We start from the raw sequence: 230,686 nt of genomic DNA on the forward strand, positions 1-230,686 counted from the left end.
CTGGGCCAGGTTGGGGATCTCGATCGCATCGGCCAGCACGTAATAGCCGTCGTAGCGCAGCAGCGGATTGCCGTTCATGAAGAGCGTGGACACGCCGCACAGAATGATGACGTTGTAGGCCAGCGAGCGGCCCAGGCCGGGGTCGAGCTGCGTCCAGGCGATCATGGCCAGGGCGGCCAGAAAGAGTTCGACCAGGATGCCGGACGCCCCCACCAGCATGCGCCAGCGCTTGTCGGCAAAGCCGGCCGCCGCCGAGGCGTCCACATAGGGGATGGGCACCAACAGCAGGAACATCACGCCGATCTCGTGGACCTCGCCGCCGCGCGCCTTGACCGCGCAGGCATGGCCCAGCTCGTGGATGGCCTTGACCACCGGATACACCAGCGCCATGGCCAGGACATTGCCGGCCGAGAACACCTGGTCCCAGACATTGTGCGTGAGCGCCTGCCAGTTCATCGCGCCCAGCGAGGCGCCGTAGAGCACCACGGCCAGCCACAACAGGCCGCCCGCCCAGGTAAAGAGCCAGCGGTAGTATGGCAGCCCGGCGTTCAGCCAGCGGTCGGGATCGACCAGGGGCAGCTTCAGCGCGCTCGGGTTGCCGATGTACTGCTTGATCTTCTGCGCGCGCTGGCGCCGGCGCCGCTGCACCAGGTCGCGCACATCGGGCGCCCGGTCGGTGACCAGCACATCGGCGCGGTGCAGCTGGGCCAGCAGGCGGATGACCTCGTCCTGCGGCATGGCGTCGTCCTCGAGCTGGCTGCAGGCGATCTCCCAGATCTGCTGCACGCTGCGCCGTCCGTCCATGAGGCTGATCAGCAGATTGGCCTCGGGCGTATAGCGGTGGAATTCGCCGTTGCTATTGTCCTGCATCACATACCAGGTCTGGCCGCGGTAAGTATGCCGATGGATATGGATATGCGAGCGCAGGCGCGGGCGCAGCGCGCTGACGCGATGCCAGGAATTGCTGTAGAGAGCGGTGACTGCCATGTGCTGCGTCCTATCCGAACCAGGCCCACCACTTCAGGCGCAGCCAGTCCACGAAGCCATGGGTCCAGATCCAGGCATAGCGGCGCTCGCCGATGTCGATGCGCCCTATGCCCTCCATGCCGGGCCGCAGCATGGACAGGTCTTGGCCGTCGAGCCTGGCTTCCAGGCGGAAGACCGTCTTGCCCTCCAGCACCTGGGCCAGGGGCACGATGCGCGTGACCGTGAAAGGGATCTGGCGGTCCGGCATCGCGGCCAGGGCGACACGCCCCGTCTGCCCCAGGGCCACATCGTCGATCTGCCGGTCTTCCACGTCCAGCCAGAGGCGGTAGCCATCGAGCGGCGAAATCTTGAAAAGCTCCTGGCCGCGCTTGACCGCCTCGCCCAGCTGCTGGCTGAGGTCGCCGCTCACCAGGATGCCGTCGAATGGCGCGCGCAGGCTGGAGCGCTGGATCTGCTCGCGATAGAACTGGATCTGGGCCATGGCCTGGCGGGCCTGGGCCTGGGCGATGGCGGCCGCCGCATTGTCGCCGCGCGCCATGGCTTCTTCGGCCTGGCGGCGGTATTGCACCTCCAGATTGCCGGCGCGCAGCAATTCAAGTTCAGTCTCGCGGGTGTCGAGCGCCGCGAGCGCCTCGCCCGCCTTGACCTCGTCGCCGGCCCGATGGGCCGCGTCGGCGATATAGCCGTCAAACGGCGCGGCGACCACGCGCTGCACCACGCCCTGCACCGTGGCCGTCGCCCCCACGCGGTAAGGGCCGTGGGCCAGCGCGCCGAACAGCGCCACGGCCAGCACGGCCAGCGCCAGCAGCTTGCGGCCGATATACCGGGCGCCGAACAAGCGGCCGGCCTCCAGCAGCAGGGCGTCGCGGCCCTTGCGCCACAGCGGCCTTTCCCGTTGCAGCCTCTGGTAAAGCACGCGCCCGGCCAGCAGCGCCACGCTCTGGCACAGTTCGATGCTCTGGCGGTCGAACCCCTCGTTGTCGGGGCGCTCGAACAACAGCGCGCCCCGCGCCTCGCCCTCGGGCGCGAAAGGCACGGTCAGCACATTGCGGTTGCCGAACTCGCGCGCCAGCTTCTGGTGAGCGCGCAGCTGGATGGTGCGGCCCTCGTCCTGGGGCAGGCAGAGCGTGGTGTTCTGGTCGATGGCCTCGTCCATGGCCTCGGCAACGGCCCGCACCAGGTTCATGTTCTGCACCAGGCGGCTGCTGTGCGACAGCGCATGCACCTTGATGCGCCCGTCCTGCCGGAAACCGATGCTCACCCGGTCGCAGCCCAGGCGGGTGGCCAGGTCGGTCGCCAGCGTCAGCGCCACATCCTTGAAACGGCCTTCTTTCAGGGCCCGGGCGACGCTGTTGACCACATACATCAGCCGTTCGATGGTCTGGGCGCTGTCGCCGCGCTCCTCCTGCAGCAGCCAGGCCTCCAGCACGCCCGCGCCCCAGCGCAGGGCCTGCACCGCCGGCTCGGGCGGCTGCGGAGCGGTTTCGAACGCGGCCACGCCATGCAATCGGCCGCCCAGGATGACCGGATAGGCCACCACCAGGCTGCCGCCATCCAGCGCCACCGCCACTTCCCGGCCCTGCAGACAATCATCGACCAGGCCGTAGAAGGCCGGACCCGCGAGGCTGCCCGGCGGCGTTGCGGCCACGGTCTCGAACGGTCCGGTGTCCGGTTCGCCGAGGATGAGGGCGCCGTGGCGCACGCCCGCGAGCTGGCCGGCCTGCAAGGCCAGCCAGGCGTCCAGGAAGGCCTGGCGGTCGGTCGAGGCCGACAGCGCCGACCACCACGCCAGATCCGCGCGCTTGACCTGCGCGGAAACGATAGGATCATTCATCCTCACTAAGGGCCTGCGCCTCCTCCATCGGCGTGTCCTTGCGGCTCACGCGCAGTCCGGTCTTGCGGCGGGCCTTGGGCTCCCATGTATTGGTTTTGGAATTGAACACCACCGAGCCGGCCAGGCCCAGCGCCCCCGACAGGCCCAGCACGCCCACCCCCGCCGCCATGGCGGCGCGCGTATCCTGGCGCGCGGCCGGCGGCGGCACGGCGGCCGGCGCGCTGGCCGAGGGCGCGGGATCGTCCTGGGGCGGAGCCGCCTCGGGCGTCTCGGCCGGCGGCTGCGCATCCGGCGGGGCCGGCGCGCGGCTCTGGCCGCTGTCCTGGGTGCTCAAGTCATTGCGCATGGACACGGCGTCCTTCGGCGCGCCGCCCGAAGCATAGTCCGAAATACTGCCGTCGTGGCGGTCAATGACGATGTCGGGGCGGCCCGGGGCCATGCTGATGCTGTCGCCGGCCGCAAAACCGCGGCCGAACAGGCTCCCGACACGCCAGCGCGGCGAGGACGAGGGTTCGAATACCGGATGCGCCACCAGCCCCAGCGTGCCGGGCCAGGAGTACAAGTCCTCCATGGAGCGGGTCAGCAGGTCGGGGGTGTTGCCGCCCAGACCGAAGCGCGTCAGGTTGACGATGCGGCCGCTCGCCGGATCGAGGTAGATGCCGGCGAAGTCGCCCACGATCACGTCTTTCCTCAGGTCGCCCCGGAAGAAATCGGCGCCCCGGCCGCCCAGCATGTAGTTGCCGCCCGTGCCGGCCAGCAGGATGTCATTGCCGCCGTAGGCGATATCCAGGGTCTCGATCAGGCTGAAGCGGTCATTGACGAAGACCACGCGGCCGTTGTCGCCCAGCATGACATTCGAGCCCGCGCCGCTTTCCAGCACATCGTTGCCCACGCCGCCTATCATCACGCCCTCGCCATTGTTGTAGAGCGAGTTGTTGCCCCCTTCCGACGGATAGGCGGACGAGAAGGACAGGATGCGCCCGGCGGCGGTGAACAGGGCCTGGGCCGCGTTGCCGGCGATGAGGTTGAAGCCGCCCGCGGCGCGGATGCTGTCCTCGCCCATGCCGCCCATGAGCACGTTGCGGCCGCTGCCCACCGTAATGCTGTTGTTGCCGCCGGCGGGCAGGTTGATGGTCTCGATGGCCACCAGGCCGGCGCCCGCCAGGTAACGCGCCTGGCCTCCCGGCGCGGCCGGATCGATGAAGTCGCCCCGGTCGCGCAGATAGTTGACCGGCGCCACCGTGACGATGCGGCCGAAGTTGGCGAACACGATGTTGTTGCCGTCGCCCGCCGTGATGGTATTGCCGCCCGCGGCCAGGCGATCGGCCGAGGCGCCCACGGCCAGCCCGGCCGCCTGGTCGGGCGTGAGCACCAGGGTCAGCGCGTAGAGCGTGCGCAGATCCGGCGAGCTGCCCATGTCCATGGGGATGTCCAGGCTGATGTTCAGGCCGGCATTGCCGAACACGATGTTGTTGCCCTGGCCCGCATGGATGGTGTTGCTGCCGCCGCCGCCGGCGATCAGGTCGTTGCCCAGGCCGCCGTAGATCGTGTCATTGCCGGCCCCGCCATAGAGGATCACGCCCTGCGTCGCGCCGCGCGCATCGAGCACATTGTTGCCCGCCTGGCCGAAATGCAGGGCCTGGCCGGCCTGGCGCTGGCCGGGCGCGGCGGTGTAGTAGCGGTCATCCTGGCTGGTCGAACCGAACAGCAGCACCGGACGATCAGCCCCGCCCACGGTGCCGCCCTCGGCCACCAGCATGTTGTCGCCGCCCCCGCCCTGCACCAGGGTCACGGTGCCCGCCGGCGCATGGCGCACGGTGAAGACATCATTGCCCTGGCCCAGCATGGTGTTCACCGACTGCACGCCATGGAAGACGATGCCCCGGTCATAGGCGTGCAGGCCGGCCTCGCTGGCCTGCAGGATGCTGCCCGCGGCCGACCCCAGTCCCGGCGTCATGCCCAGGCCGGTGATGCGGCCGAAGTCGCCCGCCTGCGGCTGCGTGTACAGCTGGCCCAGGCCGCTCATCTGTTGGGCCTGATCCTGCATGCCGGTCTGGCCGCTCACCGTGCCGTCGTCGAACAGGCGGATGCGGTTGTTGGCCGGCTCGGCCGGCGCCGCGCCAGTGCGGCGCGCGCCCAGGCCGGCATCGGTCTCGCCGGGCAGGACCACGGCGGCATGCAGGCTGCCGTCGTAATCCGGCTTGTCCAGCGACCCGCCCTCGATGAGCAGGCTGCCCTGGATGCCCGACACATCATGCGGCTGGTCCGGGTAGTTGGCATAGCTGATGCCCGTGACCGGATCGACGCCAACGACCGGCCGGTCGCTGGCGCGCGGCGCGCGCACCTTGCCCGGCTCATTCGCGGGCCCGGCATAGCCGGGGTCGGCCACCGGTACGATGATGGGCGGCAAAGCCACATCGTGCAGGCCGGGCAGCGTGGTCAGCAGCGTGGCCGACAGCTGCAAATCGCGGCCCGCCAGGCTGAGCGGCGGCAGGCCGATGCCCGAGCCATCCTCCACCTTGACCAGCACCTGCCGCGTCGCATCCCAGGCCAGGGCCCCGACGCCATTGGCCTCGAAGGCCAGCACCACGCTCTCGTGCCAGGTCTGTCCGCCGTCGATCGACAGCAGCAGGCCGCGGCCCTGCATGCCTTGCAGCGCGGTGGCCAGGCCGTCGGCCAGCGACAGCCCGGCGCCCTGCGCCAGCGAGCCGTACAGCGCCGAGGCCAGCATGGCGCTGGTCAGCGACACATAGGCCTGGCCGCTGGCCGGGCGCGGCAGGATGCTGGCATCCAGGCTGACCGACAGCGCCAGCGTGTTGCCGCCGGCGGCGTCCAGCTGGCCGGGCTGCGTGGCGATGACCACCGGCTGCCGGCCGTCCAGCACATCGCGCGAACCGGCTCGGCCCGAGACGATGGTATTGCGCTCGACATCCCCCGACAGATCGAAGGTGTTGCTGCCGCTGCCGCCGATCAGCGTGGTGATCACATTGCTGCGCGTGGACAGCACATAGATGTGATCGTTGCCCTCGCGCGCATCCAGGTTCACGCGCTGGATGTTCTGGTAGCTGGTATTCAGGCCGGCGCCGCGTATGCCCTCCTGCGTCAGCACGAAGGCGTCGTCCTCCTCTGTGCCCAGCACCGTGTAGGTGTTCATGCCCTCGCCGCCGTCGATATTCAAGGGCCCGTTCAGCACATAGCCGCCCGCCTGCGGCGCGCCCTGCTTGAAGGCATAGACCATGAAGGCGTCGTCGCGCTTGCCGCCGTACAACGCCAGGGGCGCGGCATTGCTGTAAACGCGGAAGACGTTGACGCTGTTCTCGGCGCCGTAGATCGTCATCCCATGGCTGTTGCCCGGCGACAGATAGCCTTGCGTGGTGCGCGCGGTATCGACTTCGTCGCCCGCCGCCACGCTGGGCGGCAAGCGGTCCAGCCCGAAGAGCTGGCCGATCTGGAACTCGTTCTGCTTGGCCGGATCGCTGCCCAGGCCGCCGTCGATGGTCAGCGGCGCGCCGGTATCGTCGATATAGAACCGATTGCCGCCGTCCACCGCGTTCAGGCGCAACCCGCCCGTGCTGGTCCGGTCGTAGTTCACGCGCTGGACCTCGTTGGCATAGCCCGCGCCCTGCGGCGTGAGCTTGGCCACGAAGTTGGCGCGCACCAGGAAGGTCTCGTCCGCCGTGGTGCCGTTGAGGGTCAGGGTATTGACGCCAAGCAGGTTCTCCTGCCCCTGTCCATCCGTGTTATGGATCGTGATGAGGATGGAGGTCGGCAGTTCGGCCAGATTGACGATGACGCGGTTGTCGCCCAGGCCGCCATCCACATCGACACGGTCGGTCTGGCCGCCCGATTGGCTGGTCAGCGAAGGCAGCTGATCCAGCACGATGAGGTCATTGCCCGCGCCGCCCGAAAGCGTGATGCCGCCGGCCAGCGCCCGCGCCGACAGATAGAGGTAGTCATCGCCCTCGCCGCCCGACACGGCGGCGCCCGCGCCCAGCAGGATGCGCGACATCCAGATCTTGTCGTCGCCCGCTCCCGATTCCACCCGCAGATGGCCCAGGAAGTCGGCGCGGTCCAGCGTGATCAGATCCTGGCCGGCGCCGCTCAGGATGACGCTGGCGCCATGCTGGACGGTTTCCGACAGCAGGATGCTGTTGGCGCCCTCGCCGGCATTGATGGACAAGCTGCCCTGGCCTTCGCTGCCGGTCAGGGTGATGTGATCATCGCCCAGCCCGGCGGTGATGGACGTGTCGCCGCCCACCGTCACCCTCTCCAGGCTGACCGTGTTCTCGCCGTCGCCGGCGAGGATCTCCAGATCCGCCGAAATATGGGTATCGACCAGCGCCAGGCTGTCATCGCCCAGGCCGGACTGCAGGCTCACGCCGCCCTGCACTTCGGTTGCCTGCAGGAGCACGCTATCGTCGCCATCCTGGGTGGAAACGGTCACTTGCGCCTGCTTGATCAGGCGTGCGCGGATCTCGACCAGGTCCTGCCCGGAACCGCCCAGGATGTCCAGGGCGCTGCCCTGCGTCAGCAAGAGCCCGGCATCCAGGCCGCCGCCCGCGTCGGCGGTCGCGCCGAAGCGGATGTGGTTGACGCCGGTTTCGCTGCCATGGATGCGGATCTCGGGCGCCAGCAGGCGGCCATCGATGGTGATCGAGGTGGCCTTGCCGTAGCTGGCGCGGTCATCACGGTCGGCGCGCAGATTCATGCGCTGGCCCGCCGACACCAGGCCGCCGGGCAGGCCGCCGGCCGGCCCCGCGATGCTCAGATTGTTGCCCGCCAGCAGGCTGGCCACGCCGGCCACGCTGATGACCGAACCGGCCGCCAGCTGGATGTCGCCGCCCACGCCGGCGGGCGTCGAGCGCGCCGCCAGCCAGGCATTGCGTGCTTCGATCCGGCCCACGTTGAGCGTCAGCGTCTGGGTCTGGCCCTGCGCATCGTCGGCCTGGCCGAGCTGCACCAGCGCCACGTCGCCGCCCGCCTGGACATTGAGGGTGGACTGGACGCCGACCGCCGCGACGATGAGCGCATCGTTGACCGCCACGCCCGCCACATCGGCCTGCGCATAGCCGCCGATGGAGCCGCCCGCCTCGAAGTACAGCGTGCCGCCGATGACCACCGCGTCGCCGCGGCCGCTGGACAAGCCGGGATGCGCCGTCTTGTCATTGACGATGCTGGCCTGGCTCGCCAGGCGGACATCGTCGCGCTGGCGCGATTCCACTTGCGCCAGGGCCAGGTCATGCGCGCCCACTTGGCGAATGGCGATGGAACCCTGGGCCAGGGCCATCAGATAGCCCGACAGATCGGTCAACAGCGGCTGCGCCGCCTGGCCGATGGCGCCGGACAGCGTGCCCAGCCAGGCATTGCGCGCGGTCAGGGCCGCCTGGCCCGCCGCCGTGCCGTTGAGGATGTCATCCAGCGCATAGATGCGCGCATCGCCGCGCAGCCCATTGCCGTCGGCGACCTCGATGCCGCCCAGGCGCAGGCTGTGCATGCCATAGATGTTCAGGCCCGTGCCGGCCTGCGCCTTCAGGAGCGCCCCGCTGTCGCCCTCGGACATGCTCACCAGCAAAGGCGTGCCTTCCTGCGAGACGTCGGCGCCAGGCAGGCCGACCGAGCGGCCGGCGATCAGCACCACTTCGCGCGTATAGCCCAGGGCCGCCAAGGCCTGATCGCTCAGATCGGTCAGCGACACATTGGCATATTGCCGCTGGCCCGCGGCCGTGGCGTTCAGGATGGATTCGCCTGCCTGCAGGCTGACGTTGCCGGCCGCGATCACCTGGCCCACCCGCAGATTGGCGTCCGCCTGGTAGCTGGAGCCGCTTTGCGCCGTGCCCTTGGTGTTGGCCAGCACCAGGTTCAGGTCTTCGCCGCCATGCTGGGCCACGCGCGCCACGCCGCCGGCCTCGACATAGAGCGCATGCCCCGCGCCCAGGTTCAGCTGCAGGGCGCGGGAGGCATCGTATTGATAGATGCCATTGCCGTCGCGCGTGCTGCCCACGATGTCCTGATTGGCCACCAGGCTCACCTGGCCCCGGCTCTCCAGCGTGCCCGCGTCGGTGCCGATGATGGACCCGCCCTGGGCCGACACCGTGATGGTGATGCCCTGGGCGGCGTGGATGTCGCCCAGGCGGATGCTGCCCTTGGGCGAATCCAGGCCCACCGTGGTCTCGCTGTAGGCCGACACCACGCCATCGACCGCCTGCACCGCCAGCGAGCGGGTCAGGTTGATGGTCAGGTAGCGCGGGTCGCGCATATCGCCCACCAGCGCGCCGCTTTGCAGCGCCTGCGCGCTGGCGCCGTCCTGCGCCATGAACGGCACCTGGATGGCCTTCCAGACCGGGTCGAGGAAGCCCGTGCCGATGTCCACCACTTGCAGGCCATTGGCCCGGGCATTGGCGATATTGGCGTTCAACTGCGTCAGCTGCGCGCCCGAGGCGCCCAGCTTGCTGTTGTAGACAAAGACGTCGCGGCTGTTCTCGTACAGGCCGAAACGGTCGGCGAACAGGAACTGCAGCTCGCTGCCCGCGGCCAGCGTCGTGCCCGTGAGCAGCGCGCCGTCGTTGGAGAACATGGGGTTGACGGCCTGCCAGAGGCTGGCGTCGCTGAAGTCCACCTCATCGCGGTCCAGCGAGACCGTGCCCGCCGGGCCGATATAGCGGTACAGCGTCTGGTACACGCCGGCCAGGCTGGCTGCGTTGGCGCGCGACAGAATGGCCTTGTCGGCCTCCGGCAGCGCGTCGAAGATATTGGCCCGCTCCTGCGCGCTGACCGTGCTCAGGTCGGGCAGCTGCAGCGTGTACTCGCCCAGTTGCGCCCCGATCGAGCCCTGGCCCGAGGTGCGCAGCACAATGCCCTGCCCGGCCTTGATGTTCAGGAAGCGGTCCGGCGTCGGCACGCCTTCGGCTTCGCTGTCGATATCGAAGACCTTTTCATTGATGGTCGCCGACACCGGGTAGAGCAGGTTGTTCTCGATATTGCGCAGCGTGGCCGTCGAGAAATAGAAGAAATAGCCGGCACGGTAGCTGCTGCCGTAGAGATCGATATCCTCGGGGGTCTGCGCCGCGGCGTCGGCCTTGAGCGCATAGTTGCGCGTATAGGCCGTCGCGCCGGCCAGGTCGGCCGCCGCGAAGTCCACCGTGACCACCTGGCCCATGTTGGGGTAGAGGGCCAGGAGGCCGTCGTTCTGGCCCGCCCCGGTCTGGTAGAGCATGGCGTCGGCAAGCGTGGCCGCCAGCCGGATGCTGCCGTCCGCGCCCACGATGGCGTAGTAAGCGGTGTCGGCGCGCAAACCGCCCACGGCGTCGCGGAAATAGATCTCGTCGCCCGTGGCCAGGGCGCGCAGGCCGCCATGGCCGTCGTCGACGATGAACATATCCTGCAGCCTGAAGCTGCCCGCGCCCACGGCGGTCAGGCCCGAGGAGGCCCCCACCGTCGAGGTCAGGCGCTCGCGCCAGTAATTGTGATACTCGGCGGTCTGGGCCAGCTCCTTGTCGACCACATAGTCATAGACCCCCTGGTTGCGCACGGACTTCACCAGGTCCTCGACCCCGCCGATATCCAGGATGGGGGGCAGGTAATTGGGATCATAGGCCTGGCCCTGGAGCTGCGCGTGCAAGGCCAGCATGGACGCGCTCAGGTTGGCGGTCGACACCGCGCCCTGGGTCTGGAAGAGATGCGTGCTGACCGTGAACATGCCGCGCAGATTGACCGCGGCAAAGCCGGTCAGCATCCGCGGCGCGATGCCCGCGTCGGTAAAGAGCGATTGGATCAGCGCCTGGCCTTCGGGCGTCTGCTTGAGCAGTTCGAACTGCTGGTACAGCATGGCCTCTTCCCGGGAGGCGAACAGGCGGATGCTGTTGCCGCCCTCAAGCAGCACGTAGTAGGCCACGTTGTTCTGCAGGCTGACGGTCTTGCCGTCCTTGGCCTGCACATCGTTCAGGTAGACGCGATCGTAGTTCTGCAGATTGCGGTAGCCTGTCACATTGCCGTTGGCGTCGACCTCCGGCACGATGTCCATATGGGTCAGGGTAATGACATCGTCGGTCGTGACCGACGCGCCGCTGGCCGAGGCGTCAAGCAGCTTGACCGACATCGCCCCGGGCGCGGCGCCCACCGCCTGCAGGATTTTCTCTATGGTCAGCGCCTCGCCGCCGGCCTGCAGGGCCTGGTCCGCCGTCTCGGCCAGCGTGACCACGCGACCGTTGATGCTCTTGATGTAATACACCAGTGTCTGGCTGGCGTTGGCGAAGCTCAACTCCACCCGCTGGCCCTGCACCAGCGCGTCGTTGCCCGCCAAGGTCACCGTGGCCACGCCCGAAGAGGCCAGGGCCTGCTGGGCAAAGCCGGTGTCGGTCAGGCGGATGCCGGCGTGGATGACCATGCCGTTCAGATTGGGCGTGTAGTTCTGGCTCCAGTTGGCATCGTTGACATTGGTATTGCGATAGGCATCCAGATTCTGCAGCTGCGTCTTCTCGGCATAAACCTGGCCCGAGAACACGATCCTGCCCTTCATCCAGGCGCTGTCCGGGCTCTGGTCCGTCAGGGGATGGCCGAACTCGTCGACCACGCTGACGATCTTCAGCGTGCCATTGTCATAGACCCCCAGCTGGCTGCCCGACAAGGCGCCGCCGTTGTTGGTCATGAAGAGGTCCAGGCCGGCCAGCGAAATCGACTGTCCGCTGCTCAACAAGGACTTGATGGCATTGAGCAGTTGGCCGCGGGCCGCCTCGCTCAGGGTGGAGGTGCTCAGATCCCAGCTGAAACTGTCGCCCAGGTCCACATAGCTGGCGTATTGGGCGCCGCCCGCCGTGGTCTCCGTGTACTGATAGAACGTCAGATAGTTGCTGCCCCACCAGCCCGAGCCCGAGCGGCTATCCAGCTTGAGCGTGCCCTGCTTGAGCGCCGTGGCGCCCAAGCCCTGCCGCAGGGTGTAGCCGATCCCGGCGCTGGCCTGGCCCTGCCCCAGGCCGGTCAGGCCATAGGCCAGCTCGGCGGGGAGTTGGCGGTTGAGCACCGAATCGCTGCCATTCCTAATGTAGTAGTTGCTCAGGGTGATATTGCCGTCCAGCACCAGCGACAGATAGTTGTCGCTGCGCGAGACGCCCTGTGAGGTCGAGCCGTCGGCGGCCGTCAGGTTGAGCGACAGGATGCGGCGCGTGACCTCCACGCCGTCGATGGTGAGCGTGATCTGGCTGCCGACCACGCCGTTGGCCGGGTCATTCAGCCAGGCGACGTATTGCGTCACCGACATGCCCGATGGGATGGACCAGCCCAGGGTGCTGCCCGACAGGGAAATCGTATTGCCCGTGGTCGTGCGCTGGATCACCGACCCTGGCCCGGCCGCACCCGTGCTGGTCAGCAAGGCATAGAGCGAACCCGCTCCGGTGGCGATAGGATTATTGGCGTGCGCCGCGTTATAGGCAGTGATGGCGGCGATGACATCGGCCGTGATGTCGGTATCGCCGGCGGCCGGCGTGGAGACCGTCGTGCCCGGGTTGGGCACCGGCGGCAGCACCGGCTGGCTATTGCCCGTGAGATCGCCCGCGCCATATTGGCCGCTGGCGTTGCCGAAGACGATGTTCAGCGCCACGTGGCCATTGGGATCGCTGTTGCTCAGATTGCCCACATAAGGCGTCTTGAGCGTGATCAGCACGGTGTCGAAATCCTGCGAATACCAGCCGCCATTGCTCTTCATGACCGGCAGGATCTGGTCGATCAGCAACTTCTGGCCGTTGATTTCCACATAGGTGTACTTGCGCAGCGCCGCCAGCGCATCCGCATCGCGATAGCCGCCGACCATCTGGGCCAATTGGTCCAGCTGCGCCTCTGTCAGCTTCAGCTGCAAGGTGCTCGAACCCTGGGTTTCCGTCAGCCCCGTCGTGGGCAACGTGAAACTGATGGGCAGGTTGGCGCTGGACTGGTCGTTCGCGCCGGCCAGACCATAGGCCGGGCCGTACAACACGCCCTGGCTGCCCGCGGTATAACCCATCTCGGCCATGGACACGGGCGCGGCGAATTGGCCCGTCACCGGGTCATAGACCGAGAACTGGAAGCGGTAGACCAGGCCATCGCTGGACACCATCACCAACTTGCCCAACACCTCTTCGCGCGCATTGCCGTTGAGGCTGTTGTTGTAGGCCAGGCGCACCAGGCGCCCGCTGTCGACGGCCGCCTTCAAGACGGCCTCGTAATCGCCATTGCGGCCGAAGACCACGGCCAGGTACTGGCCGCTACCCTCCATCTGCGTGCTCAGGTAGGTGCCCGCGCCGCCCAGGCTGATACTGGCCACCTGCAGCGCGCGCACGCCCGACCAATACCCCTCGTACTGGGCGATCTGGGCGTTCAGGTCGGCCAGGATCTTGGCCGTGACGGTCGGATAGGCCTTCTCGGTCGCCGTGCGCGTATCGGCCTGTTCGCCGTCGAGCAGCGAGCCGCCATTGAGCGTGATGCTCACGCTGCCCAGCTGCGAGTACACCGAGGCCTGGGGATTGGCCCAGTTCACCGGCTTGACCAGCACCAGATCGGCATTGGCCACGTTCTGGGCGATATAGATGCTCTTGTCGGCGCCCGCGGCGCCTCCCGCCAGGCCGGCCTGGGCCGCGAAACCCTGGCGCGCATAAATGCTCAGGGCCTGGCTTGCCGTGCCGATGGCGCCATAGCCCGCGTTCAGCTCGACGCGGTTGCCCGACACCACGGCATCGCCCGTGGCCGAAGCATGGGCGAAGATGCCGTTCAAGGCCTCGATGTAGACCGTGCCCGCCGACGAGGCCACCTTCTGCAGCGTGGCCTTGGAGCTGGTGCCTCCTTCCGAGAAATAGGCCAGGCGGATATCGTTGCGCGCCTCGGCGCGCGTGTAGCCCGAGGAGCCCATGATATTGAGCTGGATGGCGCCTCCCAGCGCCAGGGCCTGCACATTGACGCTGGCCGTGCCGGCCGGTATCTGCCCATTGGGATCGCGCGCCAGGATGCCCACCTCGCCGCGCATGGAGATCGAGGTCGATTTGGCCGCCGACACCGCCTCGATATACACCGATTGGCCGTTGCCGACGATGAGGTTGCCGCCCAGTGTCACATCGCCGTTGCTGCGGATGTAGATGGCATTGGGCTGCGTGCTCGATCCCAGGAAGGTCAGGTTGATGTCCTGCGAGGCCGGCACATAGAAAGTGAAGAGCTCTTGCTGCTTCTTCTCGACCACCTGGGTCAGCGTGGTGGTCTTGGTGCGCAGCCAGCCGCCGCCGCTGGTGTGCGGTCCGTCATTGCGCACGATCACGCTGGTGTTGAACTTGCGGTAAGTCACCACGAAATTCGAGCTCTCCAGCGCCTGACCGTCGATGGTGACAAGCTTGTAGCGGCCCACGCCCGGGATATTGATCGGCCCATTGGGATCCGCCTGCAGCGTCTGCGTGCCGCTGCCGTCCACATAGCCGGGAAGAATGGCATCGTCCAGTTTGCCGCTGGCGGCCAACTGCTCCTTCAGGACGTCGGGCACCGACGACTCATTGGTATAGGCCACCACGGTCGACACCAGCACCGGCCTGGACTGCGAGTAGGTGACATAGGGGCCGTTCTTGGTGGTGTTGTTGTCCGTCAGCCAACCCAGCGGATCCACCCCGTCGCCGATCAGGTTGAACTGCTTGGTCACGAAGGTGGTCGTCGTGGTTTCGCTGGAATCCCAGCCCATGACCCAGACCATGACCTGGCCCTGGGCGGGCTTATAGGTCGTGGTCAGCTGATTGCCCAGACTGCCCACCGTCGCGCTGCTGCCATTGGCATTGACCGATCCCGCGCCATTGTCGTAGACCCAGACCCAGCCGGGCTGTCCCACGCCGGGGTTGTCCAGCTTGATGAACTTGTTCCAGACGGTGTGCACCACCTGGTTCTGGCCATTGAGTTCGTACAGATCGCGCTGGCCGCGCGCCGTGTCGACGATCTCGATGCGCCCCTTGCGATAGGTGCTGACATCGATATCGCTGGTCACCAGCGCATAGGTGGTCTGGTTGTCGATATGCACCGAGGCATAGCCGTTGGCCACCACCAGGTTGCCGTTGCCCACCGAGATGATCTGGCCGGTCAGGGTGATGCTGCCGCCAGCCAGGCGGATGGGATCGAGAATAATGGTCTGCGTGGCGTAGTCGAAACGCCCCGTGATCGCGCCAAAGCGGTTCATGGAGCCATCGGCGCTGTATGACACGCCGCTGGCCGCATAGCCGCTGGTATCCTGCAGGGACTTGTCGCGGTCGCCCCGGAAAGAAGCATCGATGCGGATATAGGCGTCGGTCACGCCGCTTTGGATCTTGCCGTCGATGTTCAGCGTCAGCGCCGAGATGTTCACCGCGCCCAGCGCAAAAATGCGCGAGTCGCGCGCCGCGGTGTTGGACGTCAGATAAGCGGTGAAAGACCCCAGGTTGCGATAGCCCCATTTGAGCAGCGCGTTCTGCTGGAGCTCGTCGGCGCCCGTGCTCACCGCATTGCTCTTGAAATAATCCACCACGAACTGCCAGCTGTACTGCAGGAAGGTGGGATCGGCGCCGGTATTGAACCAGCCGTCGCTTTGCAGGCTGAAATTGCCCTTGGCCTGGATGTCCAGGCTCAGGGCCGAGATCGTGCCGGTGACGTTGATGCTGCCCAGGGTGTTGACCACCGACACCTTGCCCAGCGGATTGACCACCGCGCCCAGCAGATTGAGGTCCACCGGCGCGCGTTCCACCAAGGCCATCATGTCGGCGTCCAGCGCGCCGCCGAAGGGATCGTCGGCCCAGCTGTTCTCCAGCTGGAGCACGCGCACTTCGGCCACGTCCGACCCTCCCGCGCCCTGGACCGAGGTGTCATTGATATACAGATGGCCCGCCTTGAAGATCTTCATCTCCCCATCGGCGCCCGGACGGATGATGGTGCCGTCCATCACCACCGCGTCATTCACATTCATCAACATCGGCGAGTCGTTGACGATGTTGATCTGGGTGTTGGCGCGGGCGTCGATGCCCGCCGCGTGCACGCCGCTGGTATCGGCCGCGCTCACATAGACCGACCCGCCCGAGGCGTACAGATTCGGGATGTCGACATAGAAGGTGTAGAAAGAATCCAGATAACGGCCCTTGCCATCCACCATCTGCAGGCTTTGCAGCTGCTGTTGCAGGGCCGCGATATTGGCCTGGTAGCGGGCCACCGCCTGCGGATCCGAGGCGTGCGCGGCCTGCATCTGGCCCATCTTGCGGATCTGCTCGCTGATGATGTTCTGCTGGCTGGCATAGCGCAGCACCGGCTGGCCCAGGTCCAGGGTCTTGAGCACGTAATAGACGCTGCCCACCTTGTCGGCCGCGAACTCGCCGAAATCCCAGGACAGCGCGCCGTCCTTGTCGTCCTGCGTCAACGAGGCCGGGTTCTTCTTCCAGTAGCTATTGTTGTAGTTCTCCGTGGCCAGGTTCAGGTCACGGCTGTCCAGGCTGTCGTAATAGTAGTAATCAGAACCCTTCTTGATGACCATGCCGGTCGTGACATTGACCTGGATGTCCTCGGGCCGGAAGGCCGTCAGCTCATAGCGCACATCGATGTTCACCGTGCCATTGGCGCCGTCCAGGCTGGTCGAGCCCGGTCCCAGCAGCTTTTCCAGGATGGCGCGGACGATGGGCGAGTTGGCGTCGAAGGTCAGCGAGTAGTCGGTCTGCGTGGGCAGGATCAAGCCCGCCAGGTTCAAGGCATCGATGAGCGCGGCGGGGATCACGAAGATATTGGCCGCATTATTCACACCGGCGATGATGCGCGTGGCCGCCGAGGTGGCCACGCGGCTGGAGGTCTTGTCGACCACGCCGTCCGCCAGGTCCACGGTCGGGTTCAGGTTCAGGCCGATGACCTGCACCGATCCGTTCACATTGGCCTGGTCCAGCATCACGGGATTGGTCTCCAGGCGCACATTGCGCTGCGCCTTGAGCAGCGACCCGGCGCTGCTGGCGCCGTCGATCACGATGCTGTTGATCTGGCGCGCCCGCGCGCCGCTGTCGACCAGCGGAATCTGCGCCACGCCCACCATGGTGAAGGACACGTTGTCATTGGCCAGCAGATAGCCCGTGGACAAGGGATCGGAGACCTTGCCGCTGCCGGCCAGGACGACGATGTTGTCGCCGTCGATGGAGGCATTGTTGATCTCGATGCTGTTGCGCACCGTCAGATCATTATTGCTGTCGGTCTTGCTGGCGCTGGCGACCGAGACCACCAGCATATCGCTGATGGTGGTCGTCACGCCGCGCGTATTGGCGGCCAGCGTCACATCGCCGAAGGTATTGCGCACGAAGGCGCCATTGACCTTGATCTGGGCCAGCGTCCCGTCGGTGCTCAGGTGATTGGTCGACAGGGTGATGGTAAAGCCCGCCACGCCGGTGATCTTGTTGCGCTGGGTATAGATGATGTCATTGGTGATGACCATGTCCAGCATGCCCGGGGTGTCGTAATCCCCCTTGGCAAGGACCACGGTGGCGCCGGCCGTATCGATCGTGTCGGTGGCCGAGCGCGAGCCGCTGACGTCGATGACGGACTGCGGCCGGATCGTGACGTTCTGTTTGCTGACATCGACGCCGGCCACCTTGACCGAATAGGCGCTGAGCGTCGAATTGCCGCGTACCGTGTTGTTGGCGCGGATATCGACCTTGTTGCCGATGACCCGAGAGCCACCGCCGATGCCCACATAAGCGGTGCCGCCCAGGTCCACATCGATCTTGCCCCAGCGGCCCGCCACCAGGGCGATGGTGCCGGCGTCCATGCTGACGTCGGTGGCCTGGGTCTGGCTGGCGGAGATCGAGAGCAGCACGCCCTCCACACGCGCCCCATTGCGGATATCCACCCGCGTATCCAGATTGGTGCTCAACTTGGCGGTATCGGCCGACACCGTGACGCCGCCCACTTCCAGTGAACGGGCCTCGGCCAGCAGGCCGGCCTCGCCATTGCGGTCGGTATGGGTCTGGGCGGTCACGCCGATCACGTCGCCGCGCAGGCTGGCATTGTCGATCACGGTCTTGAGCGAGCCGCCCAGCCGGGTTTCGGCGCTCATCACGCCTACGCCGATCACGCCGCCGGTGATGGACCGCGAATAGGCCCGGCCATAGAACGTGCCTTCGGCATTGACATTGACCAGGCCGGGCGTCGTGCCCGTGGCCGAAGTCGCGCGCACGCCGTTGAGCGAGGCGCCGTCGCGCGCTTCGGCCAGCGTCGTGGTCCCGATGTCCACCAGGGCCCGGTTGACATTGACCGCCAGGCCGGTGGTGGCGGCCACGCCGGCAGTCTGAGTGCGGCTGAAGTCGATGGTCACCAGCGCGTTGACATCCACCACCGGCGCCGACACCTCGGCCTGCGCCACCGAGGCCGTGGTGGTGTCGCGCGCGATGTTTTCCGCGATCCCCACGCCCACCGCGGCGCCAATGACGCCGACCGCCACGCTGACCTGGGTCAGGTCGATCTCGGCCAGCACATGGGTGTCCGCCGTCACCGCCAGATTGCCCAGCGCGCCCACCTTGCCATCGCCGGTGATCCTGGCGCTGACCGTATTGCGGGTGTTGTTGCTCACGCGCACGCCAGCGCCCGCGCCGGCCACGCCCGCATTGGCGGCCACCGAGGCGGTCACCGCCTCCAGGCCCTTGAACTCCGTTTTCTCCAGCGCCAGCACCGACAGATTGTCGTAGGCGCCGACCTGCTTGCCGCCCGCCGTGCCGATATAAGCCGAGACGGTGTTCTCGGCCACGGTATCGACCAGCGATACGACCAGGGACACGCTGGCGCCCGGCGCCAGTCCCAACGCGGCCGCCACGCCATAGGCGGCCGACCGCGTGATGAGGCTGTCATCCTTGGCGCGCACGGTCAGCGAACCCGCGCCGCCGCCCATGCCGACCGTGACCATGGAGCCGTCGATATAGGCCGAGGTCCGGGCGGCGAAACGGTTGCTGACCTGCACGCCCGAGGCGGCCGCCGACACGCCGACGCCGACCACGGCCAGGGCCCCGGCGAAGTTCACGCTGTCCAGGGTGGCGCTGGAGCTGGCCAGCACATCGAGATTGCCCTTGCCCACTGTGATGGTGCTATTGGCGATGTAAGCCTGGGCGCCATGGTTGCGCGACACGCCGTCGCCCGCATAGCTGCCAAAGGTGTTGCTGGCCAGGGATACGCCCATGGTGGCGCCCAGGCCCGCGCCCGTGACAGCCGCCGACACCGCGCCGGTCAGGGCGGTGACGCGGGCGGCATTGTCGGCCGTGACCGACATGCCGGTCCCGGCGCCGAGCGTGGAGCCGGCCACATGGCTGTCCACCTCATTGGCCACCGTCTGGCTGCTGCCCGCGCCCGCGCCGCTCACGGCCACGCCCGTCAGCGCCACGGCCGCCGAGGCGGCCACCGAGGTGCTGTCCAGGGTCGCCGTCTCCTTGGCCGCGACGGCCAGCGTATCCGACACCGAGATCGTCGAGCCGCTCACGCGGGCCTGGACCCCGGAAGCCGAGACATTGCTCACATCGGTGGCGCCCACCGCCACCGAGCCGCCGCTGACCGTCAGGGCCAGCGAGGCGCCGACCGCCTTGGCCATCAAGTTGCTGCTGTCCTCGGCGCGCACGCTCAGGCGCGCCATCTGCGCGCCCGCGGCCGCCGACAGCACGCTGTTGTCCACATAGGCCTGGACGCTGCCCAAGGCCTTGTTGCGCGCCAATGCCGCGCCCACCGACAAGGCCAGGCCCGAGCCCGAACCGGCGGCGCTGGCGCCCACGGCCGTCGCCCGCAGGGTCGAGGTATTGGTGGCCGCCACGGTCAGGCTTTCGGCCGCCCGCGCATTCGGGTCGATCTGGCTCAGCCCGTCCACATAGGCGCGGGTCTGCGCCTTGGAGGTGTTGAAGGCCGAAGCGCCCGCGCCGGCCAGGGCCACGCCCTGCAGCGCCACCGCCACCGCGCCCGCCCCCACCTTGGCCTCCAGCCACTGCACGCTGTCGGCCGTGACCGAGATCGCGCCCAGATCGGAGACCTGGGTCTGCGTCAGGCCGGCGCGCGCGCCCGCGCTGTCGCTGATCTGGTTTTCGGCCAGAGAGGCGCCGATGGCCAGCGAAGCGCCGCCCGCCGTAAAGCCCAGGCTGGCGACCACCACGGTCGCCTTGATGGTGCCCGTCATATCGGCGTCGATGACCAGCGCATTGCCGCCATTGCCGCTGATGCGTGAGCCGTTGACCAGGGCCGTCGCCGAAGAGCCGATGAGGTTGCTGGCATTGGCGCCGCCGCCGGCCAGCGACACGCCGCCCAGGCTCACGCCCACGCTGACCGAGACCGCGACCGACACCGTCGTGATGCTGGCCTGGCTGTCCGCCTTGACCGTGATGGCCGGCGTGCCGACAAAGCCCACCCCGTCGATGCTGGCCAGGGCGGCATTGCTGATTTCATTCTGGGCCAGCGAGGCCGCCACCGACAACGCGGCGGTCGCGCCCAGCGACACCGCCACGGCGATGGCCACCGCGGCGATGGTGCTGTTGATCTCGGCCTGGTCCAGCGCCTTGACCGTCACGCTGCCCGCCGCAAAGGGCAATTGCCGGCCCTGGTCGCTGATGCGCGCCGTGATGCCGGTCTGTATCTTGTTGACGGCGCGCGCGCCCGCCCCGGCGCCGGAGATGGCCAGGCTGGCGCCGTCGACGATGGGCGGCGCATAGGCCACCGACACCGCGACCGCGCCCGCCACCACGACCGCGTCTATGCTTTGCTGCCGGTCCACGCTGCCATCGGCCTTGAAGCGCACATTGCGCGCATCCACCGTCACCGCGCCCGCCGTGACGGCGCTGCCGTCCACCGCCGCCACGATCTGGTTGACCGGACGGCCCGCGCCCAGCCCGACCACCTGGCCGGCGCTGTTGACGTCATAGCCGATCACATTCTCGGCCATGGCCACGCCGATCGAGGCCGAGGCGGCCGCGTAATGGCTGACCGATACCGAAGCCGACATGCCCAGCACCACGGCATTGATGCGCGACAAACCGAGCGCCAACACATCCAGGTCGCCCGCGGCGCCCGCGCCGCTGGTGTCGATACTGGCGTCGCTGATGCCGGCCTGCACGCTGGCGGAAATGACATTGCGCGCCAGCGCCCCGCCGCCGCCGATGGCGGCGTTGGCGCTCGCGCCCACCGACACGGCCACCGAGGCGCCCAGCACCACCGACAGGATGTCGGCCTCTTGCATGGCGCTGATCGCGAGGCTGCCGCCGCCCGTGGCGATGCTGCCGCCCGAGATCGCCGCCTCGACAGTATTGAAGACCTTGTTGACCGCCACGCTGGTGCCCACTGCGATGGCCACCCCCGCCGTGCCGGCCTGGACGGCAACCGCGCCGCCCACCGCGATGGCGGTGATATCGGCGTCGTCGGAGGCGCTGACCGTCACCCCCGCGCCCGAGGTGCGCAGATGGGAGTCCTCGATCCGGGCCCGGACCACGGTGGCGATATTGCTGATGGCCACCGATACGCCGATGGAGGCGCCAGCGCCCACGTTGCCGGCCGAGACCGCCACGCCCAGGGCGCCGGCCACGGCCACGATGCTGCCGCTGTTCTCGGCGTTGACGCGGATCGCGCCCTGGTTGCCGGCCGCGCTGTCCACGCGCGTCAAGCGCGCCTCGACCGAGCCGTCTATGGTGTTGCCGCTGCCGGCGCCCGCGCCGGCTCCCGCGAAGCCCTGTCCCACGGCCACCGCCGCGGCCACGCCTATGGTGGCCGACACGATGCGCGAGCTGTTGCTGGCCTCCACGGCCATGCCGGTCTGGGTGCGCACCGTCGTCGAGCTGGCGGCATTGCCGCTGCTGCTGCCGTCGATATAGGCCAGGGTGTGATTGCCGATCCAATTGTCGGTCACCGCCACGCCGGCCGCGATGCCCGCGCCGCTGCCCGGCGATACCGCCACGCCCAGGCCGCCGGCGACCGCCAGCACATAGCCCTCGTCGCGGGCCTGCACGGCCACGCCCGGCTGGCTGCCGCTGACGGCCAGCGATTCGATCAGGCGGGCATTGCGGATGCCGGCCTCATTGCGGCTGTTGACGCGGTTGATGGAGACCGAACCGCCCACCGACACGGCCGCCGTGCCCACGGCCACGCTGCCGGCCACGGTGAAATTGTGGATGCTGCCCGAGAAGACCGAACCCACCTGCACATGTCCGCCCCGCACCGCGCCTTCGGTATCGCGGATCTGCGCCGTGATGCTGTGCGAACGCGACACGCCCAGCGGCGCGCCTCCCACATAGTTGTATGACAGGCTGGCGCCCACGGCCACGCTCGCGCCCTGAGTGCCCAGGCCCAGCGCCACCGCCCCGGCCAGGCTGTTGATGGTGGAATCGTCGCTGGCCTGCACCCGCACATCGCCATCGGCCGCCACGGCCTGGCTGCTGGTCGTCTCGGCGATTTCCGCCGTGATCGAATTGGCGATCCAGTTCAGCACCGCCGAGCCGCCAAAGCCCACATTGGCCCCCGAGCCGCCGACAGCCACCGCGCCGCTGACGGCCATGGCCGCGATCTGCGCGTCCAGGCCCGGCGGCATGTCGTCAGGACGGGCAAAAGTGGCCAGGACCACGATATCGCCCGCGGCCGACAGCGCCGAGCGCAAGGCGCCGGCATAGATGGTGTCGAACACCTGGTTGACGGCGAAGGCCATGCCGGCGGCCACGCGGCCGCCGGCCGATACCGAGACATTGCCCGCCAGCGCCGAGATGCTCGCCGTGTCGCGCGCCAGGATACGGATATCCCCGGCGGTCGCGCCGACCGTCGAATCGCTGATGGTCGCCTGCACCGTATTCTGGATGGTATTGACGGCCAGCGAGCCGCTGACGGCCACGCCGGCGCCGCCGGCCAGGCCGACGGCCACGTTATAGATGCTGGCGCGCTCCTCGGCGCTGACCTGCACGGCCTGCGCCGTCACCTGTGCGCCCTGGATGCCGGCGCGCACGCCATTGCGCATATCGGCCACGCTGACCGAAGCGCCGATGGCCGCCGAGGCGCCCTGCGTGGTCGAGACACCCAGCGCGCCCGCGGCCGTCACGATCTGGCTCTTGTCCTGGGCCGACACCAACAGGCGTCCGCCCTCGGCGCGCACTTCGCTGCCGGCCGCCGCGGCGCGGTTGTCGATCACGGCCTGAACTTCGGTGCGCGACAGATTGACCCCGATGGCGCCCGCGCCGCCCAGGGCCTTGCCCCCGGCGCCGGCCACCGTGATGCTGAGCATGCTGTTGGTCAGGCCATGCCCCTGGGTCAGCGCCCCGATGTCCAGCGTGATCAGGCCGCCGCCGCTGTCAAGCCGGTCGATCACCTTTTGCAGATTGACGCCGCCCGTGCCGCTGCCCGCGCCCAGCCGGATGGCAATGCCGTCACGGGCATTCTCCAGCGAACTGGCCAGCTGGTAGGCAAAGCCGCCGTTCTGCGACACATTGATGACGTAATAACGCTGGCCATCGACCAGGCCGTCGATCACGCGGCCGCCGCTGTGATAGACCACCACGTCGCCCGTGGCCAGGCCCGCATCGTTGGCAAAGCCCAGGCTGTCCTCGCCCGCGATCTGGCTGTGAATGAAGGACGCGGCCAGGGTCGCGTCCTGCGCGGGTCCCTGGGCAATCGTCGTCTGCTCCGTGCCATTGGCCTCGGTCGAAGTCGTGGACTGCGAGGTCTGTTGCGCGAGCTGCACGCGGGTGATGCCTATCATGGCATCGGGATTGACCGCCGTCGGCTTGCCCTGGTTGTCCAGCTGCTTGTTGCCGGCGGCATCGGCCAGGTAGTAGTCATAGCGCTTGGTCGCGGCATTGAACTCGGCCACATAGCCCAGTTCGGCCAGCGTCACCGCGCTGCCGTCCACGTGGCTGAAACGCAGCGTCTGGCTGTCGATCACCTCCACGACATAGACATGGTCGTTGGCCAGCCCCGTCAGCACCCCGTTGGCGCCCAGGTTGATGACCACCTTGTTGCCAGTCTCCAGGCCATGGGCCTTGGGCAGCGTCAGGCTGCCATCGGCGTTGAGCCTGGCGCCGGCCGGATTGTCCACGCTGAAGCGCTGCGGCGCGCCGCCCACTGTCGCGCCGCTGAAATCCACCAGATTGCCCTGGCCGTCGCGCAGCTGGAAGGACACCTGTCCATTGGCGCCCCTGACCAGGCCGCTGACGTAATACGTCACCCCGACCTTGAGCACGTCCTGCCCTTGACGCAGGATGCGGTTGGCCAGCACGTCCTCGATCCGCCCATTGGCCAGCGAGCCGCTGTAGACAATGGCCGAGCCTTCCTGCAGGCCGTCAAAAGCCGCATGAATGACCAGGCGGTTGCCGGCGCCATCGACGCTCACCGTGGCGTCGGCCCCGTGGTAGGGCTGCAGATTGACGCTGATGGCCTCCTGCATGCGTACATGCGCGAAGCGCACGCCCGTGAGGGTGCTGCCGGCCGCGAAGGCCAGCGCCTTGCCGCGCAAGGCGTCTTCCTGCGTGGCGGCCAGCTGGATGATGGCCTGCCCGTCCGGCGCCTCGCGCCGGATGATGTAATAGATGCGGTCGGCGCTCAGGCTGCCGCCATCGGCCAGGCGGATATTGCCCGCGCCCGCGCTCAGATAAATGCCGTCTCCGGTCTGCCAGCCGGAGAATTCGCCGCCGCCCGCGCCTTGCGAGACCGGCAGGCCGGCGTTGCCGCTCGTATCCTTGCCATTGATGATCTCGGCCGCCGCGCCCTCGAAGACCAGCGTGCTGCCGCCCTGGTTCACATGGATATCGCTGTCGCCCACGGCCAGCACATCGCCGCTGGTGAGCTGCGCATTGCCGCCGGCGGCCATGGGATCGACCAGGCCGGCGAAGACATTGACATCGCCGGCGACGGCCCGCACGTCGCTGGCGACGATGGCCGCCGTGACCTTGGGATGAGTCGTCGGATCGCCATTGCCGTTGACGGTGGCGATCTGCACCCCGGCGCCCGAATCGGCCAGCTCTTCGTCGTCGAAGCTCAGGAGATCGCGATCGAAGGCGGTGTCGCCGCCCATGATATTGACCGCCACGGCCAGGCCCACGGCCGCGCCTCCAGTGGCGATGGCGCCGGCCACCGTGATGGCGTAGAGCGCCGCGGCATCCGAGGCATTGACGCGCACGGCGTCGCCGCTGAAATTGGCCGCCTGGCCGGCCTTGACCGTGCTGCCGGAAATGCGCGCCTCGGTCGAGCCGCGCATCATATTGACGTTGACCGCGCCGGCCAGGGCGAAGGTCTTGGACAGCGCGCCGGCCGCGCCCACCGAGACCATGAGCGGCGACGCGTGCGCGGAAACGTCCAGCTTGCCCTGCACGTCGATGGCGCTGTTCTCGATCAGCGCGCTGGTGCGCGAGCTGAATTCATTGACGCTGACCGATGCGCCCACGGCCACCGAGCCGCCCAGCGTCATCGCCACCCCGCCGGTCACCGCCGCCAGGGTATTGTTTTCGGTGGCCGTCACCGTCAGGACATTGGCCGTGATGCGGCTGCTGTTGGCCACCGCCGTGCCGCCGCTGTAGCGCGGCAAGACATAGGCCGCCACGGCCGAATGCACGCGGTTGACCTGCACCGACCCGGCGCCGGCGAACTGCGCGTCGCCCAGGCCCACGCCCACGCCGACCGCGCCGCCGCCCAGCGAGGACCGGTCCTCCGCGCTCACGCTGACCGCGCCGCCGCCCGCCGTATCCACGGTCGAACCCTGAATGCCGGCCAGCACCGCGTTGCCGATCTCGTTATAGCTGATGGCGATGCCCACGCCCGCCTTCTTGCCCACGCCGGCCGCGCCCGTGATGGCGATCAGCGTGGTCTTGTCCAGCCCCGAGACGCTGACGTCATGGCCGCTGCTGTCCGCACCGTCATAACGGACCTGGCTGTTGAGGATATAGCTATCGATGCGGTTGCCCACCACATTGACGGTGATGGAACCGCCCACGCCGGCGCCATCGCGCGCCATGCCCAGGGCGCCGGCAAAGCCGACCACCGTCTGGGTAGACTCGGCCGAGACATCGATCCTGCCGGTATACAGCAGATCGGTGGCCTGGCGGATGCCGGCCTCGACCTGGGTGCTGCTCACATTGACCGCGACGGCCGCGCCCACCCCGGCCTTGCCATCCGAGATCGCGCCCGAACCGGCGATCGTGACCAGCACGCTGGCATCGCGCGCCGTGACCGAGACATCTCGCGCCTTGATCTGGCCGGTGGCATTGCCCAGGCGGGCGATGTTGTCATAGAGCGCCACGCCGACGGCGGCCGAACCCGCCGCCGCCACGCCCTTCTGGCCCTTGGCGCCAGCCAGGCCGGCGGCCATGGTGGCCGTCACGCCGTTGCGCCGCGCCGACAGCGCCAGATCGCCCGCCACGATCAGGCTGCCCACGGCCGCCACCTCGGCGCGCGCCTCGCCGGACAGCAAGTTCATGCTGTAGGCGCCGGCGATGCCGATATTGGATTTGGCCGTATCGGATTGGGCGAAAGCCGCGGCGCCCGACAGGGCCAGGGCGTGGGTGTTATTCAGCGCGTCGATCTTGACGTTGCCGCCGATGGTAATCGTCAGGCCCTCCGCATTGATGTAGGCCTGGGCGGTGTCGTTGACGACATTGATGGCCGAGGCGCCGGAAATCGCCAGCCCGGCCTTGGACTCGGGCTGCTTGGCCGAGCCGCCGCCCGCCCCGCTGTCCTGCGTCAGCGTCGAGGTCGCGTCGCTGGCCGACTTCAGCTTGTCGGCGACGTCGCTCTGGGCGGCGGGGTCCGCCGGCGCGGGCGTCTCGCCCGGCGCCGCCTCGCCCTGATCGGCCGGCCCCTTGATGGCCAGCATGTCGCCGCCGGTGCCGCCGCTGGGCGTTCCGCCGCCCGGTACGGTGGCGCCCGTGCCGTCGCCGGCGCCGGCCACGGGGCTGGACACGCGCGACCCGGACACCGCCAGATTGCCGACAAAGCCCCGGTTCCGGCTCAACAGCTCCAGCGCGCCGGCCGAGAAACTGCCGATCCCCGAGGGGCCGTCGCTGCCGTCGAGCAACTCGCCGATCAGCGCCTGGGTGTGTCGATTGATATCGTTGATGGCCGCGCTCAGGCCCACGCCCACGGCCTGGGAGCTGGCGACCGAGCCGGCCACCGTGCCGACCCAGGTCGCGTCATCGGCGCGGATGGTGGCCGTACCCGCGGCGTCGATATCAGCGCCCCGGCGCACCTGGGCAATGGTCGTGGCGTCGCTCACATTGATCAACACCACGCCATTGGCGGCCACCGTCTTGGCCTGGCTGCCCGAGGCGCCCACCGTGACCGAGATCACTTCATTAGTGGCCTCGACCGTCAGGTCGCCGGAATTGATGACGGCGGCATTGTCCACTACCGCCTGAGTGTCATGCGTGGAGGCATTGACATAGACCGACACGCCGATGGCCGACCCCTCGCGCGAGCTGCTGCCATAGTCAAAACCATCGACGCGCGGCGTCAGATAGCCCTTGGCCAACTGCTTGCCATAGGCGAGGTAGTTCTGGCCCTTCTGCTTGGCCGGCGCCTCGGCCACGGCCTTGTCGCCGCCGATGGCGATATTGGGCAAGAGCACATTGCCCACCAGGTTCAGGTCCTGCTTGGAATTGACGGCCGCGATGCTTACCGCGCCGGCCGGCCCCCCGCCGGCCCGGGTGTCGATGCGGCCGCCGATCTTGGTCAGCGTCTCGGTGCTCTGCACCTGCACCGTGAAGGCGCCGGCCAGGGCCAGCTTCTTGCTCTTGGAGTTGGCGCTGGTCCAGCTGCTGAAGCTATTGGAAATCCCGCCCGAACTGGTCAGCGTGGCCTGCAAGGTATTGAGGAACTTGCCCGCCGCCGCCCCGGCCACCTTGGCCTTGGCGGCCGTGTCCGTGGCCTGGCTCCAGGCCGTCTCGATACCGTCGAAAGGTTTGTACAGGTTGACCAGCCACAAGCCCAGCGGATCGATCTGGTCCAGCGTCCTGGCGGCAATATCGACCTCTCCGCCCAGGGTGGCGATGCTGGCGCCCGACGCCATGTCCACCTTGGTGCGCAAGCTATCGATGGCGACGGACACGGCCGCCGCCGCGCCCAGGTCCGAACCATCCGGACCCACGTTGCGTTCGACCTGGTCGCTGGTGACGTCGTTCTTCTTCTTGAGGAAGGCCTGGCGATCGGCGATGGCCTTGTCATCCACGGCCGTCATCACCTGGTACTGCATCGTATAGCGGGTCACGGCCTCGACCGTCACACCGCCGCCAGCGGTCGAGATCAGCGCGTCACTGCCCAGGGTGACTTGGGTGTTGACGTTATTGATGCCCAGGCCGACAGCCGCCCCGACCTGGAACTCGGTGGAGGTGCTGTTCTGCTCCTTCTTGAGGTCTGCTTCATACTCATCCTTATCTTTCTGGGCATTCTCGGCCTTGATCTTGGTGATCTCGTCCTTGAGCTTGCCGTCTTTCCGCAATGCCGAAAAGAAGGCCTTGACGTTCTGCGTGACGACACCAAAGCCATTCACCGCGCCGCTGGCCACGGGGCCGCCGATCTTGCGGCCGGCCAGGCTCTTGGCCTCGAGCACCGTCTGGTCCACATAGCTCACGCCCGTGGCCTGGCGTCCGCCCAGGCTGGTCTTGACCGCCACCTTGCTGCCCTGGTCCAGGGTCAAGGCCTGCACGATCACCTTGTTGGCGCCGTCGGGCACCGTGGTGTCGCCCGTGCCGCCGGCCGTCAGCTTGCCGTTGACGACCACCTCGGTGCTGATATTGTTGATGGCCAGCCCCAGGGCGGCGCCCACCTTGGCGTAGCTGGCGTTATAGCGGCCCTTTTCCTGGGCCGGGCCGGTCGCGGGCGGGGCCGCCGGATCCTTCACAGGCTTGGTGTCGTCGCTCTCGGCCATGGCGCCCGAGGCGCTGACCGTGATGTCCGTCTTGTGCTTGGTGATGGCCTGCACCGTCACATCGCCGCCCGCGCCGCCAAACGAAATAACGCCGCCCGGGCTGACGTTCACGCCCGTCATCAGCTCGGCCGTGTTGCCGATGGTGACCTTGGCGCTGCTGTTGACGATGCCGATGCCCACGCCGACAACGCCCGGCAGCTTGCTGATGGTCGACGGCAAGAGCGAAATCGTCATCTCGTTGTCGACCTCGGAGAGCACCGAGATGTCGCCGGCGGCATAGATCTTGCCGTTGACCGTCACCTCGGCATTATTCTCCAGTACGCCGACGCCCACGCCCACGATCTTGGCGATCAAGGGGCTCAACTTGACCTGGGCCTTGGTCCCTGCCTTGATCGAGACGTCGCTGGCCGAGATGATGCTCGTGCTTGCGTCGATGTTGATGCTGGCGCTGTACTTCACCCGAGCCCAGGCCGCCTCGGCCGCCACGCTGTCAAGAAGGGGCATCAGGGCATCGTAGATGCTGTTCACGCCCGCGCCCAGCTTGGCGCGCAGGCCCGTATCGGCTTCGGCGTTCTTGACCAGCGGGTCCAGGTCATACTGCGAGCTGTCGAGCTTGGCGCTGATGGTCACGCCAGCGCCCGCGGCGTCGAGCGCCGACAGCGTGGCATTGGTGATCGTGACGCTGGTGCTCAGGTCGAAGATCTGCCCATAGGCGCTGCGCCAGGGGCGGTAGCGCTGGGCCAGCACCTCGATGGCGCCGGCGGCCAGCACGATATGAGTCGTGACGGTGCCGATCCGGATATCCTGCGCCTCCAGGCGCAGCAGGTGTGTGGAATCGAGGGTGATGTTCTTCTTGATCTGCAGCGTGCCGGCGCGGATGGTCACGTCCGTACCCGACGTCGTTACATCCACGTCGATGACCGCGTCCTCGCCCAGATCGAGGATTCGCTCGAGATTCTGGGCATTGGTGCCGAGATTGACCCCGAACAGATTGCCCGCCGCGCCCATCAGCGAGGACAGCACGGCCGTGCCGGTTACGGGAGAAATCAATTGCAGCGTATTGCCGCTGCCCCCGCTTGCGGCCAGCGACACCGTCACCGAACCGCCCGCCACATTGACCGGCTGCACCACGATGAAGCTGACGTTGCTCTTGTTACCCTTGAGCGTGTTGTAGCCTCCATCGCTCTCCAGGGTCAGCCTGCCCGTCCAGTTCTCGGCATCCAGCGTCGTCGCCGTGCCGGCAGCATTGCGCGCGGCCAGCGTCACATTGTCCATGGCCGCGCCGCCGCCACCGGCGCGGGCCATGTTCACCGCGTTGGTGAACGTCCCGCCGTTGAGGTAAGACACCTGGGAGGACGTGAGGACAGCGCCGTAGACCGAGTCCACCCGCAGCGTGTTGTAGCCGCCGGCCTGAGTGAGGATGTTATTGCCCGCGCCGGTCGAAAAGCGCTCCCAGGCGTCGGCGGCCACATAGCCGTAACTCACCAGAAAGCTATTGCTGCCGCCGCCGGAGCGGATCGTCGCATTCGAGCCGGCCAGCATGAAGCGCGTCGAATGCCCGGCCGCCAGGGCGTCGCCCGTGAGCACACCGTTGGCCGAATCGCGGAAACTCTGGCTGGCGCCAAGAAGGCCCAGCCACTTGGCCGCCTCCGACAGCACCGTCGCGCTCTGCGACACATTGCCCTGGTCGTCGAGCGTGATCAGCGTGCCCGGCTCCAGGCGGAATTCGCCGCCATAGCCGGCGTCGCGCGCGGCCTGGCTGTAAGCAACCACGAGACGGCCATCGGCGCTCAGGCTGGCGTCCAGGGCATAGAGATAGTCCCAGGCCGTGGTGGTGTCGCTGTCGGGCAGCGGCCGTCCGGCATTGGGTCCTTCGGCCGCGATCCGGATCGGCTGGCCGTCTTTGTTGACCATCACACTGCCGGCGATGGCATTGAGGATGTCCTGCAGGGTGTTCAGACCCTCCAGGCCGACCTCCAGGCGGTCGTCATTGGCGAAGACGAACTTCAGCGCCGGCCCGCTATTGTCCTGGTATCCCGATGTCAGGTCGGACAAAAAGGTCTCGGTCGTCAGGCCGGTGAAGCCGGTGGTGTCCACCTGGCTGCCGCTGCCGCTGATCTTCAGGTCGAAATTCCTGACATGGCTGAAAGTGGTCTTGAACGCCCCCGCGCCCGCGCCGATGTCCATCTGGCCGTCGGTCAGCTTGAGATTCTTGCCGCCGGTATCGAACCGGATGGTGTTCCCCCCGGCCGAGCCGATCACGTCCGAGGCATATCGATTGCTCAAGACAAAGATATTGGACAGGCCAGCGCTGCCATCGAGCACCGCGCGCCCCTCGAAGGCCGAGGTATCGATCCAGTTGCCGTACTCGCCGCCGATGACGCGCGCCGAGGTGACATGGCTATAGGTCGAGCCCGTGGTCGCGCCTTCGGCGCGCAGGATCTTGCCAGCCTGGGTCCCCAGGCCGTCGGAAACAAAAGACACCCAACCCAGGCCGCCCGTCGCCTGCTTCTGCGCCAGCCATTGCGCGGGATCGATGCCGCTCAGGCCGTCGGCCACGACCACCAGCTCGGTCGCCGCATCCGCGCCCGTGCCGCCGGTGACCGCATACTGGCCGCCCATCAGGAGGATCTGGTGCTGGGTGCGATCGCCGCTGCCGGCCTTGATCGCGCCGCCAGCCATCAAGCCGCTGACCAGTACGGTATTGCCCGAAAAGGCCGAGGCGTCGATGAGGGTCGAGCCCAGGCCGCCATTGAGCTCGGCGTCGCTGAACACCCCTTGCAGCAGGTTGTGCAGCGTGGGCGTGGCCGCGCCCGCGGGCAAGGCCTCGCCGTCGCTGGCGTAGCTCGCCAGCAGTTCGCCGTCGCTGAGAGTGAAGTTCCAGTTGCCGTCTTCGGACAGGGTATTGCTCAGGGACCCCGCCTGCGCCACCAGCACATTCGAGCCCTGGTAGCCGGTAAAGATATTGTGGCCCAGGCCGCCGCGCAGCAGGTTGTCGCCCGCGCTGCCGATCAGCGTCAGGTCGCCCGCATAGCCGGAGCCGTCCAGCGTGACCCGCGTGCCGGCATGATAGACGCTGCCTGGCGCGGCGCTGCTGTCGATGGTGCGAAAATCCTGCAGCGTCACGGCGCTCACGCCGTAGAGCCGGACCGTGTTGGCAGACGTCGCGCCCGGCGGGGTATTGCTCAACACCGCCGTGACCTTGTCGCCGGTCAGCGTGGCATCGCTCTCGACGCCGCCGATATATGCGGTGCTGCCCCCGCCCAGGTTGCCATTGCCGTAGACGACGTCGTTGCCGCCCCCGCCGCTCACGCGGTTCACTCCGCGGCTATTGGCCACGGTGATGATGTTGTCGCCCAGGCTGCCGACGATGTCGTTGTCATAGCTGCCGCCCGCGCCGATCACATTGCTGATATTGAGCACGCCGGCCAGGCCGCTGGCGTCATAAAGCGCGGTCGCCTCATCCTGGTAGTTCAGGTTGACGGTGACGTTGTCTTCATAGGCGGAATAATCCAGCGTGGTCTTGCCCGCCACGCCGATGAAAATCTGGATATCGAGATTGCTCACCAGCGCCGTGGCGCCGGCAAAATTGCTCACGCTGCCGTCGCCCGCCACGCCCGCGCCCAGATATACCGTCACGCCGCCTTGCGTCTGCACGCGGGCGGTGACATCGGCGCCGAATTGGGAGAGGTCCAGGGTGTTGCCGCTTTGGCCACCCTGCTGGGTCAGGGTGAATCCGCTCAACCCCGCGCCGACGATGTAGGTATTGCCGCCGCCGCTGCCTGTGATGATGTCTTGCGCATTGTTGATGGTGACGGTGGTGTCGCCCACCACGGTGATACGGTTGCCGCCCTGCGTGGAACCCTTTACCGCGCTGATCGCCCGCACATAGCCGAATCCGGTCGGCGGCGGCGGCGGCACGGCTTCGCCATTGCTGTCCGCCGCGGGCCCGGACAAGTCCACGGTCACGCCGGTGGCATAGCCGCTGTAGTCCAGCAAGGTCTTGCCGCTTTGCGAGGTGCCCACCAGGTTGAAGGTCTTGTCGCCGATCTTCAGGTTCTGGCTGCCGTCGGCCGACTTGAACACCACATTGACCGTATGCTCGGTCCAGTTGTCATTGTTGTCGACCGTGGTGTAGCGGATCTGGTAGCTGTCGTTGTTGCTGATGATGGCGGTGACATTGCCCTTGATGGCCGAGAAGTCCAGCGTGTTGTTGCTGTTCTCGTCGTCCTCGTTGCGCACCCAGACGCCATTTTCCAGCTTCATGCCCTGGCGCAGTTCGATGGTCGTGGTGGCCGCGGTCGAATTGTTGTTGAACACAAACGTGTTGTCGCTGCCATAGCCCACCAGGGTGTCGTTGGTGGCCACGCCGGTCAGGGTCGAGCCGCCGGTCTGCGCGCCGGTGGACGTCGCCATCAGGCCGTCCCAGCGCGCCACGGTAAGCGTGGTGGCCTCGATGGCGCCCTTGCTGTAGTCCAGCACCCAGTCGCCGCCCAGCGCCGCGCTGCCCACGCTATGGGTGGCCGCGGCCACATCGGCGCGCGTGATGGCCGACAGGCTGTCGACAAAGGACACGCCGCCGCGGCCCGCGGCCACATTGCAGCCATAGAGCAGGATGTCGCCATCCTCGGCCATCGCATCGCCCCAGGCGCGCAATTGGTCCTTGTGAGCATCGAGCTGGCCCTCGCCCAGCGTGGCGCTGCCCAGCGTGAGCGAGCCCACGCTGCCATGGCTCATGATCTGCACCGCCGCCAGGTCTTTGTGCTGGGCCAGGATCTGCGTGATCTGGTCCACGCCATCATAGCGGCCGTCCAATACGATGATCTCGGTATCGTGGCTGCGCAGCACCTGCAGCTGCGGGCCCTCGCCCGTCGGCGTGGCCAGGCCGCCCAGGCCCTCGGTCTTGCCGCTCACCAGGCTGTAGAGGCCCTGGACCATCTCCTCGGCGTTCTCGATGGACGGATCCACGAAGATGATCTGGCGCACCGGCGTGCGCTCCGATTGCGTGGTGTAGCCCTCCAGCGCCGTCAGCGGCGCGGCGGCCTCATGGCCCGGCAGCCAGGCCTTGGCATCGCCCTGGCGCGCGGCATTGGCCTTGGCATACTGGTCCAGCGAGATCTGCTCGCCCAGCACGCCCTGCTTGTGAAAGGCGGCGCGCTCGACCAGATAGGGATGCGCGCCCGGCGCCTGGGGTTTCTTGGCCTGCGGACTGGCCTGGCCAGGATGCGCGGGCGCCACGATGGGCGCCTCGTCGCTGGCCGGCGGCGGAGGCGGCGGCACCAGTTCGGCCGACATCAGATAGCGTCGCTCCAGCGCCTCGAACAGGGGCCGCCGCCGGAACAGGGATTGCTGCACCTCGCGTGAGGAACGGCCGGTCCAGAGTTTGCGCGCCAGTTTCTTGATGCTCATATCGCTATCCGATATTCAATATGGCCGGAATGCTTCCGGCCCAAAAAGGTAATGGCCATCTCCCGCGGAAACGGCCTTGTCGCTGTCTGCCGCCTGGCGGACTACAGGATCTCTTGGCTGATCGCCGCGATGTCCGCCGCATTCAAAGTGCCCGCCGCCTGCTTGAGCTTCAAGCCGTCGAGCACGAAGTTGTATCCCGCCTCGGCCTGCTGCCGCTTCGCGTTGTACAGATTGCGCGTGGCGTCCAGCACGCTGACGATGTCGTTCAGTCCCGCCTTGAAGCCCTCTTCCTTCTGCTTGAGCGCCAGTTCGAAAGACTGCACCGAGCTGTTCAACGCCTTGATGCGGTCGATGCCGATGACAATGTTCTGGAAAGAAGAAAACACCTGGCGCTGCACCTTGCGGCGCGCCAGGCTCAGCTCCGAGGAGGCCGCGCCCAGGCGGCTGGCCGCCGCCTGGCTCATGCCATAGGTGTAGCCGCTCTGGAAGATGGGCACGCTCAGATTGAGCGTGATGCGAGTGTCGGCCACCGTGCTGCCGCCGCCGAACAGGCTGCCGCCTGTCTCATTGCGGCCGGTCGAGGCGCGCAGGGCCAGGCTGGGGTAATAGCCGGCGCGCTGCACCGACACCTCTTTCTCGGCCACGGCCACGGCCGCCGAGGCCGCGCGGATGGACCAATTCTGCTCCAGCGCCGTGCGCAGCCAGACCTGGGCGTCATTGGGCTGCGGCAGCGTCATGGGCAGGTCGCGGCGCACGCGCCGCAGCTTCACATTGCCGTAGCCAATGATCTCCTGCAGGCCCTGCTGCTTGTCCAGGTAATCGTGGCGCGCCAGCAGCGTATTGGCCTGCTGCAGATCCAGGCGGGCCTGGACTTCGCTCACGCCCACCTCGGTTTCCTGGCCGCTGTGATAGCGCGCCTGCACCAGCTCCATCTGCTTTTCGGTGGTGTTGCGCTCGGCCTCGGTCAGCTCGATCTGGTCCTGGGATGCCAGGATGCTCAGATAGGCCGTGGCCGCGCGCAGCATCAAATCCTGCTGCGCATAGGCATAGCTCGCCACTTCCTTGCGCTCGGCATCCTGCGACTGGCGCCACTTGTGATAGGCGCCCAGGTCGAAAATGGGCTGGGTCAGCGTCAGCGCCCAGCCGTTCTCGCTCCAGTTGGCCCGGCCCGTCTGGTAGACGGCGTTCTCGCTATCGACCACATTCTGCTTGACGCGCGCGCGATTGGCCTCGCCCGTCACGCTGGGCAGCAGCCCGGCGCGCGCGGCGGTCACGCCGTAGCCCACGGCCTGCAGCTCCTGATAGGCCCCGCGCAATTGCGGATCATTCTGCAGCGCCAGCAAATAGACCTGATCCAGCGTCATGGGCTCGGTCTGCGCCGGCAGCTCGGCGGCGTTATAGGCCGGCATGTCCTCGGCCCGGTAGCTCGCCGGCGCCGGCAACTCGGTCTTCTCATCGAAGGGCGGCGCGGGCACGGGATCGACCTGGTCCATGCGCGCGCTCGGCGCGGGCTGGCCGAAACCAGAGTCTTCCTGCGGACCGGCCAGTTCCGTCTTGAGCAGACCCGCGTCGGTCTGGATCTGCGCCGGCGTGGCCTCGGTCTGGTGCAGCTCGCGCGTGGCGCAGCCGCCCAGCCCCAGCGTGGCGGCCAGTATCGTCAGCGCCATCCAGGCCGGGCGGCGCGCAGCACGCTTATTGTCTTCAGTCATAGTAGACCGTCAAAAACTCATGACCATCCCGCGCGGTGCCGGCAGCCAGGCTATACAGGCTGCGAGGTTCGTCGGGCACAAGGAATCCCAGCACCTCGCTCTCGGGCAGCGCGAGGCTGGCGGCCAGGCGCAGCAGATCGGGAATGAAGCCGCGCAGCGGCAGATCCGCCCCGCGGAACGTCACCGTGAAGGAGTCGCGCCGGCTCTCGGCCTCGTCCACCTCCAGAAACATGAAGCGCGACGGATCGGCCGCCTCGGCCGCGCGGCCGATGACATCGCTGGCCATCCGCCTGAGCACCGGCTGGGCCAGGCGCTCAAGATAGGGCTGCAAATAGCCTTCGAAAGCCTCGCGATCCTGCAAGTGGCGCATGCGGTAGGCCGTGATGCCCGCCACGCGCCCGGTCGCCGGATGCCATTTGTAGCCGCAGCCCAAGGGCAGCACGCCATGCTGGCGCAGCGTCTCGGGCGCGGGCATGAACTCCAGATAGACGCGGTAGGTGTCGCCGTCGTCGATATCCGGCTCATAGGCAAAGAACATGGCGCGCGCCTGCTCCATGTCCTGCATGATGCGCATCCACAATGACTGCGGAATCGCCAGGGCGCGCGACAACGTCGCAAAGTCCAGCATGCGCCAGTGCTCGCGCTGCACGCCCAGCAGAAAGCGGTTGCCGACCAGGCCCGAGGCCGAGAACTTCATCGACCACTCCACGCCGTCGATCTGCTTGCCCTTGAACACCGAGAGCAGGCGGTCAGCCCAGAATCTGCGCTCCCCCCGCAGCGTATGCAGGGGGATATGCACATCCTCGCCGGCCGGGCCGAGCGTTGCGGTCACCATGGTGGCGCGGTCCCGCTCAGGCGGCCGCTTCCCGCGGCGCCGCGTCGGTCGTCGAGGCGACTTCCTGCTGCTGCAGGGCCTTCTGGCGGCGCTGCTCGTCCAGCATCATGGCCAGGCGCGGCACATTGCCCAGCGAGGCGCGGTGCAGCTCGATCAGGCGCAGGATGCCCGCGCGGTGCAGCTCGACCACGCGCACGTCGTCGATGCCGGCGAACTTCTGGTCATCCACGACCCAGAAACCGCTCAGGTAGCGATCGCCCTCGGCCTGCGAAATCGTGATGGTCTTGGCCACCAGCAGCCCCAGCTCGTTCAGGCGCTGCGCCATCTGCTTGGTCAGCTCCATCTCGCCCTGGAAAACGCGCAGGAACTCCATCATCTGGGTCAGATAGCCGGTCTCCTTGCCATCCTCGAACAGGGCCACGCCTTCGGCGCGGTTGATGCCCGGATAGGACTCGTCAATACAGACCGCCAGGCGATCGGTATCCGAGGTCGTGCCCAGCACAAAGGGATAGCGGCGCGCGAAGGCCGGGACATAGGTATCGGCCTTCCACATTCCCTCGGCGGTCACGAAGAGATTGGAGCGGTCTTCCAGACCCAGCAGCACGGCCACATGGAAATTGCCCTGCTCATCGCCCACGAAGACGATGGGATAGTGGCGTCCGGCGTCGGCGAACTCGCTGGCCGCGATGGGCAGCGCATTGGTGTCGCGCGCGAAGGCGTAGTGATCCGGCTGAATCTGGATCTTCGTGTCCTGGTGCGCGGCACGGTCCAGCGCCACGGCGCGCTCATAGAAAACGGTTGCGGACATTTGGTAAACCCCTCCTGAAAACTGTTACCTGTCTTGCTGGCCAGCGCCTGTGCCCCCCCCAACCGCCCCCAGGAAACCAAGGGTTTTCCCGTATTGAACAGAAAACGGCTGTTCGTGAGCAATAGTGTCAGACGCTAGGAAAAAACGAAATAATTAGACTGACTTCTGTCAATACTCGTCTATGCCTGAAACTGGGTATTTCCCCTCCGGAAAAGCCCGTGGCACAAGGCTCGCCGGCCACCGGCTGGGCCGCAGACAACACGAGCCTCCCCTCAGTCCAGCAGACCGCGCGCCCGCGCGGCATGAACCGCCTTGGTGCGCGAGGACACGACCAGCTTGCGATAGATATGTTTGATATGGCGCTCGACCGTGTAGCGCGACAGATGCAATTGCTCGGCAATCTCGCGATTGCCCAGGCCCGAAGCCACCAGGCGCAGAATCTGGGTCTCGCGCGGGCTCAGGGGGCCGACGGGATCGGGCAGGTCCGCGGGCCGGCCGCGGAACTCCTGCAGCAGACGCCGCGCCACGAAGGGATCGATGGGCGCGCCGCCGCTCAGGATGCTGCGCACCGCGATGCTGACCTCCAGGTCGTCGCGCTCCTTGAGCACATAGCCCGAAGCGCCAGCGCGCAAGGCGGCCAGGATGGCCTCCTCCGAACTCCAGGCCGACACCACCAGAATGGCCATCTGGGGGTTGGCGGCATACATCTCGGCGATGAGGTCCACGCCGCTGCCGTCCGGCAAGCCCAGGTCCACCAGCGCCACGGCGGCGGGCTGGCGCGAAAGACTGGCCCGCGCCTCGGCCAGGGAGCCGGCGAAATACAGCGCGTCCTGCTCATAGCCCAGGCGCAGCAATACCCTTTCCAGCCGGTCGCGCACCGGCGGCTCATCCTCTATCAACAGCACTGGTGCCCGCAGCGCGAAGTCGAGAATGGTTGGAAGGGCGGACATAGGATCGGGTCGCTTGCGTCAGAATATGACAGCCTCGGCGCCAAGACCGGCCGGGCTAGGAGTATGAAAAAAATAGATAAATCGGATTACAAGTGCGGGCGAAGAATAGCACTGCTGTCGCGTCAAGCGGGATGAAATCCAGCCCAACCCCCACGAATCCGGCATCAAGTGTTTTATATCGAAACATATCGGGGATATATATCAACGTGCAGCCACGTTAACCCCGAATCATTTTTTCGAAAATAGAAAAATCGCGCAAAACCAATACAAAACCTTGCGCGAGTCATCGCGAGCGAACGATAACAACATTGCCGGGGACCGTCATCCGCCTTTAGTCGTAGAGAGCGCGGGCCCAAAAGCCCTGTCTGCGGCAAGGGCTTGCTTCGCTTCAATAATAAAAATACATACCATTCTTATCATCGATCCAGGAAGTCCCCGACCATGCAGGCCCTCTCCGCTCCCGCCGCGCGCCATGCCGACGTTTCCTGTCCTCCCCCGACAAGAAGGAGATCGAAATGGCTTACACCCTGCCTCCCCTGCCCTATGCCTACGATGCGCTCGAGCCCCATATCGATGCCCAGACCATGGAGATCCACTACACGCGGCATCACCAGACCTATATCAACAACCTGAACACCGCCCTGCAATCCCATGGCCTGCCCTTTCCTCCCATCGAGGCGCTGCTGGCCGGCATCGACCGGCTGCCGCGGGACATCCGGGGCGCGGTGCGCAACAACGGCGGCGGCCACGCCAATCACAGCCTGTTCTGGGAAATCATGTCGCCCCAAGGCGGCGGCCGTCCCCAGGGCCGGCTGGCCGCAGCCATCGACGCCGAACTGGGCGGCCTGGATGGTTTCAAGGCGCAATTCACCCAGGCCGCGCTCACGCGCTTTGGCAGCGGCTGGGCCTGGTTGTGCCTGACGCCCGGCAACACCCTGCTCGTGCAAAGCAGCGCCAACCAGGACAGCCCGATCATGGAGGGCCATACCCCTATCCTCGGGCTGGATGTCTGGGAGCATGCCTATTACCTCAAGTACCAGAACCGCCGGCCCGACTATATTGCGGCCTTCTATGAGGTGATCCACTGGCCCGAGGTGGCGCGCCGCTACGAGGCCGCGCTGGCCTGAGGCCAGGCGTTTGCGCGGCGGGCCAAGCGGATGACGTCGCTTCCTGTCTGCGCCGCGGGTTCAGGCCCGCCTGCGCATATCGGCCAGCGCCCAATAATGGATCGCCAGGCCGGCCAGCGCCAGCAGGCCGCCCACCCAGCCGGTGGACGACCAGCCCAGGCCGGCGTCGATGGCCACGCCGCCCAGCCAGGCGCCCAGTGCATTGGCGATATTGAAGGCGGAGTGGTTCAGGGCGGCGGCCAGGGTCTGGGCGTCGCCGGCCACATCCATCAGCCGCGTCTGCAAGGTGGCGCCCAGGGCCACCACGGTGCCAATCAGCAACACGTTGAGCGAGCCCAGGACGGCGCTGTGCGAGGTCAGGAAAAAGGCGCTCATCACGATGGCCGCCCAGATCAGCACATAGCGGATGGTGCGTTCCATATTGCGGTCGGCCAGACGCGATCCCAGCAGATTGCCGCCCACCATGCCCGCGCCGAACAGCGCCAGCACCAGCGGCACCCAGGCCTCGGGCAGATGCGCCACCTCTATCATGGTGGGCTTGATATAGCTGAACACGGAAAAAATGCCGCCCGAACCGATGGCGCCTATGCCCAGGGTCAGGATGACCTGCTTGCGGCGCAGGGCATCGAGTTCGCGCAGCGGACTGGCGGCCTTGTTGCCGGGGCTGTAGGGCACCCAGCGCCAGACCAGCAGCGCCGTGAGCAGGCCGATGGCTCCCACGATGGCGAAGGCCGAGCGCCAGCCCAGCCACTGCCCGATGGCCGCGGCGATGGGCACGCCCACCAAGGTCGCGATGGTCAGGCCCAGCAGGACCATGGCCACGGCCTGGGTGCGCCGGTGCAAGGGCACCAGCCCGGCGGCCACCAGGGCGGCCACGCCGAAATACGTGCCATGCGGAAAACCCGTCAGGAAGCGCGCCAGCGCCATGGAGGCAAAGCCGGGCGCCATGGCGCTGACCATATTGCCCAGCGCGAAGACCAGCATCAGGCCGATCAGGAAACTGCGCCGCGGCAGGCGCGCGCCCAGCACGGCCAATAGCGGCGCGCCGATCACCACGCCCAGCGCGTAGATACTGATCAAATGGCCGGCCTGCGGGATGGAAATGCCGAGATCGCGGGCGGCATCGGGCAAAAGGCCCATGATGACGAATTCGCCGGTGCCGATGCCGAAACCGCCCACGCCCAGGGCAAAAAGGGCCCGACGGGTCTGGGCGGGAGACAGTTCGGAAGACGGAGGGGCAAGCTCGTCGGCAATGCCTGCGGAAGTGGACATAGACAAAGAGGGACTCGGAAACGGAAACAGGCCCGCCGCGGGGCGGGACGGGCCGGTGCAATGGTAACGCCAACCCGCCGGCCCGGCCCGTCATGGCCATGTCCGAAAACGGCGAGAAAAAGTAAGCTCTCCTGGCTACAGTAGACGCCATGGAGGACAGGGCAATGATCAACGACGCACCCCAGGCATGGTATTCCGCCTTCAAGGCGAAGGACGCGAGGTTCGACGGGCGATTCTTCGTGGCCGTTTCGTCCACCGGCATCTACTGCCGTCCCGTCTGCCCGGCCAAGCTGCCCAAGCTGGAAAACTGCAGCTTCCACCAGACCGCGGCGTCGGCCGAACAGGCCGGCTACCGCCCCTGCCTGATCTGCCGGCCCGAACTGGCCCCCGGCCAGGCGCGCATCGACGCCTCGGCCTCGCTGGCCCGCCGGGCGGCCAGGCTGCTCGAAGACCAATGCGGCAGCGACGCCTCGCTGGACGCGCTGGCGCGGCGCCTGGGCTGCACCGACCGCCACCTGCGCCGCGTCTTCAAGGCCGAACTCGGCGTCTCGCCCGTCCAGTACATGCAGACCGCCCGCCTGCTCCTGGCCAAGAACCTGCTCACCGACACCGACCTGCCCGTGCTCGACGTGGCCATGGCCTCGGGCTTCGGCAGCCTCAGGCGCTTCAACGCGCTGTTCAAGACCCGCTACCGGCTTGTTCCCACCGCCTTGCGGCGCCGCAAGCGCGCCGAGCCGGCCAGCCCGCTCACGCTCACCCTGAGCTACCGCCCGCCCTATCAATGGGAAGCCATTCTCGGCTTCCTGGCCTCGCGCGCCATCCCCGGCGTCGAACACATCGACGGCGCGCGCTATGCCCGGGCCGTTGCCCTCGATGCCCCCAACGGCAAAACCCATACCGGCTGGATACGCATCGCCCACCTGCCCAAGAAAAACGCGCTCGAACTGCAAGCCTCCCTGTCGCTGCTGCCCGTGCTCCCCCTGGTCCTGGCCCGGGTGCGCCACCTCTTCGACCTGGGTTGCGACCCCCAGGCCGTGCACCAGGGCCTGAGCGCGATGAACAGCCTCGCCCCCGGCCTGCAGACCCTGGGCACCCGTCTGCCCGGCAGCTTCGACCCCTTCGAAATGGCCGTGCGGGCCGTGCTCGGCCAGCAAATCACGGTCGGCGCGGCCCGCACCCTGGCAAGCCGCATCGTCGACCATTACGGCCATCCCGTGCCCACCGGCATCGCCGGCCTGAGCCACGCCTTTCCGTCGCCGCGGCGCATCCTCGCCCTGCCAGGCGACATCGAAAGCCATATGGGCCCGATCGGCATCATCCGCACGCGCGCGCGCACCATACGCGCCCTGGCCCAGGCGCTGGCCGAACAACACATCGACTTCGGCCCCGGCGCGCTGCCCGAAGCCGAGGTCGAAAAACTCCTCGCGCTGCCCGGCATCGGCCCCTGGACGGCCCAATACATCGCCATGCGCGCCATGGCCTGGCCCGACGCCTTCCTGCCCACCGACTACGGCGTCAAAAAAGTGCCTGTGTCAAGCCCCCAGTGAAAATCGCTGGGGGCTCAAAAGCTTATACAGGACACGGGTTTAGCTCTACTTCGGGCCGCTTTGCGGGGCTGCGGCTTTGTGGGCTAGGAGCCACATAAGAGCGTCGCGGTAGAAAGCCGGAGCGTACTGCGTCGGGGGCGATTGCCAGCAGACGGTAGGCTTGCCCGGCCATCATAGCCCAATCAGTCGCGGCGCTCCAGAACGAGAACGAAGAACGCGCAGCGTTGGGCTGCGCGTTCGAGGGTGCATCGGCAATGCGTCCGTGTATTGTCAGCTCGGCTTCGGCGGTGCGGGCTTGCTCGCGCCTCCCTTCCTGAATCCCCGGTCGCCGGCGATGAACGCCTCCAGCATGTGCGGGATCAGCGTCACGGCATCGACAGTCTCGCCATACGCCTGCGCGTGCAGCGCGGCGTAGCGGTCGAGATCGGCCTTCAAGCTGGCCGGGCAGGCAAAGGTCAGCTTGATGCTCTCGGTCTTGGGCAGCGGCCCCAGCCGCAGCTTTTTGGTCGTGCTCATCGTGAAGTCCCCCGATTGAAGAACAGCGGCTGATACGGCCGCAGCACCAGATCCCGATTGACGATGATGCGAACCGGCAGGCCAGGCCGCTCGGTCAAGGTGGGCTGGATGTTGAGGTTGCGCCGGGTCATCTCCTGCCCGACCTGGTTCACGCTGTCCTGCAAGCTGTCGCGCCCGGCGATGATGACGCGATCGCCGTTCTGGCGGTTTTCCGGCGCGGCCAGCTCGGCGCCGACGCCCAGCAGCGTGGTCAGCACCGCGCCAGCAAAGATGCGATCCCAATGCCAATCGACGCCATCCTCCAGGCCGGCGTAGCCGGCCGGGTCAGTGCCGGCCAGGTTGTCGAGCGTGAGCGATGACGTGTCGGGCAGGATGATCCGGTTCCAGACGACTTGAACGCGGCTCTGCCCGTAGCTGACCTGGCTGTTGTAGCGGCCGAGGATGCGCGAACCTTGCGGAATCAGCAGGAAGCGCCCGGTGGCCGTGTCATAGACCGGCTCCGTCACCGTGGCGATCACATCGCCGGGCAAGTCCGACTTGATGCCCGTGACCAGTGCCCCGGCGACCACCGTTCCGGCCATCACCTGATACGGCGATGCCGGCATTTGCAGGTTGCCGGAATTACGAGTTTCCGTGGTTCCGGCTTGCTGGAACGCCTCTTTCTGGTCTTGCCTGTTCTGCACGACCGTCGGGTCGGCGGGCTGGGCCGCCGTCGAGGCCGGCCCGCCCGCCATCGGGTCGAAGGCCGCATTGGCGGCGAAGCCCGACGCGGCGGCCACCTGCGACTGCACCACCGACGCGGCCTGCTGGGTGCCGGTGCGGAAGAACACCGACGATGCAGCCGCTTCCTCGGCCTCCTTCAACCGCGCCAAGCGTTCCGCCTCGGCCGGGTCGTGACCGGGGGCAGCGTAGGCGGCCACGGCCGGCTGCTGCGAGTTCACGATGGCCGGCCCAAGGTCGCCCGGCAGCGGCGGCCCCAGCTCGGGCACGTCGGGGGGCAAGGTCGGCGGCAGCTTGGAATAGTCGGCCGGAAGCTGGTCGAGTCCTTCGGAGCGTGAAACGCGATCGACGTTGTAAAGCTCGGTCTGCTCGTTGGCCGTGCGCCGCTGCGGTTGCAGCGACCACATCAGCGCGCCCAGCACGGCGACCGACAGGCCGCCGGCGAGGATGGCCAGCGTGCGCCGGTTCAGCCGTGTGACCGGCCGAGGCTGGGCGCGCAGCGCCACCGCCTCGGGTTCGACCTTGCCCGCCTGCGGCACGGCAACGTCGGGAGTGTCGTCCTGGCTCATGGTCAGTTCCTCCGCGTGCCATCCGTGCGCTCGATGCGCACCACGTCGCCACCGTCCCCGCCCAATCGCAGTTCAGCCGCACCGAACAGTCGATCGACGATGTAGTACGGCGGGCGGAAGCGGTAATTCACCAGTTGCCCGTCGCCCTGTGCGCCGATGACGAACAGCGGCGGCAACTCGCCTTGGGCGATGCCCGGCGGGAACTGGATATAGACCTTCTCGCCGTCATCGAAAGCGCGCAGCGGCTTCCACGGCGGATTGCTGCCGCTGATCGCGTAGCGGAAGCGGATGCGCTCCAGCGACAGTCCGGTCTCGACCGGCGCGGTCGCCTGCGCGGCCTGCGACTGGCGCTGCAAGGCCAGCATCCGATCTCTCGGGTAATCCCAGGACACCGATGCCATCCAGGCGCGTTCGGTCGAAGTCAGTTCCAGCAGGTACGTCCGGCGGCTGGTGGTGATGACCAGGTTCGTCTTCAGCCCGGAACGGATCGGCTTGACCAGCACATTGATGCGCAGCTCGTCGCCGCTGCCGCTGGACGTGTCGCCGACGATCCAGCGCACGGTATCGCCGGCGGCGACCGTCACCAGTTCTTCGCCGGGCTGGAGCGAAACCACGGTGACGCGCCCCGGCGCGGCATAGACCTGATACAGCGCGCCATCGGTGAAGGGCCAGACTTGAATCGCGTTGATGTAGCCCTCGCGCGTGGGCGCGATGCGCGCCTCGGCATTGGCCTTCGATACGCGCACGGTTTCGTCGGTCGGCTCCGGCGCCGGCGGCGCTTCGTCCACCTCGGGCAGCGGTTTCAACTGCGCCGGCATCGGCAGCACCGTGGGCACCTCCACCACTTCGACCGGCTTGGGCGGTTCAGGCAACGGCTGGGCCTGCACGGGTTCATCGAGCGAAATGGTCGGCGGCGGCTTGCCCTGCGTGGCGCAGCCCGCCAGGACAAGAAGCATCAACGGCAAAGCGTAAAAGCGGAAAGGCAGGTTCATGGCGTGGCTCCTTCGGAAGAATCCAGCTCGCGGCTCCACGACAGGCCGTTGACGTAGATGCCCAGCGGGTTGTGGCGCAGACGTTCCTCGGTGCGCGGGGTTTGCAGCACGATGGACACCACGGCCGTCCACCGCTCCAGCCCGGCGGCCGCGCCATTGACGTAGCGGCGTTCCGTCCAGCGCACGTTGAAAGACGTGTCGCTGGCGCGCACGACACTGGTGATCTGCACCGTCACCGACTCGCGGCCAATGCGGGCGAACGGGTCGTTACTACGGGCGTAGTCGTTGAGCACCGCCGCGCCCCTGTCCGTGGTGTAGTCGTAGGCATCCAGCCAGTTCTGTCGCACCACGATGGGGTCGATGGACAGCGACCGAACCAGCGTGATGAAGCGCGCGATGTGGTGCGCCGTCTGCGCGTCGTTGGGCCGGTACGGCGTGGCCGCTTCACCCACGGCGCGTACCTGGCCGGCGTTGTCCACTTCCACCACATAAGGCGTCACGAAGGACTGCGCCGAACGCCAGACCAGGCCGCCAGCCATCAGCAGCGCCAGCACCAGGCAGCCGAAGGCCATCAGCCGCCAGTTCTTCGCCTGCACGCGGGCCGAGCCGATACGCTCGTCCCACACCTGCGCGGCGGATTGGTATGGGGTGGCAGGCTGCGGCGTATCGGCATAGCGCACCTGCGGTCGCTTGAATCGCATGGTCGTCTCTCCTTATGAATCGGAATCGCGCAGGCTCGGGCCTTGCCCGGAGCCGCCACCATCGCCACCGCGCAGCGTGTGGGCGGTGGTGGTCGCGGCGTGGGTCATCTGCTGGCGGCGGTGCAGGCGCTTGGCCCAGGCCGGTTGCTTCTGCCCGGCGGCGGCCGGGGCATCGCCTTCGGCTGCACTCCCTTGGGCGGCGGCGCCGCTGGTCGCTGCCGCACCGCCACCAGAGGCCGGTGCCGCGCCGTCGGCGCGAAAAGCGGCTGCTGTCCGGTCTTTGAGCGAGCGCGCCCCGGCGGCGGCCTTCTGGCCGGCGGCCTGCGCACCGGTCTTGGCGACATTGCCCAGGCCCGCCATCGCGCCTTTGGCCCCGCCACCGGCTGCGGCGGAACCGGCCTGGAACGCCGATCGGGCGCTACCTGCCGTCGAGGCAGCGGCACGCGCACCGCTGCCGGCCAACTTGGCGGCGGCCGGCGCCACACGCGCCCCGGCCATGACCGCACCGCCCACACCAGTCGCGGCGGCGCCAATGGCAACGCCCGTGCCAACAGCGCCGACAGCGGCACCGGCCATCGCGCCCGCGCCAAGCTGCGGCGCACCGGACACGAGACCCGTGGCGATGCCCGGCCCGAAGATGCCCAGGGCCAACAGCGCAAGCGAGGCCAGCATCACGACCAGGGCATGGTCGATGGACGGTTCATCCGGCACGGTCTGGAATTCCGCGAACAGGCCCGAGCCGATGCCGACGATGACGGCCAGCACAAGTACCTTGACGCCAGACGACACCACGTTGCCGAGCACCTTTTCAGCCAGGAAGCTCGTCTTGTTCCAGAGCGCGAACGGCACCAGCACGAAGCCGGCGAGTGTGGTCAGCTTGAACTCGATCAGCGTGATGAAAAGCTGCACCGCCAGCACGAAGAAGCAGAGGATCACCACCAGCCAGGCGAGGAACATCACCACGATGGGGTCGATGTTCACGAACACCTCGGGGAAGCCGGCCATGTCGCCGATCTGTTCCAGAATCGGCGCACCCGCGTCGATGCCGGTCTTCGCCAGCCGCCCCGGTTGCAGGAAGTTCTCCATCGTGATGGCCGAGCCGGTGGCCGTCAGGCCCAGGCCGGCGAACGAGCGGAACACGATGCCGGCCAGCCAGTTGAAGTTGCCGATGATGTAGGCGAAGGCACCGACGTAGAGCACCTTGCGCAGCAGCTTGGCGATCACGTCCTCGCCCTGGCCGGTGGCGTGGCTCATCGCCCAATACAGGCCGGCGATGGTCATGTCGATGACGATGAGCGTGGCGGTCAGGAACGCCACTTCGCCTTGCAGTAGCCCGAAGCCGGAGTCGATGTAGCGCGAGAACGTGTCGAGGAAACGGTCGATGATGGTCACGTCGTTCATGGCGTGTCCTCGGATGCAGGCGAGGCCGGCGTTTCGCCGCCATCGGCGGGTTCATCGAAGCTCGGCGGAATGGGCGGCAGATCGGCCAGCGTCCGGTATTCGTCCGGCCCGGTCTGGCCGGCGAAGAAGCGCCGCCGGAACGCTTCGGCGGCAGCGCGGCAGGCGTCCTCGCCCACGGCTTGCCGGTCGGCCGCGCATTGCGCGCGCAGCGCCTTGAGCCGCACGGGATCGGCGGCCAAGGCATCGGCCAGGTCTTCGGCCTGCTGCTGGCCGCACGCGGTCAGCAGCAGGGCCAGCAGCGAAGCCGACAGGGCGAGGACGCATCGCATGGCTGTCTCCCGTCAGTTGCCGTAGAAGTCCACGCGCTGCGGCGTGTACGGCGTGCCGGTGCCAAGGAAGCGCCGCCGCACTTCGCGGGCGCGCTCGGTGGCCGCCGCCTGCCGCGCCAGTTCCAGCGAGGCCGCCCGGTCTTGCGTGATCTGGAGCTGCTGCGCCTGGATGGACTGCTTGGCCTGCAAGGCAAGGAGCTGGTTCGTCGCCTGCATCGCTTGCAGCGCGCCGGTGGCGGACTGGCTCTGGCTGACCAGATCGGCCAGCGCGCTTTCGTCTTGGGTCAGGTTCTGCGACACCTGGGCTTGCATCCGCATCGCGGTGTGCAGGCCGTTGAGCGTGTTTTTCCAACGCTCCTGCGCATCGCGGAACATCTGATCGCCACTGACGGTTGCGGCGTATTGCTCGGGATACAGGCGTGCGAACTCCCGATCCATGTTCGTCACGTCGTAGGCCAGCCCCTGCGCTTCGGCGATCAGGCGCTCGGTGGTGGCGAGCGTCGAGCGCAGCCGGTTGACGATGTTGAAGTCCAGATTCGCCAGATTGCGCGCCTGGTTCATCAGCATCTGGGCTTCGTTCTGGAGCTGGTGAATCTGGTTGTTGATCTGCTCCATCGTGCGAATCGCGGTCAGCGTGTTCTGCACGAGGTTCGTGGGATCGACCACGACCCATTGCGCCTGAACGCTGGAAGCAATGCAGAACATGGCCGCAACAGCGGCGGCGAGAAAGCGCTTCTTCATGGCAGGTTCTCCTGTGGTTGGGAATGGACAAAAGCGGCCGCCGGTGCGGACGGCAGCAGGTCGGCGGCCCAATCAAGGCCGCGATGGCGCAGCCACGCGCCGGCGAAGCCGGGTGCGCCGGCCTGCGTCAGCACGCGGTCGATGTCGCGTTGGTCTTGCGGTGTGGATGCGCCCGCGAACGCGAGCGCGGCCGGCCCCAGGTCGAGGTCGAACAGGCGATTGCCGAGACGGGATTGGTAGTAGTAGTCGCGCTTGGGCTGCGCGGTGGCGACGATTTCGATCTGCCGGTTGTTGAGGCCGAAGCCCTCGTAGATCGTGCGAATCTGCGGCTCGGTGGCCTGCGGGTTAGGTAAGAAAATCCTGCTCGCGCAGCTTTCGATGATCGCGGGCGCGATGGTCGAATCCTTGATGTCGGCCAGCGACTGCGTGGCGAAGATGACGCTGACGTTCTTTTTCCTGAGCGTCTTGAGCCATTGGCGGATGCGGGCCGCGAAAGACGGCTCATCGAGGAACAGCCACGCTTCATCCAGAATCAGCAGCGTGGGCGCACCGTCGAAACGCTCGTCGAAGCGGGCGAACAGGTAGCGCAGCACCGCTTGCACGGCGGCGGGGCTGTGCATCAGTTCTTCCATCTCGAAGCCCTGCACGTCGGCCATGCCCAGCCGGTCGTGGTCGGCGTCCAGCAGCTTGCCGTGGGAGCCGCCGAGCACGTAGGGCGAAAGCGCCTGGCGCAGCGCGTTCGATTGCAGCAGCACGGAAAGCCCGGTCATCGTGCGCTGTTCCTGCGGCGCACCGGCGAGGCTGCCGAGTGCCGACCAGATGGCCACCTTCTCGTCCGGGCCGACGGTCACGCCTTCATGCAGCAGGCGACCTTCCACCCATTCGGCGGCCCAGGAGCGGTAGCCCTCATGGTCGATGCGCGCGAGCGGCTGGAACGCGATGCCGCCATCGGCGCCCAGGTCGTAGTGCTCGCCGCCCAGGCCGAGGATGGTGGCGCGCATGGAGCGGCCCATGTCGAAGGCGAAGATCCGCGAGCCGAAGTAGCGGCGGAACTGCAAGGCCAGCGTCGCCAGCAGTACCGATTTGCCCATGCCGGTGGGGCCAGCGACCAGCGTGTGTCCCACGTCGCCGATGTGCGTGACCAGCCGGAACGGCGTCGCGCCATCGGTGCGGGTGACTATCAGCGGTGGGCCGTCGAGGTGGTCGTTCTTCTCCGGCCCGGCCCACACCGCCGACAGCGGCATCATGTGCGCCAGGTTCAGCGTCGAGATGATGGGCTGGCGCACGTTCGCGTAGGCGTTGCCGGGAATGGACGACAGCCACGCATCCACCGCATTGAGGGTTTCGGGAATGGTCACGAAGCCCCGGCCCTGGATGACGCGCTCCACCATGCGCAGCTTCTCGTCGGCCACGGCTGGGTCGGCGTCGAACACCGTCACCGTGGCGGTGAGATAGCCGAACGCGACTTGATCGCTGCCCAGCTCCTGCAAGGCGGCATCGGCGTCGGCCGCCTTGTTGCTGGCGTCGGTATCGACCAGCGGGCTTTCCTGCTGGAAGATGGTTTCGCGCAGCAGCGCGACGACGTTCTTGCGCTTGGCGAACCACTGGCGGCGCAATCGGCCCAGCTCCTTTTCCGCCTCGGCCTTGTCCATGCAAAGAAAGCGCGTGCTCCAGCGGTAGGCAAAGCCCAGGCGGTTGAGGTCGTCCAGCAGGCCCGGCCAGGTCGAGGTCGGAAAGCCCCGCACCGACACCACGCGCAAGTGCTGGTCGCCCAGCGTGGGCGCCAGGCCACCGACCAGCGCCGAATCGGCCAGCAGCGCGTCCAGATGGAAAGGCACTTCGGGAACACCGATGCGATAGCGCCGCGTCGAGACGGTCGCGTGCAGGTAGGTCAGCGTCTGGCTGTCGTCCAGCCAGGCGATTTCCGGCATCACGCCGTCGAGCAGGTCGAAGACGCGATCGGTTTCCGCCACGAAGGCATCGAGGCGGCCGTCCCAATCCACGCCATCGCCGGGCGAGTTCTCGTAGAGCAGCTTGGCGGCGCGGGCGCGGGATTCCTCCGGCGGCAGGAAAGCCACCGTCAGGTGATAGGCGCTCTCGAAGTGATGGCCCGATTCCTCGAAGGCGGCGCGGCGTTCTTCATCGACGAGCCAGGACAACGGTTCGGGGAAGTCGGAATGCGGATAGTCGGCGGCGGATTGGCGCTCTGCCTCGATGAACAAGGCCCAGCCAGAACCCAGCCGGCGCAGCGCGTTGTTGAGCCGTGCAGACGCGGCGATCAGCTCGCCTTGCGTGGCGCTGTCCAAGTCGGGGCCGCGAAAGCGGGCCGTGCGCTGGAAACTGCCGTCCTTGTTCAAGACGACACCCGGTGCGATCAGCCCGGCCCAGGGCAGCCAGTCGGCGAGCAAGGCCGGACGCTGGCGGTATTCGGCAAGGTTCAGCATCGCGGCGTCTCCCTACACGTCCAGCAGCGGCTTGTGCTTGATGTGCCGGGCGAACACCTGCATGAACTGCGGATCGACGCGCGCGCCCCACACGGCGAGCGAGTGGCCGACGATCCAGAGCACCAGCCCCGGAATCCACAGTTGCAGGCCCAGGCCCACGGCGGCGGCGAGCGTGCCGTTCGCAATGGCGACGGTGCGCGGCGCACCGCCCATGAGGATCGGTTCGGTCAGCGAGCGGTGTAGCGGCACCTCGAAGCCCGGAAGGTCGCTGGCCGTGCTCATACGACGGCCCCGCCGGAGAACGAGAAGAACGACAGGAAGAACGAGGACGCGGCGAACGCGATGCTCAACCCGAACACGATCTGGATGAGCTTGCGGAAGCCGCCCGACGTGTCGCCGAAGGCGAGCGCCAGGCCGGTGGCGATGATGATGATGACCGCGACGATGCGCGCGACCGGCCCCTGGATGGAGTCGAGGATGGATTGCAGCGGTCCTTCCCACGGCATCGAGGAACCGGCGGCCTTCGCCGTGCCGGCCGTCATCAGCATGACGGCGGCCAGCAGCAGGCCATGGTGTGCCGGCGCGGCCAGGCGCCGCAGGCGTGCAAGGATTGAGGCCGGATTTACGGAAAAACGGAAAGCAACAGCGTTTATCTGCGTCATGGCAGTTCTCCAGGGTGGTCAGGGGACGAGGAGGAAGGCGACGGCAGCGCGGGAAACGGCGTTTCCAGCGCGTCCGCCAGGCGATAGCCGGCAGCGTCGAAGCCGACGACGCGGGCAATGCTTTCGACGTGGCGCTTGCGGCCACGTCCGGCGATGTGGATCACGACGTTGACCGCTTCGGCGATCAGCGCCCGCGGCGGGTTCACCGCGACTTCGAGAATCAACTGTTCCAGGCGCAGCAGCGCGCCCAGCGCGGAACCGGCGTGGATCGTGGCGATGCCGCCGGGGTGGCCGGTGCCCCACACCTTCACCAAGTCCAGGGCTTCGCCGCCGCGTACTTCACCGACGATCACGCGGTCGGGGCGCAGGCGCATCGTGGCGCGCACCAGTTCCTGCATCGACACCACGCCGGCGCGGGTGCGCAGCGGCACATGGTCGCGGGCCGCGCATTGCAGCTCGATGGTGTCTTCGAGCACCAGCACGCGGTCGCCGGTGGCGGCGATCTCGGCCAGCAGCGCGTTCGCCAGCGTGGTCTTGCCGGTGCTGGTGCCGCCTGCGATCAGGATGTTCTGCCGCTCGCGCACCGCGCGGCGCAAGAACTCGGCTTGCGGTGCGGACAGGATGCCGTCGGCTACATACTGATCCAGGCCGATGATGTTCACGGCGCGCTTGCGCAGCGCGAACGCCGGGCCGGGTGCGGCAGGCGGCAAGATGCCCTCGAAGCGTTCGCCGGTTTCCGGCAGCTCGGCGGTCAAGAGTGGTTGACCGCGGTGCACTTCCGCGCCGACGTGGGCCGCGACCAGCCGGATGATGCGTTCGCCATCGGCTTCGGGCAGCTCCACGCCCAACGGCGCACGGCCCGACGACAGCCGATCGACCCATAGTGTGCGGTCGGGGTTGAGCATGACTTCCACCACGTCCGGGTCTTCGAGCGCGGTGGCGATCACCGGCCCCATTGCGGTACGCAGCATCTGGATGCGGCGATCGAGCGAGGTCGCGGCGGACGAACGAGGCTCGGGCGGGAACTGCGGAACGGCACTCATGAGGCACGCTCCTGGGCTTCGGCCAGCGCCGCCGCGTCATCCATCCGTGCGGTGTCCGGGTGCAGTTCTTCCACCACGTCGCGCACGAGGCTGCGGCCGCGCAGCAGGTGGCGGCCGAGTTGTTCGACGAACTGCTCGAAGCGGGCCTTGCCCTGGGCGCGGGCCGCGTCCTGATGGGCTTCGGGAACCGGCGTGCTGACGGTCAGGAAGTAGCGGACGAACAGCGCCAGCGTTTCGATCTGGATGTTCTGATCGCGCTCCAGGCGCTCGGCCTGCCGCGACAGGCGATCCAGCCGCTTGGCAATGGCGGCCTCGCGCTGGTCGCCGGCATCGGGCGACAGCCACGATGCGAGCGCCGCTGCGACGATGGACGATTTGGACACGCCTTTCTTGGCGGCCAGCTCGTCCAGGCGCTTGGCGTGCTCAGGCTGGATGAACAGATTGAGGCGGTAGTGGCTCATAGCTCGATTCCGTCGTTGGGGTCGAGGGAAGCCAGCCGCGCCGTGCGCTGCATGGATGGGTCAAGCTGGCGAGGAAGGGGAAGCGGCAGGTCGTCGTCGTCATCGAGCAGCGCGAGGTCGGCCGCAGGCGCGGCCAGCTCGGGGGCGTAGGCGACGGTTTCGGAGAGTTCGGGCTGACGGCGCGGGCCGCCGTCGTCGGCGGTCAAGCTCCCCATGCCTTCGGCGGATGCGGTGCCCGGTACGGCAGACGTTGGCGGAATCGCCAGCCCGCTCCAGTCGTCCGGACGCAGCGGAGGCGCGTCGGCGTACTGCCCGCCCGTAAGCGCAGGCGGCGGCAGCACACGGCGCTTGAAATTGCTGTCCGCGTAGTAGCGCAGCTTCTTGGCCTTGATCGGCGCTACGCTGGACACCATCACCACCGCCTCGTCGGGCGGAAGCTGCATCACTTCGCCCGGCGTCAGCAGCGGGCGTGCGGTTTCCTGGCGCGACACCATCAGGTGGCCCAGCCACGGCGCAAGCCGATGGCCTGCGTAGTTGCGCTGCGCGCGCAGTTCGGTGGCCGTGCCCAGCGTCTCGGAAATGCGCTTGGCGGTGCGTTCGTCGTTCGTCGCAAACGTCACGCGGACGTGGCAGTTATCGAGGATGGAATGGTTCTGCCCGTATGCCTTGTCGATCTGGTTCAGGCTTTGGGCGATGAGGAAGCTGCGGATGCCGTAGCCGGCCATGAAGGCCAGCGCCGTCTCGAAGAAGTCCAGGCGCCCCAGCGCCGGGAACTCATCGAGCATCAGCAGCAGCCTGTGGCGGCGCTCGATGCCGTCGGAGCCATCGAGCGATTCGGTGAGGCGCCGACCGATCTGGTTGAGGATCAGGCGAATGAGCGGCTTCGTCCGCGAAATGTCCGAAGGCGGCACCACCAGATACAGCGACACCGGATGTTCCGCAGCGATCAGGTCGGCGATGCGCCAGTCGCAGCGCGAGGTGACTTCGGCCACCGTGGGATCGCGATACAGGCCGAGGAACGACATGGCCGTGCTCAACACGCCGGAACGCTCGTTGTCCGACTTGTTGAGCACTTCGCGCGCCGCCGAAGCGACGACAGGGTGCGGCCCATCGCCCAGGTGGGGCGTGGTCATCATCCGATGCAAAGTCAGCTCGAACGGGCTGGCCGGGTCGGAGAGGAAGTTAGCGACGCCACGCAGCGTCTTGTCTTCGCCCGCGTAGAGCACATGCAGGATGGCCCCGACCAGCAGCGCGTGGCTGGTCTTTTCCCAATGGTTACGCTTCTCCAGCGCACCTTCTGGATCGACCAGAATGTCCGCGATGTTCTGCACGTCGCGCACTTCATGCGCGCCGCGGCGCACTTCCAGCAGCGGGTTGTAGGCCGCCGACTTCGCATCGGTCGGGTTGAATAGCAGGCAGTGGCTGAATCGGCTGCGCCAGCCGGCGGTGATCTGCCAGTTCTCGCCCTTGATGTCGTGGATGACGGCCGAGGCCGGCCATGACAGTAGCGTCGGCACCACGAGACCCACGCCCTTGCCCGAGCGCGTGGGTGCGAAGGTCAGGACGTGTTCCGGGCCTTCATGACGCAGGTATTGGCGATCGTGCTGGCCCAGGAACACGCCGGCAGGCTGTGTGAGGCCAGCCTTGCGAATGTCCTGTGCGTTCGCCCAGCGCGCAGAGCCGTAGGTTGTGACCATGCGTGCTTGACGCGAGCGCCAGACCGACATGGCGATGGCGACGCCCACGGCGACCATGCCGCTGGCGCCGGCAATCGCGCCGCCGGTGTCGAAGACCTCCGGTGCATAGGCGCCGAAGAAGAACCACCACTCAAACAGTTTCCACGGGTGGTAGATCGACGTGCCAAGAAAGTCGAACCAGGGCGAGCCAAGGCGTACTTGATAGCCAAGGGCCGCTGCTGTCCATTGTGTGGCGGCCCACACTCCGGCGATCACGATGCCGAGCACCACGGCGATCTGACCGAACAGCACGTTCGTCCCTTGCATGACCTGGCCTCCGATTTCTCCTGCGCTGATTCCTCATGGAAATCGCGGCACAGGGGCGTGCCGCAGGCGTCAGGTTCGGTGTCAAGTCAGTGCTGGTCAAAGACCGTGTTGAGCAGAAAAGTCGAGAAAAAAGAAAGAATGAGTGCAGTGGCGAGTCAAAGAAAAGCGCCGCAAGCGAAGACGCATTGCGGCGTGTCGAACAGGAAAATGAAGATGATTCGACGAACCGACAACGATCAGAACTTGGGCGGTTCCTTCGGAGGCGTGTATGGCGTTTCGCCGTCGCCATAGAACCGCTTGCGCGTGGCTTCGGCCACCCGGTTGCACAGCACGTCACCCAACTTTTGGCGGTCAGTCTTGCACTGCTGGCGCAATTCCCTGAGCCGTTCGGGATTGGCCGCAAGCTCTTCCACTGTTGGAATATTCGCTTCGGAAGCGTTGGTCTTCTGAGGCGTTTCGGATTGACCACAGGCAACCAGGGTCATGGCGATCAATAGCGAGATAAGCACTTTCATGGCTGGGTGTCCTCCAAGGTGATGATTCATCAAAGTGGCGCGGGCTTGTTGTCGTCAGGTGACTCAATCGAATTGGCCAGTGCTATGAAGCGAGAAAGGGTCTCTGATGTGCTGGCGCCGGGACGTAGCAGGTATGTCGTTAGCGTTGGCGGGCTTCCCGCCAATGGGCGGGCCACAATGCCCGTCTCTCGGCAGGTGGCGAACTGCGATGCACCAGCAAGCCCTAGAGCGAATCCTGCCGACACCAGCGCCATCATCAGATCGAATGAGGCCACCCGTTCCGCTACCAAAGGTTCCTGATCCAGTCGCCGGAGCAGGCGATCTATCTGGCGCGCATAGCCCTCGCAAACATGCGGATCGCCCAACACCAAGGGAAAGCGCAGAACTTCATCCAGTGGAATTCGCTTGTGCTTCAAAAGCGGATGCCGTGCCGGAATCGCCACCATCAGCGGGTCGCCCCAAACAGCTTCGGCGATGATCTCGTCACCTACCTCATCAGACTGTGCGAATCCCATGTCATACAGGTCGCTTTGCAGTCCTTTGATCTGCTGCGATAGCGGCACCTCGAATAGCCGGATCTCAACCTCCGGTTCCTCCTGTCGGTACAGTGCGAGCAGTGCGGGTAAGCGTGAAGGGGTGATGCCGTCGGATAGCGCGATACGCAACTGTCCATGAAAGCCATTGACTGCTGCCTGCACGCTGTCGCGGGCCTGCTGGAGAGAGGTAAATACGCGGGGAACATGCTCAAGAAAAAGTTCGCCTGCGCGGGTTAGCCTGGTGCTGCGAGTGGTGCGGGCAAACAGCGTAACGCCAAGCTCCTCTTCCAGCTCCTTGATGGCACGTGACAACGGTGACTGTTCCATATGCAGCCGCTCGGCTGCGCGAGCGAAGTGCAGCTCCTCTGCGACTGCTATGAAGCAACGAAGATGGCGAAACTCCATAACCTGCTCCTTTGCAGGGAGCAGCGTTACCGTTGCTCCCTGTCTATCCGATTTTTTCTGACTTTCAACGTGACTGCACCCATTGCAGCGCGGCATCCGCAACTTCCTCCCAGCCATCTCCGGCAATCAACCAGTGCCCACGGTTTGCGAACTCGCGCAGTTCCGTCGTTGCAGTGGATGCGCGGTAGCGCTTGAAGTGCTGCTTCACCATGCCGGGTTCGACGGTACGGTCGTTCTCCGCACTGACCAGCAGCAGGGGCGCGCGGTCGGGTTTGCTCCACTGGATCGAGGAGCCAATACCAAGCACCGACTGGTAGTAGATGCGGCCCGGCGCCGGCACAACATGACGGTCGAATGCCTCGCGCTGCCTTTCAGGACTGAGCCCATTGGTGAAGTCGCGTGCGAATCCCTTGAAACTCATCCTCAGTGCCCGGCTCCAGCCACGCCAGGCCAGGAACACCGGAAGGGCTGCCAGGAACGCTTTGGGGCCAGGCTTGATACCCGCCGCCGGTGCCGGCGAGATCGAAACAGCCGCCGCCCCCAAACCACGGTCGAGCAGCATTTGCGCCACGAGTCCGCCGTAGGAGTGGCCGATGAGGATTGGCGGTTCGGGCAGCGTGGCGATGATGGCTGCATAGTGATCGGCGATGCGTCCCAGTGTCAGCTTGCCGATAGCACCGTCGGGCGTGTCGCGCAGAGCCTGTACCGAACGATCCAGCAGCGGCCATGCCGGTGCGAGCGTGCGATAGCCGAGAGCCTCGTACCGCTGCTGCCAGGGTTGCCAGACAGTCGGGGTCAGCCAGGCGCCATGAATGAAAAGAATTGTCTTGGACATGATGGACTCCTTGGTTGTATCCATCTCGCAGGGTTCAGCCGAACCGCACGAGTTCGAGCGTGGGCAGCGGCCCGCCCGGGAATTGCGTCAGGCGACCGCCCACGGCCAGCGTGCCGAGGTCGATGCCTGCGAAGCCCAGCCGACCGATCAGCGCGCCGACTTCCGCCTTGGCCTGCGTATCGTCGCCAGCGAAGAACAGCACACGCTGGCCGCCGCGTTCCGCCGGATCGGCGGCGAGCAGTTCGGGGCGCAGATGATTGAACGCTTTGACCACGCGCGCGCCCGGCACAAGACCAGCGAACACCTCGCTCGATGCTCGGCCATGCAACTCGGCGGGCTTGAACAGCGGCGCCTCGATCGGGTTGTTGGCGTCGATGACGACGCGCCCGCCGAAGTCCGGCAACCCGGCAAGGGCGCCCGGCAGCTTCGACCAGTTCACGGCGACCAGCACGATGGGCTGTGCAGCAGCTTCCTCGCGGGTGCCGGCGCGGATGCTGGGGCCGATGGATTGCACCAACGCTTGCAGGCTGTCCGGCCCGCGGCTGTTGGACAGGATGGCCGGGATGTTCCGGCGTGCCAGCGCACGGGCGAAGGCGGTGCCGATGTTGCCCGCGCCGATGATGCCGATGGAAGAAGACGACTTGCTCATGATGATTTCCTCGAAGAAATGTGACGATGTGGGTGATTACGGGTGTGCTCGGACTTGAAGCTGCCCTTGGGCTATGGAGCGGGCCAGTGGCCCGCTCCAAGGTCACTCAGGACGTGAAGCCGCCGTCGGCCAGAATGTCGGCGCCGGTGACGAACGCGGCTTGCGGGCTGGCAAGGAACGCCACGACGTTGGCGATTTCGTTCGGCTGGCCGTAGCGACCCACCGCCATGTGCGGGATCAGCGCCTTGGCCAGGTCGCCATCGGCCGGGTTCATGTCGGTGTTCGTGGGGCCAGGATGCACGGTATTGACCGTGATGCCGCGCGGCCCCAGATCGCGCGCCAGGCTGCGGTTGAAGCCGGTGACGGCACCCTTGGTCAGCGTGTAGAGGGAAGCGCCGGGGAACGAGGCGTACTTCGTCATCGAGCTGCCGATGTGGACGATGCGGCCACCGTCCTTCATGTGGCGCACGGCCTCCTGCGTGGCGACGAAGACCCCGGTGACATTGACGGCGATCATCGCCTGGTAGTCCTCGAACTTGATCTGTTCGATCGGGCCACCCAACGCGATGCCGGCGTTGTTCACCAGGATGTCCAGGCCACCGAAGGTTTCGACCGTCTTGGCGACGGCGGCACGCACGGCGTCGGGTTCACCCGAGTTGGCCAGGATGGCCAGCGCCCGACCGCCAGCCGACTCGATGGCGGCGGCGGTTTCTTCGGCCAGCGCGGGCGAGCCGACATAGGTAAAGGCGACCTGGGCGCCATCGGCTGCCAGACGCTTGGCGATGGCCGCTCCGATCGAGCGCGAGCCGCCAGTCACGAGAGCCGTCTTGCCGGCCAGGGGAAGGGATTGGGAAGGGGTTAAGTTGCTCATGGTTCACTCCGGTTGGTTGCCGAGGGATTCGGTGGAGTGACTTTCCCCCTTTCATTGCCTCTTGATTAGTGGCAAATCGCTTGGATTATTTTCAAGTGTTCGTTTAATATAGGGGAATGGAGACGCTGGCAAACCTAGAGTCGTTCGTGCGCAGTGCCGAGAGCGGCAGCTTCTCGGCTGCGGCGCGGCGGCTTGCGCTCACTCCGGCTGCGGTGAGTCGCAACGTGGCCATGCTGGAGCGCAATTTGGGAGTGCGGCTGTTCCAGCGTTCGACCCGCAAGCTGACGCTGACCGAGGCTGGTGAGTCATTCCTGACCGCGATTGGTGGCAATCTGGAGTCTTTGCAGAACGCCATCGCGGCGGTATCGGCAGAAGACGGCCAGCCCGCAGGCGTGCTCAAGATCAGTCTGGCGCCAACCTTCGGGATGAGCCATTTACTGCCGCTACTGCCGGAGTTCCTGCAACGCTACCCCCGCATCCGGCCCGAGTGGCATTTCGAGAACCGTGCGGTAGACCTGATCGCTGAAGGCTACGACGCCGCTATCGGTGGTGGATTCGAGCTGGCGCCGGGCGTGGTCGCCCGAACACTGGCGCCGGCGCACATCATCGCCGTTGCATCTCCCGCGTATCTGGCCCGACACACGCTACCAGCCGATCCTTCTGGTCTGATAGAGCTGGATGGTGTCGTCATGCGCTCGCTTTCGTCGGGCCGCATCCGTACTTGGAACATGCGCAATGCGCAAGGCGATGAAGTTGCCGCAGTGATGCGCGAGGCCGTGGTGGTCAATGATCCTGCCGCGCTGAGAGAGTCGGCGCGGCTGGGCTTAGGTGTTGCCATGCTCGCCGTGGCCGATGTTCTGCCGTGGCTGGAGTCGGGCGAGCTGGTGCGGGTTCTGCCGCGCTGGTGGGCTGATGCCGGGGCGATCTCGCTTTACTATGCCAGCCGCGATCTGCTGCCGGGCAAGACGCGGGTCTTCATTGACTTCGTGATCGAAGCATTCAAGCGTGAAGACTATGCACGGCGTTTCGCGGGCAGCTTGGGATAGCAGCGCATGGATGTTCCGGCGTTGTGAAATTAACGTCCCAAAGACTTGTTGAATTCCCATGACACTCCGCTGCCGCGCAGCGTCGCGGCAAGCTGCTGTCCCAGCCGCTGTTCGATCACTGGCCGCCACGGCACCAGGCTGAACCCCATGCCATCATCGAGCATCGCATAGCGCCCGCTGGTAAGCATGACGGAGCGCCGGTAGATGCCTGCAACGCGCTGCCCGTCCGTGGCGGGCCGATGCGCCAGGCCGGTTTCGGCGGCAATGTCCTTGGCGGCCTGCGCCAGTTCCCGATTGCGCAGCGTGCCCAGCAGGTTGCGCGCCAGGATCACGCGCTGCCCGCGCCGTTCGGCCAGCCCCTGTTCTTCAAGGAAGTCGGCGCGCTGTTGCAGGGTGTTCTTGACCTCGCCACCAAAGCCCAAGTCGCCCAGCCCCTTGCCGCCGCCGATCAACTGCTGGTCGAGCCAGGTGGCTCCGATCACGCGCGCCTGCCGCTCGATGGGCAAGTGCGATTTCAGCTCCACGGCCACGCCGCGCAGCCGCTGTGCGTCGTACTGACGGCCACGTTCCGGCAGGTCGTCCGGCACCTTCCATAAGCCATCGGCCACGCGCTCCACGATGCCGGCCCGGCGCAGGGCTTCCAGCCGGCGAACATGGGCCGCGACGACTTCCTGCGGGTCGCGGCCGGGCTTGGCTCGGCCCTGCTCGATCGCCAGGTGATGATCGGTGCGGTACAGGCTATCGCTCGCCAGCGCGGCGATGTTCTTGTCGGCCGCCCGCACCTCGGCGGAACCGCGTACCTCCACCACGGCTCCGGTGGGATAGTTCGCCAGCTCGTCGCGAGCGTTCAACGCGACGTAGTGGGCCTTGCCGTCCACGCCGTCGATGACCAGATAGCCGCGGTCGTGCAGTTCGTCGACCAGCCCCTTCGCAGCGACGCGGCCGATGACGGTACGGCCGTCGTCGCCCGGCTCGAACACCGCCAGCTCGCGTGGCTGGCCGCTCATGGCGCGCTGCATGGTGCGGATGATGTCGCCACGCTCGCCCAGGGCGCGCAAGGTCTTCTCCGCGTCCGCATGGACGGCCCAGGTGCCGGGCTGCGTCTCGTCGGCCAGGCCCAGGCGCTGCAAGCGTTGCAGGCGGCCGATCAGCAGCAGGCGCTGGCGTTGCAGCCGGGGTTCGTTGAAGCGTTCGATCTGCACCCGGCCATCCTCGCCGGCCTCGCGCTGCAACGTGCGGTCGAGGCTCGTCCACCGCTCTTGCTCCACCTCGCGCTGCAAGGTCTGCTGGATCTCCAGTTCGGTGCGCGGCCCCAGCCATTCCGTCGCCAGCTCGGCGGCGCGATGGCGGAAGCCGTGGGCGATGTAGTCGCCGGCGATGATGAGGTCTTTGCCGGTGTCGTCGCGCCCGCGCACGATCAGGTGGGTGTGGGGGTTGTCGGTGTTCCAGTGATCGACCGCTACCCAGTCCAGCCGCGTCCCCAAGTCGGCTTCCATCCGGTTCACCAGATGCCGGGTGTAGGTGCGCAGGTCGTCCAGCTCGGCCCCGTCCTCCGGGGAAACGATGAAACGGAAATGGTGCCGGTCGTCGGCGCAGCGTTCCTTGAACGCATCGAGGTCGGCTTCATCCGTCTGCGGCCCGTAGGCCCGGCCCGGCTCGCCATCGCGGCCGGCGCCGTCGCGCTCGATGTAGCGCAGGTGCTTGGCGAGCGACTGCGGGCTGGCGTTGCGCTGATTGACCAGCAAGGTCTTGATGGTCACGCGCCGCGACATGGGGGTCAGCTTCGCACCCGCGAAACGCGCCGCCGTGTGGCCGCGCCCCAGGCGCGAGCCGGGCCGCTGGCCGGCACGTGCGCCACTGCCGCCGGCTGCGGAATGGCGCATCGAGGACTTGCCGCCGCTGGCCTTGCCCGCCTGCTTGAGCACCTTGGAAACGAAGCGCTGGCCCTGGCCCTTGCCCCGGTTCTTCGGGGCGCTGGGGCGCACGCGGAAATCGTCGTCGCGGCGGTCGGTCATGGCCGCGCTCCCTGCAAGCTCTGGCGTGTCCTGTCGTGCGAAGCACGCGGACATGCCTGCATTGGCGCGGGCCTCGCGCCCCACGCGGCACGGCGGCGAAGCCGCTTCGTGCCGCGCCACCCCCATGTGCAGACAGGCTTTCGACGCGGCCCGGTGCCGCGTCCTTTTGTCTTGCCTTCCGCCTTTGCCCCTCGCTGTCGCTCCGGGCGGCGGCGGCCCGGCGGCGCGGCGCTGCTTGCAGCCAGCCCGCCGGCGAACGCGCCAATGGCCGCAGGCCGGGCGCGTTCGAGGCAAGACGCCTGCACGCTGGACGGCTGCGCCGGATGTTGCGCGAGGCGCGGCGCGAATGCGCCCGCGCTGCACGCGCGACGACACGGCGGCAGCCACTGGAACGACATGCTCGATGGCACGACGAGAGGCACGGCAACGTGCAGCGAATCGACGGCCATCATGGGCGTGTCTCCAGCCAGACCGGGTGCGCGACGCCGATCACGGCGGATGCGCTGACCGGGCCGAAATAGCGGCTGTCGAACGACGCCGGATTGGTCACGCTCAACAGGAACAGCTCGCCCGGTTCGAGGCGGCGGCAAAGCTGCAAGGATGGCAGCGGCCGGCCCAGCCGGTCGACAGGCAGCGCGGCGGCCGCAGGCACGCCGTCGATGCGTACCTGCCCGGCGACGATGCAAACGTGTTGCGGCGCGACCGCGCCCACACGTTTGAGCAGCGGAACGCGGGTCGGCAGGTAGCCGCGCTGCGCAGCCAGCGTGGCGGCCTTGTCGAGCAGCGGCACCAGCACGATGCTGTCCACGGACAGCGGACGTGGCAGCGAGGCGGTGCGCGGGTCGAACGGTTCGATGCGATACCAGCCGACCGCCACGCTGTCGGACGGGTTGTAGGTCAGACGCGGCAGCGGCGACACGAAAGCCGCCCAGGCCAGCGCAGCGAGGCCGACGGCGGCGAAGCCCGCCAGCACGATGCGAACGCGCAGGCGCGAGCGAGGATGCGGCGCGGCTTCGTGCGTGCATGTGGTGTTGGATTGGGTCGTCATGGCAGCGCCCTTCCGGCCAGCCAGGCGGCGTGCCGCTCGGCGGTGTATTCGGGCAGCGCCAGGCGGGCCGCCAGACGGTTGCCCAGCGTGCGCCAGTACGCGGGCGACACGTCGATGGCGGCGATGCCTTGCGCGTCGATGTCGTCGATGCGTTCCAGCACGGCACGCACCGCGTTTTCGCCTTCGGCGTGCAGCAGCAGGCGTGCGCCCGGCCGCACGCCAGGGATGCGCTGCATGTCGTCCAGCGGCGTGGCGGCTTGCATCACCATGAGTTGCCAGCGGATCGTGCCGTAGTCGTTTGCTTCCCAGCGCACGCGGCAGAACATTGCACGCGGCAGGAACACTGCGCAGCGCCGCCAGCGGTCGAGCCGCAGCGTGCGCGCCGGCTCGCCGAAGCGCAGGTAGAGCTTGAATCGCGGTTCGATGTAGGCGAGCGATACGCGAGTCAGCGGCACGCTGCCAGCCTGGCCGGCGAGCGTCGAAAGCGAAGGCGGCGGTGCAGCAGCCGGTGCAGCCGTCGCCGCGTGAGCGGCAGGCAAGGCGGATGCGTTCATGGCAGGTTCTCCGTGCGGTTGTCGGGGAACTCTCGTTCCAGCAAGCCGCGCAGCAACTCGGCCACGGTCACGCCTCGCGTGAAGGCCGACACCTTGATGCGAGCACGCATCGCGGGTGTGATGTCGAGGGTCAGGCGTGCGGTGTAGAGGTCGCCTTTGTTGAGTGCATCGGCATCGCCCTGGCGAATCCACGCCTCGGCGTGCGGATTCGCGGGCGGACGTGCGCCGATGCCGACGCGCTTGCTGCGCGGGCTGCTCATGTCGGCCACCGCAGCAGTTCATCGGTGAGCACGGCGATCTCGCGTGCGGCGGCGCTGTCGGGCGCGGTTTCGCGGGCGAGCCGGCCAGCGGCCACGCTGTCGGCGAAGACGATGCGCTGGCGCACTTCGCTGCGCAGCGCCGGCAGCGGCTGTTCGGCCAGCGATTGCCGTGCTTCCCTGCCGATGATGGTGGTACTGACGCGCCGATTGATGACGAAGGCCGCGCGCAGCGCAGGCCGGAACACCTGTGCCTCGCGGATCAGCGCCACCATCTCGGCGCTGGCCCACAGGTCATACGGACTGGGCTGCACGGGAATCAGCACGCGCTCGGCCGCCAGCAGCGCGGAACGCGCCAAGGCGGCGATGCGCGGCGGGCCGTCGATAATGACGTGATCGGCGCGGCGGGCCAGCTCCGGCGCTTCCTGATGCAGCGTTTCGCGGGCGAGGCCCACGGCGCTGAACAGCCGGGGCAAGCCCTGCTGGCTTCTGCGCTGTGTCCAGTCCAGCGACGAACCCTGCGGGTCGGCGTCCAGCAGGATGACGTGCAGGCCGCGCATCGCCAGCTCGCCCGCGATGTGCGTGGCGAGCGTGGTCTTGCCGACGCCGCCTTTCTGGTTGAGAAACGCGAAGATCATGACGCGGCCCTCCCTGCTGGAAAGCCGGCCTGGCCGTGCCGTTTCGTGGTTGTCCACCGAAACGGCGCGCTTCTACTAAAAGTTAGAGATTTATAGTTAGGTAAGTTAGAGGGGCCGCAAACCCGCGCCGCTACTGGCTTTGCGGCGTTTTCGTACTCCTGATAGCACGAGGGTCGTACTCCTGATAGCACGATACCCTGTACTCCTGATAGCACGAGGCCGTTCACAGGTTGTCCCGCAGTTATCCCCGTGCCGTGGACAGCACGGGCCGGAAGGTCAGCAGTTCCAGCCTTTCGTCCGGCATCGACTCGATACCCAGGACGTAGCCGGGCAGCGACTGCCGCGCGACCAGCACGCGCAGGTCGTAGGCGAAGTCCGAGAAGCGCGCCGCGCTGCCGGACTTGCGGTGCAGGTGCCGGAAGTCGAATTGCCAGCCGTGTTCCTGCCGCCCGCCGTGCTTGCGCACCAGGCGGTACAGCCAGCGTTCGATGCCGCCCTTCAAGCGGAAATAGGCCGGGTCGATGGTCAGCACCAGGGCGGCATCGAGCACGCCGGCATAGAACCAGTCCGGCAGGATCAGCTCGATGCCCAGCGGCGTGCCGCTGGCGTCGGCCAGCTCGCGCCATTCGTTCACCCACGAAAAGCGGTGCAACCGCCGCCCGGTGGTTTCGCGGATGGAAGTCGCCACGCTGGTCGATTGCAGCCGGTCGAGTGCGGCTTTCAGGCGCTGGTAGTCGTTGAGGGACGTGCCGCGCCCGATGAAGCGCAGGATTTCGTAGGGCGTGGCGTGTATCCAGCGCGACGGGCGAATGCCCGCGTCGCGCGCCTCCACGATCTGCGAGGCCGCCCAAATCAGAACGTCGGCATCCCATATCGTGGCGATGCCATGCTCGGCCGTGCCTTCCACGCGGATGGTGATGTTCCCGCTGCGGAAGTCGATCGGCGCGGTGCGCCGCGACTTCGCCAGCGAGAAGAACGGAAAGGCCATCAAGTCCTGACTGTCGCGCGGCGCCATGCCGTCGCCCGGTAGCGCACGGAACAGGTCGAGCTGTTCCCGCTGCTGCGATCGCTGCCCCGGCGGCAGCGATGGGCTGGACATGACGATGGCCACCGGCGAGCCGACGATCAGCGGCCATCACGGTAGTCGCCCGCATGACGCTCGGCATATTCCGGGTCGGACGTGGCCTCGTAGCTGCGCTGGTCGGCCCAGGCATCGAGGTCGGCCACCGCGTACATGACGCGGCGGCCGAACTTGCGGAACTTGGGGCCGCCGCCGATCACGCGCTGTTTCTCCAGCGTGCGCGGCGACAGCCGCAGGTATTCGGCGGCTTCGTCGTTGGTCAGGTAGCGCTGGGGCTGCACGGGCGCAGCGACAGCAGCGGCGGCAGGCCGCAAGGGAGCGGGTCGCATGGGATGTACCTCCATCAAGCCCGGCCACACCACGCGGCCGGATAGAGGCACTTTCAAGAAAGCAAGGCTTCCTGCTCAGGGACGTTTTGCAGGGGATGCAGCGCGTCCCTGTGCAACGGGCGGAAGCTGTGCAAGGCGGCGGTAGCCGCCGCGCATCAGCGCATCGCCCCGGCGTACCAGCCGGCGAACGCGGGCGCGCAAGGCGCTGTCGGCGTACCAGTCGTCGGCGACGGCATCGACGCCGAACAGCCCTTCGGCCACGTCGCGCAGGGATGCGCCCGCAAGGGTGCCATCGAGCGCCTGGAGCGTGTTCAACTCCAGCAGCGCAGCGGGTGTCGGCCGCGACCGTGCCGTTCCCGCCGGCGCTGCATCGCCGGCGGCCAGCTTGTCCAGTTCGGCCGCCAGCGCCTGATAGCGTCCGCAGGATGCGGCGCAGGCGCGAATGGCATAGGCGTAAGCCATGCCGTCGGCCAGGCCGGGAGCGATCACCAGCCGCAGGCAGCAGCCCGGCCAGCGTGTCAGCAGCACCAGGCGCTTGCCATCGTGGATCAGGTGCTTCTGGCCGGGGAGGCGCCAGAACGCGAAGGCCACCGCGTCAGGTGGCGGGTCGGCGTCCGGGTAGAGCTGCACCACCGCATCGTGATCGGGGAACCAGGCCGGATGCGCGTCGCGCGCATCCAGGGCGGGATCTTCCAGCAGGCGCAGTCCCCAGCGCCCGGCGGCCTCTGGCCGGCGGCGCCGGCGCAGCCAGTCGCGGCGGTAGTCGGGGTGGCGACGCAGGTATTCCCACGCCAGCGCGGGGCCGTCGAGGTGCAGCGTGTAGAGATACGCGGCGGTCGGATACCAGTGTTCGGCGCTCGGGTCAGCCATGACGCAGCCTCCTGTCATTCAGCAGGAACGTCGCCACGGATTCCGCCGTGCGGGAGCTATCGAGTCGCCATCAAGTCGTCATCGAAATCGGGATAAGCTGTAACTGCTGGTGTCAAGACTGATTCGCTCCAGGGCATTGCGGAAATCGTCTGAATGCGACGGCTGCGCCGCCACGAAAATGGTGCGCAGCATGGAGCACCGTGCAGCAGCCCGCGCCAAAGATCATGACTGTTTGCATCAGAAGCGCACCGCTTCGGTGCAAGAGTGCGGATTCAGACCAATCAGGTCTTGGGTGAGACTGAAATAGTCAGAATGCGCTGCTGTTGGCTGGGGGTTGGTCAGTCGGTGATCGAACCGTTTTCCTTGGCCAGCCGCAGGTACTCCGACAGCAGCCGCACGGGCTGGAAGTAGCGATCGCGCATCACAGGTTGCTGGTGCGGCCCGACGATGGACGCCAGATCGGACAGCTTCACATGGCCTAGGCCGGGCATGCCTATTCCCAGGTCGATCAGCCCCCATGCCGTATCGCCATCGGCCGGGTCGAGCGCGGCCAGCAACCAGGTGGCGTGCGCGTCAGGGGTGAACAGTCGCACCGCCGGCATCGGGTCGATGCCCCGATCAGCGGCGCGTGCCGCGCCGACGGCGAGCAGTTGCGCCCGCTGTTCAGCGGTGACGAGCGGCTGGGTCATGGCCCGAATCCCCACGCATCCGAGGATGCACGGATACGATTTTCCACCGAAGCGCGGAACCGCTGAAGCGGATGCGTGCTTTGGCGGGAAAGCACGAAGGCGCAAGCCATCGAATCCGTACATGCACGGAAACGCAGAAGCGGAATTACGCAGGTCAGGAAAGACACGGATGCGACTCCCCGGGTCTGGTGAAATCCGCAGTTGCGGATTTCAGCAAAAGCACGGAAGCGGACTAAATTACTGTCATGAGTTAAAGATAACGTGGTTTTAATTGTCCCGCGACTGGACGCTTCTGTCTATGCAGAAGCGATCCGTACAACCCGGCCGACCGGCCGGTGCCACCACCTTCGATGCCGAGTTGGCGCAAGCCTTCGGCGCGGCGGTGCGTGCGCTGCGGATGGAACGCGGGATTGCGCAGGAATCGCTGGCCAACCTAGCTGGCATCGAGCGTTCCCATATGGGCAAGGTCGAGCGTGGCGAGCACATGCCCACGCTGGCGATCATCTTCAAGATCGCCAGCGCGCTTAGTTGCAGTACCGCCGTGCTGATGGCCGCGACGGAAAGCCAGCTCGCGTCCGTGTCCGAGACGTAGGCTGTCAGCGAAAGGCGCCCCGCCGCAATGGGCGGGGCGCGGTGGGCGGCCGTCAGGCTGCCTTGGGCTTGCTGCGCGACCAGATCAGGTCGTGCGTGCCGTCCTCGTTCTCGATCAGGCGGGCATAGACCGTCGCCGGGAACGAAGGGTCGTCGATGCTCACGGACAGGTAATCCCGCCCGGCCTCACTGGTCTTCTTCCACGCCGCGCCGATCTCGTGGCCGGCCGCCTGAAGGTGGAAGTCGGGGGCGTTCTCGCTATCGCCCTTGTCGTTGGGAACCAGCTTGACCTTGACGTTGAGGGTCAGGGTGCGGAGCTGGCCGGTGAAGCCGTCTTTCTCTGCGGTGAAGGTGCCGATGTTAGCCATGATGTTTCTCCTTTCGGGTTGAACAAGGTCGCGCCAGTGCGTCCTTGTTGTGATCCGGCCGGCGGGGGATGGGCTGGCCGCACCGCGCAGCGGTCGCAACACCGTGGAGAGCCTGGAAGCGAAAAGAATTTGTCCCGCGAGGAATGCGCGCAGCGCAGGGGAAATTGTTTTCGCTGGAAGGTTGCGGCCATGAAGCCCAAGGCGCAGCCGCTCCCTCGCCAGGATTCACGACAAGCCAAGGACGCACGGGCCGCCCGCTCCCGAATGGAGACGTGGCCGACTCGGCATCCCCGCGTGACGGCTTCACCGGCTTGCGCCCTGACACTGGCAAGGCCAACACCCCAACGACGAGCGAGAACGCTTCTTGCCGCAGATTGCGACGACGTGGTTGAGGCGTGGCGTGGATGCTCCATAGCGAAGCCGGGGGGCGTGTCGGTGAACCGTCCTTCGTGACGTACAAGCGCGAACCGCCAGCGTCGAGGACGGCACGCTTTGGCACAACCTGCCGCAGCAAGCGGGGGCGTAGCCCCACAAGCCCCGCCCATTGCGGCGGGGCGCCATCGAAACCTTGCCCGCGCCAGCGGGCGCCGATCGCTGTACCGCGTGCAAGGCACTTGCACGTCCACCACGTCGCCGCCTGGTCGAAGGCGGCGACGTGGCGATTTTGCTTTGGACGCTGGAACCGGGCGCGGCCACCGCCGCGCCCGGATTTCCGACCACCGGCCCCAAGGCGGAACGGCTTGGGGCCGGTGCGGCTCGTTATTCCTTGGTTTCGATAATCCACCACATGGCACGCGGCAAGGCGCGGCCCGTGATGGGGTGAATGTCGATGAGGTCGGCACGGGCCGACCAGCCCGAGGGTGGGCGGTAGCCGCGCACGTCGCCTTCGCCGTGCCAGCGGCGGGCGCGTACTGCGCCGGGCGCATAGATCGCCGCCATGCGTGGGCGGCTGGTGGTGGTGCGGGTCATGGGGGCTTCTCCTTCAAGCGAAGCGCCCCGGTCGAGTGCCGGGGCGCTTGCCTTCGGCGCGGGTCAAGCGGCCAGCGCCTCGGCGGGTTCATCCGCCATTGCCTCGGCATCCTCCGGGGCGTCCTGCGCCTGCGTTTCCTGCGGCGCAGCTTCCGGGCCTTCGGTGTTGAAGATGGCGGGCATCCAGCCCGTACCATCGGCCAGCCGTTCCGCTTCGCTGGCAATGTCGGCCTTCTTCAACTTCGCCAGTCGGGCAGCGTGCGACGGTGCGAATTCGCCCACGGCTTCCAGAATCGCGGCCTTCGGCACATGCTGGAAATACCCGTCTGCGGTGGGCTGCCACCATGCGGCCATGTCCAGCCCCACAGCCTGCGCCAGTTCCGCGCCCGGCTGGTGTGCCGTGGCGCGAGGCGTCACCACGTCCACGGTCGCCGCTACGCATACCGCCAGCAGCCGCACCAGTTCGCCTTGCTCCATCGCCAGCAGCGCGACGAACAGTTCGGCGCTGTCCTGCGGCAGCGCTTCGCCCGCGACCTGCTGCAACTCGCGCAGGGCGACGGCGGCGGGCGACTCGGGCCAGTCGGGGGCCATGCCTTCCAGCCGGTCTTGCACTTTCAGGCTCACGCCCAGCGGCAAGTCGTGGCCGTAGTGGTTGTCCTGCAAGACGCTCTGCACCATGCCATGCACCAGCGCGGCCAGCGCGACTTGCGGATGGCGGGCGACTTCGATTTGCAGCGCGGCGGTGCGGTGCGCGCTCAAGCGCTGCGCCAGCCGGTCGGACAGGCTCGCGGCCTTGGGCTGCTCGGTGTCCTCGCCTTCGTCGTCGTTCCCTGCTTCGCCTTCCGCGCTGCCGAAACCCTGCCGCAAGCGTTCCAGCGTGCGCAGCGCCTTGGCCTCTGCCTCGCGCAGCAGCCCGCGATGAATCACGGCTTCGCCGCTGCGGTCGAGGGTGACGATGGCACCGGCCACGGCGCGCACATCCGGGGCGTAGCCCTGCAAGGCTTCCTCCACGGCTTGCAGTTCCCCGGCAACCTGTTCGCGGCGCGGTTCCAGCGCTTCGGTCTTGTCCTCGTCCTCGGCGTCGTAGGCTTCTTCCAGTTCGGCGTCGATCTTGTCGAGGCGGGTTTGCAGCGAGGCGATGCGGCGGGCTTCGCGGGCGTTCGGTTCGCGGCGCTGGCGCGGCGCGTTCTGGAACGCCTGCCGCTCGGCGTAGCTCATGTGCGGCACGGCTTCGACCCACGCCCAACCCTCGGCGCGCACGTCCCCGGTCAGCGCATCCAGCTTGCCACGCACCAGCGTTTTCAGCAGCGCGGCGTCGGTCAGGTAGGTTCCGGCATCGCCTTCCGCGAACAGGTCGCGGCGGATGCCGCCGCCCGCCGCCGTGTAGGCGTCCAGCCCGGCGAAGCGCACCAGCGGATGCGTGGCGTCGATTTCGCGTTCGGTCAGGCGTTCGCGCAGCGCGGACGCGCCACGCTGCCATTCGGGCGCACCGTAGAACGCGCTTTCCTGCGCGGCGTGGTCGTCGGTGATGGTCAGGGCCATCAACTGTTCCAGCGTGACGGCTCCGCCCCGGTAGTCGGCCAGCAGGCGCGGCGAGACGTTGGCGAGTTTGAGACGGCGCTGCACCACCAGCGGGGTCACGCCGAAGTCGGCGGCAATGTCTTCGATGGGGCGGCCTTCCTTGACCAGTGCGGCGAACGCCTCGAACTGGTCGGCCGGGTGCATCTGCTCGCGCAGCAGGTTTTCCGCGAGGCTGACGGTACGGGCCGAAGCGTCGGGCACCAGCAGGCACGCCACTTCGTAGTCGGCAGGGATGCGCTTCTTCTTCGCCAGCAGCTTCAAGGCGGTCAGGCGGCGGTCGCCAGCCACCACTTCGTAATGCTCGCCATCAGCGGCAAGGATGACGACGAGGTTTTGCAGCGGGCCGACGCGGGCAATGCTCGCGGCCAGTTCGGGGATGGACATGCGCGAGGTCGTCCGCGCGTTGCGCTTGGAGCGGCGCGGCAGCAACTGCGAGAGCGGAACCAAAATCAGGTTCTTGCTCGGGTCGGCCACTTCCAGCGGCGCGGCGGTTTCGATGGCGATGGTTTCGGTTTTCAGGACGGCGTTCATGGTGATGACTCCTTGCGGTTAGGGATGCAGCAGCGAGAGGAGCGGCAAGGGCTGCTGCCTGCCCCTGCCGCGTGGGGATTCAGGCTTTCAACTGGCGCATGCCATCGGCCAGCAGCCAAAGCGCACGGTTGAGGCGGATGTTTTGGTCGATGCCCTGCACCGGGCGGGTTTGCTGGCGGCGTCCGTTGGCGCTGCGCCCGCGCAGGCCGCCTTGGGTCAGGTTCTCTTGCGTGCGGTTGAACACGCTCCACAAGTCCGGGCGGCGGTCATCAAAGCGGCGCGGCATCAGGATTTGCGATTCCGTGATGGGCGCGGGCTTGTCGGGGTCGTCGTACTTGAGGGCCAGCGCGGCGCGGGCGAACACTTCGGATTCGCCATCGTTCAAGGTGATGGCGCGCATGGAATCGCGGGATTCCTGCACACGGTCGAAGCCGCGCAAGACTTCGTAAGCGCCTTCGATGACGGAACCGGCCACGTCGCCTTTGTGCGGCACGCGCACGTCTGCCACCGTGTCGCCGCAGACAAGGCCATTGCTGCACACGAACCGGAACATTCCGGCCAGCATCTGATAGCTGCTCGTGCCGTCATGCGAGTTCAACAGCACGATTTCATTGGCTTCCGCTCCGTTGATCTGGCTGGCGTGGCGCAGGCGCAGCATGTGCTTGGTGTAGTCGCGGCGGTCGTCGTGGCGCACGCGGGTTTGCGCTGCCATGAAGGGTTCAAACCCTTCCTTGCGCAGTTCTGCCAGCACGGCGGCGGTGGGGATGTAGGCGTACCGTTCGGAACGGCTTTCGTGCGGGGCGTCCGCGAAGATGGACGGCGCGACCTTGCGGATTTGATCGTCGGACAGCGGGTAATCGCTGCGCAGCGACGGGGAACGGGAAGCGAATCGGGATGCGAGTTGCATTGCATTTCTCCTGACGAAAAGGGTTTGCTGTTCAAACCGCACACCGGATTCCTAGATTCGGAGCCCAGCCTTTCGGCTGTTCGGTGCGGTCGGCACGAGGAACCCGGTTGGCCCTGTTGCCACCGTCTTTCCTGAGTTCATCGCCCGCGGCCAAAGGAGCGCGCGGACGGGGGCCGTCAAGGAGACAAGCGCAGGGTTGGTGCGGCCCGCAGGCGCAGCCGAGGACACGGCCCTGCGCGCCTTGACGGCACACGGGAGCGGGCTACGGTCGCGGGTAAGGTGATGAAGTCAGGGGAGACGGCTGGACATGGCAACGGCCGTCCCTTTGTGCCGACCGCACGCAAGCGAAGCGCGCAGGCCCGAAGCTGGAAGCCGGGCCGAAGGCGTCAGCCGAGCGGAGCGAGGGAACGATGGAAGCCCGAAGGGGGCGAGACGCTGCAGGCGGCTCGATGCGAAGCACGACAGCGCGACCGGCCATGCTTTTTGGCCGGGGACGCCCATGCAGTCATGGAGATGCAGCGTGGATCTTCTGTGGTGGACAAGCAGCCTTTGCGGCATCGGTATTGCCGCGCCGGCGCAGCCGGGGCGGCGGTGTTGTAGGGGCGCCAAGCGAAGCGCGGCGGGGATGTGCCAAAGGCACTTCCCCTGGAGTGCAAGCGCCAGCGCGCAGCGCCGCGGGCGCGAAGTCATCGGCACCAGGGCGCAGCAGAAAAAAAGGTGCGCCGCCCCGCAGGGCAGCGCACCGGATGGCACCAGGCGCGATCAGTTCGCCGTCATCGTCTGCAACTGCTCGATCACGCCGGGTTCGACGAAGACGCACGGCTGGTCGGCCGCGATCGGCACGTCGAACACCTGCGCGAAGGCTTCGCGCTTGAGGTGCGCCAGGCGGCCCGTCCGGTATGCCTGTTCGGGCTTCACGCGGCCACCGCCCGCCGGTGAGCCGCTGCGCTGCGGGTCGCACTCGACCAGCGCGACAAAGCCATCGTCGGACAGCTTCTGATGTTCGGGGCACAAGCCCCAGCCGGTTGCCGTGTGGCGCTCCATGCTCGCGCGCAGGCGGCGATCCAGCAGGACGGCGCCGGTGTCGAAGCGAGTACCGCAGACAAGGCAAACGTGTTGTTCAAGCGAAACGTGCGATTTGTCGTTCATGACGATCTCCGGTTGCACGGGCGGAATTGCCCGGAACCGTCGCCAGCACGGCGCAGCGCAAGCAGTCAGGGGTCGCAGACGGCCGCCAGGACGCAAGCGCGCAAGGCGCGTGCAGCCCTTGACGGCGAGAACGCCGTGATACGGTGCAGGGAACAGCAAGACCGCCCACACCCCGCCCACTGCACACACCCGTCTTTGGGCAAGCGAAGCGCGCAGGCACGGATCATCGAGCCGGGCCGGAGGCGTCAGCCGAGCGAAGCGAGGGAACGATGGAAGCCCGAATGGGGCGAGACTCGCGCAGCGAGGCTCGATGCGCAGCACGACAGCGCGACGGCGGCACACCGGGACGCCATGAGCCTTTGTGTGTTGCTCACTTGCACAATGATTCAATAAATGTTGTATTATCGAATAATGAATGAAGATCAAGCCGTTTCCGCCCTCGGTGCCTTGGCTCACACCCAGCGGCTGCGCGTATTTCGCGCCCTGGTGGTCGCCGGCCCCGAGGGACTGACGCCCAGCGTCCTTGCCGACCAGCTCGACGTGGCCCGTAACTCCCTGTCCTTCCACTTGAAGGAATTGGCCCATGCCGGGCTCGTCACCATCGAGCAGCAGGGCCGCAATCTGATCTACCGCGCCGACTTCGCCCGGATGAACGGTTTGCTCGGCTACATGACCGAGCACTGCTGCCAAGGCGGTGTCTGCGAGGTTTCCGACACAACCACCCGCTGCGACTGCTGACGCCATGACCACCTACAACGCCTTGTTCATCTGCACGGGCAACTCCGCCCGCTCCATCCTTGCCGAAGGCTTGCTAAACGAGCTAGGCCAAGGTCGCTTCCATGCCTATTCCGCCGGCAGTCACCCAAAGGGCGAGGTTCACCCGCTGGCGCTTGCCACGCTGGAGCGGCTGCGCCTGCCGACAACCGGCTACCGCAGCAAGAGCTGGGACGAGTTCGTGAAACCCGACGCGCCGGTGTTCGATTTCATCTTCACCGTCTGCGATAACGCCGCCGGCGAGGCGTGTCCGCTGTGGCCGGGCAAGCCCGTGTCGGCCCATTGGGGCGTACCCGACCCGGTTGCGGTCGAAGGCACCGAGGAACAGCAGCGCAAAGCGTTCCTCGATGCGGCGATCACGCTGCGTCGGCGCATTGAGCTGTTCCTGTCGCTGCCATTGCAGCGTCTCGATGCCATGTCGTTGCAGCGCGAGCTGCGCGACATTGGCCGCCAGTGAGGCCCCCCGATGACCGCAACCGATACCGCCGGCCCCGCGCCGGCCACCTCCGCAATGAACGGCTTTGAGCGTTACCTGACGCTGTGGGTGGCGGTGTGCATCGTTGCCGGCATCGCGCTCGGCCAGTTCGTGCCGGGCGTGTTCCAGGCCATCGGCCGCATGGAAATCGCCCAGGTAAACCTGCCGGTCGGGCTGTTGATCTGGGTGATGATCGTGCCGATGCTACTGAAAGTGGACTTCGGCGCGCTCGGCCAGGTCGGGCAGCACTGGCGCGGAATCGGCGTCACCCTGTTCGTCAACTGGGCGGTCAAGCCGTTCTCGATGGCGCTGCTGGCGTGGATCTTCATTCGTCAGGTCTTCGCCGACTGGCTGCCGGCTGACCAGCTCGACAGCTACATCGCCGGCCTGATCCTGCTGGCCGCTGCCCCATGTACCGCAATGGTGTTCGTCTGGAGCCGGCTGACCGGCGGCGATCCGGTGTTCACGCTCTCACAGGTGGCTTTGAACGACACCATCATGGTGTTTGCCTTCGCGCCGCTCGTCGGCCTGCTGCTGGGCCTGTCGGCCATTACGGTGCCGTGGGACACGCTGCTGGTGTCGGTGGTGCTCTACATCGTCATCCCGGTCATCCTCGCGCAGCTCTGGCGTCGTGCGCTGCTGCGCCGGGGCCAAGCCGCGTTCGACCGGACACTGGAACGCATCGGCCCGCTGTCGATCGCGGCGCTGCTGCTGACGCTGGTGTTGCTGTTCGCCTTCCAAGGCGAAGCCATCCTGCGTCAACCGCTGGTGATTGCCATGCTGGCCGTGCCCATTCTGATCCAAGTGTTCTTCAACTCCGGGTTGGCGTACTGGCTCAACCGCAAGGTAGGCGAGAAGCACAGCATCGCCGGCCCCTCGGCGCTGATCGGCGCATCCAATTTCTTCGAGCTGGCCGTGGCCGCCGCGATCAGCCTATTCGGCTTCCATTCCGGCGCAGCACTCGCAACAGTGGTCGGCGTGCTCATCGAGGTGCCGGTGATGCTGCTGGTGGTGCGCGTGGTCAACCGCTCGCGTGGCTGGTACGAACGCCGCGCGACCGCTTCGTAATCTTCAAGGTCATCCCATGAGCACCATCACGATCTACCACAACCCCGCCTGCGGCACCTCGCGCAACGTGCTCGGACTGATCCGCAACAGCGGCGAAGAACCGACCATCATCGAGTACCTGAAAACGCCGCCCGACCGCGACACGCTCCAGGCGTTGATCGCCGCGATGGGCGTGCCGCTGCGCGCTGTGCTGCGCGAGAAAGGCACACCCTATGCCGAACTCGACCTGGGCAATCCGAAGTGGAGCGATGACGACCTGATCGGTTTCATGCTCCAGCATCCCATTCTCATCAACCGGCCGATCGTGGTCACGCCGCTGGGCACGAAACTGTGTCGGCCCTCGGAAACCGTGCTCGATCTGCTGCCGCAGCCGCAGCGCGGCGCGTTCAACAAGGAAGACGGCGAGCCGGTGGTCGATCAGGACGGCCGCCGTGTCTGAATCCCGTCTCGACCTGCCGAACATCGACACGGCGCTGTTCCAGCAACCGGACACCGAACATCTGTTCGCGCCGGCACGGGCCACGCACGCGCCGCGCTTCCTGCTGCTCTATGGTTCGCTGCGCGAACGCTCGTTCAGCCGCCTCGCAGCCGAAGAAGCCGCACGCATCCTGCGGGCGCTGGGCGGCGAGACCCGATTGTTCAATCCGTCCGAGCTGCCTCTGGTGGACGATGCGCCGGCCGATCACCCGAAGGTCAAGGAACTGCACGAACTGGTGCAATGGGCCGAGGGCATGGTGTGGAGTTCGCCGGAGCGCCACGGCGCGATGACCGGCCTGATGAAGACCCAAATCGACTGGATTCCGCTGTCGGTCGGCGCGGTGCGCCCGACCCAGGGCAAGACGCTGGCGGTGATGCAGGTATCGGGCGGCTCGCAGTCGTTCAACGCCGTCAACCAGATGCGCGTGCTGGGCCGCTGGATGCGGATGCTGACCATCCCGAACCAGTCCTCGGTCGCCAAGGCGTACCAGGAGTTCGACGAGGCCGGACGCATGAAGCCCTCGGCCTACTACGACCGCGTGGTGGACGTGATGGAAGAACTGATGAAGTTCACGATGCTGACGCGCGACGTGGCACCGTACTTGGTCGATCGGTACAGCGAACGCAAGGAGAGCGCCGAGGCGTTGTCCAGACGCATGCGACAGGAGGCCATCTGACGCTGGCCCGAGACTCCGACACCCGCGACAGCGCCGGGCGCGTCTTTCTGGTCTTCCTGCGTCTGGGTCTGACCTCGTTCGGTGGGCCGATCGCGCACCTGGGCTATTTCCGCACGGAGTTCGTCGAGCGCCGCCGTTGGCTGGATGACCGCAGCTACTCCGATCTGGTCGCGCTGTGCCAGTTCCTGCCGGGGCCGGCCAGCAGCCAGGTCGGCATGGCGCTGGGCCTGGGACGCGCGGGCTGGCCGGGGCTGCTGGCTGCCTGGGCGGGTTTCACCTTGCCGTCGGCCATCGCGCTGATCCTGTTCGCCTTTGGCATCGCCCAGTACCAGGGCCTGGCTGAATCGGGCTGGGTACATGGGCTCAAGGTCGCGGCCGTGGCCATCGTGGCGCAGGCCGTGTGGGGCATGGCCCGGTCGCTCTGCCCCGATCGTCCACGCGCCGCGTTGGCGCTCCTGGCAGCACTGATGACCTTGTTCCTGCCATCGGCCGCAGGCCAGGTCGCCGCCATCGTTGTCGCCGGCCTGGTGGGTCGATGGGGATTGAAGATCATGCAACCCGCTGGCGGCCAGGCCCATGCCTATCCCGTCACGCGCAAGCTCGGTATCGCGGCCTTGCTGCTGTTCGCGGCGCCGCTCATCGCGCTGCCGCTGTGGGCAGCGGCCAGCGGCTCGTCCACGCTGGCTTTGCTCGAAGGCGTCTACCGTTCCGGCGCGCTTGTCTTTGGTGGGGGCCACGTTGTGCTGCCGTTGTTACAGGCAACGGTCGTGCCCAGCGGCGCTGTGAGCAATGCCGATTTCCTTGCGGGCTATGGTGCAGCCCAAGCTGTGCCGGGGCCGCTGTTCACGTTCGCGGCCTATCTCGGCGCCATCGCAGAAGGACCGCTGAGCGGCTGGAGCGGCGGATTGGTGTTGCTCGGCGTCATCTTCCTGCCGGCATTCCTTGTGCTCGTCGGTGCGCTGCCGTTCTGGGAGAGTCTTCGCCACCGCGAGGGCATCCAAACCACGATGGCGGGCATCAACGCCGGCGTGGTCGGCATCCTGCTCTCGGCCCTGTACGACCCAGTGTGGACCAGTGCCATTCATGGCCGGGCGGATTTCGGGCTGGCGCTCGCCGCCTTTGGGCTGTTGGTCTATGGGCATGTCTCTCCAGTCCTCGTCGTGCTGCTGGCCGGATTGGCGGGTTGGGTAATGGCGATGTAGAAGCGTAGGAGCCGCCGTCGCTCTCCCGACTGTCATCAGGTAAAATGAAAGCTGGGTGTTAGCTGCGCGTTGCAGCGAGACAGGTTCATGCGCTGGTCGGGCCGCCACGCGGAGTTTGCACGACCATGAATCAACACCCCTCACGGCAGGATTTGCCGCGGGCGCAGCGTTTGACCGAACGCGCTTTCGCCACGCTCGAACGTTTCCTCCACATCGAAGCCGTCAGCGGCATCGTGCTGCTGGTCGCTGCCGCCATCGCATTGATCTGGGCCAATTCCTCGTTGGCCGACAGCTACCATCACCTCTGGCACACACCGCTGTCGTTCGGGTTCGGTGGATTCGTGTTTTCCCAGTCGCTGCATTTCTGGATCAACGATGCGCTGATGACCGTGTTCTTTCTGGTTGTCGGCATGGAGATCCGGCGAGAGATGCACGAAGGCGCGCTGAGCAACCTGCGGCAAGCCAGCCTGCCCATCGCGGCGGCCCTCGGCGGCGTCGTGGTACCGGCGTTGATTTATCTGGCGCTGAACGGCGACGCCGTGCGCCGGCATGGCTGGGCTGTGCCGACGGCCACCGATATCGCCTTCGCAGTGGGCGTGCTGGCACTGTTGGGGCGCTCGATCCCTGGCAATGTGCGGGTCTTCCTGCTCGCGCTGGCCATCATCGACGACATCATCGCGGTGCTCATCATCGCGCTGTTCTACTCGGGCGGGCTTGACTACTCCGGGTTCGCGGTGGCTGGCGCGGGGCTCGTGCTGGTGCTCGGGTTGCAGCAGATGGGAATCGGCTCGGCCTTCGCCTATGTGGTTCCGGGGGCGATCGTCTGGATCGGCCTGCTGATGACCGGTGCCCATCCCACCTTGGCCGGCGTGGTGCTTGGCCTAATGACGCCTGTGGTGCCCGTGCGCATGCGCGAGCGGCCGTTGGACGTGCTTTCTCGCATTGCCGCAGAACTGACCGGAACGGACGCCAACGCCAGGCCGGACCCGAACCATTTGGCGCAGCCGCTACGACAACTTCGTCTGGCTCAGCGTGAGCTGCTGCCACCGGTGGTCCGCGTGCAGTCCGCGCTGCATCCATGGGTGGCCTATGGCGTGATGCCTCTATTCGCGCTGGCGAATGCAGGCGTCAGCCTCGGTGGCATGGACTTGTCCGCCGGCGGGGCGCAGTGGGTCGTGGCGGGCGTGATGCTGGCTCTGGTGCTCGGCAAGCCGCTGGGCGTGGTCACTGTAAGTTGGCTGATGGTGCGATTAGGGTGGTGCCGCCTGCCGCCCGGCGTGTCCTGGGGTGGCATCTGGCTCATCGGCCTGCTGGCAGGCATCGGCTTCACCATGTCGATCTTCATCGCCATGCTGGCCTTCACAGACGGCACCCTCTTGGGCGCGGCCAAGCTGGGGGTACTGATGGGTTCACTTGTAGCTGCGCTGCTTGGCATGGCCTGGGGCGTGGTCTATGTCAGACGTCAGGGCCGGAAGAATCCAGCGGTTGCGCAAGGGCATCCCATCACGCATGCGAACTGATCGGCTAGGACTCGCTCTCCTTGGAGTCTGAGCGGCGCTGCTCGATCCGCAACTGCGCCCTCTGCGTCGCCTGGTGCAGCCGCTGCGCCAAGACGGCGCGCGGCGGCAAGGTAGTCAGGTACTCGGCGACGTGAATACCGGACTTGTCCAACTCCAGCAACTCGATCTGCTCGGACTTCTTGCCAGTGCAGAGGATGATCCCCAGAGGCGAGGCTTCTTCCGGCTCCCGCTCATGCTTGTCGAGCCAGCGAAGGTAAAGCTCAATCTGCCCCTTGTAGGCCGCCTTGAACTCGCCGATCTTCAACTCCACCGCCACCAGCCGCCGCAGCTTGCGGTTGTAGAACAGCAGATCAAGGTGGAAATCCTCGTCGTCGATCTGGATGCGCTTTTGCCGGGCCAGGAAGGAAAAGCCCGCGCCCAGTTCCAGTAGGAAGGATTCCATTTCGCGGATGATCGCCGCCTCCAGGTCGCCTTCCTGCCAGGTATCCCGTAGCCCTAGGAAGTCGAGAATGTACGGGTCGCGCATGACCAGCGCCGGTGTCATGCGCTGCGCATCGCGCAGGGTCGCCAACTCCTGCGCAATCGTTTCGTCCGGCTTCTTGGATAGTGCCGTGCGCTCGTACAACATCGAGTCGATGCGCTCGCGCAGCGTGCGCACGCTCCAGCGTTCGGCACCGGCCATCTGCGCGTAGTAGTCCCGCTGGAGCGGTTCCTTGAGTGCCAGCAGCAGGACGAAATGCGACCAGCTCAATTGTCGCGACAGTGTCGCGACAATTGGTTCGTCAGGGAACGTGGCGGCGAACTTGACCATCCGGCGCAAATTCTTTTCCCCGAAGCCGCGCCCATAGTCGCGCGCAAGCTGCTCGGCCAGGGTCGGCAGGATTTCTTCGCCGTACCCGGCCCGCTGTCCGGCCAGCACCTCCGTATGGATGCGTTGGCCGATGCGCCAGAACAGCATGGTCAACTCCGCATTGACCGTTGAGGCGACGCGCTGGCTCGATGCTTCGATCAGTGCCCGAATATCCCCCAGCAGCGCCGTCGGCGCTGCGGTTGATGTGATGGATGCCTTGCGCTTGCTCATGCCAGGGCCTCCGTTGGTTGCCGCACGCCCGTGATGGCCTGCCGCCGGCTCGCCACCAGTTCGGCTGCCTCCCGCACCGGCTTGTCCTCGGTGTGGACGTAGTGCATGAACATCGCCACGGTCTTGTGGCCCGTCAGCTTCATGCCTACCTTGGTCGGCACGCCCGAATTGGCAATGTCGGTCGTGGAGCGGTGGCGGATGCCGTGCGTGCCGACGTGCGGGACGCCGGCGGCCTTGAGCACCCGGCACCAGCCGCCGTAGTGCTCGCCAAAGGTCAGGTGCTTGGTCGGGTCATTGGGCGACGGCAGGACATAGGGGCAACCCTCCCGGCGCGGCGCCGTCGAAAACAGCCGGTAGGCTTCCGCGCTCATGGGCTTTGAAAGGCCGCCGGTCTTGCTGTCGGGCCAGACCACGCGCCGGTTCTCCAGATCGACCCAATCCCATTCGAGCGTGCAGATTTCGGAGCGACGGCCGGCGAACTCGAATTGCAGACGGATCGCCAGCGGGATGACGTAGTTCTCCAGTCCTTCCCCCTCCAGCTTCTCCAGATGGCGGAAGATCAGCGCCAGCTCGTCGTCCACGATGAGCCGGGTTTCCTCGCCGGGCGGGTACATCGGGACGTGGCGGCATGGGTTCGTGCCGTCCGGGCGGTAGCCCCACACTTCGGCCAGGTTGAACATCTTGCGCAGCACGCCGAAGGCGTTGTTCGCCTCGGCCGGCTTGTAGGCCAGCTTCTCCATCAGCCCGGCAATGTCGGGCCGCTTCACGTCCTGCACCTTCTTGCAGCCGATCAGCGGGACGATGCAGCGGTCGATGACGGCCTGATAGCCGCGCTGCGTGCTGGGCTTGTTGCGCTTCTTGGAGTAGTCCTCCATGAACTTCTTGCACAACGCTTCGACCGTGGGCGCCTTGCGCGCCTCGGCCTTGGCGCCGCCGGGGTCACCGCCCCGGCGAACCTCGGCCAGCCAGTCCTGCGCCATGACGCGGGCCTGCTCCACGGTCAGTTCCCCGAACAGGCCCAGCGAGGGCTTGCGGGGCTGCCCGGAGTTCGTGCGGTACTGGAGCATGAACACCCGGCGGCCCTTCGGGGTAATCTTGCAGAGGAAACCCGGCACCACGGTATCCCGTAGTTCGATGTCCTTGGCCTGGGGTTGCGCCGACTCTACGGCGGTCTTGGTGAGCTTGATCTTTGCCATGATGACTCCTTGGAACGACCCGAATTCCAAGAGCCAGATAGGAGCGGCGCGAGGGAAAACCGGGTCAAGTTTCAGAAAGCACCGGCATATGATGGACGCGCGTAAGTTCTTGATAAACCTGCTGTATCGAGCTACGGCGCAGTCCAGCGAAGTACCGGGCTGGAGTCATCGTCAAACAAAAAAACCGTCCGCGTCGCTGCGCCCCTGCCCCAGCTCCCGCCAGGGAGGGGCGCCCAAGTCGCGGTCCTGGACGCTGACGATGGCATCCGGCAAAGGACGCCCGCCATCCGCGTCCAGCACATGACCGAACACCGCATACTCGCGGTCGCCGATCGCGCGCTCGACCCGCTCCCGCGTGGGCTCGTCGGCCTCACCGCTGACCCTCAGTCCGTGCGTGCGCTGGAAGTTGCACAGCGCGGCGTGTGTCGGCTCATCGAGTTCGCCGCTGGGCCGCGTCCGGAGATAGCCCAGGCTGCGCAGATGGGCTTGGAGTTGTTGCAGGTCGGGGTTCATGGCTGATGCGACTCCTGATAGGGGCGCGAGTTGCTGCCCGCTGTCTTGCGCTCGGCTGTCATGGGCTCAAAGGGCCTACCAGCTATCGAAGAAAGTACTGATCCGTTGCCGCGTTCTTTCCAGCTTGCGACCGATGGTGCTCAAGGGCGGCGACTTAGGGTCATTAAGCAGCTTGTGGCCGAGCTGCTCGTAGTAATCCTTGTAGACACTCTCGGCGCCCATGCTTGCCTCCCTGGTCGGATGTTCGGCGAGCACTTCGGCAACCAACTCCGGATTGGCGTCAAAGACATGGTGGCCCTTGGTGAGGCGTTGGTACAGCACATCTTCCGCACTGCCCGTTCCGCTCGCCCGCCCCACATAGCGAATACTCCCAGGCCCATCGGTAAAAATGTAGGTGATGTACGTCTTTGGCTTTGACAGCGCCCAACGCTCTGAAAAACTCATGAAGCCGGAGCCACCCAGGGACGACAGCGAGTTCGTCGGGACCGGCAACTTGCCGCCGGCCGCCTTGGCGCCCTGCGCCATCTCTCCCAGCGGCAGGAAGGAAAGCGCCAGTACAGTGGTATCGGTCGCGGTCTCTCCGGCACCGTAATAGTCGCTCAGGATCGAATCCTGCAACGTGTCGCCCGTGGAAGCCGGCTTCGGAACTCTGGCCCAGTCGAATTTGGCGGCGGGCATGGTCAAGGCCAGCGGGCCCATCATGGGCAGCGCGATAATCTTGCTCATGTTGATTAGCGATTCCGCGTTCTCGACCGCCGCATTCTGGGCGCCGGCGTTCGCAGCGGCCGTTCGCATCTCCCGCTTTTGCTCAAGCGAGAACTTAGGCGCTTTTGCCATATCGGCCCGTTGTTGCGCCCGCTTGGATTCGCCCTGCAATAAACGGTTGCGCTGTTCTTCTGTCCTCGAAGCCGAGGGTTGGGGCGGCGCGTCAAAATACTTCGGAACATCATCGACTGATTTATAGATATCCCCGATCTGGTCCGGGGTCAATGCTCCGCTATCCCGGCGAGCCGCATTACGGCGGGCCCCCTCCTCCTCGGCCGAAGTATTCCCGCTCGGATCCGAATACCTGACGGGGTTGCAGCGCGCATACACATAGACATTGGGGCCGTCGGCGATCTCCGCCGGGTCGCATCTTGTCCATCGGGCAAGCCAACAGGCGTAATACCGGGTCCCGTGGTAATACAGCCCGCTCTCTTCATCCCTTTCTTTGCCCGTATATCGATAACGTTTTGCGGCTTCCGTCAGACTGCGCACTGCCTGGTAGGTCGAACTGCCATAAGGAGAGTACTCTTCATAGGAGATGATCCGAGCCTGCTCGTCCAGCTCCAGACTGCTTGATCCGAGCGCGCTGCCCAACTGGTAGCGAATCAGTCTGCGCGGGATGCCTTGCTCATCTCCCTGCGTGCGTGTCTCGACCAAGGCGATGCGCAGCATGTCTTCCATCACATGCAGGGTCTCGCGCTCCCGCTTCAGCCGGCGGGCCTGGGACCCGCCGCCATAGACACGATAAACCTCGAATTCCCCCTGGTAGATGCGTTCGTCCTTGATGCCGCCGTTGGCGGCGAGGTCCGTCACCTTGCGCAAGCGCTGCCCTGTTGCGTCGTAGAGATACCAAGTGCACTCGGCCTGCCGCGACGCCTCGTCGCTGTTCTGGTCGTTGACCGATTGCCGCTGCGTCATCAACAGGCGGTCGCGGTAATCCCATTGCATAGTCCGCAACTGCGGCATCCCCAACAGATTCCCGTGGGCATCGTGGTCGAAAAGCGTATCCGCCGCATTGCCAAGCGAGGTGCTGCTCAATCGGTTGCTCGATTTTCCCGATTCGGTCAGGCTGGCATCGCTATAGGCATAGCGGCGTATCCAGTCCGACACGGCCGCACTACTGCGCGCATGCTGCATAAGAAGAAGATTCCCGACCGCGTCATAGACATAGCGCTCGGTATAACGTCCCATCGCAGCGCGGTCGTCGGGCGCGAAGCCGCCCGAAGGACTGGCACCGAGCATGCCCACGCGCTCAGCATCGTTATAGGTATGCGGAAACGGCAGGCCAGCTTGGCCGAGATGCTCACGGCCCTCGGCCTGGATCAGGCGGTAGCAGGCATCGTAGACGTAATCGTTGCTTGCTTCGATGCGCTGGTTGCTGAAGTAAATGCTTTGTTGCGCGGCGTCGCGAATGTGCGTGATGTTACCGGCGGGATCGTAGCTGTAATACAGATTCTGTAGACCACATCCGCCGCCCACGGGCGGCGTCCTGGGCGCGGCGATGGTGGCCGGTGGGGGCTGGGGATTATCGCAATCCCCTGGGAAGGCGACACCCTGGGCGGTCGAGGGATGCACACCCCGCCGGGTATACCGATGCACCAGGCGGAAAGTCTCGCGGTCATAGGTATAGCGGGCACGAATGACTGTCGCATCCGGGCCGGCGCACCGGTAGTCAATCAAGGTGCGCTGACCTTTTGCATCGTAATCGATATTGGCGACACCGACTGGCGACGGAGGATGATGTGCGGGCTCGAGCAAGGCCACCGGCTCGTCCTCCTGTTCCAGCCACACATCCACACGCTCCAGCAGATTGGCATCGTTGAAAACCGTTTGCACAATGTTGAACTTTCCGCGTCCCAGGCTGCTGCGCGGCGCAATGGACTGGACGGCACGGTTGAGCGCGTCGTAGCGGGTACGGCCCTGGAAGGACTCGGTCTCGAGGGCCGGCCCGGGATTGCCCGACCAATCCGCGATCGCCTTATAGTCACGGACAAACTTCCGCGTGCTGCAGCGCAGATTGCCCTTGAAGTCATAGGCTTCGATGGCGTGGCCATTGGCGTCTGGCCGGCCATGGATGAGCACCCCGGCAGAGTCAAAATGCCGCATGACGCGGGTACGCAGATTGATGCGCAACGCCGCGGCCTCTTGGGCGGCTGAAGCACCCGGCGGCGGCTCGCCATATTCGATCTTGTCAACCAGCAGGCCCGCTTCATTCGGTGGATTCAGCGTGCGCGGGTCGGAGTTCGGCTTGCGCGGATCGGGGTCGCTATAGTTTCCGCGCACGTATTGCTCGGTTGGGCGGCGCAGGGCGTCATACTTCATCGTAAAGCTGTGCCCCCGGCCATCCCAGTGACGGATGGTCTTGCCACAGGCATCGTTGAGCATCCAGCGTGCACCTGCCTCCATGCTGAGCCGGTAAATACGATTGCCGAGCATGTCGTAGGCGTAATGCAAGATAACGCGCAAGTCCCGCGGTCCGAGGGGCAAGTGGTTCGCGTCGGGGAGTCTGCGCTCGTCACATACCTCGCGCAGATTCCCCGCGATGTCGAACAGGATACGACTACGGCGCTCCTCGCCCTGACCGTGAAGCGAGTGGCCCTCGCAATCCACCCGATTACGTGTCACACAGAGAAAGGGGCGGCCCAGGGAGTCCAGATGGGCGCTGGCGGGGGTATCGGCATGGCCGGCGGCCCGCTCGGCCGCCCGGGTTTCGTTTAGACGATCTTCAGCGATGGGATAGCGGTTCGAGAAGGCGGCGGCATGAGCGGGCAGCGTTCTCAACTCGTGCCAGGTGGGCAGATAGTCGGCATCCGGCAAGCGGCCGAAATATGACGCGACGTCCACGTCGCGCAGCGGGTTGTCGGGTCGCACCGGAAACAGGACCGTATCATTGACGTCATAGGTGGTTTGTTCCCAAGGACCGAAAACCACCTTCTCCCAGCTATGGTTGGGATGCAGCGTGGCGACGACTCGTTCGGCTGCGTCGTAGAACAGCACGGGACTAACGCCCGTCTGGACGCCGAACTCAAAACGGTGATCACTGTAAAGACTGCCGTCCACCGCTTGTTGCCTGCTGAAAAACGGTTCATATTGCCGAACAACCTTGCCCTTGTTGTTGAAGATCGTCCAGCCACTGCCCACCCAGCGCGGATTGACAATAGGCGCATCGGGATCGGCAGCGTCCACCGGCCCAGGCTCGGCCTGGATCTTTTTCTGTATCTCGCGCCCGAAACCATCCGAGTAGCTGAAGCCGATCTGCAGCTTGCTCAAGCTCCCCTGGGGCAAATCGCTGACATGGGTTTCACGCGCAATGGTCGCGGCAAGGGGAGGTTCGCCCAGGCGCATATAGCGCGTCAGATCATAGACAATGCGCGTCGTCGCATTGCCGATCAGGTCTTGCGCCGCCTGGCTCGCCACACTCGCGCCCGCCGAGGCCTCGCGCGGCCTGTCCACGAAAGCATCGAACAGCGCCTGCGGCGGCTCGGGCGAAAAACCCTCGTCCAGCCGGTCTCCCTGGCGCGGGTTGTCCGTGGGCTTGCCCATCACGGCCGTCCCCACCACCATGCCAAGCGCGTCAAAGACCACCTCCGCCTGGTTGCGGTTGGGGTCGCTTAGCAACCGCGGCTGCAGCACGCGGTAATCATTGACCTGCACCGTGATACAGTTGTCCAGCGCATCGCGGCTCTCCACCCTCAACAGGTCATGCCGGTCGAAGTCCACTACGCTGCTCTGGCCGAATGGATCGCGATACCGGCGCGGCAGATAGAAGTGCGCACGCGCCTCGGCCAATTCCACAGGCGCCGCCACCTCGGCCGGGTGAAGAAATGAGCGGCCTGACGGTATCCACCAATGCCCGTCTCCTTCCAGGTCGACGTAAGCGCCCTGATCCGCGCCCTGCCCGCCGAGCACGCTGCTGCGGGCCGGCTCGGCCAACAGGCTCTCCGGAGGAAGGCCTGCCCGGGGCCGCTGAAAGACCTGGTCCAACAGCCCCGGCGTGAAGGCCAGCTTATAGCTTTCGCCGGGCAAGGCCAGCGGCTGCAATTCGCCCAGCGGCAACAGGCCGTCCAGATCGTCGCGCCGATAGCGCGTGCGCTGCCATTCGGTGCGGCGGCGCCGCCGCTCGCCGGTCGCGAGAGCCTCGTACTGGACTTCGGGAGCATTGAAAATATGCCGATAACGCTGCCGCCCGCCAGACCCGGGCGGGCCCGGCTGAACCAGATCCGACGCCTGGTAACGACGCATCGCCAGGCCTGGATCGGCGGCGGGAGCGATGGGCGGGCCGGAAGCCGCATAACCCGTCAACTCAAAAGTCATGGATTCGCAAGGCAGCGGGGTTCGATAGGCATCATCGCGCTCTATCGCCTCCCCGCCTCCCGCCGCATCCCGCGTGTACCGGTTTTCCGTATAAGTCAGCAGTGTCGTGGTCTGCCTGGCCTGGTCCGCCTCGTCGAGCCCGGCCAAGCCGGGGTTGGGCCGCCATTGCATGACGCCGCCCGGCTCGCGCAGCCCAATCTGCCGCCTGCGCCCATAAGCGATGGCCGCCTGCTTGAGCACATTGCCGAAGTCATCCACCTCCAGGGTCAAGACGTGCTGGACGCGCGGATCGGCGGGGTTGCGCTCATAGTGGTAGGTGATGGCTTCTCGCGCATGAGCCAGAAAGACGGCGTGGCGGTTGTCGCCGCGAGGCTGCAGCCGGCGCAGCGTGAGATTCTGCTCCGCCACGGAGTAAGGGATGCCGGAGGGGTGGTCCGCGCTTTGGCCCACGCCGTCGAGCGCGTAGACCTCTTTGCGCAGCATCGAGCCCCTGAGCGCGCGGCAGGCCTCGCGCGCCTCCGCCAGCGAAAGGCCCGGCGGAAGCGCGGTGTCATCGAGCAACAAAGGCCTTGCCGCTTCGACGCTCAGCCCGGGCTCGCGGAAATACTCCTCCTCGAAATGGCGCGAGACGCGCCGGCCGCCGAGGTGGGCGCCCGTGTGGAACCAGGTCTTGGTGTACACCGGCGGCACATGCGAAGCGGCATCGATATTCGCCATGGGAGACGTCCCGGCGGCAAGCGTGGCGTAGGCCTCCGTGTCCCACTGCTCCACCATGCCAAAGCCGCCAAACTCGCGCTCCTCGTCGTCAAAATAGCCATGATGGTAGGCGTAGCGGCTGACAAAACGGTTGCGCCCGATATGGTCGCGGGTTTCGACGCGCTCGACCACGTGCACCGGAAAAGGCAGGCGCGTGATCCAGGGCTTGCCATCGCGCCTATCCTGCAGGTAGAACTTGGTCGACGGCGCGTAATCGATGCGCGTTTCAGCGCCCAGATTATTGACGACCCCGACCAGCAGATGCGGCTTGCGGCCGCCCATCAGGTTCACATAGCGCATCGCCCGCCGCGCATCCCCCGGCAGGGCCGATGACCAGACCAGGCAGGCCGTGCCATTGCCCAGCAGGTCAATGGGGACGATGCTCGCCAGATCGTCCAGCCGCGGAAACAGCTTCAATATCCGCGGCGGGCTCCAGGCATTGCCCGACTGGTTGAAGTACAGGCGCACCCCATCGCGATGCAGGTAAATGATGTCGGTGGTTCCGCTGCCGTCGATGTCGGCGAGGCGGATGCGCCTATGCTCGAATTGATCGGGGCTGTCGAACCAGGGCGCATGGTCCATCGTCACCTTGGCGCCGAAACGGCCATAGCCCAGGTTGGGCCAATAGCAGACTTCGCCATTGCGCAAGCGCACGATGTCGGTCAGGCCGTCGCCCGAAAGATCCGCCAGATAGATGGACTGTGCGCCATCGGCGAAAACAATGCGCGGTCCCTTCTCCTCATCGATCGCCTGGGCCACGCGGCGGGCCGGTCCGAAACCCTCTTCGGCCAGCGAGGCATGCCAGACCAGGGCTTCGTCTTCCGTGATGAGCACGTCGGCGCAGCCATCGCCGTCCAGGTCGATGAATTTGAGATTGGGGTCGCCCAGGTCGCGATGCAGGCCGCAAGTGAAGGGCCGGAAAGGCTGCCAGCCATCGGCCTCGTCGTGTTCGTACAGACCGGGCGCGGGCCCCTCCATCACCACCACCGCCGGCCGTCCCTTGCCGGCAAGATCCATGACCTGCGCCGCGGCGCCCGGCGCGAGCCCGGGCCTGAGCGCCACCGTCTCCTGTGGAGCGAACATCGCCCGCGCCGCATCGCCGGGCAAGCGAACCGCAATCGGACTCCAATTACGCTTGTAGTACCAGGCGCCGGCCCGCTCGGCCAGAATGCCGGGGAGACCCTCGCCATGCAGATCAATCCAACGGTACATCGCGCCATCCAGGCCAACTGGCAGGTTCTCCAGGCTTGACGGATCGATTTCCTCCACGGCATCCTGCACCACGGCCTCGGTGTAAGCGAACTCCACCGGCGGCAGACTGCGCCGGGTGATCACCGCCCCATCCTGCCGCCACCCCGTCTGCCCCACCCGCCTGAGAAAAGCGTAGGCAGGCCGGCGGGCAAGCCCGGAATCATCGTCATAGCTGAACTCGGTGCTGCGCACCACGCCCTCATAACCGGGCTGCGCCGGACGGTCCGCGACGGCCGGCTGGTCGGGAATATGGTGCAACATGAGCACTCGCTCGCAGCGGCGGCAAGTGCGTACCTCAAAGCCCGACCGGTAGCTGGAAAACGCATCGGGGCGATACAACCAGGGCTGCTCGGCTTGCCCCATGGGATTGCTTTCGTCCAGCTCCCCATAATCGAAACGCAGCTCGAACAGCCAGTCGTTGTCCGAGGGCGGATGGGGCAGATCGCTCAAGAAGCGCGGACGGCCGCCCTGGGCATCAAGCAGCGGCCTGACGTTGCCATACAGTACCCGGTGCAGATAGCGCTGGGCGCTGCGCCGCGGGTCGGAGGCCGGGCCGCGGTTACGCTGATGAGGTTGCCTGAAGGGATCGGCCTGGCCCGGCTGCTCCTGATAGACGCCATCCTCTTTTTTGTAGAGATAGCGAATCCCATTGCCCCTGTCATCGCGCGACTCGCAGATCAGCCACGAGAAAATACGGCTGGCATCTTGCGGGTCGGCGATGCGCGAATCCGCGTCATAGCCGTAAAGCGTCAGGACATTGTCCTTGGAGATCGAACGCCAATGCACATCGGCGGGCGAACCTATCCGCCTCCAGCGCTCGATGCGCGCGAACAGCCCTTCCACGCGAGGACGATAGCGCTCGATGACGAAGCCGGGCGCGGTCGTATCGTCGCGCAGGCGCGAGCCGTCCGCCCTGAGGACCGGCACAAGGTCTTCCGCGCCAAAAAGAATAAAAACATCGGAATCGATCGCGTCGCGATACTGCGGCAGACCTTTGTCGGTCTTGCGCGTGACCGACGGCAAGGACAGCCGCCAGCCCAGGCCAAACGGGCCATTGCCCGCCGCCGAATCATAGGAGAGCGAGAGTTGCGGCCCAAAACCGTCCCGCCCCGGGCTGGCGGCGATGGGCAGCGACATCGAGCCCGCGCCCGTGACGGGATGGGCGGCGAACTTCTCGCCCATGCCTCGGATGGCGCCGCCTCCCTTGGGCAACTGGATCGTCGAAGCATCCGCTCCGAAAGCGGACAAGGGCGCTCGCACGGTCGCGTCTTGATCGGCCGCCGCTATCGCTGAATCTGTGGACTGCGTAGTACTGACCACGGCCAAGCCCCCCGGCGCCGACCCGCGCGCAAGACGCACTTGCGCGCTACATACCGCACGGACTCCAGATAAACGCGCGCCACCGACCCGCGCGCCAAGGCCTCATCGGCGCATGGCTGGCGTTTGGCAAGAAAGCTCTTGTACTGTCAAAACCCGCCAAGGTCCAGATCCCGGGCCGTGGTCACGCGCGCCGCGACGATCTCCGGCGTATCTTCCGGCAAGGGGCCCGGCGCGCAAGCTCGGCTTGCCCGCAACTCGTGTGCGTTATTATCTAAACACTACTATTTGTGTTCACGAAGCAAGCGCCATCCTGCCCTGCTTCGGCCAGCCAAAAGGCATGCCGCGGGCCGCGATACGAGTCGCCAATCATTCCGCCAATCACCCTTTCGCGCACAACCACAATGACATTGAAGAAACTCGCGATATCCATGACGGCGGCCCTGGCCGTCTGCGGTCACACAGCCCTCGCCTCGCCCGACCCGGCAACCGGGACGAACGCCGGCGTCTCCGGCGCCAGGCCCCTGCTGCCCATCCTCTGGACGGTCCTGAACGACTACGGCGGCGAGCGCGTCCTGTTGGGCTCGATGATTGACCAGATCTGCGGCGCGGGCCTGCCGGAACTGGTTTCGGCGGACCAATACCGAGACAAAATCCAACCCGCGGCGCGGGCCATGCTCAAGGGCAAACCGGGAGACAGCGAAGGCGTGCGCAAGCTGCTGGCCCCCGTGGCCAACCTCCTTAAACCCCAGCGAGAACAGCCGCGCATTTGCGCCGCCAACCTCAGCGGCCCCTTCTCCACCACATGGACTGGCTGGCCGATCGAGGCCAAGGACCTCTGGGGCAAGGAGGCCGACGCCGAAATCCGCGCCACCATGCAGGCCTGGCTCAATGCCAGCGACCCCACCGTGGCCTATCTGGAGCGTGTCGCCCACGCCGTGACGGCGCGACGGGGGCTGGACGAAGCCGGCTATCGCGCCCTGATCGAACAAGAACTCATCAAAGCCGGGCCCGACTTCGTGCGCGCCTTGATGCGTCAAATACAAAGCACCCAAGCCCAGCCCCCCGCCTTCACCACCGACAGCACCGGCTTCAAGGGCATCCGCTTCCTGGCCACCTACAAAGGCCAGAAATACGACTTCCAGGGCACCTCCAGCGGCACTGTCATCTACAAAAACGGCAGCACCTACCTGGGCAACAACTACATCAACGGCAAGCAATATGTAATCGAAATCGCTCAGGACAAAGCCGCCGCCACGAGACGGCCCGGCGCGCCGGCAAGCCAATAAGAGCGGTCAGGTCGGACGAGAAATGACGCGGAGCGCCGCCTCGCTCATCCCATCAGGGCCTCCAGCTCCTTGGGCGCCAAACGCGACAAGCTCCGCCTGCCGTCCGGCCGCGCGCCTCCAGGATCAGCATCCAAACCTTATCGGTTCCGCCGGCATCTTGTCGCGCACCCGCTCAATCGCGGCGACATCATCGTCAGAGCCATGCGTTGTCCAAGTTCCGCCAGGGCATCGCCCATACGGATACGCTTTTTCAGTTTCACCGCACCTGGCTCATCTCATTGAGCGCGGCTCAAGCCGAAAACAAAAGAGCCCGCGGTTACGCGGGCTCTTAGATGCTTCAATGCATTTTGGTGCCAGTCCATGTCGGACGCGGGATCATTCCCACTCGATTATCAACAGGCCACGCAAGCCCGCGTGGTTAAAGGGACTGGCCGTGATCGACATGGGGTCTTACCGTCGCTTTTACCGTCATCCGACAGGAGCTTTTCTTGACGTGGACGACAGAGGTTTGAGGGGCAACGCCGACTTCATATGCCAATCGGGTCAATCATACCAGGCAACTTTGTTTGCACGCCTTGAAAAGGTGAGCATGTCGCTGTACTGAACCGAACTCAGGCTGTTTCTAACTTGCCAACACGTACGCCTGTTCATGCGACCAACTCATCGCCAAGCGTGCCCCAGTATGCACCAGGCGTGGATCAAGGTTGACCGCCATTGCCTTGACGTCCTGCTGCCCGACCTTGCCGTGCACCAGCGCCCTGTCTCCAAAGTTCAGCACACTGCTTACGGTGAACACGCCCCTCTCCTGGGCAGCGTCCCGCAATGGAGCGAACTGAATAGCCTCCGGCCTCACCATGAGGTGCGCCTTGGTGCCTGCCGAGAGTTTGCTCGATATGGCCCGAACCGCCCCCAACAGTTCGCTATGAACGCGGCCTTCGGCCGGATCGTCGATCACGACGTCGAACAGGTTGCTGTCCCCGATGAAGGTGGCGACGAAGCGAGTCGCCGGCCGGTCATACACCGTCAGGGGCGCGTCGAACTGCTCGATCTTGCCCCGATTGAACACGGCTATGCGGTCCGACATCGCCATCGCCTCGCTCTGGTCGTGCGTGACGAACAACGTAGTCATTCCCAACTCGGTATGCAGCCGCTTGATTTCCAGTTGCATCTGCTCGCGCAGGTTCTTGTCGAGCGCGCTCAGCGGTTCGTCCAGCAACAGGACGTCAGGCTCGAATACCAGCGCGCGCGCCAGAGCTACCCGCTGCTGTTGTCCGCCCGACATCTGTGTGGGCAGCTTTTCGAGATGCCCCGACAAGCCCACGCTGGCAAGCGCACGCTTCGCGCGGTCCATCGCGTCCTTGGCATTGAGCTTGCGCATACGCAGGGGAAATGCCACGTTTTCCTGGGCCGTCATGTGCGGAAACAACGCATAGTTCTGGAATACCACGCCGATATTGCGCTGGTGCACGGGCGCGCTCACCAGCGAGCGGCCGTTGATGCTGATGTCTCCTTCGCTGGGCGCCTCGAATCCGGCGATCATCGACAAGGTTGTCGTCTTGCCCGATCCGCTGGGCCCCAGCAAAGTGACGAACTCGCCCTTGCGTATCTGCAAGTCCACGCCGTCCACCGCGCGTCCTTGGCCATCGTAGCTTTTACATAGCCGGGACACGCACAAGTAGCTCGGCTGCGGCGTCATGCAGGATACATGCGCCCCCTGTACGGCCGGCGCGGCCATGGTAAATGCGGACATGATTCCCCCTTGGATCAGCTATAGGAATTCGAAGTATTCACGGGCCCCGCAGGCGCGGCCTCGCACTGGCGGTGGCGGCCGGATCGGTAGTGTTTGGACACCGCATAGAGAATGGTGAATAGCAACACCGCCGCTAACAACAGCGTCGACACGACCGACATCACCGGATCCGATTCCATGCGCAGGCTTTCGAACATCTTTCTGGGAAGCGTGGGCACATCGCGTCCAGAGATAAAAAGCGCGACCACCGCCTCATCGAAGGAATGTGCAAAGGCGAACAAGCCGGCCGCCAGAAAGCCTGGGCGCAATATCGGAAACGTGACCAGCCAGAAAGTCTTCATGGGCGTCGCGCCCAGGCTGCGGGCCGCGCGCTCGAGATTCACGTCGAAATTCTTGAGGTTGGCCTCCAGGATCAGGTAGGCGATAGGCACGCATAGACATGCATGGGCCAGAATCACGCCCAGGTATGTCTGGGTCAGTTTCAGATTTCCCAGGTAAAGGTAGTAGCCCAATGCCATCACGATGTTCGGAACGATCAAGGGAAGAATCACCAATGCCCGTCCCAAGGCGCGTCCCCTGAAGGGGTAACGCACCAATGCAAACGTGGCGGGTACGACCAACGACAACGTCAGCAGCGCCGTCGCCAGACCGATCAACAGACTGTTGGCGGTGGGCAGCAGCCATGCGTAGTCCGAAAAGTACGCCGCGTAGTGTTGCAGTCCATAGCCCGGCGGCGGGAAGATCAGCGACGCCGAGGTGCTGAAAGACACCGGCACCACGATCAGCAAGGGGGCCCCCACGAGCACGACCAGGGGAAAGGCCAGCCAGTACATCCATCTCATTTCTTTGCTCCCTGGCTCTCGTGAGCGTCGAACCACCAGCTATAGATGCCGTAGAGCAGCAGCGTGACCAGGGTCAGCACGACCGCCATCGTCGAGGCATCGCCAAAATTCCCCATCTCGTCCATTTGCTGTCCGATCACGCCCGCTATCATCTGCTCGCGCGGCGACCCCAGCAGGACGGGAATGACGTAAAAGCCCAGGCAGATAATGAAGATCATGGTGCAGCCGTTGATCACGCCGGGCAGCGTCTGCGGAAAGAACACCTTGCAAAATGCCGTCCAAGGGCGGGCGCCCAAACTGCAGGCGGCGCGGACATATACCGGGTCGATCTTCTTCATGACCGAGTACAGCGTAATGGCCATTAGCGGAACCAGCACATGAACCATGGCGAGCGTGGAACTCAAGCGCGTGAACAGCAGTTCTGGCGGCGAGGACCAGCCCAGCGCCCGCAGAGCTCCCAGCACCGGCCCGTTGTTGCCCAGCAGGATCATCCAAGCGTAGGTACGCACCAGAAAACTGGTCCAGTAGCTCAACGCGACCACCAAGAGCGCGATGTTGCCGTATCGACGCCGGGCGCCCGCCATGAAATAGGCCAGCGGATAGCCCGCCAACAGACAGCAAAGGGTCACGATGCCCGCCGTCGAGAACGTGACTCCCAGCACGCGCCAATAGAACGGATCGGAGAAAAAGTTGCGGTAGTTTTCCAGGCCGGGCTCGGGGTCCGTGAAACTCAGCGCGAATACTTCCGCCAGCGGAAACAGGAAGAAAACGGCAAGGAAAACCAGCAGCGGGGCCAAGAGCAGATAGGGTAGCCGCCGGGCGGCAGAGTGAGAATCCATGCTCCATACCCTCCTTCAGCGCATGACCCAGCGATCGAATCGCTGGTTCAATTCCTGCAATTGCGGCGTGAGCTTGGCGAAATCCTGCTGCACGGTCTTGGCGTAATTCTCGGGATACGTTGGCATGTAGCGCGCGGCGTCTTCCGGGATGTGGGCGAATACCCGCTGGTCGATCGGACTGTAGTCCGCATCCATGCAAAAGCCGGCCAGCCGCTCCGCGCGCAGCGCCGACGCGATGAAACGCCAACCGGCTTTCGCGCGCGGCGATCCCTTGGAGACTACCCAATAGGCCTGGTCGATCTGGGCCTGGTTCCACACGATCTCGATGGGCACCCCTTCCTTGGCCATGTGCACGGCACGTCCGTGCCAGATGCCCATGGCGGTCACTTCGCCATCGCGGAGCAGCTGATACGACTGCTGCCCCTGGGTCCACCAAACCCGGATGTCGGGCTTAATGCGGTCCATCGACGCAAAAGCGCGATCCAGGTCCAGGGGATAGAGGTCCGCGGGCGCAACGCCATCGGCCATGAGTCCCAGCGGCAATACCCTGGCGGCATAACGCTGCAGGCTGCGCGAGCCGGGGTAGGTTTTGACGTCCCAGAACTGGGCCCAGTTCTGCGGCCCTTCTTTCAGTTTGTCTTTTCGATAGGCGATCAAGGTGGCGAAAACATGCGAACCGATGCCGTTGCCGAGGCGCTGGCCTGGCGCCAGCGACCCCACGTCCACGATACTCTCGTCTATGGGTTCGATCAGGCCGGCGCGCTCGGCGCGTATGAGTTCCGAACCGCTAATGGCCGTCACGTCGAAGTCGTAGACGCCCGTCTTCGCCTGGGCTGCCAGCCGTGCATAGGAAACGGGAGAGACAGTGCGTATCGGGATGCCCGTCTCCTTGGTAAAGGGGTCGAACAGGTGCGCCTGCGCGGCCCTGTCCCAGATCCCGCCCCAGGTATTGACGAACAAAGGATCCTGCGCGCGCGCCGTGGACACGTAGGGCGACAACGCCATGCCCAGCGCCGCGGCGCCCAAACGCTTGACCGCCGAGCGGCGCGCGGGATCGGCCAATGTACTTTGTGTCATGATGGTACCCCCTCGAAATAGGTTCTCTTTTGCTTTGTGGCTCAGCGCAATACCCAGCGGTCGAATCGGCTTGTCAGCGCATTGAGCTGCGGCGCCAGAGCGGCGAAATCCTGCTCGATGGCTTGGCGGTAGTTGGCGGGATAGGTCGGCATGGCGACCGCGCGCGCCTGCGGGATGTGCTCGAACACTCTTGGATCCGCCGGGCTGTAGCCGCCCAGCATGCAGAACTGCGCTGCGCGTTCGGCGCGCAGGATGGATGCGATGAACTGCCAGCCTGCCTTGGCGCGGGGCGACCCCTTGGATACCACCCAGAACCCGCGGTCCATCTGCTGCTGATTCCAGGTGAAATCCACCGGCGCGCCATCGCCCATGAGCTGCTGGACCCGGCTGTGCCACATCCCGATGGCGCTCACCTCGCCGCCTCCGAGCAATTGATACGACTGCTGCCCTTGCGACCACCATGTCCGTATGCTGCTCTTGATGCGGTCCAGGGAACCGAAACCCCGGTCCAGATCCAGCGGATAAAGATGATGGGTATCCGCACCGTCGGCAACCAGGGCCAGGGGCACGACCCGGGCGGCGTAGCGCTGCAGGCTGCGCCCTCCGGGGAACTGCTGCGTATCCCAGAACTCAGGCCAGGACTGCGGCGGCTGCTGGAACTTGTCCTTGCGCCAGGCGATGACGGTCGAGAAGGCCATGACCGCGATACCGTTGCCGATAACCTGCCCCGGCGCCAACGATTGCACGGCGACGATGCTGGTATCTATGGGTTCCAGCAGGTCGGCATCGATGGCCCGCATGAGCTCGCTGCCGCCGATTTCCGTAACGTCGAATTCGTACACACCCGTGCGCGCCTGCGAAGCCAGGCGAGAAAAGGAAACCGGGGAAACCGTGCGGATGGGAATGCCGGTATCCCTGGTAAAAGGCTCGAACAGGCTCTGTTGCGCCGCCTTGTCCCAAGGACCTCCCCAGGTGTTGATAAACAGCGGCTCGGCGGCCCGGGCGGGCCTGGCCCAAGGCGCCGCTGCGAGCGCGGCCGCGGCGGCCGCTCCCTTCAAGAGGCTGCGCCGGCTTCGAGAATCCGAAAAAAAGGCTTTGCTCATGCCGGCGTTCCCGTCTGCAGCGCGCGCTCGCCCCTCGCGGACAACCGCGGGAACAGGGCCTGCGCATTGCCGCGCGATATCGCTTCGCGCTGCGCCCCGTCCAGCGGACAAGCGTCCAGCAAGCGGGTGAAATGGTCTACCCGGCTCGCCGAGGCATGCGGAAAATCGCTGCCGAAAGTGATCTTGTCCGGATCCGCGAAGGCCAACAGACAGGCAAGCGCGTAAGGGCTGGAGGACAAGGCCGTGTCGAAGTAGAAACGGCGCAGATTCGCCAAGCCGGCCTCGTGGTCTCCATCCGGGGAACACTGGCGAGCCATCCGTTCGGCGGCATAGGGCAGGAATCCCCCCGCGTGCGACAGGATGATCTTGAGATCGGGAAAACGCTGCATGTACCCGGCTCTCGCCATGTTGATCGCCGCGCGCGTGGTATTGAGCAAGAAGTCCGCCGCATGACCCGGTATGCCGGGCAGCTCCGGAGCCGGAAGCTCATTGGGATGCACCAGCACGACCGCCGCGCGGCGGTTCAGCTCCGCCATCAAGGGGTCCCATGCGGCCTGGCCCAGATAGGCATTGCCCACATTGCTCATCAGCACTACGCCGTCCGCCCCCAGCACGTCCAGCGCGTAGACCGCCTCTTCGATAGCCCCGGCAACGTCCGGCAAGGTCAGCGTGGCGAAGAAACCGAAACGGTCCGGCCGCGCCGCGACGACTTCGGCCGTGTAGTCATTGACCTCCCGCGCCTTGATGCGCGCCTCGCGGTCGTCGCCCAGATGCACGCCGGGTGTGGACACGGAGAGCACGGCCGAAGCAATACCCTGGCGGTCCATCAGTTCCAGGGCGATGGCAGGCGACCAGCGCGGATGCGGCATGCCGGGTATACCGTTATCGGTCAACCACGCCGCGTAGGCGGCGGGCACAATATGCTGATGCGTATCGATGCGGGCAAGCGTCACGATGGATTTCCTTGGATTGCCGGCCCGAAATTCAGAGCACGGACTCGATGATCTGGAGCGCATCCCTCGCCGCGTCGGCCACGCGGTTGCGGGTGCGCCAAAACTCGGTTTCCCTGCGCCACCGCAGCGGGCCAGGCTCCAGCGCGTGCCACTCATGCAGGTCGTGCAACCCGGGCAGCAAGGTGCTCTGGGCGCTCAGGCCGTAGGGATCATGGCCATAACGGCCGCAGGCGCTGGACTCCAGGTTGATCAGCAAGCGGCTAAGCCGCTTTTGCGCGTCGTCCAGCCGCTCGATACGTCCGTCACTGGGATGGCCGTTGCAGGCCTGGACCGCCTGCGCCAAACCGCCGGCCCTATCGGCCAAGCGATCCAGGCCGGCAGCCAGCGGCAGCAACTCCAGGGGATCGCCCGCGCCCGCCAACGCTCGCAGGCGTTCGGCCAGGCCTAGGGCCACGTCCGAGAAGTCGAAGGGCAATAGCGGCAGCGTGCACAAGCCCCAGAGATAAGACGCGTAGGCATGCATATGCCGTTCCAGGCTGGCGAAATCGACCTTGTCCAGCGTGTTGCTGGCCGTGTGGTGCCACCAGCCGAAAGGCGCGTTGGCATTGGCGCTCAATACCTGCGGCGAATACGAGGCCAGCCCGGCCAGCATGGGTATGCCCAACCCGAAAAAGGAAGCATCGCCAATCTTGGTGGAACGGCGCCAACTGCGTTCGGTGTCCTGAAAAAGCCGGGCATCGCAATCCTGGACATAGCGGCGTAGCTGCGTATTCGAATGGCTGCTCCAGCGCGTCGCCCCAAGGCAGCCGGGCTGGTCGATCTGAAGATAAGCCACGGCGTGATCGCGCAGCCTCTCCCAGTTGCGATCCGCATAATGCGCCGAACTGAGCATCCCTCCCGTCTCGTGTCCTTCCCAGAAGGCGAAGACCAGCCCCCGGCGCAGCTCGGTACGCTGCGCACCGAACAAGCGCGCCAGTTCCAGCAGACAGGCGCTGCCCGTGGCATTATCCGTCGCCGACGGCCCTTGCCAGGAGTCCTGGTGGCCGCCGGCGATGACGAAATCCCGGCCCTGCCCGCCAAGTTCGCCCACGGTGTAATGCACGATGCGCCAGTCATTATCGGGCCGCACATGCAGGCGCAGCGCCAGCGGCCGGGCTTTGAGCCTGGCCAGCAGATCCAGACCGTCGCGGCGCGAAATTCCGGCCGCGGGCAAGGCTGCCTCCAGGTCTTCCATATCATGCTGGCTGGCGGGATTGCCCCAGATGCTCTTGACGGACCCATAGGGCAAGGCATCGCCCGCGTCGCTTCCCCAGTTAATGGTAATAAGGCCGACGGCGCCCGCCGCGCGGGCAAGCCGATGCTTCTCGGGACGCGAGGGCGGCAGGCCCAGATCGACGAGCGCAATCTTGCCGGCCACTGCCGCCCGCTCCAGCTCTCCGGACGTGCCGCCCCCGGCGTAGACGACCTCCGCCAGCAGGCCGGTGGAAGGCGTCTGGCCGCAATGCGCGCACGTCTGCAATACGTAGCGCAGGCCCTCCCCCTCCAGGCGGGCGGGACCAGGCACGCTGACCAGACCCGGCGTAGCAACCACGCGCGCATCGACGCCCGCCTGCGCCAGGCGATCGGCGCTGTAGCGCGCCATCTCCGCGCCCGCGTGTGTGCCGGCCAGACGGGTGGGGATGTGCTGGCTGATGTGCTCGACATCGCGGCGCAATGCCGCCATATCGATCTGCTGGAGCAAGCGCAGGCGATCCATGTGTCAGAACGCCAGCAGGCGCTGGGGATTGTCCACCAGCATGGTGTCGAGATCTGCGCTGCGGAATCCCTTCTTCTCCAGGCGCGGCAGGAAATCGGTGTAGAGGTAGCCCATCTGCACCTTTTCGTTGAGGAGTTGCGGGTTGAGTTCCGTGGATCCGCCGCGCGGATTGAAGAACCAGCGGTCGTAGGTAATGACCATCCGGTCCAGATAACCGTCGCTGGCCAGGTCGCACATCAGGTTTGCCAGCTTTTCGTCCAGCTCGTCCGTATTACCGTGCCGCCAGGGGATGCCCATGTGGTCGATCTGCACCGTCGCGCCCCGGTCGCAGATGTCCTTGATCTGTTGCAGCGAGCCGTTGACGAAGGCGTGGCCGATGATGATTTTTCCAGGGTCCGCACCCTCATCCACCATGAGCTCGATCTGGTCGATGCCGGGATTGCCGACCGTGTAGTCGGTGGGGTCCGTGTGCGTATTCACACAGCAGCCCAATGCCTTCTGCGCGCGGCCCGCGCCGCGGATGGCGCGCTCCTCGAACTTGCCCACGCGGCGCCCGCTGGGCCCGATGGGGCTGGGCCGGGGGTCGACGCTATCCATGCCGGTGGCCACTTTGATGATGCCGGCCTTGATGCCGGTCTTGGTTCCGGCAAACACCATGCCGTCAGTGATGTCGCGAATGAAGAACTCGGCGAATTCTTCAATGGATTGCGTGCGCCACCAGTAAGGCAGGCCCAAGTGTTCGGGAAAGAATCCCGTGGTGCCGATGATGTTGCAACCCGATTTGAGCGCGACGTCGTGCATCAGCTGGGGGTGGCGGCCGACCTCGCAGGGAGTCAGGTCGACCATGGACGTGAAACCGTAGTCCCGCACAGCCGCGCCCAGTTCGGCCGCGATACGCTCGGTGGTTTCGGCCAGATCGAATGCACAGCGATGGTCGACTTCGGAGCCCGGCGTGCTGTAGAGCAGGTGCTCGTGAGTCAGCGTTCTGCCAAGGGAGGACGGGTCTATGTCACCCGTGACGGTACGGACAATGGCCATGCTATCTCCTGCGAGTTTTATCGGAAAATGAAGCCGGTAGCCGCTCTTGCGCCACCGGGAAAGAGACGGTCCTGGGCTCGCTCCTAGCGTGACGGGGCAGCGCCGGACGGCAGTAAAGAAAAAGAGTTGTCCGCGGCGTTCACATGCGCGGCCATGGCGCGGGCGGCCGCCTCGCCATCCCGCTGCAGAATCGCCTCATAGACCGCGCGATGCTCCTGGACCGCGGCCGACCGCCGGCCCGGTACCGTGGCCGCCGCGCGCGAATGTTCCTCAAGCACCGTGCGCAGTTCCTCGATGAGCTTGACGAACAGCGGGTTGCCTGTGGCATGGGCGATGGCCACGTGAAATGCGACATCCAGCTGATTGCGCTTGTAGGCTTCCTCTTCGGTTTCCATCGCATTGATGATCTCGGCCAGCGTGCCCAGGTCGGCCTGCGACCGGCGTTCCGCCGCGGCGCGCGCCGACGGCACCTCCAGGCAGCGGCGCACCTCGTTGAGCTGCTCCGGCGTGTACTGCCCCATCAGCATGGGCGTGGCGACCGTGCGCGAGGCTACGTAACAACCGCGGCCGTTGAGCGTCTTGGTCAATCCGAGGGCCTGCAACCCCACCAAGGCCTCACGAATGACAGGCCGGCTCACGCCGAAGCTGCGGGCCAGGTCGTTTTCGGAAGGCAGCTTGGAGTCCACTGCCAGTTTGCCCGTTTCTATTAGCGTAATTAGCCGCGCGCGGACATCTTGCGCGGCGCTGCGCTTAAGGACGGGGGCGAATTCCAAATCATCTACGCGTTGCATGTCTGTATAGCTGTATGACAGTTGTTGGACGAATTCTAAACATCGAATTCAATAAAAACAATAGAACCTAGTGTTTTCACTGAGTTATAGCAAAAAATCACTATCTAGATATTGCCAATCCTCTTTCTCATCCATACTATGCTGTATTACAGCTTTACATACAATGAAGAGGAAATGATGAATCAATCCAGCAAAAAGGTAGAGGTATTGCTGCTCCCGGGCTTCCAGGAACTGGAATTCTGGTATCCAGTGCTGCGCCTACGCGAGGCCGGCGTCGGCGTGAGTGTCGTCGGGCGCGACGACACTCAGACCGTTTTCAGCCGCCTGGGCTATCCGGTCGTCGCTGAACAGGCGGGCGACGGCGGCGCTGGCGATCTGCTGATCGTCCCCGGCGTCGTGGGAGAGCCTGATGCCGACACGCGCGAGCGGGCGCTCTCCTCGATCCGCGCGGCCCACGCCCGCGGCGCGCTCATTGCAGCCAGCGGCAGTTCGGTGGCCTTGCTTGCGGAAGCCGGCATGGATACGGCCAAGACCATTACCGCCGCCAGCGTGGACGACATGCCCGCATTCATGCAAACCGTGCTGGCCCGGACCTGCTAACCCCTGACAGATTGATATAGGATCGCCATGAATCTCGCTCAAGCACAAATTGCCGTTCTCGCCGAACACCAGTACCAGGAACTCGAACTCTGGTACCCGCTCATGCGGTTGCGCGAGGCCGGCTGCAACGTCCTGGTCGTAGGCCCTTCCGATACCCAGGTCTACGGCAGCAAGCTGGGCTATCCCATCGTCGCCGATCTGGCCGCCGAGGAAGCCGATCCGGCAGATTTCGATGCCGTAATCGTCCCCGGCGGCTTTGCCCCCGAGGGTCTGCGGCGCAATCCCGCCATCGTCAGCCTGGTCAAGGGCATCCACGACCAGGGCGGGCTCGTCGCCGCCATCTGCCACGCCGGCTGGGTTCTCGCAACGGCCGGCATTGCCCGAGGCCGCAATCTGACATGCGTCTCGCTCATCAAGGACGACGTCATCAACGCGGGCGCCAGCTACATCGATCAGCCTGTCGTACAGGACGGCAACATCATTACCTCGCGCCTGCCGGGCGATCTGCCCGAATTCGGCCGGGCCATCGTGGATTACCTCGTCACCCATCCGTCTACCCGCAGCAGCAACCGCCAACTGCAACCCAGCCGTTCGCGCGGCTTCGCCAGCGCGGCCTACGAAGCCCCCGCCAAGGTCGTCATGACCGCCCGCGGCAAGGCTTCGGCCAACTACATCATGACAGTCGTCTCCGAGGGAGACGGCAAATGAATGCCCGCGAAGAAACCGGCTTGCCGCGCATCGTCTTGCGGGGATCTCCCTACGAGCGAGGCTTGCGCTACGGCCAGTTGGCGCGAGACCGGATACGGCGGTCTATGGCGTTCTACGGCGAAGTCTTCCAGCACCATGCCGGCCTGTCCTGGGAAGACGCCATCCGCATGGCCGGACGCTATCGGCCTTACATCGCCGATTTTTCGCCCGACAGCCTACTCGAAATGCAGGGAATCGCCGAAGGTGCCGGCCTGACGGCCGACGACATCCTCGTGCTGAACGCGCGCAGCGAGCTGATGTTCTCTTCCGCTACCCGCCCAACCGCCGCGGCCGCCGGCGAGTGCACGTCTTTTGCGGTCCTGCCCGATGCGACGGCAAATGGACACACTTACGCGGGGCAGAACTGGGACTGGATCCCCACCGCGCTAGAAACGGCGGTCGTACTGGAGGTGCACCGCGACGACAAGCCCAGCTACGTCACGGTGGCGGAGGCAGGGCACTTGGCGAAGGCAGGCATGAACGACGCGGGCCTGGCCGTCTGCACCAATACCCTGGTGTCCAATCTGGACGGCGACCGCGTCGGCGTGCCCTATCACATCGTTCTGCGCTCGCTACTCGACGCCCCGACCATATCGGCAGCCACACGCCTGATTTATGCCGCCCAACGCGCGTTCTCCGCCAACTACCTGCTGGCCCATCGCGACGGACTGGCCGTCAATATCGAAACGACATCCGGCGATGCGCGCGGCGTTAGCACGCGCCTGCCCAAGGACGGCCTGCTGGTCCATACGAATCATTTCGCGGCCGACGACTTCAAGCAATACGACATACGCGTCAACCTATATCCGGGCAGCCTGTTCCGCCTTGATGATGTGCGGCGCAGTCTGCGCCGGGAAGGCCGGGCCTTGACGCTCGAGGGAATCCAACATGCGCTGCGCAGCCATCACAATGCACCGGACTCAGTCTGCTGGCATCCTGACCCTACAAAGCCTGCGTTGGATCGCAGAGCCACCATTACCTCCATCGTCATGGACCTGGACGCGGGTGAATTCCTTTTCACCGCTGGCCCGCCCTGTCTCTCGGACTACACCTCGCTACAGCTAGGAGCGCACATCGGCGTGCAGGACAAGGCCCCACTGACAGAAGGCTGACAGCCGCTGCAGGCCCACAACGACCTTCGGGCGAAGGTCATTGCCCCCCCCCATTTTCCCGATAGGAAACTGCTCATGAACGGCGCAGAAAGCCTGGTTCACTCGCTGCTCGATAGTGGCGTGGACACTTGTTTTGCCAACCCAGGAACCAGTGAAATGCACTTCGTCGCAGCCTTGGATCGCATCCCAGGAATGCGCTGTGTGCTAGGTTTGTTCGAGGGCGTCGCGACCGGCGCGGCAGACGGTTACGGACGCATGCTGGATAAGCCAGCAGCGACGTTACTTCATTTGGGTCCCGGGCTGGCAAATGGATTGGCCAATCTGCACAATGCCCGGCGCGCCGGCACGCCGGTAGTCAATATCGTGGGCGAGCATGCATCCTGGCATCTGGCCGCCGACGCGCCATTGCATACAGAAATCGCCGCGCTTGCGGCGCCGATGTCAGGATGGACCCGCACAACCGCTGGCAGCCGGCATCTCGGACAGGACGCGGTCGATGCGGTCTATGCCAGCATGGCAAAAGGTGGCCAGGTTGCCACATTGATTGCACCTGCCGATGCCGCGTGGCAACCGGGCGTTATCGGTGCCAGACTGGCGCCTCCATCCCAAGCTCCTGCGGAAGCCACAGCCATTGAAGCTGCGGCGCGGGTCCTGCGTACGCCCGGTCGCCGCATGCTCATGGTGGGCGGACGCGCCTTGCGGGCGTCCGCTTTGCAAGTCGCGGCGCGCATCGCCGCACACACCGGAGTCCGGTTGGCCTGCCCGACCTCCAACGCACGCATCGAGCGTGGAGCTGGGCGCGCATCGATTGAACGCATGCCCTATTCCCTGCCACGCGCGATGGAATTTATGCAAGGGCTTGAACGATTGGTCCTAATCGGAGCACGCGCTCCGGTAGCGTTCTTTGGCTATCCTGACGGCCCCAGCAGTCTCGTGCCGTCAGGGTGCGACGTACTCGAAGTGGCCGATGCCGGCTGCGACTTGCTGGCAACGCTTGAGCTACTAGCGCAGCGCTTGGGTGTGCCAACTAAGCCGCCCTGCCGGACCACTGAAGCGCTATGGCAAGAATGCGAACCGCGCTGGGACCCTGAGGGCATTATGCGAACGATCGCCGAACTTCTGCCTGACCAGGCCATCCTCGTAGACGAAGCGCTGACGTCTGGTCATACGCTATTCAAGCACACCGCACACGCCGCGCCGCACGATCATTTGCAACTGACCGGTGGAGCGATTGGGATGGGGCTACCTCTAGCAACCGGCGCAGCCGTGGCATGTCCCACTCGCAAAGTGATATCCCTAGAAGGCGATGGCAGCGGCATGTACACGGCACAGGCACTTTGGACACAAGCTCGGGAGCGCCTAGACATCCTGACGCTAGTGTTCGCCAATCGCGGGTACCAAATTCTACGGGGCGAAATGGCCGGCATGGGCATCGCCTCCATGGGGCCGCAGGCCAGCCGTATGCTGGACATCGAAGATCCAGAAATCAATTGGGTGCAATTGGCCAACGCCATGGGCGTCGACGCGGCACCAGCAGCTTCGATCGCGCAACTGCGCGTCCTGATACAGAGCGCCCTGAACAAGACCGGTCCGTTTCTCATCGAAGTACGCCTCAACCAATAGTCTTGCCTTGCGCGCTCGTCGCACAGCCGTGCCGCCCCCTACCCCCATCTCGATCCATGGAGTGCAACCAATCCTGGTTCGGCGCGCTGATGGAGATTGTCAACACCGTCACGATTGTTTTTTTTGTAACCCAGCTTCCTGATCTGGAATTTATGGAAAGGATACAGAGACATGCCGAGTCGGCTGGCGTAACTCTACACATCCACGTCAAGGGCCGAGATCCGCGCCTGACCGGCGAGGTTGTGCGCGAAATGTTGCCCGATTGGCAATCCGCGAGCATCCGGTTCTGCGGTCCTGCCGGTATAGGCGACGCAATCGAGGCAAACATGCAGGAGTGGGGAATGGATCCAACTGCATTCCACCGAGAACTCTTCCAAATGCGCTAATCGTGCCCGTCGCATCTATGCCCCTGGCTCAGTAGTAAAGCGTCGCGACGATTGTGTCGCTGTAACTGCCGATGGCGAGGTCGGGCTGCGGAGGCACTTCGCCATACACAGTAAGCGTAACAGTGTTGCCCGCAATATCGGTGGTACCCGTGGCTCTGTTGGTTTCGTCATCGTCGCCCCAGACCTGGGTATGCGCTTCGTCTAGATATAGCTGGTACTGCACATTCCCGGCGGGCCCGATCATTCTGCGCATGACGCCGTCAAAGTTCTGGCCATTGTTCAAACCAACTTTCCACGGCGTGCCCGGCGCGCACTGAACGCGAATAGATCCATGCTCTCTCAGTGCCTGCAGCGGCGGCGGTGTGGCCCCAAAATCAATGTCAGTTGCTACAATCCAGCATGCATTGTCGTAGCTAGCAAGTACGCCCGAAGAGTTGAACGTGACCGCCCCCCCGCCGCTACCGCCGGTTGCACAGTCGGCCGAGTTGGGATAGTCCACGTTGCTGTAACGGTATCGAAGTACCCCCTGGATACCTTGTTCCTGGTAATTTCTCGATGCGGACACAGCTTGGCCAGGATAGACCCAGCCGTATATAGGCGCATGTGTCGACAATGGTGAGCCGGCTGCTACGGCGGCTTGAAATTGGTAGACGGGAGTCGTCCCAGGCGCTCCGATTATCTGCGTGTGCGCGGGATCGGAAAATAGATCGTAATTGAGATAACCACCATTGTAATTCGTCATGCGCCGTGTGGGTTGACCTGCGCTCCAGTCACCCGGGCTGAGATAGAGACAGATCTGATAATACAGTGTCGTGCCGCCGGCGTAATCCGGTGCACATGTGTACTTTAAGTTACTGGTCGTAGCACGACCTGCCCCAGTGACGGTTCCAAAATTCATCGAAAATGAACCTTCGACATAGCACGTTTGCGCCTGGGCGCCTTGGCTACCAAATAGGAATAGACCTATGGCGATCAGTCTGGCCAGCGCGTAGGCGCCCCCTGGCGGCAGGAAACTCCCTATTGACATGTAAGCTCTCCAAGATCAAATCGGCCGTGCTGAGGGAGATCCGCGGGCAGATCGACCACACACCGTGATCCTCTTTCGAGGACTATTATTTGTGCGCCTTGTGGAGGATCCTCCATATAGACGCGGCCGTCATAGCCGACGATGAGTGTTTGATCGCCTGGACTTAGTTTTGCTTCCGTGCCCGGCAGGATCAAGGCGCCATTGGCATGTCGAATCGCAAGTTCGACTGCAAGCGTCACCTTCATCGGAAAACGCGCGTACATTCCGCTACCTGTGGAAGGGACCGCCTTCATCCGTACCCGCTCGACACTCACATCCGCCGGCAGCACTAACGGGTCAATAGAGACGTCGTTTTCCTGCCACGCGTTTAGCGGCGTAACTAGCAGCAGACCTTTATCGTCTGTAGTTCCGATCAGACGATTTTCTAGCTTAACGGGAACGTTCGCGATGCCATCGGTAGACACCACCGCGAACGAGTCATACACTCGTCGCATCGGAAAGACACTTCCCTTCATGAGCAGAAGGCCTCCGGTCGCGCCAGCATAAACGGTCGTGTTACTGGGAGACCCTTGATTGTGCCAGTACTGAGAGCCCGCCCGCCACTCTCCATAGCGACTTAGTTGATTGATTTCGGCCTGCCCACCAGCTTCTTGGCCCACGCTGGCTTGCGTCCGCCATCCCCAGCCATCTGCGTCACCCGGCAGATTACGGGAAGCCCCTGCTGTGACGGTATTCCCGTGGTTTTGGTGTTCAATGCTGGTCCACGCTTGAACCTTGCCACCGAGTGGCAAGGACCAGTAAAAGAACGCGCTTGTGCCGCCGTTACCGTCTAAGTCGCGATTGCCACCTATGCTCACGTGGCCGTATTTGCCCAAGGATTGGGACCAGCTCAGTCCAACGTAGCTTGCGCGAGGACTGTCGCGATAGTCCTGCCGGACATAGCTTGCACCCAACTGGCCTCTGCCAATGCTCCAACCCAGGAACGCCTGCGAGGTACGCAGCGGGAGTTGGGATCCTTGAAGTGTTCCTATGTCTCGGAATGACGAGTCTCGATGCAACGTTGACATGTTCACACTGAAACGCTGGCCCTGCCATTGATAACCAACACCGTATTGTTTGCCGCGCCGAGAATCTTGGTTGCTCGATGCGTGCGAGACATTTATCACACCAAGTTGGCCTAATCTAAACAGGGCGCCGATGCCGCCCATGGCCAGGGCGTCCGATCGTTCACCATGCGCCTCCAGCGTTACATAATTACTCAAACCATAGCGGACGCTGGCACTGTACATGACCTCGTCTGCATACGAGAAAGAACGCAGGCCATAGTCGTCGCGTAATTTCCCGACCTCCAACGACCAATCTCCGAGGCCCTGCTGCAATAACTGGGCACTGCTGTAGATAGAAAAATTGACAACGCGCCTCTGCCCGGTGATGTCGGTGATGACCATCTGCGCTGTGCCCGCACCAGTAATAACGGGAGTGCTCACGATTTGAAACTGGCCAGGTGGCACTCGGCTTTGTGCTTCTCGTATGCCGTTGACGTACAGATCCACGACAGACGGCAATGCCGTTTCTCCGGCGAAGGACGCTAGCGGCACCGTTAAACGATAGGGCTGGAGATCGAAATTGCGCGAGACACGCAATCCACCGAACCGCATGGTCCGAGTCCAAGATAGCGCGCTAGTGAACGCGTCGCCCATGGTCACTGTGATCATCGGGTCCGGGAAGTCCAGTTGCCACGAGGTGTCCAACCGCGTGCTAGTGAATGTACTCTCACCGCCACTGCCACCGACCGATTGCATCAGGTTGCTGGTTCTCCATAAGCCGGGGCCTACGCCAAACATCCTAAACTCAGTCCAGCCGCTGATGCTTCGTGAATTCTGATCTTTCTGACCATAAAGATCGTAGTTAAGAAGCAATCCTGGTGCTTGAGTCGCGGGATCTAGACGAGGCGACGCAGGAGTTCGATAGCCCAACTCGGTAGTCGGCCTATCCAGCGCACTTAAGGGAACGACCAATGCAAGTCGCTGATTTGCGACGTCATATTCTTGTCTGAGCCCCGGCACATCGTCCAATCTGACAAGACCCGAGGCCGATGCCGCGCCAGGCCAAGTCAAACCGAGATCAAACAGCGTCGTTGCGTCGGCAAGGAGTTGCCCATTTCGCAGTACGAAGTGCGCTACCTGCCTCAATTGAGCGCGGTTAAGCACGACCTCCAAATAGAGGTGTTCGTCTTGCCAAGGGCTGGCCGCCGGCTCTACCGACGATCCTTGGAGCGGATTTTCGAGACCCGCATGTACAGCCACCTCGGCAGCCCACGCGGGTTTCCACATCAAAATTACAACGACAACGTTACCGACAAGTTCCTTCCAAGGGCACCGCTTGTGCGTCAGTGTCATCATTGAATCGAGCCTTGAGAGTAAGGCCTGCCGTCAACTGTGTGGGCGACTTGATTGCCCATTCCATTTGCTTTCCGGGTAGAACATAGCCAAGCAGGCCATCTTCAAGAACTTGTGTTTGACCGTTGGCCGAGACCGCAGTCAGCGAACTTATCCGCAAGGATTGTGGGCTCCTATTGCTGACGCGCAATTCGGACGCACCCTCTTTTCGGGGAGCCAATTGAGCACACACCAAACTGAGATCAGTCTTGGGTGGGCCTTGTTCTTCGTGAGGGGCGTCAGGACTCTTGGTTGAGCTCGCCGCGATAAATACAGGAATGGAGTATCGCAGTAGGACCTTCAATTCGACGCCCTTGGGTGGTTCCTTTGGAGGCAGCTCGTCAATCAGAATTCGATAAGTTTGCTCGTCTGGGGATGGAGAAGGGTGAAGCCGCACGATACGTACCGTTTGCCGCTCACCAGGCGCCACTCGCATAATTGCTGGGCTGGCAACGACCTCCTTTGCGGGAACAAGGCGATCTTCGCCGTTTTCCTGCGTCCAACGCATGACGCGCACCTGGGCCTCCAGGGCATTCTGCCCGCTGTTGAACACTTGCAGCGCCTGTGCAGTCTGAGCAGACTCAAAATGCAGACGCACGGGCGACACCTGAAGCACTGCAGCCTGCGCAGCTTGAATACCCCCAAACGTGAGCCAAGTCGCTACCATGCCTATGATGGCGGCAGCTACATGTAGGCGCAGACAGCGGTGCGTCGGATACCTTACTGAGTCCATTTAGGCCTCCAGTTTTTTAATAAGTGATAGTGGCCGTGATTATGTCGAGATAGTTGCCGACGGGCTCGTTACCTGCCATCGTCGTCCTCGCATATACCGTAAGGGGAATGGTGTACTCAGCACCCATTCCAAGACCGATACCCGAGTACCATGAGGTGGAATCATTGCCCCAGTTTTGCGTACGCCCAGCATCGTGAGACAGTCTATAAGGGATGGTTATGCTGGAGCTTGAATGCAACATAGCTCGTGCCGTGGGATCACCAGAAGTTGTCCCCCCATCAAGGCCCAATGTGAATGGTAGATCCTTGGTGCACTGAACCTGAATGGTGCCGATCTGATCCACGTCGAAATTTGCGGCGGCGGGGTGGGTTCCAAAATCTATATCGGTGGCGGAAACAATCAGGCAGGTGCCTTGAATTGTGATTCGAACTTGGAAGGTCGTGTCCCCTGTTTGAGTTTGGGCTAATGCACCACCAGTTGTTGCGGCAATGGCGCTTGCCACAAGCGATCTTGATAACCAACGAAAACCGTACATAAGGTCAACCCTCACAGAAAGTCAATGAGTCCGTTGCTTAGATCTCGTCAAGCGCGTTGTATTCCGTCCAGTGCCAACGACTGCTCAAGCTAGCCCATCAGTGCGAAACGTTGCGGCGAGATGCCTGGCACGAATAACGCATGGACGATCAGGCTAGGAGGCATCCTATAGGACTAGACCTTTGGCGGCAACACATTCGAAGAACAGGCGCGCAACCGTGGTTAATTGTGATGTTTGCGCAACGGGGGCTTGGTTGGCATAAAGAGCGCTTGCCCCCGCGAAGGAAGGCATCATAATGATCATGGCCCAGCGCGCATCATATTATGATTCATTTTAACACTTTTAATTACATACTAAATTGTCTTGGTACCGTTTGTTCAAGGCCCGTGCACCCTAACGTCATTCCCGCAAGAGCTACCGAATTACGGATAAACTAAAAATTCCCTCTTACGATATGCGCAAGTACCGAGCGATCCACGCACTTTGTCAATATGGCCTACTCTACAGCGCGAGATGCAATGATTGAAGTCAATTGGACGTCATATGCGACGAGGACTCTTCTAGATCTGGATTATTCGGATCTCAAGCGGTTGGTGTTAGCGGTAAGTGAGCTCCGTAGCTTCCGCTCTGGCATAAGTGCCCTATGTTGTGAGACTGCGGGTGCAAGGCGGAATATTGAGGTGGAGGGGTTTGAGCTCCATTTGCTAGCAGGAGTGCACGTCGTTGAGATTTGTGAAGTACGGGTCAGAGCGCCCAAAGGGCGCGCTTCATGAAGAATTTCAAGACGACGATCCTGCACTTGGATGGAGAACCGACATTTGCCATTCTGCACTACGCTGATTACCAGCGACTCTTGGCCATTGCATCATCAACCGAAGAGCCTCTTTCCTTGCCGGCAACCAATCGAGACTTACAAGAGAGCTTGGAGATCGCAGCCGACCTTTTGGCATCGCCCTCGTGTGCCGAGGCCGCCGTTAGTCTCGCAGAGCGCCCTCCCCGTCGAATCCCTGAGAATGGCACTATTCCCCATGAAGTCATCGAAAGCGCGGTGCACAACCATTGGCTGTTGGTTCGCGCCTGGCGGGAATACCTTGGCGTTACTCCTTCCATGATGGCACACCGCCTTACCGTTCCAGCCGTAGTTTATTTGGACATGGAAGCCAAGTTCAATCGCCTATCAAATGAGGCTCGCCAAGATATTGCCGACGTGTTGGGTCTGAAGCCTGAACAGCTCATCGTAGCGACTAACCGTAGACTGCGGCGCGAGTTCCCTTAGAGCTAACCGTTAACGGAAACGGCGGCATTCGGTCTATAACCAGGACACGATATCCCTCATCCTCACGATAGCGTGGCCAAGAGCCTGGTTAATCCAGGTACCGTGCAGATACCGAGTGCAGTGTTTCCAGAATAGGGGCGACACTCGCAATGCGTGCGTGCAGATTAGTCCCCCTCAACAGTAGCCCCACAATCAGCAAAGCTGGTCGCGCAAAGGGAACGGCGGCTTCACGCTTACTCATTGATAATTCCAGCAAAACAAGGCAGACTCCGCGACCGCGGCTCTGGACACTGCCGTATATCATCTCTACGACAGGAATCAGCACCGTCCGCGAACACCATCTTTTCTATGGTTCCCGCCCTTGGCGTCAGCACCAACGCTCGTTAACCACCATATTTCGGGGCTCAGGGTAAGAAAAGTGACAGGAATGGCACCGCCCTTCCCTGCGCGGAATACCCAACATACGCAGCGCGCAGCCGCAGCAATCATTGAGGCCGAGCACGGGTTCCGCGGCACATTGAGTCTGACATGTGCCGCCACTGTGCCATGCACTGCAGCGCAATCCGCGGACGGCCCGCGCGGCATCAAGTGTCCTTCAGCAGTACGCCCTTGCTCGCAGTGCCTCGCCGGAATCCCCGATCTCCTGCCATGAATGCCTCCAGCATATAGGGGATCAGCATCATGGCATCGACAGCCTCGCCATATGCCTGCGCGTGCAGCGCGGCGTAGCGGTCGAGGTCGGCTTTCAGGCTGGCCGGGCAAGCGAAGGTCAGCTTGACGCTCTCGGTCTTGGGCAGCGGCCCGAGCCGCAGCTTCTTGGCCGTGCTCATTGCGAAGCTCCCCGGTTGAAGAACAGCGGCTGGTACGGCCGCAGCACAAGATCTCGATTAACGATGATCCGCAACGGCAGGCCCGGCCGCTCGGTCAGCGTCGGCTGGATGTTCATGTTGCGTCGGGTGATCTCCTGGCCCACCTGATTGATGCTGTCTTGGGCGCTGTCACGCCCGGCGATGACGACGCGGTTGCCGTCCTGGCGGTTCTCCGGCGCGGCCAGCTCGGCACCCACGCCCAGCAGCGTCGTCAGCACAGCGCCCGCGACGATGCGCTTCCAGTGCCACTCCACGTCGTCTTCCAGACCCGAGTAGCCCGCAGGGTCTGTGCCCACAAGGTTGTCGAGCGTCAGCGAGGACGTGTCCGGCAGGATGACCCGGTTCCATACCACCTGTACGCGACTCTGCCCGTAGCTGACCTGGCTGTTGTAGCGCCCGAGGATGCGCGATCCCTGCGGGATCAGCAGGAACTTGCCCGTGGCCGTGTCAAAGACCGGCTCCGTCACCGTGGCGATCACGTCGCCCGGCAAGTCCGACTTGATACCTGTCACCAGCGCTCCGGCGATCACCGTGCCCGCCATCACCTGATAAGGCGATGCCGGCAGCGCCAAGTTGCCTGAGTTGCGGGTTTCCGTAGCGCCGCCTTTCAGGAATGCCTCTTTCTGGTCTTGCCGGTTCTGCACGGCGGTCGCGTCGGCTGGCTGCGCCGCCGTCGAGGCCGGCCCGGCAGCGAGTGGGTCGAAGGCCGCGAGCGCGCTGGCAGCGTCAGGCGCCCCCGGCGCCGCCTGCGCCACCGTGACGGCGGCCTGGCCTTGGCCCCCCGAGCGGAAGAACACCGACGAAGCCGCCGCCGCATCAGCCTCCTTGCGCAAGGCGTCATTGGGATCGTGGCCGGGAGCCGCGTAAGCGGCCACGGCCGGCTGCTGTGAGTTCACGATAGCCGGGCCAAGATCGCCCGGTAGTGGCGGCCCCAGCTCGGGCACCTGCGGCGGTAACTTCGAGTAGTCGGCCGGCAGGCTGTCCAGTCCTTCGGACTTCGAGACGCGATCGACGTTGTAAAGCTCAGTCTGCTCGTTGGCGCCGCGCCGCTGCGGTTGCAGCGACCAGATCGTGGCCCCCAGCACGGCGATCGACAGGCTGCCGACGAGGATGGCCAGTGTGCGCCGGTTCAGGCGCGTGACCGGGCGCGGCTGGGCGCGCAGCGCCACCGCCTCCGGCGCAACCTTGCCCGCTTGCGGCGCAAGGTCAGGGGAATCGTCCTGGCTCATGGTCAGTTCCTCCGCGTGCCATCCGTTCGCTCGATCCGCACCACGTCGCCCTTGTCGCCACCCAGGCGCAGCTCGGCCGCGCCGAACAGGCGATCGACGATGTAGTACGGCGCACGGAAACGGTAGTTCACCAGTTGCCCGCCGCCCTGCGCGCCAATCACGAACAGCGGCGGCAGCTCGCCTTGGGCGATGCCGGCGGGGAACTGGATATAGACTTTCTGCCCGTCGTCGAACGCGCGCAGCGGCTTCCACGGCGGATTGCTGCCGCTGACCGCGTAGCGGAAGCGCAGGTTCTCCAGCGCCAGCCCAGTATCGACCGGCGCGGCGGCGCTGGCCGCCTGCGCTTGGCGCTGCAAAGCCAGTATCCGGTCGCGCGGATACTCCCAGGACACCGACGCCATCCACGTCTTCTCCGTCGAAGCCAGTTCCAGCAGGTACGTCCTGCGGCTGGTGGTGATGACGAGATTGGTCTTGAGTCCCGAGCGGATCGGCTTGACCAGCACGTTCACGCGCAGCTCGGCACCGCTGCCGCTGGACGTGTCGCCCACGATCCAGCGCACGGTATCTCCGGCGGCGACCGTCACCAGCTCCTCGCCCGGCTGGAGCGAAACCACGGTCACGCGGCCCACGGCCGCATAGACCTGATACAGCGCGCCATCGGTAAAGGGCCACACTTGAATCGCGTTGACGTATCCCTCGCGCGTGGGTGCGACGCGCGCATCGGCATTGGCCCGTGAGACGCGCACCTTCTCGGCGGCTGGCTCCGGCGTGGGCTTGGCGTCCTCGGCTTCGGGCAACGGCTTCAACTGCGCCGGCATCGGCAGCACCTCGGGCACGGCCACCACCTCCACCGGCACCGGCGGCTCTGGCAGCGGCTGGGCCTGCACCGGCTCATCGAGCGAGATGGTTGGCGGTGGCTTGCCCTGAGAGGCGCAGCCCGTGAACAGAACAGTCGATGCAAGCAGGATCACCGGCAAAGCGGCTTTGCGGAAAAGATCATTCATGGCTTGGTTCCTTCGGAAGAATCCAGTTCGCGGCTCCACGACAAGCCGTTGACGTAGATGCCCAAGGGGTTCTTGCGCAGGCGTTCTTCGGTGCGTGGCGGCTGGAGCACGATGGACACCACCGCCGTCCACCTCTCCAGGCCCGCCGCGGCGCCGTTGACGTAGCGGCGCTCCGTCCAGCGCACGTTGAAAGACGTATCGCTGGCGCGCACGACACTGGTGATCTGCACCGTCACCGACTCCTTACCGATGCGCGCGAACGGATCGTTGAGCCGTGCGTAGTCGTTGAGCACGGCCGCGCCCTTGTCGGTCGTGTAGTCGTAGGCGTCCAGCCAGTTCTGGCGGACGACGATGGGGTCGATGGACAGCGAACGCACCAGCGTCACGAAGCGCGCGATGTGGTGCGCGGTCTGCGCGTCGTTGGGCCGGTACGGCGTGGCGGCCTCCCCCACGGCGCGCACCTGGCCTGCGTTGTCCACCTCCACGACGTAGGGCGTCACGAAGGACTGCGCCGAGCGCCACACCAGGCCGCAGGCCATCAACAGCGCGAGCGTCAGGCAGCCGAAGGCCATCAGGCGCCAGTTCTTCGCCTGCACGCGCGGCGAGCCGATACGGTCGTCCCACACCTGGCCGGCAGCTTGGTACGGCGTGGCAGGCTGCGGCGTGTCGGCATAGCGCACCTGCGGTTTTCTGAATCGCATGGTCAGTTCTCCTTGTGAATCGCCCTAGTCGTCGGAGCCGCGCAGGCTCGGGCCTTGCCCCGAGCCGCCACCGTCGCCGCCGCGCAGCGTGTGCGCGGCGGTGGTCGCGGCGTGGGTGAGTTGCTGGCGGCGATGCAGCCGCTTGGCCCAGGCGGGTTGTTCCGGCTTCTGTGCAGCGACGCCGCCTGCGGGGGCTTCTCCTGCGGAGGCTTGGCCGGTTGACGCGCCAGCGTCGGCCGTCGAGCCATTCCAGCCAGCACGGAACGGAGCGGCCATCCGCTGCCCGGCAGCGGAAGCACGCGACGCAACCGCGCGTCCGGCCGACTGCGCGCCGGTCTTGGCGACATTTCCCAGGCCCGCCATCGCGCCCTTTGCGCCGCCGCCAGCGGCGGCGGAACCGGCCTGAAACGCCGACTTCGCACTGCTGGCCGCCGACGTGGCGGCGCGCGCGCCGCTACCGGCCAGCTTGGCGGCAGCCGGGGCCATGCGCGCGCCAGCAGCCACGGCGCCACCCACGCCCGTCGCAGCGGCGCCGATGGCGACCGCCGTGCCGGCAGCGCCGACAGCAGCACCGGCCATTGCGCCCGCGCCGAGCTGCGGCGCACCGGACACGAGGCCCGTGGCGATGCCGGGGCCGAAGATCCCGAGCGCCAGCAAGGTGAGCGAGGCCAGCATGATGACCAGCGCGTGGTCGATGGACGGCTCATCGGGATGAACTTGGAACTCGGCGAACAGGCCCGAGCCGATGCCGACGATCACGGCCAGCACCAGTACCTTGACGCCGGACGACACCACGTTGCCCAGCACCTTCTCGGCGAGGAACGCGGTCTTGTTCCAGAGCGCGAATGGCACCAGCACGAATCCGGCAAGCGTGGTCAGCTTGAACTCGATCAGCGTGATGAACAGTTGGATCGCCAGTACGAAGAAGCACAAGACCACGACCAGCCATGCGAGGAACATCACCACGATGGGGTCGAGGTTCACGAACACTTCGGGAAAGCCCGCCATCTCGCCGATCTGCTCCAGAATCGGCGCCCCGGCGTCGATGCCGGTTTTCGCTAGCCGGCCCGGTTGCAAGAAGTTCTCCATCGTGATGGCTGAGCCGGTGGAGGTGATGCCCAATCCCGCAAATGAGCGGAACACGATGCTGGCCAGCCAGTTGAAGTTATTGATGATGTAGGCGAAGGCACCGACGTAGAGCACCTTGCGCAGCAGCTTGGCGATCACGTCCTCGCCCTGGCCGGTGGCATGGCTCATGGCCCAATACAGGCCGGCGATCGTCATGTCGATGACGATCAGCGTGGCCGTGAGGAACGCCACTTCGCCCCGCAGCAGCCCGAAACCCGAGTCGATGTAAGCGGCAAAGGTGTTGAGGAACTGGTCGATGATGGTCACGTCATTCATGGCGTGTCCTCCGGTTCGGCGGGAACGGCCGGCGCCATGCCATCGGCCGGCTCCTCGAAGCTCGGCGGGATCGGCGGCAGGTCGGCCAGCGTCTGGTATTCGTCCGGCCCGGCCTCGCCGGAAAAGAAGCGCCGCCGGAAGGCTTCGGCGGCGGCAAGGCAAGCGTCCTCGCCCGTGGCCTGCCGGTCGATCGCGCATTGCGCGCGCAATGTCTTCAGCCGCACGGGATCAGCAGCCAGGGCATCGGCAAGGTTGTCGGCCGGCTGCTTGCCGCAAGCGGCCAGCAGCGCGGCACACAGGACGAGGGCGCATCGCATGGCGGCCTCCCGTCAGTTGCCGTAGAAGTTCACAGACTGCGGCGTGTACGGCGTGCCTTCGCCCAGGAAGCGCCGTCGCACCTCGCGGGCGCGCTCGGTGGCCGCCGCCTGCCTCGCCAGCTCCACCGACGCCGCCCGGTCTTGCGTGATCTGGAGCCGCTGCGACTGGATGGATTGCTTGGCCTGCAAGGCCAGCAACTGATTCATGGCCTGCATCGCTTGCAGCGCGCCCTCGGCCGACTGGCTCTTGCCGACGAGATCGGCCAGCACGCTTTCGTCTTCGCCCAGGTTCTGCGACACCTGCGCCTGCATCTGCATGGTGGTCTGCAAGCCGTTGAGCGTGTTCCGCCAACGCTCCTGCGCGTCGCGGTACATCTGGTCGCCGCTGACGGTGGCGGCGTACTGCTCGGGATACAGGCGCGCGAACTCCCGATCGAGGTTCGTCACGTCATAGGCCAAGCCTCGGGCCTGCGCGATCAGCCGCTCGGTCGTCGCCAGGTTGGCGCGCAACTGGTTCACCACGTTGGACGGCAGGCTGGTGAGATTCCGCGCCTGGTTCATGAGCATCCGTGCTTCGTTCTGGAGCTGGTTGATCTGGTTGTTGATCTGTTCCAGGGTGCGCACGGCTGTAAGCGTGTTCTGCACGAAGTTCGACGGATCGAACACAGTGATGGCTGCCGCCGGCTGTGCGAGCATCAGCGACACAGACAGCGCGGCAGCGAGCGAGGCGGACAGCAAACGGGGCTTGATCTTCATGGTGAAACCTCCAATGGTTGGGGGTTGAGGAACGAAGCAGCCGCCGGTGCGGACGGCAGCAGGTCAGCGGCCCATTCAAGGCCGCGATGGCGCAGCCACGCGCCGGCGAAGCCGGGTGCGCCGGCCTGCGTCAGCACGCGGTCGATGTCGCGTTGGTCTTGCGGTGTGGATGCGCCCGCGAAGGCGAGCGCGGCTGACCCCAGGTCGAGGTCGAACAGGCGATTTCCGAGGCGCGATTGGTAGTAGTAGTCGCGCTTGGGCTGCGCAGCGGCGACGATTTCGATCTGACGCCTGTTGAGGCCGAAGCCCTCGTAGATCGTGCGAATCTGCGGCTCGATGGCCTGCGGGTTAGGCAAGAAAATCCGACTCGCGCAGCTCTCGATGATCGCGGGCGCGATGCTCGAATCCTTGATGTCGGCGAGGCTCTGCGTGGCGAAGATGACGCTGACGTTCTTCTTGCGCAGGGTCTTGAGCCACTGGCGGATACGCGCGGCAAACACCGGGTCGTCGAGGAACAGCCACGCTTCATCGAGGATCAGCAGCGTAGGCGCCCCGTCGAAGCGTTCATCGAAACGCGCAAAGAGGTAATGCAGCACGGCCATGACGGCGGCCTTGCTGTGCATCAGCTCCTCCATCTCGAAGCACTGCACGTCAGCCATGCCCAGCCGGTCGTGGTCGGCGTCCAGCAGCTTGCCGTGGGCGCCACCTAGCACATAGGGGGACAGCGCCTGCCGCAGCGTGTTCGATTGCAGCAGCACTGAAAGTCCCGTCATCGTGCGCTGCTCCACCGGCGCACCGGCGAGACTTCCCAGCGCCGACCAGATAGCCGCCTTCTCGTCGGGGTCGACCGCCACGCCTTCGTGCAGCAAGCGGCCTTCGATCCATTCGGCGGCCCAGGTGCGGTAGCCCTCACGGTCGATGCGCGCGAGTGGCTGGAAGGCGATTTCGCCATCCGTGCCCAGGTCGTAGTGTTCGCCGCCCTGGCCGAGGATGGCGGCCCGCATGGAGCGGCCCATGTCGAAGGCGAAGATGCGCGAGCCGCGATAGCGGCGAAATTGCATCGCCAGCGTGGCGAGCAAGACCGACTTGCCCATGCCAGTCGGCCCCGCGACCAGCGTGTGGCCCACGTCGCCGATGTGCGTCACCAGCCGGAACGGCGTGGCGCCATCGGTGCGCGTGACGATCAGCGGCGGGCCGTCCAGGTGCTCATTCTTCTCCGGCCCGGCCCATACCGCCGACAACGGCATCATGTGCGCCAGGTTCAGCGTCGAGACGATGGGCTGACGCACGTTGGCGTATGCGTTGCCCGGAATGGACGAAAGCCACGCATCCACGGCGTTGAGCGTTTCGGGGATGGTCACGAAACCTCGGCCCTGGATAACACGCTCCACCATGCGCAGCTTCTCGTCTGCGACGGCGGCGTCCTCGTCCATGACGGTGACGGTCGCAGTCAGATAGCCGAAGGCGACTTGATCGCTGCCCAGCTCCTGCAAGGCGGCGTCGGCGTCGGCGGCCTTGTTGTTGGCGTCGGTATCGACCAGCGGGCTTTCCTGCTGGAAGATCGTTTCGCGCAGCAGCGCGATGACGTTCTTGCGCTTGGCGAACCACTGGCGGCGCAGGCGTGAGAGTTCTTTTTCCGCCTCTGCTTTATCGAGGCAGAGAAAGCGCGTGCTCCAGCGGTACGCAAAACCGAGGCGGTTGAGGTCGTCCAGAATTCCCGGCCAGGTCGAGGTCGGGAAGCCCCGCACCGACACTACCCGCAGGTGCTGATCGCCCAGCATGGGCGCCAGGCCGCCGACCAGCGCGGAATCGGTCAGCAGCGCGTCGATGTGGAACGGCACTTCGGGCACGCCCACGCGATAGCACCGCGTCGAGATGGTCGCGTGCAGGTAGGTCAGCGTCTGCGCGTCATCGAGCCAGTCAATTTCCGGCATCACGCCGTCGAGCAGGTCAAAGACACGATCTGTTTCCGCGACGAAGGTTCGCAGCCGCTCGCGCCAGTCCACGCCATTCGTCGGCGTGTTCTCGTAGAGCATCTTGGCTGCACGGGCGCGGGATTCTTCCGGCGGCAGGTAAAGCAGCGTCAGGTGATAGCCGCTCTCGAAGTGACTACCCGATTCCTCGAAAGCGGCCCGGCGTTCTTCCTCCACCAGCCACGAAAGCGGTTCGGGAAACTCCGAGTGCGGATAATCGGCCGCAGGCCGGCGCTCGGCTTCGATGAATAACGCCCAGCCCGATCCCATGCGGCGCAGCGCGTTGTTCAACCTCGCCGACGTGGCGATCAGCTCGCCTTGCGTCGCGCTGTCGAGGTCAGGCCCGCGAAACTTGGCCGTGCGTTGGAAACTGCCGTCCTTGTTCAAGACGACGCCCGGCGCGACCAGCCCGGCCCAGGGCAGCCAGTCGGCAAGCAAGGCCGGGCGCTGGCGGTATTCGGCGAGGTTCAGCATCTCGGGGGCCTCCCCTCACACGTCCAGCAGCGGGTGGTGCTTGATGTGCCGGGCGAAGACCTGCATGAACTGCGGATCGACGCGCGCACCCCACACCGCCAGCGAATGGCCGACGATCCAGAGCACCACGCCGGGAATCCACAGTTGCAGGCCCAGGCCGACAGCGGCGGCCAGCGTGCCGTTGGCGATCGCCACGGTGCGCGGCGCACCGCCAAGCAGAATCGGCTCGGTCAGCGAGCGATGCAGCGGCACCTCGAAGCCGTCCGCGAAGGTGTCCGAGGTACTCATACGACGGCTCCGCCGGAGAAGCTGAAGAATGACAGGAAGAAGCTCGAAGCGGCGAACGCGATGGACAGACCGAAGACGATCTGGATCAGCTTGCGGAATCCGCCGGACGTGTCGCCGAACGCGAGCGCGAGGCCCGTGGCGATGATGATGATGACCGCGACGATGCGCGCCACCGGCCCCTGGATGGATTCGAGGATGGATTGCAGCGGGCCTTCCCACGGCATCGAGGAACCGGCGGCCTGCGCGGTTCCGGCCAGGAACAGCAGCAGCGCGGCCAGCAGCAGCCCTTGCCCCGCAGGGCGGGCCAGGCTGCGCAGCCGCGCAAGAGGCAAAGCCGGATTTGCAGAAAAACGGAAAGCAGGAATGGTCATCTGCGTCATGGCAGTTCTCCAAGTGAGTCAGGGGATGGGGAAGTCGCTGCAGCGGATGCGGCTTTGGGAAATGGCGGCAGCTCGGGAAACGGCGTTTCCAGCGCGTCCGCCAGTTGGTAGCCCACGCCGTCGAAGCCGACGACGCGGGCGATGCTCTCGATGCGGCGCTTGCGTCCGCGCCCAGCGATGTGGATCAGCACGTTGACCGCCTCGGCGATCAGCGCACGGGGCGGATTCACCGCCACTTCGAGAATCAGTTGCTCCAGGCGCAGCAGCGCGCCGAGCGCGGAGCCCGCATGGATCGTGGCGATGCCGCCGGGGTGCCCCGTGCCCCACACCTTGATGAGATCCAGCGCCTCGGCGCCGCGCACCTCGCCGACGACGACACGATCGGGCCGCAGGCGCATGGACGAACGCACCAGCTCCGTCATCGACACCACGCCCGCGCGTGTGCGCAGCGGAACGTGGTCGCGGGCCGCGCATTGCAGTTCCACCGTGTCTTCGAGCACCAGCACGCGGTCGCCCGTGGCGGCTATCTCGGCTAGCAGCGCATTGGCGAGCGTGGTCTTGCCGCTGCTGGTGGCGCCGGCGATCAGCACGTTCTGCCGCTCGCGCACGGCGCGAACGAGAAAGCCCGCCTGCGCGCTGGTCATCATCCCGTCGATGACGTACCGCTCCAGCGGAATCACGCCGATGGCGCGCTTGCGCAACGCGAAGGCCGGCCCCGGCGCTGCCGGCGGCAAGATGCCCTCGAAGCGTTCGCCCGTTTCGGGCAACTCGGCGGACAGCAGCGGCTGGCCGCGATGGACTTCTGCGCCAACGTGGGCCGCGACCAGTCGGATGATTCGCTCTCCGTCCGCCTCGGGCAGTTCCACGCCCATCGGCGCGCGCCCGCTGGAAAGCCGGTCCACCCAAAGGGTGCGATCAGGATTCAGCATCACCTCCACCACATCCTGGTCTTCGAGCGCAGCGGCGATCAGCGGCCCCATTGCCGTGCGCAGCATCTGGATGCGGCGGTCGAGCGACGTGGCACTCATGGACTGCGGAACGGCGCTCATGACGAACGCTCCTGCGCTTGCGCGGCTGCCGCCGCGTCTTCCATCCGCATTGGGTCGGGATGCAGTTCCTCCACCACGTCGCGCACCAGGCTCCGGCCCCGTAGCAGGTGACGGCCCAACTGTTCAACGAACTGCTCGAACCGCGCCTTGCCCTGGGCGCGTGCGGCCTCTTGGTGCGCCTCGGGGATTGGTGTGCTAACCGTGAGGTAGTAGCGAACGAACAGCGCCAGCGTCTCGATCTGGATGTTCTGGTCGCGCTCCATGCGCTCGGCCTGGCGCGACAGACGATCAAGCCGCTTGGCTATGGCGGCCTCGCGCTGGTCGGCGGCATCGGGCGACAGCCACGATGCGAGCGCCGCCGCGACGATGGATGACTTGGACACGCCTTTCTTGGCGGCAAGCTCGTCGAGCCGCTTGGCGTGCTCGGGCTGGATAAAGAGGTTCAGGCGATAGTGGCTCATAGCTCGATTCCGTCGTTGGGGTCGAGGGAAGCCAGCCGAGCCGTGCGCTGCATGGCTGGATCGAGCTGGCGAGGAAGCGGAAGCGGCAGGTCGTCGTCATCATCGAGCAGCCCAAGGTCGGCCGCGGGAGCGGCCAGCTCGGGGTCGTAGGCGAAGGTTTCAGATAGCTCGGACTGGCGGCGCGGGCCGCCGTCGTCGGCCGTACCCAAGTTCTCCAAGCCATCGGCGGATGCCGTGGCTGGTGCGGCAGGCACGGCGGGAATCGCCAGCCCGCTCCAGTCGTCGGCGCGTGCCGGCGGCGCGTCGGCATACTGCCCGTCCGCCAGCGCGGGCGGCGGCAGAACGCGACGCTTGAAATTGGCGTCCGCGTAGTAGCGCAGCTTCTTCGCCTTGATCGGCGCTACGCTGGACACCATCACCACGGCCTCGTCGGGCGGAAGCTGCATGACTTCGCCCGGCGTCAGCAGCGGGCGCGCGGTTTCCTGGCGCGACACCATCAGGTGGCCCAGCCACGGCGCGAGCCGGTGGCCCGCGTAGTTGCGCTGGGCGCGCAGCTCGGTGGCCGTACCCAGCGTCTCGGAAATCCGCTTGGCGGTGCGCTCGTCGTTCGTTGCGAACGTCACGCGCACATGGCAGTTGTCGAGGATGGAGTGGTTCTGCCCATACGCCTTGTCGATCTGGTTGAGCGACTGCGCGATGAGGAAGCTGCGGATGCCGTAACCCGCCATGAAGGCCAGCGCCGTCTCGAAGAAGTCGAGGCGCCCCAGCGCCGGGAACTCGTCGAGCATCAGCAGCAGCTTGTGGCGGCGCTCGATGCCGTCGGAGCCGTCGAGCGATTCGGTGAGGCGCCGGCCGATCTGGTTGAGGATCAGGCGAATGAGCGGCTTCGTCCGCGATATGTCCGAAGGCGGCACCACCAGATACAGCGATACCGAATGCTCGGCCGCGATCAGGTCGGCGATGCGCCAGTCACAGCGCGAGGTGACTTCGGCCACCGTGGGATCGCGGTACAGGCCGAGGAACGACATGGCCGTGGATAGCACGCCCGAGCGTTCGTTGTCGCTCTTGTTGAGGACTTCACGCGCCGCCGATGCGACGACCGGATGCGGCCCATCGCCGAGGTGCGGCGTAGTCATCATCCGGTGCAAGGTCAGCTCGAAGGGGCTGGCCGGGTCGGACAGGAAGTTGGCGACGCCGCGCAGCGTCTTGTCTTCGCCAGCGTAGAGGACATGCAGGATGGCCCCGACCAGCAGCGCGTGGCTGGTCTTCTCCCAATGGTTGCGCTTCTCCAGCGCGCCTTCAGGATCGACCAGAATGTCCGCAATATTCTGAACGTCGCGCACTTCATGCGCGCCGCGCCGCACCTCCAGTAGCGGGTTGTAGGCCGCCGACTTCGCATCGGTCGGGTTGAACAGCAGGCAGTGGCTGAACCGGCTGCGCCACCCGGCGGTGATGCTCCAGTTCTCGCCCTTGATGTCATGAATGACGGCGGATGCGGGCCACGAAAGAAGCGTTGGAATGACAAGGCCAACGCCCTTGCCAGAGCGCGTGGGAGCGAAGGTCAGGACGTGTTCGGGGCCTTCGTGGCGCAGGTATTGGCGATCATGCTGGCCGAGGAATACGCCTGCCGGTTGCGACAGGCCCGCCTTGCGAATGTCCTGCGCATTCGCCCAGCGGGCCGATCCGTATGTCGTGACCAGGCGCGACTGTCGCGAGCGGCAGATGGACATGCCGATAGCGACGACCACCGCCAGTAGCCCACTGCCGCCCGCGATGGTGCCGCCGGAATCGAACACGCGCGGCGCGTAAGCATCGAAAACGAACCACCACTCAAATAGCTTCCACGGGTGGTAAATCGGCGTACCAAGAAAATCGAACCAGGGCGAGCCAAGGCGTACTTGATAGCCAAGGGCCGCTGCCGTCCATTGTGTGGCACCCCACACGCCGGCGATCACGATGCCGAATACCACGGCGATCTGACCGAACAACACATTCGTCCCTTGCATGACCTGGCCTCCGATTTCTCCTGCGCTGATTCCTCATGGAAAGAGCGGCACATGGGCGTGCCGCAGGCGTCAGGATCGGAGTCGGGTCAGTGCCGGTCAAAGACCGTTTCAAGCAGAAAGGTCGAGCAAAAAGACAGAATGAGTGCGGCAGCGAGCCAAAGAAAAACGCCGCAAGCGAAGGCACATTGCGGCGTGTTGAACAGAAAAAAGGAAGGCGAGGCGGTGAGCCGCCAACGGTCATAACTTAGGCGATTCTATCGGCGGCGTGTAGGGTGTTTCGCCGTCGCCATAGAACTGCTTGCGCATGGCTTCGGCGACCCGGTTGCACAACACATCACCCAGCTTGGCGCGGTCGGTCTTGCACTGCTGGCGCAGTTCCTTGAGCCGTTCGGGGTCGGCTACAAGTTCTTTCACTGTCGGGATGCTTGCCCGCGAATCGATGGCTTTCTGCGGTGCCTCAGACTGTCCGCAGGCCGTCAATTCCACGACCAGCAGGAATGGAACTATCATTTTCATAACGTAGGCTTCTCCGGGGGATCAAGACTACAGCTGGGGAATCGTCTCGGGCACTCCAGTGATTCGATGGCCTGGACTCGCTCAATGAAGCGCAGCAGCACATCAGAGGGCTCGCCTTCGGGACGCAACAGGTAGGTCGTCAGTGGCGGCACACGCGCCGCCAGCGGCCGGGCAACCACGCCTGGTTCACGACTGGCGGCAATATGCGCTGCGCCTGCCAGCCCCAGTGCGAAACCAGCCGATACAAGTGCCATCATCAAGTCGCAAGAAGCGACTCGCTCCGCAATGAGCGGTTCCACGTCCATCCGGCGTAGCACCCGATCAACATGTCTGGCATGACCCTCGCACGCATGTGGATCGCACAAGACAAGCGGATAGCGCAGCAATTCTTCCAGGGGAATTCGCTTGTGGGCCAGCAGCGGATGCCGTGCCGGCACCGCGACCATGAGCGTATCGCTCCAGGCTGGCATGGCGACGATGCCATCGCCTACCTCATTCGACTGTGCAAATCCAACGTCGTATAGATCATCGTGCAATCCCTTGATCTGCTGTGATAAAGGGATTTCGAAGAGGCGTATATCGACGTCGGGTTCTTCCTGCCGGCATAGAGCCAGTAGCGCTGGTAGGCGAGATGGAGAGATTCCATCCGACAAGGCAACACGCAATTGACGGTGAAATCCATTCGCAGCAGCCTTCACACTGTCTCGCGCCTGCTGCAACGCTGAAAATACACGTGGAACATGCTCTAGGAACATATTTCCAGAACGGGTCAGCCGAGTATTTCGGGTAGTTCGCACGAAAAGCTGGGCACCTAACTCCTCTTCCAACTCTTTGATAGTCCGCGACAAGGGCGATTGCTCGATGTGCAGTCGTTCAGCCGCGCGTGCAAAGTGCAGCTCTTCGGCCACGGCGAGAAAGCATCGCAGGTGCCGCAGTTCCATGGAGACTACTTACCTGAGGATCGCTCGGAGGCCAAGCGTTGGGCAAGCGTTCGGGCCTCGGCTTGCGATTCGACCGCCTCATGTTGCATGCCGAACGCTCTTGCCAGCATCAACCCCATCTGCCTTACCTCTTCTCGGCGCACAGGGTCGGGCTCAATACTGATGAATCCTTTGCACACACGGTTCATCTCCGCCTTGTTTTGCTTGAGCCAAAGCGCCCTATGCTTGCGATCCTCGTGATCTTCATCGCCCCGAAGTTGGTCATACACAATGACGAAGGGGACCCCGTGCCGAATAAGAGAAGCCGTTTCCACCTCCCATTGCTTTGCGTAGCCAGGTCTTGCAGCGTTGTTCCTGAAGACGACCATTGGATGTTGGCTAATGTCATGCACCAGGAAGTCCTGAGGATTAAGGTTCATAATCAGTCTTCTCCTCTAAATGATTGAGTGCCCGAGCGCGCCTGGGAATCACGGTGCTGTCAGGCGTGCACGCAACAGCTCCTCCCGGATGGCCGTCAGAATTCGGCAGAACACGGTGGCGGGCAGCGACGTCGTCGGCGCCTCTTTCCGCCCCGTATCGTGGACCAGATCCAGCCCATTCGTAGACAGCAGCGCCCTCTGCAGTCCTATGCATTGCTCGATCCGCACCCGGATTGCAGTTTCGATGAGTCGATGGTGCTGCGTTGACCCGTAAGGCAGGCGCTGCCCATTCCAGTAGGCACCGCTGCGATCCGCCTGATCGCCGAGGTGTTTTGCTTCCCATCCACTCAACTGAAAGGCTTGCAGACGGCGAGGATCGTTCTCCGCAAACTTGATACCTTGGACGAATCCCTCAACGGATGCGAACAGCATGTCGTCGAGTACGAACGGCGAGAGCCCGAAGTTGGAAAGCGCCAGCCCGCGCCAGTCAGCGGAGGTACTGGAGATATTCAGAGAGTTCGTCTTGTTGCTCATTTCTTTACCTCACAAACCTGTAATTGCGAGCGCGGGCTGCTCCCGGATAGCCACGGACCGCGCACGCGAAAACATCAATGACGAGCTTGCGGATGCTCGCCCCCGATCGTTCGAGAACGACCTGCTAGCAAGCCAAAGATCACCATGACAATTGAGAGCACTGCGCCGATGTACAGCACGGCGATCCAGCTACCAGTAAGGTCGTGGAGCTTTCCTGCAAGCGTCGGACCGCACGCAGCCAGAAAGTAGCCAACGCACTGCGCCATACCTGAAAGCGAAGCGGCCTGATGGGCGCTGTTAGCTCGCAGGCCCATGAACATCAGCGCCAGCAACACGCCACCACCGGAGCCCAGGCCGAAGCAGAACGCCCACAAGGAGGCCCAGGACGGCGCCATGCAGAACCCGAGAAGGGCCACGGTCATCAACCCGCCCATGGTGGCGGCGACCAGCCTTTGATCCCGCATGCGGCTGACAATAGGGCCAAGCAAGAGACCAGGCACTGCTGAAGCGAGCTGCATGACGCCGTGAAGCGAGCCGGCGACCTCTGGAGCAATCCCCGAGGAAGTAAGAACAGACGGTAGCCACGCGACCAAGACGTAGTACACCAGCGAATTGATGCCCATGAACAAGGTGACCTGCCACGCCAACGCGGAATGCCACACCCGTCCACCGTGAGGGGCCGATGCGGTTCCCTTGGCCGGCGCAGTATGACCGCTCAGTTGGCTGGTCCACACCAGCGCAGCAACCAGCGGAAAGACTGCCGTGGCGCCAAGCGCACCTTGCCATCCGAACGCATTTCCCAGTGGAACGGCGCTCGCCGATGCCAACGCTGCTGCGCCGCCTATGGCGATGGAGCAGACTCCCATGACGGTGGGCACTTTCGCCGGGAAGTCGCGTTTGACCAGGCTCGGGAGCAGTACATTGCCTACGGCAATGCCGGCGCCGATGGTGGCCGTACCCAGATACAGGGTCCAAACAGGACCAATAGATCGGACGACCACGCCGGCAGCGATCAGTAGCAGCGCCCCGAACAGCGAACGCTCCAGGCCGTATTCCCTCGCGAAAATCGCGGCCAACGGGGAAATGATGCCGAACGCCAACAACGGTAGCGTCGTCAAGAGCCCCGCTTGCGCCGGCGACAGCGCAAACGCCGACTGCAGTGTCTCCAGAACGGGAGCAACGCCCGTAATGGGCGCACGCAGGTTAGTCGCGATCAAAAGGAGCCCTGCTATCAGCAAAGCTGGTCGGGCAACCGCCAAGGCTGCATCACGATTACTCATTCATAACTCCAAAAACAGACAATCAGTACCGCAATCTATCGCTTGGACCTAAATATGAATTTAGCTAGAATGACAACAGATCGCTAAATTATGCCAAGGTAATTCCAATGGCCATGTCGCTAGAACCGTCGTTGAAAAATTTCGACGAAACCAAGGTGCGCGGCCCGGTAGTGGGGATGCGTGTGGACATCGCCGAGCAAAAGAGCGAAGTCCCGGTACATCAACATCGACAAGGACAGCTAGTCCTTGCTCTGAAGGGTGGCGTGACCTGCGAAGTACCTAATGCTATTTGGATGGTTCCCCCGCGCTGTGCCGTGTGGATTCCAGGACAAATGCCCCACAGTGTTCGCGCCACCGCAAACGCACGGATTTGTTACCTCTTCGTGCAACCAGGTGCAGCGCAATTGCCGGACCAATGCTGCACGCTCTCCATCACTCCCCTGGTGCGCGAGTTGGTGCTGCACATGGCTGACCAGGCTCCCGAATACCTTCCAGACAGCCGAGTGGGACGCAAGGCCGTCGTGCTTCTGGAGGAACTCGCACAAATGCCGGTCGAGCAGCTATACCTGCCAACATCGAACGAACCGCGGATGCGCAAGATCGCGAAGATGCTCTCGGACGATCCGGCGGATCGAAGGACACTTGCCGATTGGGCCAAGCTGGTCGCCATGAGCGAACGCTCGCTAGCCCGCCTCGTCCAACAGGAGACAGGCCTAACGTTCGGCCGCTGGCGCCAGCAACTGCACTTGATCGTTGCCATGCGCCAGCTTTCCTCCGGGCAGACGGTGCAGCGAGTAGCGGACCAATTGGGCTACGACTCGGTCACCGCCTTCATCACCATGTTCAAGAAGGCGGTCGGAAAGCCCCCTGCGCGATACTTCGCTGAACTCACACAAGGCGAAGAGCCGTAGGGACGTTCGGATCACTCGAACTTGTACGTCATATTCACCATGAAATTACGAGGCTCGCCGTACAGGTAGTGGTTGTAGAACCCCGTCATCGTGTAGTACTTGCGATCAAACAGGTTGTTGACGTTCGCCGTGATGGTGGTGTTTTTCGAGACGTCGTAGCGTGCCATCAACGAGGCGAGCGCATAAGAAGCCTGGCCAACTTGGACTTCTCCTTGAGGTCCCGTCGCCGTCCCATAAAAGCGGCTCTGCCAGTTCACCCCACCGCCGATCGTCAAGCGATTCCAGTCACCCGGTAACCGGTAAGTGGTGAACAGGCGCGCCGTCGTTCGAGGAATCTGCGTGCTCAAGCGCTGGCCGTCGCCTTGCGATGCTGTGAAATGAGAGATGCCCGCGTAAAGGTTCCAATCACGCGCAATCTCGCCCTGAACATCGATGTCAAATCCTCGCGACTTGGTGCCGTTGGCCGCGTAATACGCCTGAGAACCGTCGGGAAGCAGATGGCCGCTGTCAATCTGCGGCACACCGTCTAGTCGAGCCTCGAACACTGCGAAGGACGCGTTCAGACGCCCGTCCAGATACTCACCCTTGATGCCAACCTCGGTATTTTTCCCCTTGGTCGGCCCAAGCACCTTATCGTTGCGGTCGCGATCGGTCTGCGGCTTGAAGATTTCCGTGTAGCTGGTGTACACCGAGTAGGTATCGTCAATGTCGTAGACCAACCCCGCGTACGGGATCAGCTTGTTGTCCTTCTTATAGTGAAATGGCTCCCCCCTGCTGCTGTCCCGCTCCATTTCGTAGTTGCTCAGCCGAGCACCGACAATCAGCTTGAGCGGGTCAGCCAACGAGAAGCGGGCCGCGCTATAGAGGCCGGTCTGCTTGATGGTCGTACTGGATGCGTCGTGCGGAAAGCTGGCGAAGTCGGGCTTTGGATAGTTGCCACTCCAGTCGTAGATGCTACCGATAGGGTCCGTCGGGAAGATGAAAGCAGAGTTGTCATGTGCACGGAGCCGGGACGTTGACGCGCCTACCATCAGTTCGTGATCGCGCCCGAACAACGCAAACGGTCCAGAGGCCATAACGTCAAAATTGTTCTGCCGACTATTGCTGCGGCCTCCCAGGGCAATCGGCCACAAACCTTCCCCCGAGGCGCGATCCGGATAGCCGTTCATCGAGAACAGCTCGTTTGAGCTGTCCACACGTCGGTGCTCCGCGTTGACGCGAACGCTCCATCCGTTATCGAACTCATGTTCCAAGTGCGCGAAGGTCGTATTGATCCGGTTGCTCCAATGGCTCCAACGCGGCGCGGTGTTCTTGGACCGGGACCAATCGGTGCGCGAGCCATCGGAATAGAACAGCGGCTGGCCACCCCAGGTAATCCCCTTCGGGTCGCTATCCTGGTATTCGTGGCCCAGGCTCAGGGTCGTGCTCGACGTCAGATCTGCCTCGACCACACCGTAGAAGGCCTGCCGACGCTGCTGGTAATAGTCGAGGAAGGAATTGCGGTCCTGATAGGCACCTACCACCCGTGCACGGACATTGCCGGAGGTGGTGAGCGGCGTGGACACGTCCAATACCCCCCGATAGTTGTCCCAAGAACCAGCCCCCAGCGAACCAGTCAGAGAGAACTCACGCAACGGCCGCTTGCGAACGAGGTTGACCGAGGCTGACGGATCGCCGACCCCCTGCAGCAGACCAGTGGCGCCACGTACCACCTCGACCCGATCGTAAAAGGCTGTGTCCAGCACTCCCTCACCTGGCAGGAACGATCCGGGAATGTATGTCGTGGGCACGCCATCGTACTGAAAGCTGTCGATACTGAAACCACGCGAATAGTAAGAAACGCGCTCCGTGTCCAATGTGGTCGAGCTGATCCCGGTCGTGTTTTCCAGAACATCCTTCACGGAGTTCAACTGCTGATCGTCCATGCGCTGGCGCGTCACGACGGTAACCGACTGGGGGGTTTCTCGCGGCGACAGGCTCAGTCCCGTGGCCGCTTTGGTCGTGCCAGTGGTGTATGAGCCGGTCCCCTCTGTATCGGCTCCTGGTCTTTGCGCAGAGACCGTCACTGCGGGAAGAACCGCAACACCGCCTCTTTCCTCCCTGCTTTGCGGCGATACCGCAGCGGGCTCTTCCGTTTCCGTGGAAGCCGCATATGCAGGTAGAACGGTTGGCAGGAGCAAGGCGCAGAGCCATGTCATTGGGTTGCGATGCGTTTTTTGGGCGCAAGCGGGCCCCTGGCGATGAATAGCCATCTTAAAAAATCCTCGAAGTCCGAAGCGCAACGGAAGCCGAGGTACTAGCTCTCAGGGATTTCCGTTAGCGTGGTAGGCACTGGGGTGTAGCAGCGTCGCTGGAGACAATGCGCAGGCGCGGTCCTATCAGCCGGTATAGCCCTTCAGAACTTCGTCGATGAGCATTTCCAGGGAAGTGACGCCGGCCCCGGTGAGATACCAAACATCCGGATTCACGAAGACCACATGGCCGGTCTTCCACGCCTTTGTCTGCCGCAGCAATGGATTGTCCAGCGCCTTGGGATCCACCGGCTTGCGGTCATGTGCGGCGGTCCGATCTACGACGTAGATGATGTCAGGATCAGCATCGTGAATGAACTCGTTCGAGATCGGCTGGCCGTGCAGTCCGGGTTCGATGTGCTGGCTTGCAGGCTTGACACCGAGGGTATCGAAGATGAACCCATAACGGGATTGAACACCGAAGGCGGTGAACGCGCCGTTGTTGTGCATCACGATGAGCGCCTTCTCCGGCCGGCCCTTGATAACCGCACGCGCGTCCTCGACCTTGGCTTCGATTTCATGGATCTTCTTGCGCGCCTGGTCTTCCACTCCAAACACATGTCCCAAGGTCATGAGCTGCTTTTTGACGCCACCGATGTAGTCGCCGTGTTGGTTCATGTAGTCCACATCGAAGTAGATTGTTGGCGCGATCTGGGACAGCTCCTGATAGCTACCAGCCTCCAGAGGGGAAATCAGCACCAGGTCAGGCTTCACTGCATGAAGTTGTTCGAGATTGGGCTGCAGGACCCCGCCCACATCCTGAATTGCCGGATTTTCCTGATACTTCGAGAGAAACTGGGGAACATAGTCCTTCGGCATACCGACAATCGGAATGCCAAGCTGGTCCAGAGAGTCGAGTACGCTCATGTCATAGGGAACGACCCGTTTCGGCCGAGCCTTGAGAACGGTGGTTCCCAACTCGTGCTGCACCGTGATGACGTTTGAATCTGAAACGGCATGCTCTTGCGCAGCCACAGCTTTCGCTTCCGTTTGCGCCGACTTCCCGGCTTTGCCATCGCAGCCTTGCAATGCGGTCAATGACACCAAGAGCAAGGCCGCGGCCCACCGATACCTGCTTCTATTCGACTTCATCTTAGTTCTCCTGCTGGTTTGAAGTAGTTGCATACGCAGCCGCGAGTGGTGCGCATGATCTCGAAATCCAACTCGTACAGTTCACGCAGCCTTTCCTCTGAAATGACTTCGTCAGCCGGGCCGCTGAAACAGATCAAGCCGGACTTCATTGCAACGATGTGATCCGAATAGTTGGCGGCAAAGTTGATGTCATGGACCACCATCACCACCGTACGGCCGCGTTCGTCACACAGACGGCGCAGGGCCTGCATGATCTGTACGGAATGCTTCATGTCCAGATTGTTGAGTGGTTCATCGAGCAATAGGCAGTCGGTCTGCTGTGCCACCGTCATCGCCAGAAACGCCATCTGGCGCTGACCGCCGCTGAGTTCATCGAGGTAGCGCTCTCTCAATCCTTCCAGGGAGAGAAAGGCCAAGGCTTCATCGATCTCCCTTTGGTCACGGGCATCGAGTGATCCACGGGTATAGGGGAATCGCCCGAAAGCCACCAGCTCCTCGACCGTCAGCCGAAGATTGATGTCGGGCGACTGACGCAGCGTGGCGACACGCGTTGCATATTCCCTGGGACGAAAATCCGAAACGGGCCTATCGCCGATCCTAATCGCGCCGCTCGCGGGTTCCAGCAAACGTGCGACCAGCATCAGCAAGGTGCTCTTTCCGGCGCCATTGGGCCCAATAAGGGAGGTCAGTTTCCCGGCGGGAAACCGAACGCTCACGCTGGAAAGCACCGGTTTGCCGTTGTATGCCTTGCAAAGGTCTTCTGTCGTGATCATGCATTACCTCGTGTACGCACCATCAGCATGAGGAAATAGGCCCCGCATACGAGGTTGACGAGAATGCTGACGGTGGTCGTGTAGTTGAAGACGTGCTCGACCAAGAGCTGGGCGACGATGAAGATGCCGACTGCCACCGCGCATCCGGTGGGTAGCGTCAAGCGATGCCATGTGGATTTGGTCATCGAGTACGTGATGTTCGCGACGAAGATCCCCATGAAGGCTGTCGGCCCGATCAGGCTGGTAGAGACAGCCACCAATGCCGCGATGAGGGATAGGTAGAGCCTCACACTCCGCTTGTAGTCCAACCCGAGAGATAAAGACTGCTCGCGGCCCAACGCTAGAACGTCCAATGAAGGAAGTGTTTTCGCCAATACGATGGCGATGGCGACGACCAGCAATGCCGCGTAGGCCAGTTGCTCGGGTTGCGCCCGATTGAATGACGCATAGATGAAACCCTGGACGATGCCGAAGTCTCCTGGGCTGATCTTGAGCTGGATGAACTGGATCATCGTGCCGAACAACATGGTCAGCACCAGCCCCAGCAGCAGCAGGAAATACACGTTGCGCCTGGTATCCTTGAAGAAATAGCGATGCACAGCCCACGAGTAGGCCAGCATGAGGATGATCGACAGAAAGAAGCTCTCGTTGCGGCCGATGGCGATCAGGCCATGCCCGCCCAGAACCAGCGTCAGCAACGATTGAAGAAGCAAGTAGACCGCTTCGTATCCCATGACCGCAGGGGTAAGTATCCGGTTACCCGCAATGGTCTGAAACACGATGGAAGAGACTGCGACGCAGACTCCGCCGATCACGATGGCTCCCAAACGGTTCAGGCGCTTGGGAATGACATATTCAAAGTCGAAACCCGATTGGACGAAGATGAAAGTCAACGCAGCCGCGATGACCAGGGCCCATAGCCAGTACCTGTTGTCCACGCGCGTCATTTGAGTTTCCTCAGCAACAGCACGAGGAACAGCAATCCGCCCAGGCCGCCTGCGGTCATACCGATGGGTACTTCAAACGGATAGATCAGAACGCGGCCAACGATGTCGCACCCGAGCAGCAATGACGCACCCGATAGCGCAACGGTGGGTAGAGTTCGGCGCAGGTTTTCACCGCAGCGCAGCGCCACCAGATTGGGAATCACCAGCCCGACGAAGGGAATGGCCCCCACCGCAATAACGGAGGCGGATACAGTGACCGCGACCAGCAGCAATCCCACGGCGGCAGTCCCCGAATAGTTCAAACCCAGACTGGTCGCTGCGTCTTCCCCCATTCCCATTACCGTGAAGCGATGGGCAAACAGGTAAGTAAGCGAAACGATGGGGACGATCAGATAAATAATCTCGTAGTTGCCCTGAACGATCTTGGAGAAATCACCCAGCAACCAACCCTGCATGCTTTGAACAATGTTGTGGCGATAGGCGTAGAACTCTGCGACCGCGCTCAGGACACTGCCGTACATCAGCCCTACGACAGGAACCAACACCGTGTTCCTGAACTTTATTCGCCGGATAATCGCGACATAAAGCATGCTCGCCGAGAAGCAGAACAGCAGCGCGAACAACATCTTTCCTATGGTTCCCGCCCCTGGCGTCAGTACCAGCGAAAGCAGAATTCCCAGTTTCGCTGCATCCAGGCCGCCAGAGGTCGCAGGCTCGGCAAACTTGTTCCGAACGATCTGCTGAAGAATCACGCCGCAAATGGATAGCCCCACCCCGGTCAAGACGAGTGCTGCCAAGCGGGGAATGCGGCTTACCGTTAGCGTCAGCCAGGAATCACCGGAAGCTGCGAAAACCTGCGACCACGAGAGGTGCGTCACGCCGACGAACAGCGACCCAACACAAAGGAGTCCAAACAAGCTGAAAAGACGCACACGAGCCACGAAATTGCCCTGACAGAGTTCGTTTCAGGCCGGCGTTCGATACGCGCAGCCATAGGACGTCTATGGTAGTTTTTGTGATGATAATGATTGCTATTAACAGCGGACTGCAGATCGCTAAATCCTGCCAATCGCAACGGTCCGTGAGGATTCCAAAAGGGCCGCGCTCGGGGTAGCCGAGCGCACGCAACTCGAACTGTGCCCTAGCAGGCTGCTGAAATAGCCGCCCAGCCGAAGTCAGCTCGGTGGCGTGCCGAAGCGTTGATTACACGACCCCGCTCAGTCTGAGATTCATGCGCGGCGCCGACACTTTCACCGAAGGCCTGTTCACCATGCGGCGGCTCGAAGATTTCGTGCCGAAATCGCATCCGTTGCGCCCGATTAGCTCCATGGTCAACCAAGCGCTGGCGAAGATGGACCGGCTCTTCGCCGGCATGTATGAAGCCGACATCAAGGGCGGACGCCCGGGCATTGCGCCGGAAAAGCTACTGCGCGCGATGCTGCTGCAGGTGCTGTACAGCATCTGCTCCGAGCGCCAACTGATGGAGCGAACGCAGTACAACTTTCTGTTCCGCTGATTCATCGGCCTGTCGATGGACGACGCAGTCTGGGTAGCGTCACTATGGGCGGTGGAGAAAAAAATAACGAAGGCGCCATTCAATCGCTGGCGCCTGCGGCACCAGGCTGAACCCTATTGTCGTCATCAAGTATGGTCTATCTCCGCCTGGGGAGCATGGCGCTGCGTCGGGCGATACCGGCCACGCACTACCCGACGCACGAGAAGAACTTATAGGCCACCCTATGAGGTCGATCTATCCGGGGCCAGAACCGCCATATGGATTTTTCAACGCAATTTTAGGGTTGAGCCAGAATCTCTGTCTCACTTGAAACTGCTGCTTCGGGGTAGTGCCTACATGCGGGTCACGCCAGCGCTGATGACTGGCGCCTTGTTTCGCGGCCGGGTAGCTACAGAAGAATGTTGATTACCTTCTTCTCCACATAGCTGTACAGCTCCTCTATGCCTTCCTCCCGGTCGATGCCGCTGTTCTTGAATCCGCCCCATGGCACGCCAAGGAAATGGGTATTGCTACCGTTGAGGAAGATGCTGCCGGCCCTGATGCGCTTCGCGGTATTCAGCGCCTGCTTGATGTCATTAGTCCATATGGCGGCGGAGAGGCCGTATTCGGTATCATTGGCCATCGACACCATCTGCTCAACGTCGCGCCACTTGGCAACGGCGAGAATCGGGCCGAACACTTCTTCACGCCAGAGCCTCATCGACTCCGTGATATCTGCGAACACGGTAGGTTCGATCCAATATCCCTTCTTGAAGGCGTCACCCGGAGGTCGCTTGCCGCCGGTCATCAGCCGCGCGCCTTTCGTCTGGTCGGGATCAAGAAAGCTTGTGACATGTTGATAGCTGCGCAGCGAGTTGATGGGTCCCATGCCGGTATCTGGCGACATGGGATCGCCGACGCGTATCGCCGCGACAAGCGCGACCACACGTTCCAGGACGGGCTCGTAAACGTCTTCATGGATCAGCAGCCGCGAGTTCGAACCGCATGACTGGCCCTGCCACGAAAAGTTCATGCCCTGCACGGCACTGGCGGCTGCCATGTCAAGGTCCGCATCGGGAAAAACGATCATCGGATTCTTACCGCCGAGTTCGAGCGTGACATGCTTGACCGCCGTCTCGGCCGCACTTCGCTGAATGGCCATGCCCGTGGGGACTGAGCCGATCAAGGCCAGACGCTTCACGTCCGGGTGACGAACCAAGGCGTCGCCCACTTCCGCACCGGTACCATTAACGATATTGAAAACACCTTTGGGAAACACCTCACGCGCAATCCCACCAAGCAAAAGTACGGATAGCGGTGAGGTTTCCGGCGGCTTGACCACGACGGTGTTGCCCGCGACCAGTGCAGACGCGGTGCGTGCAGCGGAGAACATGGCCGGATGGTTGTACGCAGCAATGCGTCCAACTACGCCATACGGCTCGTACACGGTCAGGTGCAAGTGACGGCTGCTAGCAGGTATGGTCTCGCCGTGCAGACTATAGGCCAGGCCTGCGTAGTAACGCAGGCTCCTGACCGTTTCACGCATGCTCGCCAGGGTCGGGCCATAGGTATTGCCGGAATCCAGCACCTCGACACGCGACAATTCCTCGGCTCGCTCCAAGATCCGATCGCCAAACGTACGTAAGATCTCGCCGCGCTCTTCTCCGGTACGCTCGGCCCAGGCTGGCCATGCGCGCTTCGCCGCAGCGACAGCCCGGGCCACGTCTCCGTGCGTCCCCGCCGGCGCGCGGCCGATCACGTTCTCGTCGGCTGGATTGATGGAGTCAATCCAGTTGCCGCTCTCGCTGTCTACGAGCTCGCCATCGATGAGATGCTGCCCCTTCGACCAAGGTTCGTTCATTTTCTCACTCCACATGCTTCGTATTGTTAGTCTTTAGGCCGTGTCTGGCCGCCACTATTGGACGCGCTTTTTCCACATCTCCCATGGACGGTCAATCTGGGTCTCGATGTGACGTTGCGCAGTTTCCGCTTCCTTGTCGCTCAGGTATGTCACCTCTCCTAGGCGCAGGGCATCTACCTGCAACCGGGCATTCACTTCAGCATAAACGGCACGATAGACGGCATGTTTGAGCGAAGGCCCCACTACGGTGGAGCCATGGCCTCGCATCAAAACGACGGAGGATTTCCCCAACCTTTGTGCCAGCGCGGCACCCAAGCCCTGATTGCAAATCAGCAGATCCGTACCATCCCCGGCCGCCTCCCTGATCTCGAAGACCGGAGTTCCGCCGCCCAAGAAGCCACTCATGTGGCAGATGGGCCTCAACCGGGTGCGTTGCGATACGCTGAATGGCAGGACGCTTGGCGAGTGGCTGTGAACAATGGCCTGGACATCCGGGCGAGCCTTGTAAATCTCGCCGTGGATGAAGCGTTCCAAGTAGACCGCCCTGCCGGCGGCATTGACCGGCGTGCCATCCAGCAAGAACTCAACGATGTCATCGGCACTGACCGTGGCCGGCGCCATGTTCCTCGTCAATAGGAAGCGATCGGGGTTCTGGTCGTGGCGAACGCTGACATGACCAAAGGCGTCTACGATGCCCTGATCAAAAAGAATATGGTTGGCGATGACGAGATCTTCGATCAGCTCGCGGCTCGCTGCAGGGCCGACTGCCGCCACGTCATCGGCATATGCCGCGACACCAACGTCTATTTGAGAGTTGCACATGTTCTAGCTCGACTCCATCGACGACAAACAGGCACCATCCCTCGGTCTGCTCGACGATTCGCGTTGCGGGGCATCATCAACGCCGAGGGATAGCATCCTTGGGAGGATAGGCCTGCCCAATCAATAGGTCTATTAGCTATTAATAAACAAATCCATACTCAAACAGCTATATATTGTCCCGATCCATCAGCGTCCCGAAGACTCAAGCAAGAACTGCACAAGGCCAGACTGATAAGCAGAAAAGCGCTTGTCCTCCCTGTGCACCAGGTATGTGGGAATCTTCATGGACATTCCGGGCCACTCCAAGGCGACCAGGTCGCCTCGCCGGATATCATCACGAACTGAACAGGCCAGCATGAAGCTCAAGCCGATGTCCTCGCGGACTGCGTGCTTCGCCGCCTCAGGATGCCCAAGCTCCATCACGACATGGCGCGTCTCTAACCCGTACTTGCGCAACTGCATGTCTTCGAGTTCCCGGCGTGCCAGGTTCTTCGGGGTGCTGATGAACGGTACGGCTTGCAGGTCCACGTCCTGCGGTCCGCCGCGCGTCCATTGGCTCGACGGTGCACACACTAGTAGTAGATCGTCTTCCCAGAGCGGAATTGCCATGAGCCCCCCAAGATCCTGGGTTGGGGCAAGAAGAATCACGGCGAAATCGCAGCCGCCGATCCGGGTGGCGTCCAAAGCAGCTTGCGGGTTGGAGATCTGGACCGTGATCAGCCCATCAGGATGCTTGCGGTGGAACGCCGAGATGAGGGGCGGCAGGGAATATGAGCCCACCGACATAGACGTCGCAATCACTGCATTGCCGGCACTGCCTTTTTCCATGCCGGCAAGCTCCCGCTCAATTTCCCGCGTTCTGGATATGACTTCCGCTGCCCACCGATACACCCTTTCGCCCGCCTCGGTGAGCGCAATATTGCGTCCGGACCGCGCAACCAAGCTATAGCCAAGCCTGGACTCCAGGCTGCGCAAGTGTGCCGTGACGACCGGTTGTGCAATGCAAAGCCTGTCCGCAGCGCGCGTCACGCTTCCCAATTCAGCCACCGTACAAAAGACCTCAAGCTTCTGGAAGGTTAAGTAGGAATCAAACCCCCGCATAGCTCCCCCAATTCATATCCATATGACTATAAATTAGCTAATTAATACGTATTTGAAGATATGGTTTAGCTTACGCACAATTACCGCATCAGACAACATGCGGCCGTGCAGAAGACTCTCCAATCGGGGAGGCGCTCTCTTCTCGTTGATTGCTGCAGCTCTGCGGCCTCGGTCCGTCATTCGTCTGCAGCGCACCGCCAACAAGGGACTTCTATTGCCTTCCCCTACGCCAATACCACGGACCGGCTGGCCCGTGCACAAGCATCCAGGCGCCCGTCTAGGCCCTGTGCTCGACCACAAGCCTGTCGGCACTCTCCGCCTTTTTCACGGGAAGCTCGTCCGTGTCAGCGTTCCGTTTCCGGAGCACGATGGCATCGACATCATCGCCCGTTCACTCGCCACCCAATTCTTGCTGACCACAGGACTCTCGATACGCATGTGGTTGGAGCTGGTGGCTCCCGCTGGTTTATCTGAAGACGTTTCACAACGTCCGTTCCCTTGCGTCCCTCGCCCTACGGACGCCGGAGCCGCGCCTGCCCCTAGCGGAACACAGCTACGAGGCCGTTCACAGTGGCCCAGAAGCCCTTGCGGCAAGAATCCGCCAACGAGATTCCGAGATGGAAGCAACTTTCAGCGAAATACAGCATTTCTCGACTGACGCAGGCTCGAGAGCAGGCGAACGGTAGAGCTTCTACCTGAAGCCGAACAGACAAGGAGGAGACAATCATGGAAGCCCACGGATCTATCGACCCGACACACCTGATCAACACACGGCCGCTTGGTCGATACCAGGTCAGTGTCATCCTGATGTGCACGTTAAGCATGATTCTGGACGGCTATGACGTACAGGTGATGAGCTACGTCGCCCCCGCGCTATTGGCTGAATGGGGTTTTCAAAAGACGGCATTGACACCCATCTTCACCGCCAGTGTCGTCGGTATGCTGGCCGGATCCTTGCTGTCAGGACTGGCTGCGGACAAGTATGGCCGGCGCGCCGTGCTACTCGCCTCGACTCTCTGGGTCACCGTCGGCATGCTCGCGGCTTCCTTTGCCGGCACGCTCACGCAATTGATAATCGCCCGCTTTCTTACAGGGTTGGCCATGGGTGCGATCGTGCCGAACGCAGTCTCGCTCGGCGGCGAATACAGTCCGATTCGGCTACGTGCAACGCTGGTAATGATGATAGCCTGCGGGTACCAGGTCGGCGCCATGCTTTGCGGGTTCATTGCTGCGGTCATACTGCCCGAGTTCGGCTGGCGTGCCGTACTTGTTGCAGGAGGTGCGGCGTCCCTGCTCCTTAGCATCGCCATGGCGGTCTGGATGCCCGAGTCCCTCCAGTTCCTCGCGCTGCGGCCTGAGCGGCGTCAGGAAGCCTTGCGCCGCTTGCGGCAGCTTTGTCCGGAATTATCAATCAGGCCCGATGCGACACTGAGCGGCATACCTCCGATAATTCATGGAGGCCGGCTCGCCGAGCTGTTCCATCAGCGGTACCGGCGAAACACATTGCTGCTGTGGAGCACCTACTTTATGAACTTGCTTGCGGTATTTTTTCTGGCCAGTTGGCTGCCAATTCTACTCAGAGATGCAGGCCACTCCGCCCAGCAGGCCATCTTTGCCAGCGCAGCGCTATGGGGAGGCGGCATCGTCGGAACGCTTTCACTCGGCTGGGTGATCGACAGATTCGGATACGGCAGAGTGCTGGCGGGGGTCTATCTGCTGGCGACCTCCGGCATCTTCGCCACCGGAGTGTTTCTCTCCCAACTTCCGCTCTCGATGCTGGCAATCGCGATTTCAGGATTCTCCGTCATGGGTGCGCAAGCCGCCCTGAACGCACTCGGGGCGACACTCTACCCGACTCACATCAGGGCCACCGGCATAGGCTGGGCATTAGGGATGGGCCGTCTCGGCTCTGTTGTAGGGCCGATTGTAGGCGGGCAACTGATCAGCATCTACTCGGATTCCACAACTTTGCTAGCGGCTGCCGCGATCCCGACATGCATTGCGATGTTTGCCGTGTTCCCTATTGGCGACCGGCGTCGCGCCAGCTCAAACTAGGCAATGAGCAACGTCTAGGCCGACCACCGCTATACCCCGCGGGAACGCCCAACATCCCATGAGACTTCGCTGTGGAACACCGTGGCGGCAATTTTCTGCCCCAACTGCTGCTCAATCACGGGCTTCCACGGTACGAGGCTGAACCCCATTCCGTCATCGAGCATCGCGTAGCGCCCGCAGGCGAGCATCACGCTGCGCCGGTAGATTCCGACCACGCGCTGACCGTCGGCCACGGGGCGATGCACCAGGCCTGTATCGGCGGTAATGTCCTTCGCAGCCTCCATCAGTTCCCGGTTGCGCAGCATCGCCAGCAGGTTGCGGGGGAGGATCACGCGCTGTCCGCGCCGCTCGGCCAGCCCTTGTGCGGCAAGGAAGTCGGCGCGCTGTTGCATGGCCTGCTTGGCATCACCCCCAAAGCCTAGGTCGCCCAGCCCTCGGCCGCCGCCGATCAGTTGCTGGTCGAGCCAGGTCGCGCCGATGACGCGGGCCTGCCGCTCGATGGGCAGGTGCGATTTCAGCTCTACGGCCACGCTACCAAGGCGCTGTGCGTCGTACCGGCGGCCACATTCAGCCAAGTCGTCCGGCACCTTCCATAAGCCATCGGCCACGCGCTCCACGATGCCGGCTCGGCGCAGCGCTTCCAGCCGGCGGACGTGGGCCGCGACGACTTCTTGCGGGTCGCGGCCGGGCCTGGTCCGGCCCTGCTCGATCGCCAGGTGATGATCGGTGCGGTACAGGCCATCGCTCGCCAGCGTGGCGATGTTCTTGTCGGCGGCGCGGACATCCGCGGAACCGCGCACCTCCACCACCGATCCGGTGGGATAGTTCGCCAGTTCGTCGCGGGCGTTCAGCGCAACGTAGTGGGCCTTGCCGTCGGTGCCGTCGATGACTAGATAGCCGCGGTCGTACAGCTCGTCGGCCAGCCCCTTTGCAGCCACGCGGCCGACGATGGTGCGGCCGTCATCGCCCGGTTCGAAAACCGCCAGCTCGCGCGGCTGGCCGCTCATGGCCCGCTGCATGGTTCGGATGATGTCGCCACGCTCGCCCAGGGCGCGCAAGGTCTTCTCGGCATAGGCATGAATAGTCCAAGTGCCGGGCTGCGTTTCGTCGGCCAGCCCCATGCGCTGCAAGCGTTGCAGCCGGCCGACCAGCAACAGGCGCTGGCGTTGCAGCCGGGTTTCGTTGAAGCGCTCGATCTGCACCCGACCACCCTCGCCGGCCTCACGTTGCAGCGTGCGGTCGAGGCTCGTCCAGCGCTCTTGCTCCACTTCGCGCTGCAAGGTCTGCTGGATCTCCAGTTCGGTGCGCGGCCCCAGCCATTCAGTCGCCAGTTCGGCGGCCCGATGGCGGAAGCCGTGGGCGATGTAGTCGCCGGCGATGATGAGGTCTTTTCCGGTATCGTCCTTGCCCCGCACGATCAGGTGCGTGTGCGGGTTGTCGGTGTTCCAGTGGTCGACCGCCACCCAATCGAGCCGCGTTCCTAGGTCGGCTTCCATGCGGTTCATCAGGTGCCGGGTGTAGGTGCGCATGTCGTCCAGCTCGGCGCCGTCTTCAGGTGAGACGATGAGGCGGAAATGGTGCCGGTCGTCGACGCAGCGCTCTTTGAAGGCGTAGAGGTCGGCTTCATCCGCCTGCGGCCCGTAGGCCCGGCCCGGTTCGCCATCGCGGCCCGCGCCGTCGCGCTCGATGTAGCGCAGGTGCTTGGCGAGCGACTGCGGGCTGGCATTGCGTTGATTGACCAGCAGGGTCTTGATGGTCACGCGCCGCGACATGGGCGTGAGCTTCGCCCCGGCGAAGCGCGCTGCCGTATGGCCGCGCCCAAGCCGTGAGCTGGGTCGCTGGCCAGCGCGCTGGCCCTGGCCGCCGGACGCGGCGGAATGGCGCACCGCCGACTTGCCGCCGCCGGCCTTTCCAGCCTGCTTGAGCACCTTGGAAACGAAGCTCTGGCCCTGGCCCTTGCCACGGTTCTTCGGGGCGCTCGGACGCACCCGGAAATCGTCGTCGCGGCGATCGGTCATGGCTGCGCTCCCCGCAAGCTACGGCGTGTCCTGTCGTGCGAAGCACGCGGACATGCCTGCATTAGCGCGGGCCTCGCGCCCCACGCGGCACGGCGGCGAAGCCGCTCCGTGCCGCGCCACCCCCATGTGCAGACAGACTTTCGACGCGGCCCGGTGCCGCGTCCTTTTGTCTTGCCTTCCGCCTTTGCCCCTCGCTGGCGCTCCGAGCAGCGGCGGCCCGGCTGCGCTGCTGCGCGAGCAGCCAGCGCGCCGGCGAACGCGGACACGGCCGCAGGCCGAGCGCGTTCGAGGCAAGACGCCTGCACGTTGGACGGCTGCGCCGGAGGCAGCGCGAAGTGCGGCGCGGATGCGCTCGCACTGCACGCGCGACGACACGGCGACGAACAGCAGAACGACACGCCCGATGGCGCGATGAGATGCACGGCAACGTGCAGCGAATCGGCGGCCATCATCGGCGGGACTCCAGCCAGACCGGATGCGCGACGCCGATCACGGCGGATGGGCTGACCGGCCCGAAATACCGGCTGTCGAACGACGCCGGGTTGGTCACACTGAGCAGGAACAGTTCGCCGGGTTCAAGGCGGCGGCATTGCTGCCAGGATGGCAGTGGCCGGCCCCAGCGGTCAGCAGGCAGCACGGCGGCCGAAGGCACGCCGTCGATGCGGACGACGCGGCCAGTGATGCACACCTCCTGCGGCGCGACGGCGCCCACGCGCTTGAGCAGCGGCACGCGCGCCGGCAGGTAGCCGCGCTGCGCGGCCAGCGCGACAGCGTCTGGCGGCAGCGCGGTCAGGACGATGCTGCCCACGGACAAGGGACGTGGCGGCGACCCGGCACCGTGGTCCAGCGGATCGACGCGATACCAGCCGACCGCCACGCTGTCGGACGGGTTGTAGATCAGGCGCGGCAGCGGCTGCACGAAGGACGCCCAGGCGAGCGCAGCGAGGCCGCAGGCGGACAGGCCCGCCAGCACGAGGCGAGCGCGCAGGCGCGAGCAAGGTCGCGGCGCGGTGCCAGCAGTCGAAACGGCGGTCATGGCAGTGCCCTCCCGGTCAGCCAGGCAGCGTGCCGCTCGGCGGTGTATTCGGGCAGCGGCAGGCGCGCAGCGAGCCGGTTAGCGAGCGTGCGCCAGTACGCGGGCGAGACGGCGACGGGGGCGATGCCCAGCGCCTCGAAGGCGTCGATGCGCTCCAGCACCGCGCGCACCTGGTTCTCCCCTTCGGCGTGGAGCAGCAAGCGCGCCCCCGGCTGCACGCTGGGGATGCGTTGCGCTGCATCCAGCGGCGTGCAAGCCTGCATCACCATGAGCTGCCAACGCACAGTGCCGTAGTCGTTGGCCTGCCAGCGGATACGGCACAACATGGCGCCTGGTAGGAACACCGCGCAGCGCCGCCAGCGGTCGAAGTGGTGCGTGCGCGCGGGTTCGCCGAAGCGCAGATAGAGCTTGAAGCGCGGTTCGATGTAGGCCAACGCCACGCGCGTCAGCGGCGCGCTGGCAGGCTGGCCGGATGGTGCTGCTAGCGCGGCCGTGGCCGCGCCAGCGGCAGGCGAAGCGGATGCCGTCATGGGGTGTTCTCCCTGCGTTGCTCGGAAAACTCGCGCTCCAGCAGGCCGCGCAGCAGATCGGCCACCGTCACGCCTTGACCGAAGGCGGCGATCTTGATGCGAGCGCGTAGCGCGGGCGTCACGTCGAGGGTCAGGCGTGCCGTGTAGAGGTCTCCCTTGTTCAGCGCATCGGCGTCGCCCTGGCGAATCCACGCCTCGGCGTGCGGATTCGCGGGCGGACGCGCGCCGATGCCAACGCGCTTGGCCGTGCGTCTCCCGTTCGGTGGCGGCTTCGCTGTCATGTCGGCCACCGCAACAGTTCGTCCACCAGCGCGGTGATTTCGCGGGCGGCGGTGCTGTCCGGCGCCGTTTCGCGTGCAAGCCGGCCAGCGGCCACGCTGTCGGCGAACACGATGCGCTGATGCACTTCCGCGCGCAGCGCAGGAAGAGGCTGGTCGGCGAGCGCCTGGCGCGCTTCGCGCCCGATGACGGTGGTGCTGACGCGCCGGTTGATGACGAAGGCCGCGCGCAGCGCAGGTCGAAAGACTTGCGCCTCGCGGATCAGCGCCACCATCTCGGCGCTGGCCCACAGGTCGTAAGGGCTGGGTTGCACGGGGATCAGCACGCGCTCGGCTGCTAGCAGCGCGGAGCGCGCCAAGGCGGCGATCCTGGGTGAGCCGTCGATGATGACGTGATCGGCCCGCCTGGCGAGTTCTGGCGCCTCTTGGTGCAGCGTTTCGCGTGCGAGCCCTACGGCGCTGAACAACCGTGGCAAGCCTTGCTGGCTTCTGCGTTGCGTCCAGTCCAGAGACGAACCCTGCGGGTCGGCGTCCAGCAGCACGACATGCTGGCCGCGCATCGCCAGCTCGCCGGCGATGTGCGTGGCGAGCGTGGTCTTGCCCACGCCGCCTTTCTGGTTGAGCAAAGCGACGATCATGGCCTGGCCCTCCATGTTGGAAAGCCGGGCTGTTGCTGTTGCGCTTCGTGCCAAGTGGCAGTTATCCACTGTGGCGCGGAGCTTCTTCTAAAAGTTAATGAATTTAAGTTAGGGAAGTTAGACGGCGTGAAAACCCAGTGCTGGCGCTGGTTTGCGGCCGATCGGCACGCCTGATAGCACGATAGTCGCACGCCTGATAGCACGATACCCTGCACGCCTGATAGCACGACGCCGTTCACAGGTTTTCTCCGAGTTATCCCCGTGCCGTATGCGGCACGGGCCGGAAGGTCAGCAGTTCCGTTCCGTCGTCTGGCATTCGCTCGATGCCCAAAACGTAGCCGGGCAGTGACTGCCGCGCGACGAGCGCGCGCAGATCGCAGGCGAAGTCGTAAGGCTTCGCCGTGCTGCCGGATTTCTGATGCAGATAGCGAAAGTCGAATTGCCAGCCGTGCTCCTGCTTGCCGCCGTGCTTGCGCACCAGGCGGTACAACCATCGCTCGATACCGCCGGTCAGCTTGAAATACCCTGGGTCGATGGTCAGCACCAAGGCGGCGTCGAGTACGCCCGCATAGAACCAGTCCGGCAGAATCAACTCGATGCCCAGCGGCGCGCCGCTGGCATCGGCCAGTTCCTTCCATTCGTTGATCCACGAGAAGCGATGCAGGCGCCGCCCGGTCGTCTCGCGGATGGACGTGGCCACCGTGGTGGATTGCAGCCGGTCGAGCGCGGCCTTGAGGCGCTGGTAGTCGCGCAGCGACTTGCCGCGCCCGATGAAGCGCAGGATCTCGTAGGGTGTGGCGCGCATCAGCCGCGTAGGGCGCAGGCCCGCGTCCTTCGCCTCCACGATTTGCGAGGCCGCCCAGATCAGTATGTCTGCATCCCAAATCGTGGCGATGCCATGTTCCTGCATGCCTTCCACGCGGATCGTTACGTTGCCCGCGCGGAAGTCGATGGGCTTGACCCGCTTCGACTTGGCGAGCGAGAAGAACGGATAGGCCATCAGGTCCTGGCTGTCGCGCGGTGCCATGTCGCCGGGCAAGGCGCGGAACAGGTCGAGCTGTTCGCGCTCCTGTATCGGCCGCTGCCCGGACGGCAGCGCAGAGCTGGGCATGGCGATGACCTGGCGCGCGCCGCCGATCAGCGCCCACGGCTGTCGGCCGAGTGGTGCTCGGCGTATTCGGGGTCGGAAGTCGTCTCGAAGCTACGGTCGGCGGCCCAGGCATCGAGGTCAGCCACGGCGTACATGACGCGGCGGCCGAACTTACGAAAGCGCGGACCGCCGCCGATCACGCGCTGCTTTTCCAGCGTGCGCGGCGACAGCCGCAGGTACTCGGCGGCTTCATCGTTGGTGAGATAGCGTTGGGGCTGCGCGGCAGCGGTCGAGACAGCGGCGGCAGGCCGCAAGGGAGCGGGACGCATGGTGAGAACCTCCATCGTTTGGAAACGCCCGGCCACACAGCGCGACCGGATGGAGGCAGTCTCAGAAAACCAAGCTGTCCTGCTCAGGGTCGTTTTGCGTCGTACTCAAAACGACCCTTCTCAAGCGACGGAAGCTGTGCTAGCCGGCGATAGCCGCCGCGCATCAACTCATCGCCACGCCGTACCAGGCGGCGCACCTTCGAGCGCAGCCCGCCGTCGCTGTACCAATCGGCCACGGCGTCCACGCCGAACAAGCCTTCGCCGACCTCGCGCAAAGACGCGCCAGCCAGGGTCGCGTCGAGCGCCTGCAGGGTGTGCAGCTCCAGCAGCACGGCCGGTGTTGGTCTGGGCTTGGCATCGGCCAACGCCGACCCGGGAGCATGGCGACGCACAGGCGCGGTAGCGCCGCGATGGGCAAAGGCGACCGCCATGCCGTCCTCCACGCCAGGGGCTAGCGCGAAGCGCAGGCAATGGCCGGGGCTGTGCGCGATCAGTGCCAGCCCTTTCCCGTCATGGAGCAGTTGCTTATGACCTGGCAGGCTCCAGAACGCGAATGCCGCGGCGTCAGGTGGCGGGTCGGTATCGGGATGGAGTTGCACCACGGCAGAGTGACCCGGGAGCCAGGACGGATGCGCATCGCGCGCATCCAAGTCCGGGTCTTCCAGCAGGCGCAGCCCCCAGTAAAACGCCGCGTGCTGTGCAGCCTGCGGGCGGCGATGGTGGTGCAGCCAATCGAGGCGGTAGTCGGGATGCCTACGTAGGTACTCCCAAGCCAGCGCGAGCTTATCCAGCCATAGGATGTAGAGGTACGCCGCAGTCGGATACCAATGCGCGACGTGATGGGGATCGACCATGACGCAACCCTCCCGCAAACAGGAATGGCCGCCACGGCAGGGCTACGCATTACATCGCCTTCATCGGAACGTCATGGGGTAAAACGGTGAGTGGTGCTGTCAAGACCGATTGGCTCCGATGCGTTGCAGTATGCGTCTCAATGCTGGGGCGGCAGCGCCCCAACCGTGGGACACCCGTGCAAGCCAGCGTGCCGCAGCCTGCGCCGGGCATCATGTCTATTTGGATCAGACTTGCAGGGCTGCGCCGCAAGAATCTCGATTGAGACTTGTTCGGTATGAAATCAGACTGAAAAAGTCACAGTGGGCCGTCGTCAGTCCGGGATTGCCCCGTCTTGCTCGGCAAGCCTGGTGTATTCCGACAGCGTGCGCGTGGGACGGAAATAGCAGTCGCGCATCACAGGTTGCTGGCGTGGCCCGACGATGCCGGCTAGCTCGGACAGCTTGACGGTGCCCTGCGCCGGCATCCCGAATCCCAGGTCGATGAGGCCCCAGGCGGTGTCGCCGTCGGCGGGATCGAGCGCGGCCAGCAACCAGGTCACATGCGCATCCGGCGTGAACAGCCGCACCACAGGCAGCGGGTCGATGGCTTTGCCTGCGGCGCGGGCCTCGCCATTGGCGAGTAATTGCGCTCGCTCCGGGGCGGTGGCGAGTGGCTGAGGCATGGTCGGCAATCCCACAAATCCAATGATGCACGAATGATGTTTCACGCCAAGAACAGAACCGCCAACGTCTCCGTGCTTCTGTGCGTAAGCACGGAGGCGATTATGCGACTTTGCGGGAATCCGTCGATGCGGATTTCCGTAAAGGCACAAATACAGAGAACAACACCAAATGAACACTATAGATTGTAGCCCTATAGGGCGCAATGGGCTGTCATCTTGGTTTTTGAGAGGAAACCATAGGTGGCGGCAGGAAGCTCATTGGCGAAGGCGTTGAAGACGGTCAGGAAGGCGCGTGGCTTGAGCCAGGAAGCCTTCTCTGACGTGTCCAGTCGCACCTACATGAGCACCCTCGAACGCGACCTCAAAAGCCCGACCCTGCATAAGCTGGCCGAGCTGTGCGAAGTGATGGAAGTCCACCCGCTCACACTGCTGACGCTGGCCTATGCGGGCGACAGCCCGCGCAAGGCCGACGAGCTGCTGGCGCAGGTGCGCCGGGAGCTGGAGGCGGTGCTGAAGGAGCGCGACGCGGCGAAGCCGCGCGCGTGACGTGGTGATGTGCTGCGAACAGCAGCACAGCACCCCGCCGCGATGGGCGGGGCGCTGCGGCGGTCACGCCGCCTGGGGTTTGCTGCGCGACCAGATCAGGTCGTGCGTGCCGTCCTCGCCTTCGATCAGGCGGGCATAGACCGGAGCCGGGAACGAAGGATCGTCGAGGATCACGGACTTGTATTCCCGCCCAGCCTCGCTGGTCTTGTTCCATGCCGCGCCGATGTCGTGGCCGACGGCCTGGAGGCGGAAGTCGGGGGCGTTCTCGCTGCTGCCCTTGTCGTTGGGAACCAGCTTGACCTTGACGTTGAGCGTCAGCGTGCGAAGCGTGCCGGTGAAGCCGTCTTTGTCTGCGGTGAAGGTGCCGATGTTGGCCATGATGTTTTCTCCTTTCGGTTGAACAAGGTTCGCGCCCATCGCGTCCTTGTTGTGATCCGGCCGGCGGGGGACGGGCGGGCTGCACCGCTTGCGGTCGCAACGCAGTGGAGAGCCGGGAGGCGAAAAGAATTTGCTGCGCGAGGAAGCTGCGCAGCGGCGGGGAAATTGTTTTCGCCGGACGGTTGCAGCCATGAAGCCCGAGGCGCAGCCGCGCGCTCGCCAGGATTCACAACGAGACAAGGACGCCCTGGGCCGAACCGCTCCGAAAGGAGATGGGGCCGGCTCGGCATCCCCGCCCGAGGGCTTCCCCGTTGCGCTTCCTGACGCGGGCCAGCTCAGCCACCCGACGACGGGCGAGAACGCCCCCAACGCACCTTGCAGCGCCGCTCTTGAGGCGTGTTGTGGAAGCTCCATAGCGATGCCGGGCGGGTTGTCCGTGAACCGTCCTTCGTGACGTGATGGGCAGGAACCGCCAGCGTTGAGGACGGCACGCACCTGCACAACCTGCCGCAGCAAGCGCCAGCGTGTTGGCCAACTCCTCGTCCATCGCGGCAGGGCGCTGGCCGGGCCGATCCGGCGCAGCCGGTTCGGCGGCATCGAGGGGCGCCAAGCATTGCGCGGCGGGGATAGCCCGCAGGGCTTTCCCCTGGAGGCAAGCGAAGCGCGCAGCGCCGCAGGCGCGAAGACGTGAGGGATTGAAGCCGAATGGCCGTGACGGCAAAGGCGGCACGGGGCGCAGCCCGAAAGCCCGGCGGCGCTACGCGCCGACACGCCTGGGGTTATCGCTGGAACTTCGCCTGCCGATCAGTCAGATTCAGGTTCTCGCTCCGTCTTGATCGCGTGAATACGTGCCTCTATGGCGTCATCCTGCACACGTATCGAATCAAGGCGTTCCAGTAAGAAATCCTCCCGAACGACCTCCACGACGGTCGTTCTCTGGTCTTCACCATCGTGCCAATTGAACTCCAATCTAGCGAGCGGAACTTCTTGCAATTGCACCGCTCCGCCCTCCGTCACCTTTGCGGTCAAGAGCTGACCGCTCACAACCACAATGGGATGCCAGAAGAACAAGCGCCAATACCTTCCGGTTTCCTCTGCAACCCACTCGTTGAATGAAATCACCTCATCTTCCGTGTACCGGCTCGCGTTGAGAAGTGACGAGTAAATGTCATCCGATTGGCGTACGGTGAATTCATCCAGTCCGTGCGGCTTGTCCAGCGCACAAATCTCCGCGAACAGGTTGTGCCAGTTTGCCGCGCGCTCGTCGTAGACGTGCACTTGATCAAGGAAGGGGCACGGATCTGGGCTTGTGCCGAATTTGATGTAACTCTCGAAGTCCGCGTTGGGCGTTGATGGCCGTTCTGTCAGAAGAACAATGGGATAGGCGTTGTTGAGGGTCTGAATCACGAAGGTTGTCTTCACGCAAACACCACGGTGATTCAGTCCACCGGCGACTTCCGCCGTGAGGTCAATTCCTCGCGCTGCTCCGTGAGGGGCTTTGTGCGTGACATTGGGCTCGACAAAGAAACTCGCTTCCGCGAGCGCGCGTACAACGCGAGACTTCATCAAATATCCCGAGCGTTCAAGGGCGTCGCGGATGACGTCGATTGAAATTGGCGGTTCTGTGGGCATACCGGCATTGTGCTGTCTGCGAGGGACTAGCGAGCAAGAATACTTTCAATGCCGCCGCCTGAGCCAGCGCGAAAGCGGCGGCGTTCCGATTCGGCTGTTGGCCTTGAACACCGGGCGCGGCCACTGCCGCGCCCGGATTTTTGCGTCCACCGCGCCCAGGACGGAACGGCCTGGGCGCGGTGCTGAACGCGGTTATTCCTTCGTCTCGATGGGCCACCACACGGCACGCGGCAAGGCGCGGCCCGTGATGGGATGAATGTCGGTGAGGTCGGCGCAGGCCGACCAGCCCGAGGGCGGGCGGTAGCCGCGCACGCCGCCTGCGCCATGCCAGCGGCGGGCGTGCACCGTGCCGGGGGCATAGATTGCCCATGCGCGGGCGGCTGGTGATGGTGACGCGGGTCATGGGGGCTTCTCCTTCCAGCGAAGTGCCCCGGTCGTCGAGGCCGGGGCGCTTGCCTTCGGCGCGGGTCAAGCGGCCAGCGCCTCGGCGGGTTCATCCGCCATTGCTTCGGCATCCTCCGGGCCTGCCTCCTGCGCGTCATCCTGCGGGCCTGCGGCCTTGAAGATGGCGGGCATCCAGCCCGTACCATCGGCCAGCCGCTCGGCTTCGCTGGCAATGTCGGCCTTCTTCAACTTCGCCAGCCGGTTGACCTGCTCGGGCGCGTACTCGCCCACAGCATCCAGAATCACGGCCTTGGAAACGTGCTTGAAATAGCCTTCTGCGGTCGGCTTCCACCATGCGGCCATGTCGAGGCCCACGGCCTGCGCCAGTTCCGCGCCGGGCTGATGCGGCGAGGCGCGAGGCGTCACCACGTCCACCGTGGAAGCCACGCACACGGCCAGCAGCCGCACCAGTTCGTCTTGCGACTTCGCCAGCAGCGCGGCGAACAGTTCGGCGCTGTCCTCCGGCAAGGCTGCGCCCGCCACCTGTTGCAGTTCGCGCAGCGCCACGGCGGCGGGCGATTCCGGCCAGTCCGGGGCCATGCCTTCCAGCCGGTCTTGCACTTTCAGGCTCACGCCCAGCGGCAAGTCGTGGCCATAGTGGCTTTCCTGCAAGACCGCCTGCACCATGCCATGCACCAGCGCGGCCAGCGCGACTTGCGGATGCCGGGCGACTTCGATTTGCAGCGCGGCGGTGCGGTGGGCGCTCAACCGTTGCGCCAGCCGGTCGGACATGGCGGCGGTCTTGGGCTGCCCTTCGCTGTCTCCGTCCTCGCCTTCGTCGTCGTTCCCGGCATCCTCGCCGCCGAAAGCTTGGCGCAGGCGTTCCAGCGTGCGCAGCGCCTTGGCCTCGGCCTCGCGCATCAGCCCGCGATGAATCACGGCCTGCCCGTTGCGGTCTATGGTGACGATGGCACCGGCTGCGGCCCTCACGTTTGGGCTGTAGTCCTGCAAGCCATCTTCCAGCGCCTGCAACTGCTTGCCCACGGCTTCGCCTTCCTCTTGCAGCGCTTCGGCCTTGTCCTCGTCCTCGGCGTCCAGCGCATCATCGAGGGTTTCGCCAATGGCCTGCACCTTGGCTTGCAGCTTTTCGATGCGCTGCGCTTCGCCCTTGTTCGGTTCGCGCCGTTCCTGCGGGGCGCGCTGGAAGGCGTGCAGGTCAGCATGGGTCACGCCCGGCGTGGCATCCACCCATGCCCAGCCTTCGGCCTTCACCTCGGCGGCGATGCCTGTCAGCCGGTCTTGCGCCAGCCTGTCCAGCAGCGCGGCATCGGTCAGATACACGCCTGCGTCACCTTCCGCGAATAGGTCACGGCGCACACCACCGCCTGCGGCTTCGTAGGTGTCCAGCCCGACGAACCGCACCAGCGGATGCCGGTAGGCGTCGATTTCGCGCTCGGTTAGGCGGTCGCGCAGCGCGGACGGCTGGCGCTGCCACGTCGGCGCATCGTAGTAGGCGGCTTCCTGCGCGGCATGGTCGTCGGTGATGGCAAGGGCCATCAACTGATCGAGCGTCACGGCTTCGGCGCGGTAGTCGGCCAGCAGGTGCGGCGACACGTTCGCCAGCTTCAAGCGGCGCTGCACCACCAGCGGGGACACGCTGAAATCAGCGGCTATGTCCTCGATGGGTCGGCCTTCGGCCACCAGCGCGGCGAATGCCTCGAACTGGTCAGCGGGGTGCATGGCTTCGCGCTGCACGTTCTCGGTGAGGCTGGCCGTGCGGGCGGTGCCATCGGCCACCAGCAGGCAAGGCACGTCCCATTCCTTGCTGATGCGGCGCTTCTTCGCCAGCAGCTTCAACGCGGCCAGCCTGCGGCCGCCGGCCACCACTTCGTAATGCTCGCCATCGGCTGCGGCAATGACGATGAGGTTTTGCAGCAGGCCCACGTGCTGGATGCTCGCGGCCAGTTCGGGGATGGACATGCGCGGGGTCTTGCGCACATTGCGACCCGTGGGGCGCAACACCAGCCGCGACAGCGGAACCAGAATCAGGTTCTTGGTCGGGTCGGCGGCTTCCAGCGGGATAGCGGCGGCGGTATTGACGTCGCGGGCTTCGGTTTGGGTAACGGCGTTCATGGTGATAGCTCCTATCGGTTCAGGGATGCAGCAGCGAAAGAAGGGGCAAGGGCTGCTGCTTGCCCCTGCCGCGTTGGGGTTCAGGCTTTCAACTGGCGCAGGCCATCGGCCAGCATCCAGAGGGCGCGATTGAGGCGCACATCGGAATCAATGCCCTGCACGGGCCGGGTCTGCTGGCGGCGTCCATTGGCGCTGCGGCCATGCAATCCGCCTTTGGTCAGGTTTTCTTGGGTGCGGTTGAACACGCTCCACAAGTCCGGGCGGCGGTCATCGAACCGGCGCGGCATCAGGATTTGGGATTCGGTGATGGGCGCGGGCTTGTCGTCGGTGGGGTCGTACTTGAGGGCCAGCGCGGCGCGGGCGAACACTTCGGCTTCGCCTTCGTCCAGCGTGATAGCGCGCATGGCATCGCGGGAATCCTTCACCCGGTCGAAGCCCTGCAAGACTTCGTAAGCGCCTTCGATGACATGCCCGGAAACGTCGCCTTTGTGGGGCACGCGCACATCGGCCACCGTGTCGCCGCACACCAGCCCATTGCTGCACACGAACCGGAACATGCCAGCGAGCATCTGATAGCTGCTCGTGCCATCATGCGAGTTCAGCAGCACGATTTCATTGGCTTCCGCGCCGTTGATCTGGCTGGCGTGGCGCAGGCGAATCATGTGCTTGGTGTGCTCGCGCTTGCCTTCGTCGCGCACGCGGGTCTGCGTCACCATGAATGGCTGGAACCCTTCTTTGCGAAGCTCGGTCAGCACGGCGGCGGTGGGGATGTAGCTGTACCGCTCGGAACGGCTCTCATGCGGGGCGGCCGCGAAGATGGACGGGGCCACGCGGCGGATTTGGTCATCGGACAGCGGGTAGTCGCTGCGCAGTGCCGGGGAACGGGAAGCGAAACGGGATGCGAGTTGCATGGTCTTTCTCCTGACAAAAGAGGTTTGCTGTTCACACCGCACACCGGATTCCTAGATTCGGAGCCCAGCCTTTCGGCTGTTCGGTGCGGTTGGCACGAGGAACCCGGTTGGCCCTGTTGCCACCGTCTTTCCTGAGTTCATCGCCCGCGACGGTCAGGAGCCCACGGACGTGGGCCGTCAAGGAGAAAAGCGTCAGGTAGGTGCGGCCCGCAGGCGCAGCCGAGGACACGGCCTGGCGCGCCTTGATGGCACGCGGCCACGGGCTACAGTCGCGAGCAAGGTGATGGAGTCAGGAGAGACGGCTGGACATGGCAACGGCCACCGTGATGTGCAAACCGCACGCAAGCGCAAGCGCGCAGGCACGGATAGAGGAATCCGGGCCGAAGGCGTCAGCCGAGCGGAGCGAGGGAACGATGGAAGCCCGTCAGGGGCGAAACCCCACAGGGGGTTTGATGCGCAGCACGACAGCGCGACCGGCCATGTCTCCCTGGCCGGGGACGCAGACTTTGCTGGTAACTACCTAGTCGTATGGTCTAACACGACTATTACTCAAACATCTGTTACATTCCATACAAAATGTTCGAGGCACACCCAAAACACCATTTCGAATAGAGAGGATCACATGGCAGAAAAGAAAGTTATTTTCGTTGCATTCGCTATTGAAGACGAAAGGCAAAGGGACTTTTTGAAAGGTCAATCACTCCTTACAAACTCTCCTTTCGAATACATAGATATGTCAGTCAAGGAAGCCTACACGTCGGAATGGAAAGACAAAGTTCGCACCCGAATTCGCCGATCAGACGGCGTGATCGCCTTGATCAGCAAAAACTCCTTGTCGTCTAGTGGGCAGAAATGGGAGATTGCTTGCGCACGTGAGGAAGGGAAAAAAGTATTGGGAATCTGGGCCTATTCCGATGATCGAACCAAAATTGAAGGCGTAAACACCGTTGTATGGACATGGGACGCCATCAAAAATTTTATCAATAGCCTTTGAAATGCGAGGGGTGATGTTATGCGCATAGCTCTTATCGTAGGCATAAATCACTACGAACATGGAGGCTCTTTGTATGGTTGTGTCGATGATGCTCATGCGGTGCAAGCTGTCCTAGCTCGCCACGGGGATGGATCGATCAACTTCGATTGCAAATTGTTCACAGGGACTGGGCCAACCGATCGCGTTGAACGGTCTTTACTAAAAGATCGCGTCGAAGAACTTTTCAAGGCGCAAGCTGATATTGCTCTTTTTTATTTTGCTGGTCATGGGCATATTGAAGCGACTGGAGGATATTTGCTGGCGACGGACTCTCGCCGTGGTGACGAAGGGTTATCGCTTTCCGAGGTTCTTGCATTGGCTAATAAATCGCCTGCACGCAACAAGATAATCATCCTTGATAGCTGCCATTCAGGAATAGCCGGCACCCCCCCAGTCGCAGGAGAGCTTGCCAGTTTGTCTGAAGGTTTGACGATCCTCACTGCTTCAGCGGCTGATCAATATGCAACGGAAGAAAATGGTAGGGGCGTATTCACAACCCTATTGGTAGATGCTCTTCATGGCGGGGCGGCTAACCTCACTGGCGACATCACCCCGGGCAGCATTTATGCACATGTCGACCAATCCCTGGGGGCTTGGGAGCAGCGCCCTATCTTTAAAACCAACGTCCGGCAATTCGTCTCGCTTCGAAAGGTCAATCCGCCTATCTCCCTTGATGACCTCAGGCGCATAACAGAATTTTTCCCTCAACGTGGTTTTGAATACCAGCTTGATCCTACGTTCGAGCCGGAGATGAAGGGCAGAGATCCCGGCATGCCTCCGCCAGACCTTGAAAATACGCGGAAATTCGCACTACTGCAGCGATACAATCGCCTTAATTTGGTCGCGCCTGTAGATGCGCCACACATGTGGCACGCAGCCATGCAAAGCAAGTCGTGTAAATTGACGGTGCTAGGCGAGCATTATCGACTTCTTGCTGAAAAACAACGTCTATAGCGTATTCGAAAAAGGATTAGTTATGAGGATATTTCTATCCCATCAGAAAACTGACTCGGCGTTGGCCTTGAAGGTACAAGGTCACCTAAAAAGCAATCATGATATTGATTGTTATCTGGATGTCATTGATCCTAAGCTGACTAATGGCGAAGACATTGCGGCGCATGTCAGAAATGAATTGGATAGATGTACGCAGCTTCTAGCTGTTGTTTCTGATGCGACTAAAGGGTCATGGTGGGTGCCATGGGAAATAGGTGTGGCGACGGAGAAAGATTTTCCTCTCGCCACGTTTGGCGGAAGCATTGAACTACCAGAATATTTAAAAAAATGGCCATACCTCAGAAGCATTTCTGATCTGGATAAATATGCTGAGGCCTCTAAAGATGCATCCAAACGCGTGCTAACAGCAAACGTGGAATCAGCTTCGTCTGGGACGACTGTATTCAGGGGTGAGGCTACAAAATACTTCTATAAAGCCTTGCGGGCAAAACTCGGACAGTGAAAGCAAGGGGGGCACGCCCCCCTGGTCCGCTTGGGTCCCTTGGACAGCGTCGATGTTAGTGATCGGGCCGTCATGAGCCTCCGGCTTGCTGTCGGAGGCTGTATTTCCGGGCAAATTCGCCCGGTGTTAAATCGTTCAGGGCCATGTGAGGCCGAGTTTCATTGTAGTCCTGGCGCCAAGCCTCGATCTCTCGTTTGGCTTCTGCTAATGATTCGAACCAATGCAAGTTCAGGCATTCGTCCCTGAACGATCCATTGAAGGTTTCAATGAAGCTGTTGTCGGTCGGTTTGCCCGGCCGGCTGAAGTCGATCTGCACCTTGTAGTGATAGGCCCACATATCCAATAGCCGCCCGGAGAACTCGCTGCCGTTGTCGGCAAAGAGAAAGCGCGGCACCTGCCGCTGGGCGACCAATCGGTTCAACACGCCGACGACGTCTTCGGCGCGCAAACGTTGCCCGACCTCCGTGGCAAGGGCTTCTCGGGTGAAGACGTCCACGATGGTCAGCACCCGTAGGCGCGCCCCATTGGCCAATTGGTCCGCGACAAAGTCCAGGCTCCACACTTCATCCGGCTGCCTCGGTACGCACCGTTCACGGCGCGGCACCGCCATCTAGCGTCGCCTGGGCAGCTTGCTACGCAACTGCAATTGCTCATCGGCATAGAGTCGATAGACTCGATTGCGGCTGACCTGCCAGCCTTCCCGGCGCAGGAGGACGTGGATGCGCCGATAGCCATAGCGGATCCGCGTCTGAGCGATCTCACGCATGCGCTGCCGAAGCGCCGTTTGCGGATCCTTAACGCTGCGGTAGTAATGTGTGCTGCGTGCCTGTTTGACCAACCTGCACGCCCGCTGTGTGCAAAGGCCGTAGTGATCCTGGATGTAGGTCACTGCTTGCCTCTTCACCGCGGGCGCGGCCATTTTTTTATGGCGATCTCCTGCAAAATCACCTTATCCAGGCTGAGTTCGGCGACGAGCTTCTTGAGCCGAGCATTCTCATCTTGCAGTTGTTTGAGTTCGCGGACCTGGTTCGACTCCAGGCCCGCGTAAAGGCGCTTCCACCGGTAATACGTCTGCTCGGATACGCCAAGCTGACGCACCAGATCGGCCACCGGCATGCCCAACTCTGCCTGTTTGAGCGCCGCGACGATCTGCTCGACCGAATATTGCTTGCGTTTCATGGCACACCTCCCGTTCTCGCTGGGAAACTTGCCCTAAAACACTAACACTCATTTCTGTCCAGGATTTCGACAGCAGATCAGCGCATTGGATGATGGTCTTGCGGGCCGGCTGGTCATCGAACGGTTCAATACCCGTGATGTCCCGCCCCTGGTCGCGGCCCGACTGACCGCGCCAAGTCAGATCGCCAACCAGCACGCACATGGTACGCAAAGACAAGGCGCTCGAACTGGATGCCGCTGAAATCCTCGAAATGGATTGGAGAAACCATCACTGTCGCCATGTCCCTGCCCTTCTGTAGTTATCTGTTCTTCAATACGCCCCGCTACGCCCCAACGAGTTTCGCCGATAGCCAATGAAAGCCACCATTGCTTCATGGTTTGCGGCATCAAAACTCATGGAGTTCGATATGGAGAATACCTCGTTACCCCAAGTGGGCGGAGCCCAAGAATCCACGAGCCCCGTAGCCACTCCGCTGCCCGGCTCAGCCGCCTATGGGGAACTCCCGCAGTTTCCGAAGTCCGGCGTTCTGCCCTTTCGCCGGACCATCCGCCGTCAGGAACTGCGGCAGATCGTTCCTCTGGCTGAAACGACCATCTATGAAATGGAGCGCCGCGGAGAATTCCCGCGTCGCTTCAATCTGACACCTCGTTGCGTCGTGTGGGATCTGGCCGAAGTGGAAGCCTGGATCGAAGAACGCAAACAAACCCCACGCGGCGGCAGCGCGAAACCGGATGTCCACCTACGAAAAACTCGCCCTGTTTGGGCGGGTTCGAGCGAAGGATGATGCGGGTAATGCCTCTCATCTGACCAGAGCCTGGAGTTCCTTGGACGCCGACTGCGGCAACCGCTGGCCCTCCTTCGCCACGTTGACCTGCAGGGCAATCCGCGCCACATCCAGCACGTCCTTGGCCAGCGAATGGCTGCCCTTGGCCTGCAGCCAAGCCAGCACATCCGCCAGGTGCCAAATCGACGCACTTCCTTCATGCACCGGTGCGGGGAAGCTGCCGGGATATGCCAGCATCAACTTGCGCATGTTCTGCCGCGATACGCCAACAATCTCCGCCACATCGGTCAGACCAACCAAGTCCGGCGCCACCTCGATCAGCCGTGCCGACGGCACGACACGGCGCACATCTGCTAGCGCGCTGCGAACCGCTTCGTCCGCATCCGCCGCCTCGCGAGTGAACTCCAGCGCCAGTCGCCCCGGCTGGCCGATACCGACCAAGGCATCGTCGCAACCGGCTCCGCCCAGGCGTTCGACCAGAGCGTCCGTGTCGCGGTCCTCGTCGGCAAGCTGGTACTTCAAGGTGAAGGTGTATTCCATCGCGCTACTCCTTGACATCATCTTCAGCCATGCGCTGCTTGCGATGCGTGGTGCAGTTGTCCACGACTCGCCGCAAGGCGCGGGCGTGGTTGCCAGGGTTCTTCGGCGTACTCCATATCGACGTGATACAGAACTCGCCGCAGCGACACTCCTCATCGTTGTACGGGCAATACATCCGCCCCCAAGCGTGGCTCCCACCGACCTCGACGCGCCAGCCCTGTCCTTCGGCGTGCCTGAGAGCTTCCTCGACCTCTTGCTTCGGATGAGAGGAACGGGTCATCAGTGATCTCCAGTATGAGGATGACCGGCAAGGTTGTCAAGTGACAACCTTGCCGGTCTTTCAGACCGTCGCGCTCAACGTAGGAACGACGACGTTTTCTGGCATCAGCTTCGGCACGTAGGTCTGCCCGTCGATCCAGGCATCAACCATGTTCGCCCACTCCTGCAGCATGTGGCGCCGCTGCTCGGCATACTCGGCCTTGTTGTAGATTGAGCGTGAGGAGCGCCCCTCTTCATGTGCCAAGCACTTCTCGATCCAATCGCGGTTGAAACCGATTTCGTTGAGCAGTGTCGAGCCGGTACGGCGCAGGTCGTGGACGGTGAAAGGCTCCAGCGGCAAACCGGCCGCCTTCGCACGTTCCGCGACGATCTGCGTGACGCGATTCAAGGTAGCGTTCGACATGCAGCGGTCGGCGTCATAGCGAGATGGCAGCACGAACTTGGAGCCGGCAGCGCAGGTGTGCAGCGCTACGAAGATGTCGAGTGCCTGGCGGGAGAGATAGACCACGTGCGGATTGCGCCCCTTCATCCGCTGTTTTGGAATCGTCCAGGTCGCGTTCTCGAAATCGACTTCATCCCAAGTGGCCTGGATCAACTCGCTCTTACGCACCAGCGTCAGCAGGATCATGCGCAACGCCAGCCGGATTGTCGGATAGGTCGCCACTGATTCCATCTGTCGCGCCATCAGGCGGATCTCCAACGGCGACAAGGCGCGATCCTTCGGCACGAAGGTCGCGATCGACGTAGCGCCGACGCCGTCGGCGGGATTGTCCACCTTCTCGCCATGCAGGATGGCGAAGGCATAAACCTGCTTCACGATGTCGCGGATATGCACCGCAGTGGCGGGCGCACCACGTGCCTTCACCTTGCTGCAAAGGGCGCGCAGGTCATCGGCAGTGATTTCATTGAGTTGTCGGTTCTGGAAGATCGGCAAGATGTCCCGATCGACGATGTGCTTGCGCATCGCCTTGGTGCTATCGGCCATCCGGGCACCTTCCAGCCACTTCGCGGTCACGTCGCCGAAGGTCTTCGCGGCAGTCAGCCGGCGCTTCTCGCGCTGCTTCTCCAGCGCGGGGGACTTGCCCTGGGCGACGGCCTTCTTGGCGTCGATCAGCTTTTCGCGGGCCAATGCCAACGAAATGCCCGCCGGACCGTAGCGGCCAATGGTCAGCGTCTCGCGGCGCCCGTTGAGACGGTAATCGTAGCGGAAGGTGACGGTACCGGTAGGCGATACCGTCACGTACATCCCATCGCGGTCAGAAGCCTTATAAATCTTGGACTTAGGCTTGAGGTTGCGCAGTGCGGTGTCGGTAAGCATCGAGGTATTTCCTCCTGTTCGTGACGGCATTTACCGTCAGGGGCCAGGAGACCTGCTGATGCTCGGAAAGCCGCATGAAACAAGCTTTCCCGAGGAGACTTTTACCGTCAAAGACGGCTTTGGTCCGAATAGTGAACGGGAGGGTCTTAATCCGGCCTCCGGTTCTTACCGCCACTTCCACCGTCAACCTGTTCTGCTGGCCGGCGATAGTCACCGATAGATGCCGCGACGTATCCACTTGAAAATCAACACGTTACGGCAGTTTTTCGATAGCTGGCGATAGTCCCCGAAGGACGTCAATTCACTCCCACTCAATCGTCGCCGGCGGTTTGCTCGAGACGTCGTACACCACGCGGTTGATGCCGCGCACTTCGTTGATGATGCGCGAGGAGACGCGGGCCAGCAGCGGATGCGGCAGCGGGGCCCAGTCGGCGGTCATGAAGTCGAAGGTCTGGACGGCGCGCAGGGCGACGACGTATTCGTAGGTGCGGCCGTCGCCCATGACGCCCACGGATTTCACCGGCAGGAAGACGGCGAAAGCCTGGGAGGTCAGTTCGTACCAGCTCAGGTCGCTGGCGGGGTCCTTGGTGTTGCGCAGTTCTTCGATGAAGATGGCGTCGGCGCGGCGCAGGAGTTCGGCGTACTCGTGCTTGACTTCGCCGAGGATGCGCACGCCCAGGCCGGGGCCGGGGAAGGGATGGCGGTAGACCATCTGCGGCGGCAGGCCGAGGGCGACGCCCAGTTCGCGGACTTCGTCCTTGAAGAGTTCGCGCAGGGGTTCGAGCAGCTGCAGGTTGAGGGTGTCGGGCAGGCCGCCGACGTTGTGGTGCGATTTGATCGCGGCCGCTTTGCCGGTCTTGGCGCCCGCGGATTCGATGACGTCGGGGTAGATGGTGCCCTGGGCCAGCCATTTGGCGCCCTTGAGCTTGCCGGCTTCGGTCTGGAAGACTTCGACGAATTCGCGGCCGATGATCTTGCGCTTGGCTTCGGGGTCGGCGACGCCGGCCAGTTTGCCCATGAACTGCGCGGTGGCATCGACGTGGATGATTTTCACGCCCATGTTTTCGGCGAAGGTCTGCATGACTTGCTGGCCTTCGTTCAGGCGCAGCAGGCCGTGGTCGACGAAGACGCAGGTGAGCTGGTCGCCGATGGCGCGATGGATGAGGGCGGCGGCCACGGAGGAGTCGACGCCGCCGGACAGGCCAAGGATGACTTCATCGCCGCCGACCTGTTCGCGGATGCGCGCGACGGCTTCGGAGATGTAGTCGGGCATGTTCCAGTCGCCTTCACAGCCGCAGATTTCGCGCACGAAGCGCGAGATCATGGCCTTGCCTTGCACGGTATGGGTGACTTCGGGGTGGAACTGGACGGCGTAGTAGCCCCGGCTTTCGTCGGCCATGCCGGCGATGGGGCAGGACGGCGTGGAGGCCATGAGGCTGAAGCCCGGCGGCAGTTCGGTGACTTTATCGCCGTGGCTCATCCAGACCTTGAACATGTCCTGGCCCGCGGCGTCCTGGAAGTCGGCCAGGCCGGCGAGCAGCTTGGTGTTGCCCTGGGCCGCGACTTCGGCGTAGCCGAATTCGCGGTGGTCGCTGAAGCTGACCTTGCCGCCCAGCTGTTGAGCCATGGCCTGCATGCCGTAGCAGATGCCCAGCACCGGCAGGCCCAGTTCGAAGACGGCGGCCGGCACGCGCATGGAGCCTTCTTCGTAGGCCGAGGCGTGGCTGCCGGAAAGGATGATGCCTTTGAGGCCCTGGCCGGCCTGTTCGCGCACGAAGGCGTCGTCGACGTCGCCCGGATGGATTTCGGAGTAGACGCCGGCCTCGCGGACGCGGCGGGCGATCAGTTGGGTGACTTGCGAACCGTAGTCAAGGATGAGGATGCGCTGATGCATGGTGACTCTGCCGGTTGGAAATAAAAACGCACCGGCCAGAACGGTTTAGGGTTCTGCCGGCGCGCGATGCATTGCGGGGTTGACGATCCGGGGATCAGTCGGCGCGGTAGTTGGGCGCCTCCTTGGTGATCTGGACGTCGTGGACGTGCGATTCGCGCACGCCCGCCGAGGTGATTTCGACGAATTGCGTTTTGGTGCGCATGTCGTCGATGGTGGCGCAGCCGCAATAGCCCATGGAGGCGCGGATGCCGCCGACCAGTTGGTAAATGATGGCGAGCACGCTGCCCTTGTAGGGAACGCGGCCTTCGATGCCTTCGGGCACGAGCTTGTCGGCGTTGTTGGCCGGGTCCTGGAAGTAGCGGTCGGCCGAGCCGTCGGCCATCGCGCCCAGACTGCCCATGCCGCGATAGGATTTGTACGAGCGGCCCTGGAAGAGCACGACTTCGCCGGGCGCTTCTTCGGTGCCGGCGAACATGCCGCCCATCATGCAGGAGAAGGCGCCGGCGGCCAGGGCCTTGGCGACGTCGCCCGAGTAGCGGATGCCGCCGTCGGCGATCAGCGGCACGCCAGTGCCTTCGAGCGCCTTGGCGACATCGGAGATGGCGGTGATCTGGGGCACGCCCACGCCGGCCACGATGCGGGTGGTGCAGATGGAGCCCGGGCCGATGCCGACCTTCACGCCGTCGGCGCCGGCTTCGACCAGCGCCAGGGCGGCGGCCGCGGTGGCGATGTTGCCGCCGATGACTTCGACCTTGGGGAAGTTCTGCTTGACCCAGCGCACGCGCTCGATCACGCCGGCCGAGTGGCCATGGGCGGTGTCGACGATGATGACGTCGACGCCGGCGGCCACCAGTTTTTCGACGCGCTCTTCGGTGCCGGCGCCCACGCCGACGGCCGCGCCCACGCGCAGCTGGCCTTGGGCGTCTTTGCAGGCGTAGGGGTGTTCGGTGTTCTTGACGATGTCCTTGACGGTCGCCAGGCCGCGCAGCTCGAAACCGTCATTGACGATGAGCACGCGCTCCAGGCGATGCTTGTGCATCAGGGTCTGGGCTTCGTCGAGGGTGGCGCCTTCGTGCATGGTGACCAGGCGATCGCGCGGGGTCATGACGTTGCGCAGGGGCTGGTCCAGGCGGTCTTCGAAGCGCAGGTCGCGGTTGGTGACGATGCCGACCACCTTGCCGCCTTCGACCACGGGCAGGCCCGAGATGCCATGCTGGCGCTGCAGGGCGATGGCGTCGCGCACCTTCATGTCGGGCGTGACGGTGACCGGGTCGATCACGATGCCGAACTCGTGCCGCTTGACGCGGGCGACCTCGCGGGCCTGCGCATCGGCGCTGAGATTCTTGTGGATGATGCCGATCCCACCCTCTTGCGCCATGGCGATGGCCAGGCGCGACTCGGTCACGGTGTCCATGGCGGCGGACACGAGCGGAATATTGAGGGTGATGTTACGGGTGAGGCGAGTGCTGAGCGAAGTGTCGCGCGGCAACACTTCGGAATACGCAGGCACCAACAACACGTCGTCGAAGGTGAGCGCTTTTTGGACGAGACGCATGGGGAACTCCGGGCGCAAAGCAAGATTATACGCCGATCAGCCCGGGTGACTAGGTGTTAGCCCTAGGTTTTTCCCGGAATGTGGCGCGGACGTCAAGACCCATGCGTCGGATCCCGCAAGACGCGCTTGTGGCAAGGCCGCCACATTTATACCCGGGTTATATTGACAGACCCGACGGGGGCTGCGCATACTGGGTTTTCCCTTTTTTACCCGGGTATATCCATGACGCAGCAATTCACGGCTTTCGATGGCATCCGCCGCGTCGCGCAGGGTTCGCTGGCCGAGGTGGCGCTGGCCTTGCACGACCGCCCGGCGGGCCAGGTCCTGGTCTTTGATGACCGCAGCGGGCGCCAGACCGATCTGGATCCCCGGCTGCTGGCGGGCGCCCCCGCGCTGGCGCCCGCCGCCTTGGCCGACCCCGCCCAGGAGGGCGCGGAGCTGGGCCGGGGCCGCGGGCGGCCGCGCCTGGGCGTGGTGGCGCGCGAGGTGACTTTGCTGCCGCGCCATTGGGAATGGCTCGCCCGCCAGCCCGGCGGCGCCTCGGTCACCCTGCGCAAGCTGGTCGAAGAAGCGCGCAAGCGCGACCAGGGCGCCAGCGACCGGCGCGAGCGCCAGGATGCGGCCTACCACTTCCTGCAGGCCATCGCCGGCAACCTGCCCCGCTATGAAGAAGCGCTGCGCGCTTTGTACGCCGACGACCGCCAGGCGCTGGCCGCTTGCATGCAGGATTGGCCGGAGGATGTCCCGGCCTATGCCCTGGCCTTGTTCGACGGCCATTAACGCCCGTCCCGAATAGCCGCGGGTCTTGGGATACCCGGGTTTACGCGAACCCGGGTATTTGCTTATGCCCTTTAAGTATTTGTGGTGCGCATACTTGGCACGCAAGAATTCACTTAAAGCATAAAAGCACCCCATGGAATTACGCCAACTCGAGGCCTTCGCCGCCGTCATGAGCAGCGGCAGCGTCACCGCGGCCGGCCGTCTGCTGGGCCGGTCCCAGCCGTCCATCACCCGTTCCATCCAGGAACTGGAGGCGGAAATCGGCTATGCGCTGTTTCTGCGCAGCGGACCGCGCGTCACGCCCACCGAGCAAGGTTTTCTGCTGTACGACGATGTGGCCCACGCCCTGTCCAGCCTGCGCCATATCCGGGCGCGGGCGCGCGAGATCGCCGAGGGCAAGCAGCAGCCGATGCGGCTGGCGGCCACCTCGGCCCTGGCGGCCGGGCTGCTGCCGCATGCCATCGCGCGCGCCGAAGCCGCCCATGGCGTGCGCGCCCTGCAGGTGCGCAGCGTCTCGCCCGAGCAGGTGCTGCATGCCGTGCTGACCAGCTCGGCGCAATTGGGCCTGACCAGCCTGCCGCTGGAGCATCGCGGCCTGGACGTGCACTGGATAGGCCAGGCCAATTGCGTGGCGGCCCTGCCCGAGGCCGACCCGCTGGCGCGCCTGGCCACGGTGCCGGTGGCCGCGCTGGCCGGGCGGCGCTTCATCACGCTGGCCAATCCCTACCGGCTGCGCGGCCGCCTGGACCAGGCGCTGGCGCAGGCCGCGCCCGGCCTGATTGAAAGCAATTCCTCGCTCAACGCCCTGGCGGCCGTGCGCGCCGGATTGGGCGTGGCCATCCTGGAACCCGTGTCGGCGCTGGGCCTGCCCGTGCAAGGCGTGGCCATACGTCCCATCGACCAGGACATCCCCTTTTTCTTCGGGGTGGTGACCCCGCAGGCCACGCCCATCGCCCCGGCCGTGGCCGCCATGACCGATGTGCTGGCCGAGACGGCCGCCGCGCTGCTGCCCGACTTCATGCGCCATGAGGCCAGCGCGCACGCCAGCCTGCTGCACAGCATCCATGGCAAAGACGAATTTTCGACGGACCCGATATGAGTTTTCCTCTTGCCCACCCTCCCCTGGGCCTGACCGAGCTGGAGGCGCGCCTGCGCCAGGACTTGGCCTGGCTGGACCTGCCCGCCCGCCCCTGGGTGCCGCCCCGCGAGGCCGGCGGCCAGCCCCTGCAGGACGTGGCCATCATCGGCGCCGGCATGGCCGGCCTGGCCGCCTGTGCCGCGCTCAAGCAGCTGGGCGTGCGCGCCTTCTGCCTGGACCGCTCGCCCGAGGGCTTCGAAGGCCCCTGGGCCACGACCGCCCGCATGGAGACCCTGCGCTCGCCCAAGCAGCTGACGGGTCCGGCGCTGGGTTTGCCGGCGCTGACCTTCCGCGCCTGGTTCGAGGCCCAGTTCGGCCTGACGGCCTGGGAGGCCCTGGACAAGATTCCGCGGCTGCAATGGATGGACTATCTGCGCTGGTACCGCCGCGTGCTGGCGCTCGATGTGCGCAACGATCATCATGTGACCGCCGTGCTGCCGCGCGCCGACGGCGTGGTCGAACTGGCCGTGCGGACGCCGGCCGGCGCGCAGACCGTGCTGGCGCGCCATGTGGTGCTGGCCACCGGCCGCGACGGCCTGGGCGGCCCCTCGGTGCCGGCTTTCGCGCAGCGCCTGCCGCGCGCGCGCTGGGCGCACTCTTCCGATGAGATGGACTACGCCAGCCTGGCGGGCCAGCGCGTGGCCGTGATCGGCGCCGGCGCTTCGGCCATGGACAGCGCGGCCACCGCGCTCGAAGCCGGCGCGGCCAGCGTGGACCTGCTTATCCGCCGCGACGATATTCCGCGCGTGAACAAGGGCAAGGGCGCCGGCAACCCGGGCCTGACCCATGGCCATCTGACGCTGCCCGAGGACTGGAAGTGGCGCTTCCGCCACTACATCAACAGCCAGCAGGTGCCGCCGCCGCGCGGCAGCACGCTGCGCGTCTCGCGCCACCCCAATGCGCGCTTCAACCTGGGCTGCCCCATTCTGGACGTGCAGGCCGACGGCCGCGAGATCCGCCTCGCCACGCCCAAGGGCGTTTTCGCCGTGGATTTCGTGATCTTCTCCACCGGCTTCAAGCTGGACTGGCAGGCCCGTCCGGAGTTCGCCGCCATCGCGCCGCATATCCGCCTCTGGGGCGACCGCTACCGGCCCGCGCCGGGCGAAGAAGACCAGGAGCTGCACGACTCGCCCGACCTGGGCCCGGTCTTCGAGTTCCAGGAAAAAACGCCCGGAGCCTGTCCGGGTCTGGCCCGCGTGCACTGCTTCTGCTACCCGGCGGCCCTGTCGCACGGCAGCGTGTCCGGCGACATTCCGGCGGTCAGCGACGGCGCGCGCCGCCTGGCCCAGGGCATCGCCGGCCAGTTCTATGCCGAGGATGTGGAAGCGCATTTCGCCAATATGCAGGCCTATGCCGAACCCGAGGTCTTCGGCGACGAATGGACCGTGGCCCCGCCGCCGGGAGCCCGCCCATGATGTTCTGGCTCTTGCGCCGCCTGGCCCAGGCGGTGGTCGTGGTGCTGCTGATGACGCTCATCGTCTTCATCGGCCTGCACGCCATCGGCAATCCGGTGGACATCCTGATCGGCCAGGACGTCGACCAGGTGGACCGCGCCCGCATCATCGCCGAACTTGGCCTGGACCAGCCCCTGTGGCGCCAGTACCTGGGCTTTCTGAACGGCGCGCTGCACGGCAACCTGGGCAACAGCTTTGTCTACAACATCCCGGCCGTGGAACTCATCCTGCAACGCCTGCCGGCCACCCTGGAGCTGGCCATCGCCGCCTTGCTGCTGGCCGTGGCGCTGGGCGTGCCGCTGGGGCTGTTCGCCGGCCTGTTTCCCGAGCATCCGCTGTCCAAGGCCATCATGACGGGCAGCATCGTGGGCTTTTCGCTGCCGACCTTCTGGGTGGGCCTGATGCTCATCATGGCCTTCAGCGTGTCGCTGGGCTGGCTGCCGGCCAGCGGCCGCGGCCAGACCGTGCCGCTGCTGGGCATGCAATGGTCCTGGCTGACGGCCGACGGCCTGCGCCACCTCATCCTGCCGGCCCTGAATCTGTCGCTGTTCAAGATCTCGCTGGTGATCCGCCTGACCCGGGCGGGCGTGCGCGAAGTCATGCCGCAGGACTTCGTCAAATTCGCGCGCGCCAAGGGTTTGTCGCCGATGCGCGTGGTCCTCGTGCACATCCTGCGCAACACCATGATCCCGCTGGTCACGGTGCTGGGCCTGGAGCTGGGTTCGACCATCGCCTTCGCGGTCGTCACCGAGAGCATCTTCTCCTGGCCGGGCGCCGGCAAGCTCATCCTGGACAGCATCAACGCGCTGGACCGCCCCGTCATCGTCGCCTACCTCGTGGTGGTGGTGTGCCTCTTCGTGCTGCTCAATCTCATCGTGGACATTCTGTACAAAGTGCTGGACCCGCGGGTCAGGCTGGAGGGCGCGCAATGAGCCAGACGCTCGCCCCCGAGCTCAAGCGCGAATCTCCCTGGCGCCGCCATGCGGCCGAATTCTTCGCCTCCAAGACGGCGGTGCTGGGACTGGCGGCGACGGTGCTGCTCATCCTGGCCGCGGCGCTGGCGCCCTGGATCACGCCGCAAAACCCTTACGACCTGCTGCAGCTGGACGTGCTGGACGCGCGCCTGCCGCCCGGCTCGCCCAACGGCATGGGCAGCTACACCTATTGGCTGGGCACCGACGGCCAGGGCCGCGACCTGTACTCCGGCATCCTGTATGGCCTGCGCATCAGCCTCATGGTGGGCGTGGGTTCGGCCCTCATCGCCGCGATGATCGGCACGCTGCTGGGCCTGCTGGCCGCCTACGCCGGCGGCAAGACCGACACCCTCATCATGCGGCTGGTCGATCTCATCCTGTCCTTCCCGTCCATCCTGGTGGCGATGATGATCCTCGCCTACCTCGGCAAGGGCGTGGGCAATGTGGTGCTGACCCTGGTGATCCTGGAGTGGGCTTATTACGCCCGCACCGCGCGCGGCCAGGCCCTGGTCGAACGGCGGCGCGAATATGTCGAGGCCGCCCGCTGCCTGGACATCCCCAATTGGCGCATCATGCTGCGCCACATCCTGCCCAACTGCCTGCCGCCGCTCATCGTGATCGGTACGCTGCAGATCGCGCGCGCCATCACGCTGGAGGCCACCTTGAGCTTCCTGGGCCTGGGCGTGCCGGTCACCGAACCGTCGCTGGGGCTGTTGATCGCCAATGGCTACCAGACCATGCTGTCGGGCCAGTACTGGATCAGTTTCTATCCCGGCATCGCGCTGCTGGTCACCATCGTGGCCATCAACCTGGTGGGCGACCGCCTGCGCGATGTGCTCAACCCGAGGACGCACCGATGACCCGCGCCACGCCATCCCAGGCGCCGGTCACGCTGGAGGTGCGCAATCTGCGCACCCAGTTCCAGACCCGCGCCGGCATCCTGCCCGCCGTGGACGATGTGTCTTTCCGGCTGGAGCGCGGCAAGATACTCGGCCTGGTGGGCGAGTCCGGCTCCGGCAAATCGGTCACCGGCTTTTCCATCATGGGCCTGGTGGACCCGCCCGGCCGCGTGGTCGACGGCAGCATCCTCTTCCAGGGCCGCGAGCTCACCCGGATGCGCCCGCGCGAGCTGCGCCAGCTGCAGGGCAATCGGATCGCCATGATCTTCCAGGATCCGATGATGACGCTCAATCCGGTGCTGCGCGTCGATGCGCAGATGATAGAGGCCGTGCGCGCCCACAGCCGCGTCAGCCATGCCCAGGCGCGCGAGCGCGCCCGCGAGACCCTGGGCATGATGGGCATCCCCAGCCCCGAAGAAAGGCTGCTGGCCTATCCGCACCAGCTCTCGGGCGGCATGCGCCAGCGCGTGGCCATCGCCATCGCCATGCTGCACCGGCCCGACCTCATCATCGCCGACGAGCCGACCACGGCGCTGGACGTCACCATCCAGGCCCAGATCCTCTCCGAGGTGCAGAAACTCGCGCGCCAGCACGGCACCAGCCTGATCTGGATCACCCACGATCTATCGGTGGTGGCCGGCCTGGCCGACGAGGTGGCCGTGATGTACGCCGGCCGCATCGTCGAGCATGGTCCGGTGGACGCGGTGCTCGATGCGCCCATGCACCCCTATACGGCGGGCCTGATCGGCAGCCTGCCCAGCAACAATGTGCGCGGCCAGCGGCTGCGCCAGATTCCCGGCATGACTCCCAACCTGCTCGCCCTGCCCCAAGGCTGCGCCTTCGCCGCGCGCTGCCCGCGCGCCTCGGGCGCCTGTAGCCAGCGGCCGCCGCTGTCCTCGCCCCGGCCGCAACACCTGGTGCGCTGCTTTCACCCGGCGCTGGAGGTGGCGGCATGAGCGCCTCGCAGCATCCCCCGCTGATCAATCTGCGCGGCGTCAGCAAGCGCTTTGGCGAGCGCCCCGACACCGCCGTCTCGCGCGCCCTGCGGTCCCTGGGCCTGGCCAAGCCGCCGGCCGTCACCCGCGCCGTCGACGACGTGGACCTGCTCGTGCGCCCCGGCGAAGTCGTGGGCCTGGTGGGCGAATCCGGCTGCGGCAAGTCCACCCTGGGCCGCATTGCCGCCGGCCTCATGCCGCCCACCGAGGGCGAGGTGCGCGTCAATGGCCGCCTGGCTTCGGAAATGAGCCCGGAGCAGGCGCATCGCGCCCGCCTCAAGGTGCAGATGATCTTCCAGGACCCCTACGCCAGCCTCAATCCGCGTCTGCGCGTCGATGAGATCGTGGGCGAGGCCGCCCGCATCCACGGCCTGGTGGACCGCGCCGGCTTTGATGACTATGTGAGCGAGCAGCTGCGGCGCGCCGGCCTGGATCCGGCCCTGCGCCAGCGTTATCCGCACCAGTTCTCGGGCGGGCAGCGCCAGCGCATCGGCATCGCGCGCGCCCTGGCCGTGCGGCCCGACATGCTGGTCTGCGACGAAGCGGTGGCGGCCCTGGATGTCTCCATCCAGGCCCAGATCCTCAATCTCTTCATGGATCTGCGCGCCGAACTCAAGCTGACCTATCTCTTCATCAGCCATGACCTGGGCGTGGTCGAGCACGTTTCGGACCGCGTCATCATCATGTACCTGGGCCGGGTGGTCGAGTCCGCGCCCGTGGAGGAGGTGTTCCGCCGCGCCAACCATCCCTATACGCAGGCGCTGCTGGCCGAAATCCCGCGCCTGGACGCGCGCCACAAGACCTTCACCGCCATCAAGGGCGAGATTCCCAGCCCCTTGGCGCCGCCCTCCGGCTGTCATTTCCATCCCCGCTGCCCGCATGCCATGCCGCGCTGCAAGACCGAAGCGCCTCGCCTGAAGGGCATCGCCATCAACCACCTGAGCGCCTGTCACCTGAACGACGGCAGCTAGCCTTCAACGACCTCATCAGGACTTCGCACCATGAAACGACTGCTCCTCACCACCCTTGCCGCCGCCCTCGTGGGCGCCGCCGCCCCCGTCTCGGCCGAGACGCTGTCCATCGGTTTCGCCGATCCGCTGTCCTCGCTGGATCCGCAGCTCAACAACCACGCCGGCGACCGTTCGGTGGCCCTGCATTTCTGGGACCTGCTGGTCGAAAACAAGTGGAACAAGCTGCAGCCCGGCCTGGCGCTGTCCTGGAAGCCGCTGGACAACACCACCTGGGAGTTCAAGCTGCGCCCCGGCGTCAAATGGCAGGACGGCACGCCCTTCACGGCCGACGACCTGATCTACTCCTACACCCGCGCGCGCGCCGTGCCGGGCAGCGTGGCCACCTACGCCGGCTACCTGCGCACCATCGAATCCATGAGCGCGCCGGATCCGCTGACCTTCGTGGTCAAGACCAAGGCGCCCAATCCCGACCTGCCCCTGAATCTCGCCTCGGTGCACGTGGTGAGCAAGCACGTGGGCGAGAAATCGACCACCGAAGACTACAACTCGGGCAAGGCCATGGTCGGCACCGGCCCCTACAAATTCGTCTCGTATACGCCGGGCGACCGCGTGGTCATGACGCGCAATGACGCCTATTGGGGCGGCAAGCAGATCTGGGACAAGGTCAATTACCGCTACATCAACAACGCGGCCGCGCGCACCGCGGCGCTGTTGGCCGGCGATGTGGACGTGATCGACAAGGTCTCGGTGTCGGATCTGGACAAGCTCAAGAAAGCGCCCAATATCTCCGTCTTCCCGTATGACGGCCTGCGCGTCATGCTGCTGCAGCCCAATTTCAATCCCGCGCCCAATCCCTTCATCGCGGACAACGCCGGCAAGCCGCTGGACAAGAACCCGCTGCTGGACGTGCGCGTGCGCCGGGCCATGAACCTGGCGATCAACCGCCAGGCCATCACCGACCGCATCCTGCAGGACGCGGCCACCGAGGCCAATCAGTGGATGCCCAAGGGCACCTTCGGCTACAACCCCGAGATCAAGAATATCCCCTACGATGCGGCCCAGGCCAAGAAACTGCTGGCCGAAGCCGGTTTTCCGGAGGGCTTCAAGCTGACCATGCACGTGCCCAATGACCGCTACCCGCAAGGCCCGGAAACGGCCCAGGCGGTGGCCCAGTTCTGGACGCGCATCGGCATCAAGACCCAGGTCGAGGTCGTGCCATGGGCGGTGTACTCGGGCCGCGCCAACAAGAACGAGTATGCGGTGAGCATGCTGGCCTGGGGCAATGGCACGGGCGAAGCCAGCTATGCCCTGGTCAATATCCTGGCCACCGTGTCGCCGCAAAAAGGCCTGGGCGCCTCCAACTGGGGCCATTACAGCAACCCCAAGGTGGACGCGGCCCTGGACGCCTCGACCTCGGAGTTCGACGTGGCCAAGCGTGAAGCCATCCTGCGCGACTCGGCCAGGATCGTCAGCGACGACGTGGGCATCATCCCGCTCTATCACTACAAGAACATCTGGGCCGCGCGCAAGGGCCTGAAGGTCGAACCCATGACCAGCGACCGCACCGCCGCGCAGATGGTCAGCAAGGACGCCAAGTAATGTCCGCGCTCACCCTCACCATCGAGCCGGCCGACGCGCTCATCGATGTGCCGCGGCGCATCGTGGTGCGCGGCGCCCGGCCCGGCGCCGAAGTCCGGCTGTCGACGGCGACCGCGCGCGCCGGCGTGACCTGGCGCGCCGAGGCGCGCTTCGTGGCCGACGCCCAGGGCACGGTGGATCCGGCCCGCGACGCCGCCACGGGCGGCAGCTATGAAGGCCTCTCGCCCATGGGCTTGATCTGGTCGCAAGTGCCGGATGTGGCCGGCCGCCGCGAGACCTTCAACCAGCCCGTCACCGAAGCCCTGAGCACCGAGGTCGAGGCCGTCAGCGAGGCCGCCCGCGCTTCGGGCCGCTTCGTGCAGCGCCTGGCCGGCCCCGGCGTGACCCGCCGCGAAGTCCGTGAGGACGGCCTGGTGGGCACGCTCTACCTGCCCGCCGGTCCCGGCCCGCATCCGGCCGTGATGATCCTGAACGGCTCGGGCGGCGGCATCAACGAACCGCGCGCCGCCCTCTATGCCTCGCATGGCTACGCCGCCTTCGCGCTGGGGTATTTCAAGGCGCCCGGGTTGTCCGACTACATCTCCAACACGCCGCTGGAGTACTTCCAGCGCGGCCTGCAATGGCTGCGCCGCGAAGTCAGGCCGGCGCACGGCTTCGTCGCCATCAGCGGCCAGTCGCGCGGCGGCGAACTGGTGCTCCTGCTGGGCGCGACCTTCCCCGAGGAAGTCTCGGCCGTGGTGGCCTATGTGCCCGGCGCCGTGGTGCACAGCGGGCAGAATGCCGCCGACCCCAAGATCGGCCGCGAAGGCCCGACCTGGCTATTGGGCGGCAAGCCCCTGCCCCATGTCTGGGAAAACAACCGCACGGCCAGCTGGAAGCCGTTTGACGAAGGCCCCGCGCCGCATCGCCACGAACGCGCCATCCTCACCGCCTTGCAGGACCCCGAGGCCGTCGCTCGCGCCCGCATCCCGGTCGAGCGCATCCAGGGCCCGGTCATGCTGCTGTCGGCCACCGATGACGGCTCCTGGCCGTCTTCGCTGTACTCGGGCATGGTGCGCGACAAGCTGGCCGAAGTCGGCCACCCCCACGAGGTGCGCTGGCTGGACTTCCAGGACGGCGGTCACCTCATTGTCTTCCCCTATGTGCCGACCACGCAGATGGTCTATGCCCATCCCGTCTCGGGCATGATCAGCACCAGCGGCGGCAATCCCCGCGACAACGCCCGGGCCGACGAGGCCTCCTGGGCGGGGGTGCTTCAATTCCTGCATGATGCCGTGGCCGCGCGCGCCCAAGGAGATGCCTGATGCCTACGCAAGACCTGATAGACCAATTGGTCGGCCTGGCCGACGGCGACGCCCTGCACGCCGTGCGCCACCAGCGCGAGAAAGTCGTGGCCGCCACCCAGGGCAGCCTGCAGGCCCTGTTCGATCCCGCCCTGCCCGGCCTGCCCCTGGTCGAGCGCCTGGCCGTGGCGGTGTATGCCTGCCGCCTGACGCCGGCGCCCGAGCTGGCCGCCTATTATCTGGAACGCCTCCAGGCCGAGGGCGCCGACGCCGCCGTGCTGGACGCCGTGCGCGATGGCCGGCCAGCCGGCACGCCGCGCCTGGCCACCATCCTCGAATTCACGCGCAAGCTGATCGAAAAACCGGTCGAAGGCGATGAGGCCGCGCTCAAGACGCTGCCGGCCGCCGGCCTGTCCACGCCCGCCGTGGTCGCGCTATCCCAATTGATCGCCTTTCTGTCGTACCAGGTGCGCCTGGTGGCCGGCCTGAAGGCCATGAAATCGCTGGAGCAAGCCGCATGACGACGCCCATCAAAGCCCATGGCTTCACCAATGAGAGCCTGGAATGGAAAGCCTGGCTGGACACGGTGAAAGTCGAGCAGGCCACGCCCGAGCAGATCGCGGTGCTGGAGGAAAGCCATCCCAAGGCCAAGACCTCCGACTACTACCTCTTTCTTATCCACCAGCCGGAGATCCTGCGCCAGCGCTCCACGGCCTTCAACGCCATCATGTACGCTCCCGGCGGGCTGTCGCGCGCCGAGCGCGAATTGGGCGCCACCGTGGTCTCGCGCATCAATGGCTGCGTGTACTGCGCCTCCGTCCATGCGCAACGCTTCGAGCAGCTGGCCAAGCGCAATGATGTGATCGCCGAGGTTTTCGAGGACCCGCGCAGCGCCGGCACCAGCGAACGCGAGCGGGCCATCGCCGCCTTCTCGGTCAAGATCACCGAGCATCCCGCCGCCCTGGACGCGGCCGATATCCAGGCGCTCAAGGATGTCGGCCTGTCCGAAGGCGAGATCCTGGACCTGATCCACGCCGACGCCATCTTCGCCTGGGCCAACCGCCTGATGCTCAACCTGGGCGAACCGGTGTTTCCGCCGGCTTGATATCGGCCGACGCCCGACCAGGGCCCGGGCAGGCCCGTGGCTTGCCCGGTTTTCGGTAAACTGCGGTTTTGGCGGCCCCGCCCCCTGTTGCACCGATGTCCAAGACTTACGATATCCGCCCCGACCAGTCGGTCGAACTGCTCAAGGCCCTGCACATCCTGACCCGCGACGGCAAGATGAACCAGGACAGCCGGCGCAAGCTCAAGCAGGTCTACCATCTGTTCCAGTTCATCGAGCCCTTGCTGGCCGAGGTGAAGTCGCGTCGCGGCCGCGTCACCCTGGCCGATCACGGCGCGGGCAAGTCCTATCTGGGCTTCATCCTCTACGACCTGTATTTCAAGCAGCTGGCCGACGACTCGCACATCTACGGCATCGAGACGCGCGAGGCCCTGGTGCAAAGCTCGCAGGACCTGGCGCGCCGCGCCGGCTTCACGGGCATGTCCTTCCTCAACCTGTCGGTGGCCGAGTCCATCGTCTCGCCGCTTTTGCCCGAGACCATCGATGTGGTCACCGCGCTGCACGCCTGCGATACCGCGACCGACGATGCCATCCGCTTCGCCCTGGTCAAGCGCGCCGACCACATCGTGCTGGTGCCCTGTTGCCAGGCCGAGGTGGCCTCGGCCCTGCGCCAGCACAAGGCGGCGGCCCTGGGCGACCCCATGGCCGAGCTCTGGCGCCATCCCCTGCACACCCGCGAATTCGGCAGCCAGCTCACCAATGTGCTGCGCTGCCTGCAGCTGGAGGCCCACGGCTACCAGGTCAGCGTGACCGAGCTGGTAGGCTGGGAGCACTCCATGAAAAACGAGCTCATCATCGCGCAGCGCAAGGCCGATCGGCCCCGCCGCAAGGCCGCCCAGCGCCTCAATGAGATCCTCGACCGCGTGGGCCTGCCGCAATTGCGCGAGCGCTTCACCGTCCCCGCCGACCTCTGATCCCACCCATGACGATGTTTCTGCGCGCCGCCGCGCCGCTGGCCGCTGCCGCCCTCTCCCTGACGAGCCTGCCCGCGCGGGCCCATGATTGCGCCGCGCCGCTGTCGGAGGCAAGCTACCAGGCCCTGGTCTGCGCCCAGACCGCGCTGGCCGAACGCCAGGCCGCCCTGCAGGCGCGCTACGAAGCCTTGCGCGAGACGCTGGCCGACGACGAGGCCGACAGCCTTGCCGGCGACCAGGCCAAATGGCAGACCTTCGCCGAGGCCGATTGCGCCGTCTATGCCGACATGGCCGGCCGCGACAACGACGCCTGGCGCCTGACCTGGGGCGAGATCGCGCTGACGTCCTGCCGCGCGGACATGGCGGCCGCGCGCGAGCAAAGGCTGGGCCAGTACCAGGCCCTCATCAAGCGCCGCGGCGACCAGCGCGCGGCCATTCTGGCGCCCTGACGGGCCGTGTCAGCGCCCGTCCTTGCCGGGCGTCTCGTCCATCAGGCGCTGCCATCCCTCGTGGCCCAGCTCGCGCAGGGTCGCGATGTTCTTCTCGTAGATCTCGGCCGCGTCCGGAAAGGCCTCGACCGCGCGGTCTATGCTGTCTTCGCGCAGCAGATGCAGGATGGGATAAGGCGAACGATTGGTGTAGTTTTCGATGTCGTCCGGCTCGGTCTCGGCAAACTGGAACCGCGGATGGAAAGTGGCGACCTGCAGCTCGCCCACCAGCCGCATGCGCTTTAGCAGCCGCTCCGACAGCGCTTCGAAATCATTGAAATCATAGAAGTCCGGCAAGGCCTCGGGCAGGATGAGCAGCGTCGTGTCGACGGCCTCGGGGTCGGCTTCGGACAGCAGCATGAGCTCGGCTTCGAGGTCTTGCAGCACGCCTTCGGCGTCGGTGGCGTCGCTCACGGCATAACGCACCTGGCCCTTGATCTGCACGGCCTTGGCGAAAGGACAGAGGTTCAGCCCGATGACCGCGCGGTCCACCCAGCGGCGGACCTCGTCGGCGACGGCCTGGGCGGCGGAAGATTGCAGAATCATGCGAACCTCAGGCCAGGGGCATGGCGGCCATGGTCTGGGCCACGGCGGCGGTCAGTTTCTTGCCGTAAGGCACATGCAGGAACTCGTTCGGGCCGTGCGCATTGGACTTGGGACCCAGCACGCCGCAGACCATGAACTGCGCCTTGGGGAAGCCTTTTTGCAGCATGCTCATGAGCGGGATGGTGCCGCCCTGGCCGATATAGCCGCAGGGCGCGCCATAGTAGTCCTGCGAAGCGGCGTCCAGCGCCTTGGACAGCCAGTCCGCCGTGGACGGCGCGTTCCAGCCGGTGGCCGCGCCCTCGTTGGCATGGAAAATGACCTTGGCGTTATAGGGCGAGTCGGCCTCCAAGAGCGCCTTGATCTCCTGCGAGGCGGCCACCGCGTCGATCAGCGGCGGCAGGCGCAGCGACAGCTTGAACGCCGTGCGCGGGCGCAGCACATTGCCCGCGCTGGACAGGGGAGGCAAGCCCTCGGCGCCGGTCACCGACAGCGTCGGGCGCCAGGTGCGGTTGAGCAGGGCCTGTTCGGGATCGGTGGTCATGGGCAGCACGAAGCCGGCCTCGGCGCCGCAGCTCCAGGGAAAGCGGCGCCACACCTCATCGCCCAGGATCTGGGCCGTGGCCTTGACCTGTTCAACGCGGTCGGCGGGGATTTCGCAATGCAGGCTTTGCGGCAGCAGGCGGCCCGTGCCGCTGTCCTCCAGGCGGTCGAGCAGATGGCGCAGGATGCGGAAGCTGGAAGGCACCACGCCGCTGGAGTCGCCCGAGTGCACGCCTTCGTCGAGCACCTGCACTTCCAGCGTGCCGGCCACCATGCCGCGCAGCGAGGTCGTCATCCACAGCTGGTCATAATTGCCCGCGCCCGAATCCAGGCAGACCACCAGGGCCACATTGCCCAGGCGGTCGCGCAAGGCATCCACATAGGGCAGCAGATCGTAGCTGCCCGATTCTTCACAGGTCTCGACGATGCCCACGCAACGCGGACGCGGCACGCCCTGCTTGTCCAGCGCCATGATGGCGGTCAGCGACGCATAGATGGCGTAGCCGTCGTCGGCGCCGCCCCGGCCGTAGAGCTTGCCGTTTTCATACTTGGGCGTCCAGGGGCCCAGGTCCGAGCGCCAGCCCGAGAACTCCGGCTGCTTGTCCAGGTGGCCGTAGAGCAGCACCGTATCGCCGTTGTCCTTGCGCGTGGCCGGCACGTCGAAAAAAATGACCGGCGTGCGGCCCGGCAGGCGCACCACCTCCAGCGTCATGCCGGCAACCTTCTGCGCCTCCACCCATTGCGCGGCGTCGCGCACCACACGCTCGATATAGGCGTTTTTTTCCCAGTCGGCATCAAAGGCCGGGCTCTTGGCCGGGATGGCGATGTAATCGGTGAGCGCGGGGATGATTTCCGTATCCCACTTGTCATCGACGAAGGCCTGCAAGGCTTTCGGATCCAGGGTGGGCGGCAGGGCGTCGTCGGGTACACGGGCGTTCATGGGGGGTTCTCCTGTTGGGAGCGGCGTAGGGCGAAAGCCGTATTTTATGCCTCAAACTCTGCGCCCCGTTTCGACGTCGCTCCCGTTGATCAGGACGCCCGACGCCCTTTTTCTCCTGGTTAGTCCCTATGGTCGCATCCGGCCAGCTGACCTAGCTTTAATTAACATTTAAAAACATCAGGAACCATTATGAAAATAATGCGTAGGGGCTGCCTGGTGGTAATCGCTTGCCTGCTGCTCGTGGCATGCAGCTCCATTGATGTCTTCAATCAAAAGGCATACGAACAGGCCACCGCTCTGAAGGCCGAATCCCTGCTCCTCATTGACAAGGCCGGCGAGCCCTATGCACAGCATGCCAAGGAAGCTGAAGCCCTGCGATTAAATCTGGCCAAGGCCTATGAGTACGCCAAGGGCCGACCCAAGAATGACGAAATCACGCGCCAATGGGCCATCCTGATCGATCCCTCGCGTCATGCAATCGGGGGCCTGTTGGCCCGCTGGCAGAGCCAGAAGAAACTCAGCCCGGCCTCGGTGCGTGAGTCCAAGGGCGTCATTTCCGACCAATTCGATCAGATCATCGAGCTGGAAAGCGGCAAGCGCAAACCCGACACCGGGAAAGACAAATAGCGAGGCGCACCATGGCTACGTTCGAGCAGTTTCTTGAATCGCTGGACAAGGACATCATCGAATATGCGGAGCACAGCTGGTCGGCACTCAGGCAGGCGGCCACGGCGGACGCGCGGGCCTTCGTACAGAAGTCTCGCCAGGATCTGGAACGCTGGAGCCGCCTGCTGGCCCTGGGCGAGCTCAGCCGTGACGACTTCGATTGGCTGGTAAGAAGCAAGCGGGACTTGGCCGAATTAATGTCCCTGAAACAAAAAGGTCTGGCCAAAGTCGCCCTGGACCAGTTCGTCAACGGATTGATCGCCCTCATCGTTTCGGCAGCATTCAAGGTTTTCCTATGAACCTGACAACATCCATGCGTCCGCAGGCACGCCGAGCCCTGCATCTGCTGGTCGCAATGGCCGCGGCCTGCGTGATAGCCAGCTGCGTGTCGGTGGGTCGGCCCAGCGTGACACAGTTGGCCATTAGTGACCCGCCAGTCTTCATGACCTCGCATGCGCTGCGATTTTCAGCCGATGCTGTGAACAGCATGAGCGTACCGGCCGGCTTTCTGACTGACCTGGCGAGTATTCCGAAGATGCTGTGGTGGTGGCAGTCGCCCCATGAAGACACACTGGCCCCCGCCATACTGCATGACTACCTTTATTGGGAGCAGCCCTGCAGCCGCGACGAAGCCGATGCGGTGATGTATGTAAGCATGATCCAGGTCGGCATGAAAAAAAGCACGGCCGACCGCATATACCAAGGCATACGCACAGGCTTCGCCGTCGCGGCCTGGGATAACAACCGGCAGGCTCGCGCTGGCGGCGAGCCACGTTTTTTTTCCGCCGCTTATACCGAGCAGTTGATGGATGGCAATATCGAAGCTCAGGCCACTCTCGCCAAGATCCAGGCAAATGCCGTTCAGGCCAAGGGAACGGTGGTGGCCGATACTCCTGTCGACTCTATCCGGACCGTCTGCGCGGCGGCGGCGAAAAAGTTCACGCAATTGCGCAAGGGTTGATAGATAAGCCGGGCCTAGACGAATCAGCCGCCCGAAGGCGGCTGATTCATTCGATGTGTCAGAGCGTGATCAGCCCAGCCACACCCGCGCATTGCGGAAGAAACGCATCCACGGCGTATAGGCGCCGCCGCTGTCCTTCTCGCCCCATTGCGCCGGCGCCCAGGACATCATGACATTGCGGGTCACGCGCTCGGGGTGCGGCATCAGCACGGTGAAGCGGCCATCGGCCGTGGTCACCGAGGTCAGGCCTTGCGGGCTGCCGTTGGGGTTGAAGGGATAGGCTTCGGTCGGCGCGCCGCGGTTGTCGATATAGCGCGCGGCGGCCAGCACGCGGCTGGCATCGCCCTGCTGCGAGAAGTCGGCATAGCCTTCGCCATGCGCCACCGCCACCGGGATGCGCGCGCCTTCCATGCCGGCAAAGAAGATGGACGGCGAGGCCTGCACCTCGACCAGCGACAGGCGGGCTTCGTACTTCTCGGATTGGTTGCGCGTAAAACGCGGCCAGAATTCCGCGCCGGGGATCATGGGCGCCAGGGCGGCCATCATCTGGCAGCCGTTGCACACGCCCAGGGCGAAGGTGTCGGGGCGGGCGAAGTAGGCGGCAAACTGATCCGACAGCTTGCTGTTGAAGCGTATCGTGCGCGCCCAGCCTTCGCCGGCGCCCAGCACGTCGCCGTAGCTGAAGCCGCCCACGGCCACCAGGCCCTGCATGCCGGCCAGGTCGATGCGGCCCGACAGCAGGTCGGTCATGTGCACGTCCACGGCCTCGAAGCCCGAGGTGTCGAAAGCCCAGGCCATTTCCACCTGGCTGTTGCAGCCCTGCTCGCGCAGGATGGCCACGCGCGGACGCTTGCCGGTGGCGATGAAGGGCGCGGCCACATCTTCCTGCGGGTCGAAGGCCACGCGCGGCGACAGGCCGGGATCGGTGGTGTCATTCCAGACATCGAGTTCGGCCTGGGCGCAGGCCGGGTTGTCGCGGCGCGCCATGATGCGGTAGCTGACCTCGCTCCAGGCGCGGCCCAGTTCGGCGCGCGGCTGGCCCCAGATCTTCTTGCCGTCGCGGAAGAATTCGATCTCGTCGCTGGCGTTCAGCCCGCCGATGACATGCGAGTGGGCCGACAGGCCCGCGCCGCGCAGCACCTGCATGACGGCGTCGCGCTCCGAGGCCGGCACCTGGATGACGGCGCCGGCTTCTTCGGAGAACAGGGCCTTGAGCGTGAGCTCATCGCGCTGCACGGCCACCTGCTCGGGACGGATCTTGTAATCGCCCCAATCGGCCGACTGCGGATCGAAGGTCAGCATGTCGAGGTTGATCGACACGCCGGTGCGGCCGGCGAACGCCATTTCGGCCACGGTGGCGAACAGGCCGCCGTCGGAGCGGTCGTGATACGCCAGGATGGTGCCGGCCTCGGCCAGGGTGCGGATGGTCACGAAGAAGGCGCGCAGGTCTTGCGGCTGGTCGATGTCGGGCACCGTCTCGCCGACCTGGTTGTAGACCTGCGCCAGGATGGAGCCGCCCATGCGGTGGCGTCCGCGGCCCAAGTCGATGAAGATCAGCACGCTGTCGCCGGCATCGCCGCGCAGCTGCGGCGTCAGGCTGGCGCGCACATCGCCCACGGGCGAGAAGGCGGTCACGATGAGCGACACGGGCGCGACGACCTGGCGCGACTCGCCGCCCTCGGTCCAGGTGGTCTTCATGGACAGCGAATCCTTGCCCACCGGAATGGACAGGCCCACGGCCTGGCAAAGCTCGCTCACGGCCGAGACGGTGTCATACAGCGCCGCGTCCTGGCCGGCCACGCCGCAGGCAGCCATCCAGTTGGCCGACAGCTTGATGTCCTCCAGGCGGGCCACATCGGCCGACACCAGGTTGGTGAGCGCCTCGGCCACGGCCATACGGCCCGAGGCCGGCGCGTCCAGCATGGCCAGCGGCGTGCGCTCGCCCATGGACATGGCCTCGCCGCGGAAGCCTTCGTAATCGGCCAGCGTCACGGCGGCGTCGGCCACGGGGATCTGCCAGGGCCCGACCATCTGGTCGCGGCTGGACAGGCCGCCCACGGTGCGGTCGCCGATGGTGATGAGGAAATTCTTGTTGGCCACGGTGGGATGGCGCAGCACGCGATAGGCGGCTTCGGTCAGGTCGATGCCGGCCAGGTCCAGGGGCGCCGAGACGCCCGGCAGGCGCTGCACGTCGCGCGTCATGCGCGGCGGCTTGCCCAGGATCACGTCAATGGGCACATCGACCGGACGCACTTCGTCGGCGCCCTGCGCGCGCACGGTGTCCAGACCGGGCAGGCCTTCGCCGTCGACCACGCGCAGCTGGCGCGCCTCGGTCGCCACGCCCACGACCGCATAGGGGCAGCGCTCGCGCTGGGCGATGGCCTCGAAGCGCGCCAGGTCCCGCGGCAGGATGGCCAGCACATAGCGCTCCTGCGATTCATTGCTCCAGATCTCGGCCGGCGACAGGCCGGACTCCTCCAGCGGCACGCGCTTGAGGTCGAAGATCGCGCCGCGGCCGGCGTCGTTGACCAGTTCGGGGAAGGCATTGGACAGGCCGCCGGCGCCCACGTCGTGGATGGCCAGGATGGGGTTGGCCTCGCCCTGCTGCCAGCAGCGGTCGATGACCTCCTGGGCGCGGCGCTCCAGCTCGGGGTTGCCGCGCTGTACGGAATCGAAATCCAGCTCGGCCGAGTTGCTGCCCACGCTCATGCTGGAGGCGGCGCCGCCGCCCATGCCGATGCGAAAGCCCGGCCCGCCCAGTTGCACCAACAAGGCGCCCGGCGGCAGCGGATCCTTGTGCGTCAGGCCGGCGTCGATGCTGCCCAGGCCGCCCGCGATCATGATGGGCTTGTGATAGCCCCAGCGCGTGCCGCCGGCGGTCTGCTCGAAGCTGCGGAAATAGCCCAGCAGATTGGGCCGGCCGAATTCATTGTTGAAGGCCGCGCCGCCGATGGGCCCGTCGATCATGATGGACAGCGGCGAGGCGATGCGGTCCGGCAGGCCGTGATGATCGGCTTCCCAGGGCTGCAGCGCGTCGTCAAAGCGCAGGTGCGACACCGTGAAGCCCGTCAGGCCGGCCTTGGGCTTGGAACCGCGCCCGGTGGCGCCTTCGTCGCGGATCTCGCCGCCCGCGCCGGTCGCCGCGCCCGGGAAGGGCGCGATGGCGGTCGGGTGATTATGCGTCTCGACCTTCATGAGGGTGTGCACGACGGTGTCGCGGCGCACATAGCGCGCGGCCTCGGCGCCCTCGCCGGCCACGCCCGGCACGCCCGCCTGGAAACGCTGCGCGGGGCCGCCTTCCATGATGGCCGCGTTGTCGGAATAGGCCACCACCGTGCCTTGGGGCTGGGCCTTGTGCGTGGCGCGGATCATGCCGAACAGCGTATTGGGCTGCGCCTGGCCATCGATGACCCACTCGGCATTGAAGATCTTGTGGCGGCAGTGTTCGCTGTTGGCCTGCGCGAACATCATCAGCTCCACGTCGGTGGGATCGCGGTCCAGGTCGCCGAAGGCCTTGGCCAGATAATCGATTTCGTCTTCGGACAGGGCCAGGCCCAGGCTTTTGTTGGCCGCTTCCAGCGCGGCCCGCCCCTCGGCCTTGACGGCCACGGTGCGCATGGGCTTGCCGGCCAGGGGCGTGAACAGCGCCTGGCCGTCGAAATCGCCCTGCACCACGGTCTCGGTCATGCGGTCATGCAGGCAGTCGGCCGCGCGCGCCAGCATGTCGGGATCGAAAGACTTGCTGCCCAGCAGGCCGCGCTCGGGCGTGATGAAGTAGCGCACGCCGCGCTCGATGCGGTGCACGCTGTCCAGGCCGCAGTTGTGCGCGATGTCGGTGGCCTTGCTCGCCCAGGGCGAAATCGTGCCCAGGCGCGGGATGACCAGCAGCGCCAGGCTCTTGGCGCCCGGCTCGCCGGCGGCCGGCGTGCCGTAGTCCAGCAGCTGGACGAGATGGGCCTGCTGCTCGGCGGACAAGGCCTTGTCGGTTTGCACGAAATGTTCGTAGCGGGCGGATACGTCCGCCACCGGCAGACCGGCCTTTTTCAGTTGCGCGAGAAGCCGCTCACGGCGAAACGAGGACAGGACGGAGGAACCGGGCAAATGCTGGACAAGGGACACGATGCGGGCGCCGTAGGGAAGAAAGAGGAACAAACCGTGATTTTACCTGCTTGGCGGGGTAAACCCGGACCAAACCCCAAGGAAGCTCATTTCCGGCCCGAAGCGCCCGCCGGCCGCAGTTGTTACAAAATCACCCATTGGGGCCGCAAGCGGCATGCTGCATCGCAATAAACCCGCGCCCTCTCATGCACCCCAATGGGGCACATCCTGCGCTTATTCGCGACTTTCAGGCTGGCGTAAGCGCGAATTATTGCTCTGCAGCATGTTGCAATCGCCCCGCACCGCGGGAAAACACGAAGACATGCGGCGATTTCCCGACGGTAGGATGCAGCCTCCCCTTTACCTATCAGAGCTGTTCATCAGCCTTTGCCGCAGTTCGTGATGCAACGCCCCCAAGAAGAGCCGCTCGAACCCATCATCCCCACGGAAACCGATCCCCCGGTCAAAGTTCCTCTCGCCATCGAGGACTGGCTGGCCGTCATCCTACTGGCCGCCCTGGCCCTGATCACCTTCGCCAATGTCGTGGTCCGCTATCTGACCGACCAGTCATTCGCCTGGACCGAAGAGATCTCCGTCTTCCTGCTGATCGTGCTGACCATGGCCGGCGGCAGCCTGGCCTTTGTGCGTAACCACCACATCCGTATCGAGATCATCGCCGATAACGGCACGCCGCGGCGCCAGCGCATCCTGGGCCTGATCTCCAACGCCTGCGTGCTGGCTTTCTTTGTCCTGCTCACCGTGCTGTCGACCCGCCTGGTCTATGACGAGTTCCGCTTCGAGGAAACCTCGCCCGCCATCGGCGTGCCGACCTGGTGGTACTCCATCTGGCTGCCCATTTTCGCGGCCGGCATCACGCTGCGCGTGCTGGGATCGCTGATCCGCCTGGCGCGCAGCCGCCCGGAGGCCGGCCAATGATCGCGGCGCTGCTGTTTCTCGTCTTCATCGGCCTGATGGTCATCGGCGTGCCCGTGGGCGTGGCCCTGGGCCTGGCCGGCACGGCCGCCATCGCGCTGTCCAATACCGATGTCGCCTGGTTCGGCCTGCTGGCCGTGCCGCAGAACTTCTACGCCGGCCTGGCCAAGTATCCGCTGCTGGCCATTCCGATGTTCGTGCTGGTCGGCTCGATTTTCGACCGCTCGGGCGTGGCCAAGCGGCTGGTGGATTTCGCCACCGCCATCGTCGGCCGGGGTCCGGGCATGCTGCCCATGATCTCGATCTTCGTGGCGATGTTCCTGGGCGGGATCTCCGGCTCGGGGCCGGCCTGCGCGGCCGCCGTGGGCGCGGTCATGATCGCCGCCATGTCGCGCGCGGGCTATCCCAAGCCCTATTCGGCCGCCGTGGTCGCGGCCGGCGCGGCCACCGACATCCTCATCCCGCCTTCGGTGGCCTTCATCATCTATTCGGTGCTGGTGCCCCAGGCCTCGGTGCCGGCGCTGTTCGCCGCCGGCATGGTGCCCGGCATCCTGGCCGGCTTCGCGCTCATCATCCCGGCCGTGTGGATGGCGCGCAAACATGGCATGGGCCACCTGGAGGCCAGGCTGCCCCGCCCGCCCTTCTGGGCCAGCCTGCGCGAAGCGCTCTGGGGCCTGGCCGCGCCCGTCCTCATCCTGGGCGGCATGCGCATGGGCTGGTTCACGCCGACCGAAGCCGCCGTGGTCGCGGTCTTCTATGGCCTGTTCGTGGGCATGTGCGTGCACCGCACGATCACGGTCCGCGATCTGTTTCCCATCCTGCGCGAGGCCGCCGAGCTGTCGGCCGTCATCATGATGGTGGTCACGCTGGCCGGCATCTTCGCCTGGGCCCTGTCCACCCTGAGCGTCATCGATCCCATCACCCATGCCATCGTCAATTCCGGCCTGGGCGAGTATGGCGTGCTGGCGCTCCTGATCGTGCTGCTGATGACGGTGGGCATGTTCCTGGACGGCATCTCCATCTTCCTGATCTTCGTGCCGCTGCTCATGCCCATCGCCAACGCCTACGGCTGGGATCCGGTATGGTTCGGCGTCATCCTGACCCTGAAGGTGGCGCTGGGCCAGTTCACGCCCCCGCTGGCCGTCAACCTCATGGTGTCCTGCCGCATCGCGCGCGTGCCCATGGAATCGACCGTGCCCTGGGTGCTGTGGCTGCTGGCCGGGATGATGGCCGTGCTGATCGCGGTGCTGGCCTATCCGCAACTGGCACTCTGGTTGCCGCATCGGCTGGGCTATTAGGCCCGGCCCCATAACAAAGCAAGCACAAACGGAGGAGACACCATGAAGCTATCCAGACTGTTCGGCGCGGCCCTGTTGGCCGCCACCACCCTGGCCCTGCCCCAGGCCCAGGCGCAGACCTATAAGCCGGAATACAAACTGTCCATCGTGGTGGGCACCACCTTCCCCTGGGGCCAGGGCGCCGAGATCTGGGCCAACCTGGTGCGCGAGCGCACCCAGGGCCGCATCAACATCAAGGTGTATCCGGGCACCTCGCTCGTGCAGGGCGACCAGACCCGCGAGTTCACCGCCATCCGCCAGGGCGTGATCGACATGGCCGTGGGCTCGACCATCAACTGGTCGCCCCAGGTCAAGCAGCTCAATCTGTTCTCCCTGCCCTTCCTGATGCCGGACTATGCCGCCATCGACGCGCTGGTCCAGGGCGACGTGGGCAAGGAGATGTTCAAGTACATCGACAAGGCCGGCGTCGTGCCGCTGGCCTGGGGCGAAAACGGCTACCGCCAGCTCTCGAACTCCAAGCGTGAGATCAAGGCGCCGGCCGACATGAAGGGCATGAAGCTGCGCGTGGTGGGTTCGCCGCTGTACATCGACACCTTCACGGCGCTGGGCGCCAATCCCACCCAGATGAGCTGGGCCGACGCCCAGCCGGCGCTGGCCAGCGGCGCGGTCGATGGTCAGGAAAACCCCCTGTCGATTTATACCGGCTCCAAGCTCTACACTGTGGGCCAGAAGTATCTGACGCTGTGGAACTACGTGGCCGATCCGCTCATCTACGTGGTCAACCGCGACGTCTGGAACTCATGGAGCGAGAAGGACCGCGACATCGTGCGCCAGGCGGCGCTGGATTCGGCCAAGCAGCAGATCGTCATCGCCCGCAAGGGCGTCACGCCGCAAGATCCCTCCCTGCTCAAGGAGATCGAGGGCCATGGCGTGACCGTCACCAGCCTGGATGCCGGCCAGCACGCCGCCTTCGTGGCCGCCACCAAGGCCGTCTACGACAAATGGAAAAAACAGATCGGCGAAGACCTCGTCAACATGGCCGAGAAGTCCATCGCCAACCGTAAGAAATAAGCAGCAGCCCAAGGGGGAAGCGGTGGCGCATGCCACCGACGCAAGGCAGGGGCGTCATAACCCTTCCAAACCACGGGCGCTGGCCACAAGCCAGCGCCCGTTTCTTTGCCCGCGCCGCTGTCAGTCCGGATAGCGGACCTCCAGGATATCGAGCTCCTCCACCCCGCCCGGCGTGCGCAGGACCACGGTGTCGCCCTCGCGGGCCTTGATGAGGGCGCGCGCCACGGGCGAGATCCAGCTGATCTTGCCCGCCAGGGGCTCGGCCTCGTCCACGCCGACGATGGTCACCGTGTGTTCCTCGCCAGCCTTGTCGGCATAGACCACGGTGGCGCCGAAAAACACCTGGTCGCGGTTGGGCTGCTGCGAGGCATCGACCACCTCGGCGATGTCCAGCCGCTTGGTCAGGAAACGCATGCGCCGGTCGATTTCACGCAGCCGCTTCTTGCCATAGAGATAATCGCCGTTCTCGGAGCGGTCGCCGTTGGACGCCGCCCAGGAAACCACCTGCACCACGCTGGGCCGCTCGACATTCATCAAGTGGGCCAGTTCGTCGCGCAGACGCGCATACCCCTCCGGCGTCATGTAGTTGCGCGTGCCCGCCGGCAATGCCTGCGCCTGAGGCACATCCTCGTCGTCGTCGCGATCGGATTCTTTGACAAAAGCCTTGTTCATGGCAAAACCGCTGCGTATGAGGCGCCAGCCGGGCGCCGGGTCAGGAGGGAAGGCTCAGAGCCAGTCGTGCCAGACCGGCTTCAGGTCGTCCGGCAGGGGAGGCAGGCGGCCCAGGTCGGCCTTGCTCTCGCGCACGCTGTGAAAGTCCGAGCCGCGCGAGGCCAGGAAACCATAACGCCGGGCCACGCCCGCGTAGTGCGCGGCTTCTTGCGCGGTATGGCTGCCAGTCACCACCTCGATGCCCTCGCCGCCGAGCTGCAGAAACTCGTCGAACAGCGCCGCGAACTGCAAGGGCGTGTATTTGTAGCGGCCGGGATGCGCGATCACGGCGCGGCCGCCCGCCCCGCGTATCCAGCCCACGGCCTCGGCCAGGGTGGCCCATTGCATGGGCTCGTGCCCGGGGCAGTCGTCGCCCAGGTATTTATTGAATACCGTCTGCACATCGGGGCAATAGCCCGCCTCGACCAGGTAGCGCGCAAAATGCGTGCGGCTGATGAGCTCGGGATTGCCGGCAAAAGGCAGGGCGCCCTCATAGGCGCCGGGCATGCCCAGCGCCGCCAGGCGCTCGCCTATCCGCAGCGCGCGGCCGGCGCGGCCGGCGCGCGTCTTGCGCAGGCCCTCGACCAGGGTGTGGTCTTTATCGTCAAAGCACAGCCCCACGATATGCACCGTCTGCCCGGCCCAGGTCACCGAGATCTCGGCGCCCGTGAAATAACGCAGCCCGACTTCGGCGGCCGCGACGCGGGCCTCGTCCTGGCCGCCCACTTCGTCATGGTCGGTCAGGGCCCAGACGTCCACCCCATTGGCGCGCGCGCGGCGGGCCACCTCGGCCGGCGGCAGCATGCCGTCGGACACCGTGGAGTGGCAATGCAAATCGATATTGAGGCGGGCGCTGTCCATGCGGCTATTGTAGGCCTGGCCGAAGCGGCTGGAAAATACCGTCCGTCCCTGTTCTGTCAATCCGCCTCCAGAAAGCGGGCGACGGGCGCGATCTGTTCCGGCGTCATCAACGTAGGCGCATGCCCGACCCCGGGAAACACCACCTCCTGCGTGCGCGGATTGCGCTGGCGCATCTCCTGGACGGTGGCCTCGGTCAACAGATCCGATTGCTCGCCGCGCAACACCAGGATGGGGCAATCCAGCCCTTCATAGGCATGCCAGAGCAGGCGCTCGCCGGCCTCATAAGCCTGCGGGCTGGCCTGGGCGGCCAGCGCCAGCGCGATATTGAGGTCGTAGCGCTTGATCCAGTGCTGGCCCTCGCGCACATAGCTGTGGTCGGCCAACTCCTGCCAATGCGCCTCGCTGTGCGGCCCGAAGGTGGCGCAGGCCAGCTTGGTGGCCTGCACGGCTTCGTCAAAGGTGTTGAAAATCCCCGGCGCGCCGACGTTCTCGCAAATGCGGTCCAGCGCCCCGCGCTGCAGGCGCGGGCCCACGTCGTTCAATACGATGCGGTCAAAGCGCAGGTCTTGCGCGGCGGGCAAGGGCGCGCCCGCATGGGTCTGCGCGGCGTGAGCCTGGCGCGCCAGACCCAGGGCGCCGGCCAGGCCCAGCCCGATCAGCCCGCCCATGGAAGTGCCCACCCAGGCCAGGGAAGCCGGCTGCAGACGGGCCAGCAAGGTCATCATGTCCGAAGCATATTGGGCAATGGTGTAGTGCATGGGATTGGTCAGCCAATCCGACTGCCCGCGTCCCACGACATCCGGGCACACCACGCGATAGCGCGCCGACAGGCGCCGGGCCAGATGGTCGAAATCCCGGCCGTTGCGCGTCAGGCCATGCACGCACACCAGCACGCGCGCATTGTCAGGATCGCCCCACTCCCAATAGGCCATGCGATGAAACCCTGCCGGACTGACGCAGGTGACGGAATCCAGACGCGGTTCTGACATGACGGGCCCTGTAGACGGGAAACATATTGAGGTCCATCTTACCCCCGCCCGGACGGCCTTGCCCAAAGACTGACCACCACGCCGGAGATGATGCACAGCGCGGCGACGGCCAGCTCCGGTCCCGGCCGTTCGCCCAGCAACAGCGTCGAACCGAGGATGCCCACCACCGGCACCAGCAACAGGCCCAGCGAGGTCAGCCCCGAAGGGATCGCGCGATTGACCGTGGTCAGCGCCCAATAGGCCACCGCGATGGCAAACACCCCGCCATAAAGCAGCAGGCCGAAATCCCGCGCGCTCACGGCAAAGCGCGCCGGGCCTTCCAGCGCCAGCGTGATGGGCAACAGCAGCAGGGTCGCCAGCAAGGCCTGCCAGAAGGTGAGCTCGAAAGGCGGCGTCAGCCAGCGGTGCGCCCGGATATAGACAATGCTGCCGGCCCAGCACATGGCGCCCAGCAGGATCAGGACATTGCCGCGCCAGGCAGCGCCGTCGCGCCAATCGAAACCGGCCGGCTGAAACAGCACCAGCAGGCCCGCCAAGGCCAGCGCCGCCCCCAGCCATTGCCCTCGGGTGGGCCGCTCGCGCAACGCCACGGCGGCCAGCGGCAGCACCCACAGCGGTGTCGTATAGGCCAGCAGAACCGACCGCCCCGCGCTCACCTGGCTCAAGCCCACGCTCACCAGGGCCGAGAACGCCGTCATGTGCAAGACGCCGACCGAAGCGATCACCGGCCAATCGCCCCGACGCGGCCACACCAGCCGCCGCCGCGCCAGGCACAGCAGGAACAAGGCGACCGTGCCCAGCGCCGAGCGCAGCAGGACTATCCACAAGGGCGGCAGGTCTTCGAGCAGCATTTTGCCGAAGGGCCAGTTCAACCCCCAGCAGATGGCGACCAGCACAAGCAGGATGAAAGCGTGACGTCGGCTCATGGTTGCGGCAGGATAAAAGCGTGCGCCCATTCTAGGTAGCGCGCCGCCGCCACGGCCAGTCCAGGCTGTGCTCGAATCATAAGGCCAGTCAAGGCACAAAGCCGTCCCAGCGCTCATGCCGCCAGCCGCTGACGCGCAGGCGGGCGCCCGACTCCACCACCACCGCGCCATCGCGGTCGCTGCGCCAGACATGGGCGCCCGCGCGCTCCCAGCGCCGCACGGCCGCCGCCGCCGGATGCCCGAAGCGGCTGAAGCGGCCGGCCTGGACAATGATGTGGCGGGCCTGGGCGGCGGCCACCAGCGCCGGGCTGGAGGAGCCGGCCGAACCATGATGCGGCGCCAGCACCACCTCGACAGCGGGCAGGCTGGGCGCCCAGTCTCTTTCCTGCGCGGCCGCCACATCGCCCGGCAGCAAGGCCCGCTGCGAGCGGCCCTCGATCAGCAAGACGCAGCTGCGCGCATTATTGCCCTTGGGCCAGAGCGCCCGCTCGCCCGATGGGTGCAGAAAGCGCAGACGCACGCCGTCCATTTCCCAGCCCAGGCCGGCGCGGCACTCGTGCTGGCGCGCCGGCAAGGGCAATACGGCGGGCAAGGCCTCGCCATCGCGCTCGCGCAGACGCCGCTCGCGCGCCAGCCAGGCCGGCAAGGCGAAAGACGCCCAGGACTGCGCCACCGGCAAGGCCGACAATACGCTGAGCAGGCCGCCGGCATGGTCCATATCGGCATGCGACACCACCAGGTGGTCCAGGCGGGTGATGCCGCGCGCCCGCAGATAAGGCAGCACCAGCCGCTCCCCCGCATCCCAGGAGCGATAGTGGCGCGGCCCGGCGTCATACAGCAGGACGTGGCGGGCGGTCTCGAGCACGACCGCCGTGCCCTGCCCGACATCCAACGCGGTCAGGCGCCACTCGCCCTCGGCCGGACGCTCCGGACGCCAGGCCAGCATGGGCAGGACGCACAGCCACCCCACCCAGCGCGCCGGCCAACCCCAGCCCTGCAGGGCCCAGGCCACGCCCGCCAAGGCCAGCAGCAAGACCCATAAGGGCGATGCCGCCACGGGCAGCGTGGCCCAAGGCCATTGCACCAGCCAGGACAGCGCCCGCATCAGCCAGGCGAAACTCTCGTGCGCCGCCACGCCCAGGCCGCCCGCCAGACCGTCGGCCAGCCCGCCGGGCAGGCTGGCCAGCAGGCCCGTGAGCAAGGCCAAAGGGGTCACCCACAGGCTGACCCACGGTATGGCCACCGCATTGGCCAGGGGCGATACCAGCGACACTTCGCCCACCCAGAAGGCCAGCAAGGGCAGCAGGCCCAGTGTCACCGCCATCTGGGTACGGCAGAAATCCCAGGCCGCCGCCCGCAGGCGCTGGCGCCTGTCGCCCGACCGCGGCGTCAAGACCACGCGCATCAGAATCGCCACCGCCCCGAAAGACAGCCAGAAGCCCGGCGTCATCACCGCCCAGGGGTCGAGCACCACGACGGCCATCGCGGCCAGCAGCAAGACCGTGACCGGCCTGAACGACAGGCGCGCCTGCAAGGCCCAGGCCACCACGGCCAGCATAAAGAAGGTGCGGCGGGTCGGCACGCTCCAGCCAGCCAATAGGCAATAGCCAAGCGCCACGGCCACCGCCGCGATGGCGGCCGCGCGCTGCGCCGCCCAGCGCTCGGCCAGATAGCGTCCGCGCCAGCGCACGCGCGGCCATACCCAGCGCGCCACCGCCGCGGCCAGCCCCGAGAGCATGGTCACATGCAGCCCGCTGATCGACACCAGATGCGTGATGCCGCTGCGGTTGAAGACCCGCCAGTCTTCGGGGCGCACCGACTGCTGGTCCCCCATGACCAGGGCCGTGATGACGCCCGCATAAGAACGCTCGCCCAGGACCTCGGCCAATCTGGCGCGCAGGCGATGCCGCGCGCGCTCCAGCGCGTGGCCCCGGGGCGGGGCCAGCAGCTGCGGCCGGCCGCGCACCGATGCCGTGGCGCCCACGCCTTCGGCATGCAGGCGCCGCTCCCAGTGCGGGCCATGCGGATTGGCCGGACCATAAGGCCGCCGCAACACCAGCGCCATGCGCCAACGCTGGCCCGGCACGAGCTCGGGCACCTTGCCGCCCGGCAGCGCCCGCCAGTTCACGCGCACCTGGGGCGGAACACCAGGCGGCCGCGAGGCATCAAGCCGGGCCATGAATGTCCGCCCGGCCGCGTCGCCTTGCGCCAGGCTGGCGACGGTCAGCGGCAAGACAAAGATCTGGTTGTCATGCTCGCTGGCCAGCAGGCCGCTGTCCCAGGAGGCGCCGCGCCCCAGCGCAAGCAAGACAGCCAAGAGCGCCAGCCAGCCCATCCCCCCTCTGATCGCCAGGCGCCTACGCCACACTACCGCCGCTCCAGGACACAAAGCTCGAGTCTGCGGCCTGCACGCACCCGCCAGGGCCCTAGGTGTATCTCCGCATGACTTCGTGGAACTACCTGGCTGGCCGCCTGGCGGCGGGAAGCGCTAGCCGGCGCATGACCGAAGCGGCGGACCGCGCGGCGCTAGCCATCATCGCCGCGCGGGTCTTCCTGTGCTCAGTAGTCAAAAGATATCGGCGCCAGCAGGAACATGTGCTTGCCCGTGCCCTTGTCGAACACTTTGACCTTGAGGTTGGCACGCTTGCCCACATCCGCCGCAGAGAACGTGCCCTTGGGCCAGCTCACCCGGATGTCGTACAGCCTCCGCCAGTCGTTCGATCGCACCACCTGGACGCGGAAGGCGGCCGCCGCCCGCTTGGCAAACTCACTGTCATCCGCGCTCGTCAGGATTTTGACCGCGGGCGTGCCGCCCGAGTAGTAGGACTGCGGAACAGCAAGAAGGACCGCGGAGGTGTCGGAGGTGGCAACGCCGTGGAACTTCTGCTCAAAAAACATGAGATAGTTGAAATCTTGGCCGCCCTTCGTGAACTTGTCCGCATAGTTGCGCTTCGCCACGACAGTGGGTACGCCATTGACGTCCGTGACCAGCGACACAACGCCGCCCGGGACATCCATGGGCGAGGAAACACGGAAAGTGCCATCGCCCTGCGTCCGCGTCCGCTCTTCGTCGCCGCCGGGGAAACGCAGCACAACATCGGTGTTGGGCTGGGCCTTGCCCGAGACGGTGATGATGCCGTTCTTCGGATTGGTGTCGATCTGCGTGATCGCGATGGCCGGCACGAATTCGTCACGGTAGTCTTTCTGCACCTCGGGGCTGGCATTTCCCGCCGGATTCGTGGCGGACACCTGGATGATGCCCGAAAAGAGGTCATCATCCGACGTCACCGAATAGCTGCCATCCTTGCCCGCCTTGACGGTCTTGCTCACGCCATCGGGGAAACGGACCGTCACGTCATTGTCAGGATCTGCCGTGCCGGCCACCGTCACCACACCCGAGGAGGTATCGGTCGTCACGCGGGTGATCGTCGGCGCGGCCGGCGCGCTCTTGTCCACCGCATCGACGTATTCCTGCGTGGTTTCCGGGCTCTTGTTACCCGCCGGATCAGTGGCCGTCACGCCGATCGTACCCGCCGGCACATCATTGGCCGACGTCGCCGTATAGACGCCCGCGCCATCGGCCTTGACCTTCAGCGTCGTGCCATCCGGGAAGCGAACCGCCACCTCGGCGCCCGCCTCGGCCTTACCCGTGACAGTCACCTGGCCGGACGACGGATCGGTCGCCACATGGGTGATCGTGGGCGCGGCCGGCGCGGTCTTGTCCACGGCATCCGCGTAGTTGCGGGTGGTCTCGGGGCTGGCGTTGCCGGCCTTGTCGGTGGCCAGGACACGGATATCGCCCGCGACCATGTCGCCATCCGAGGTCGCGGCATACCCGCCATCGCCCGCGGCGACGACCGTCTTGCGCGTGTTGTCCGGGAAGTTGACCGTCACATCGGCGCCCGGCTCGGCCTTGCCCTTCACCGTGATGCGGCCAGAGGTCGCGTCGGTCGCCACATCGGCGATGGTCGGCGCGGCCGGCGCGGTCTTGTCGGCGGCATCCGCGTAGTTGCGGGTGGTCTCGGGGCTGGGATTGCCGGCCTTGTCGGTCGCCAGGACGCGGATATCGCCCGCGACCATGTCGCCATCCGAAGTCACGGTATACCCGCCGTCGTCGCCGGCGGTCACCGTCTTGCGCGTGCCGTCCGGGAAGCTGACCACCACCTCGGCGCCCGGCTCGGCCTTGCCCTTCACCGTGATGCGGCCGGTGCTCGCGTCGGTCGCCACATCGGCAATGGTGGGCGCGGCCGGCGGCATCCTGTCCGTGGAGTCCGCGTAGTTGCGGGTGGTCTCGGGGCTGGGGTTGCCGGCCTTGTCGGTCGCCTGGACGCGGATATCGCCCGCAACCATGTCGGCGTCCGAAGTCACGGTGTAACCGCCGTCGTCGCCGGCGGTCACCGTCTTGCGCGTGCCGTCGGGGAAGCTGACCACCACCTCGGCGCCCGGCTCGGCCTTGCCCGTCACCGTGATGCGGCCGCTCGCGGCGTCGGTCGCCACCGTGGCGATGATGGGCGCGGCCGGCGCGGTCTTGTCCGTGGCGTCGTCATAGGGGAGCGTCGCTTCGGGGCTCTTGCCGCCCGTCTTGTCCGTGCTCTGCACACGGATGTCGCCCGCCACCATATCGCCGTCCGAGGTCGCGGTATAGGCGCCGTCGGCGCCGGCATTGACCGTCTTGGTGGTGCCGTCCGGGAAATGGACATCGACCTGCACGCCCGGCTCCGCCCGGCCGGCCACGGTCACGCGGCCGCTGTCGGCCTGCGTGGTGACCGTGTCGATCGTCGGCGCCGGCACCACCGGCGGCTGGTAGTTCATGGTCGTGCTCGCTTCCTTGTGCGTCTGCGGATGCGTGGCCTGCACCACCACCTGGCCCTGCGCGACCTCGCGCGTCGAGCGCACCTTGAACAAGCCCTTGTCATCCGCCTTGGCCAGCACCGACTCGCCATTGGGGAAGGACACCTTGATATCGACCTTGGGCTCCGTCTTGCCCTGCACCTCCAGCGTGCGATCGGCCGCCAGCGGCACCAGCGCCGTCACCGCGACCTGCAGATCGCCCAGCACCACCTCGTCGACGTACTGATGGCTCACTTCGCGGCTGCTGTCGCCCTCGGCGTTGCGGGCACGCAGGACGATGACGCCCGAGGGCTGATCGCCGGCGGAGGTGTAGACAAAACGGCCGGCGGCGTCCGCCGTGGCGCTGCCCATCGTGCCGTCGGGCATGCGCACGGTCACCGTCGCGCGCGGCTGGGTCGTGCCCATCACCGTCACCCGGCCGTCGGCCTGATGGGTGGAAACCTGGCTCACGGCCAGCGGCAGGATGATTTGCTTGCGCCGCGTATTGAGCACGATGCGGTTCTCGCGCTCGACCAAGGCATGCCGGCGGGCGTCCAGCGAGAAGGCCGGCGCGCCCGAGGTGTCGCGCTGCAGCTGCTTGGACAGCGGCTCCGAGAGATTGATGGACAGGCCCAGCTGCACGCGGGTTTCGCGGCCGCCGCCGATCACCTTGGTCTGCTCCAGACCCACGCTCACCAGGGGCACCGGGCGATACTCCACGCCGACCTTGAAGCCCTTGGCGCCAGCCTGCGTGCGGCCGTTGTCGAAGTAGTCCACGTGGGCGCCGTTCCAGCGGAAATGCGAGGCCTTCAGGCTCAGCCCGGGCGCGAACGCCGGACGGTAGCTGACCCCCACATCCATGCCCGAAGCGGGCTTTTCTTCGCGGCGGTTATCGCGCTTGGCGCCCTTCCAGCCGGAAATCGGCGCATACACATTGCCGTACAGGCTGAACTCCGGCGCGATCGCCTCCACCCCGACGGAGCCGCGCAGATGCTGCTTGCCGAATTCATAATCCAGGAAGCCGTTGACGCCCACCATCAGCGCATCGTTGACCTCGCGGCGATACACCGCGCCCACATTGGCCGTGGGACGGTCGTTCTGGTTGTGCGCCCCCAGCTGCACCAGGCCGGTGTTGCGCCCGGAGCGGTAGACCTCGTCGATCGTGTTCAGTTGCACCGAGGTGCGGCCCGACTGGAAGTCGTGGCTCAAGCCGCCTTGCAGATTGCGCAGAAAGGGCAAGCCGGTTTCCCGAGCCAGGTTCACGCCATCGCGCAGGACATCGTTGACCTGGGCCTGCGCTTCCCGCTTGAGATAATCGCTGTCGACGCGGGCGCCGGGCTCGCGCTCGGCCTGGCGCCGGGCAAGCGACTCGGCCTGGGCGGCCAGCTTGCGCGCCAAGGCGGAATCCTGTTGCGCCTCCTGCGCCGCCCGGGCCGGACGCAGCGTCGGCGCGCCCTGAGCCAGCGCCGCCAGGGGCAGCAAGGCCTGGGCCAGGATGCTGCCGCCCACCATCGCGGCCACGCCACGGCGGGCGCGCTGGCGGCTGCGGCGCGGGCTGCCCGACTTGCCGCCCGCGCGCGCCGATTCGCTAGCAACGACCCAGGCGCCACGGACCAATGACCAGACTACGCGGTAGATGTTCTTGTTCATGGAAGTTCCTTGAGTGTTTGGCGCACTGCCCGGAAATCGCAGGCAAAACGACGCCCTGGCTGCTTGGAAGCGGCCGACTATCGATTAAGGGAAAATTGAGCTCAAAGAGGCTGTGTCACTGGCATCCAGAGGACTTCGACTACATGACCCTGAGCACTTGGGAGAACTTTATCGATTAGGTCGGACGAAATAAGCCGCCTGATTCCTAGGCTCGTGTAGGACATTTCCTAAGAACAAAGACCAGACCTACGGGAAGATCAGGGCTGGCGCGGCCACTGCCGGACCGAGCCAGCCGGATCACGTCAGTCGTACAGGCCGACGTTCAGCTTCAGGTGATAGACACCTTCGCCAGGAATCGTCACCCGGACTTCCAGCAGATTGGGATAGCGCCCGGAGGGCACCTTGGCCACGGGCTTGTTGCCCTGCATCTGATCGTGGAAGCCAATGGCAAAGACATCCCGCTGCTTGAAGGGATCGAAGCGGACGGTCTGCTCGATATTGCTCTCCACATAACGCGCCACCACCTGGGCATTGGCGTTGGACGCATTGACCGCGCGCACGCTCACCTGGACCTTGCCGGCATACTTCGGATCCAGGTACAGCATCCAGAGCCTGCCCCCCGCGTTCGGTGACTTGGTGATGGAGAGGTATTGCCTGCTCGGTATCTCGAACAGCACGGCGCTGGGCGGCAGGGTCGGCGTCCAGCTGTCGTCATAGCGCCGGACCGCCGGCGCGCTCGCATTGCCGGCGTCGTCCCTGGCCACGGCGCGGATATCCCCTGAACCGATGTCCCGGGCAGAGGTGACGGCATAGCGGCCGCCGCGATCGGCACGCGCCGATTGCTTGCTGCCGTCGGAGAAAACCACTTCCACCAGGGCCAGGGGCTCGGCCTTGCCGCTCGCGGTCACCAGGCCATTGCTGGGATTGGTGTCCAGGCGGTCGATGGTGGGCGGGCCCGGCGGCGTCTTGTCCACCGTATCCGCATACGCGCGCCGCGCCGGCGGACTCTGATTGCCGGCGGCATCCGTCGCGGTGGCCATGAGGGTGCCCGAAGGAATATCGTTGACGGAGGTCGCGTCGAAGCCGCCGTCGGCCCGCGCCTTCACGCGCTGCCGCGTGCCATCGGTGAACACCACGGTGACATCGACCCGCGGCTCGGCGCGCCCGGAGACCGTCACGCGGCCCGTGCGGCTGTCGGTCGTCACGCCCGAGATGACGGGCGCGGCCGGCGGCGTCACGTCCACCCGGTCTTGGTAGGCATGCGTGGTCACGCCGCTCTTGTTGCCGGCGCGGTCGGCGGCCTGGGCGGTGATGTCGCCCGAATCGATATCGCGGTCCGACGTGGCCCTGTAGCTGCCATCGCCAGCGGCCGTCGTGGTCTTGGACGTGCCATCCGGGAAGCGCAACGTCACCGTCACGCCCGCTTCGGCCCGGCCGGTCACCGTGACCCGGCCGCTGGCGGGATCAGCCGTGGCGGCCGTGATGCTGGGCGCGCCCGGCGGCGTCGCGTCCACGCTGTCGTGATAGGCATGCGTGGTCACCCCGCTCGTGTTGCCGGCGCGGTCGGCGGCCTGGGCGGTGATGTCGCCCGAATCGATATCGCGGTCCGAGGTCGCCGTGTACCCGCCGCTGCCGTCGGCCGTCACCGCCTTGGACGTGCCGTCCGGGAAACGCACCGTCACCGTGACGCCCGCCTCGGCCTGGCCCCTCACCGTGACCCGCCCGTTGCCGGGATCGGCGACGGCGGTGACGATGCTGGGCGCGGCCGGCGCGGTCTTGTCCACCGTGTCCACGTAGGCGTGGGTGGTCTGCGGGCTGCGGTTGCCCGCCGCATCGGTGGCGGCCGCCTTGATCGGGCCGGACTCGATATCGCGCGCCGACGTGGCGCGGTAGTTGCCCCCGGCGTCGGCCCGCGTCCGCTGGATGCTGTTGTCCGGGAAAACCACTTCCACCAGGACGTCGGGCTCCGTCCGGCCCACGACCGTCACACGGCCCGTCGCGGGCTCGGCCACGGCCGAGACGATGGTCGGCGCACCCGGCGCGGTCTTGTCCACGGCATCCACATAGGGGCGTTCGGTTCGAGGACTGCGATTGCCCGCGGCATCGGCCGCCTGGGCGATGATGCGGCCGGAGGCGATATCGCCAGGCGACTCGGCGCGATACCGGCCGTCGGCGCCGGCGGGCACCGTCACGGCGCCGCCTCCGGGAAAGGTCACCGTCACCGAGGCATGGGGTTCGGCCATCCCCGCGACCGTCACCTGGCCGTTGTCGGCGCGGGTCTGAACCTGGTCGATGCTGGGCGCGCCCGGCGCGGTCTTGTCCACGGTGTCGACGTAGGCATGGGTGGCCTGCGGGCCACGGTTGCCCGCCGCATCGATGGCGGCCGCCTTGATGAGGCCGGACTCGATATCGCCCGCCGACGTGGCGCGGTAGTTGCCGCCGGCGTCGGCCCGCGCCCGCTCGATGCTGCCGTCCGGGAAGACCACCTCCACGTCGGCGTGTGGCTCGGCCTTGCCCACGACCGTGACCCGTCCCGTGGCGGCGGCCGCCACGGCCGAGACGATGGTGGGCGCGGCCGGCGCCGTCTTGTCCACCGTATCGGCATAGTCCAGGACAGCCTGCGGTCCTTGGTTGCCGGCGGCGTCCGTCGCGCCGGCACGGATCGGGCCCGAGGGGATATCGTTTTCAGAGGTGGCGCGGAACCCCCCGTCCTCGCCCGCCACGACGCGCTCACGCGAGCCGTCCGGAAACACCAGCTCGACCGTCGCGCCCGGCTCCGTCTTGCCGGTGACCGTGACACGCCCGGTATCGGCAGCCGGCACGGCGCTGACCAGGACCGGCGCGGCCGGCGGCGTCTTGTCAGTGGCGTCCACATAGGGACGACTGGCCGATACCTCTTCCTCGCCGGGTCCCGGGACCCGCAAGGCGCGCACTTGCCCCGAAGGCACGTCGGCCGCCGAAGTCAGTTCGTAGCGGCCATCGGCGCCGATGCGCGTGCGCTGGCGGCTGCCGTCGGGAAAGACCAGCTCCAGCTCGCTGCCCGGCTCCGCCTGCCCTTGCACCGTCAACCGGCCGCTCGCCGCATCGGTCGTCATCTTGTCTATCGTGGGCGCGACCACGGCCGGCGGCACGTACAGCGCCGCGGCGCGCGCCTCCTTGCGGGTCTGGGGATCGATGGCCCGCACCATGACCTCTCCCTGCCCCACCGCGCGCAGCGAGCGCGTGTGGAACAGGCCCTCGGCGTCGGATTTGGCCGCGACGGACTCGCCATTGGGAAAATGCACCATCACATCCATGCCGGGCTCCGTCCTGCCCGACAGCATGAGCGCGCGGTCCGCCGGCTGCGGCGCCATGGCCAGCACCACGACCTGCATATCGCCCAGCACCACCTCGTCGACATATGGCCGGGTCAGCTCGCGGCTCTGGTCGCCCTGGGCATTGCTGGCGCGCAGCACGATGCTGCCCGAAGGCTGGTCCGTGGCGGACGTATAGGTATAGCGCCCGGCCGCGTCGGCCGTGGCCGAGCCGCTCGATCCATCCGGCATGCGCAGCGCGACCGTGGCGCGCGGCTGCGTCAGGCCAATGACGGTCACCCGGCCGTCGATAGGATGGGTGGACAGCTGCGTCACCGACAGCGGCAGGATGATTTCCTTGCGGCGCGTATTGAGCACGATGCGGTTCTCGCGCTCGACCAGGGCATGCCGCTGGGCGTCCAGCGAGAAGGCCGGCGCGCCCGAGGTGTCGCGCTGCAGCTGCTTGGACAGCGGCTCCGAGAGATTGATGGACAGTCCCAGCTGCACCCGGGTTTCGCGTCCGCCGCCGATCACCTTGGTCTGCTCCACACCCAGGCCGATCAGCGGCACGGGACGATACTCGATCCCATACTTGAAACCCGTGGCCCGATCCTGGACACGCCCATTGTCGTAGTAGTCCACATTGGCGCCGTTCCAACGGAAATACGCGGCGGACAGGCTCAAGCCCGGCGCCCATGCCGGCCGGTACTTGCCCCCCACGTCCACGCCCGACGCCGGCCGCTCCTGGCGGCGGTCATCCCGCTTGGCGGCTTTCCAGCCGGAAATCGGCGCATACACATTGCCGTACAGGCTGAACTCCGGCGCGATCGCCTCCACCCCGACGGAGCCGCGCAAATGCTGCTTGCCGAACTCATAATCCAGGAAGCCATTGGCGCCCAACATCAGGCCATCATTGACCTCGCGCCGATAGACGGCGCCCACATTGGCCGTGGGACGGTCGTTCTGATTGTGCGCGCCCAGCTGCAGCAACACCGTGTCCGCGCCGTCGCGATGCAGCTCGTCTATCGTTTTCAGCTCCACGGACGTGCGTCCGGATTCGAAATCGTGGTTCAGGCCGCCTTGCAGCTGCCGCAGAAACGGCAGGCCCGATTGCCGCGCCGCGTCCACGCCGCTTTGCAGCACGTCATTGAACTGGGACTGCGCCTGGCGCTTGAGATAGTCGCCGTCCAGATGGGCGCCGGCCTGGCGCTCGCCCTGGCGCACTGCCATCGATTGCATTTCGCCGGCCAGTTTGCGGCTCCAGGCCGACCCGGACTCGGCGGCCTGAACGGACTCGGCGGCCCGCGCCGGCGCCAGGGTGGGCGCGCCCTGGGCCAGCACCAGCAGCGGCGGCTGCGCCAGAAGGCTGCCGGCCACCGCCGCCGCCACGGCCTGGCGGGCGCGGACACGCGCACGGCGGGCAGGCTGGCGGGCCGCCCGCTTGGCGCGTGCCCACTCGCTCGCCACCACCCAGCCTCCCCGGGCCAGCGACCAGACTACGCGATAGATGTTCTTGTTCATGGCTGTTCCTTGAGCGTTCGGCGCGCGGCGAAAGCAGGCAAAGCTTCGCCATGACCGCTTTTGAGCGGCCTGCGTATCGCAAATGGGAAGGAGATATCTGGAGAGGACCGTACGGTTCGACCACCGTGCGGTCCGAGGACCGTGCTATCCGAAGGCTATGGCTCCGGCACCGGTCCTACACCATGAGAGAAACTGTATCGATAGGATCGGACCGCAGGAATCAACGCATTCTTATGAATGCGTAGGAATATTCCTAACAAGAGCAAGGCCGATCGCGCCGGGCAAAAAAAAGACCGATGCATCGCATCGGTCTGGCAAGGCGGCCTGGGCCTAGAACTTCTGGTCGCGCAGCAGCTTGGCCAGTTCAGGCGCGGTCATGAGAGAAATGTCTTGCAGCTTGGCGTAGTGCCAGGCCTTGTCGGAGACCTCGCCCAAGGCGATGAAAATGGCCTCGCGGGCGCCGCGCTTTTCGCGCAAGGACTGGAGTTCGCGCAAGGGTTCGACCCCCACGCTGGCGGCCTTCCAGCGCCGCGCGCTGACCACCGCCTCGTTTCCGTTTCGGCGCAACGAGAAATCCGCGCCAGGCAATTGCAGTCGCTCGACCTGGCAGCCGTCGCGCGCAAAGCCGGCTTCGGCCGTGCGGGCGAACTCGGCCCAGGACATGCCGGCCACCGCTTCGGCCACGGCCAGCACACGCGCCTGCGACGGCTGCTTCCATTGGCGGACGGCCGCCACGACGGAGATGGCCGCAAACGGCACGGCCACGAAAACGCCCATCACCGCGAGATCCTTGGGCAGCACGGCAAAGCCGCCCAGGCAGAACAGCAAGGCCACGCCGGCGCTCATCCACCACGGCGAACGCAGCAGCACGGCGAAGATGGAGTTGCGGGACATCTGGAGTTTCATGGCGGCGCCCTATCGGCCAGCCCGCAGCACGATGCGGGCATCGCCACAGCTCACGACCTGGCCCTCGCGGATCTTGGCGGTCTTGCGGGTTTCGACGACGCCGTCCACGCGCACCCGTCCCTCGGCCACCAGGGCCTTGCCCGCGCCCCCGCTGTCGGCCACGCCGGTCGCCTTGAGCAACTGGCTGATCTCGATATAGGAAACGCCCTCGGCGAGCATGAATTCGATTTGCGGCATGCGACAGACAGGAGATAGAGAGGAAAGTGGGCCATGATACCCGAGCCTCCGGGTCGCCCTGGCGCGCCGGTCAGCGGCTGGCGCCCAGGCGCGGCAGCACGCGGCGCGCGGTGGCCGTCGTGCGGCGCCCGACCTCCTCCAGCGGACAGCCGCGCAAGGCCGCCAGCTCGGCGGCGATGCGGGGCAACTGGCCGGGCGTGTTGCGCCGGTCGGGCGCGTGCAGCCAGGCGGGCGGGATATCCGGCGCATCGGTCTCCAGCACCAGATGATCGAGGTCCAGCTCGGCGGCATGCCGCCGGATCTGCAGGGCGCGCGCGAACGTCATCGCCCCGCCCATGCCCAGGGCAAAGCCCAGGTCGATGAAGGCCTGGGCCTGCTGGGCGCTGCCATTGAAAGCGTGGGCGATGCCGCCGCGCTGGCCGCGCTGGCGGCGCAGATGCTTCAGCAGGATGTCCTGCGAACGGCGCACATGCAGCAGCACGGGCAGGCCGAATTCGGCGGCCAGGGCCAGCTGGGCGGCGTAGAAAGCCTCCTGGCGCGCGCGCGGCGCGCCGCTGGCGATGGCGGGCACGAAGAAGTCCAGCCCGATCTCGCCGATGGCCACGAAGCGCGGATCCGGCAAGGCGGCTTCGACGGCCCGGCGCAAGGCGGCCAGGTCCTCGTCGCCGGCGCGCTCGACATACAGCGGATGGATGCCCAGGGCGTAGGCGCCGCCCTCGATGGCATGGGCCAGCTCGCGCACCACGGCGAAATTTGCGCGCTCGACCGCCGGGATGACGATGGCCCCCACCCCCGAGGCGCGGGCCTGCCGCGCCACCGCCATGCGGTCGGCGTCGAATTCAGCGGCATCGAGGTGGCAGTGCGTGTCGATCAGCATGGCAGGCAGGCTGCCCAGGATCAACCCGGCAGCAGGCGTCCGTTTTCCATATGGAGCTGCCGGTCGGCGCGGGCGGCCAGCTCGGGATCGTGCGTGACGATGGCAAAAGCCGTGCCCGACTCGCGGTTGACCCGCGTGAGCAGCTCAAACATATTATGCGCCGTATGGCGATCCAGATTGCCGGTGGGCTCGTCGGCCAGCACGCAGGCCGGGCGCGTGACCAGGGCCCGCGCCAGCGCCACGCGCTGCCGCTCGCCGCCCGACAACTGGCCGGGATAATGGCCTTCGCGCGCGGCCAGCCCCACCTGGGCCAGCACCTCGCGCGCCTGGGCCCGGGCCTGCCCGCGATCGGCGCGGCGCACGATCAGGGGCATGGCGACATTGTCCAGCGCCGTGAACTCCGGCAGCAGGTGATGAAACTGGTAGACAAAGCCCAGGCTGCGATTGCGCAAGGCGCTCTTGCGGGATTCGGACAGGCCGTCGGCTGGCGTGCCATCGACCACGACCGAGCCGCTGCTGGGCACATCCAAGAGGCCCAGGATGTGCAGCAGCGTGCTCTTGCCCGACCCGGAGGCGCCGACGATGGCGACCATTTCGCCGCGCGCCACGGCCAGCGACACATCATCCAGCACCTGGATGCGGGCCGGGCCTTCGTCGTAGACCTTGGACAGGTGCTCGGCGCGCAGCGCCGGCTGGAGGGAATCAGTCATGGCGCAACACCTGGGCCGGTTGCAGGCGCGAGGCGCGCCAGCTCGGATAAAGCGTGGCCAGCAGGGACAGCACCAGCGAGGTTACGCCTATGGTGATGATGTCGCCGGCCTGCGGATCGGAAGGCAGCGCGCTGATGAAATAAATCTCGCGCGGCAGGAAGTGCACGCCCAGCATGCGCTCGATGAAAGGCACGATGATATGGACGTTGTAGGCGATGGCGATGCCGCCGGCCACGCCCAGCAGCGTGCCGATCACGCCGATCAGCGCGCCCTGCACCAGGAAGATGCGCGCTACTTCGCGCGGACCGGCGCCCAGCGTGCGCAGGATGGCGATGTCGGATTGCTTGTCCTTGACGGCCATCACCAGCGAGGACAGCAGGTTGAAGGCGGCCACCGCCACGATCAGCGCCAGGATAAGGAACATCATGCGCTTTTCGGTCTGCACCGCGGCGAACCAGGTGCGGTTGTTGCGCGACCAGTCGCTGGCCATGACATAGGGCGGCAGCACCTGGGTCAGTTCGGCGGCCACTTCGGGCGCGCGCTGCATATCGGCCACGCGCAGCCTCACGCCGGCCGTGCCGCTGTCGCGGAACACCTTGGCGGCGTCTTCGTCATCGACGAACACCAGGGAGGAGTCATACTCGTAGTGGCCCGAAGTGAAGGTGCCCACGACGGTGAACTGGCGCATGCGCGGCGCGAAGCCGGCCGGGCTGATGGAACCCTGGGGCGCCAGCATGAGCACCGTATCGCCCGTCTTCACGCCCATGCTGTCGGCCAGATCGCTGCCCAGCACCGCCCCGAAACCGCCGGCCACGAGATCGGATAACTTCCCGCTCACCATCTGCCTGGGCAGGTCGGAAACCTCGCCCTCCAGCGCCGGATCGATGCCGCGCACCTGCACGCCATGCAGCGACTGCCCGCGCACCAGCATGGCGCCGGCGGCCACGAAGGGCGCGCCGCCCTTGACCGCGGCATTCTGGCGCGCCGCATCGGCGAACTGCCGCCATTGCGCCAGGACGCGGTCGGGCAAGGCGCCCGGGATATAGAGTTCGATATGCGGCAGGACCGACAGCATGCGGTCGCGCACTTCTTTCTGGAAGCCGTTCATCACGGAAAGCACGACAATCAGCGCCGCGACGCCGAGCGCGATCCCCGCCATGGAGGATGCCGCGATGAAGGAAATGAAGCGGTCCCGGCGCCCGCCGCGCCGGCCCAGACGGGCCAGGCCCGCATAGCGGGCGCCGATCCAGAGTTCGTAAGGTAATTTCAGCACCCGCGCATTATGGCATTAACCCGCGCGCCAAGACACGTCCCCGCAAGCCGGGATGTGACGGTCTGTTCTGCCGCCGGGCGGGACTACAATCCCGGCCATGCACATCGTGATTCCCGGCGCCTTGCCCGATCTCGCCGTGGCCAGCGAACTCGCCCGGCACCTGCCCGAACACGCGCCTGTCTTCAGCCGCTGGCTGGCGCTGGGCCGGGCCCGGCCGGCCGCCTTCGACCTCCAAAGCCATGGCTGTACGGCCTATGAAGGCTGGCAGCTGCGCGCCGCCGGCTTCCAGCCCGAGCCCGGCCTCCCCCTGGGCGCGGGCCTGGGTCCGCTCCTGGCCGAGGCCCGGACCGGGGACGAAGCCGTCTGGCTCGGCGAACTCGTCCATCTGGCCCTGGGCACGGATTCGGCAACCTTGCTGGATCCCGGGCTGATGGACATACGGCCCGACGAAAGCGCCGCCCTGTTCGAGGCCCTCGAACCGCTGCTGGCCGATGGCGAATTCGCCATCCAGCCCATCAGCCCGCAACGCTGGCGGCTGCGCCTGCCGCCCGGCCTGTCGCCCCGCCCGGCCAGTCCGCTGGCGGTCGCCGGCGACCGGCTGCAGCATTGGTGGGCCCAGGATGCCGCCAGCCGCCCCTGGCGGCGGCTGCTCAACGAAATCCAGATGGCCTGGTACGAACACCCGGTCAACGAGGCCCGGGCGGCCCGGGGCGTCCCGCCGATCAATGGGCTGTGGCTCTATGGCGGCGCGCGGCCCTGGACACCCGCGCCGCATGGCGCCCAGGTCTACCCCGAGCTGGACGCGCTGGCGCGCGCCGGCGATTGGGGCGGCTGGCTGCGCGCCCTGTCCGTGCTGGACGGCGAGCGCCTCAAGCCGCTGGCCGACGCCGGCGGCCAGGCCCTGCGTCCGCTCGAATTGACGCTGCTGGGCCGCGACCGCAGCGTCGGCCTCACTCTCCAACCCCGCCCGGGCCTGCTCAAATGGCTGCCCGCGCGCAAACACAATTGGAACGCCTGGTGGTCACACCCCGTCTAACCGTCCGCAATACCGACCTGTCCGCCTGCCAGGCGCTGCAAAACGCCGGCATCCACCCCCTGCTCGCCCGGCTCTGGGCCGCGCGCGGCGTGACCGAACCCGGCCAGACCCAGATGGGCTGGCCGGCGCTGCTGCCCCCGGGCACGCTGACCCACTCGGCGCATGCCGCCGCCGTCTTGGCCGACGCCATCCAGGCGGGCAAACGCCTCCTGATCGTCGCCGACTACGATTGCGACGGCGCCACCGCCTGCGCCGTGGGCCTGCGCGCCCTGTGGGCCATGGGCGCGAACGTCGATTTCCTGGTGCCCAATCGCTTCGAGACCGGCTACGGCCTGTCCCCGGCCGTGGTCGATCTGGCCGTGGCCCACCGGGCCGGCAAGCCCGACCTCATCATCACGGTGGACAACGGCATCGCCAGCGTCGAAGGCGTGGCCGCGGCCAACGCCGCCGGCATCGGCGTGGTCATCACCGACCATCACCTGCCGGGCGACACCCTCCCCGAGGCGCTGGCCATCGTCAATCCCAATCAGCCCGGCTGCGGCTTCCCGTCCAAGAACCTGGCCGGGGTGGGCGTGATCTTCTACATGATGCTGGCCCTGCGCGCCGAGCTGCGCCGCCGCGGCGTCTACCCGCCCGATGGCGGCCCGCGCCTGGATGCGCTGTCCGACCTGGTCGCGCTGGGCACGGTGGCCGACGTGGTCAAGCTGGACGCCAATAACCGCCTGCTGGTCACGCAAGGCCTGCAGCGCATGCGCGCCGGGCGCATGCAGGCGGGATTACGCGCCCTGTTCGCCGTGGCCGGCCGCGAGCCGCGCTCGGCCAACGGCTTTGACCTGGGCTTCGCCCTGGGCCCGCGCATCAACGCGGCGGGCCGGCTGGCCGACATGAGCCTGGGCATTGCCTGCCTGACGACCGACGATGAAGACCAGGCCCTGGCCATGGCCCGCGAGCTGGACAACATCAACCGCGAGCGCCGCGGCATCGAGGCCGAAATGCGCGAGCAGGCCATGGCCGCCATGCAGGCTCCCGACGCCGTCGCCGGCGCCACGGTCTGCGTCTTCGACCCCTCCTGGCACCAGGGCGTGGTCGGCCTGGTGGCCTCGCGCCTGAAAGAAAAATTCTGGCGCCCCACCCTCGCCTTCGCGCCGGCCGGCGACGATGAAATCCGCGGCTCGGGCCGCTCCATCCCGGACGTCCACCTGCGCGACGCCCTGGACCTGGTGTCCAAGCGCCATCCCGGCCTGATCCGCAAGTTCGGCGGCCACGCCATGGCCGCCGGCCTGACCCTCGGCCGCGACGGCTTTGAGGCCTTCGCCCCGGCGTTCGACGCCGCCGTGCGCGAGCTCACCGGCCGCGACCGCTTCGAGCCCCTGATCGAAACCGACGGTTCGCTCGAAACCGGCTACGCCAACGCCGAGGTGGCGGGGCTGCTGCAACAGCAAGTCTGGGGCGCCGGCTTCTCCGCCCCGCTTTTCCTGGACGAATTCACCGTGCGCAACCAGCGCCTGGTGGGCGAAAAACACCTCAAGCTCTCGCTGGAGCGCGGCCACCAGCGCTTTGACGCCATCTGGTTCGGCCATGACGAGAGCCTGCCCGAACGCATCCAGGCCGCCTATCGCCTGGAGCAAAACGTCTGGAACGGGCTGGTGTCGGTGCAATTGGTGATCGAGTACGCCGGCGCGGCCTGAAAACAGGGCCGGACTCCATTGTCCGGCCCAAGCACGCTAAAATGCCAGGTTTCGCATAAAAGTCACCAGGATCACTCATGGAAGCCGAACGTCAGAACCAGATCGCCGCCCGCCTTGCCGACTACGCGGAGCGCGAGCAGGCTCTACGGAGGTATCTTTGACTACGATGCCAAAACCGAACGCCTGCAGGTCGTAAACGCCGAACTGGAAGACCCCTCCGTCTGGAACGACCCCAAGCACGCCCAGGACCTGGGCCGTGAAAAGAAATCGCTCGAAGACGTGGTCCAGACGCTGACCGAACTGGGCCAGGGCGTCGCCGACGCCCGCGAGCTCTTCGAACTGGCCGCCTCGGACGACGACGACGCGACGCTGGAATCCATCGAATCCGATGCCGACGGCTTCCAAGAAAAACTGGAAGGCCTGGAATTCCGCCGCATGTTCTCCAACCCGGCCGACCCGCTGAACTGCTTCCTGGACATCCAGGCCGGCGCCGGCGGCACCGAAGCCCAGGATTGGGCCTCCATGCTGCTGCGCCAGTACCTCAAGTACGCGGAACGCAAGGGCTTCAAGGCCGAAGTCCTGGAAGAATCCGAAGGCGAAATCGCCGGCATCAAATCGGCCACGATCAAGATCGAGGGCGAATACGCCTTCGGCTATCTGCGCACCGAAACCGGCGTGCACCGCCTGGTGCGCAAGAGCCCCTTCGACTCTTCGGGCGGCCGCCATACCTCGTTTGCCAGCGTCTTCGTCTACCCCGAGGTCGACGAATCCTTCGAGGTCGAGGTCAACCCGGCGGATCTGCGCGTCGATACCTACCGCGCCAGCGGCGCGGGCGGCCAGCACATCAACAAGACCGACTCGGCGGTGCGCATCACCCACATGCCCACCGGCATCGTGGTGCAATGCCAGAACGACCGCTCGCAGCATCGCAACCGCGCCGAAGCCATGCAGATGCTCAAGTCCAAGCTGTATGAGCTCGAAATGCGCAAGCGCATGGCCGAACAGCAAAAACTCGAAGACTCCAAGACCGATGTGGGTTGGGGCCACCAGATCCGTTCCTACGTGCTGGACCAGAGCCGTATCAAGGATCTGCGCACCAACGTCGAGATCTCCAATACCCAGAAAGTCCTGGACGGCGACCTGGATCCCTTCATCCAGGCCAGCCTGAAGCAAGGCGTTTGATTCCCCGGGGGGCGCGAGCCCCCCGCCTCGTAGCCCACGGAAACCCGCAATCATGACCGACACGTTTGCCATCCTGACCGGCGCCTCGCGCGGACTGGGCGCCGCCCTGGCCCGCGGCCTGCTCAAACCGGGCACCACACTGGTGACCCTGGCGCGCCGCAACGATCCCGAACTGGCCGCCCTGGCCCGAGAGCGGGGCGTGGCCCTGACGGAAATCCAGGTCGACCTCTCCGACCCGGCCGCCGCCACGCGCGCCGCCCAGGAGCTGGCCATCCCCCGTGACGCCAAGCGCTACGTGCTCATCAACAACGCCGGCACGGTGCACCCGGTGGCCAACACCAAGGCCCTGGCCGACGCCGCGGCCATCGGCCAGGCCCTCACGCTCAACGTCACCGCCGTCATGCTGCTGACCGCCCGTTTCCTGCAGGCGGTCGACGGCTTGCAGGCCGAGCGGCGCATCATCAACATCTCCTCGGGCGCGGGCCGCAATCCCACCGCCGGTTGGGGCGTGTACTGCGCCACCAAGGCGGCCCTGGATATGTACAGCCGCGTCCTGAAGGCTGAACACGGCGCGGCCGGCGTGCGCGTGGTGTCGCTCGCGCCCGGCATCGTCGATACCGGCATGCAGGCCGATATCCGGGCCAGCGATCCCGCCGCTTTCCCGGGCCTGGCCCGTTTCCAGGAATTCCATTCCACCGGCAAGCTGGCGGCCCCGGCCGATGTGGCCGCCAACATCCTCGCCTACCTGGATCGCGAAGACTTCGGCCAGACCGAAATCGACGATATCCGCAATTACCACTGACCCACCATGACTGATCACTCGCCCACCGCCCAGGATGAAAACCGCTTGATCGCCGAGCGGCGCGCCAAGCTGGCCAAACTGCGCGAAACCGGCGTCGCGTATCCGAACGATTTTGTTCCGGACGCGCAAGCCGCCCGCCTGCACGACAAATATGACGACCAGGAGCCGCAGGCCCTGCTCGATGCCGCCGTGCAGGTCAAAGTGGCCGGGCGGATGATGCTCAAGCGCGTCATGGGCAAGGCGAGTTTCGCCACCCTGCAAGACGGCAGCGGCCGCATCCAGATCTACCTGGATCGCGGCACGCTGGGCGAAGAGGTCTATGCCGCCTTCAAGCAATGGGATATCGGCGACATCATCGCCATCGAGGGCTCGGTCTTCAAGACCAACAAGGGCGAGCTTTCGGTGCACGCCGCCCAGGCCCGCCTGCTGTCGAAGTCGCTGCGCCCCCTGCCCGATAAATTCCATGGCCTGGCCGACCAGGAATTGCGCTATCGCCAGCGCTATGTCGACCTCATCATGACCGAGGCCACGCGCCGCACCTTCGAGGCGCGCAGCAAGGCCGTGGGCGGCATCCGCCAGGCCATGCTGGCCGCCGGCTTCCTCGAAGTCGAAACGCCGATGCTGCACCCGATCCCGGGCGGCGCGGCGGCCAAGCCCTTCGTGACGCACCACAATGCGCTGGACATGGAAATGTACCTGCGCATCGCGCCCGAGCTCTATCTCAAGCGCCTGATCGTCGGCGGCTTTGACCGCGTCTTCGAGATCAACCGCAACTTCCGCAATGAAGGGGTGAGCCCGCGCCACAACCCCGAGTTCACCATGATGGAGTTCTACGCGGCCTATGCGGATTACCGCTGGCTGATGGACTTCACCGAGTCGCTGATCCGCCAGGCCGCGATCGCCGCCACCGGCAGCGCCGTGCTGACCTACCAAGAGCGCGAACTCGACCTCTCCAAGCCCTTTGACCGCCTGACCATCTGCGAGGCCATCCTCAAGTACGCCCCGCAATACACCCAGGCCCAGCTCGATGACGCCGCCTTCGTGCGCGCCGAACTGAAAAAGCTGGGCGCCGATGTCGAGCACGCGCCGCTGGCCCGGGCCGGCCTGGGCGCGCTGCAGCTGGCGCTCTTCGAAGAAACGGCCGAGTCCCAGCTCTGGAACCCGACCTACATCATCGACTACCCGGTCGAGGTCTCGCCGCTGGCCCGGGCTTCCGACAGCCGCGCCGGCATCACCGAGCGCTTCGAGCTCTTCATCACCGGCCGCGAAATCGCCAATGGCTTCTCCGAGCTCAATGATCCCGAAGACCAGGCCGAGCGCTTCCGCGCCCAGGTCGAGGCCAAGGACGCGGGCGACGAAGAAGCCATGTATTACGACGCCGACTACATCCGCGCGCTCGAATACGGTATGCCGCCGACCGGCGGCTGCGGCATCGGCATCGACCGCCTGGTCATGCTGCTGACCGACAGCCCCAGCATCCGCGACGTGATCCTGTTCCCGCACCTGCGGCGCGAAGACTGAGGCCGCGCCACGATGCTTGCCAAGGCGCTCTTGCTTGCAGGCCTCGTGGTGCTCGGGCTGTATGTCCTGCTGCCGCGCCGCCGCGCCCCGAGGGGGCCGGCCCGGCGCGGCTTTCTTTTTTGCTGCGGCGCCTGCGCCGTCCTGCTGGCCAGCGCCGTGCTCGCCTGCCTGCTCTGGATGAGCCGCGCCAGCCTGGCGGGCGCCGACGGCAAGCTGGATTTCCTGCTGCCCTTGGCCATGGCGCAGCTGATCCTGGCCCTGGCCTGCGGCCTGCTGGCCTACCAGCGCCGGCCGCGCTGAACTCCGATCAGGCCGGCGGCGGCCAGTCGCCAGCCTGCGCCAGCTCCGGCAAGGCCGCCTGCAGCATGGCCTGCACGAACTGCGCCGGCGACAGCCGGCCCCGGGGCCGGTACCACTGCACCGTCAGGTTAAGCCCGCCCAGCAGATAGCGTTTGATCACGCGCGCATCGCCGCGCAGCACGCCCGCCCCCACGGCCTGCTCGACCACGCGCTGCCACATGGACTCGTAGCGGTCGCTCAGGGCCTTGACGCCGGCCCGCGCCTGCGGCGACAGGCTGCGCCAGTCATAGACCAGGGCATGCATGGCGTCGCCGCCGGCGCCGGCCAGCATGCTCCACAGATGCACGCGGAACAAGGCCGCCAGGCGGTCGCCCGGCGCCTCGTAGCGGCGCAGGGCCTGGCCGCCCTGCTCCAGCACCTCCTCGATGCCGCGCGACATCACCTCCAGCAGGATTTCCTCCTTGCTGCGGAAGTGATGAAACAGGCTGCCGGACTGCAAGCCCACGGCGCTGGCCAGCTCGCGCACGGTGGTGCGCTCATACCCATGCTGGCGGAACAGGCGTCCCGCCGTCTGGATCACCGCCTCGCGCCGCACCTCGCCCGCGCCCTGCGCCGTGGTTTTCATGCCGTCTCCCGGTACAGGGCCTCGATCTCGGCCGCATAGGCCTGGTGGATGCTGGCGCGGCGCACCTTCATGGTGGCGGTGACTTCGCCGTCATCGTGATCCAGCTCCTTGACCAGCAGATGAAAGCGCTTGATCCGGGCCACCTGGGCCAGGTCTTTGTTGGCATGGTCCACGGCCTGCTGCACCAGGTCGCGCACGCGCGGGTGTTCAGCCAGGGAACGGAAATGCGTGTACGCAATGCCGTTGATCTCGGCCCACTTGGCCACCGTGTCGAACTCGATCTGGATCAGCGCGCTCACGAAGCGCCGGCCGTCGCCGATGGCCACGCACTCCTTGACATAGGGGCTGCCCTTGACCGCGGCCTCGATCTCGGTGGGCGTGAGATTCTTGCCGCCGGCGGTGATCATGATGTCCTTGAGACGATCCACGATGCGCACCTGGCCATCCTCCACCGCGACCACGTCGCCGGTATGCAGCCAGCCGTCGCGCACCGCCTGCGCCGTGGCCTCCTCGTTACGGTAGTAGCCGCCGAAGACCATGCCGCCCTGCAACAGCAGCTCGCCCTGTTCGCCCACGCGATAGCGCACGCCCAATATGGGTTCGCCCACCGTCCCCACCCGCACGGCCTGGCGGCGCTGGCCAAACACCATGCCGGTGGACTCGGTCAGGCCGTAGACCTCGACCAGGGGCAGGCCCAGGCTGCGGAAATAGCGCAGCACCTCCTGCGGAATCGGCGCCGCGCCGGTCAGGGCCACCCGCACCCGCCGCAGGCCGATGAAGTTCTGCAAGGCGCGCAGGATCAGCCAGTAATAAAACCCATAGGTCAGCCGCTCGCGCCAATTGCGCTGGCTGCGGTCTTTGTGCAAAAACGCCCCGCAAGCCGACAGGCAGCGCCGGTACAAGGCCTGCCGCAGGCGTCCGGACTCCTGCATCTTGATCGAAATCGCCGCGTGCAGCTTCTCCCAGATGCGCGGCACGCCCAGGAAGACGCTGGGCGCCACCTCGCGCAAATCCTCCTGCACCGTGCGGATGGATTCGCCGAAATTGACCTGCGCCCCCAGATAGACCGGCACAAAGGCCGACAACATCTGTTCGGCCACATGGCATAGCGGCAGATAGGATAGATGCACGCTGCCGCCGTCCATCTCCAGCCTGTCGGCGATGCCCGGCGCCACCGCCCGCATATTGGCATAGCGGATCATGGCGCCCTTGGGCTTGCCCGTGGAGCCGGAGGTATAGATCATCAGGCCGACCTCGTCCAGGCGCTGGGCGTCCAGCCGCGCCTGGACCTCGCGTCGCGCCACATCGCCGGCCGCCGCGCCGCGGGCGATCAGGTCCTGGAACGGCAGGATGAACCGCCGCAGCTCGGGCGGATAATTGCGCAAACCCTTGGTTTCGATCATGACAATGCCGCGCAGGCCGGGCAGCCGCTCCTTCACCGCCAGCACCTTGTCGGTCTGCTCCTGGTCTTCGCAGATGGCCAGATCCACGCCGGCATGCTCCAGCACATAGCCCATCTCGCTGGCCGGGCTGGTCGGATAGACGCCCACGCACACCGCGCCCAGCACGCCGGCGCCCATCTGCGCCAGCAGCCACTCCTGGCGGTTTTCGGACACGATGGCCACATGCGCCCCCGGGCCCAGGCCCAGGCTTCGCAGCCCCAGGGCGAGATCCAGGCTGCGTTGCCAATAGCCCTCCCAGTCCAGCGCGCGCCAGATGCCGAACTCCTTCTGGCGCAAGGCCACTTTGCGCGGCTGGCGTTCGGCCTGCCGGCGCAGCATCTGCGGCAATGTCAGTTCCGGCCATTGCGCCGGGTCCAGCCCGTCCATGGCGTCTCCTATGAAAGCCAGCGCTTGCGCCGCTTGTAATGCTTGAGTTCGCGGAAACCGCGCAGCTCGCCGCCGCCGCCCACGCCCAGATAGAACTCGCGCACATCCGCGTCGGCGGCCAGCCGCTCGGCCGTGCCGTCGATGACGATCTTGCCCGTCTCCATGATGTAGCCATAGTGGGACACGGCCAGCGCCACCGAGGCATTCTGCTCCACCAGCAGCATGGACACGCCTTGCTCGGCATTGATGCGCGAGATGATGGCGAAAATATCCTCCACCAGCATGGGCGACAGGCCCAGCGAGGGCTCGTCCAGCAGCATCAGGGCGGGCCGCGCGATCAGGGCGCGCCCGATGGCCAGCATCTGCTGTTCGCCGCCCGACAGATAGCCGGCCAGGCCGCGCCTGCGCTCATACAGCCGCGGGAAATAGCCATAGACCAGGTCAAAATCGGGCTTGCCCTGGACCGGGCGGCCGGTCAGCGCATAGGTCGCGGCCACCAGGTTTTCCTCCACGGTCAGGTCCTCGAAGACGCGCCGCCCTTCCATCACATGCGCCAGGCCTCGGCGCACCAGGTCCTGGGGCGCGACGCCCCGGGTATCGCCGCCCTGGAACTGGACCGCGCCGCCCACCAGGGCGCCGTCTTCCAGCGCCAGCAGGCCGGAGATGGCCTTGAGCGCGGTGGACTTGCCCGCGCCATTGCTGCCCAGCAGCGCCACGATGCTGCCCCGCGGCACCGACAGCGACAGCCCGCGCAAGACCTGCACGGCCTTGTTGTAGACCACCTCGATATTGCGCAACTCCAGCACCGGGGCCGTCATGCAGGCCTCACTTGAGCACGATCCAATCCGAGGCCGGCAGCATCTTCTTCTGCTTGAAGTCAGCCTGGTAGATGCGCCCCACCGGTATGGAATTGCCCTTGATGGTGATGGGCACGCCGATCAGGCCGCCCGTGTCGAAGTCCTTGATGCCGTCCAGAGCGGCTTTCATATTGGCCGCCGTAAGCGGCTTGCCCTCGGCCAGCGTGCGGCGCGCGGTCTCCGCGAACAGCATGCCCGCCAGATAGCCCTGCATATAGCCGGTGCTCTGGTATTCAGGCCGCATGGCCCGTATGGCCTTGAGCGCGGGCGCATCGGCCGCGTCATCGTAGTAATAGCGATAGGGCATGACGCCCATGAAACCATCGCCATCCTCGCCCATCTGCATCACCGTGGAATTGTCCATGGTCCAGAAGGTGCCCATGTAGCGGGTCTTGAGCCCCATGCGCTTGCCCTGGCTGACGAACTCCGGGATGGGCGCCAGCACATAGCCATGGAAGATGGTGAAGTCCGGGTCGGCGCGCCGCAGCTTGATGACCTCGGTCGAGACGTCCACGCTGCCCGGCGGCGTCATGATCTCGGTGGCGACCTTCAAGCCCAGCTTCTCGGCCACGCCGCGCGAACTGGCGATGGGATCGCGGCCGAACTCGGTATCGGAGTAGACAAAAGCCACCTTGGCGCCGGGCTTTTCCTTGGCGATATAGCGCAGCAGAATGCCGAACATCTCGGTGTAGTCCGGTCCCAGCATGAACTGGTTGGGATACTTGGCCGGGTCGTTCAGCTCGGTGGCGAAAGACGCGCCTGTCATGATCATGGTGCCGGCGCGGTTCAGCTCGGCATTGATGGTCTTGGAAAAACCCGTCGAGTCGCCGTAATAGAAATTGACCTTGTTCTGGCTGGTGATCTTCTTGAAGGCCGCCACCGAGGCATCCACCTTGTAGGCGGTGTCCTCGGGCACATAGACCAGCTTGCGCCCCTGTATGCCGCCCTTCTCGTTGACCATCTTCACATAATCGCCCAGGCCGGCGTGGATGCCCTGCCCGGCAAAGGCGAACACGCCGCTCAGGGGAATGGAACCCCCGATCACGATATCATCGGCCGCCTGGGCCGAAGCCATACCTGCCAACATGGCCACGGGCGCCAGCAACCGGGCCCATCCACCGCTACGGAACAGCTTCATGGTTTGTCTCCTGCTGGTTATTGCCTGTCGCCGTCGCGATCAGGTACGGAAAGGCCATAGATGAAAGAAGCGCCGCACGCGGCGCCATATTTCGGCCAGGCCATGCGGCTCGAAAATCAGGAATCCCACGATCAGCAGGCCGAAGACGATGGTGCGCACCGGCGACAGCAGGCGCAGCGCGTCGCCGCCCACCGGCAGCCAGCCCACGATGAGCTTGAGCACCTCGGGCACCATGGTCATGAACAAGGCGCCCAGGATGGAGCCCAGTATCGTGCCCATGCCGCCGACGATGATGGCCGCCAGGAAGAAGATCGACATGATGAGCGGGAAGCTCTCCGGCGTGACCACGCGGAAGAAATAGGCCCATAGCCCTCCGGCCACGCCGGCATAGCACGACGACAGGCCGAAGGACAGCAGCTTGTAGCGCAGCAGGTCGATGCCCAGCACCTCGGCGGAAATATCGCGGTCCCGGATGGCGATAAAGGCGCGCCCGATGCGGGTGCGGAACAGATTGGCCGCGCCCAGCAGCATCAGCACCGTGAGAGGCATGATGAGCCAATAGATGCGAAAAGAAGTGTCCAGGTCCCAGCCCAGAAAGCGCGCGGGCGCGACCTGCAGGCCGGCCGTGCCCCCCGTGAAACCCAGGTTGGCGAACAGGAAGTGCGTGATGAAAGACGCCGCGATGGTCACGATGGCCAGGTAAAGGCCCTTGACGCGCAAGGACGGGATCCCCACGATGACGCCGCCCACCATGGCGACCACGCCCGCGGCCGGCAGCGTCAGCCAGAAAGGCAGGCCCCAGCGCGTCTGCAGGACGGCCACCGTATAGGCGCCCAGGCCCATGAAGGCCGCCTGGCCCAGGCTGACCAGGCCGGTATAGCCGGTCAGGATGTTCAGCCCCGTCGCGCTGGCGATATTGATGGCCACCAGGCAGGCCAGGTAAAGCCAATAGGCATTGGCCGCGAAGGGAAAGACAACCAGCGCGGCCGCCAGCAGGCACAGCCACAGGCGCTGGGTCGCGGTGTCAAAGAGCGCCTGGTCGGCGGCATAGCTTTGCTTGGCGGTCGCGATACGCATGTCAAAGCCTCTCGATGTCGCGCGTGCCGAACAGGCCGTATGGCCGGATCATGAGCGCGGCCACCAGCACCACGAAAGTGGCCAGCAGTTTGTACTCCCCGCCCAGATAGGCTCCGGCCCAGGCTTCGAGCAGGCCGATCAGAAAGCCCGCCACCAAGGCGCCGGCCACGCTATCCAGGCCGCCCACGATCACCACCACCAGCACCGACAGCCCGAAGGTGCCCATGGACGAAGAAATCCCGCCTATCGATCCCACCACGATGCCGGCCACCGCCGCCAGCACCCCGGCCGCCGCCCAGGCCAGCGAAAACACCCGGGGCACGTTGATGCCCATGGCATAGGCCGCCCCCTGGTCCGAAGCCGTCGCGCGCAAGGCCACCCCGCCGCGCCAGAAACGGAACAGCGCCAGCACGGCCAGCGACAGCCCCACCGCCACCCAGAAACCGTAGAACACCTTGGAAGCCACGAAGGCCTCGCCCAGCATGACCGGCGCGCGCGGGAAGAACTCCGGCAGGCGCCGCTGATCGGCCGTCCAGACCAGCTCCACCACGCCGACGGCGATCGAGGCCAGGCCCACGGTCACCATGAACACTGAAATCGGCGATTCGCCCAGCATGGGCCGGATGGCCAGGCGCTCCACCGCCGCGCCCAGCAGGCCGCTGGCCAGCAGCGCCGCGGCAATCGCCGCCCAGATCGGCCACTGCCAATCCGCGGCGAAGGCATAGAACAGATAGGCGCCCATCATCAGGAACTCGCCGATGGCGATATTGACCACCCGCGTCGCCTTATAGACGATCACAAAGGCCAGGGCGGCCAGCACGTAGAGCCCGCCCGCCCCCAGCCCGGCCAGGCTCACCTCGAAGAAGAACCAGCCGTCCATCAGGCGGCCCTCGCCAGCAGCCGGGCGCGCAGGTCGGCCACATCGCCGGCGCCCAGATAAGCCTTGATCACATCGGGATGGGCCTGCACCTGGGCCGTCGAACCCGCGGCGATCACCTGCCCGAAATTGAGCACCACCACATGGTCCGAAAGATCCATCACCATGCCCATGTCGTGCTCGACCATGAGCACCGTCAGGCCCCATTCGGCACGCGCATCGAGGATGAAGCGCGCCATATCCTCGGTCTCTTCGCGGTTCATCCCCGCGACCGGCTCGTCGAGCATCAGGATGCGCGGCTGCATGGCCAGGGCCCGCGCCAGCTCCACCCGCTTGCGCAGGCCATAGGACAGCGCGGCCACCGGCGCATGCCGGATATGATCGATCTCCAGGAAATCGATGATGCGCTCCTCGATCTCGGCGCGCAGCGCTTCTTCTTCGCGGCGCGCCCGGCCGAGATAGAACAAGGCATCGAAGACATTGGTGCGCAGGTGGGCATGGCGGCCCAGCTTGATGTTGTCCAGCACCGTCATGCCGCGAAATAGCGCAATATTCTGGAAGCTGCGCGCCAGGCCCAGGCGCGCGCGCTGCGGCGGCGCCAGGCGGGTGATGTCCCGGCCCTCGAAGCGTATCGCGCCTTGCGAGGGCCGGTAAAAGCCGGAGATGGTGTTGAACAGCGAGGTCTTGCCGGCGCCATTGGGGCCGATGACGGCGGTGATCGAGCCGGGCTGGACCGCGAAGCTCACGCCCGACAGCGCCTTGACCCCGCCAAAGGCAAGCGTCACCCCCTGAACCTGCAATAGCGGTTCTTCCACCTGCTGTCTCCTCGCCCTTCTCTTGCCGCGGGTGGTCCCGCGGCTGGTTTGACTGCGAAGTGCTGCTGGCGGCGCTTACGGCAATGCACCGTGATGCGTTACGCTATGCCCGTCCCTGCGACCGAGCAAGTGCTTGGTTCGCAACATAGCATCGCGGTTTTCGAATCAAAACCGGGTACTTACCCGATACGGAGACAAGCATGACGCCTGCTGCGCCGCAATACGGCACACTTGAGCTGATCCTGGACGGCCCTTGCGCCTGGCTGACGCTCAATCGCCCCGCCGCCCTCAATGCCATCGACGTCGCCATGGCGCGCGATCTGCGCGCCACCGCCGACTGGCTGGCCGCGCGGCCCGAGCTGCGCGTCGTCGTGCTGCGCGGCGCGGGCAAGGCCTTCTGCGCCGGCGGCGATATCGGGATGTTCGAAGGGGCTGGGGCGCGCGCCACGCTGCAGGAGCTCTTCGATCCCCTGAACGCCTTCATCGCCCATATCGCGCGCATGCCCAAGATCTGGCTGGCCGATGTGCATGGCGTGGCCGCGGGCGCCGGGCTTTCGCTTGCCCTGGCCTGCGACCTGGCCTGGGCCGTGCAGGACACGCGCCTGGCCACCGCCTATCTGAAGATCGGCGCCAGCCCCGATGCCGGCATGACCCACGCCCTCGTCCGCCTGGTGGGCCGCCGCCGCGCCATGGAATTGCTGCTGCGCACCGAACCGCTGACCGCCGAAGAGGCGCGCGACTGGGGCCTGCTCAATGCCGTGGTCGGCCCCGCCGAACACAAGGCCCGCCTGAGCACCTACGCGCGGCATATCGCGGCGCTGGCGCCGCACAGCCTGGCCTCGGTCAAAGCCTTGCTGCGCCAGGCCGGCGACGCCCCCCTCGAGACGCAGCTCAAGGACGAAAGCGCCGCCTTCCTGGACATCGTGGAGAGCGCGGATTTCGCCGAAGGCGTGCGCGCCCTGAAAGAAAAACGCGCCCCGCAGTTTCGCGGGGCATAGCGCGCCAACGCTACATCGCCTGGCGCTTGCGCACGGCCTCGGCCCAGCGCCGCGCCACCGAGGGCGAGGTCGCGCAAGTGGCCGAGTCGGTCACCACGCGCACGGCGCGCTCCAGCAACTGGATATCGGCCTCGTGCTGGCGCGCCACATGCGGGTCCTCGAAAAAAATCACGCGCTGGCATTGATGTTCCAGCACCAGTTCGGCGATCTGGGCGTCGCCGCCCAGCGGCCCGCTCAGGTAGCGCGTGACCCAGGGCTGGTCCTTGGGCCAGCCGCGCGACCAGGCCAGTTCATTGAGACGCGCGCCCGTCGTGCCGGTCGCCACCCGCCGGGCAAACTGGGACAGCACATCGAAATAGGCGTCGGCAAACGCCACCATTTCGTCCTTGAGCGCATCGTGGGCGATCATGGCCAGCGTCTGGCCGTCGAAACGGAACAGGCGGCCCAAGGCCGGATCGGGCGCGAGGCCGGCCATCACGCGCTCGACCTCGATCCACTCGATGGCGCCGGCCAGGGTGGAAATAAAGGGCCGGCCATGCGTGATGCATTGCCGCTTGAGCGCCAAGGCCTCCGGGAAGATGGACGAAGGATCCACGGGATCGATCAGGTAGATGGCGCCGTCGAACGGCGCCTGGCCGTCCCGGCCCTCCGTCACCCGGGCCACCAGCTTCATCAGCCCGCCTTCCCGGCCATACGGGTAGCGGATAAGGCCGCGATACCCCTGCAGCATGCCTTCGCGCGCGATGGCATCGTGGGTGCGCCCGACGGTATGCAGCTCGATGCCCATCTCGCGGATGGAGGCGCCGCTGGCGCGCAGCCAGGTGAACAAGGCCGCATCGGGCGTCTCGTGATGCAGGCGGTTGGCGGCCAGGCCAAAGCGTAGAGAAGGCACGGTCATGATGCGAGACAAAGTGGCAATGGAAGCTGGAATCATACCGCTCAAGCGCCGCGGGACCGGGCCGGCGCCTTACAGCCTGAAACTTGCGCCCGAGCTGGCGGCAAGACTAGGATAAGCCCACCCTTAGCGAGGAGCCTGTCATGAAGCGCACTCTCCCGTATGCCGCCCTCCTGCTGGCGCTTGCCGCCAGCGCGCAGGCCCAGTTGCTCGACAGCGTCAAAGGCCAATTGGGCGCTTCCACGCCCAACAATCCGGGCGGCCTGGCCACCCTCAGCCCCGGCACCACCGGCAATGCCGCCGGCGTGCTGGACTTCTGCATCAAGAACAACTACCTCGCCGGCGGCGATGCCGGCGCCATCAAGGACAAGCTCGTCGGCAAGCTGGGCGGCGGCGCGGCCAAGCCCGAGGCCGACCCGGGCTATGCCTCGGGCATCCAGGGCATACTCAAGGGCAAGGACGGCAAATCCATGGACTTGAGCGGCGGCGGCCTCAAGCAGGAGCTCGCCCAAAAGGCCTGCGACCAGGTCCTGCAGTACGGCAAATCCCTGCTCTAGGCCAAGAAAAACCCCGCGGGCGCGGGGTTGGGTCCAGACCAGGCGGGCTTAGTCGTCGGCCTCTTCGATCCAGGCCATCTGTATGGCCTCGAGGATTTTTTCGCCCGAGCGCGCCGGATCATCGGAAAAACCGGGCAAGGCCAGCACCCAGTCGCGCAGCTGCGTAAAGCGCACGGTCTTGGGGTCCACGTCAGGATGCGCCTCGACCAGCGCCTCGGCGATCTGGTAGGTGTCGATCCACTTCATGTCAGTGGTCCTCCTTGGCGTGGTTGATGGTGTACTTGGGGATCTCGACGGTGAGATCTTCGTCGGCGATGATGGCCTGGCAGGACAGGCGTGAAATCGAGGTCAGGCCCCAGGCCTTGTCCAGCAGATCCTCCTCGCTGTCGGTCGGATCCTCCAGCGACGAATAACCCTGGCGCACCACCACATGGCAGGTCGTGCACGCACAGGACAGCTCGCAGGCATGCTCGATTTCGATATGGTTGTCCAGCAGCACGCGGCAGATGGATACGCCGGTCGGTGCATTCTCGATCACCGCCCCTTCGGGGCACACATCGGGATGGGGCAATACGGTCAGTTTCGGCATGAGGTTTAAGCGAGTTCGTCCAATTTACGGCCGGCCAGCGCGGCGCGGATGCTGCGATCCATGCGGCGGGCGGCGAAATCCTCGGTAGCATCCGAGAGCGATTGCACCGCCTGGCGCACCGCGTCCACATCGGCGGCGCCCTGGGCGGCCGCGGCGGCGGCCAGCGCCGCATCCACGCGCGCTCTTTCGCCGGCATCGAGCAGATCACCATCGGCGGCCAGCGCGGCCGTCACCGACTCGACCAGCTGGCGCGCCTCGACCTGCTGCTCGCGCAGCATGCGCGCGCGGGCATCGTCGTCGGCGTGCGACACGCTCTCGGAGAGCATGCGCGTGATTTCATCATCGGAAAGCCCATAAGAGGGCTTGACCGTGACCGAGGCCTCCACGCCGGTGCTTTGCTCGCGGGCGCTCACGCTCAGCAAGCCATCGGCGTCGACCTGGAAGGTCACGCGGATGCGCGCCGCGCCCGCCACCATGGGCGGGATGCCGCGCAGCTCGAAGCGCGCCAGCGAACGGCAATCGGCCACCAGATCCCGCTCGCCCTGCACCACGTGCACGCTCATCGCGGTCTGGCCGTCCTTGAAAGTGGTGAATTCCTGGGCACGGGCCACGGGGATGGTGCTGTTGCGCGGGATGACGCGCTCGACCAGCCCGCCCATGGTCTCCAGCCCCAGCGACAAGGGCGTGACATCCAGCAGCAGCCAGTCTTCGCCCGGCGCGCGGTTGCCGGCCAGCAGATTGGCCTGCAGCGCCGCGCCCAGGGCCACGACCTGATCGGGATCCAGATTGGTCAAGGGCGGCGTGCCGAAGAAGGCGGCCACCGCCTGGCGCACGGCCGGCATGCGCGTGGCGCCGCCGACCAGCACCACGCCCTTGACCTCATCCAGCGCAAGCCCGGCATCGCGCAGCGCGCGGCGGGCCGCTTGCAGGGTGCGATCGATCAGGGGCGCGGCCAGCGCCTCGAAATGCGCGCGGCTCAGCATGACGTCCAGCGTGCGGCCGTCGTCGAGACTCAGGGAGATCGGCGCCTGTTCGGCATCGGTCAGCGTCTCGCGCGCGGCGCGCGCGGCCACCAGCAGGCCGCGGCGATCCGACAGCGACAGACCGTCCAGACCGTGTTCGGACATCAGGTCGGCCACGATGGCATGATCGAAATCATCGCCGCCCAAGGCCGTGTCGCCGCCAGTGGCGATCACTTCAAAGACCCCCTTGGACAGGCGCAGGATGGAAACATCGAAAGTGCCGCCGCCCAGGTCATAGACGGCATAGACGCCCTCGGCGGCCTGGTCCAGGCCATAGGCGATGGCCGCGGCGGTCGGCTCATTGAGCAGGCGCAGCACATTCAGGCCGGCCAGCTTGGCGGCATCGCGCGTGGCCTGGCGTTGGGCGTCGTCAAAATAGGCCGGCACCGTGATCACGGCGCCCACCAGGTCGTCGCCCAGAACATCCTCGGCGCGCTGGCGCAGCGTGGCCAGGATCTGCGCCGACACCTCGACCGGGCTCACTTCGCCATGCTGGGTGCGCAGGCGCACCATGCCGGGCGCATCGACGAAGTCATACGGCGCGCCGCCGTCACGCGCATCCTGCGCGGCCCGGCCCATGAAACGCTTGACCGAGACGATAGTGTTGGAGGGATCGGAGGCCTGGTGCGTCAGGGCGCCGCGGCCTATCGTGACGCGGCCTTCGGGCAGATAGCGCACCGCCGAGGGCAGCAAGGCATGGCCGTCCGCATCGCACAGCACTTCGGCCACGCTGCTGCGCACCGCAGCCACCAGGGAGTTGGTCGTGCCCAGGTCGATGCCCACCGCCAGCCGACGCTGGTGCGGCGCGGGCGATTCGCCGGGTTCGGAAATCTGCAATAAAGCCATTTGTATTCGTTGTCGCTGAAAGCGCCCGGCAGGGCCGCCCTAGGAATGGACGGCCGCCAGCTCCTGGGCCAGTTTCTCGATGAACATCCATTCGCGCACTTTCTGGCCCGCGGCGGGATAGTCTTTGCGCGTGTCGATCAGGTCGGCCAGCGTCGCCCGCATGGCCGCGCGCGCCTGCTCCAGTTCGGCGCCCAGGGTTTGACGCGCGCGCTCGTCATGGCGCGCCTCGTCCAGCAGCTCGCGCCACTCCATCTGCTGCATCAGAAAAGCGGGCGCCATCGCGGTATTGCTTTCGGTCTGCAGATCCACGCCGGCCGACTCGCAAAGATAGCGCGCGCGCAGCAGCGGATCGCGCAATTGCCGATAGGCCTCATTGGCGCGCGCCGCCCATTGCATGGCGACGCGGCGCTCGGGCGCGCTGGCGGTGGCGAAACGGTCGGGATGCACGCGGGCGGCCACGGCGCGCCAGGCGGTTTCCAGCGCCTGGCCGTCAAGCTCGAACCTCGCGGGCAGCCCGAACAGGCTGAAATAATCGTCCGCGGCCAAGACCTACACCGTGAACGACTCGCCGCAGCCGCAGGTCGCCTTTTCGTTGGGGTTGCGGAACTTGAAGCCCTCGTTGAGGCCTTCGCGCGCATAGTCCAGCTCGGTGCCGTCCAGATAGGCCAGGCTCTTGGGATCCACGAAGACCTTCACGCCAAAGCTCTCGAACACCGCGTCCTCGGCCTGGACGTCGTCGACGTACTCCAGCTTGTAGGCCATGCCGGAGCAGCCGGTCGTGCGCACGCCCAGGCGCAGCCCGATACCCTTACCGCGCTTCTGCAGATAACGGCCGACATGATTGGCCGCTTGTTGGGTCAGGGTGACGGCCATATCAGTCTGCCGCGACAGCCTCGGCCACGCCGTGCTTGGTCTTGTAGTCCTGCACCGCGGCCTTGATGGCGTCCTCGGCCAGGATGGAGCAGTGGATCTTGACCGGCGGCAGGGCCAGCTCTTCGGCGATCTGGGTGTTGCGGATGGCCATGGCCTGATCCAGCGTCTTGCCCTTGACCCACTCGGTCACGAGCGAGCTGGACGCAATGGCCGAGCCACAGCCGTAGGTCTTGAAGCGCGCATCTTCGATGACGCCGGCCTCGTTGACCTTGATCTGCAGCTTCATGACGTCGCCACAGGCGGGAGCGCCGACCATGCCGGTGCCGACGGAATCGTCGCCCTTGTCAAAGGAGCCGACGTTGCGGGGATTTTCGTAGTGGTCCAGGACCTTATCGCTGTATGCCATGATGATTCTCCACGTATGTTGTATCGTGCGGCGCGTTCAGTGCGCGGCCCATTGCACGGTGTTCAGGTCGATGCCTTCCTTGGCCATTTCCCACAGCGGCGACATGTCGCGCAGCTTGCCGACACGGCTCTTGAGGAGTTCGACGGCGAAATCGACCTCTTGCTCGGTCGTGAAACGGCCCAGGGTGAAGCGGATCGAGCTGTGCGCCAGTTCGTCATTGCGGCCCAGCGCGCGCAACACATAGGAAGGCTCCAGGCTGGCCGAGGTGCAGGCCGAACCGCTGGAGACGGCCAGCTCCTTGATCGCCATGATCAGGGACTCGCCCTCGACATAGTTGAAGCTGATGTTCAGGTTGTGCGGCACGCGGTGTTCCATGCTGCCGTTCACGTAGACTTCCTCGATCTGCGACAGGCCCGCCAGCAGGCGGTCGCGCAGCATGCGCACCCGTTCGTTTTCGGTGCCCATTTCTTCGCGCGCCAGGCGGAAGGCCTCGCCCATGCCCACGATCTGGTGGGTGGCCAGGGTGCCCGAGCGGAAGCCGCGCTCATGACCGCCGCCATGCATCTGCGCCTCGATGCGCACACGCGGCTTGCGGCGCACATACAGCGCGCCGATGCCCTTGGGGCCATAGGTCTTGTGGGCCGAGAAAGACATCAGGTCGACCTTGAGCTTTTGCAGGTCGATCTCGACCTTACCCGTGGCCTGGGCCGCGTCGACATGGAAAATAATGCCCTTTTCGCGGCAGATTTCGCCGATGGCCTCGACATCCTGGATGACGCCGATCTCGTTGTTGACCATCATCACCGACACCAGCACGGTATCCGGGCGCAGCGCGGCCTTGAAGACCTCCAGGTCCAGCAGGCCGTCTTCCTTGACATCGAGATAGGTCACTTCGAAACCCTGGCGCTCCAGTTCGCGACAGGTGTCCAGGACCGCCTTGTGCTCGGTCTTGACGGTCACGATGTGCTTGCCGCGCTCGGCATAGAAGTTCGCAGCGCCCTTGATGGCCAGGTTGTCGGATTCGGTGGCGCCCGAGGTCCAGATGATCTCGCGGGGATCCGCGTTGACCAGCTTGGCCACTTCGGCGCGCGCGTTCTCGACCGCTTCTTCGGCGTCCCAGCCGAAGGCGTGGCTACGCGATGCGGGGTTGCCGAAATTGTCGTAGAGCCAGGGGATCATCTTCTCGACCACGCGCGGGTCGACCGGCGTCGTGGCGGAGTAGTCCAGGTAGATGGGGCGGTTGCTCATGAGTACAGTTCCTGATGCTTCTTAGACGGTGGCCGCGGCATTGGCGGCCGTGCCCGTGGCGGCGGCCGTTGCGGCGTTGGCGCCTGTGCGGTTGACCCGCACCGAACAGCCTTGGGCTTGATTGTTGGCTTCCTGCAATTGGCGCACGCGCTGCTGGTCCACCAGATCCTGCAGGGAAACCGAATCCAGGTAATCGACCATCTTGCGGTTCAAGGTGGCCCACAGTTCATGGGTCATGCACTTGCCCGGCTTGCCGTCATTGCCGCTGGTGCAATCCCGCTTGCCGCCACAGCTGGTGGCGTCCAGGGGCTCGTCGACCGCGAAAATGATGTCGGCCACCGTGACATTGCGCGCCAGGCGGGCCAGGGAATAGCCGCCTCCGGGGCCGCGCACGCTGTCCACGAGCTCGTGGCGGCGCAGCTTGCCGAACAGCTGTTCCAGGTAGGAGAGGGAAATATTCTGGCGCTGGCTGATCGCCGCGAGAGTGACCGGACCGCTATGCTGCCGCATAGCCAGGTCGATCATGGCAGTCACGGCGAAACGTCCTTTGGTGGTTAGCCGCATGATGGGTTTCCTGTGAATCCGTCGGGACCCGCCTGCCCGATACAGGCGGCAATCCCGGCAACGCACTCTGGCCTAATACCCGAGTAATTGCCTCAAGTATAGCAAATTCCCGAGTAATTTGCTAAGTATCTCAAGTTGAAAAAACCGCGCCGAAGCGCGGTCTTGGCAAGGCGCCCAAGCGCCTCCTGCCCTCTCTGGCCTCAGGCCGCCTGGTACTGGGTCGCGCGCTTGCGCACCAGTTCCAGCACGCCCTGACAGGCATCCTCGAGGTAATCCAGCACTTTGCCGAAGCCTTCCGGGCCGCCGTAATAGGGATCGGGCACCGTGGCCTCCTCGAAATCATTGGCAAAGCGCATCAGCAGCATCAGCTTGTGCTGGTAGGCCTTGGGGCATTGCTGCTGCAAGGCAGACAGATTGTCCCAGTCCATCGCGAGGATCAGGTCGTAC

185 protein-coding genes and 3 pseudogenes (2 of these 188 running past the window's edge) are annotated in these 230,686 nt (G+C 65.4%); 53 read left to right on the top strand and 135 right to left on the bottom strand.

Features of this window, described 5'->3' with window-relative positions; translation table 11 throughout:
* From L540_RS01050 to L540_RS01080, 7 genes are all read right to left on the bottom strand, one after another.
* Nucleotides 1-987 carry the 5' portion of an efflux RND transporter periplasmic adaptor subunit gene (locus L540_RS01050; RefSeq protein ID WP_043209371.1) on the bottom strand. Its footprint begins 1,167 nt before the window's first position, so 987 of the gene's 2,154 nt are visible here — the first part of the coding sequence; it begins with the start codon at nt 985-987; its stop codon lies off the left edge, out of view.
* 10 nt (nt 988-997) lie between these two features.
* Nucleotides 998-2,821, bottom strand: coding sequence for an HlyD family efflux transporter periplasmic adaptor subunit (locus L540_RS01055; RefSeq protein ID WP_043209376.1), 1,824 nt, complete (start codon nt 2,819-2,821; stop codon nt 998-1,000).
* Nucleotides 2,814-34,067 (bottom strand): DUF4347 domain-containing protein, encoded by a 31,254-nt coding sequence (locus tag L540_RS01060; protein WP_043209378.1) that lies wholly within the window; start codon nt 34,065-34,067, stop codon nt 2,814-2,816. Before L540_RS01060 ends, L540_RS01055 begins: the two co-directional genes overlap by 8 nt.
* Nucleotides 34,068-34,168: 101 nt before the next feature.
* Nucleotides 34,169-35,776 carry a TolC family outer membrane protein gene (locus L540_RS01065; RefSeq protein WP_043209380.1) on the bottom strand — a complete coding sequence of 536 codons (1,608 nt, stop codon included), beginning with the start codon at nt 35,774-35,776 and terminating at the stop codon, nt 34,169-34,171.
* Nucleotides 35,769-36,611 carry a hypothetical protein gene (locus tag L540_RS01070; RefSeq protein ID WP_043209387.1) on the bottom strand — a complete coding sequence of 281 codons (843 nt, stop codon included), beginning with the start codon at nt 36,609-36,611 and terminating at the stop codon, nt 35,769-35,771. Before L540_RS01070 ends, L540_RS01065 begins: the two co-directional genes overlap by 8 nt.
* A gap of 16 nt (nt 36,612-36,627) precedes the next feature.
* Nucleotides 36,628-37,419 carry a SapC family protein gene (locus tag L540_RS01075; protein WP_043209389.1) on the bottom strand — a complete coding sequence of 264 codons (792 nt, stop codon included), beginning with the start codon at nt 37,417-37,419 and terminating at the stop codon, nt 36,628-36,630.
* 272 nt (nt 37,420-37,691) lie between these two features.
* Nucleotides 37,692-38,369 carry a response regulator transcription factor gene (locus L540_RS01080; RefSeq protein WP_043209391.1) on the bottom strand — a complete coding sequence of 226 codons (678 nt, stop codon included), beginning with the start codon at nt 38,367-38,369 and terminating at the stop codon, nt 37,692-37,694.
* A 515-nt stretch (nt 38,370-38,884) separates the two neighbouring features.
* On the opposite strand from L540_RS01080, the gene L540_RS01085 reads away from it, so the two are divergent.
* Nucleotides 38,885-39,496, top strand: a complete 612-nt coding sequence (locus L540_RS01085) for a superoxide dismutase (RefSeq protein WP_043209393.1) — start codon at nt 38,885-38,887, stop codon at nt 39,494-39,496.
* A 60-nt stretch (nt 39,497-39,556) separates the two neighbouring features.
* On the opposite strand, the gene L540_RS01090 is transcribed toward L540_RS01085, so the two are convergent.
* Nucleotides 39,557-40,768, bottom strand: a complete 1,212-nt coding sequence (locus tag L540_RS01090) for an MFS transporter (protein WP_043209395.1) — start codon at nt 40,766-40,768, stop codon at nt 39,557-39,559.
* A 164-nt stretch (nt 40,769-40,932) separates the two neighbouring features.
* On the opposite strand from L540_RS01090, the gene L540_RS01095 reads away from it, so the two are divergent.
* A complete protein-coding gene (locus L540_RS01095) occupies nt 40,933-42,315 on the top strand; it encodes an AlkA N-terminal domain-containing protein (RefSeq protein ID WP_043209464.1) in 1,383 nt (460 codons plus the stop codon).
* A gap of 270 nt (nt 42,316-42,585) precedes the next feature.
* On the opposite strand, the gene L540_RS01100 is transcribed toward L540_RS01095, so the two are convergent.
* From L540_RS01100 to L540_RS01185, 18 genes are all read right to left on the bottom strand, one after another.
* A complete protein-coding gene (locus L540_RS01100; protein ID WP_043209397.1) occupies nt 42,586-42,831 on the bottom strand; it encodes a DUF2274 domain-containing protein in 246 nt (81 codons plus the stop codon).
* Nucleotides 42,828-44,120, bottom strand: a complete 1,293-nt coding sequence (locus L540_RS01105; protein ID WP_043209400.1) for a TraB/TrbI/VirB10 family type IV secretion system protein — start codon at nt 44,118-44,120, stop codon at nt 42,828-42,830. Before L540_RS01105 ends, L540_RS01100 begins: the two co-directional genes overlap by 4 nt.
* 2 nt (nt 44,121-44,122) lie before the next feature.
* Nucleotides 44,123-45,112, bottom strand: coding sequence for a P-type conjugative transfer protein TrbG (trbG, locus tag L540_RS01110; RefSeq protein WP_048025715.1), 990 nt, complete (start codon nt 45,110-45,112; stop codon nt 44,123-44,125).
* Nucleotides 45,109-45,813, bottom strand: a complete 705-nt coding sequence (gene trbF, locus L540_RS01115; protein ID WP_043209480.1) for a conjugal transfer protein TrbF — start codon at nt 45,811-45,813, stop codon at nt 45,109-45,111. The genes trbG (L540_RS01110) and trbF (L540_RS01115) overlap by 4 nt, the downstream gene beginning before the upstream one ends.
* A 12-nt stretch (nt 45,814-45,825) precedes the next feature.
* Nucleotides 45,826-47,214 carry a P-type conjugative transfer protein TrbL gene (trbL, locus tag L540_RS01120; protein ID WP_048025716.1) on the bottom strand — a complete coding sequence of 463 codons (1,389 nt, stop codon included), beginning with the start codon at nt 47,212-47,214 and terminating at the stop codon, nt 45,826-45,828.
* On the bottom strand, nt 47,211-47,543 hold the full coding sequence (locus L540_RS01125) for a hypothetical protein (protein WP_043211242.1): 333 nt from the start codon (nt 47,541-47,543) through the stop codon (nt 47,211-47,213). The genes trbL (L540_RS01120) and L540_RS01125 overlap by 4 nt, the downstream gene beginning before the upstream one ends.
* Nucleotides 47,544-47,555: 12 nt before the next feature.
* The gene (gene trbJ, locus L540_RS01130) at nt 47,556-48,284 is read right to left on the bottom strand and encodes a P-type conjugative transfer protein TrbJ (RefSeq protein WP_043211243.1); all 729 of its coding nucleotides are present in this window, start codon (nt 48,282-48,284) and stop codon (nt 47,556-47,558) included.
* On the bottom strand, nt 48,281-50,728 hold the full coding sequence (trbE, locus tag L540_RS01135) for a conjugal transfer protein TrbE (RefSeq protein ID WP_048025717.1): 2,448 nt from the start codon (nt 50,726-50,728) through the stop codon (nt 48,281-48,283). Before trbE (L540_RS01135) ends, trbJ (L540_RS01130) begins: the two co-directional genes overlap by 4 nt.
* 12 nt (nt 50,729-50,740) lie before the next feature.
* A complete protein-coding gene (locus L540_RS01140; protein WP_043208638.1) occupies nt 50,741-51,010 on the bottom strand; it encodes a VirB3 family type IV secretion system protein in 270 nt (89 codons plus the stop codon).
* Nucleotides 51,007-51,390 carry a TrbC/VirB2 family type IV secretion system protein gene (locus L540_RS01145; protein WP_048025718.1) on the bottom strand — a complete coding sequence of 128 codons (384 nt, stop codon included), beginning with the start codon at nt 51,388-51,390 and terminating at the stop codon, nt 51,007-51,009. Before L540_RS01145 ends, L540_RS01140 begins: the two co-directional genes overlap by 4 nt.
* Complete coding sequence (gene trbB / locus L540_RS01150; RefSeq protein ID WP_043209007.1) at nt 51,387-52,433, bottom strand: P-type conjugative transfer ATPase TrbB; 1,047 nt, start codon at nt 52,431-52,433, stop codon at nt 51,387-51,389. Before trbB (L540_RS01150) ends, L540_RS01145 begins: the two co-directional genes overlap by 4 nt.
* On the bottom strand, nt 52,430-52,894 hold the full coding sequence (locus tag L540_RS01155) for a ribbon-helix-helix protein, CopG family (protein ID WP_043209004.1): 465 nt from the start codon (nt 52,892-52,894) through the stop codon (nt 52,430-52,432). Before L540_RS01155 ends, trbB (L540_RS01150) begins: the two co-directional genes overlap by 4 nt.
* On the bottom strand, nt 52,891-54,897 hold the full coding sequence (locus L540_RS01160; RefSeq protein WP_048025719.1) for a conjugal transfer protein TraG: 2,007 nt from the start codon (nt 54,895-54,897) through the stop codon (nt 52,891-52,893). The genes L540_RS01155 and L540_RS01160 overlap by 4 nt, the downstream gene beginning before the upstream one ends.
* 236 nt (nt 54,898-55,133) lie before the next feature.
* The gene (locus tag L540_RS01165; protein WP_043211256.1) at nt 55,134-55,412 is read right to left on the bottom strand and encodes an EexN family lipoprotein; all 279 of its coding nucleotides are present in this window, start codon (nt 55,410-55,412) and stop codon (nt 55,134-55,136) included.
* Between the two features lie 29 nt (nt 55,413-55,441).
* On the bottom strand, nt 55,442-56,353 hold the full coding sequence (locus L540_RS01170) for a LysR family transcriptional regulator (protein WP_043211258.1): 912 nt from the start codon (nt 56,351-56,353) through the stop codon (nt 55,442-55,444).
* A gap of 64 nt (nt 56,354-56,417) precedes the next feature.
* Nucleotides 56,418-57,188: an alpha/beta hydrolase gene (locus tag L540_RS01175; protein WP_043211267.1), complete on the bottom strand. Its 771-nt coding sequence runs from the start codon at nt 57,186-57,188 to the stop codon at nt 56,418-56,420.
* A 34-nt stretch (nt 57,189-57,222) separates the two neighbouring features.
* Complete coding sequence (locus L540_RS01180) at nt 57,223-57,837, bottom strand: NADPH-dependent F420 reductase (RefSeq protein ID WP_043211260.1); 615 nt, start codon at nt 57,835-57,837, stop codon at nt 57,223-57,225.
* A 106-nt stretch (nt 57,838-57,943) separates the two neighbouring features.
* Nucleotides 57,944-58,708, bottom strand: a complete 765-nt coding sequence (locus L540_RS01185; protein ID WP_043211261.1) for a 3-oxoacyl-ACP reductase family protein — start codon at nt 58,706-58,708, stop codon at nt 57,944-57,946.
* A 116-nt stretch (nt 58,709-58,824) separates the two neighbouring features.
* On the opposite strand from L540_RS01185, the gene L540_RS01190 reads away from it, so the two are divergent.
* Complete coding sequence (locus L540_RS01190; RefSeq protein ID WP_043211263.1) at nt 58,825-59,754, top strand: LysR family transcriptional regulator; 930 nt, start codon at nt 58,825-58,827, stop codon at nt 59,752-59,754.
* A gap of 29 nt (nt 59,755-59,783) precedes the next feature.
* Here L540_RS01190 and L540_RS01195 read toward each other — a convergent pair whose 3' ends face one another.
* From L540_RS01195 to L540_RS01235, 9 genes are all read right to left on the bottom strand, one after another.
* Complete coding sequence (locus L540_RS01195) at nt 59,784-61,769, bottom strand: relaxase/mobilization nuclease domain-containing protein (RefSeq protein WP_048025720.1); 1,986 nt, start codon at nt 61,767-61,769, stop codon at nt 59,784-59,786.
* A 448-nt stretch (nt 61,770-62,217) separates the two neighbouring features.
* On the bottom strand, nt 62,218-62,817 hold the full coding sequence (locus tag L540_RS01200; RefSeq protein ID WP_043213133.1) for a S26 family signal peptidase: 600 nt from the start codon (nt 62,815-62,817) through the stop codon (nt 62,218-62,220).
* Complete coding sequence (locus L540_RS01205; protein ID WP_043213136.1) at nt 62,814-63,371, bottom strand: DUF2840 domain-containing protein; 558 nt, start codon at nt 63,369-63,371, stop codon at nt 62,814-62,816. The genes L540_RS01200 and L540_RS01205 overlap by 4 nt, the downstream gene beginning before the upstream one ends.
* A complete protein-coding gene (locus tag L540_RS01210; RefSeq protein ID WP_043213138.1) occupies nt 63,368-63,631 on the bottom strand; it encodes a hypothetical protein in 264 nt (87 codons plus the stop codon). The genes L540_RS01205 and L540_RS01210 overlap by 4 nt, the downstream gene beginning before the upstream one ends.
* Entirely contained in the window at nt 63,628-64,266 is a 639-nt protein-coding gene (gene parA / locus L540_RS01215) for a ParA family partition ATPase (protein ID WP_048025721.1), read from the bottom strand. The genes L540_RS01210 and parA (L540_RS01215) overlap by 4 nt, the downstream gene beginning before the upstream one ends.
* Nucleotides 64,267-64,507: 241 nt before the next feature.
* On the bottom strand, nt 64,508-65,365 hold the full coding sequence (locus tag L540_RS01220) for a replication initiator protein A (protein WP_197085619.1): 858 nt from the start codon (nt 65,363-65,365) through the stop codon (nt 64,508-64,510).
* Between the two features lie 26 nt (nt 65,366-65,391).
* A complete protein-coding gene (locus L540_RS01225) occupies nt 65,392-65,676 on the bottom strand; it encodes a helix-turn-helix transcriptional regulator (protein WP_026069907.1) in 285 nt (94 codons plus the stop codon).
* Between the two features lie 75 nt (nt 65,677-65,751).
* Nucleotides 65,752-66,546, bottom strand: a complete 795-nt coding sequence (locus tag L540_RS01230) for a DUF2285 domain-containing protein (RefSeq protein WP_043212062.1) — start codon at nt 66,544-66,546, stop codon at nt 65,752-65,754.
* A gap of 338 nt (nt 66,547-66,884) precedes the next feature.
* Nucleotides 66,885-67,235, bottom strand: coding sequence for a DUF2958 domain-containing protein (locus L540_RS01235; protein WP_043212067.1), 351 nt, complete (start codon nt 67,233-67,235; stop codon nt 66,885-66,887).
* Between the two features lie 298 nt (nt 67,236-67,533).
* Here L540_RS01235 and L540_RS01240 point away from each other — a divergent pair, with 298 nt between their 5' ends.
* The gene (locus L540_RS01240) at nt 67,534-67,827 is read left to right on the top strand and encodes a helix-turn-helix domain-containing protein (protein ID WP_005304583.1); all 294 of its coding nucleotides are present in this window, start codon (nt 67,534-67,536) and stop codon (nt 67,825-67,827) included.
* 52 nt (nt 67,828-67,879) lie between these two features.
* On the opposite strand, the gene L540_RS01245 is transcribed toward L540_RS01240, so the two are convergent.
* The 5 genes from L540_RS01245 to L540_RS01265 form a co-directional block, all read right to left on the bottom strand.
* Nucleotides 67,880-68,194, bottom strand: coding sequence for a DUF736 domain-containing protein (locus tag L540_RS01245; protein ID WP_043212069.1), 315 nt, complete (start codon nt 68,192-68,194; stop codon nt 67,880-67,882).
* Nucleotides 68,195-68,953: 759 nt separating this feature from the next.
* Nucleotides 68,954-69,163, bottom strand: coding sequence for a hypothetical protein (locus L540_RS01250; RefSeq protein ID WP_043212071.1), 210 nt, complete (start codon nt 69,161-69,163; stop codon nt 68,954-68,956).
* A gap of 63 nt (nt 69,164-69,226) precedes the next feature.
* Nucleotides 69,227-71,275, bottom strand: coding sequence for a ParB/RepB/Spo0J family partition protein (locus tag L540_RS01255; protein ID WP_048025722.1), 2,049 nt, complete (start codon nt 71,273-71,275; stop codon nt 69,227-69,229).
* Nucleotides 71,276-71,354: 79 nt separating this feature from the next.
* On the bottom strand, nt 71,355-72,182 hold the full coding sequence (locus L540_RS01260; RefSeq protein WP_043211596.1) for a DUF932 domain-containing protein: 828 nt from the start codon (nt 72,180-72,182) through the stop codon (nt 71,355-71,357).
* Nucleotides 72,183-72,944: 762 nt separating this feature from the next.
* Nucleotides 72,945-73,331 carry a hypothetical protein gene (locus L540_RS01265; protein WP_043211598.1) on the bottom strand — a complete coding sequence of 129 codons (387 nt, stop codon included), beginning with the start codon at nt 73,329-73,331 and terminating at the stop codon, nt 72,945-72,947.
* Between the two features lie 393 nt (nt 73,332-73,724).
* Between L540_RS01265 and L540_RS01270 the strand changes: the two genes are divergently transcribed.
* The 7 genes from L540_RS01270 (at nt 73,725) to nhaA (ending at nt 79,524) form a co-directional block, all read left to right on the top strand.
* A complete protein-coding gene (locus L540_RS01270; protein WP_006414889.1) occupies nt 73,725-74,069 on the top strand; it encodes an ArsR/SmtB family transcription factor in 345 nt (114 codons plus the stop codon).
* A gap of 4 nt (nt 74,070-74,073) precedes the next feature.
* Complete coding sequence (locus L540_RS01275; RefSeq protein WP_043211602.1) at nt 74,074-74,562, top strand: arsenate reductase ArsC; 489 nt, start codon at nt 74,074-74,076, stop codon at nt 74,560-74,562.
* A gap of 9 nt (nt 74,563-74,571) precedes the next feature.
* Nucleotides 74,572-75,648 (top strand): ACR3 family arsenite efflux transporter, encoded by a 1,077-nt coding sequence (gene arsB, locus L540_RS01280; protein ID WP_043211605.1) that lies wholly within the window; start codon nt 74,572-74,574, stop codon nt 75,646-75,648.
* A gap of 16 nt (nt 75,649-75,664) precedes the next feature.
* The gene (gene arsC / locus L540_RS01285; protein WP_043211607.1) at nt 75,665-76,087 is read left to right on the top strand and encodes an arsenate reductase (glutaredoxin); all 423 of its coding nucleotides are present in this window, start codon (nt 75,665-75,667) and stop codon (nt 76,085-76,087) included.
* On the top strand, nt 76,080-76,802 hold the full coding sequence (gene arsH / locus L540_RS01290; protein WP_043211609.1) for an arsenical resistance protein ArsH: 723 nt from the start codon (nt 76,080-76,082) through the stop codon (nt 76,800-76,802). Before arsC ends, arsH begins: the two co-directional genes overlap by 8 nt.
* Nucleotides 76,799-78,004, top strand: coding sequence for a chromate efflux transporter (gene chrA, locus L540_RS01295; RefSeq protein ID WP_043211625.1), 1,206 nt, complete (start codon nt 76,799-76,801; stop codon nt 78,002-78,004). Before arsH ends, chrA begins: the two co-directional genes overlap by 4 nt.
* Before the next feature lie 125 nt (nt 78,005-78,129).
* A complete protein-coding gene (gene nhaA / locus L540_RS01300) occupies nt 78,130-79,524 on the top strand; it encodes a Na+/H+ antiporter NhaA (protein ID WP_043211611.1) in 1,395 nt (464 codons plus the stop codon).
* 4 nt (nt 79,525-79,528) lie between these two features.
* Here the strand turns inward: nhaA and L540_RS01305 are convergent, their stop codons facing one another.
* From L540_RS01305 to L540_RS01320, 4 genes are all read right to left on the bottom strand, one after another.
* Complete coding sequence (locus tag L540_RS01305; protein ID WP_043211614.1) at nt 79,529-80,605, bottom strand: PDDEXK nuclease domain-containing protein; 1,077 nt, start codon at nt 80,603-80,605, stop codon at nt 79,529-79,531.
* Nucleotides 80,602-81,801 (bottom strand): tyrosine-type recombinase/integrase, encoded by a 1,200-nt coding sequence (locus L540_RS01310; protein ID WP_043211616.1) that lies wholly within the window; start codon nt 81,799-81,801, stop codon nt 80,602-80,604. Before L540_RS01310 ends, L540_RS01305 begins: the two co-directional genes overlap by 4 nt.
* A 171-nt stretch (nt 81,802-81,972) precedes the next feature.
* On the bottom strand, nt 81,973-82,314 hold the full coding sequence (locus L540_RS01315; RefSeq protein ID WP_043211618.1) for a peptidoglycan-binding protein: 342 nt from the start codon (nt 82,312-82,314) through the stop codon (nt 81,973-81,975).
* Between the two features lie 75 nt (nt 82,315-82,389).
* Nucleotides 82,390-90,660, bottom strand: a complete 8,271-nt coding sequence (locus L540_RS01320; RefSeq protein WP_269430858.1) for a SpvB/TcaC N-terminal domain-containing protein — start codon at nt 90,658-90,660, stop codon at nt 82,390-82,392.
* A gap of 461 nt (nt 90,661-91,121) precedes the next feature.
* Between L540_RS01320 and L540_RS01325 the strand changes: the two genes are divergently transcribed.
* Nucleotides 91,122-92,006 (top strand): hypothetical protein, encoded by an 885-nt coding sequence (locus L540_RS01325; protein WP_131726007.1) that lies wholly within the window; start codon nt 91,122-91,124, stop codon nt 92,004-92,006.
* 622 nt (nt 92,007-92,628) lie between these two features.
* Here L540_RS01325 and L540_RS01330 read toward each other — a convergent pair.
* From L540_RS01330 to L540_RS01370, 9 genes are all read right to left on the bottom strand, one after another.
* Complete coding sequence (locus L540_RS01330; protein WP_109842419.1) at nt 92,629-93,756, bottom strand: ABC transporter ATP-binding protein; 1,128 nt, start codon at nt 93,754-93,756, stop codon at nt 92,629-92,631.
* A 14-nt stretch (nt 93,757-93,770) separates the two neighbouring features.
* On the bottom strand, nt 93,771-94,589 hold the full coding sequence (locus L540_RS01335; protein ID WP_231584722.1) for an ABC transporter permease: 819 nt from the start codon (nt 94,587-94,589) through the stop codon (nt 93,771-93,773).
* A gap of 5 nt (nt 94,590-94,594) precedes the next feature.
* Nucleotides 94,595-95,395 (bottom strand): ABC transporter permease, encoded by an 801-nt coding sequence (locus L540_RS01340; protein ID WP_197085620.1) that lies wholly within the window; start codon nt 95,393-95,395, stop codon nt 94,595-94,597.
* A gap of 57 nt (nt 95,396-95,452) precedes the next feature.
* The gene (locus L540_RS01345) at nt 95,453-96,514 is read right to left on the bottom strand and encodes an ABC transporter substrate-binding protein (RefSeq protein WP_043215344.1); all 1,062 of its coding nucleotides are present in this window, start codon (nt 96,512-96,514) and stop codon (nt 95,453-95,455) included.
* Between the two features lie 41 nt (nt 96,515-96,555).
* On the bottom strand, nt 96,556-97,617 hold the full coding sequence (locus tag L540_RS01350) for an ABC transporter substrate-binding protein (protein WP_043215342.1): 1,062 nt from the start codon (nt 97,615-97,617) through the stop codon (nt 96,556-96,558).
* Nucleotides 97,614-98,570 (bottom strand): amidohydrolase family protein, encoded by a 957-nt coding sequence (locus L540_RS01355; RefSeq protein WP_231584723.1) that lies wholly within the window; start codon nt 98,568-98,570, stop codon nt 97,614-97,616. The genes L540_RS01350 and L540_RS01355 overlap by 4 nt, the downstream gene beginning before the upstream one ends.
* A gap of 31 nt (nt 98,571-98,601) precedes the next feature.
* Nucleotides 98,602-100,326 (bottom strand): M28 family metallopeptidase, encoded by a 1,725-nt coding sequence (locus tag L540_RS01360; protein ID WP_043215340.1) that lies wholly within the window; start codon nt 100,324-100,326, stop codon nt 98,602-98,604.
* A 3-nt stretch (nt 100,327-100,329) separates the two neighbouring features.
* A complete protein-coding gene (locus L540_RS01365; RefSeq protein WP_043215338.1) occupies nt 100,330-101,364 on the bottom strand; it encodes a phosphotriesterase family protein in 1,035 nt (344 codons plus the stop codon).
* A gap of 83 nt (nt 101,365-101,447) precedes the next feature.
* Nucleotides 101,448-102,155, bottom strand: coding sequence for a FadR/GntR family transcriptional regulator (locus L540_RS01370; RefSeq protein ID WP_043215336.1), 708 nt, complete (start codon nt 102,153-102,155; stop codon nt 101,448-101,450).
* Nucleotides 102,156-102,293: 138 nt separating this feature from the next.
* Here L540_RS01370 and L540_RS01375 point away from each other — a divergent pair, with 138 nt between their 5' ends.
* The 5 genes from L540_RS01375 (at nt 102,294) to L540_RS01395 (ending at nt 106,623) form a co-directional block, all read left to right on the top strand.
* Complete coding sequence (locus L540_RS01375; RefSeq protein WP_043215335.1) at nt 102,294-102,755, top strand: DJ-1/PfpI family protein; 462 nt, start codon at nt 102,294-102,296, stop codon at nt 102,753-102,755.
* A gap of 27 nt (nt 102,756-102,782) precedes the next feature.
* Complete coding sequence (locus L540_RS01380; RefSeq protein ID WP_048025723.1) at nt 102,783-103,463, top strand: type 1 glutamine amidotransferase domain-containing protein; 681 nt, start codon at nt 102,783-102,785, stop codon at nt 103,461-103,463.
* The gene (locus tag L540_RS01385) at nt 103,460-104,614 is read left to right on the top strand and encodes a C45 family autoproteolytic acyltransferase/hydolase (protein ID WP_082149505.1); all 1,155 of its coding nucleotides are present in this window, start codon (nt 103,460-103,462) and stop codon (nt 104,612-104,614) included. The genes L540_RS01380 and L540_RS01385 overlap by 4 nt, the downstream gene beginning before the upstream one ends.
* Nucleotides 104,615-104,689: 75 nt before the next feature.
* A complete protein-coding gene (locus L540_RS01390; RefSeq protein WP_043215348.1) occupies nt 104,690-106,237 on the top strand; it encodes an acetolactate synthase large subunit in 1,548 nt (515 codons plus the stop codon).
* An 89-nt stretch (nt 106,238-106,326) separates the two neighbouring features.
* The gene (locus L540_RS01395) at nt 106,327-106,623 is read left to right on the top strand and encodes a ferredoxin reductase domain-containing protein (RefSeq protein ID WP_060831932.1); all 297 of its coding nucleotides are present in this window, start codon (nt 106,327-106,329) and stop codon (nt 106,621-106,623) included.
* Nucleotides 106,624-106,651: 28 nt separating this feature from the next.
* On the opposite strand, the gene L540_RS01400 is transcribed toward L540_RS01395, so the two are convergent.
* The 4 genes from L540_RS01400 to L540_RS01415 form a co-directional block, all read right to left on the bottom strand.
* Entirely contained in the window at nt 106,652-107,650 is a 999-nt protein-coding gene (locus tag L540_RS01400) for a Csu type fimbrial protein (RefSeq protein WP_043215353.1), read from the bottom strand.
* Nucleotides 107,641-110,052 carry a fimbria/pilus outer membrane usher protein gene (locus tag L540_RS01405; RefSeq protein ID WP_043215355.1) on the bottom strand — a complete coding sequence of 804 codons (2,412 nt, stop codon included), beginning with the start codon at nt 110,050-110,052 and terminating at the stop codon, nt 107,641-107,643. Before L540_RS01405 ends, L540_RS01400 begins: the two co-directional genes overlap by 10 nt.
* Complete coding sequence (locus tag L540_RS01410; protein WP_048025724.1) at nt 110,003-110,755, bottom strand: fimbrial biogenesis chaperone; 753 nt, start codon at nt 110,753-110,755, stop codon at nt 110,003-110,005. The genes L540_RS01405 and L540_RS01410 overlap by 50 nt, the downstream gene beginning before the upstream one ends.
* 82 nt (nt 110,756-110,837) lie before the next feature.
* Complete coding sequence (locus tag L540_RS01415; RefSeq protein WP_048025725.1) at nt 110,838-111,356, bottom strand: Csu type fimbrial protein; 519 nt, start codon at nt 111,354-111,356, stop codon at nt 110,838-110,840.
* Between the two features lie 769 nt (nt 111,357-112,125).
* Between L540_RS01415 and L540_RS21700 the strand changes: the two genes are divergently transcribed.
* Complete coding sequence (locus L540_RS21700; protein WP_131726005.1) at nt 112,126-112,632, top strand: hypothetical protein; 507 nt, start codon at nt 112,126-112,128, stop codon at nt 112,630-112,632.
* A gap of 584 nt (nt 112,633-113,216) precedes the next feature.
* Here L540_RS21700 and L540_RS01425 read toward each other — a convergent pair.
* The 18 genes from L540_RS01425 to L540_RS01510 all read right to left on the bottom strand — a co-directional run bounded on the left by L540_RS01425 (nt 113,217) and on the right by L540_RS01510 (nt 129,233).
* Nucleotides 113,217-113,462: a DUF2274 domain-containing protein gene (locus tag L540_RS01425; RefSeq protein WP_043215358.1), complete on the bottom strand. Its 246-nt coding sequence runs from the start codon at nt 113,460-113,462 to the stop codon at nt 113,217-113,219.
* A complete protein-coding gene (locus tag L540_RS01430; protein WP_043215360.1) occupies nt 113,459-114,730 on the bottom strand; it encodes a TraB/TrbI/VirB10 family type IV secretion system protein in 1,272 nt (423 codons plus the stop codon). The genes L540_RS01425 and L540_RS01430 overlap by 4 nt, the downstream gene beginning before the upstream one ends.
* A 2-nt stretch (nt 114,731-114,732) precedes the next feature.
* A complete protein-coding gene (gene trbG, locus L540_RS01435) occupies nt 114,733-115,734 on the bottom strand; it encodes a P-type conjugative transfer protein TrbG (RefSeq protein ID WP_043215361.1) in 1,002 nt (333 codons plus the stop codon).
* Nucleotides 115,731-116,435, bottom strand: coding sequence for a conjugal transfer protein TrbF (trbF, locus tag L540_RS01440; RefSeq protein ID WP_043215362.1), 705 nt, complete (start codon nt 116,433-116,435; stop codon nt 115,731-115,733). The genes trbG (L540_RS01435) and trbF (L540_RS01440) overlap by 4 nt, the downstream gene beginning before the upstream one ends.
* Nucleotides 116,436-116,459: 24 nt before the next feature.
* A complete protein-coding gene (trbL, locus tag L540_RS01445; protein ID WP_048025726.1) occupies nt 116,460-117,839 on the bottom strand; it encodes a P-type conjugative transfer protein TrbL in 1,380 nt (459 codons plus the stop codon).
* Nucleotides 117,836-118,156 (bottom strand): hypothetical protein, encoded by a 321-nt coding sequence (locus L540_RS01450; RefSeq protein WP_043209486.1) that lies wholly within the window; start codon nt 118,154-118,156, stop codon nt 117,836-117,838. The genes trbL (L540_RS01445) and L540_RS01450 overlap by 4 nt, the downstream gene beginning before the upstream one ends.
* Before the next feature lie 12 nt (nt 118,157-118,168).
* Nucleotides 118,169-118,906 (bottom strand): P-type conjugative transfer protein TrbJ, encoded by a 738-nt coding sequence (trbJ, locus tag L540_RS01455; protein WP_043209491.1) that lies wholly within the window; start codon nt 118,904-118,906, stop codon nt 118,169-118,171.
* Between the two features lie 2 nt (nt 118,907-118,908).
* Entirely contained in the window at nt 118,909-121,359 is a 2,451-nt protein-coding gene (gene trbE, locus L540_RS01460; protein WP_048025727.1) for a conjugal transfer protein TrbE, read from the bottom strand.
* Between the two features lie 15 nt (nt 121,360-121,374).
* Nucleotides 121,375-121,647 (bottom strand): VirB3 family type IV secretion system protein, encoded by a 273-nt coding sequence (locus tag L540_RS01465; protein ID WP_043211246.1) that lies wholly within the window; start codon nt 121,645-121,647, stop codon nt 121,375-121,377.
* Nucleotides 121,644-122,027, bottom strand: a complete 384-nt coding sequence (locus L540_RS01470) for a TrbC/VirB2 family type IV secretion system protein (protein WP_043211247.1) — start codon at nt 122,025-122,027, stop codon at nt 121,644-121,646. Before L540_RS01470 ends, L540_RS01465 begins: the two co-directional genes overlap by 4 nt.
* Nucleotides 122,024-123,076: a P-type conjugative transfer ATPase TrbB gene (gene trbB / locus L540_RS01475; RefSeq protein WP_043211249.1), complete on the bottom strand. Its 1,053-nt coding sequence runs from the start codon at nt 123,074-123,076 to the stop codon at nt 122,024-122,026. Before trbB (L540_RS01475) ends, L540_RS01470 begins: the two co-directional genes overlap by 4 nt.
* Entirely contained in the window at nt 123,073-123,537 is a 465-nt protein-coding gene (locus tag L540_RS01480) for a ribbon-helix-helix protein, CopG family (protein WP_043211251.1), read from the bottom strand. Before L540_RS01480 ends, trbB (L540_RS01475) begins: the two co-directional genes overlap by 4 nt.
* Nucleotides 123,534-125,543 carry a conjugal transfer protein TraG gene (locus L540_RS01485; RefSeq protein ID WP_048025728.1) on the bottom strand — a complete coding sequence of 670 codons (2,010 nt, stop codon included), beginning with the start codon at nt 125,541-125,543 and terminating at the stop codon, nt 123,534-123,536. Before L540_RS01485 ends, L540_RS01480 begins: the two co-directional genes overlap by 4 nt.
* Nucleotides 125,544-125,780: 237 nt before the next feature.
* The gene (locus tag L540_RS01490; protein WP_043211559.1) at nt 125,781-126,059 is read right to left on the bottom strand and encodes an EexN family lipoprotein; all 279 of its coding nucleotides are present in this window, start codon (nt 126,057-126,059) and stop codon (nt 125,781-125,783) included.
* Nucleotides 126,056-127,000, bottom strand: a complete 945-nt coding sequence (locus L540_RS21360; RefSeq protein WP_082149506.1) for a LysR family transcriptional regulator — start codon at nt 126,998-127,000, stop codon at nt 126,056-126,058. The genes L540_RS01490 and L540_RS21360 overlap by 4 nt, the downstream gene beginning before the upstream one ends.
* A gap of 5 nt (nt 127,001-127,005) precedes the next feature.
* Nucleotides 127,006-127,419: a hypothetical protein gene (locus L540_RS01500; protein ID WP_043211565.1), complete on the bottom strand. Its 414-nt coding sequence runs from the start codon at nt 127,417-127,419 to the stop codon at nt 127,006-127,008.
* Nucleotides 127,420-127,467: 48 nt separating this feature from the next.
* The gene (locus L540_RS01505; protein ID WP_043211567.1) at nt 127,468-127,953 is read right to left on the bottom strand and encodes an NADAR family protein; all 486 of its coding nucleotides are present in this window, start codon (nt 127,951-127,953) and stop codon (nt 127,468-127,470) included.
* A 74-nt stretch (nt 127,954-128,027) separates the two neighbouring features.
* Nucleotides 128,028-129,233, bottom strand: coding sequence for a CynX/NimT family MFS transporter (locus tag L540_RS01510; RefSeq protein WP_048025729.1), 1,206 nt, complete (start codon nt 129,231-129,233; stop codon nt 128,028-128,030).
* Between the two features lie 107 nt (nt 129,234-129,340).
* Here L540_RS01510 and L540_RS01515 point away from each other — a divergent pair, with 107 nt between their 5' ends.
* A complete protein-coding gene (locus tag L540_RS01515) occupies nt 129,341-130,144 on the top strand; it encodes an AraC family transcriptional regulator (RefSeq protein ID WP_043211569.1) in 804 nt (267 codons plus the stop codon).
* 11 nt (nt 130,145-130,155) lie between these two features.
* Here the strand turns inward: L540_RS01515 and fhuE are convergent, their stop codons facing one another.
* The 5 genes from fhuE to L540_RS01540 all read right to left on the bottom strand — a co-directional run bounded on the left by fhuE (nt 130,156) and on the right by L540_RS01540 (nt 136,188).
* Nucleotides 130,156-132,342 (bottom strand): ferric-rhodotorulic acid/ferric-coprogen receptor FhuE, encoded by a 2,187-nt coding sequence (gene fhuE / locus L540_RS01520; RefSeq protein ID WP_082149507.1) that lies wholly within the window; start codon nt 132,340-132,342, stop codon nt 130,156-130,158.
* A gap of 180 nt (nt 132,343-132,522) precedes the next feature.
* On the bottom strand, nt 132,523-133,527 hold the full coding sequence (locus L540_RS01525) for a siderophore ABC transporter substrate-binding protein (protein WP_043211572.1): 1,005 nt from the start codon (nt 133,525-133,527) through the stop codon (nt 132,523-132,525).
* A complete protein-coding gene (locus L540_RS01530; protein WP_043211573.1) occupies nt 133,524-134,300 on the bottom strand; it encodes an iron ABC transporter ATP-binding protein in 777 nt (258 codons plus the stop codon). The genes L540_RS01525 and L540_RS01530 overlap by 4 nt, the downstream gene beginning before the upstream one ends.
* The gene (locus L540_RS01535) at nt 134,297-135,247 is read right to left on the bottom strand and encodes an iron chelate uptake ABC transporter family permease subunit (RefSeq protein ID WP_043211574.1); all 951 of its coding nucleotides are present in this window, start codon (nt 135,245-135,247) and stop codon (nt 134,297-134,299) included. The genes L540_RS01530 and L540_RS01535 overlap by 4 nt, the downstream gene beginning before the upstream one ends.
* On the bottom strand, nt 135,244-136,188 hold the full coding sequence (locus L540_RS01540; protein ID WP_043211577.1) for an ABC transporter permease: 945 nt from the start codon (nt 136,186-136,188) through the stop codon (nt 135,244-135,246). The genes L540_RS01535 and L540_RS01540 overlap by 4 nt, the downstream gene beginning before the upstream one ends.
* A gap of 290 nt (nt 136,189-136,478) precedes the next feature.
* On the opposite strand from L540_RS01540, the pseudogene L540_RS21180 reads away from it, so the two are divergent.
* A pseudogene (locus tag L540_RS21180) lies at nt 136,479-136,826 on the top strand (transposase); the annotation flags it as partial.
* Nucleotides 136,827-137,151: 325 nt separating this feature from the next.
* On the opposite strand, the gene L540_RS01550 reads toward L540_RS21180, so the two are convergent.
* The 3 genes from L540_RS01550 to L540_RS01560 form a co-directional block, all read right to left on the bottom strand.
* On the bottom strand, nt 137,152-138,603 hold the full coding sequence (locus L540_RS01550; RefSeq protein WP_043211585.1) for an aldehyde dehydrogenase family protein: 1,452 nt from the start codon (nt 138,601-138,603) through the stop codon (nt 137,152-137,154).
* 54 nt (nt 138,604-138,657) lie between these two features.
* Complete coding sequence (locus tag L540_RS01555; protein ID WP_053073151.1) at nt 138,658-139,425, bottom strand: class II aldolase/adducin family protein; 768 nt, start codon at nt 139,423-139,425, stop codon at nt 138,658-138,660.
* A gap of 186 nt (nt 139,426-139,611) precedes the next feature.
* A complete protein-coding gene (locus tag L540_RS01560) occupies nt 139,612-140,526 on the bottom strand; it encodes a LysR family transcriptional regulator (protein ID WP_043211579.1) in 915 nt (304 codons plus the stop codon).
* 726 nt (nt 140,527-141,252) lie between these two features.
* On the opposite strand from L540_RS01560, the gene L540_RS01565 reads away from it, so the two are divergent.
* Nucleotides 141,253-142,581, top strand: coding sequence for an MFS transporter (locus tag L540_RS01565; protein ID WP_043211581.1), 1,329 nt, complete (start codon nt 141,253-141,255; stop codon nt 142,579-142,581).
* A gap of 29 nt (nt 142,582-142,610) precedes the next feature.
* Here the strand turns inward: L540_RS01565 and L540_RS01570 are convergent, their stop codons facing one another.
* From L540_RS01570 to L540_RS01610, 9 genes are all read right to left on the bottom strand, one after another.
* Nucleotides 142,611-144,599, bottom strand: coding sequence for a relaxase/mobilization nuclease domain-containing protein (locus tag L540_RS01570; RefSeq protein ID WP_048025730.1), 1,989 nt, complete (start codon nt 144,597-144,599; stop codon nt 142,611-142,613).
* 448 nt (nt 144,600-145,047) lie between these two features.
* Nucleotides 145,048-145,635 (bottom strand): S26 family signal peptidase, encoded by a 588-nt coding sequence (locus L540_RS01575; protein ID WP_043211458.1) that lies wholly within the window; start codon nt 145,633-145,635, stop codon nt 145,048-145,050.
* The gene (locus tag L540_RS01580) at nt 145,632-146,165 is read right to left on the bottom strand and encodes a DUF2840 domain-containing protein (protein WP_043211460.1); all 534 of its coding nucleotides are present in this window, start codon (nt 146,163-146,165) and stop codon (nt 145,632-145,634) included. The genes L540_RS01575 and L540_RS01580 overlap by 4 nt, the downstream gene beginning before the upstream one ends.
* Nucleotides 146,162-146,446, bottom strand: a complete 285-nt coding sequence (locus L540_RS01585) for a hypothetical protein (RefSeq protein ID WP_043211461.1) — start codon at nt 146,444-146,446, stop codon at nt 146,162-146,164. The genes L540_RS01580 and L540_RS01585 overlap by 4 nt, the downstream gene beginning before the upstream one ends.
* Complete coding sequence (gene parA, locus L540_RS01590; RefSeq protein WP_048025769.1) at nt 146,443-147,081, bottom strand: ParA family partition ATPase; 639 nt, start codon at nt 147,079-147,081, stop codon at nt 146,443-146,445. Before parA (L540_RS01590) ends, L540_RS01585 begins: the two co-directional genes overlap by 4 nt.
* A 253-nt stretch (nt 147,082-147,334) precedes the next feature.
* The gene (locus L540_RS01595) at nt 147,335-148,192 is read right to left on the bottom strand and encodes a replication initiator protein A (protein ID WP_043207918.1); all 858 of its coding nucleotides are present in this window, start codon (nt 148,190-148,192) and stop codon (nt 147,335-147,337) included.
* 26 nt (nt 148,193-148,218) lie between these two features.
* Nucleotides 148,219-148,500, bottom strand: coding sequence for a helix-turn-helix transcriptional regulator (locus L540_RS01600; RefSeq protein WP_043207920.1), 282 nt, complete (start codon nt 148,498-148,500; stop codon nt 148,219-148,221).
* A gap of 83 nt (nt 148,501-148,583) precedes the next feature.
* A complete protein-coding gene (locus L540_RS01605; RefSeq protein WP_043207923.1) occupies nt 148,584-149,354 on the bottom strand; it encodes a DUF2285 domain-containing protein in 771 nt (256 codons plus the stop codon).
* A 311-nt stretch (nt 149,355-149,665) separates the two neighbouring features.
* Nucleotides 149,666-150,016, bottom strand: a complete 351-nt coding sequence (locus tag L540_RS01610) for a DUF2958 domain-containing protein (protein WP_043207925.1) — start codon at nt 150,014-150,016, stop codon at nt 149,666-149,668.
* A gap of 240 nt (nt 150,017-150,256) precedes the next feature.
* On the opposite strand from L540_RS01610, the gene L540_RS01615 reads away from it, so the two are divergent.
* Nucleotides 150,257-150,562 carry a helix-turn-helix domain-containing protein gene (locus L540_RS01615; RefSeq protein WP_043207926.1) on the top strand — a complete coding sequence of 102 codons (306 nt, stop codon included), beginning with the start codon at nt 150,257-150,259 and terminating at the stop codon, nt 150,560-150,562.
* 63 nt (nt 150,563-150,625) lie between these two features.
* Here L540_RS01615 and L540_RS01620 read toward each other — a convergent pair whose 3' ends face one another.
* The 5 genes and pseudogenes from L540_RS01620 to L540_RS01640 form a co-directional block, all read right to left on the bottom strand.
* Complete coding sequence (locus tag L540_RS01620; RefSeq protein ID WP_043207928.1) at nt 150,626-150,940, bottom strand: DUF736 domain-containing protein; 315 nt, start codon at nt 150,938-150,940, stop codon at nt 150,626-150,628.
* An 804-nt stretch (nt 150,941-151,744) separates the two neighbouring features.
* The gene (locus L540_RS01625; protein WP_131726004.1) at nt 151,745-152,572 is read right to left on the bottom strand and encodes a hypothetical protein; all 828 of its coding nucleotides are present in this window, start codon (nt 152,570-152,572) and stop codon (nt 151,745-151,747) included.
* A gap of 192 nt (nt 152,573-152,764) precedes the next feature.
* Nucleotides 152,765-152,975, bottom strand: a pseudogene (locus tag L540_RS01630) (hypothetical protein).
* A gap of 65 nt (nt 152,976-153,040) precedes the next feature.
* Nucleotides 153,041-155,089, bottom strand: a complete 2,049-nt coding sequence (locus tag L540_RS01635; RefSeq protein ID WP_048025731.1) for a ParB/RepB/Spo0J family partition protein — start codon at nt 155,087-155,089, stop codon at nt 153,041-153,043.
* 80 nt (nt 155,090-155,169) lie between these two features.
* Nucleotides 155,170-156,000 carry a DUF932 domain-containing protein gene (locus L540_RS01640; protein ID WP_043211347.1) on the bottom strand — a complete coding sequence of 277 codons (831 nt, stop codon included), beginning with the start codon at nt 155,998-156,000 and terminating at the stop codon, nt 155,170-155,172.
* A 169-nt stretch (nt 156,001-156,169) separates the two neighbouring features.
* Here L540_RS01640 and L540_RS21960 point away from each other — a divergent pair, with 169 nt between their 5' ends.
* From L540_RS21960 to L540_RS21390, 3 genes are read left to right on the top strand one after another with little or no spacing between them, the layout of a single operon-like run.
* A complete protein-coding gene (locus tag L540_RS21960; RefSeq protein ID WP_231584725.1) occupies nt 156,170-156,994 on the top strand; it encodes a TIR domain-containing protein in 825 nt (274 codons plus the stop codon).
* An 18-nt stretch (nt 156,995-157,012) separates the two neighbouring features.
* Entirely contained in the window at nt 157,013-157,987 is a 975-nt protein-coding gene (locus tag L540_RS21385; RefSeq protein WP_082149512.1) for a caspase family protein, read from the top strand.
* Between the two features lie 22 nt (nt 157,988-158,009).
* On the top strand, nt 158,010-158,489 hold the full coding sequence (locus L540_RS21390) for a toll/interleukin-1 receptor domain-containing protein (protein ID WP_082149513.1): 480 nt from the start codon (nt 158,010-158,012) through the stop codon (nt 158,487-158,489).
* A gap of 70 nt (nt 158,490-158,559) precedes the next feature.
* On the opposite strand, the pseudogene L540_RS01645 reads toward L540_RS21390, so the two are convergent.
* Nucleotides 158,560-159,668: pseudogene (locus L540_RS01645) on the bottom strand (IS3 family transposase).
* A 407-nt stretch (nt 159,669-160,075) separates the two neighbouring features.
* On the opposite strand from L540_RS01645, the gene L540_RS21400 reads away from it, so the two are divergent.
* Nucleotides 160,076-160,453: a helix-turn-helix transcriptional regulator gene (locus tag L540_RS21400; protein WP_231584733.1), complete on the top strand. Its 378-nt coding sequence runs from the start codon at nt 160,076-160,078 to the stop codon at nt 160,451-160,453.
* A gap of 15 nt (nt 160,454-160,468) precedes the next feature.
* Here L540_RS21400 and L540_RS01660 read toward each other — a convergent pair whose 3' ends face one another.
* The 5 genes from L540_RS01660 to guaB all read right to left on the bottom strand — a co-directional run bounded on the left by L540_RS01660 (nt 160,469) and on the right by guaB (nt 166,039).
* The gene (locus L540_RS01660) at nt 160,469-160,993 is read right to left on the bottom strand and encodes a helix-turn-helix transcriptional regulator (protein WP_043211351.1); all 525 of its coding nucleotides are present in this window, start codon (nt 160,991-160,993) and stop codon (nt 160,469-160,471) included.
* Between the two features lie 4 nt (nt 160,994-160,997).
* Nucleotides 160,998-161,273 (bottom strand): hypothetical protein, encoded by a 276-nt coding sequence (locus L540_RS01665; protein WP_043211353.1) that lies wholly within the window; start codon nt 161,271-161,273, stop codon nt 160,998-161,000.
* A gap of 60 nt (nt 161,274-161,333) precedes the next feature.
* The gene (locus L540_RS01670; protein ID WP_043211355.1) at nt 161,334-162,590 is read right to left on the bottom strand and encodes a tyrosine-type recombinase/integrase; all 1,257 of its coding nucleotides are present in this window, start codon (nt 162,588-162,590) and stop codon (nt 161,334-161,336) included.
* A gap of 301 nt (nt 162,591-162,891) precedes the next feature.
* Complete coding sequence (guaA, locus tag L540_RS01675; protein ID WP_043211357.1) at nt 162,892-164,484, bottom strand: glutamine-hydrolyzing GMP synthase; 1,593 nt, start codon at nt 164,482-164,484, stop codon at nt 162,892-162,894.
* Nucleotides 164,485-164,578: 94 nt separating this feature from the next.
* Nucleotides 164,579-166,039, bottom strand: a complete 1,461-nt coding sequence (gene guaB, locus L540_RS01680) for an IMP dehydrogenase (protein WP_043211360.1) — start codon at nt 166,037-166,039, stop codon at nt 164,579-164,581.
* 222 nt (nt 166,040-166,261) lie between these two features.
* Between guaB and L540_RS01685 the strand changes: the two genes are divergently transcribed.
* The 13 genes from L540_RS01685 (at nt 166,262) to L540_RS21405 (ending at nt 178,618) form a co-directional block, all read left to right on the top strand.
* The gene (locus L540_RS01685) at nt 166,262-166,819 is read left to right on the top strand and encodes a DUF2239 family protein (protein ID WP_043211362.1); all 558 of its coding nucleotides are present in this window, start codon (nt 166,262-166,264) and stop codon (nt 166,817-166,819) included.
* Nucleotides 166,820-166,952: 133 nt separating this feature from the next.
* Nucleotides 166,953-167,918, top strand: coding sequence for a LysR family transcriptional regulator (locus L540_RS01690; protein WP_043211364.1), 966 nt, complete (start codon nt 166,953-166,955; stop codon nt 167,916-167,918).
* Entirely contained in the window at nt 167,915-169,372 is a 1,458-nt protein-coding gene (locus L540_RS01695) for an NAD(P)-binding domain-containing protein (protein WP_043211366.1), read from the top strand. Before L540_RS01690 ends, L540_RS01695 begins: the two co-directional genes overlap by 4 nt.
* Nucleotides 169,369-170,343 (top strand): ABC transporter permease, encoded by a 975-nt coding sequence (locus L540_RS01700; RefSeq protein ID WP_043211415.1) that lies wholly within the window; start codon nt 169,369-169,371, stop codon nt 170,341-170,343. The genes L540_RS01695 and L540_RS01700 overlap by 4 nt, the downstream gene beginning before the upstream one ends.
* Nucleotides 170,340-171,245, top strand: a complete 906-nt coding sequence (locus L540_RS01705; protein ID WP_043211369.1) for an ABC transporter permease — start codon at nt 170,340-170,342, stop codon at nt 171,243-171,245. The genes L540_RS01700 and L540_RS01705 overlap by 4 nt, the downstream gene beginning before the upstream one ends.
* A complete protein-coding gene (locus L540_RS01710) occupies nt 171,242-172,240 on the top strand; it encodes an ABC transporter ATP-binding protein (RefSeq protein ID WP_043211371.1) in 999 nt (332 codons plus the stop codon). Before L540_RS01705 ends, L540_RS01710 begins: the two co-directional genes overlap by 4 nt.
* Nucleotides 172,237-173,250 (top strand): ABC transporter ATP-binding protein, encoded by a 1,014-nt coding sequence (locus tag L540_RS01715; protein WP_043211373.1) that lies wholly within the window; start codon nt 172,237-172,239, stop codon nt 173,248-173,250. The genes L540_RS01710 and L540_RS01715 overlap by 4 nt, the downstream gene beginning before the upstream one ends.
* Nucleotides 173,251-173,280: 30 nt before the next feature.
* A complete protein-coding gene (locus L540_RS01720) occupies nt 173,281-174,849 on the top strand; it encodes an ABC transporter substrate-binding protein (RefSeq protein ID WP_043211375.1) in 1,569 nt (522 codons plus the stop codon).
* On the top strand, nt 174,849-176,153 hold the full coding sequence (locus L540_RS01725) for an acyl-CoA thioester hydrolase/BAAT C-terminal domain-containing protein (protein ID WP_043211377.1): 1,305 nt from the start codon (nt 174,849-174,851) through the stop codon (nt 176,151-176,153). Before L540_RS01720 ends, L540_RS01725 begins: the two co-directional genes overlap by 1 nt.
* Complete coding sequence (locus L540_RS01730) at nt 176,153-176,653, top strand: CMD domain protein (protein ID WP_043211379.1); 501 nt, start codon at nt 176,153-176,155, stop codon at nt 176,651-176,653. The genes L540_RS01725 and L540_RS01730 overlap by 1 nt, the downstream gene beginning before the upstream one ends.
* Entirely contained in the window at nt 176,650-177,237 is a 588-nt protein-coding gene (locus L540_RS01735) for a peroxidase-related enzyme (RefSeq protein WP_043211380.1), read from the top strand. The genes L540_RS01730 and L540_RS01735 overlap by 4 nt, the downstream gene beginning before the upstream one ends.
* Before the next feature lie 95 nt (nt 177,238-177,332).
* Nucleotides 177,333-178,169, top strand: a complete 837-nt coding sequence (locus L540_RS01740; RefSeq protein ID WP_043211382.1) for a class I SAM-dependent methyltransferase — start codon at nt 177,333-177,335, stop codon at nt 178,167-178,169.
* Nucleotides 178,170-178,177: 8 nt separating this feature from the next.
* On the top strand, nt 178,178-178,618 hold the full coding sequence (locus L540_RS21405; protein ID WP_231584726.1) for a lysozyme inhibitor LprI family protein: 441 nt from the start codon (nt 178,178-178,180) through the stop codon (nt 178,616-178,618).
* Between the two features lie 9 nt (nt 178,619-178,627).
* Here the strand turns inward: L540_RS21405 and L540_RS01750 are convergent, their stop codons facing one another.
* Both L540_RS01750 and L540_RS01755 read right to left on the bottom strand, forming a co-directional pair.
* Nucleotides 178,628-179,203, bottom strand: coding sequence for a DUF1415 domain-containing protein (locus tag L540_RS01750; RefSeq protein WP_043211384.1), 576 nt, complete (start codon nt 179,201-179,203; stop codon nt 178,628-178,630).
* Nucleotides 179,204-179,210: 7 nt separating this feature from the next.
* On the bottom strand, nt 179,211-180,683 hold the full coding sequence (locus L540_RS01755) for a M20 family metallopeptidase (RefSeq protein ID WP_043211387.1): 1,473 nt from the start codon (nt 180,681-180,683) through the stop codon (nt 179,211-179,213).
* Nucleotides 180,684-180,872: 189 nt separating this feature from the next.
* Here L540_RS01755 and L540_RS01760 point away from each other — a divergent pair, with 189 nt between their 5' ends.
* Genes L540_RS01760 through L540_RS21185 form a run of 3 tightly spaced genes read left to right on the top strand, consistent with a single transcriptional unit; the run spans nt 180,873 to nt 182,310 of the window.
* Nucleotides 180,873-181,310, top strand: a complete 438-nt coding sequence (locus tag L540_RS01760; protein ID WP_043211389.1) for a hypothetical protein — start codon at nt 180,873-180,875, stop codon at nt 181,308-181,310.
* An 11-nt stretch (nt 181,311-181,321) separates the two neighbouring features.
* Nucleotides 181,322-181,648, top strand: a complete 327-nt coding sequence (locus L540_RS01765) for a hypothetical protein (protein ID WP_048025733.1) — start codon at nt 181,322-181,324, stop codon at nt 181,646-181,648.
* Nucleotides 181,645-182,310, top strand: a complete 666-nt coding sequence (locus tag L540_RS21185) for a DUF1353 domain-containing protein (protein ID WP_082149514.1) — start codon at nt 181,645-181,647, stop codon at nt 182,308-182,310. Before L540_RS01765 ends, L540_RS21185 begins: the two co-directional genes overlap by 4 nt.
* A 69-nt stretch (nt 182,311-182,379) precedes the next feature.
* Here the strand turns inward: L540_RS21185 and purL are convergent, their stop codons facing one another.
* Nucleotides 182,380-186,429 carry a phosphoribosylformylglycinamidine synthase gene (gene purL / locus L540_RS01775; protein ID WP_043211420.1) on the bottom strand — a complete coding sequence of 1,350 codons (4,050 nt, stop codon included), beginning with the start codon at nt 186,427-186,429 and terminating at the stop codon, nt 182,380-182,382.
* 381 nt (nt 186,430-186,810) lie between these two features.
* Here purL and L540_RS01780 point away from each other — a divergent pair, with 381 nt between their 5' ends.
* The 3 genes from L540_RS01780 to L540_RS01790 are packed head-to-tail and all read left to right on the top strand — an operon-like array spanning nt 186,811 to nt 189,710.
* Nucleotides 186,811-187,344 carry a TRAP transporter small permease gene (locus tag L540_RS01780; RefSeq protein ID WP_043211422.1) on the top strand — a complete coding sequence of 178 codons (534 nt, stop codon included), beginning with the start codon at nt 186,811-186,813 and terminating at the stop codon, nt 187,342-187,344.
* The gene (locus L540_RS01785; RefSeq protein ID WP_043211397.1) at nt 187,341-188,639 is read left to right on the top strand and encodes a TRAP transporter large permease; all 1,299 of its coding nucleotides are present in this window, start codon (nt 187,341-187,343) and stop codon (nt 188,637-188,639) included. Before L540_RS01780 ends, L540_RS01785 begins: the two co-directional genes overlap by 4 nt.
* A gap of 42 nt (nt 188,640-188,681) precedes the next feature.
* On the top strand, nt 188,682-189,710 hold the full coding sequence (locus tag L540_RS01790; protein ID WP_043211399.1) for a DctP family TRAP transporter solute-binding subunit: 1,029 nt from the start codon (nt 188,682-188,684) through the stop codon (nt 189,708-189,710).
* 120 nt (nt 189,711-189,830) lie between these two features.
* Here the strand turns inward: L540_RS01790 and greB are convergent, their stop codons facing one another.
* From greB to L540_RS01850, 12 genes are all read right to left on the bottom strand, one after another.
* On the bottom strand, nt 189,831-190,382 hold the full coding sequence (gene greB, locus L540_RS01795) for a transcription elongation factor GreB (protein ID WP_043211401.1): 552 nt from the start codon (nt 190,380-190,382) through the stop codon (nt 189,831-189,833).
* 54 nt (nt 190,383-190,436) lie between these two features.
* Nucleotides 190,437-191,282, bottom strand: coding sequence for a 3',5'-nucleoside bisphosphate phosphatase (locus L540_RS01800; protein WP_082149524.1), 846 nt, complete (start codon nt 191,280-191,282; stop codon nt 190,437-190,439).
* Between the two features lie 56 nt (nt 191,283-191,338).
* Complete coding sequence (locus L540_RS01805; RefSeq protein ID WP_197085621.1) at nt 191,339-192,271, bottom strand: alpha/beta fold hydrolase; 933 nt, start codon at nt 192,269-192,271, stop codon at nt 191,339-191,341.
* A 38-nt stretch (nt 192,272-192,309) separates the two neighbouring features.
* A complete protein-coding gene (locus L540_RS01810; RefSeq protein WP_043211405.1) occupies nt 192,310-193,197 on the bottom strand; it encodes a DMT family transporter in 888 nt (295 codons plus the stop codon).
* 88 nt (nt 193,198-193,285) lie between these two features.
* Nucleotides 193,286-195,565, bottom strand: coding sequence for a DNA internalization-related competence protein ComEC/Rec2 (locus L540_RS01815; RefSeq protein WP_269430861.1), 2,280 nt, complete (start codon nt 195,563-195,565; stop codon nt 193,286-193,288).
* A 191-nt stretch (nt 195,566-195,756) separates the two neighbouring features.
* Nucleotides 195,757-199,677: an inverse autotransporter beta domain-containing protein gene (locus tag L540_RS01820; protein WP_082149515.1), complete on the bottom strand. Its 3,921-nt coding sequence runs from the start codon at nt 199,675-199,677 to the stop codon at nt 195,757-195,759.
* Nucleotides 199,678-199,979: 302 nt separating this feature from the next.
* Nucleotides 199,980-204,491, bottom strand: coding sequence for an inverse autotransporter beta domain-containing protein (locus L540_RS01825; protein ID WP_082149516.1), 4,512 nt, complete (start codon nt 204,489-204,491; stop codon nt 199,980-199,982).
* 330 nt (nt 204,492-204,821) lie between these two features.
* Nucleotides 204,822-205,397 carry a restriction endonuclease gene (locus tag L540_RS01830; protein ID WP_043211538.1) on the bottom strand — a complete coding sequence of 192 codons (576 nt, stop codon included), beginning with the start codon at nt 205,395-205,397 and terminating at the stop codon, nt 204,822-204,824.
* Between the two features lie 9 nt (nt 205,398-205,406).
* The gene (locus L540_RS01835) at nt 205,407-205,634 is read right to left on the bottom strand and encodes an RNA-binding S4 domain-containing protein (RefSeq protein WP_043211535.1); all 228 of its coding nucleotides are present in this window, start codon (nt 205,632-205,634) and stop codon (nt 205,407-205,409) included.
* 70 nt (nt 205,635-205,704) lie between these two features.
* On the bottom strand, nt 205,705-206,511 hold the full coding sequence (locus L540_RS01840) for a TatD family hydrolase (protein WP_043211549.1): 807 nt from the start codon (nt 206,509-206,511) through the stop codon (nt 205,705-205,707).
* A gap of 20 nt (nt 206,512-206,531) precedes the next feature.
* On the bottom strand, nt 206,532-207,221 hold the full coding sequence (lolD, locus tag L540_RS01845) for a lipoprotein-releasing ABC transporter ATP-binding protein LolD (RefSeq protein ID WP_043211533.1): 690 nt from the start codon (nt 207,219-207,221) through the stop codon (nt 206,532-206,534).
* Nucleotides 207,214-208,446, bottom strand: a complete 1,233-nt coding sequence (locus L540_RS01850) for a lipoprotein-releasing ABC transporter permease subunit (protein ID WP_146028328.1) — start codon at nt 208,444-208,446, stop codon at nt 207,214-207,216. The genes lolD and L540_RS01850 overlap by 8 nt, the downstream gene beginning before the upstream one ends.
* Nucleotides 208,447-208,591: 145 nt before the next feature.
* On the opposite strand from L540_RS01850, the gene L540_RS01855 reads away from it, so the two are divergent.
* The 6 genes from L540_RS01855 to L540_RS01880 all read left to right on the top strand — a co-directional run bounded on the left by L540_RS01855 (nt 208,592) and on the right by L540_RS01880 (nt 215,023).
* Nucleotides 208,592-209,530: a hypothetical protein gene (locus tag L540_RS01855; protein WP_043211528.1), complete on the top strand. Its 939-nt coding sequence runs from the start codon at nt 208,592-208,594 to the stop codon at nt 209,528-209,530.
* Nucleotides 209,512-211,218 carry a single-stranded-DNA-specific exonuclease RecJ gene (gene recJ / locus L540_RS01860; protein ID WP_043211547.1) on the top strand — a complete coding sequence of 569 codons (1,707 nt, stop codon included), beginning with the start codon at nt 209,512-209,514 and terminating at the stop codon, nt 211,216-211,218. Before L540_RS01855 ends, recJ begins: the two co-directional genes overlap by 19 nt.
* 77 nt (nt 211,219-211,295) lie before the next feature.
* Nucleotides 211,296-212,400, top strand: a protein-coding gene (gene prfB, locus L540_RS01865) for a peptide chain release factor 2 (protein WP_109842417.1) whose coding sequence is annotated in 2 segments (ribosomal slippage) — nt 211,296-211,376 and nt 211,378-212,400 — 1,104 coding nt in all. Because the reading frame shifts where the segments join, the coding sequence is not laid out codon by codon here.
* A gap of 52 nt (nt 212,401-212,452) precedes the next feature.
* Complete coding sequence (locus L540_RS01870; RefSeq protein WP_043211526.1) at nt 212,453-213,202, top strand: SDR family oxidoreductase; 750 nt, start codon at nt 212,453-212,455, stop codon at nt 213,200-213,202.
* Nucleotides 213,203-213,208: 6 nt separating this feature from the next.
* Nucleotides 213,209-214,723, top strand: coding sequence for a lysine--tRNA ligase (gene lysS / locus L540_RS01875; protein ID WP_043211524.1), 1,515 nt, complete (start codon nt 213,209-213,211; stop codon nt 214,721-214,723).
* 30 nt (nt 214,724-214,753) lie between these two features.
* Complete coding sequence (locus L540_RS01880; protein WP_231584728.1) at nt 214,754-215,023, top strand: hypothetical protein; 270 nt, start codon at nt 214,754-214,756, stop codon at nt 215,021-215,023.
* 7 nt (nt 215,024-215,030) lie between these two features.
* Here the strand turns inward: L540_RS01880 and L540_RS01885 are convergent, their stop codons facing one another.
* From L540_RS01885 to L540_RS01915, 7 genes are read right to left on the bottom strand one after another with little or no spacing between them, the layout of a single operon-like run.
* Nucleotides 215,031-215,648, bottom strand: a complete 618-nt coding sequence (locus L540_RS01885) for a TetR/AcrR family transcriptional regulator (RefSeq protein ID WP_043211518.1) — start codon at nt 215,646-215,648, stop codon at nt 215,031-215,033.
* Nucleotides 215,645-217,477 carry an AMP-dependent synthetase/ligase gene (locus L540_RS01890; protein ID WP_043211516.1) on the bottom strand — a complete coding sequence of 611 codons (1,833 nt, stop codon included), beginning with the start codon at nt 217,475-217,477 and terminating at the stop codon, nt 215,645-215,647. Before L540_RS01890 ends, L540_RS01885 begins: the two co-directional genes overlap by 4 nt.
* Nucleotides 217,478-217,485: 8 nt before the next feature.
* Nucleotides 217,486-218,295 carry an ABC transporter ATP-binding protein gene (locus L540_RS01895; RefSeq protein ID WP_043211514.1) on the bottom strand — a complete coding sequence of 270 codons (810 nt, stop codon included), beginning with the start codon at nt 218,293-218,295 and terminating at the stop codon, nt 217,486-217,488.
* 7 nt (nt 218,296-218,302) lie between these two features.
* The gene (locus L540_RS01900; protein ID WP_043211511.1) at nt 218,303-219,472 is read right to left on the bottom strand and encodes an ABC transporter substrate-binding protein; all 1,170 of its coding nucleotides are present in this window, start codon (nt 219,470-219,472) and stop codon (nt 218,303-218,305) included.
* Between the two features lie 39 nt (nt 219,473-219,511).
* On the bottom strand, nt 219,512-220,549 hold the full coding sequence (locus L540_RS01905; protein WP_043211509.1) for a branched-chain amino acid ABC transporter permease: 1,038 nt from the start codon (nt 220,547-220,549) through the stop codon (nt 219,512-219,514).
* Nucleotide 220,550: 1 nt separating this feature from the next.
* Nucleotides 220,551-221,429 carry a branched-chain amino acid ABC transporter permease gene (locus L540_RS01910; protein ID WP_043211506.1) on the bottom strand — a complete coding sequence of 293 codons (879 nt, stop codon included), beginning with the start codon at nt 221,427-221,429 and terminating at the stop codon, nt 220,551-220,553.
* Complete coding sequence (locus tag L540_RS01915) at nt 221,429-222,241, bottom strand: ABC transporter ATP-binding protein (protein WP_043211503.1); 813 nt, start codon at nt 222,239-222,241, stop codon at nt 221,429-221,431. The genes L540_RS01910 and L540_RS01915 overlap by 1 nt, the downstream gene beginning before the upstream one ends.
* A gap of 200 nt (nt 222,242-222,441) precedes the next feature.
* On the opposite strand from L540_RS01915, the gene L540_RS01920 reads away from it, so the two are divergent.
* Entirely contained in the window at nt 222,442-223,239 is a 798-nt protein-coding gene (locus L540_RS01920) for an enoyl-CoA hydratase/isomerase family protein (RefSeq protein ID WP_043211501.1), read from the top strand.
* 10 nt (nt 223,240-223,249) lie between these two features.
* Here the strand turns inward: L540_RS01920 and L540_RS01925 are convergent, their stop codons facing one another.
* Entirely contained in the window at nt 223,250-224,137 is an 888-nt protein-coding gene (locus L540_RS01925; protein ID WP_043211499.1) for a methylglyoxal synthase, read from the bottom strand.
* 140 nt (nt 224,138-224,277) lie between these two features.
* On the opposite strand from L540_RS01925, the gene L540_RS01930 reads away from it, so the two are divergent.
* Nucleotides 224,278-224,691, top strand: a complete 414-nt coding sequence (locus L540_RS01930) for a YjjA family protein (protein ID WP_043211496.1) — start codon at nt 224,278-224,280, stop codon at nt 224,689-224,691.
* 48 nt (nt 224,692-224,739) lie between these two features.
* Here L540_RS01930 and iscX read toward each other — a convergent pair whose 3' ends face one another.
* The 9 genes from iscX to L540_RS01975 form a co-directional block, all read right to left on the bottom strand.
* Nucleotides 224,740-224,937, bottom strand: a complete 198-nt coding sequence (iscX, locus tag L540_RS01935; protein WP_043211494.1) for a Fe-S cluster assembly protein IscX — start codon at nt 224,935-224,937, stop codon at nt 224,740-224,742.
* Between the two features lies 1 nt (nt 224,938).
* The gene (gene fdx / locus L540_RS01940) at nt 224,939-225,280 is read right to left on the bottom strand and encodes an ISC system 2Fe-2S type ferredoxin (protein WP_043211491.1); all 342 of its coding nucleotides are present in this window, start codon (nt 225,278-225,280) and stop codon (nt 224,939-224,941) included.
* A 5-nt stretch (nt 225,281-225,285) separates the two neighbouring features.
* Entirely contained in the window at nt 225,286-227,148 is a 1,863-nt protein-coding gene (gene hscA, locus L540_RS01945; RefSeq protein WP_043211489.1) for a Fe-S protein assembly chaperone HscA, read from the bottom strand.
* A gap of 39 nt (nt 227,149-227,187) precedes the next feature.
* Entirely contained in the window at nt 227,188-227,694 is a 507-nt protein-coding gene (hscB, locus tag L540_RS01950; RefSeq protein WP_043211486.1) for a Fe-S protein assembly co-chaperone HscB, read from the bottom strand.
* A 3-nt stretch (nt 227,695-227,697) separates the two neighbouring features.
* Nucleotides 227,698-228,021 carry an iron-sulfur cluster assembly protein IscA gene (gene iscA / locus L540_RS01955; protein ID WP_043211483.1) on the bottom strand — a complete coding sequence of 108 codons (324 nt, stop codon included), beginning with the start codon at nt 228,019-228,021 and terminating at the stop codon, nt 227,698-227,700.
* 1 nt (nt 228,022) lies between these two features.
* Nucleotides 228,023-228,427, bottom strand: a complete 405-nt coding sequence (gene iscU, locus L540_RS01960; RefSeq protein WP_043211482.1) for a Fe-S cluster assembly scaffold IscU — start codon at nt 228,425-228,427, stop codon at nt 228,023-228,025.
* 36 nt (nt 228,428-228,463) lie between these two features.
* Nucleotides 228,464-229,675: an IscS subfamily cysteine desulfurase gene (locus L540_RS01965; RefSeq protein WP_043211480.1), complete on the bottom strand. Its 1,212-nt coding sequence runs from the start codon at nt 229,673-229,675 to the stop codon at nt 228,464-228,466.
* Between the two features lie 21 nt (nt 229,676-229,696).
* Nucleotides 229,697-230,239, bottom strand: a complete 543-nt coding sequence (gene iscR, locus L540_RS01970; protein ID WP_043211477.1) for a Fe-S cluster assembly transcriptional regulator IscR — start codon at nt 230,237-230,239, stop codon at nt 229,697-229,699.
* A 200-nt stretch (nt 230,240-230,439) separates the two neighbouring features.
* Nucleotides 230,440-230,686: the 3' portion of a low molecular weight protein-tyrosine-phosphatase gene (locus L540_RS01975; protein WP_043211475.1), read on the bottom strand. Its footprint extends 245 nt past the window's final position; only the last 247 of its 492 coding nucleotides appear in the window; the start codon falls outside the window, past its right edge — the gene reads right to left on this strand; the stop codon is at nt 230,440-230,442.

The sequence above is a fragment of the Bordetella pseudohinzii genome, from assembly GCF_000657795.2.
Taxonomy (GTDB): domain Bacteria; phylum Pseudomonadota; class Gammaproteobacteria; order Burkholderiales; family Burkholderiaceae_B; genus Bordetella; species Bordetella pseudohinzii.

Bases quoted from the DNA above. Each gene is read 5' to 3' on its own strand.
- L540_RS01055 (WP_043209376.1), bottom strand. From the start codon at position 2,821: ATGAATGATCCTATCGTTTCCGCGCAGGTCAAGCGCGCGGATCTGGCG.
- L540_RS01060 (WP_043209378.1), bottom strand. From the start codon at position 34,067: ATGAGCATCAAGAAACTGGCGCGCAAACTCTGGACCGGCCGTTCCTCA.
- L540_RS01065 (WP_043209380.1), bottom strand. From the start codon at position 35,776: ATGACTGAAGACAATAAGCGTGCTGCGCGCCGCCCGGCCTGGATGGCG.
- L540_RS01070 (WP_043209387.1), bottom strand. From the start codon at position 36,611: ATGGTGACCGCAACGCTCGGCCCGGCCGGCGAGGATGTGCATATCCCC.
- L540_RS01075 (WP_043209389.1), bottom strand. From the start codon at position 37,419: ATGTCCGCAACCGTTTTCTATGAGCGCGCCGTGGCGCTGGACCGTGCC.
- L540_RS01080 (WP_043209391.1), bottom strand. From the start codon at position 38,369: ATGTCCGCCCTTCCAACCATTCTCGACTTCGCGCTGCGGGCACCAGTG.
- L540_RS01085 (WP_043209393.1), top strand. From the start codon at position 38,885: ATGGCTTACACCCTGCCTCCCCTGCCCTATGCCTACGATGCGCTCGAG.
- L540_RS01090 (WP_043209395.1), bottom strand. From the start codon at position 40,768: ATGTCCACTTCCGCAGGCATTGCCGACGAGCTTGCCCCTCCGTCTTCC.
- L540_RS01095 (WP_043209464.1), top strand. From the start codon at position 40,933: ATGATCAACGACGCACCCCAGGCATGGTATTCCGCCTTCAAGGCGAAG.
- L540_RS01100 (WP_043209397.1), bottom strand. From the start codon at position 42,831: ATGAGCACGACCAAAAAGCTGCGGCTGGGGCCGCTGCCCAAGACCGAG.
- L540_RS01105 (WP_043209400.1), bottom strand. From the start codon at position 44,120: ATGAGCCAGGACGACACTCCCGACGTTGCCGTGCCGCAGGCGGGCAAG.
- trbG (WP_048025715.1), bottom strand. From the start codon at position 45,112: ATGAACCTGCCTTTCCGCTTTTACGCTTTGCCGTTGATGCTTCTTGTC.
- trbF (WP_043209480.1), bottom strand. From the start codon at position 45,813: ATGCGATTCAAGCGACCGCAGGTGCGCTATGCCGATACGCCGCAGCCT.
- trbL (WP_048025716.1), bottom strand. From the start codon at position 47,214: ATGAACGACGTGACCATCATCGACCGTTTCCTCGACACGTTCTCGCGC.
- L540_RS01125 (WP_043211242.1), bottom strand. From the start codon at position 47,543: ATGCGATGCGTCCTCGCCCTGTCGGCTTCGCTGCTGGCCCTGCTGCTG.
- trbJ (WP_043211243.1), bottom strand. From the start codon at position 48,284: ATGAAGAAGCGCTTTCTCGCCGCCGCTGTTGCGGCCATGTTCTGCATT.
- trbE (WP_048025717.1), bottom strand. From the start codon at position 50,728: ATGCTGAACCTTGCCGAATACCGCCAGCGTCCGGCCTTGCTCGCCGAC.
- L540_RS01140 (WP_043208638.1), bottom strand. From the start codon at position 51,010: ATGAGCACGGCCAGCGACCTTCCGGGCTTCGAGGTGCCGCTACACCGC.
- L540_RS01145 (WP_048025718.1), bottom strand. From the start codon at position 51,390: ATGACGCAGATAAACGCTGTTGCTTTCCGTTTTTCCGTAAATCCGGCC.
- trbB (WP_043209007.1), bottom strand. From the start codon at position 52,433: ATGAGTGCCGTTCCGCAGTTCCCGCCCGAGCCTCGTTCGTCCGCCGCG.
- L540_RS01155 (WP_043209004.1), bottom strand. From the start codon at position 52,894: ATGAGCCACTACCGCCTCAATCTGTTCATCCAGCCTGAGCACGCCAAG.
- L540_RS01160 (WP_048025719.1), bottom strand. From the start codon at position 54,897: ATGCAAGGGACGAACGTGCTGTTCGGTCAGATCGCCGTGGTGCTCGGC.
- L540_RS01165 (WP_043211256.1), bottom strand. From the start codon at position 55,412: ATGAAAGTGCTTATCTCGCTATTGATCGCCATGACCCTGGTTGCCTGT.
- L540_RS01170 (WP_043211258.1), bottom strand. From the start codon at position 56,353: ATGGAGTTTCGCCATCTTCGTTGCTTCATAGCAGTCGCAGAGGAGCTG.
- L540_RS01175 (WP_043211267.1), bottom strand. From the start codon at position 57,188: ATGTCCAAGACAATTCTTTTCATTCATGGCGCCTGGCTGACCCCGACT.
- L540_RS01180 (WP_043211260.1), bottom strand. From the start codon at position 57,837: ATGAGCAAGTCGTCTTCTTCCATCGGCATCATCGGCGCGGGCAACATC.
- L540_RS01185 (WP_043211261.1), bottom strand. From the start codon at position 58,708: ATGAGCAACTTAACCCCTTCCCAATCCCTTCCCCTGGCCGGCAAGACG.
- L540_RS01190 (WP_043211263.1), top strand. From the start codon at position 58,825: ATGGAGACGCTGGCAAACCTAGAGTCGTTCGTGCGCAGTGCCGAGAGC.
- L540_RS01195 (WP_048025720.1), bottom strand. From the start codon at position 61,769: ATGACCGACCGCCGCGACGACGATTTCCGCGTGCGCCCCAGCGCCCCG.
- L540_RS01200 (WP_043213133.1), bottom strand. From the start codon at position 62,817: ATGACGACCCAATCCAACACCACATGCACGCACGAAGCCGCGCCGCAT.
- L540_RS01205 (WP_043213136.1), bottom strand. From the start codon at position 63,371: ATGAACGCATCCGCCTTGCCTGCCGCTCACGCGGCGACGGCTGCACCG.
- L540_RS01210 (WP_043213138.1), bottom strand. From the start codon at position 63,631: ATGAGCAGCCCGCGCAGCAAGCGCGTCGGCATCGGCGCACGTCCGCCC.
- parA (WP_048025721.1), bottom strand. From the start codon at position 64,266: ATGATCTTCGCGTTTCTCAACCAGAAAGGCGGCGTCGGCAAGACCACG.
- L540_RS01220 (WP_197085619.1), bottom strand. From the start codon at position 65,365: ATGTCCAGCCCATCGCTGCCGCCGGGGCAGCGATCGCAGCAGCGGGAA.
- L540_RS01225 (WP_026069907.1), bottom strand. From the start codon at position 65,676: ATGCGACCCGCTCCCTTGCGGCCTGCCGCCGCTGCTGTCGCTGCGCCC.
- L540_RS01230 (WP_043212062.1), bottom strand. From the start codon at position 66,546: ATGGCTGACCCGAGCGCCGAACACTGGTATCCGACCGCCGCGTATCTC.
- L540_RS01235 (WP_043212067.1), bottom strand. From the start codon at position 67,235: ATGACCCAGCCGCTCGTCACCGCTGAACAGCGGGCGCAACTGCTCGCC.
- L540_RS01240 (WP_005304583.1), top strand. From the start codon at position 67,534: ATGCAGAAGCGATCCGTACAACCCGGCCGACCGGCCGGTGCCACCACC.
- L540_RS01245 (WP_043212069.1), bottom strand. From the start codon at position 68,194: ATGGCTAACATCGGCACCTTCACCGCAGAGAAAGACGGCTTCACCGGC.
- L540_RS01250 (WP_043212071.1), bottom strand. From the start codon at position 69,163: ATGACCCGCACCACCACCAGCCGCCCACGCATGGCGGCGATCTATGCG.
- L540_RS01255 (WP_048025722.1), bottom strand. From the start codon at position 71,275: ATGAACGCCGTCCTGAAAACCGAAACCATCGCCATCGAAACCGCCGCG.
- L540_RS01260 (WP_043211596.1), bottom strand. From the start codon at position 72,182: ATGCAACTCGCATCCCGATTCGCTTCCCGTTCCCCGTCGCTGCGCAGC.
- L540_RS01265 (WP_043211598.1), bottom strand. From the start codon at position 73,331: ATGAACGACAAATCGCACGTTTCGCTTGAACAACACGTTTGCCTTGTC.
- L540_RS01270 (WP_006414889.1), top strand. From the start codon at position 73,725: ATGTTGTATTATCGAATAATGAATGAAGATCAAGCCGTTTCCGCCCTC.
- L540_RS01275 (WP_043211602.1), top strand. From the start codon at position 74,074: ATGACCACCTACAACGCCTTGTTCATCTGCACGGGCAACTCCGCCCGC.
- arsB (WP_043211605.1), top strand. From the start codon at position 74,572: ATGACCGCAACCGATACCGCCGGCCCCGCGCCGGCCACCTCCGCAATG.
- arsC (WP_043211607.1), top strand. From the start codon at position 75,665: ATGAGCACCATCACGATCTACCACAACCCCGCCTGCGGCACCTCGCGC.
- nhaA (WP_043211611.1), top strand. From the start codon at position 78,130: ATGAATCAACACCCCTCACGGCAGGATTTGCCGCGGGCGCAGCGTTTG.
- L540_RS01305 (WP_043211614.1), bottom strand. From the start codon at position 80,605: ATGAGCAAGCGCAAGGCATCCATCACATCAACCGCAGCGCCGACGGCG.
- L540_RS01310 (WP_043211616.1), bottom strand. From the start codon at position 81,801: ATGGCAAAGATCAAGCTCACCAAGACCGCCGTAGAGTCGGCGCAACCC.
- L540_RS01315 (WP_043211618.1), bottom strand. From the start codon at position 82,314: ATGAACCCCGACCTGCAACAACTCCAAGCCCATCTGCGCAGCCTGGGC.
- L540_RS01325 (WP_131726007.1), top strand. From the start codon at position 91,122: ATGACATTGAAGAAACTCGCGATATCCATGACGGCGGCCCTGGCCGTC.
- L540_RS01330 (WP_109842419.1), bottom strand. From the start codon at position 93,756: ATGTCCGCATTTACCATGGCCGCGCCGGCCGTACAGGGGGCGCATGTA.
- L540_RS01335 (WP_231584722.1), bottom strand. From the start codon at position 94,589: ATGTACTGGCTGGCCTTTCCCCTGGTCGTGCTCGTGGGGGCCCCCTTG.
- L540_RS01345 (WP_043215344.1), bottom strand. From the start codon at position 96,514: ATGACACAAAGTACATTGGCCGATCCCGCGCGCCGCTCGGCGGTCAAG.
- L540_RS01350 (WP_043215342.1), bottom strand. From the start codon at position 97,617: ATGAGCAAAGCCTTTTTTTCGGATTCTCGAAGCCGGCGCAGCCTCTTG.
- L540_RS01360 (WP_043215340.1), bottom strand. From the start codon at position 100,326: ATGGATCGCCTGCGCTTGCTCCAGCAGATCGATATGGCGGCATTGCGC.
- L540_RS01365 (WP_043215338.1), bottom strand. From the start codon at position 101,364: ATGGCCATTGTCCGTACCGTCACGGGTGACATAGACCCGTCCTCCCTT.
- L540_RS01370 (WP_043215336.1), bottom strand. From the start codon at position 102,155: ATGCAACGCGTAGATGATTTGGAATTCGCCCCCGTCCTTAAGCGCAGC.
- L540_RS01375 (WP_043215335.1), top strand. From the start codon at position 102,294: ATGCTGTATTACAGCTTTACATACAATGAAGAGGAAATGATGAATCAA.
- L540_RS01380 (WP_048025723.1), top strand. From the start codon at position 102,783: ATGAATCTCGCTCAAGCACAAATTGCCGTTCTCGCCGAACACCAGTAC.
- L540_RS01385 (WP_082149505.1), top strand. From the start codon at position 103,460: ATGAATGCCCGCGAAGAAACCGGCTTGCCGCGCATCGTCTTGCGGGGA.
- L540_RS01390 (WP_043215348.1), top strand. From the start codon at position 104,690: ATGAACGGCGCAGAAAGCCTGGTTCACTCGCTGCTCGATAGTGGCGTG.
- L540_RS01395 (WP_060831932.1), top strand. From the start codon at position 106,327: ATGGAGATTGTCAACACCGTCACGATTGTTTTTTTTGTAACCCAGCTT.
- L540_RS01400 (WP_043215353.1), bottom strand. From the start codon at position 107,650: ATGTCAATAGGGAGTTTCCTGCCGCCAGGGGGCGCCTACGCGCTGGCC.
- L540_RS01405 (WP_043215355.1), bottom strand. From the start codon at position 110,052: ATGATGACACTGACGCACAAGCGGTGCCCTTGGAAGGAACTTGTCGGT.
- L540_RS01410 (WP_048025724.1), bottom strand. From the start codon at position 110,755: ATGGTAGCGACTTGGCTCACGTTTGGGGGTATTCAAGCTGCGCAGGCT.
- L540_RS01415 (WP_048025725.1), bottom strand. From the start codon at position 111,356: ATGTACGGTTTTCGTTGGTTATCAAGATCGCTTGTGGCAAGCGCCATT.
- L540_RS21700 (WP_131726005.1), top strand. From the start codon at position 112,126: ATGAAGAATTTCAAGACGACGATCCTGCACTTGGATGGAGAACCGACA.
- L540_RS01425 (WP_043215358.1), bottom strand. From the start codon at position 113,462: ATGAGCACGGCCAAGAAGCTGCGGCTCGGGCCGCTGCCCAAGACCGAG.
- L540_RS01430 (WP_043215360.1), bottom strand. From the start codon at position 114,730: ATGAGCCAGGACGATTCCCCTGACCTTGCGCCGCAAGCGGGCAAGGTT.
- trbG (WP_043215361.1), bottom strand. From the start codon at position 115,734: ATGAATGATCTTTTCCGCAAAGCCGCTTTGCCGGTGATCCTGCTTGCA.
- trbF (WP_043215362.1), bottom strand. From the start codon at position 116,435: ATGCGATTCAGAAAACCGCAGGTGCGCTATGCCGACACGCCGCAGCCT.
- trbL (WP_048025726.1), bottom strand. From the start codon at position 117,839: ATGAATGACGTGACCATCATCGACCAGTTCCTCAACACCTTTGCCGCT.
- L540_RS01450 (WP_043209486.1), bottom strand. From the start codon at position 118,156: ATGCGATGCGCCCTCGTCCTGTGTGCCGCGCTGCTGGCCGCTTGCGGC.
- trbE (WP_048025727.1), bottom strand. From the start codon at position 121,359: ATGCTGAACCTCGCCGAATACCGCCAGCGCCCGGCCTTGCTTGCCGAC.
- L540_RS01465 (WP_043211246.1), bottom strand. From the start codon at position 121,647: ATGAGTACCTCGGACACCTTCGCGGACGGCTTCGAGGTGCCGCTGCAT.
- L540_RS01470 (WP_043211247.1), bottom strand. From the start codon at position 122,027: ATGACGCAGATGACCATTCCTGCTTTCCGTTTTTCTGCAAATCCGGCT.
- trbB (WP_043211249.1), bottom strand. From the start codon at position 123,076: ATGAGCGCCGTTCCGCAGTCCATGAGTGCCACGTCGCTCGACCGCCGC.
- L540_RS01480 (WP_043211251.1), bottom strand. From the start codon at position 123,537: ATGAGCCACTATCGCCTGAACCTCTTTATCCAGCCCGAGCACGCCAAG.
- L540_RS01485 (WP_048025728.1), bottom strand. From the start codon at position 125,543: ATGCAAGGGACGAATGTGTTGTTCGGTCAGATCGCCGTGGTATTCGGC.
- L540_RS01490 (WP_043211559.1), bottom strand. From the start codon at position 126,059: ATGAAAATGATAGTTCCATTCCTGCTGGTCGTGGAATTGACGGCCTGC.
- L540_RS21360 (WP_082149506.1), bottom strand. From the start codon at position 127,000: ATGGAACTGCGGCACCTGCGATGCTTTCTCGCCGTGGCCGAAGAGCTG.
- L540_RS01500 (WP_043211565.1), bottom strand. From the start codon at position 127,419: ATGAACCTTAATCCTCAGGACTTCCTGGTGCATGACATTAGCCAACAT.
- L540_RS01505 (WP_043211567.1), bottom strand. From the start codon at position 127,953: ATGAGCAACAAGACGAACTCTCTGAATATCTCCAGTACCTCCGCTGAC.
- L540_RS01510 (WP_048025729.1), bottom strand. From the start codon at position 129,233: ATGAGTAATCGTGATGCAGCCTTGGCGGTTGCCCGACCAGCTTTGCTG.
- L540_RS01515 (WP_043211569.1), top strand. From the start codon at position 129,341: ATGGCCATGTCGCTAGAACCGTCGTTGAAAAATTTCGACGAAACCAAG.
- fhuE (WP_082149507.1), bottom strand. From the start codon at position 132,342: ATGACATGGCTCTGCGCCTTGCTCCTGCCAACCGTTCTACCTGCATAT.
- L540_RS01525 (WP_043211572.1), bottom strand. From the start codon at position 133,527: ATGAAGTCGAATAGAAGCAGGTATCGGTGGGCCGCGGCCTTGCTCTTG.
- L540_RS01530 (WP_043211573.1), bottom strand. From the start codon at position 134,300: ATGATCACGACAGAAGACCTTTGCAAGGCATACAACGGCAAACCGGTG.
- L540_RS01535 (WP_043211574.1), bottom strand. From the start codon at position 135,247: ATGACGCGCGTGGACAACAGGTACTGGCTATGGGCCCTGGTCATCGCG.
- L540_RS01550 (WP_043211585.1), bottom strand. From the start codon at position 138,603: ATGAACGAACCTTGGTCGAAGGGGCAGCATCTCATCGATGGCGAGCTC.
- L540_RS01555 (WP_053073151.1), bottom strand. From the start codon at position 139,425: ATGTGCAACTCTCAAATAGACGTTGGTGTCGCGGCATATGCCGATGAC.
- L540_RS01560 (WP_043211579.1), bottom strand. From the start codon at position 140,526: ATGCGGGGGTTTGATTCCTACTTAACCTTCCAGAAGCTTGAGGTCTTT.
- L540_RS01565 (WP_043211581.1), top strand. From the start codon at position 141,253: ATGGAAGCCCACGGATCTATCGACCCGACACACCTGATCAACACACGG.
- L540_RS01570 (WP_048025730.1), bottom strand. From the start codon at position 144,599: ATGACCGATCGCCGCGACGACGATTTCCGGGTGCGTCCGAGCGCCCCG.
- L540_RS01575 (WP_043211458.1), bottom strand. From the start codon at position 145,635: ATGACCGCCGTTTCGACTGCTGGCACCGCGCCGCGACCTTGCTCGCGC.
- L540_RS01580 (WP_043211460.1), bottom strand. From the start codon at position 146,165: ATGACGGCATCCGCTTCGCCTGCCGCTGGCGCGGCCACGGCCGCGCTA.
- L540_RS01585 (WP_043211461.1), bottom strand. From the start codon at position 146,446: ATGACAGCGAAGCCGCCACCGAACGGGAGACGCACGGCCAAGCGCGTT.
- parA (WP_048025769.1), bottom strand. From the start codon at position 147,081: ATGATCGTCGCTTTGCTCAACCAGAAAGGCGGCGTGGGCAAGACCACG.
- L540_RS01595 (WP_043207918.1), bottom strand. From the start codon at position 148,192: ATGCCCAGCTCTGCGCTGCCGTCCGGGCAGCGGCCGATACAGGAGCGC.
- L540_RS01600 (WP_043207920.1), bottom strand. From the start codon at position 148,500: ATGCGTCCCGCTCCCTTGCGGCCTGCCGCCGCTGTCTCGACCGCTGCC.
- L540_RS01605 (WP_043207923.1), bottom strand. From the start codon at position 149,354: ATGGTCGATCCCCATCACGTCGCGCATTGGTATCCGACTGCGGCGTAC.
- L540_RS01610 (WP_043207925.1), bottom strand. From the start codon at position 150,016: ATGCCTCAGCCACTCGCCACCGCCCCGGAGCGAGCGCAATTACTCGCC.
- L540_RS01620 (WP_043207928.1), bottom strand. From the start codon at position 150,940: ATGGCCAACATCGGCACCTTCACCGCAGACAAAGACGGCTTCACCGGC.
- L540_RS01625 (WP_131726004.1), bottom strand. From the start codon at position 152,572: ATGCCCACAGAACCGCCAATTTCAATCGACGTCATCCGCGACGCCCTT.
- L540_RS01635 (WP_048025731.1), bottom strand. From the start codon at position 155,089: ATGAACGCCGTTACCCAAACCGAAGCCCGCGACGTCAATACCGCCGCC.
- L540_RS01640 (WP_043211347.1), bottom strand. From the start codon at position 156,000: ATGCAACTCGCATCCCGTTTCGCTTCCCGTTCCCCGGCACTGCGCAGC.
- L540_RS21385 (WP_082149512.1), top strand. From the start codon at position 157,013: ATGCGCATAGCTCTTATCGTAGGCATAAATCACTACGAACATGGAGGC.
- L540_RS21390 (WP_082149513.1), top strand. From the start codon at position 158,010: ATGAGGATATTTCTATCCCATCAGAAAACTGACTCGGCGTTGGCCTTG.
- L540_RS21400 (WP_231584733.1), top strand. From the start codon at position 160,076: ATGGAGAATACCTCGTTACCCCAAGTGGGCGGAGCCCAAGAATCCACG.
- L540_RS01660 (WP_043211351.1), bottom strand. From the start codon at position 160,993: ATGGAATACACCTTCACCTTGAAGTACCAGCTTGCCGACGAGGACCGC.
- L540_RS01665 (WP_043211353.1), bottom strand. From the start codon at position 161,273: ATGACCCGTTCCTCTCATCCGAAGCAAGAGGTCGAGGAAGCTCTCAGG.
- L540_RS01670 (WP_043211355.1), bottom strand. From the start codon at position 162,590: ATGCTTACCGACACCGCACTGCGCAACCTCAAGCCTAAGTCCAAGATT.
- guaA (WP_043211357.1), bottom strand. From the start codon at position 164,484: ATGCATCAGCGCATCCTCATCCTTGACTACGGTTCGCAAGTCACCCAA.
- guaB (WP_043211360.1), bottom strand. From the start codon at position 166,039: ATGCGTCTCGTCCAAAAAGCGCTCACCTTCGACGACGTGTTGTTGGTG.
- L540_RS01685 (WP_043211362.1), top strand. From the start codon at position 166,262: ATGACGCAGCAATTCACGGCTTTCGATGGCATCCGCCGCGTCGCGCAG.
- L540_RS01690 (WP_043211364.1), top strand. From the start codon at position 166,953: ATGGAATTACGCCAACTCGAGGCCTTCGCCGCCGTCATGAGCAGCGGC.
- L540_RS01695 (WP_043211366.1), top strand. From the start codon at position 167,915: ATGAGTTTTCCTCTTGCCCACCCTCCCCTGGGCCTGACCGAGCTGGAG.
- L540_RS01700 (WP_043211415.1), top strand. From the start codon at position 169,369: ATGATGTTCTGGCTCTTGCGCCGCCTGGCCCAGGCGGTGGTCGTGGTG.
- L540_RS01705 (WP_043211369.1), top strand. From the start codon at position 170,340: ATGAGCCAGACGCTCGCCCCCGAGCTCAAGCGCGAATCTCCCTGGCGC.
- L540_RS01710 (WP_043211371.1), top strand. From the start codon at position 171,242: ATGACCCGCGCCACGCCATCCCAGGCGCCGGTCACGCTGGAGGTGCGC.
- L540_RS01715 (WP_043211373.1), top strand. From the start codon at position 172,237: ATGAGCGCCTCGCAGCATCCCCCGCTGATCAATCTGCGCGGCGTCAGC.
- L540_RS01720 (WP_043211375.1), top strand. From the start codon at position 173,281: ATGAAACGACTGCTCCTCACCACCCTTGCCGCCGCCCTCGTGGGCGCC.
- L540_RS01725 (WP_043211377.1), top strand. From the start codon at position 174,849: ATGTCCGCGCTCACCCTCACCATCGAGCCGGCCGACGCGCTCATCGAT.
- L540_RS01730 (WP_043211379.1), top strand. From the start codon at position 176,153: ATGCCTACGCAAGACCTGATAGACCAATTGGTCGGCCTGGCCGACGGC.
- L540_RS01735 (WP_043211380.1), top strand. From the start codon at position 176,650: ATGACGACGCCCATCAAAGCCCATGGCTTCACCAATGAGAGCCTGGAA.
- L540_RS01740 (WP_043211382.1), top strand. From the start codon at position 177,333: ATGTCCAAGACTTACGATATCCGCCCCGACCAGTCGGTCGAACTGCTC.
- L540_RS21405 (WP_231584726.1), top strand. From the start codon at position 178,178: ATGACGATGTTTCTGCGCGCCGCCGCGCCGCTGGCCGCTGCCGCCCTC.
- L540_RS01750 (WP_043211384.1), bottom strand. From the start codon at position 179,203: ATGATTCTGCAATCTTCCGCCGCCCAGGCCGTCGCCGACGAGGTCCGC.
- L540_RS01755 (WP_043211387.1), bottom strand. From the start codon at position 180,683: ATGAACGCCCGTGTACCCGACGACGCCCTGCCGCCCACCCTGGATCCG.
- L540_RS01760 (WP_043211389.1), top strand. From the start codon at position 180,873: ATGAAAATAATGCGTAGGGGCTGCCTGGTGGTAATCGCTTGCCTGCTG.
- L540_RS01765 (WP_048025733.1), top strand. From the start codon at position 181,322: ATGGCTACGTTCGAGCAGTTTCTTGAATCGCTGGACAAGGACATCATC.
- L540_RS21185 (WP_082149514.1), top strand. From the start codon at position 181,645: ATGAACCTGACAACATCCATGCGTCCGCAGGCACGCCGAGCCCTGCAT.
- L540_RS01780 (WP_043211422.1), top strand. From the start codon at position 186,811: ATGCAACGCCCCCAAGAAGAGCCGCTCGAACCCATCATCCCCACGGAA.
- L540_RS01785 (WP_043211397.1), top strand. From the start codon at position 187,341: ATGATCGCGGCGCTGCTGTTTCTCGTCTTCATCGGCCTGATGGTCATC.
- L540_RS01790 (WP_043211399.1), top strand. From the start codon at position 188,682: ATGAAGCTATCCAGACTGTTCGGCGCGGCCCTGTTGGCCGCCACCACC.
- greB (WP_043211401.1), bottom strand. From the start codon at position 190,382: ATGAACAAGGCTTTTGTCAAAGAATCCGATCGCGACGACGACGAGGAT.
- L540_RS01800 (WP_082149524.1), bottom strand. From the start codon at position 191,282: ATGGACAGCGCCCGCCTCAATATCGATTTGCATTGCCACTCCACGGTG.
- L540_RS01805 (WP_197085621.1), bottom strand. From the start codon at position 192,271: ATGTCAGAACCGCGTCTGGATTCCGTCACCTGCGTCAGTCCGGCAGGG.
- L540_RS01810 (WP_043211405.1), bottom strand. From the start codon at position 193,197: ATGAGCCGACGTCACGCTTTCATCCTGCTTGTGCTGGTCGCCATCTGC.
- L540_RS01820 (WP_082149515.1), bottom strand. From the start codon at position 199,677: ATGAACAAGAACATCTACCGCGTAGTCTGGTCATTGGTCCGTGGCGCC.
- L540_RS01825 (WP_082149516.1), bottom strand. From the start codon at position 204,491: ATGAACAAGAACATCTATCGCGTAGTCTGGTCGCTGGCCCGGGGAGGC.
- L540_RS01830 (WP_043211538.1), bottom strand. From the start codon at position 205,397: ATGAAACTCCAGATGTCCCGCAACTCCATCTTCGCCGTGCTGCTGCGT.
- L540_RS01835 (WP_043211535.1), bottom strand. From the start codon at position 205,634: ATGCCGCAAATCGAATTCATGCTCGCCGAGGGCGTTTCCTATATCGAG.
- L540_RS01840 (WP_043211549.1), bottom strand. From the start codon at position 206,511: ATGCTGATCGACACGCACTGCCACCTCGATGCCGCTGAATTCGACGCC.
- lolD (WP_043211533.1), bottom strand. From the start codon at position 207,221: ATGACTGATTCCCTCCAGCCGGCGCTGCGCGCCGAGCACCTGTCCAAG.
- L540_RS01855 (WP_043211528.1), top strand. From the start codon at position 208,592: ATGCACATCGTGATTCCCGGCGCCTTGCCCGATCTCGCCGTGGCCAGC.
- L540_RS01870 (WP_043211526.1), top strand. From the start codon at position 212,453: ATGACCGACACGTTTGCCATCCTGACCGGCGCCTCGCGCGGACTGGGC.
- lysS (WP_043211524.1), top strand. From the start codon at position 213,209: ATGACTGATCACTCGCCCACCGCCCAGGATGAAAACCGCTTGATCGCC.
- L540_RS01885 (WP_043211518.1), bottom strand. From the start codon at position 215,648: ATGAAAACCACGGCGCAGGGCGCGGGCGAGGTGCGGCGCGAGGCGGTG.
- L540_RS01890 (WP_043211516.1), bottom strand. From the start codon at position 217,477: ATGGACGGGCTGGACCCGGCGCAATGGCCGGAACTGACATTGCCGCAG.
- L540_RS01895 (WP_043211514.1), bottom strand. From the start codon at position 218,295: ATGACGGCCCCGGTGCTGGAGTTGCGCAATATCGAGGTGGTCTACAAC.
- L540_RS01900 (WP_043211511.1), bottom strand. From the start codon at position 219,472: ATGAAGCTGTTCCGTAGCGGTGGATGGGCCCGGTTGCTGGCGCCCGTG.
- L540_RS01905 (WP_043211509.1), bottom strand. From the start codon at position 220,549: ATGCGTATCGCGACCGCCAAGCAAAGCTATGCCGCCGACCAGGCGCTC.
- L540_RS01910 (WP_043211506.1), bottom strand. From the start codon at position 221,429: ATGGACGGCTGGTTCTTCTTCGAGGTGAGCCTGGCCGGGCTGGGGGCG.
- L540_RS01920 (WP_043211501.1), top strand. From the start codon at position 222,442: ATGACGCCTGCTGCGCCGCAATACGGCACACTTGAGCTGATCCTGGAC.
- L540_RS01925 (WP_043211499.1), bottom strand. From the start codon at position 224,137: ATGACCGTGCCTTCTCTACGCTTTGGCCTGGCCGCCAACCGCCTGCAT.
- L540_RS01930 (WP_043211496.1), top strand. From the start codon at position 224,278: ATGAAGCGCACTCTCCCGTATGCCGCCCTCCTGCTGGCGCTTGCCGCC.
- iscX (WP_043211494.1), bottom strand. From the start codon at position 224,937: ATGAAGTGGATCGACACCTACCAGATCGCCGAGGCGCTGGTCGAGGCG.
- fdx (WP_043211491.1), bottom strand. From the start codon at position 225,280: ATGCCGAAACTGACCGTATTGCCCCATCCCGATGTGTGCCCCGAAGGG.
- hscA (WP_043211489.1), bottom strand. From the start codon at position 227,148: ATGGCTTTATTGCAGATTTCCGAACCCGGCGAATCGCCCGCGCCGCAC.
- iscA (WP_043211483.1), bottom strand. From the start codon at position 228,021: ATGGCCGTCACCCTGACCCAACAAGCGGCCAATCATGTCGGCCGTTAT.
- iscU (WP_043211482.1), bottom strand. From the start codon at position 228,427: ATGGCATACAGCGATAAGGTCCTGGACCACTACGAAAATCCCCGCAAC.
- L540_RS01965 (WP_043211480.1), bottom strand. From the start codon at position 229,675: ATGAGCAACCGCCCCATCTACCTGGACTACTCCGCCACGACGCCGGTC.
- iscR (WP_043211477.1), bottom strand. From the start codon at position 230,239: ATGCGGCTAACCACCAAAGGACGTTTCGCCGTGACTGCCATGATCGAC.